The 230,686-nt window shown below is 60.0% G+C and carries 212 protein-coding genes, 5 tRNA genes and 1 pseudogene (2 of these 218 only partly in view); 115 read left to right on the forward strand and 103 right to left on the reverse strand.

Annotated features, from left to right (window positions below):
* The 10 genes from F475_RS12625 to F475_RS12670 all read left to right on the forward strand — a co-directional run.
* Positions 1-1,029 carry the 3' portion of an O-antigen ligase gene (locus F475_RS12625; protein ID WP_111454040.1) on the forward strand. The gene continues 339 nt to the left of window position 1, outside the view, so 1,029 of the gene's 1,368 nt are visible here — the last part of the coding sequence; the start codon falls outside the window, past its left edge; its stop codon occupies positions 1,027-1,029.
* On the forward strand, positions 1,026-1,994 hold the full coding sequence (locus F475_RS12630; protein ID WP_018925572.1) for a glycosyltransferase family 2 protein: 969 nt from the start codon (positions 1,026-1,028) through the stop codon (positions 1,992-1,994). The genes F475_RS12625 and F475_RS12630 overlap by 4 nt, the downstream gene beginning before the upstream one ends.
* A complete protein-coding gene (locus F475_RS12635) occupies positions 1,987-3,123 on the forward strand; it encodes a glycosyltransferase (RefSeq protein WP_111454041.1) in 1,137 nt (378 codons plus the stop codon). The genes F475_RS12630 and F475_RS12635 overlap by 8 nt, the downstream gene beginning before the upstream one ends.
* A 12-nt stretch (positions 3,124-3,135) precedes the next feature.
* On the forward strand, positions 3,136-4,137 hold the full coding sequence (locus F475_RS12640; protein ID WP_111454042.1) for a polysaccharide deacetylase family protein: 1,002 nt from the start codon (positions 3,136-3,138) through the stop codon (positions 4,135-4,137).
* On the forward strand, positions 4,134-5,438 hold the full coding sequence (locus F475_RS12645; RefSeq protein WP_111454043.1) for an oligosaccharide flippase family protein: 1,305 nt from the start codon (positions 4,134-4,136) through the stop codon (positions 5,436-5,438). Before F475_RS12640 ends, F475_RS12645 begins: the two co-directional genes overlap by 4 nt.
* On the forward strand, positions 5,435-7,354 hold the full coding sequence (locus tag F475_RS12650) for a hypothetical protein (protein ID WP_111454044.1): 1,920 nt from the start codon (positions 5,435-5,437) through the stop codon (positions 7,352-7,354). Before F475_RS12645 ends, F475_RS12650 begins: the two co-directional genes overlap by 4 nt.
* Positions 7,355-7,385: 31 nt before the next feature.
* The gene (locus F475_RS12655) at positions 7,386-8,609 is read left to right on the forward strand and encodes a GNAT family N-acetyltransferase (RefSeq protein ID WP_111454170.1); all 1,224 of its coding nucleotides are present in this window, start codon (positions 7,386-7,388) and stop codon (positions 8,607-8,609) included.
* Positions 8,581-9,393: a ChbG/HpnK family deacetylase gene (locus F475_RS12660; RefSeq protein WP_018925566.1), complete on the forward strand. Its 813-nt coding sequence runs from the start codon at positions 8,581-8,583 to the stop codon at positions 9,391-9,393. The genes F475_RS12655 and F475_RS12660 overlap by 29 nt, the downstream gene beginning before the upstream one ends.
* A 57-nt stretch (positions 9,394-9,450) precedes the next feature.
* Positions 9,451-10,140: a hypothetical protein gene (locus tag F475_RS12665; RefSeq protein WP_064618749.1), complete on the forward strand. Its 690-nt coding sequence runs from the start codon at positions 9,451-9,453 to the stop codon at positions 10,138-10,140.
* Positions 10,141-10,527: 387 nt separating this feature from the next.
* Entirely contained in the window at positions 10,528-10,836 is a 309-nt protein-coding gene (locus tag F475_RS12670) for an addiction module antidote protein (protein ID WP_007937045.1), read from the forward strand.
* 14 nt (positions 10,837-10,850) lie between these two features.
* Here F475_RS12670 and F475_RS12675 read toward each other — a convergent pair whose 3' ends face one another.
* Positions 10,851-11,663, reverse strand: a complete 813-nt coding sequence (locus F475_RS12675; RefSeq protein ID WP_111454045.1) for a bifunctional 2-polyprenyl-6-hydroxyphenol methylase/3-demethylubiquinol 3-O-methyltransferase UbiG — start codon at positions 11,661-11,663, stop codon at positions 10,851-10,853.
* Between the two features lie 114 nt (positions 11,664-11,777).
* Positions 11,778-12,659: a LysR family transcriptional regulator gene (locus F475_RS12680; protein WP_064618753.1), complete on the reverse strand. Its 882-nt coding sequence runs from the start codon at positions 12,657-12,659 to the stop codon at positions 11,778-11,780.
* 160 nt (positions 12,660-12,819) lie between these two features.
* On the opposite strand from F475_RS12680, the gene F475_RS12685 reads away from it, so the two are divergent.
* Both F475_RS12685 and F475_RS12690 read left to right on the forward strand, forming a co-directional pair.
* Complete coding sequence (locus tag F475_RS12685; RefSeq protein ID WP_111454046.1) at positions 12,820-13,836, forward strand: alpha/beta hydrolase; 1,017 nt, start codon at positions 12,820-12,822, stop codon at positions 13,834-13,836.
* A gap of 63 nt (positions 13,837-13,899) precedes the next feature.
* Positions 13,900-15,327, forward strand: a complete 1,428-nt coding sequence (locus tag F475_RS12690) for a mechanosensitive ion channel family protein (protein WP_111454047.1) — start codon at positions 13,900-13,902, stop codon at positions 15,325-15,327.
* Between the two features lie 64 nt (positions 15,328-15,391).
* On the opposite strand, the gene ycaC is transcribed toward F475_RS12690, so the two are convergent.
* From ycaC to F475_RS12735, 8 genes are all read right to left on the reverse strand, one after another.
* The gene (gene ycaC / locus F475_RS12695; RefSeq protein WP_028941293.1) at positions 15,392-16,018 is read right to left on the reverse strand and encodes an isochorismate family cysteine hydrolase YcaC; all 627 of its coding nucleotides are present in this window, start codon (positions 16,016-16,018) and stop codon (positions 15,392-15,394) included.
* Between the two features lie 67 nt (positions 16,019-16,085).
* Positions 16,086-17,924 (reverse strand): amidohydrolase, encoded by a 1,839-nt coding sequence (locus tag F475_RS12700; RefSeq protein WP_018925557.1) that lies wholly within the window; start codon positions 17,922-17,924, stop codon positions 16,086-16,088.
* A gap of 45 nt (positions 17,925-17,969) precedes the next feature.
* On the reverse strand, positions 17,970-18,596 hold the full coding sequence (locus F475_RS12705; RefSeq protein ID WP_111454048.1) for an antibiotic biosynthesis monooxygenase: 627 nt from the start codon (positions 18,594-18,596) through the stop codon (positions 17,970-17,972).
* Positions 18,589-19,005, reverse strand: coding sequence for a DoxX family protein (locus F475_RS12710; RefSeq protein WP_064618759.1), 417 nt, complete (start codon positions 19,003-19,005; stop codon positions 18,589-18,591). The genes F475_RS12705 and F475_RS12710 overlap by 8 nt, the downstream gene beginning before the upstream one ends.
* A gap of 246 nt (positions 19,006-19,251) precedes the next feature.
* Complete coding sequence (locus F475_RS12720; protein WP_111454049.1) at positions 19,252-19,620, reverse strand: DUF6124 family protein; 369 nt, start codon at positions 19,618-19,620, stop codon at positions 19,252-19,254.
* Positions 19,621-19,984: 364 nt separating this feature from the next.
* Positions 19,985-21,754 (reverse strand): hypothetical protein, encoded by a 1,770-nt coding sequence (locus F475_RS30465; protein ID WP_177431105.1) that lies wholly within the window; start codon positions 21,752-21,754, stop codon positions 19,985-19,987.
* Between the two features lie 138 nt (positions 21,755-21,892).
* Complete coding sequence (locus F475_RS12730) at positions 21,893-22,816, reverse strand: LysR family transcriptional regulator (RefSeq protein ID WP_111454050.1); 924 nt, start codon at positions 22,814-22,816, stop codon at positions 21,893-21,895.
* Positions 22,817-22,863: 47 nt separating this feature from the next.
* Positions 22,864-23,859 carry an MBL fold metallo-hydrolase gene (locus tag F475_RS12735; RefSeq protein ID WP_111454051.1) on the reverse strand — a complete coding sequence of 332 codons (996 nt, stop codon included), beginning with the start codon at positions 23,857-23,859 and terminating at the stop codon, positions 22,864-22,866.
* 279 nt (positions 23,860-24,138) lie between these two features.
* Here F475_RS12735 and F475_RS12740 point away from each other — a divergent pair, with 279 nt between their 5' ends.
* Positions 24,139-24,603 carry a helix-turn-helix domain-containing protein gene (locus F475_RS12740; RefSeq protein WP_018925550.1) on the forward strand — a complete coding sequence of 155 codons (465 nt, stop codon included), beginning with the start codon at positions 24,139-24,141 and terminating at the stop codon, positions 24,601-24,603.
* 22 nt (positions 24,604-24,625) lie between these two features.
* On the opposite strand, the gene F475_RS12745 is transcribed toward F475_RS12740, so the two are convergent.
* Entirely contained in the window at positions 24,626-25,450 is an 825-nt protein-coding gene (locus F475_RS12745; protein WP_064618763.1) for an alpha/beta fold hydrolase, read from the reverse strand.
* 32 nt (positions 25,451-25,482) lie between these two features.
* Positions 25,483-26,058 carry a flavodoxin family protein gene (locus tag F475_RS12750; RefSeq protein ID WP_018925548.1) on the reverse strand — a complete coding sequence of 192 codons (576 nt, stop codon included), beginning with the start codon at positions 26,056-26,058 and terminating at the stop codon, positions 25,483-25,485.
* A gap of 343 nt (positions 26,059-26,401) precedes the next feature.
* On the opposite strand from F475_RS12750, the gene F475_RS12755 reads away from it, so the two are divergent.
* Positions 26,402-29,206, forward strand: coding sequence for a winged helix-turn-helix domain-containing protein (locus F475_RS12755; RefSeq protein ID WP_111454052.1), 2,805 nt, complete (start codon positions 26,402-26,404; stop codon positions 29,204-29,206).
* Here the strand turns inward: F475_RS12755 and F475_RS12760 are convergent.
* Both F475_RS12760 and F475_RS12765 read right to left on the reverse strand, forming a co-directional pair.
* Positions 29,171-30,649, reverse strand: coding sequence for a winged helix-turn-helix domain-containing protein (locus F475_RS12760; protein WP_111454053.1), 1,479 nt, complete (start codon positions 30,647-30,649; stop codon positions 29,171-29,173). The two genes, F475_RS12755 and F475_RS12760, sit on opposite strands and share 36 nt — an antisense overlap.
* 184 nt (positions 30,650-30,833) lie before the next feature.
* Positions 30,834-31,784 carry a GlxA family transcriptional regulator gene (locus F475_RS12765; protein WP_018925545.1) on the reverse strand — a complete coding sequence of 317 codons (951 nt, stop codon included), beginning with the start codon at positions 31,782-31,784 and terminating at the stop codon, positions 30,834-30,836.
* A gap of 226 nt (positions 31,785-32,010) precedes the next feature.
* On the opposite strand from F475_RS12765, the gene F475_RS12770 reads away from it, so the two are divergent.
* Positions 32,011-32,733 (forward strand): pirin family protein, encoded by a 723-nt coding sequence (locus tag F475_RS12770; protein WP_111454054.1) that lies wholly within the window; start codon positions 32,011-32,013, stop codon positions 32,731-32,733.
* 118 nt (positions 32,734-32,851) lie between these two features.
* On the opposite strand, the gene F475_RS12775 is transcribed toward F475_RS12770, so the two are convergent.
* The 4 genes from F475_RS12775 to F475_RS12790 form a co-directional block, all read right to left on the reverse strand.
* Positions 32,852-33,670 (reverse strand): helix-turn-helix transcriptional regulator, encoded by an 819-nt coding sequence (locus tag F475_RS12775; protein ID WP_086944977.1) that lies wholly within the window; start codon positions 33,668-33,670, stop codon positions 32,852-32,854.
* Between the two features lie 5 nt (positions 33,671-33,675).
* A complete protein-coding gene (locus tag F475_RS12780; RefSeq protein ID WP_026331779.1) occupies positions 33,676-34,215 on the reverse strand; it encodes a kinase inhibitor in 540 nt (179 codons plus the stop codon).
* Between the two features lie 122 nt (positions 34,216-34,337).
* Positions 34,338-34,931 (reverse strand): NUDIX domain-containing protein, encoded by a 594-nt coding sequence (locus tag F475_RS12785; RefSeq protein WP_018925541.1) that lies wholly within the window; start codon positions 34,929-34,931, stop codon positions 34,338-34,340.
* 187 nt (positions 34,932-35,118) lie between these two features.
* Complete coding sequence (locus F475_RS12790; protein WP_018925540.1) at positions 35,119-35,556, reverse strand: hemerythrin domain-containing protein; 438 nt, start codon at positions 35,554-35,556, stop codon at positions 35,119-35,121.
* 121 nt (positions 35,557-35,677) lie between these two features.
* Here F475_RS12790 and F475_RS12795 point away from each other — a divergent pair, with 121 nt between their 5' ends.
* Positions 35,678-36,103 (forward strand): GNAT family N-acetyltransferase, encoded by a 426-nt coding sequence (locus F475_RS12795; protein WP_064618773.1) that lies wholly within the window; start codon positions 35,678-35,680, stop codon positions 36,101-36,103.
* Between the two features lie 61 nt (positions 36,104-36,164).
* On the opposite strand, the gene F475_RS12800 is transcribed toward F475_RS12795, so the two are convergent.
* Positions 36,165-36,515, reverse strand: coding sequence for a hypothetical protein (locus tag F475_RS12800; RefSeq protein ID WP_007941140.1), 351 nt, complete (start codon positions 36,513-36,515; stop codon positions 36,165-36,167).
* Between the two features lie 147 nt (positions 36,516-36,662).
* Here F475_RS12800 and F475_RS12810 point away from each other — a divergent pair, with 147 nt between their 5' ends.
* The 8 genes from F475_RS12810 to F475_RS12845 all read left to right on the forward strand — a co-directional run bounded on the left by F475_RS12810 (position 36,663) and on the right by F475_RS12845 (position 40,829).
* Positions 36,663-36,911, forward strand: a complete 249-nt coding sequence (locus tag F475_RS12810) for a hypothetical protein (RefSeq protein WP_007941139.1) — start codon at positions 36,663-36,665, stop codon at positions 36,909-36,911.
* An 18-nt stretch (positions 36,912-36,929) separates the two neighbouring features.
* On the forward strand, positions 36,930-37,259 hold the full coding sequence (locus F475_RS12815) for a DUF6388 family protein (RefSeq protein WP_019648485.1): 330 nt from the start codon (positions 36,930-36,932) through the stop codon (positions 37,257-37,259).
* 98 nt (positions 37,260-37,357) lie between these two features.
* Entirely contained in the window at positions 37,358-37,750 is a 393-nt protein-coding gene (gene tusD, locus F475_RS12820) for a sulfurtransferase complex subunit TusD (RefSeq protein ID WP_026345734.1), read from the forward strand.
* Position 37,751: 1 nt separating this feature from the next.
* Positions 37,752-38,114, forward strand: coding sequence for a sulfurtransferase complex subunit TusC (tusC, locus tag F475_RS12825; RefSeq protein ID WP_064618775.1), 363 nt, complete (start codon positions 37,752-37,754; stop codon positions 38,112-38,114).
* Positions 38,114-38,407, forward strand: a complete 294-nt coding sequence (gene tusB / locus F475_RS12830) for a sulfurtransferase complex subunit TusB (protein WP_019648483.1) — start codon at positions 38,114-38,116, stop codon at positions 38,405-38,407. Before tusC ends, tusB begins: the two co-directional genes overlap by 1 nt.
* Positions 38,404-38,739: a TusE/DsrC/DsvC family sulfur relay protein gene (locus tag F475_RS12835; RefSeq protein WP_018925534.1), complete on the forward strand. Its 336-nt coding sequence runs from the start codon at positions 38,404-38,406 to the stop codon at positions 38,737-38,739. The genes tusB and F475_RS12835 overlap by 4 nt, the downstream gene beginning before the upstream one ends.
* Positions 38,736-39,737 (forward strand): glycosyl transferase family protein, encoded by a 1,002-nt coding sequence (locus tag F475_RS12840; RefSeq protein ID WP_111454055.1) that lies wholly within the window; start codon positions 38,736-38,738, stop codon positions 39,735-39,737. The genes F475_RS12835 and F475_RS12840 overlap by 4 nt, the downstream gene beginning before the upstream one ends.
* 90 nt (positions 39,738-39,827) lie before the next feature.
* Positions 39,828-40,829, forward strand: coding sequence for a glutathione S-transferase family protein (locus F475_RS12845; RefSeq protein ID WP_111454056.1), 1,002 nt, complete (start codon positions 39,828-39,830; stop codon positions 40,827-40,829).
* Between the two features lie 64 nt (positions 40,830-40,893).
* Here F475_RS12845 and cysG read toward each other — a convergent pair whose 3' ends face one another.
* The 6 genes from cysG to F475_RS12875 all read right to left on the reverse strand — a co-directional run bounded on the left by cysG (position 40,894) and on the right by F475_RS12875 (position 48,473).
* Positions 40,894-42,288, reverse strand: a complete 1,395-nt coding sequence (gene cysG, locus F475_RS12850) for a siroheme synthase CysG (protein ID WP_019580092.1) — start codon at positions 42,286-42,288, stop codon at positions 40,894-40,896.
* Positions 42,289-43,569 carry a serine--tRNA ligase gene (serS, locus tag F475_RS12855; RefSeq protein WP_018925530.1) on the reverse strand — a complete coding sequence of 427 codons (1,281 nt, stop codon included), beginning with the start codon at positions 43,567-43,569 and terminating at the stop codon, positions 42,289-42,291.
* A 15-nt stretch (positions 43,570-43,584) separates the two neighbouring features.
* The gene (crcB, locus tag F475_RS12860; RefSeq protein WP_007941127.1) at positions 43,585-43,959 is read right to left on the reverse strand and encodes a fluoride efflux transporter CrcB; all 375 of its coding nucleotides are present in this window, start codon (positions 43,957-43,959) and stop codon (positions 43,585-43,587) included.
* Positions 43,959-45,281: a replication-associated recombination protein A gene (locus F475_RS12865; protein WP_007941126.1), complete on the reverse strand. Its 1,323-nt coding sequence runs from the start codon at positions 45,279-45,281 to the stop codon at positions 43,959-43,961. Before F475_RS12865 ends, crcB begins: the two co-directional genes overlap by 1 nt.
* A gap of 94 nt (positions 45,282-45,375) precedes the next feature.
* Positions 45,376-45,999, reverse strand: coding sequence for an outer membrane lipoprotein chaperone LolA (lolA, locus tag F475_RS12870; protein ID WP_018925528.1), 624 nt, complete (start codon positions 45,997-45,999; stop codon positions 45,376-45,378).
* Between the two features lie 68 nt (positions 46,000-46,067).
* Positions 46,068-48,473: a DNA translocase FtsK gene (locus F475_RS12875; RefSeq protein ID WP_019580089.1), complete on the reverse strand. Its 2,406-nt coding sequence runs from the start codon at positions 48,471-48,473 to the stop codon at positions 46,068-46,070.
* 306 nt (positions 48,474-48,779) lie between these two features.
* On the opposite strand from F475_RS12875, the gene trxB reads away from it, so the two are divergent.
* The 4 genes from trxB to infA all read left to right on the forward strand — a co-directional run bounded on the left by trxB (position 48,780) and on the right by infA (position 51,601).
* Positions 48,780-49,739, forward strand: coding sequence for a thioredoxin-disulfide reductase (trxB, locus tag F475_RS12880; RefSeq protein WP_111454057.1), 960 nt, complete (start codon positions 48,780-48,782; stop codon positions 49,737-49,739).
* A gap of 67 nt (positions 49,740-49,806) precedes the next feature.
* The gene (aat, locus tag F475_RS12885; protein WP_018925526.1) at positions 49,807-50,487 is read left to right on the forward strand and encodes a leucyl/phenylalanyl-tRNA--protein transferase; all 681 of its coding nucleotides are present in this window, start codon (positions 49,807-49,809) and stop codon (positions 50,485-50,487) included.
* An 87-nt stretch (positions 50,488-50,574) separates the two neighbouring features.
* A complete protein-coding gene (locus tag F475_RS12890) occupies positions 50,575-51,282 on the forward strand; it encodes an arginyltransferase (RefSeq protein WP_018925525.1) in 708 nt (235 codons plus the stop codon).
* Positions 51,283-51,382: 100 nt separating this feature from the next.
* Positions 51,383-51,601 (forward strand): translation initiation factor IF-1, encoded by a 219-nt coding sequence (gene infA, locus F475_RS12895; protein ID WP_002553999.1) that lies wholly within the window; start codon positions 51,383-51,385, stop codon positions 51,599-51,601.
* 134 nt (positions 51,602-51,735) lie between these two features.
* Here the strand turns inward: infA and clpA are convergent, their stop codons facing one another.
* Positions 51,736-54,006, reverse strand: coding sequence for an ATP-dependent Clp protease ATP-binding subunit ClpA (gene clpA / locus F475_RS12900; RefSeq protein ID WP_018925524.1), 2,271 nt, complete (start codon positions 54,004-54,006; stop codon positions 51,736-51,738).
* A gap of 30 nt (positions 54,007-54,036) precedes the next feature.
* Complete coding sequence (gene clpS / locus F475_RS12905; RefSeq protein WP_015094394.1) at positions 54,037-54,399, reverse strand: ATP-dependent Clp protease adapter ClpS; 363 nt, start codon at positions 54,397-54,399, stop codon at positions 54,037-54,039.
* 224 nt (positions 54,400-54,623) lie between these two features.
* On the opposite strand from clpS, the gene F475_RS12910 reads away from it, so the two are divergent.
* Positions 54,624-54,905 (forward strand): cold shock domain-containing protein, encoded by a 282-nt coding sequence (locus F475_RS12910; RefSeq protein WP_111454171.1) that lies wholly within the window; start codon positions 54,624-54,626, stop codon positions 54,903-54,905.
* Positions 54,906-54,978: 73 nt separating this feature from the next.
* On the opposite strand, the gene icd is transcribed toward F475_RS12910, so the two are convergent.
* A complete protein-coding gene (icd, locus tag F475_RS12915) occupies positions 54,979-56,235 on the reverse strand; it encodes an NADP-dependent isocitrate dehydrogenase (protein WP_018925522.1) in 1,257 nt (418 codons plus the stop codon).
* A gap of 506 nt (positions 56,236-56,741) precedes the next feature.
* Here icd and F475_RS12925 point away from each other — a divergent pair.
* The 23 genes from F475_RS12925 to F475_RS13040 all read left to right on the forward strand — a co-directional run bounded on the left by F475_RS12925 (position 56,742) and on the right by F475_RS13040 (position 83,307).
* Positions 56,742-58,967, forward strand: coding sequence for an NADP-dependent isocitrate dehydrogenase (locus tag F475_RS12925; protein WP_018925521.1), 2,226 nt, complete (start codon positions 56,742-56,744; stop codon positions 58,965-58,967).
* 128 nt (positions 58,968-59,095) lie between these two features.
* Complete coding sequence (locus F475_RS12930; protein ID WP_111454058.1) at positions 59,096-59,542, forward strand: NUDIX hydrolase; 447 nt, start codon at positions 59,096-59,098, stop codon at positions 59,540-59,542.
* Positions 59,543-59,601: 59 nt separating this feature from the next.
* Positions 59,602-60,735, forward strand: a complete 1,134-nt coding sequence (gene mnmA / locus F475_RS12935; protein WP_111454059.1) for a tRNA 2-thiouridine(34) synthase MnmA — start codon at positions 59,602-59,604, stop codon at positions 60,733-60,735.
* On the forward strand, positions 60,732-61,355 hold the full coding sequence (hflD, locus tag F475_RS12940) for a high frequency lysogenization protein HflD (RefSeq protein WP_007940860.1): 624 nt from the start codon (positions 60,732-60,734) through the stop codon (positions 61,353-61,355). Before mnmA ends, hflD begins: the two co-directional genes overlap by 4 nt.
* A 128-nt stretch (positions 61,356-61,483) precedes the next feature.
* Positions 61,484-62,854 carry an adenylosuccinate lyase gene (gene purB / locus F475_RS12945; protein WP_111454060.1) on the forward strand — a complete coding sequence of 457 codons (1,371 nt, stop codon included), beginning with the start codon at positions 61,484-61,486 and terminating at the stop codon, positions 62,852-62,854.
* Positions 62,855-62,940: 86 nt separating this feature from the next.
* Entirely contained in the window at positions 62,941-64,110 is a 1,170-nt protein-coding gene (locus F475_RS12950; RefSeq protein ID WP_018925517.1) for a cupin domain-containing protein, read from the forward strand.
* Positions 64,103-64,528 carry a GNAT family N-acetyltransferase gene (locus tag F475_RS12955; RefSeq protein WP_019580080.1) on the forward strand — a complete coding sequence of 142 codons (426 nt, stop codon included), beginning with the start codon at positions 64,103-64,105 and terminating at the stop codon, positions 64,526-64,528. The genes F475_RS12950 and F475_RS12955 overlap by 8 nt, the downstream gene beginning before the upstream one ends.
* A gap of 234 nt (positions 64,529-64,762) precedes the next feature.
* Complete coding sequence (locus tag F475_RS12965; RefSeq protein WP_111454061.1) at positions 64,763-65,524, forward strand: secretin N-terminal domain-containing protein; 762 nt, start codon at positions 64,763-64,765, stop codon at positions 65,522-65,524.
* A 514-nt stretch (positions 65,525-66,038) separates the two neighbouring features.
* Complete coding sequence (gene aceA / locus F475_RS12970) at positions 66,039-67,364, forward strand: isocitrate lyase (protein ID WP_018925513.1); 1,326 nt, start codon at positions 66,039-66,041, stop codon at positions 67,362-67,364.
* 545 nt (positions 67,365-67,909) lie between these two features.
* The gene (locus tag F475_RS12975) at positions 67,910-68,323 is read left to right on the forward strand and encodes an NADH-quinone oxidoreductase subunit A (protein ID WP_007940868.1); all 414 of its coding nucleotides are present in this window, start codon (positions 67,910-67,912) and stop codon (positions 68,321-68,323) included.
* A gap of 10 nt (positions 68,324-68,333) precedes the next feature.
* Positions 68,334-69,008 (forward strand): NADH-quinone oxidoreductase subunit B family protein, encoded by a 675-nt coding sequence (locus F475_RS12980; RefSeq protein WP_007940869.1) that lies wholly within the window; start codon positions 68,334-68,336, stop codon positions 69,006-69,008.
* A 72-nt stretch (positions 69,009-69,080) separates the two neighbouring features.
* Positions 69,081-70,865 carry an NADH-quinone oxidoreductase subunit C/D gene (nuoC, locus tag F475_RS12985; protein WP_111454062.1) on the forward strand — a complete coding sequence of 595 codons (1,785 nt, stop codon included), beginning with the start codon at positions 69,081-69,083 and terminating at the stop codon, positions 70,863-70,865.
* 2 nt (positions 70,866-70,867) lie between these two features.
* Entirely contained in the window at positions 70,868-71,365 is a 498-nt protein-coding gene (gene nuoE, locus F475_RS12990) for an NADH-quinone oxidoreductase subunit NuoE (RefSeq protein WP_007905058.1), read from the forward strand.
* A complete protein-coding gene (nuoF, locus tag F475_RS12995; RefSeq protein ID WP_018925511.1) occupies positions 71,362-72,717 on the forward strand; it encodes an NADH-quinone oxidoreductase subunit NuoF in 1,356 nt (451 codons plus the stop codon). Before nuoE ends, nuoF begins: the two co-directional genes overlap by 4 nt.
* 137 nt (positions 72,718-72,854) lie before the next feature.
* Complete coding sequence (nuoG, locus tag F475_RS13000) at positions 72,855-75,569, forward strand: NADH-quinone oxidoreductase subunit NuoG (RefSeq protein WP_018925510.1); 2,715 nt, start codon at positions 72,855-72,857, stop codon at positions 75,567-75,569.
* Complete coding sequence (gene nuoH, locus F475_RS13005) at positions 75,566-76,573, forward strand: NADH-quinone oxidoreductase subunit NuoH (protein ID WP_018925509.1); 1,008 nt, start codon at positions 75,566-75,568, stop codon at positions 76,571-76,573. Before nuoG ends, nuoH begins: the two co-directional genes overlap by 4 nt.
* Positions 76,574-76,585: 12 nt before the next feature.
* Positions 76,586-77,131: an NADH-quinone oxidoreductase subunit NuoI gene (nuoI, locus tag F475_RS13010; RefSeq protein WP_007940875.1), complete on the forward strand. Its 546-nt coding sequence runs from the start codon at positions 76,586-76,588 to the stop codon at positions 77,129-77,131.
* Positions 77,132-77,140: 9 nt separating this feature from the next.
* Complete coding sequence (gene nuoJ / locus F475_RS13015) at positions 77,141-77,644, forward strand: NADH-quinone oxidoreductase subunit J (protein WP_018925508.1); 504 nt, start codon at positions 77,141-77,143, stop codon at positions 77,642-77,644.
* 2 nt (positions 77,645-77,646) lie between these two features.
* Positions 77,647-77,955 (forward strand): NADH-quinone oxidoreductase subunit NuoK, encoded by a 309-nt coding sequence (gene nuoK, locus F475_RS13020; protein WP_007940879.1) that lies wholly within the window; start codon positions 77,647-77,649, stop codon positions 77,953-77,955.
* Positions 77,952-79,805: an NADH-quinone oxidoreductase subunit L gene (gene nuoL / locus F475_RS13025; protein ID WP_064618791.1), complete on the forward strand. Its 1,854-nt coding sequence runs from the start codon at positions 77,952-77,954 to the stop codon at positions 79,803-79,805. The genes nuoK and nuoL overlap by 4 nt, the downstream gene beginning before the upstream one ends.
* A gap of 40 nt (positions 79,806-79,845) precedes the next feature.
* Positions 79,846-81,378: an NADH-quinone oxidoreductase subunit M gene (nuoM, locus tag F475_RS13030; RefSeq protein ID WP_018925506.1), complete on the forward strand. Its 1,533-nt coding sequence runs from the start codon at positions 79,846-79,848 to the stop codon at positions 81,376-81,378.
* Positions 81,379-81,385: 7 nt separating this feature from the next.
* Positions 81,386-82,849, forward strand: coding sequence for an NADH-quinone oxidoreductase subunit NuoN (nuoN, locus tag F475_RS13035; protein WP_018925505.1), 1,464 nt, complete (start codon positions 81,386-81,388; stop codon positions 82,847-82,849).
* Positions 82,850-83,058: 209 nt separating this feature from the next.
* A complete protein-coding gene (locus tag F475_RS13040; RefSeq protein ID WP_111454063.1) occupies positions 83,059-83,307 on the forward strand; it encodes a type II toxin-antitoxin system Phd/YefM family antitoxin in 249 nt (82 codons plus the stop codon).
* 124 nt (positions 83,308-83,431) lie between these two features.
* Here F475_RS13040 and F475_RS13045 read toward each other — a convergent pair whose 3' ends face one another.
* Positions 83,432-83,896 carry a GNAT family N-acetyltransferase gene (locus F475_RS13045; RefSeq protein WP_111454064.1) on the reverse strand — a complete coding sequence of 155 codons (465 nt, stop codon included), beginning with the start codon at positions 83,894-83,896 and terminating at the stop codon, positions 83,432-83,434.
* A gap of 375 nt (positions 83,897-84,271) precedes the next feature.
* On the opposite strand from F475_RS13045, the gene F475_RS13050 reads away from it, so the two are divergent.
* From F475_RS13050 to F475_RS13060, 3 genes are all read left to right on the forward strand, one after another.
* Positions 84,272-84,622, forward strand: a complete 351-nt coding sequence (locus tag F475_RS13050; protein WP_111454172.1) for a toxin — start codon at positions 84,272-84,274, stop codon at positions 84,620-84,622.
* Positions 84,612-84,926 carry a DNA-binding transcriptional regulator gene (locus F475_RS13055; protein ID WP_007940887.1) on the forward strand — a complete coding sequence of 105 codons (315 nt, stop codon included), beginning with the start codon at positions 84,612-84,614 and terminating at the stop codon, positions 84,924-84,926. Before F475_RS13050 ends, F475_RS13055 begins: the two co-directional genes overlap by 11 nt.
* 176 nt (positions 84,927-85,102) lie before the next feature.
* A complete protein-coding gene (locus F475_RS13060) occupies positions 85,103-86,428 on the forward strand; it encodes an OprD family porin (RefSeq protein WP_111454065.1) in 1,326 nt (441 codons plus the stop codon).
* A gap of 545 nt (positions 86,429-86,973) precedes the next feature.
* On the opposite strand, the gene F475_RS13065 is transcribed toward F475_RS13060, so the two are convergent.
* The 5 genes from F475_RS13065 to F475_RS13085 form a co-directional block, all read right to left on the reverse strand.
* A complete protein-coding gene (locus F475_RS13065) occupies positions 86,974-87,306 on the reverse strand; it encodes a DUF2790 domain-containing protein (protein ID WP_086945151.1) in 333 nt (110 codons plus the stop codon).
* A 79-nt stretch (positions 87,307-87,385) separates the two neighbouring features.
* Positions 87,386-87,586: a co-regulatory protein PtrA N-terminal domain-containing protein gene (locus F475_RS13070; protein WP_018925500.1), complete on the reverse strand. Its 201-nt coding sequence runs from the start codon at positions 87,584-87,586 to the stop codon at positions 87,386-87,388.
* Between the two features lie 236 nt (positions 87,587-87,822).
* The gene (locus F475_RS13075) at positions 87,823-90,975 is read right to left on the reverse strand and encodes a CusA/CzcA family heavy metal efflux RND transporter (RefSeq protein WP_111454066.1); all 3,153 of its coding nucleotides are present in this window, start codon (positions 90,973-90,975) and stop codon (positions 87,823-87,825) included.
* Between the two features lie 40 nt (positions 90,976-91,015).
* On the reverse strand, positions 91,016-92,209 hold the full coding sequence (locus F475_RS13080; protein ID WP_111454067.1) for an efflux RND transporter periplasmic adaptor subunit: 1,194 nt from the start codon (positions 92,207-92,209) through the stop codon (positions 91,016-91,018).
* A 49-nt stretch (positions 92,210-92,258) separates the two neighbouring features.
* Positions 92,259-93,518 (reverse strand): TolC family protein, encoded by a 1,260-nt coding sequence (locus F475_RS13085; RefSeq protein WP_064618804.1) that lies wholly within the window; start codon positions 93,516-93,518, stop codon positions 92,259-92,261.
* A 466-nt stretch (positions 93,519-93,984) separates the two neighbouring features.
* Between F475_RS13085 and F475_RS13090 the strand changes: the two genes are divergently transcribed.
* The 6 genes from F475_RS13090 (at position 93,985) to F475_RS13110 (ending at position 99,671) form a co-directional block, all read left to right on the forward strand.
* A complete protein-coding gene (locus tag F475_RS13090) occupies positions 93,985-94,659 on the forward strand; it encodes a heavy metal response regulator transcription factor (protein ID WP_007940896.1) in 675 nt (224 codons plus the stop codon).
* Positions 94,656-96,056: a heavy metal sensor histidine kinase gene (locus F475_RS13095; protein ID WP_111454068.1), complete on the forward strand. Its 1,401-nt coding sequence runs from the start codon at positions 94,656-94,658 to the stop codon at positions 96,054-96,056. Before F475_RS13090 ends, F475_RS13095 begins: the two co-directional genes overlap by 4 nt.
* Before the next feature lie 376 nt (positions 96,057-96,432).
* Positions 96,433-96,561: a hypothetical protein gene (locus F475_RS30740; RefSeq protein ID WP_256597110.1), complete on the forward strand. Its 129-nt coding sequence runs from the start codon at positions 96,433-96,435 to the stop codon at positions 96,559-96,561.
* 43 nt (positions 96,562-96,604) lie between these two features.
* Positions 96,605-97,837: a YcaO-like family protein gene (locus tag F475_RS13100; RefSeq protein WP_111454069.1), complete on the forward strand. Its 1,233-nt coding sequence runs from the start codon at positions 96,605-96,607 to the stop codon at positions 97,835-97,837.
* Positions 97,834-98,793, forward strand: a complete 960-nt coding sequence (locus F475_RS13105; protein ID WP_111454070.1) for a trans-aconitate 2-methyltransferase — start codon at positions 97,834-97,836, stop codon at positions 98,791-98,793. Before F475_RS13100 ends, F475_RS13105 begins: the two co-directional genes overlap by 4 nt.
* Positions 98,793-99,671 (forward strand): alpha/beta fold hydrolase, encoded by an 879-nt coding sequence (locus F475_RS13110; RefSeq protein WP_111454071.1) that lies wholly within the window; start codon positions 98,793-98,795, stop codon positions 99,669-99,671. Before F475_RS13105 ends, F475_RS13110 begins: the two co-directional genes overlap by 1 nt.
* A gap of 43 nt (positions 99,672-99,714) precedes the next feature.
* Here F475_RS13110 and F475_RS13115 read toward each other — a convergent pair whose 3' ends face one another.
* Genes F475_RS13115 through F475_RS13140 form a run of 6 tightly spaced genes read right to left on the reverse strand, consistent with a single transcriptional unit; the run spans position 99,715 to position 105,650 of the window.
* Positions 99,715-101,457 carry an ABC transporter substrate-binding protein gene (locus F475_RS13115; protein WP_111454072.1) on the reverse strand — a complete coding sequence of 581 codons (1,743 nt, stop codon included), beginning with the start codon at positions 101,455-101,457 and terminating at the stop codon, positions 99,715-99,717.
* A gap of 46 nt (positions 101,458-101,503) precedes the next feature.
* Positions 101,504-101,776 carry a DUF2160 domain-containing protein gene (locus F475_RS13120; protein ID WP_026345728.1) on the reverse strand — a complete coding sequence of 91 codons (273 nt, stop codon included), beginning with the start codon at positions 101,774-101,776 and terminating at the stop codon, positions 101,504-101,506.
* A gap of 10 nt (positions 101,777-101,786) precedes the next feature.
* Positions 101,787-102,587 (reverse strand): carbohydrate ABC transporter permease, encoded by an 801-nt coding sequence (locus tag F475_RS13125; RefSeq protein WP_018925489.1) that lies wholly within the window; start codon positions 102,585-102,587, stop codon positions 101,787-101,789.
* A gap of 8 nt (positions 102,588-102,595) precedes the next feature.
* Positions 102,596-103,462, reverse strand: a complete 867-nt coding sequence (locus tag F475_RS13130; RefSeq protein ID WP_064618816.1) for a carbohydrate ABC transporter permease — start codon at positions 103,460-103,462, stop codon at positions 102,596-102,598.
* Positions 103,459-104,556, reverse strand: a complete 1,098-nt coding sequence (locus tag F475_RS13135; RefSeq protein WP_111454073.1) for an ABC transporter ATP-binding protein — start codon at positions 104,554-104,556, stop codon at positions 103,459-103,461. The genes F475_RS13130 and F475_RS13135 overlap by 4 nt, the downstream gene beginning before the upstream one ends.
* Positions 104,556-105,650: an ABC transporter ATP-binding protein gene (locus F475_RS13140; RefSeq protein ID WP_018925486.1), complete on the reverse strand. Its 1,095-nt coding sequence runs from the start codon at positions 105,648-105,650 to the stop codon at positions 104,556-104,558. Before F475_RS13140 ends, F475_RS13135 begins: the two co-directional genes overlap by 1 nt.
* Positions 105,651-105,930: 280 nt before the next feature.
* Between F475_RS13140 and F475_RS13145 the strand changes: the two genes are divergently transcribed.
* Positions 105,931-107,811 carry a sigma-54-dependent Fis family transcriptional regulator gene (locus F475_RS13145; protein WP_111454074.1) on the forward strand — a complete coding sequence of 627 codons (1,881 nt, stop codon included), beginning with the start codon at positions 105,931-105,933 and terminating at the stop codon, positions 107,809-107,811.
* 78 nt (positions 107,812-107,889) lie between these two features.
* On the opposite strand, the gene cysS is transcribed toward F475_RS13145, so the two are convergent.
* Both cysS and F475_RS13155 read right to left on the reverse strand, forming a co-directional pair.
* Entirely contained in the window at positions 107,890-109,272 is a 1,383-nt protein-coding gene (gene cysS / locus F475_RS13150; protein WP_111454075.1) for a cysteine--tRNA ligase, read from the reverse strand.
* A gap of 20 nt (positions 109,273-109,292) precedes the next feature.
* On the reverse strand, positions 109,293-110,993 hold the full coding sequence (locus F475_RS13155; RefSeq protein ID WP_111454076.1) for a glutamine--tRNA ligase/YqeY domain fusion protein: 1,701 nt from the start codon (positions 110,991-110,993) through the stop codon (positions 109,293-109,295).
* 262 nt (positions 110,994-111,255) lie between these two features.
* On the opposite strand from F475_RS13155, the gene F475_RS13160 reads away from it, so the two are divergent.
* Positions 111,256-111,759, forward strand: coding sequence for a peptidylprolyl isomerase (locus tag F475_RS13160; RefSeq protein ID WP_086944998.1), 504 nt, complete (start codon positions 111,256-111,258; stop codon positions 111,757-111,759).
* Positions 111,756-112,508, forward strand: a complete 753-nt coding sequence (lpxH, locus tag F475_RS13165; protein WP_111454077.1) for a UDP-2,3-diacylglucosamine diphosphatase — start codon at positions 111,756-111,758, stop codon at positions 112,506-112,508. The genes F475_RS13160 and lpxH overlap by 4 nt, the downstream gene beginning before the upstream one ends.
* A gap of 37 nt (positions 112,509-112,545) precedes the next feature.
* Here the strand turns inward: lpxH and F475_RS13170 are convergent, their stop codons facing one another.
* The 11 genes from F475_RS13170 to F475_RS13220 all read right to left on the reverse strand — a co-directional run bounded on the left by F475_RS13170 (position 112,546) and on the right by F475_RS13220 (position 124,624).
* Complete coding sequence (locus F475_RS13170; RefSeq protein ID WP_018925480.1) at positions 112,546-114,075, reverse strand: DHA2 family efflux MFS transporter permease subunit; 1,530 nt, start codon at positions 114,073-114,075, stop codon at positions 112,546-112,548.
* Positions 114,076-114,201: 126 nt separating this feature from the next.
* Entirely contained in the window at positions 114,202-115,410 is a 1,209-nt protein-coding gene (locus F475_RS13175) for an HlyD family efflux transporter periplasmic adaptor subunit (protein ID WP_018925479.1), read from the reverse strand.
* Between the two features lie 15 nt (positions 115,411-115,425).
* A complete protein-coding gene (locus F475_RS13180; protein WP_111454078.1) occupies positions 115,426-116,895 on the reverse strand; it encodes an efflux transporter outer membrane subunit in 1,470 nt (489 codons plus the stop codon).
* Positions 116,885-117,364, reverse strand: coding sequence for a MarR family winged helix-turn-helix transcriptional regulator (locus F475_RS13185; protein ID WP_111454079.1), 480 nt, complete (start codon positions 117,362-117,364; stop codon positions 116,885-116,887). Before F475_RS13185 ends, F475_RS13180 begins: the two co-directional genes overlap by 11 nt.
* 193 nt (positions 117,365-117,557) lie before the next feature.
* Positions 117,558-118,877 (reverse strand): OprD family porin, encoded by a 1,320-nt coding sequence (locus F475_RS13190; protein WP_026286361.1) that lies wholly within the window; start codon positions 118,875-118,877, stop codon positions 117,558-117,560.
* A 191-nt stretch (positions 118,878-119,068) separates the two neighbouring features.
* Positions 119,069-119,902, reverse strand: coding sequence for a phosphodiesterase (locus F475_RS13195; RefSeq protein ID WP_064618825.1), 834 nt, complete (start codon positions 119,900-119,902; stop codon positions 119,069-119,071).
* Positions 119,903-119,927: 25 nt separating this feature from the next.
* Positions 119,928-120,959 (reverse strand): ABC transporter ATP-binding protein, encoded by a 1,032-nt coding sequence (locus F475_RS13200; protein ID WP_018925474.1) that lies wholly within the window; start codon positions 120,957-120,959, stop codon positions 119,928-119,930.
* The gene (locus F475_RS13205; protein WP_018925473.1) at positions 120,956-121,750 is read right to left on the reverse strand and encodes an ABC transporter permease; all 795 of its coding nucleotides are present in this window, start codon (positions 121,748-121,750) and stop codon (positions 120,956-120,958) included. Before F475_RS13205 ends, F475_RS13200 begins: the two co-directional genes overlap by 4 nt.
* Complete coding sequence (locus F475_RS13210) at positions 121,747-122,616, reverse strand: iron ABC transporter permease (protein ID WP_018925472.1); 870 nt, start codon at positions 122,614-122,616, stop codon at positions 121,747-121,749. The genes F475_RS13205 and F475_RS13210 overlap by 4 nt, the downstream gene beginning before the upstream one ends.
* Complete coding sequence (locus tag F475_RS13215) at positions 122,617-123,621, reverse strand: ABC transporter substrate-binding protein (protein WP_018925471.1); 1,005 nt, start codon at positions 123,619-123,621, stop codon at positions 122,617-122,619.
* On the reverse strand, positions 123,605-124,624 hold the full coding sequence (locus tag F475_RS13220; protein ID WP_111454080.1) for a substrate-binding domain-containing protein: 1,020 nt from the start codon (positions 124,622-124,624) through the stop codon (positions 123,605-123,607). The genes F475_RS13215 and F475_RS13220 overlap by 17 nt, the downstream gene beginning before the upstream one ends.
* Before the next feature lie 340 nt (positions 124,625-124,964).
* Here F475_RS13220 and F475_RS31070 point away from each other — a divergent pair.
* A pseudogene (locus F475_RS31070) lies at positions 124,965-125,747 on the forward strand (MCP four helix bundle domain-containing protein); the annotation flags it as partial.
* Positions 125,742-126,605, forward strand: a complete 864-nt coding sequence (locus tag F475_RS31075; RefSeq protein ID WP_371924316.1) for a methyl-accepting chemotaxis protein — start codon at positions 125,742-125,744, stop codon at positions 126,603-126,605. The pseudogene F475_RS31070 and the gene F475_RS31075, both read left to right, overlap by 6 nt.
* Before the next feature lie 67 nt (positions 126,606-126,672).
* On the opposite strand, the gene F475_RS13230 is transcribed toward F475_RS31075, so the two are convergent.
* From F475_RS13230 to F475_RS13240, 3 genes are all read right to left on the reverse strand, one after another.
* On the reverse strand, positions 126,673-130,347 hold the full coding sequence (locus F475_RS13230; RefSeq protein ID WP_111454082.1) for a translocation/assembly module TamB domain-containing protein: 3,675 nt from the start codon (positions 130,345-130,347) through the stop codon (positions 126,673-126,675).
* Positions 130,344-132,071, reverse strand: coding sequence for an autotransporter assembly complex family protein (locus F475_RS13235; RefSeq protein ID WP_207238872.1), 1,728 nt, complete (start codon positions 132,069-132,071; stop codon positions 130,344-130,346). Before F475_RS13235 ends, F475_RS13230 begins: the two co-directional genes overlap by 4 nt.
* Before the next feature lie 65 nt (positions 132,072-132,136).
* Positions 132,137-132,787, reverse strand: coding sequence for an N-acetyltransferase (locus F475_RS13240; protein WP_018925466.1), 651 nt, complete (start codon positions 132,785-132,787; stop codon positions 132,137-132,139).
* A 244-nt stretch (positions 132,788-133,031) separates the two neighbouring features.
* Between F475_RS13240 and xthA the strand changes: the two genes are divergently transcribed.
* Complete coding sequence (gene xthA, locus F475_RS13245; RefSeq protein ID WP_018925465.1) at positions 133,032-133,844, forward strand: exodeoxyribonuclease III; 813 nt, start codon at positions 133,032-133,034, stop codon at positions 133,842-133,844.
* 112 nt (positions 133,845-133,956) lie between these two features.
* On the forward strand, positions 133,957-135,294 hold the full coding sequence (locus F475_RS13250) for a substrate-binding domain-containing protein (RefSeq protein ID WP_018925464.1): 1,338 nt from the start codon (positions 133,957-133,959) through the stop codon (positions 135,292-135,294).
* 170 nt (positions 135,295-135,464) lie between these two features.
* On the opposite strand, the gene F475_RS13255 is transcribed toward F475_RS13250, so the two are convergent.
* Positions 135,465-136,694, reverse strand: coding sequence for an acyl-CoA dehydrogenase (locus F475_RS13255; RefSeq protein ID WP_008014296.1), 1,230 nt, complete (start codon positions 136,692-136,694; stop codon positions 135,465-135,467).
* A 188-nt stretch (positions 136,695-136,882) separates the two neighbouring features.
* On the opposite strand from F475_RS13255, the gene F475_RS13260 reads away from it, so the two are divergent.
* From F475_RS13260 to F475_RS13270, 3 genes are all read left to right on the forward strand, one after another.
* On the forward strand, positions 136,883-137,812 hold the full coding sequence (locus tag F475_RS13260; protein WP_018925462.1) for a LysR family transcriptional regulator: 930 nt from the start codon (positions 136,883-136,885) through the stop codon (positions 137,810-137,812).
* A gap of 205 nt (positions 137,813-138,017) precedes the next feature.
* Positions 138,018-138,416, forward strand: coding sequence for a MerR family DNA-binding transcriptional regulator (locus F475_RS13265; RefSeq protein ID WP_007904077.1), 399 nt, complete (start codon positions 138,018-138,020; stop codon positions 138,414-138,416).
* Between the two features lie 127 nt (positions 138,417-138,543).
* Entirely contained in the window at positions 138,544-139,443 is a 900-nt protein-coding gene (locus F475_RS13270) for a hydroxymethylglutaryl-CoA lyase (protein WP_018925461.1), read from the forward strand.
* A 612-nt stretch (positions 139,444-140,055) separates the two neighbouring features.
* Here F475_RS13270 and F475_RS13275 read toward each other — a convergent pair.
* Positions 140,056-141,753 carry an AMP-binding protein gene (locus F475_RS13275; protein WP_111454083.1) on the reverse strand — a complete coding sequence of 566 codons (1,698 nt, stop codon included), beginning with the start codon at positions 141,751-141,753 and terminating at the stop codon, positions 140,056-140,058.
* A 211-nt stretch (positions 141,754-141,964) separates the two neighbouring features.
* On the opposite strand from F475_RS13275, the gene F475_RS13280 reads away from it, so the two are divergent.
* The 4 genes from F475_RS13280 to F475_RS13295 are packed head-to-tail and all read left to right on the forward strand — an operon-like array spanning position 141,965 to position 147,532.
* The gene (locus F475_RS13280; protein ID WP_007940933.1) at positions 141,965-143,128 is read left to right on the forward strand and encodes an isovaleryl-CoA dehydrogenase; all 1,164 of its coding nucleotides are present in this window, start codon (positions 141,965-141,967) and stop codon (positions 143,126-143,128) included.
* Positions 143,129-143,140: 12 nt separating this feature from the next.
* Positions 143,141-144,748, forward strand: a complete 1,608-nt coding sequence (locus F475_RS13285) for a carboxyl transferase domain-containing protein (RefSeq protein ID WP_111454084.1) — start codon at positions 143,141-143,143, stop codon at positions 144,746-144,748.
* Positions 144,749-144,761: 13 nt separating this feature from the next.
* Complete coding sequence (locus F475_RS13290) at positions 144,762-145,577, forward strand: gamma-carboxygeranoyl-CoA hydratase (protein ID WP_007940935.1); 816 nt, start codon at positions 144,762-144,764, stop codon at positions 145,575-145,577.
* A complete protein-coding gene (locus F475_RS13295; RefSeq protein WP_111454085.1) occupies positions 145,577-147,532 on the forward strand; it encodes an acetyl/propionyl/methylcrotonyl-CoA carboxylase subunit alpha in 1,956 nt (651 codons plus the stop codon). Before F475_RS13290 ends, F475_RS13295 begins: the two co-directional genes overlap by 1 nt.
* Positions 147,533-147,571: 39 nt before the next feature.
* On the opposite strand, the gene F475_RS13300 is transcribed toward F475_RS13295, so the two are convergent.
* Entirely contained in the window at positions 147,572-148,237 is a 666-nt protein-coding gene (locus tag F475_RS13300; RefSeq protein WP_018925457.1) for a LexA family transcriptional regulator, read from the reverse strand.
* A 129-nt stretch (positions 148,238-148,366) separates the two neighbouring features.
* Between F475_RS13300 and F475_RS13305 the strand changes: the two genes are divergently transcribed.
* Positions 148,367-148,708, forward strand: a complete 342-nt coding sequence (locus F475_RS13305) for a DUF6124 family protein (RefSeq protein WP_018925456.1) — start codon at positions 148,367-148,369, stop codon at positions 148,706-148,708.
* A 487-nt stretch (positions 148,709-149,195) separates the two neighbouring features.
* On the forward strand, positions 149,196-150,347 hold the full coding sequence (locus F475_RS13310; RefSeq protein WP_018925455.1) for a M14-type cytosolic carboxypeptidase: 1,152 nt from the start codon (positions 149,196-149,198) through the stop codon (positions 150,345-150,347).
* A gap of 62 nt (positions 150,348-150,409) precedes the next feature.
* Here the strand turns inward: F475_RS13310 and F475_RS13315 are convergent, their stop codons facing one another.
* Positions 150,410-150,856 (reverse strand): helix-turn-helix domain-containing protein, encoded by a 447-nt coding sequence (locus F475_RS13315; protein ID WP_111454173.1) that lies wholly within the window; start codon positions 150,854-150,856, stop codon positions 150,410-150,412.
* A 96-nt stretch (positions 150,857-150,952) separates the two neighbouring features.
* On the opposite strand from F475_RS13315, the gene F475_RS13320 reads away from it, so the two are divergent.
* The gene (locus F475_RS13320) at positions 150,953-152,179 is read left to right on the forward strand and encodes an MFS transporter (protein ID WP_111454086.1); all 1,227 of its coding nucleotides are present in this window, start codon (positions 150,953-150,955) and stop codon (positions 152,177-152,179) included.
* A gap of 101 nt (positions 152,180-152,280) precedes the next feature.
* Here the strand turns inward: F475_RS13320 and F475_RS13325 are convergent, their stop codons facing one another.
* The 5 genes from F475_RS13325 to F475_RS13345 form a co-directional block, all read right to left on the reverse strand.
* The gene (locus tag F475_RS13325; protein ID WP_018925452.1) at positions 152,281-152,826 is read right to left on the reverse strand and encodes a cytochrome b; all 546 of its coding nucleotides are present in this window, start codon (positions 152,824-152,826) and stop codon (positions 152,281-152,283) included.
* Positions 152,823-153,914, reverse strand: a complete 1,092-nt coding sequence (locus tag F475_RS13330) for a catalase family peroxidase (protein WP_096479890.1) — start codon at positions 153,912-153,914, stop codon at positions 152,823-152,825. The genes F475_RS13325 and F475_RS13330 overlap by 4 nt, the downstream gene beginning before the upstream one ends.
* 122 nt (positions 153,915-154,036) lie before the next feature.
* Positions 154,037-154,801 (reverse strand): enoyl-CoA hydratase-related protein, encoded by a 765-nt coding sequence (locus F475_RS13335; RefSeq protein WP_111454087.1) that lies wholly within the window; start codon positions 154,799-154,801, stop codon positions 154,037-154,039.
* A gap of 57 nt (positions 154,802-154,858) precedes the next feature.
* Positions 154,859-156,193, reverse strand: coding sequence for a membrane protein (locus F475_RS13340; protein ID WP_018925449.1), 1,335 nt, complete (start codon positions 156,191-156,193; stop codon positions 154,859-154,861).
* Positions 156,190-157,752 (reverse strand): amino acid adenylation domain-containing protein, encoded by a 1,563-nt coding sequence (locus tag F475_RS13345; protein WP_111454088.1) that lies wholly within the window; start codon positions 157,750-157,752, stop codon positions 156,190-156,192. The genes F475_RS13340 and F475_RS13345 overlap by 4 nt, the downstream gene beginning before the upstream one ends.
* Positions 157,753-158,046: 294 nt before the next feature.
* On the opposite strand from F475_RS13345, the gene F475_RS13350 reads away from it, so the two are divergent.
* Positions 158,047-158,553: an RNA polymerase sigma factor gene (locus tag F475_RS13350; protein ID WP_018925447.1), complete on the forward strand. Its 507-nt coding sequence runs from the start codon at positions 158,047-158,049 to the stop codon at positions 158,551-158,553.
* Positions 158,550-159,302, forward strand: coding sequence for an anti-sigma factor (locus F475_RS13355; RefSeq protein ID WP_111454089.1), 753 nt, complete (start codon positions 158,550-158,552; stop codon positions 159,300-159,302). Before F475_RS13350 ends, F475_RS13355 begins: the two co-directional genes overlap by 4 nt.
* Before the next feature lie 12 nt (positions 159,303-159,314).
* Here F475_RS13355 and F475_RS13360 read toward each other — a convergent pair whose 3' ends face one another.
* On the reverse strand, positions 159,315-160,151 hold the full coding sequence (locus F475_RS13360) for an IclR family transcriptional regulator (RefSeq protein WP_018925445.1): 837 nt from the start codon (positions 160,149-160,151) through the stop codon (positions 159,315-159,317).
* A gap of 243 nt (positions 160,152-160,394) precedes the next feature.
* Here F475_RS13360 and F475_RS13365 point away from each other — a divergent pair, with 243 nt between their 5' ends.
* The 9 genes from F475_RS13365 to F475_RS13410 all read left to right on the forward strand — a co-directional run bounded on the left by F475_RS13365 (position 160,395) and on the right by F475_RS13410 (position 169,684).
* Entirely contained in the window at positions 160,395-161,420 is a 1,026-nt protein-coding gene (locus F475_RS13365) for an ABC transporter ATP-binding protein (RefSeq protein WP_111454090.1), read from the forward strand.
* Positions 161,417-162,286 carry an ABC transporter permease gene (locus F475_RS13370; protein WP_019648426.1) on the forward strand — a complete coding sequence of 290 codons (870 nt, stop codon included), beginning with the start codon at positions 161,417-161,419 and terminating at the stop codon, positions 162,284-162,286. Before F475_RS13365 ends, F475_RS13370 begins: the two co-directional genes overlap by 4 nt.
* 6 nt (positions 162,287-162,292) lie before the next feature.
* Entirely contained in the window at positions 162,293-163,087 is a 795-nt protein-coding gene (locus tag F475_RS13375) for an ABC transporter permease (RefSeq protein WP_019580025.1), read from the forward strand.
* Between the two features lie 7 nt (positions 163,088-163,094).
* Positions 163,095-163,385 (forward strand): (2Fe-2S)-binding protein, encoded by a 291-nt coding sequence (locus F475_RS13380; protein WP_018925441.1) that lies wholly within the window; start codon positions 163,095-163,097, stop codon positions 163,383-163,385.
* A complete protein-coding gene (locus tag F475_RS13385) occupies positions 163,382-164,737 on the forward strand; it encodes an NAD(P)/FAD-dependent oxidoreductase (RefSeq protein ID WP_111454091.1) in 1,356 nt (451 codons plus the stop codon). Before F475_RS13380 ends, F475_RS13385 begins: the two co-directional genes overlap by 4 nt.
* A complete protein-coding gene (locus F475_RS13390) occupies positions 164,734-165,849 on the forward strand; it encodes an FAD-binding oxidoreductase (protein WP_111454092.1) in 1,116 nt (371 codons plus the stop codon). The genes F475_RS13385 and F475_RS13390 overlap by 4 nt, the downstream gene beginning before the upstream one ends.
* An 18-nt stretch (positions 165,850-165,867) precedes the next feature.
* Entirely contained in the window at positions 165,868-166,914 is a 1,047-nt protein-coding gene (locus F475_RS13395; protein ID WP_018925438.1) for an ABC transporter substrate-binding protein, read from the forward strand.
* Positions 166,915-167,170: 256 nt separating this feature from the next.
* The gene (zapE, locus tag F475_RS13405) at positions 167,171-168,298 is read left to right on the forward strand and encodes a cell division protein ZapE (RefSeq protein WP_111454094.1); all 1,128 of its coding nucleotides are present in this window, start codon (positions 167,171-167,173) and stop codon (positions 168,296-168,298) included.
* Positions 168,299-168,379: 81 nt separating this feature from the next.
* Positions 168,380-169,684 carry a leucine-rich repeat-containing protein kinase family protein gene (locus F475_RS13410; RefSeq protein ID WP_111454095.1) on the forward strand — a complete coding sequence of 435 codons (1,305 nt, stop codon included), beginning with the start codon at positions 168,380-168,382 and terminating at the stop codon, positions 169,682-169,684.
* Positions 169,685-169,752: 68 nt separating this feature from the next.
* Here F475_RS13410 and F475_RS13415 read toward each other — a convergent pair whose 3' ends face one another.
* Complete coding sequence (locus tag F475_RS13415) at positions 169,753-170,457, reverse strand: YebC/PmpR family DNA-binding transcriptional regulator (RefSeq protein ID WP_007940960.1); 705 nt, start codon at positions 170,455-170,457, stop codon at positions 169,753-169,755.
* Positions 170,458-170,689: 232 nt separating this feature from the next.
* On the opposite strand from F475_RS13415, the gene F475_RS13420 reads away from it, so the two are divergent.
* On the forward strand, positions 170,690-172,120 hold the full coding sequence (locus F475_RS13420) for a type VI secretion system Vgr family protein (RefSeq protein WP_111454096.1): 1,431 nt from the start codon (positions 170,690-170,692) through the stop codon (positions 172,118-172,120).
* A 102-nt stretch (positions 172,121-172,222) separates the two neighbouring features.
* Here the strand turns inward: F475_RS13420 and F475_RS13425 are convergent, their stop codons facing one another.
* Entirely contained in the window at positions 172,223-173,086 is an 864-nt protein-coding gene (locus tag F475_RS13425; RefSeq protein WP_111454097.1) for a LysR substrate-binding domain-containing protein, read from the reverse strand.
* A 113-nt stretch (positions 173,087-173,199) separates the two neighbouring features.
* On the opposite strand from F475_RS13425, the gene F475_RS13430 reads away from it, so the two are divergent.
* The 3 genes from F475_RS13430 to F475_RS13440 all read left to right on the forward strand — a co-directional run bounded on the left by F475_RS13430 (position 173,200) and on the right by F475_RS13440 (position 176,071).
* A complete protein-coding gene (locus F475_RS13430) occupies positions 173,200-174,309 on the forward strand; it encodes a 2-aminoethylphosphonate--pyruvate transaminase (protein WP_111454098.1) in 1,110 nt (369 codons plus the stop codon).
* Positions 174,310-174,502: 193 nt separating this feature from the next.
* Positions 174,503-175,330 (forward strand): phosphonoacetaldehyde hydrolase, encoded by an 828-nt coding sequence (phnX, locus tag F475_RS13435; protein ID WP_111454099.1) that lies wholly within the window; start codon positions 174,503-174,505, stop codon positions 175,328-175,330.
* Between the two features lie 192 nt (positions 175,331-175,522).
* Complete coding sequence (locus F475_RS13440) at positions 175,523-176,071, forward strand: cytochrome b (protein ID WP_018925431.1); 549 nt, start codon at positions 175,523-175,525, stop codon at positions 176,069-176,071.
* Here the strand turns inward: F475_RS13440 and F475_RS13445 are convergent.
* A complete protein-coding gene (locus F475_RS13445) occupies positions 176,068-177,000 on the reverse strand; it encodes a 1-aminocyclopropane-1-carboxylate deaminase/D-cysteine desulfhydrase (RefSeq protein ID WP_111454100.1) in 933 nt (310 codons plus the stop codon). The genes F475_RS13440 and F475_RS13445 overlap by 4 nt on opposite strands.
* 202 nt (positions 177,001-177,202) lie before the next feature.
* Positions 177,203-179,242: an FAD-dependent oxidoreductase gene (locus F475_RS13450; RefSeq protein WP_111454101.1), complete on the reverse strand. Its 2,040-nt coding sequence runs from the start codon at positions 179,240-179,242 to the stop codon at positions 177,203-177,205.
* 208 nt (positions 179,243-179,450) lie between these two features.
* On the opposite strand from F475_RS13450, the gene F475_RS13455 reads away from it, so the two are divergent.
* Both F475_RS13455 and F475_RS13460 read left to right on the forward strand, forming a co-directional pair.
* Entirely contained in the window at positions 179,451-180,581 is a 1,131-nt protein-coding gene (locus tag F475_RS13455; RefSeq protein WP_018925428.1) for a carbon-nitrogen hydrolase family protein, read from the forward strand.
* 3 nt (positions 180,582-180,584) lie between these two features.
* Entirely contained in the window at positions 180,585-181,670 is a 1,086-nt protein-coding gene (locus tag F475_RS13460) for an AraC family transcriptional regulator (RefSeq protein WP_018925427.1), read from the forward strand.
* A 291-nt stretch (positions 181,671-181,961) separates the two neighbouring features.
* Here the strand turns inward: F475_RS13460 and F475_RS13465 are convergent, their stop codons facing one another.
* From F475_RS13465 to F475_RS13520, 12 genes are all read right to left on the reverse strand, one after another.
* Positions 181,962-182,825, reverse strand: a complete 864-nt coding sequence (locus tag F475_RS13465; protein ID WP_111454102.1) for a DUF2242 domain-containing protein — start codon at positions 182,823-182,825, stop codon at positions 181,962-181,964.
* A 282-nt stretch (positions 182,826-183,107) separates the two neighbouring features.
* Positions 183,108-184,979, reverse strand: a complete 1,872-nt coding sequence (locus F475_RS13470) for a SurA N-terminal domain-containing protein (RefSeq protein ID WP_019648408.1) — start codon at positions 184,977-184,979, stop codon at positions 183,108-183,110.
* A gap of 102 nt (positions 184,980-185,081) precedes the next feature.
* Positions 185,082-185,158 (reverse strand) — tRNA-Asp (locus tag F475_RS13475).
* Positions 185,159-185,211: 53 nt separating this feature from the next.
* Positions 185,212-185,484, reverse strand: a complete 273-nt coding sequence (locus tag F475_RS13480) for an HU family DNA-binding protein (protein WP_002552737.1) — start codon at positions 185,482-185,484, stop codon at positions 185,212-185,214.
* 151 nt (positions 185,485-185,635) lie between these two features.
* Positions 185,636-188,032: an endopeptidase La gene (gene lon, locus F475_RS13485; RefSeq protein WP_007940400.1), complete on the reverse strand. Its 2,397-nt coding sequence runs from the start codon at positions 188,030-188,032 to the stop codon at positions 185,636-185,638.
* Positions 188,033-188,264: 232 nt separating this feature from the next.
* Positions 188,265-189,548 carry an ATP-dependent Clp protease ATP-binding subunit ClpX gene (gene clpX, locus F475_RS13490; RefSeq protein ID WP_018925424.1) on the reverse strand — a complete coding sequence of 428 codons (1,284 nt, stop codon included), beginning with the start codon at positions 189,546-189,548 and terminating at the stop codon, positions 188,265-188,267.
* Between the two features lie 106 nt (positions 189,549-189,654).
* Positions 189,655-190,293, reverse strand: coding sequence for an ATP-dependent Clp endopeptidase proteolytic subunit ClpP (clpP, locus tag F475_RS13495; RefSeq protein ID WP_018925423.1), 639 nt, complete (start codon positions 190,291-190,293; stop codon positions 189,655-189,657).
* 93 nt (positions 190,294-190,386) lie between these two features.
* Positions 190,387-191,697 carry a trigger factor gene (tig, locus tag F475_RS13500; RefSeq protein ID WP_026286355.1) on the reverse strand — a complete coding sequence of 437 codons (1,311 nt, stop codon included), beginning with the start codon at positions 191,695-191,697 and terminating at the stop codon, positions 190,387-190,389.
* A 400-nt stretch (positions 191,698-192,097) separates the two neighbouring features.
* Positions 192,098-192,173 (reverse strand) — tRNA-His (locus F475_RS13505).
* Between the two features lie 78 nt (positions 192,174-192,251).
* Positions 192,252-192,336 (reverse strand) — tRNA-Leu (locus F475_RS13510).
* A gap of 57 nt (positions 192,337-192,393) precedes the next feature.
* Positions 192,394-192,469, reverse strand: a tRNA-His gene (locus F475_RS13515).
* A gap of 32 nt (positions 192,470-192,501) precedes the next feature.
* Positions 192,502-192,578, reverse strand: a tRNA-Arg gene (locus F475_RS13520).
* Between the two features lie 275 nt (positions 192,579-192,853).
* On the opposite strand from F475_RS13520, the gene folD reads away from it, so the two are divergent.
* On the forward strand, positions 192,854-193,708 hold the full coding sequence (gene folD / locus F475_RS13525; protein WP_018925421.1) for a bifunctional methylenetetrahydrofolate dehydrogenase/methenyltetrahydrofolate cyclohydrolase FolD: 855 nt from the start codon (positions 192,854-192,856) through the stop codon (positions 193,706-193,708).
* Positions 193,709-193,969: 261 nt separating this feature from the next.
* Complete coding sequence (pbpG, locus tag F475_RS13530; protein ID WP_018925420.1) at positions 193,970-194,908, forward strand: D-alanyl-D-alanine endopeptidase; 939 nt, start codon at positions 193,970-193,972, stop codon at positions 194,906-194,908.
* A gap of 58 nt (positions 194,909-194,966) precedes the next feature.
* Here the strand turns inward: pbpG and F475_RS13535 are convergent, their stop codons facing one another.
* From F475_RS13535 to F475_RS13545, 3 genes are all read right to left on the reverse strand, one after another.
* A complete protein-coding gene (locus F475_RS13535) occupies positions 194,967-195,191 on the reverse strand; it encodes a hypothetical protein (protein ID WP_018925419.1) in 225 nt (74 codons plus the stop codon).
* A gap of 12 nt (positions 195,192-195,203) precedes the next feature.
* Entirely contained in the window at positions 195,204-195,419 is a 216-nt protein-coding gene (locus F475_RS13540; protein ID WP_086945071.1) for a DUF6021 family protein, read from the reverse strand.
* A 94-nt stretch (positions 195,420-195,513) separates the two neighbouring features.
* Positions 195,514-196,242 carry a hypothetical protein gene (locus tag F475_RS13545; protein WP_018925417.1) on the reverse strand — a complete coding sequence of 243 codons (729 nt, stop codon included), beginning with the start codon at positions 196,240-196,242 and terminating at the stop codon, positions 195,514-195,516.
* Between the two features lie 171 nt (positions 196,243-196,413).
* On the opposite strand from F475_RS13545, the gene F475_RS30470 reads away from it, so the two are divergent.
* The gene (locus F475_RS30470; protein WP_168206176.1) at positions 196,414-196,584 is read left to right on the forward strand and encodes a hypothetical protein; all 171 of its coding nucleotides are present in this window, start codon (positions 196,414-196,416) and stop codon (positions 196,582-196,584) included.
* A gap of 80 nt (positions 196,585-196,664) precedes the next feature.
* Here the strand turns inward: F475_RS30470 and F475_RS13550 are convergent, their stop codons facing one another.
* Both F475_RS13550 and F475_RS13555 read right to left on the reverse strand, forming a co-directional pair.
* The gene (locus F475_RS13550; RefSeq protein WP_018925415.1) at positions 196,665-197,414 is read right to left on the reverse strand and encodes a TerC family protein; all 750 of its coding nucleotides are present in this window, start codon (positions 197,412-197,414) and stop codon (positions 196,665-196,667) included.
* A gap of 28 nt (positions 197,415-197,442) precedes the next feature.
* Positions 197,443-197,685: a hypothetical protein gene (locus F475_RS13555; protein ID WP_007940414.1), complete on the reverse strand. Its 243-nt coding sequence runs from the start codon at positions 197,683-197,685 to the stop codon at positions 197,443-197,445.
* Between the two features lie 156 nt (positions 197,686-197,841).
* Here F475_RS13555 and nhaR point away from each other — a divergent pair, with 156 nt between their 5' ends.
* Positions 197,842-198,741 carry a transcriptional activator NhaR gene (gene nhaR / locus F475_RS13560; protein WP_018925414.1) on the forward strand — a complete coding sequence of 300 codons (900 nt, stop codon included), beginning with the start codon at positions 197,842-197,844 and terminating at the stop codon, positions 198,739-198,741.
* 4 nt (positions 198,742-198,745) lie between these two features.
* Here nhaR and F475_RS13565 read toward each other — a convergent pair whose 3' ends face one another.
* Positions 198,746-199,900, reverse strand: a complete 1,155-nt coding sequence (locus tag F475_RS13565) for an MFS transporter (RefSeq protein ID WP_111454103.1) — start codon at positions 199,898-199,900, stop codon at positions 198,746-198,748.
* A gap of 334 nt (positions 199,901-200,234) precedes the next feature.
* Here F475_RS13565 and sstT point away from each other — a divergent pair, with 334 nt between their 5' ends.
* Entirely contained in the window at positions 200,235-201,467 is a 1,233-nt protein-coding gene (sstT, locus tag F475_RS13570; RefSeq protein ID WP_111454104.1) for a serine/threonine transporter SstT, read from the forward strand.
* 69 nt (positions 201,468-201,536) lie between these two features.
* On the opposite strand, the gene F475_RS13575 is transcribed toward sstT, so the two are convergent.
* Positions 201,537-202,046: a DUF1993 family protein gene (locus F475_RS13575; RefSeq protein WP_019579999.1), complete on the reverse strand. Its 510-nt coding sequence runs from the start codon at positions 202,044-202,046 to the stop codon at positions 201,537-201,539.
* 127 nt (positions 202,047-202,173) lie between these two features.
* Between F475_RS13575 and F475_RS13580 the strand changes: the two genes are divergently transcribed.
* Positions 202,174-202,821, forward strand: coding sequence for a YceH family protein (locus F475_RS13580; protein WP_018925410.1), 648 nt, complete (start codon positions 202,174-202,176; stop codon positions 202,819-202,821).
* A 163-nt stretch (positions 202,822-202,984) separates the two neighbouring features.
* Here F475_RS13580 and F475_RS13585 read toward each other — a convergent pair whose 3' ends face one another.
* Positions 202,985-203,803: a shikimate 5-dehydrogenase gene (locus tag F475_RS13585; protein WP_018925409.1), complete on the reverse strand. Its 819-nt coding sequence runs from the start codon at positions 203,801-203,803 to the stop codon at positions 202,985-202,987.
* A 238-nt stretch (positions 203,804-204,041) separates the two neighbouring features.
* Here F475_RS13585 and F475_RS13590 point away from each other — a divergent pair, with 238 nt between their 5' ends.
* From F475_RS13590 to F475_RS13600, 3 genes are all read left to right on the forward strand, one after another.
* A complete protein-coding gene (locus F475_RS13590) occupies positions 204,042-204,410 on the forward strand; it encodes a hypothetical protein (protein ID WP_018925408.1) in 369 nt (122 codons plus the stop codon).
* 192 nt (positions 204,411-204,602) lie between these two features.
* Positions 204,603-204,797: a hypothetical protein gene (locus tag F475_RS13595; RefSeq protein WP_018925407.1), complete on the forward strand. Its 195-nt coding sequence runs from the start codon at positions 204,603-204,605 to the stop codon at positions 204,795-204,797.
* Positions 204,798-204,898: 101 nt separating this feature from the next.
* Entirely contained in the window at positions 204,899-205,081 is a 183-nt protein-coding gene (locus F475_RS13600) for a hypothetical protein (RefSeq protein ID WP_018925406.1), read from the forward strand.
* On the opposite strand, the gene F475_RS13605 is transcribed toward F475_RS13600, so the two are convergent.
* On the reverse strand, positions 205,078-206,139 hold the full coding sequence (locus tag F475_RS13605; RefSeq protein ID WP_018925405.1) for an AI-2E family transporter: 1,062 nt from the start codon (positions 206,137-206,139) through the stop codon (positions 205,078-205,080). The genes F475_RS13600 and F475_RS13605 overlap by 4 nt on opposite strands.
* Positions 206,140-206,314: 175 nt before the next feature.
* On the opposite strand from F475_RS13605, the gene yegQ reads away from it, so the two are divergent.
* Positions 206,315-207,640, forward strand: coding sequence for a tRNA 5-hydroxyuridine modification protein YegQ (yegQ, locus tag F475_RS13610; protein WP_111454105.1), 1,326 nt, complete (start codon positions 206,315-206,317; stop codon positions 207,638-207,640).
* Between the two features lie 34 nt (positions 207,641-207,674).
* Here the strand turns inward: yegQ and F475_RS13615 are convergent, their stop codons facing one another.
* Positions 207,675-208,391 carry a FadR/GntR family transcriptional regulator gene (locus F475_RS13615; protein ID WP_007940425.1) on the reverse strand — a complete coding sequence of 239 codons (717 nt, stop codon included), beginning with the start codon at positions 208,389-208,391 and terminating at the stop codon, positions 207,675-207,677.
* Positions 208,392-208,674: 283 nt separating this feature from the next.
* Between F475_RS13615 and F475_RS13620 the strand changes: the two genes are divergently transcribed.
* Together F475_RS13620 and gudD are read left to right on the forward strand one after the other, a co-directional pair.
* The gene (locus F475_RS13620; protein ID WP_111454106.1) at positions 208,675-210,021 is read left to right on the forward strand and encodes an MFS transporter; all 1,347 of its coding nucleotides are present in this window, start codon (positions 208,675-208,677) and stop codon (positions 210,019-210,021) included.
* Between the two features lie 23 nt (positions 210,022-210,044).
* Positions 210,045-211,388, forward strand: a complete 1,344-nt coding sequence (gene gudD, locus F475_RS13625) for a glucarate dehydratase (RefSeq protein ID WP_064618924.1) — start codon at positions 210,045-210,047, stop codon at positions 211,386-211,388.
* Positions 211,389-211,428: 40 nt separating this feature from the next.
* On the opposite strand, the gene F475_RS13630 is transcribed toward gudD, so the two are convergent.
* On the reverse strand, positions 211,429-212,307 hold the full coding sequence (locus F475_RS13630) for a LysR family transcriptional regulator (protein WP_018925401.1): 879 nt from the start codon (positions 212,305-212,307) through the stop codon (positions 211,429-211,431).
* A gap of 160 nt (positions 212,308-212,467) precedes the next feature.
* Here F475_RS13630 and ampC point away from each other — a divergent pair, with 160 nt between their 5' ends.
* Entirely contained in the window at positions 212,468-213,622 is a 1,155-nt protein-coding gene (gene ampC / locus F475_RS13635; RefSeq protein WP_371924317.1) for a class C beta-lactamase, read from the forward strand.
* Positions 213,623-213,760: 138 nt separating this feature from the next.
* Here ampC and F475_RS13640 read toward each other — a convergent pair whose 3' ends face one another.
* Entirely contained in the window at positions 213,761-214,306 is a 546-nt protein-coding gene (locus F475_RS13640; protein ID WP_111454108.1) for a DUF4174 domain-containing protein, read from the reverse strand.
* Positions 214,307-214,470: 164 nt separating this feature from the next.
* Here F475_RS13640 and F475_RS13645 point away from each other — a divergent pair, with 164 nt between their 5' ends.
* On the forward strand, positions 214,471-214,866 hold the full coding sequence (locus tag F475_RS13645) for a VOC family protein (protein ID WP_007939410.1): 396 nt from the start codon (positions 214,471-214,473) through the stop codon (positions 214,864-214,866).
* Here F475_RS13645 and F475_RS13650 read toward each other — a convergent pair.
* Both F475_RS13650 and F475_RS13655 read right to left on the reverse strand, forming a co-directional pair.
* Positions 214,848-215,633 carry a sulfite exporter TauE/SafE family protein gene (locus tag F475_RS13650; RefSeq protein ID WP_018925398.1) on the reverse strand — a complete coding sequence of 262 codons (786 nt, stop codon included), beginning with the start codon at positions 215,631-215,633 and terminating at the stop codon, positions 214,848-214,850. The two genes, F475_RS13645 and F475_RS13650, sit on opposite strands and share 19 nt — an antisense overlap.
* Positions 215,634-215,797: 164 nt before the next feature.
* Positions 215,798-216,547, reverse strand: coding sequence for a hypothetical protein (locus F475_RS13655; RefSeq protein ID WP_018925397.1), 750 nt, complete (start codon positions 216,545-216,547; stop codon positions 215,798-215,800).
* A 248-nt stretch (positions 216,548-216,795) separates the two neighbouring features.
* On the opposite strand from F475_RS13655, the gene F475_RS13660 reads away from it, so the two are divergent.
* From F475_RS13660 to F475_RS13670, 3 genes are all read left to right on the forward strand, one after another.
* Positions 216,796-217,944, forward strand: coding sequence for an aldose epimerase family protein (locus F475_RS13660; protein WP_111454109.1), 1,149 nt, complete (start codon positions 216,796-216,798; stop codon positions 217,942-217,944).
* Between the two features lie 176 nt (positions 217,945-218,120).
* Positions 218,121-218,942, forward strand: coding sequence for an aldo/keto reductase (locus F475_RS13665; RefSeq protein ID WP_111454110.1), 822 nt, complete (start codon positions 218,121-218,123; stop codon positions 218,940-218,942).
* 30 nt (positions 218,943-218,972) lie between these two features.
* Positions 218,973-219,443, forward strand: coding sequence for a DUF1810 domain-containing protein (locus tag F475_RS13670; RefSeq protein WP_111454111.1), 471 nt, complete (start codon positions 218,973-218,975; stop codon positions 219,441-219,443).
* Here the strand turns inward: F475_RS13670 and F475_RS13675 are convergent.
* A complete protein-coding gene (locus F475_RS13675; RefSeq protein ID WP_177431106.1) occupies positions 219,408-221,768 on the reverse strand; it encodes a DNA polymerase II in 2,361 nt (786 codons plus the stop codon). The two genes, F475_RS13670 and F475_RS13675, sit on opposite strands and share 36 nt — an antisense overlap.
* A gap of 350 nt (positions 221,769-222,118) precedes the next feature.
* On the opposite strand from F475_RS13675, the gene F475_RS13680 reads away from it, so the two are divergent.
* Positions 222,119-222,559, forward strand: a complete 441-nt coding sequence (locus F475_RS13680; RefSeq protein WP_007939416.1) for a CBS domain-containing protein — start codon at positions 222,119-222,121, stop codon at positions 222,557-222,559.
* A gap of 114 nt (positions 222,560-222,673) precedes the next feature.
* On the opposite strand, the gene F475_RS13685 is transcribed toward F475_RS13680, so the two are convergent.
* Together F475_RS13685 and F475_RS13690 are read right to left on the reverse strand one after the other, a co-directional pair.
* Positions 222,674-223,294 (reverse strand): glutathione S-transferase N-terminal domain-containing protein, encoded by a 621-nt coding sequence (locus F475_RS13685; protein WP_018925392.1) that lies wholly within the window; start codon positions 223,292-223,294, stop codon positions 222,674-222,676.
* 81 nt (positions 223,295-223,375) lie between these two features.
* Entirely contained in the window at positions 223,376-224,470 is a 1,095-nt protein-coding gene (locus F475_RS13690; RefSeq protein ID WP_111454112.1) for a DUF1615 domain-containing protein, read from the reverse strand.
* Positions 224,471-224,647: 177 nt separating this feature from the next.
* Between F475_RS13690 and F475_RS13695 the strand changes: the two genes are divergently transcribed.
* Positions 224,648-226,177 (forward strand): FAD-dependent monooxygenase, encoded by a 1,530-nt coding sequence (locus F475_RS13695; RefSeq protein ID WP_064618947.1) that lies wholly within the window; start codon positions 224,648-224,650, stop codon positions 226,175-226,177.
* A gap of 15 nt (positions 226,178-226,192) precedes the next feature.
* Here F475_RS13695 and hemB read toward each other — a convergent pair whose 3' ends face one another.
* The 3 genes from hemB to F475_RS13710 form a co-directional block, all read right to left on the reverse strand.
* Positions 226,193-227,167: a porphobilinogen synthase gene (gene hemB / locus F475_RS13700; RefSeq protein WP_111454113.1), complete on the reverse strand. Its 975-nt coding sequence runs from the start codon at positions 227,165-227,167 to the stop codon at positions 226,193-226,195.
* Between the two features lie 139 nt (positions 227,168-227,306).
* Positions 227,307-228,149 (reverse strand): PhzF family phenazine biosynthesis protein, encoded by an 843-nt coding sequence (locus F475_RS13705; protein WP_111454114.1) that lies wholly within the window; start codon positions 228,147-228,149, stop codon positions 227,307-227,309.
* A gap of 23 nt (positions 228,150-228,172) precedes the next feature.
* Positions 228,173-228,880 carry a glutathione binding-like protein gene (locus F475_RS13710; protein ID WP_018925387.1) on the reverse strand — a complete coding sequence of 236 codons (708 nt, stop codon included), beginning with the start codon at positions 228,878-228,880 and terminating at the stop codon, positions 228,173-228,175.
* A gap of 307 nt (positions 228,881-229,187) precedes the next feature.
* Here F475_RS13710 and F475_RS13715 point away from each other — a divergent pair, with 307 nt between their 5' ends.
* Positions 229,188-229,862, forward strand: coding sequence for a histidine phosphatase family protein (locus tag F475_RS13715; RefSeq protein ID WP_086945078.1), 675 nt, complete (start codon positions 229,188-229,190; stop codon positions 229,860-229,862).
* Between the two features lie 63 nt (positions 229,863-229,925).
* On the opposite strand, the gene mnmH is transcribed toward F475_RS13715, so the two are convergent.
* Positions 229,926-230,686 carry the 3' portion of a tRNA 2-selenouridine(34) synthase MnmH gene (gene mnmH, locus F475_RS13720; protein ID WP_111454115.1) on the reverse strand. Its footprint extends 343 nt past the window's final position, so only the last 761 of its 1,104 coding nucleotides appear in the window; its start codon lies off the right edge, out of view — the gene reads right to left on this strand; the stop codon is at positions 229,926-229,928.

Here is a 230,686-nt window from a genome sequence, read left to right on the forward strand (position 1 = left end):
ATCAATACCGACAGCATGGACATGTCCCAAAGTCATCTACGGGATTTGAGCGTCGGCCTGGTGCTGTTTGTGATCACCTTGCTGATTGGCCGTGATTTGAACCTCGATCTGTTCGCCCGGCTGGTGACCCTCAGCGTCGCCGCAACCTCTGTGCTGGCCATGTTCTCCACCAAGTATCAGGACCAGGGCCGTGCCGCCGGGCTGCTGGAAGACGCGAACTCGTTTGCCCTGCTGATCGCCTTCGCCGTGCCGTTGGCCCTGCTGCTGGTGATCCGCGGCCCGAACCTGTTGCACCGATTGTTCTGGGGCGGCTGCTGCATTTTGCTGTTGGGCGGCATGACCAAAACCGATTCCCGTTCCGGGCTGGTGGTCCTGTTCCTGAGCTTGATGATCGGCGCCTGGCACTACCGCGCGCAGTTGCCACGCATCCGGCCGCGCCACTTGGGTTTTGCCATGCTCGGCCTTGCGCTCGTGATCCCGGTGGGGATTTATTCGATGCCGGCCGGTTACCTCAAGCGCATCCAGTCCTTGAGCGTCTTGAAAGAAGGCGCCAAAAGCCAGGACGAATCCCTCGGCCGCCGCACGTCATACCTTGTGGTCGGCAGCCAGATCATTCGTGAACACCCGTTACTCGGCTCCGGCCCCGGCACCTTCCCGCTGCACTACGCCACCTCCGGTTACGCCAAGGTGTTTTCCGCCAACCGCAAACCCGGCGACTTGTACCGCCGTGCTCACAACACCTACATGGAAATCTTCAGTGAACTGGGGATTCCCGCCGGGCTGTTGTTCGTCGGCATGCTCGGCCTTGGGATGTACAACCTGGTACGCGCCCGTCGAGCCTGGATGCTGCGACGGGATTGGGAACAGGCCGACCTGATCACCCACCTGGGCATCAGTTATCTGTCGTTGACACTGTTTTTGATGTTCCTCAGCGCACCGAATCACAAGTACCTGTGGATCATGCTCGCCCTGACCTGGGTGTTGCGCCTCAAGGCGGAAGAACGTCCGCCGACGGAGGCCAGGGCATGAACCGCATCAGCATTGCCATCCCGATGTACAACGAGGCCAGACACATCGGCCGCACCTTGCTTGCCGCGAAAAAAGCCGCGCAGGCTGCCGGGATGGAATGCGAGCTGATCGTGGTCGATAACGGCTCCAACGATCAGGGCCCGCACATCGCTCGCCAGCTCGGGGCGCAGGTGCTGGTGCTGCCCGGGCTGCTGATCGGCGCCCTGCGCAATCGCGGGGCGGCGATGGCGACAGGCGAATGGCTGGGCTTCATCGATGCCGATATCGAGATGCCCGAGGACTGGCTCACGCTGTTGTTGAGCATCCAACACGCGGTTCAGGTCGACGTCCTGGGACTGGACCTGCACACCCCGGCCGAAGCCCCGTGGTATGCCAATGCCTGGCAACGCCGCACGTTGCGCCCGAACGATGAAACCATGAAAGCAGTGCGATGGCTGCCCAGTTCCAACCTGTTGATGCGTCGTCCATGGTTCGACAAGGTCGGCGGCTTCAACGAAAACCTGCGCACCGGCGAAGACAAAGATTTCACCATGCGCCTTTCCCACTCTGGCGCACGCCTGCTGGCCGTCAACCAGAGCGTTGCCCTGCATTGGGGTTACGAGAGCAGTTGGCGCGAATGGATGGGCAAGGAGTTCTGGCGTCAGGGCAGTCACCTGCAATTACTGCGCAGCCACGGCATGAATCTGCGTTTACTGCGTTTCCCGATGCTGTCGATCATCGCCTGGGTGTTGGATTTCATGGCGCTATCCGCCCTGCTCAACGGTTTCCCCCTACTGGCGCTATTCATGCTGTTCGTCACCAGCCTGCCAGCGCTCGCCCAAAGTCTGCGCCAGAGCCTGATACACCGCGACCTGCGCCTGATGCTGCAACTCTGGGGCCTGCATTGGGTGCGTCTGCACCTGGCGGGTGCCGCGCTCATCCTGAGCCTTTGTCGCTGGAATGCCAGGAGACCCGCCCGTGGCTGAATTCATTTTCTGGTGGTGCCTGTTATTGCCGATGTACGCCTGGTTCGGCTACCCGCTGCTGCTGACGCTGCTCGCACCGTTATTTCCCGCGCGGCGTCATGGGCCGGCACAGCCGATGAACGTGAGCATCGTCATCGCCGCGCACAACGAGGCCCAGTACATCGAAGAAAAATTGCGCATCCTGCTCGCCCAGGATTATCAGGCGCGCTCGCTACAGATCATTCTGGCCAGCGACGGCTCCACCGACGACACCGTGGCCTGCGCCCGCAAGGTCATCGACCCGCGCATCAGCGTGCTCGACCTGCCCCGTCAGGGCAAGGCAGCCACCTTGAATGCCGCCGTTGCCCTGAGCACGGGCGAGATTCTGGTGTTCACCGATGCCGACAACCAATGGTCGACCGACACCCTCGGCCAATTGCTCGCGCCCCTGGCCGATCCACAGGTCGGGGCCTGCGCCGGACACATGTTGATCCCGGTGGCGGGCCAGGGCCTGAGCCTGGGCGACAGCCTTTATCGGCACTACGAAGGCTGGCTGCGCATGGTGGAAAATCGTACCGGCTGCATGGTCTCCGCCGACGGCGCCCTGCTCGCCCTGCGTCGCGAGTTGTTCCAGAACGTGCCGTCGGAGGTCAACGATGATTTCTTTATCAGTACCTGCGCGCCGGTGGCGCACAAACGCATTGTCTATGTGCCCACAGCCCGGGTGATCGACCAGGGCGTCGATGAGATCGACAAACAATGGCGCCGTCGTCTGCGCGTCACCGTCGGTGGTTTGCAGAGCCTGGCCCAGCGCCGGGAACTGTTGAACCCATGGCGCCATGGCTTGTATGCGATTGCGCTGATCAGCCACAAACTGATTCGACGCCTGGCACCGATCCTGTTACTGCCGTTGTTGCTGAGCAACTTCTGGCTGTGGAACGTCCATGGCTTCTATCGCCTGAGCCTGATCGCGCAACTGCTCGGTTATGCGGTGGCCATCGCCGGCCTGCTGGATGTGCAACACCGTTTGCCCAAACCCTTTCGCCTCGCCGGCTTCTTTCTGGTGACCCTTGCCGGGATGAGTATCGGTCTGTGGCAGTTCCTGCGTGGACAGCGGTACGCGCAGTGGAACCCCGAGCAAAATCGTTGACAGGACCGCGCCATGGCGATCAGACAATTATTAAAACGCACCAGTGGCTGGCTCTATCTCAACTCGCCGGTAGGCCGCCACCAACTGCACGGTGCCGGGGTGATCCTGATGCTGCACCGGGTGCTGCCCAATGACCGCGCCGCCGACCTGCCTCATCGAAATGAACTGTGCGTGGGACCGAAGGCCTTTGCCCATCTGCTGCTCTGGTTGAAAAAACACTTCGACTGCGTGCCGCTGATGGAAATTCTGCAACCCGGCACCGCCATGTCGGAACGTCCCAAAGTCGCACTGACCTTCGACGATGGCTGGCGCGACAACGCGCTGAATGCCTTCCCGTTGCTGAAAAGGTATCAGATGCCGGCGAGCATTTTTCTCTCCACCGACTTCATCGGCAGCCGGCAACGCTTCTGGTGGGAAAGCCTGGGGGAAACCCTGTGGCACAGCCATGGTGAAAAAGCCCGGACGCACTTGATTGAATGCCTGCGACAGATCGGGCGACCGTTACCGGTGCTGCTCGATGATCTGGATGTGCAGCGCCGTAGCCTGGCGCTTTTGCATTTTCTGCAAAGCCTGAAAAACCTGCCGCCGGGCGAACTGAACCGGCTCACCAATCAATGCCCTGAAGAGTCGTTGCCCCAGGCCCTGGACTGGCATCAAGTGCGCGCGCTGGAAGCCAGCGGGTTGATCCGCTTTGGCCCTCACGGCGCCAGCCACACGATCCTCACCGAGCTTGACGATCAACACCTGGATGAAGAATTGAGCCGCAGCCGCAATGCACTGTTGAACGGCTGCATCCGGCCGCTGCCGGTCTATTGCTACCCCAATGGCGACCACGATGCGCGGGTGCGCGAGCACGTGGCCGACCACGACTTTGCGTTTGCCCTGGGCACCGCCAGCGGGATTTACCGTGGCGTCGAAGATCCATTGGCCTTACCACGGATCGGCATCAGCCAGCGCACGGCACGCAACCCGGAGTTGCTGTCGTGGCGCATCTACCGCGGAGCCCGGCCATGAGTCGCAGCCACTACCTCAAACACCTCGCCCTGAGCATGGGCACCAAACTGGCGATGATCGGCCTGCGCCTGCTGCGTAACGTATTGCTGGCGCGGATTCTGGGGCCCAGCGAGCGCGGCCTGTTTGCGCTGCTCAGTACCCTGCCCGACTTGATCAGCGCCGCCACCAGCGGCGGGCTGAATTCGGCGGTGGGTTACCAGGCGGCCAAGCAACGGCCCATGGGTTTGCTGCTGAGTCAGGTGCTGGTATTCGGTTGCCTGCTGGCGGGGTTGCTGACGTTGCTGGTGGTGGCGCTGACCCGCGAGTTCGGCAGCGAACTCGACATCACCACACAACTGGGATTGCTCGCCTGGCTGTTGCTGCTGGCGGTGCCGCTGACCGTGCTCAAGAGCGGCCTGCTGACCTTGCACAACGCGTCGGGCGGTGTGGTGGCGTTCAATGCCTTGCGGCTGGTGGAATCGCTGGCGCCACTGCTGCTGTTTATCGCCTTGTTCTGGATGTGGAAAGACGCCGCGCTGGAAGCGGCGCTGATCAGTTGGCTGGCCGGCATCAGCCTGGTGGTGCTGGCCGGCTGGGTCTGGCTCAACCGTGCGCAACCCTTGACGTTGCAATGGGACCGCGCCAGCCAGAAAGAACTGTTGCGCTACAGCGCCCGTAGCCACCCCGATTTGTTGTTCCAGCAAGTCATTCTGCGCTCCGACTACCTGTTCATCGGTGCCTTGCTCGGCAGTACGGCATTGGGTCATTACGCCATGGCCAGCGCTGCCGCCGAGTTGCTGCTGATCGTCCCGGAAGCGGTGACCACCCCCCTGATGAAACGCCTGCTGCAACAGGACGAAGGCATGGAACGCCTGACGCCGCTGGCCTTGCGCCTGACCGCCACGGTGATGCTCGGTGCCTGCCTGACCATGGCCGTGATCGGGCAATGGCTGATCGTCACCCTGTTCGGCATTGCCTATCAACCGGCCTACCCAGCCTTGCTGGCGCTGCTGCCGGGGCTGCTCGGTCTTTGCTATGCGAGCATCCTGCGCCTGGACTTGCTGGGCAAAAATCGACCCGGCACGGTTTCGCTGCTGGTGGGCCTCGGCGCGCTGCTGAACCTGGCCCTGAACCTGTTGCTGATCCCGATGTATGGCATCGTCGGTGCCGCGGCGGCATCGTCCATCGCCTACCTGGCGGTGACCGTCGCGCTGCTGGTGATGTACTGCCGGTTGAGCGGCGTACCCTTCTGGCAAACCCTGATCATCCTGCCTAGTGATGTGGCACCGATGCTTCAGATACTGCAACGGAAATCAGCATGAAACCCCTGGTGCTGCTGTTGAGCCTGGGCCTTGGTTTGAGTACTCAGGCGGCGCCCATGCGCTGGACCGACATTCGCGACGGCAGCCTGTACCTGCAAGCGGATCGCCCCGACACGTTGACCATCCAGTGGGTCCCGGCGTGGCAGGCCGATGCCAACGAAGAACACCTGTACCTGCTCGACGGCAACGGCAACCTGAAGGGTGATCGCCTGATCGCCGCCAGTGAAACCCGCGGCAAGCAGAGCTGGCCGCTGGCGCCGGGTGCCGCCAGTTATCGACTGGAAATTCCGGGCTACAGCTTCCGCCGCTACACCGTCGAACATGACGAACACACCGTGGCGTTATTCGCCCCGGCCAAGGTGCATTTCAGCGCCGAAGCCCGTGGCGGCGATGAGCTGTATTTCAAAATCGCACCGGGGGAACACGCGGTACTGGCCGGCAAGTTTCATGGTGGAGTCGGCGCCCTGCAGGCGCAGCGTGTGGGTGATAACAAACAAGTGTCGCTGATGCTCAAGCCCTATCGCGCCTATTGGCAATTCGATCAGCTCGAACTGCCCGTCACCCAGGACGAACAAGTCTGGCGCCTGCGCCTGCAAGGCAGCGGCAAGGTCGCGTTCTGGCTCGATGGCACGGCAAACCTGTTCGCCCAGAACCCGCAGCAACTCAAGCCGCTGCGCGAGGACGCTGGCCAGACCCGGCTGACCCTGCATAAAGAGACGCTCGGCCCGACCCCGAACCTGGGCATTTATTTGCCCTACGTGCTGCCGCCGCAATCCAGTTTCGCGGCGCTCGACGCCCTCAAGCCTCAGGCGGGTTCCTACTACAGTTTCGTCGACGTCACGGCGCAAAATCCGCACCACGAAGATGCGTTCCGCCAGCTCTATCAGAACCGCTTTGGCATCAAGCAGGACATCACGCTGTTGGCCGGCAGCCAGCGTCAGGCCGATCTGCGCGCCGACACCGTGAGCAACGCCGGCCTTGACGCCTGGCTCACCGCCACCCGCGCCCTCGGTGGTGGTGGCACTCACTACATCGCATTCGCCGACGAGCCGAATCTCAACTACTCGAGCTACGCCAACTACCAGGCGATCTTCAACAGCATGGCCCGGCAAGTGCGCAGCGATCCTGCCAACGCCAAGGCCGGCATTCGCATTGCCATGCCCGCCAGTTCGCGCTTCGTCAACGGCCCGTTCACCGACGATGCTGCCGACAAGCGCGGTATCGACTGGGCACGGCGCCTGCTGGCTGAGTCCGGCGAGCAGATCGACGCCCTCGCCTGGCACGAATGGATGGTTCGCGACCTGCTGGCGACCCGGGTCTACCGCGACAGCGTGCGCCGCGCCGCCGAGCTGGTGGGCCTCGATGCCAAGGGCCGGCCACGCAAGGCCTTGCTGCTGGACCAGACCAACCTGTCCAGCGGATCAAGCCTGAGCCCCTACGATCAGGAAACCCATTTCGCTTCGCTGTGGTGGGCCTCGGTGGTCATCAACTCGGCGCAGGACGGCTTGCTGGACATGCTCAACTGGTTCCAGGCCGCCGACGAACCGAACTACCCCAAAGGCATGGTGCGGGTGCTGGGCGGCGATCGTTTCGAGCTCAAACCGGTGGGCCTGGCCCAACAATTCATCCGGCAGCACTGGCTGAAAAACGTCATGCGCCTGGACAACGACGCCTTCGAAGTCGACGTGCTGGCGATGGCCACCGAACACCAACGCAGCCTGTTGGGCGTCAATAAGGGCGCGCGCTTGCAGCGTGTCGATCTGGCCGGGGCGACCTGCCCGCTGACCAAGGGAGCGCTGGTGTATTTTGGTGCCGACAGCCGCAGTCGCGAAGGCAAATTCAACTGTCAGGACGGTCGCGTCAGCTTCGACCTGCCAGGGCAAACCCTGTTCGCCCTGAGCTGGAGCGCCTCATGAACGTCCATGAGTTATTCGGCGGTCTGAACCTATGATGGCTCGATTCGAATGGCGCACGTCGTTGTGCGCTCCGGACTTTCCAACAGCCGCCTATGAGGGGTTGCGCTGGCGCGTGACGGACCATACACCGTTCAACACCCTCGCCTGGCTGCGCGCATCGGAACAGGCACTGGTTGCCGGGGAGCGCTTGCACGTTCTGCTCGGCTGGCACGGCGATGAATTGGCCTTGTGCCTGCCGTTGGTGGTGTCCGTGGAGCGCTTTGGCGGGCTACCGTTTCGCGTCCTGCATCACCTCGGCTACCCCCTCACCGATCGCCTGGCCCTGCTCAGTTGCCTCGATGCCGAGAGCATGCGCAAGGCGCTGGTGATCATCCGCCGTCGCGTGCCCCATGCGATGTTGCAACTCAATGAATTGTGCGAACCCATCGGCGAAGAAAGTGCGCTGACCACCTGGATGGCCCACAGCTCGACCGGCGAGCGCCGCCTCAGTTGTCGGGTGCCGGTGCACCTGATCAGCGAGGCCGACCATCAGGAAGTGTCCGGCGACCCCCGCTACAAACTTCGCCGTGCACGTAAACGCATCGCGGCTTGCGGTGCCGAGATCCGACGGATAACCCCCGACGCCGCCACCATCAGGCCACTGTTGCGGACCCTCGGCAAAGTCGAAGCGCTGAGCTGGAAAGGCCTTCAAGGCGTTGGGATTTTCACCAATGACCGCTACCGGCAATGGATCGAGCAAGCCTTCACCGCCCTCGCCGAAGAAGGACTGGTGCGGGTGGTGGTGCTGGAACTGGACGGGCGCTGCATCAGCTACCGCATCGGCTTGCTGGAACGGGGTCGGCTGTACGACTACAACCTGGCGTTCCTGCCGCAATATGCAGACCTGGGCAGCGGTCGGGTGCTGCTCGAAGAGTGGATCCGCTGGGGTCTGGATGACAACTGGCGCTGGATCGACGCCTCGCGGATCAGCCTGGAAAACTCCAGCCATCAACTCCTGGAACGCATGACCGGGCAACTGGAGCACTGGCGCTGGAGCTTCTACTCCTGGCGCCCCAGCGGCCTCGCCCTGGGACTGGCCCTGCGACTCTGGCACCGCATCAAACCCGGGTTAAAAAAGTGGCAGGCCAGGCGTGCAGCAACGCTGGTTGCTCCTACGCTTACACCTATACAGGCACCCATTATCGCCAAAGACGCTGCACCCACCGAACAAGAAAGAGAGGGCAGCCATGCCTCGCCAAGTCATAGTCAACGCTGACGATTTCGGCCTCAGTCCGAGCGAAAACGCGGTGATACTGGGTGCCTTCCACGCTGGAGTCATCAGCTCCGCAACCGCCATGGCCAACATGCCGGCCTTCGAAGCGGCCTGCGTCCTGGCCCGGCAGCCAATGCTCAAGGGGCGGATCGGGCTGCACTTCAACCTCACGTATGGCCGGCCGTTGAGCCCATCGATTCTGGCGCGTTCGACGTTCTGCGACAGCCAGGGTGAATTCGACCTCTGCCTGCCCCGTCACTGTCTCTGGCTCAACCGCCTGGATCGCGATGCGGTACTGGAGGAACTCGAAGCCCAATGGCAACGCTGCCTGGACAACGGCCTGCACCCCAGCCACCTCGATTCCCATCAGCACGTGCACAACATCTGGCCCATCGGTGAAATCGTCGCGCGGTTTGCCGCCCGCCAAGGGGTGCCCGTGCGACTGGCGCGCGATCTGGGAAGTAACCTGAGCGTGCCCAAGCGAGTGTTCAAGACGTTGCTCAACCATCGCCTGAACAGCCTGTCCGGAGCGACCGCCCAGAACGTATGCACCCCGGTCGACCTGCGCACTGTGGCGATGCCAATCGACGGCTTGCTGGAAATCGTCGTCCATCCGATCCATATCGGCGCCGATTTTGGCGATGCCTATCTGGACCCGGGCGAGTCGCTGAGCCATGTGCTGGAGCAGCGTCTTGCGGGTGTTCCGAGAGTGTCCTATGCCGTGGTGCCGAGGGCATCCAAAGAGGAGCCGCAATACCCGACCGAACTGCACCCGTTGAAATCCTGATTTTTCGCCATCGAAAACGTTACCCACCACACCCAGGCTTCAGCCTCGGAGGACTTCATGAGCGCCATCGACAAGATTCGCGAACGCATCAAACAAAAAGGCCTGCTCCACACGCTCCAGTCGCTCTGGAAGCGCTACGTGTATTTCCATAGGGAGCTGCTGTGGCTGGGGCGCGACCTGGTGACCCCGGTGGCGCCGCAAAATCTGCGGCCCTATTCGGGCCTGCGCCTGGTGATCATCACCCCGGAAAACGCCACCGCGTTCACCAAGTACTACGGCAACCGCGTCAAGGCCATGGCCGAAATCGCCGCCGAGGGTCACACCGGACACATGTACGTGAACGAGGAAGGTGATGCCATCGGATTCATCTGGGGCAGCGCCAGGGACTACTTCGACCGGCACTATTACGGCTGCTGGTTCCGGATCAACCCTGGTGAGTTTTTCGAGTTCGGCGGTGAAATGATCCCTCAATACTTCGGCACCAGCCTGTCGATGGACGCCCAGTTCAAACTCTGGGATGCGATGCGGGCCAAAGGGTGCAACAAGATCGTCGACGTCTGCGATACCCGCAACATCCAGGCGATGAAAATGCACATCCGCATGGACTACCAGGAGCAAGGGCGCATCACCCACGTCTACGACCTGTTCGGCCGCTGGCGCTTCTTCCGCGAAACCTACTACACCGGCTCACGGCTGACGGCACTGCGCAAACCGGAACAGCAGCCGGTGACGGCGGCGCAGGCGTGATTGGCCTCCGCTCCCACATTTGGCCGCATCTCCCTGTGGGAGCGGGCTTGCCCTAATGCCAGTCAGTTAAACAATTTCAGCCGCGACGCACTCCTTGTAGCAGCTGGCGAAGCCTGCGTTCGGCTGCGCAGCAGTCGTAAAACCAGAGATTGTGGTGCATCAGGCTGACCGCGTTAGTCCGACTCACGACTGCTGAGCAGCCGAACGCAGGCTTCGCCAGCTGCTACAGATTGCATTACGGCTTAACTGACTGACATTAGGGCTTTCCCGCGACGGGGTCAGTTGCCTACACAGTTCAGGGAAAAATACACCCATTACAAAAGAACCAACTGACTCCTCATGCCTGCGCTAACAGATACATTCGCACAGGAATGAGGAGCCAGAAGCATGAATCAAAAACTAACAAACTTCGACATGGCGGCACTGCTCGACAGTGACGAAGCCATCAGCGAATACCTCTCTCAGGTATTGGCAGACGGCGACAACGAAGAATTTCTTCGTGCTATCGGCTACGTGGTAAAGGCCCGCGGCATGACACAAATTGCCAAAGATTCCGGAATGGGGCGCGAAAGCCTGTACAAGGCCTTCGCACCCGGGGCGAAACCACGTTTTGATACGGTTCTAAAGGTCATTCATGCCTTGGGCATTGATCTCTGCGCGCAACCAGGGCACGCGGCAAATCACTCAACGCTCTGAAAATACCCCAGGCACTACGTCGCTCGCTTCACCGCCACCAACGTGTAACACAACGGCAACTGCGCCTTTTGCTGCTGATACTTGTCGTAGAGTTCTTCGCGATTGGAATGCGGGTACTCCTTGAAATGGCATATCTGCAACCCCGCTTCGACGGCACCGGTGAAGATCGCGCCCAGGGTGTGGACGAACCAGTAGGACGCCGAGGCCTGCTGTTCGACTTTGCCTTCGTAGACGATCGGTTGGTCCTGGACGAAAGGCTCACTGCGAAAATACGAGCTGTCCGGGCGATAGGGATCGGCTGACTCGGGGTCGAACATTTCCAGGAACGGGTGGGTTTCGTAAATCACCAGGCTGCCGCCGGGCTTGAGGGTTTGCGCGGCATGGCGCAAGAACTCGCCGATGTCCGGCATCCAGTTCAATACGCCGATGGTGATCAGCGCCACGTCGAAGCGTTGGTGCAGCTCTGTCGGCAGGTGATGGATATCAGCCTCGATGAATTCGGGCTGATGAGGCGAACGGGATGCCAGCTCCCGGGCCTGATCGAGAAAGGCTCCGGACTGGTCGACGCCCACTGCGCTGCGGGCCCCCAGCGCAAACAGTGAAAGGCTTTCCCGGCCATTGTTACAGCCCAGTTGCACCACATCCTTGCCGTCGACACCGACCTGTTGGAGCAACCTGGTGAGGGTGTCATCCAGGCAGGAAAAATCGCCATGGCTCACCGCACTCAAACGGGCCTGCCATTCGGGGGTGTCTTTGTGGTGTTGGGCGGAGTCATTCCATGCATCGCGATTGCTGGCGATGGTTTTTTCTTTTGTCGGCATTTCCATTGCACGCTCCAGATTCCGGGCCATTGATTGACCGGCACGAGTCTAGATCAGCGTCAGGAAAAACCACATCAGGGGTTTGTTGCGATCTTGTAATCAACGATGGCGTGCACCCTCCTATTGGTTCAACCGCTCACGCAAGAACTCGATCAACGCCTGCACCGGTCGCGAGGCCTGACGGTGCTGCGGGTAGACCGCCGATAAGGTCAGCGGCTCGGGGCGGAAATCATCCAGCACCGGCACCAGCCGACCGTCCTCCAGGGCCGAATCGACGATGAAGGTCGGCAAGTACGTGATGCCCATGCCGGCGATGGCCGCGTCCTTGAGCAGTTCACCGTTGTTGACCCGCATCCGCCCGGTGACATTGACGGTCAGCGGTTTGCCCCGCCCTTCGAACCGCCATTGCACCTGGCGGCCATGGCCGTACGGCAGGCAATCGTGGCTGTGCAACTCCTCGGGTTCAAGCGGCGTGCCACGTTCGGCCAGATACGCCGGGCTGGCGCAGTACACCCGCTCGATGACGGCGATGCGCCGGGCGATCAGTGTCGAGTCTTCCAGCACGCCGATGCGCAAAGCCAAATCGTATCCCTCACCGAGCAAGTCCACCGGCCGATCACTCAGGTCGACCTCGACGGTGACGTCGCGATAACGCTGCAAAAATACTGGCAGCAAGCAGCCCAAATGCGCCACGGCAAACGACAACGGTGCACTCAGGCGAATGGTCCCGCGAGGCTCGATGGTCTGGCCGGCGATGCCCTGCTCCACTTGCTCGACTTCACTGAGCAGGCGCAGGGCCGATTCGTAATAACTCTGCCCCAGCGGGGTGACGTCCAGCCGTCGGGTGGAGCGATTGAGCAGGCGCACACCGAGGCGCTCTTCGAGTTGCATCAGCCGACGGCTGACGAACTGCTTGGACAGGCCCAACTGATCGGCCGCCGCCGTGAAGCTGCCGGAGTCCATGACCTGGCAAAAAATACGCATGTCTTCGAACGGGTTCATTGTCACTCTCTGGTTGACAGTTAATCGCTTTATAGCCGCTTTTTCACTTTCCGGCATCTCATTAATCTGTGCTCACGGTGTTGCTGAGGCCTGAACCCCAGCGCCACAGCAGCCCGATCCCAAGGCATAAAAACTCAAACGATTTAAAAAGGATTTGCACATGAACATCAAGAAAACCCTCGCCACTTCCGTTCTCGCCCTGTCCATCGGCAACGCATTCGCCGCTGGCAGCCCCGGTGTCGAACACAACACCCAGGCCTTCCTCGAGGCCCTCGCCGCGGGCGGTGGCAAACCGCTGGAACAACTGAGCCCGAAAGACGCCCGCGCGGTGCTGACCGGTGCCCAGGCTTCGGTGAAGGTTGATCTGTCGGGCGTTGAAGTCAGCGACAAGGCGATCAAGGTCGACGGCCAGACCATCAACCTGAAAGTGGTGCGTCCGGCCAAGGTCAAGGGCGAGTTGCCGGTGTTCATGTTCTTCCACGGTGGCGGCTGGGTATTGGGCGACTTCCCGACTCACCAACGCCTGATCCGTGACCTGGTGGTGGGCTCCGGCGCAGTCGCGGTATACGTCGACTACACGCCGTCGCCCGAAGCGCACTACCCGACCGCCATCAACCAGGCCTACACCGCGACCAAATGGGTGGCCGAGCATGGCAAAGAGATCGGTGTCGATGGCAAGCGACTGGCGGTGGCCGGCAACAGCGTCGGCGGCAACATGGCGGCGGTCGTGGCGCTGATGGCCAAGGAACAGAAAACCCCTGCCCTGCGCTTCCAGCTGTTGATGTGGCCGGTGACCAACGCGCAGTTCGACGACGCCTCGTACCAGCAATTCGCCGAGGGGCACTTCCTCACCAAAGGCATGATGCAGTGGTTCTGGGACAACTACACCACCAACCCGGCCGAGCGCGCGCAGATCCATGCCTCGCCGCTGAATGCCAGCGCCGAACAACTCAAGGGCCTGCCTGCGGCACTGGTGCAGACCGCCGAATTCGACGTGCTGCGTGACGAAGGCGAAGGCTACGCCCGCCACCTCGATGCGGCCGGTGTGCCGGTGACCTCGGTGCGCTACAACGGGATGATTCATGACTTTGGCCTGCTCAATCCGCTGAATCAGATTCCGGAAGTCAAAGCGGCGGTACGTCAGGCCGCGGCTGAGCTCAAGACGCATCTGAACTAAGCCCAACCTCTCGCCACACCTCAGGGTGTGGCGAGTTTTTTTGTGCCCGCTGGAGTGCAATCCATGAGCCTTTTCTCTGCCCACCTGTTGCCTTGGAGCGCCTTGCTGCTGGTGCTCGACGCCCTGCTCTGGCACCTCGTCCCGTTCAAGCATCGCGCGCCAAAGGTCGGTGTGCGGCTGGTGCTGTTTCTGGCGTTCAGCGCGCTGATTATCAACGCTGGCGTCAGCCCGTTGCAGACACCGTTGGTTGCCGATGACCCGGTGGCGCAACTCGGTGCAACGGCGCTGGGGATTATCTGGTGGTTGTACGCCGCACGAGTGCTCACCGAGGTGTTCGGTCTGGTGCTGATGCGTCGCATAGGTCACAGCGGCCGTTTGCTGCAGGACGTGATCGGTGCGCTGGTGTTTCTGGCCTCTATCGTCGCGGCCGCCGGTTATGTGCTGGATCTGCCGGTCAAGGGTCTGCTGGCGACTTCCGGCGTGTTCGCCATCGTGGTCGGTCTGGCGCTGCAAAGTACGTTGGCTGACGTGTTCTCCGGCATTGTGCTCAACACCACCAAACCCTATCAGGTGGACGACTTTGTGGTGATCGATGGCGTCGAAGGCAAAGTGCTGGACATTAACTGGCGCGCCACGCACCTGTTGAGCAGCGCCGGCACGATGGCCGTGGTGCCGAACTCGGTGGCGGCCAAGGCCAAGATCGTCAACCTCAGCCGCCCGAACAACCTGCACGGGGTGTCGATCAGCATCAAGGTGGCGAACCACATCCGCCCACGCCGGGTGCTCGACGCCCTCGACCGCACGCTGCAAGGCAGCAGCAGTCTGTTGCTGTCGCCCGCGCCAAAAGCGGTGCTCAAAGAGGCTGGCGAAGAGATGTCCGAATACGTGGCCAGCGGGTTCATCGCCGAACTGGGCAAGAAAAGCGAGGTGCGCAATCAACTGTTCGACCTCGCCCATCGCCATCTGGAAGCGGCCGGCATCTCGCGACACCCCGACGGCGTGATCGAACCCTCGACCCGCGCCCGCGCACTGCTCGATGAAGTGAAAATTTTCCGCTCGCTGAGCCATGAGGAACGCGACCGCCTCGCCGAATCGATGGTCGCGCAACAATACGCCGCCGGTGAGGTGGTGCTGGATCTGGCTGAAGTGCCAGACAGCCTGTTCGTGATCGCCACTGGCGTCGTCAGCGCCAGCGTGCCGGACGGCAATGGTTTCACCGAGGCCGGTCGCATGGGGCCAAGCGAAGTCATGGGCGAACAGAGCATCCTGGCCGATACGCCGTCACAGGCGACGTTCACCGCGCTGACATCTTCGATCATCTACCGTCTCGACAAGAACCTGACCCGCCAGTGCATGGAACAGCGCAGCGAAGTGGGCCGGGCGTTGAACAAGTTGCAGGCGGTGCGCCAGCAGAACAGTCGGCAGGCGTTGATGGCCAAACCGGTGCCGATCAGGAAAGGTGGGTTTCTGGGATGGTTGCAGAAGCGCTGATGCAGCGAACATTCGATCAGTACAAAAAAATGCCCGCACATCGCGGGCATTTTTCTTCAGCGCCTTACTTGGCGGTGAACTTGGTGTAGCTGTTGATCAGGTTGCGGTAGTTCGGCAGACGCTGGGACAACAGGTTGGCCAGGCCTTCCATGTCGTTGCGCCAGTCGCCTTGCAGCTCGCAGGCCACGGCGAACCAGTTCAGCAGGTGTGCACCCGCCGCCGACATGCGTGCCCACGCCGCTTGTTGCACGGTGGTGTTGAAGGTGCCGGAAGAGTCGGTTACCACGAATACTTCAAAGCCTTCGGCAATGGCCGACAGGGTCGGGAACGCCACGCAGACGTCAGTCACCACACCCGCGATGATCAGTTGCTTGCGACCGGTGGCCTTGATGGCTTTGACGAAGTCTTCGTTGTCCCAGGCGTTGATCTGGCCTGGACGCTGAATGAACGGCGCGTCCGGGAATTGCTCGCGCAGTTCAGGTACGATCGGGCCGTTCGGGCCTGCGTCGAAACTGGTGGTGAGGATGGTCGGCAGGTTGAAGAATTTGGCGATGTCGCCCAGGGCCAGCACGTTGTTCTTGAATTCGTTGGGCGAGAAATCCTGCACCAGAGAGATCAGGCCGGTCTGGTGATCGACCAGCAGCACAACGGCGTCATCTTTGTTCAGACGTTTGTAAGGAACGTTGCTCATGTGAAACTCCTCGGAGGGTGATGAGTGAAGCGTCGACCACACATGGCCGACGCTTTTGTTGCAAGACTCAGAACGCGAAGCAGGAACAGCCGAAGGCGCCCCAGAAACCGGCGAAGTCACTCACCGGCACGTTCGACATACGGGCCTTCTCATGGCTGTGGGTATGCACGGCGCACGGGCCGCTGCACTGGTGCACCTGCGCCTGCATCGGCGCGTTCGGCCGCCAGTGTCCCGGAACCTTCGCCACCGGCGACCAGTCCGGCAGCACCGGCAGGCTGACAGGCCCGAGTTTTTCGAAGTCGCCGGCGGCGTACACCACCTTGCCGCCGACCACGGTCAATACCGACTCGATCCACTTGATCGCTTCTTCCTCGACGCTGAAGAAATCCGCGCTCAGTGCTACCAGGTCCGCCAGTTGCCCGACCTTGATCTGGCCTTTCTTGCCTTGTTCCGACGAGAACCAGGCGCTGCCGTGGGTGAACAGTTCCAGTGCAGTGGTGCGCGGCAAACCTTCCTCATACAGCGCCAGACCACCGACGGTACGGCCGCTGACCATCCAGTACAGCGAGGTCCACGGATTGTAGCTGGACACTCGTGTGGCATCGGTGCCGGCGCCGACCGGTACACCCTCGGCCAGCATGCGCTTGATCGGTGGCGTAGATTCGGCGGCCTGCTTGCCGTAGCGGTCGACAAAATATTCACCCTGGAACGCCATGCGGTCCTGGATCGCAATGCCACCGCCCAGCGCCCTTACCCGCTCGATGTTCTGTGGGGTGATGGTTTCAGCGTGGTCGAAGAACCATGGCAGGCCGTTGAACGGAATGTCGCGGTTGACCTTCTCGAACACGTCGAGCATGCGGCTGATCGATTCGTTGTAAGTGGCGTGCAAACGGAACGGCCAGCGCTGTTCCACCAGGTGGCGAACCACCGGCTCCAGCTCCTGCTCCATGGTCTGCGGCAGGTCCGGACGCGGTTCGAGGAAGTCCTCGAAGTCCGCCGCCGAGAACACCAGCATCTCGCCGGCGCCGTTGTGCCGCAGGTAGTCGTCGCCCTGGTGCAACTTGACGCTGCCAGTCCAGTTCTGGAAATCGGTCAGCTCTTCTTTCGGCTTCTGGGTAAACAGGTTGTAGGCGATACGCACGGTCAGTTGATCATCTTTCGCCAACTGCTCGATCACCTGGTAATCGTCCGGGTAATTCTGGAAACCACCGCCGGCATCGATCGCGCTGGTCAGGCCGAGGCGGTTGAGCTCACGCATGAACTGGCGGGTCGAGTTGACCTGATACTCAAGCGGCAGCTTCGGCCCCTTGGCCAGGGTCGAGTACAGGATCATCGCGTTCGGCCTTGCGACCAACATGCCGGTCGGATTGCCGTTGGCATCACGCACGATTTCGCCACCCGGCGGGTTCGGCGTGTCGCGGGTGTAACCGGCAACCCGCAATGCAGCGCGGTTGAGCAAGGCGCGGTCGTACAAATGCAGCACGAACACCGGGGTGTCCGGTGCCGCCTGGTTGAGCTCTTCCAGGGTCGGCATGCGCTTCTCGGCAAACTGGAATTCGTTCCAGCCACCGACTACCCGTACCCATTGCGGCGTCGGTGTGCGGTCGGCTTGCTCCTTGAGCATGCGCAACGCATCAGCCAGGGACGGCACGCCTTCCCAGCGCAGTTCGAGGTTGTAGTTCAAACCGCCACGGATCAGGTGCAGGTGCGAGTCGTTGAGGCCAGGGATGACACAGCGACCCTTGAGGTCGATCACCTGGGTGCCCGAGCCGCGCAGGGCCATGGCTTCGGCGTCGGTGCCGACCGCGACGAAGCGGCCGCCCTTGATCGCCACGGCGCTGGCGAGGGGCTTTTCGCGGTCTACGGTATGAAATTGACCATTGAACAGAATCAGATCGGCGTTCATCGCAGTTCCTTCGTCATCAGTGAAATGAAGCAAAAAAGCGCCGGTTCAGCGCGGCGAATTTGCGTTGGATTCGAGGTGCTCCCGTGGCTGACTGGCCGTCAGCCACGCCGCAAACAAGCGAGTCGCGGCCGGCATGCACACGTACACCACCGACACCACGATGGTCAGGGTGATCAGGAACGTGGCGACCAGGTAGTTGGAGAGAAAAGCGTTGAGTTTGAGCAGCGGCCCCCAGAGCAGCGGCACCAGCAAGGTGTGCGGCAGAATCACCAGCAACGACACCACGGCCTGCTTCCAGCGCGGTGGCGGCGAAGCAGCATCGGCCAGCGGCGCGAACCAGAATTCGTTGACCGGGTTGACCTCGGTCTGGTCGCCGTCGGCCAGCATCGGCGCGGCTTCATCGATCAACGACTGACGTTGCGGCGAATCGAGCCAGTGCTGCATGGCCTCGGTGGAGCAAAAGCGCAGCACGCAGGTGAACATGTCCAGGCCCGCGTTCTTGCCGCGGATCACGTCCACGCCCAGATGCCCTTCCGTGCGCCCCGCTACGCTGACGATGTTGCGCAGCCAGGCTTCATAGGCTGCTTCGAAACCGGCCTTGACCCGGTGCTTGACGATCAGCGTCACGATCTCATCGGACCCCGGCGCTTTTTGAGTTTGGGCTTCAGACATAACGGAGCACTCCGGGCAAACGAACATTGAGCGCCAGCCGTCCAGGCCCGGCGATAAACACAGAGGTGAAGATGATCAACAACAGCCAGCCGAACTGCCCTTCGGCCACACTCCATTGCGGGTGCACGACCAGCAGCGCCACCAGCAGCACAAACAGAATAGGCAAGCACGCCAGACGCGCCAGAACACCAGCGACAATCAGCAGCGGGCACAGCACTTCGGCGAAAATCGCCAGGCTGAGGGTGAGGTGGGCACCGAGGTGGAACGGGTCTTCGATCAGTTGCAGTTGCGCACTGAAGTCCAGCAGCTTGGGCAAGCCGTGAACCCACAGCAGAAACAGACCACCGCTGACCCGCAGAAACAGCAGCCCGACATCCCGCGCCTGTTCATCCCTTTGCGAAGCGTTCATGACTCACCCCTGTTCAATCATTGGATTGAATAGTGCCGCCAAGGGGTAGGGAAAAATTGAATGTACGTGCTCTCTTTGTACCGCGGGAATTGTGGCGAGGGAGCTTGCTCCCGCTGGGCTGCGAAGCAGCCCCAAAACCATTCGACCCAATTGCATCAGGTAGACCGCATGTACAGGGTTTACGACTGCTGCGCAGCCGAGCGGGAGCAAGCTCCCTCGCCACAGGGGTCAGCGTTTGACCTCAGGTCATAGGACCGGGTTGGCCTTCAGCTCCAGACTGTCCAGCGCCCGACTCACCGCCAACTCGCCGAACATGATGAGCTGCGCGACGCCCAGTATCGTATTGCGCTGCGGCCCCTCCAGAAATCCGGCGCAGTCACTGGCGATCACCTTGGCCGAGGTAAAGGACTCGCAGGCATTGGTCAGCAGCTCTTCGATGTTGATGTCCGGGGCGACGGTGTAAATCGTGCTCGGTTTGCGTGGGGGCTTGGTGTCAGACGGTTTGAGGTAGTGATCGAGGGCGCGTTCGGCGGCTTCGTTGAGTTTTTTGGGATCGAGGGGATCGTAGGGGGAAACGTCATCGGTTGCTGGCGGATTAGGTGTGGCTTTGAACATGGTGAATCTCCTTTGGAAATAGCACCACCAGAACCTGTCGCTAAACAAGTAAGAGTGGCGACTGTATGCAGGTTAGCGAACCGGTCAAAGGCACCCGGTAGACCCGAGAGTCTCCCGCATACAGCCACCATAACGTTATGCAGACGTCAAAAGTCGGCAATAAAGTCTGGAGCACTGATGCACTTTGATAGTCTGAGTCGCTAAACCCGATCGCTGATTGGCAGCGATACGGAAACGATAAAGACCAGGCCCAAAGCGCACAAGCCGGCGGATTCTGGCGCAGTCGTAGGCAACGGCGCAAGGATCTGTAGCTTTCATCAAGTAACGATAAACGCCGTTAAACACACCTCCCGCCAGCCCTTCTTCAAGGAATGGCCCGAATGGTGTACTGACGTGCGGCGAAGACCACCGCCGTCGCCGGATTCGGAACCTGATCCATATTGACCCTGAAGTGAATGGACAACGTGCTGCCTTCCGCCAGTTCCTTCAAATAACTGTACAAAACGGTAACGCTGTAGCGGCCGTTCAACACCCAACTTCGATGGACTGCGAAGTTGGGGCCCGTCCACATGGTGAGATTGTGGCTGCCCCCACTGGCGTTCTGGCCCTCAAAATCCAGCCAGATCGGCTGACCGGAGGCAATAAGCGGCCAACCGCCAAACAGGAGCGTTGCCCCGGCTTGCACATTGGCCAGATTCAGCACCGTCGTACCGTTCGCCTGGGTGATTACCGGAGGGACGAACCAGTTTGCCGGAATAGTCCCGATGTTCAGGACAAGCGGCCGTGAAACCACCGGGAGTGCTGTTCCGCGATCATATTCGAAGCTCACCGTCACCCGTTTGCCCAAGCTGAAAGCCAACAGCGAAACGGGCAGCTGGATTATCCTGGGTCGGATGGTAGTGCCGGCCTGAACGGTATTGGTGGTGTGTGAGCCCGCAGCGGGTGTTCCTGGCGCAGCAGTCCAGATGACCCTGATCCTGTCATCGGCCTGCATGTTGTAATCCAGGACAGCCGTCAGCCTCGTCAATGCCGCAATAGGATCCAGATTGCCGTTATCAGGCGCCTCTGCAATCGTCAGCTCCAGGTTTTGCAGCACAACGTTGATTGTCCATGGGCTGGACGCCCCTCCACTGCCATCCGCCAGCTTAACCGTGAAAACGTGCAAGCCGCCCGTCAATACAGCCACCTTATACGTCCAGGCGCTACCAACAGCTATGACCGTGCCTTGGGGGGTTGGCCCATCAAAAATTTCCACTTCACCGCCAGCCCCGGCACTGCCGCTTAACGTAACGCTAGTGTGAGGGGTGTCTGCGCCATCGGCGATGTCCTGGCCGTCGGGACCGGTGACCGACAAGATCGCGGGCGGGGTCGCTGCGTTTGTCAGGACGATATAGTTTCGATGGGCAAACGGCTGGGCAAGGGACTCATCCGGGCTCCCTTGCAGCCCCACCATCAACTTCAGGGTCAGTACGCTGCGGTCCTTGAGCCCTTGCAAGGCATTGGCGGAGTGGCTTCGCTCGTAAAAACCGAAACGGATGAATTCGTCAGTGATGACATTGCTCGGCGCACTCCAGTACCTCATACGGAAATCGCTGCCGTCGGCGTTCTTGCCCTCAAGCCACAACCAAAGGAATTGACCCCGAGCGCTCAAGGGCCACGCGTTGATACGCAGGGTAATGTCGGTCAGGCCATTGATGTCCAGTATCGGACCTTCCCCGGACTGTTCTGCCTGAGTGATGAAGGGACGAGGCAAATCGCGTTGCGCCAGAGGCAGCACGTACACGACCTGTGGCTCTGAAGTCACGGGTGCAGCGGTGCCGCGAATGATGGTGTAAGTCACCGTCACCGTCTGGCTCAGATTGAAGAGTACTAGCGAAACCGGGATTCGAATCACCAGCGGCCGAGTGTTACCGGCGTTGATGAAAGCCGTAGTGAGAGAGCCGTTTGCTCCGGAGCCCGGTGCACCTGTCCAGGCCACACTCACCTGGTCGGTGGGCTGCAACGTCGGATCGGTCACCTCGATCATGAGGGTATTCCTCACGTCCACCGGATTGAGGAGGGACTGATTGGCGCTTTCCTGGATGACAGGAGGCGGTGGGCTGCCGGCGTTCACTGTGGCGGTAGCGATGTTCATTGTTCTGTCCCTGTGCATGATCGATCCGGCCCCCGAAAGAGCATTGAATGAATCACACACCGACGCGCGGGCACGCGCTACTGTCAGAACTTATAGGTGTGCGGCTGTTTCGGACGAACGGCGCGGCGCGGTTTCGCCTTACACAGCCGGAATATCCAGCGAGGCCGACATGAACTGGCTGATCCGCGACCGCAGCCATTTCTCGGCAGGATCGTTGTCATGCACCCCGCTCCAGGCCATCGACAGTTGCGCCGCATCAATGGGAAACGGCGGATCTTCGGCGCGCAAGGCACAGCCCTCCACCAACGCGCACGCGGCATAGTCCGGGACAGTGGCAATCATTTCCGTGCCAGCGAGCAACGCGCGCAAACCACTGAATTGCGGTACGCCGAGCACCACGCGGCGGGTGCGGCCGACCTTGGCCAAATCGACGTCGATGTTGCCGCTCAAGTCGCCGGAGAACGACACCATGGCATGCGGGCGGGAGCAGTATTCGTCCAGCGTCAGCGGCCCCGGTCTGCTGTCTCCGCGCAGGACTTTGCAGGGAATGTCGCGCAGTTTTTTGCGTTTGGCATTGGCCGGCAGATCCGTGGTGTAACTCACCCCCACCGAGATTTCCCCCGACGCCAGCAACGTCGGCATCAACAGATAATTGGCACGGCGTACCACAACCACGATCCCCGGCGCCTCTTCCTGCAACTGGCGCAGCAACGGCGGAAACAGCCCGAACTCGGCGTCGTCCGACAGCCCGATGCGGAACACATCGCAGCTGCTGGCCGGGTCGAATTCCTTGGCCCGGCTGACCGCCCCCGAGATGGTGTCCATCGCTGGTTGCAGCTCCTTGAGAATCGCCAGCGCCCGCGCCGTCGGTTCCATGCCGCGACCGTTGCGCAGCAACAACGGATCGTCGAACAAATCACGCAACCGGCCCAGCGCGGCGCTCACCGCCGGTTGGCCCATGAACAGTTTTTCGGCGACTCGGGTCAGGTTCTTTTCGAACATCAGCGCTTCGAAAATCACCAGCAGGTTCATGTCGACACGGCGCAGATCGTTACGGTTCATGGGCACGGTTCCCTTTTGTGTTCAGCCAGGCGCAAGTGTGTCGGACTTTACTCGATCATCGGCACTTTCGCCGCTCGTTTGTAAGGCCCGTACTCGATCGGTACCCACTGGAAATGCTTGTCCACCGCGGTGATATGGCCGACACCCGGAAACGGCAAATGCGCCGCCGTGACCCAGATTTTGCTGGCCGCCGCATCGCTGAACACCTTGGCGCGGCTCTTGATCGCCTGCTGATTGTCGACGTCGAAACGAATTGACACCTCAGGATGCTCGAACTGCACCGCCAGGTTATGCACCAGATCGCCCATGAACAGAATGCTCTGACCCTGGGAGCTGAACCGATACGTGGTACTGCCCGGTGTGTGCCCGGCCTCCAGCTCGGCATCGACAACGCCCGGCACTGGCGACTGCCCGGCAGTAAAGGTTTTGAAACGGCCCGCCGCGATATACGGCGCGGTTGAGTCCTGGGCGATCTTGAAGAATTCCCTGGCACCGGCCGGTGCCTTGGCCATGGCCTGGGGATCAAGCCAGTAATCGGCTTCTGCCTTGGCCGCGTACACCGTTGCGTTGGCAAACACGGGCTTTTGCTGCCCATCCACCAACCCGCACACATGATCCAGATGCAGGTGAGTGAGCAGGATGGTATCGACCTGTTCCGGCTGGTAACCGGCGGCTTTCATGTTCGCCGACAGTTGGCCCGCCGTGGCACCGATGCACTGCCCTGCTCCGGTATCCACCAGAATCAATTGTTTGCCGGTATTCACCAGAAACGCATTGAACGCGGTTTGCACCCCCGGCGTTTCAATCGAACGACGAGCCAGCAACGCGCGGATCTGGTCTTGGGTCAGCCCCTCGAGCAGTTTGGGCGACAGGTCGTTGTAGCCATCGAACAACGCCGTCACCTCGTAGTCGCCCACCGCGAGCCGGTAATAACCGGGCACCTGAGTGTTCACCTGAGCCGGTGCCTGGGCCAGGCTGATGCCAGACATCAGCGCCAATGCCAGGCCAAGTCCGCCAAGTGTGCAAACGCGGGATTGCTTCATGAGATCACCCTTGATCGAGCCAGAAAAAGCGGCCCAGTCCAGGCCGCTACACGTCGCCCATCTTGCATGACCGTGCATCGGTGCGAATTGCAGTGATGTGCTCAGTTGGCGCATTTTCACCCTTAAGCCTGACTGCGGAATTAACAACGTTTAACTCGCAAGCCAAAGTCCTCGCGGCCAAGAATGAAGCCTTCTGCGCAGACTTGTTTTTCAGACAAGGGAACGTGCTGACCCACCGTGCAGTGCATCCGCGCGCGCCCATCGACACGGACATTGGCCATGGCTCTCATTCAGCAAAACGCGATCAAGGCGTGTGCCATTGAAACGCAAAAGAAAACCACGGGGGGCCTTAGCCCCTGGCGCGAAACTCTGGTCAAGCAACTGATCCTCGACCACCTCGACGACACCCTGGAAGTGACCGAACTGGCACGGGTCTGTGCCCTGTCGCGCAGTCATTTTTCCCGTGCGTTCAAATGCAGCACCGGTGTTTCGCCGCAGGACTGGATCCGACAGCAACGCATTGCCCGAGCCAAACAATTGATCCAGGACACCGACCTGACCCTGACGCAAATCAGCCTGGAATGTGGCTTCTGCGACCAGGCGCATTTCTCCCATATCTTCACCCGCAGCGAAGGCATCACACCGTTTGCCTGGCGCTGCCGTGCCATGCGTACTCTTCCCTCTCACAACAGCAAAAGATCGCAGCCTTCGCCAGCGCCTACAGGTGCTCACATGTCCCTGTAGGCGCCGGCGCCTTTGATTTTGATCAGCCCTTGATGAACGCCAGCAGATCTTCGTTGAGTTGATCCTTGTGGGTATCGGTCAGGCCGTGTGGAGCTCCCGGATAGACTTTCAATGTGGAGCCCTTGACCAGTTTTGCCGAGGCGATGCCCGAGGCTTCAATCGGCACCACCTGATCGTCGTCGCCATGCACCACGAGGGTCGGCACGTCGAACTTCTTCAGGTCTTCGGTGAAGTCGGTTTCAGAGAACGCCTTGATGCAGTCGTACGCATTCTTGTGGCCGGAAGCCATGCCCTGCAGCCAGAACCAGTCGATCATGCCTTGCGAAGGTTTGGCACCCGGCCGGTTGAAACCGAAGAACGGACCGCTGGCCAGATCCTTGTACAACTGCGAACGGTCGACCAAAGACGCCTGACGAATACCGTCGAACACTTCCATCGGCAGGCCGCCCGGGTTGGCCTCGGTCTTGAGCATCTGAGGCGGCACCGATGAAATCAGCCCGGCCTTGGCCACGCGTCCAGTACCGTAGCGACCGATGTAGCGCGCCACTTCGCCACCGCCAGTGGAGAAACCGAACAACACAGCGTTTTGCAGATCCAGATGCTCGATCAACTGCGCCAGGTCATCGGCGTAAGTATCCATTTCGTTGCCGAACCATGGCTGGCTCGAACGACCGTGACCACGGCGGTCATGGGCGATGACCCGGTAGCCTTTGGAGGCCAGGAAGATCATCTGCGACTCCCAACTGTCGGCGTTCAACGGCCAACCGTGGCTGAAGACGATCGGCTGACCGGTGCCCCAGTCCTTGTAGTAAATCTCGGTGCCGTCTCGGGTAGTAAAGGTGCTCATTACGACTCTCCTGATGCATGGGTTTACGACGATTAACAAGAGGTTTGAGCCAGGCGTTCGGCCAGGCGCGCCACCCGCTCGCCCAAATGTGCGGCGGTGCGGCGGTCTTCCAGGGGCGGAGCAAATTCGGGGGATTGCTCGACGTTCGATTGGGCCATCGCCCCCAGCGAACTGCCGAGCCGGTTCAACTGCCCGTCGAACAGGCCGAGGCTGCTGCGCGCCGGCAGCAGGTCGAGGCCGACCCAGATCATCGAGTGCTGGGCGGCGAACACCGCCATCTGCAGCAAGGTATTGAGCTTGTCGCCACACAGGCATCCGGAGTTGGTAAACCCGGCAGCGAGCTTGTCGCGCCAGGGCTGGGCCAGGTAGAACGAGGCGGTGGCCTCCATGAAACCCTTGAAGGCTGCCGAGGCGCTGCCCATGTAGGTGGGGGCGCCGAAGATGATTGCATCGGCACGGTGCAAGCGCTCCCAGTGGTCGTCCACTTCCTCCACCGGAATCAGCCGACAGGTGCTGCCCAAGTGTCGTTCCACCCCCAGGCCCACGGCTTCGGCCATGACCCGGGTGTGCCCGTAACCACTGTGATAGACCACCACCACGTTGCTCATTCCGGCTCCTCCAGAAGTGTTCGTCCTTTTTGCGGCACGCTTTTTGTTGCACTTTCTGTTGCAAAAAGGCCGATACCTTCGGCTACTTGAAGAAATGGATTTTTGAGCGTAGACCGGATCGGTACGAGTTAAACGTTGTTAATTTTCTGCCGTACACCCATGGCCCCGGCGTGCCGTTCACCAGCGCTGAGTCCAATAAATACGGGGCCGCCGGGCACCGACGGCAAGGCCGCAGCCGTTGCACCTGCTGCCGAGATGTATGACGCCACGTTGCGCTACCGAAAAAACCTTAGGAATATGCCTGGATACCGCGCGATAGACGGATGCAAGCAGGAGTGACCCGTTGACCCTTACCCCCGAACAGGCCATCCATTTCGGCCCCTACCGGATCTACCCTGGCCAACGCCTGGTGATGGAGGCCGACCAGCCCCTGCGCCTGGGCAGGCAAGCCATGGACATTCTGTTGATGTTGCTGGAGCACGCAGGCCAGGTGGTGAGCAAGCAGCAACTGATCGCGCGGGTCTGGCCCAAAAGCGTAGTGGAAGACACCAACCTGCGCGTGCACATGGCGGCACTGCGCAAAGCCCTCGGTGACGGTCAGGCCGGCCAGCGTTACATCGTCACCGTCGCCCAGCGCGGCTACAGTTTTGTCGCGCCGTTTTCCCTGGAGTCCATCGAACAACATCCCCAAAACGACGCCAATGAACCGGGCGGCCATAACCTGCCGGTGCGCCGGACTCGCATGATCGGCCGTCAGGCCCTGGTCGACAGACTGCTGGCGCAACTCTCACAGCAACGTTTCATCACCCTCGTGGGCCCCGGCGGGATCGGCAAGACGACCGTGGCGCTGCGCGTCGCCGAGCAACTGATCGGTCGCTATCGAGACGGCATTCGCCTGGTGGACCTGGCAACGATCAACTGCCCTTTGATGATCGGCGCGCACCTGGCGACAGCGCTGGGCTTGCCGTTGCATGACGCCGACCCCATGAACGGGCTCGCCACATGCTTGCGCGAACGGCAGATGCTGCTGGTCATCGACAACTGCGAACACCTGATCGATGCCATTGCGTTGCTCTGCGAAAGCATCCTGCGCGCGGCACCCCAAGTGCACATTCTGGCTACCAGTCGCGAAAGCCTGCGGGCCGAAGGCGAATACGTGCAGCGCCTGGAATCACTGGACTGCCCGCCGCCCATCGCCGTGCTCGACCGCGCTCAGGCCCTGACGTTTTCGGCGCTGCAATTGTTTGTCGAGCGGGCGATGGCCAGCCACGACAGCTTCGAACTGAGCGAAGCCGATCTGCCGCTGGCGATTGAAATCTGCCGACGTCTGGACGGCATTCCGTTGGCGATCGAACTGGCAGCGGCGCAGGTCGGCAACCTGGGCTTGAGCGGCTTGCTGTCGCAACTGCAAGACAGCTTTCGCCTGCTCGCCCAAGGCTGCCCGACCACCATGGGCCGCCATCAGACCCTGCGCGCCACGCTGGACTGGAGCTTCGAACTGCTCAATGCCTGCGAGCAGACGTGCCTGCGCCGACTGGGGATATTCCGGGGCGCTTTTACCCTGGAATCGGCGGCTGCCGTGATTGTCGGCCAGTACGTCGAGCCCGATGTGGTGTTTGCCTCGATTACCCAATTGGTGGCCAAGTCATTGCTGAACGTGGAAGTCGGCGATGAAGAAGTGTTCTACCGTCTGCTCGACACCACACGTGGCTATGCGCTGGAAAAACTCGACCAGGCCCAAGAGCTGGCGGACACCCGAGAGCGCCACGCCGAATGCTGCCTGGCCTTGATGCAGCAGGCGCAAAGTGAATGGGAACACACCCAGAGCGAGCGCTGGACCGAGCGTTACGCCCGCAGCCTGGACGACATTCGTGCAGTCCTGGATTGGGGCTTGAACGCTCAAGGGCCGCAGGCCTTGGCCATCCGTCTCGCCGCGACCTCGGCACCGCTCTGGCAAGAGCTGTCGCTGCTCAAGGAATACGGCGCGTACGTGCGCAAAGCCCTGGCGTTGCTCGAAACGACGCACCAGCCCTGTCCGCGTTTGACCATGAACCTCAAGCTTGCCCTCGGCAGTTCCTGCTACCACACCCAGGGCAATAGCACCGAAGCCGTCGAAGCCTTCGTCAGCGCCAAACACCTGGCCGAACACTGCAACGATATGGCCGGTCAGCTCAAAGCGATTTCCGGGCACCTGGCGGTTGATCTCAGTTGCGGCAACTACCAACTGGCCCTGGAGCAGAGCCGACAATTCGAGCGGTTGAGGCCGCACGACGACGCGATGACGGCCCTCAGCACCCAACGCTTGCGGGTCCTGGCCCTGCATTTTGCCGGGGATCAGGCACTGGCGCGGGAGAATGCCGAACAGGTCATTCAACGTCTGGCCCAGAGCGGCCAGCTCAACCGCTTCACCCATGGCTTTGGCGTGCAATACGACCAGAGCGTGGCGGCCCTGACGATTCTGGCGCGCATTCTCTGGCTGCAAGGGCTCCCGGAAAAAGCCTGGCATACCGCACGACAGGCGCTCGACATCGCGATGCAAATCAATCATGGCACGTCCATCTGCTACACCCTGGCGCTGTCCGGTTGCCTGATCGCCCACTACAACGGCAACACGCCGGTCGCCCGCGAGCTCCTGGCCTTTCTGCTTGAGCAGGCGAAGAAACACTCGGTGTTGCTGTTCTACACCTGGGCCAAACATTACGCGCAGGTGATCGACGGAACTGATGCGCCCTCATCCCCGCGAACGGACACCGGGTTGGTCAAGGAAATCATGGTCACTCTGGGCAGCCGTTTCATCGATGATGCGTTGCTGGAGCGGGCCGAAAACGGCGCGGCGGGCTGGAGCACGGCAGAAATTCTGCGGGCTCGGGCCGACGCGTTACTGGCGCAGGATTGCCCGAGCAGTGCTGACGCGGCCGAGGCGGTGCTGCTCAAGGCTTTAGCCGTGGCAAAAAACCAGGGAGCGCTGGCCTGGGAACTGCGCAGTGCGACATCGCTGGCCCAGTTGTGGCAGCGTCAGGGCCACTTCCGGCAAGCCCATGAGCTGCTGGCGCCGATTTACCAGCGCTTCACCGAAGGCTTCGCCACACCAGACCTGATCAAAGTCCGGCGGTTACTCGACGAGTTGCAGCGCGACCTGCCCGACTGATGTCCCGTGGGCCCGGCTGATGTAGCGCTCATAACGCAGTTCGAAGGCACGCAAGTAACCGCTGTTTTCGAGTTTCTCCAGGGCGTAGGTGCGCGTGGTATTGAGGAAACGGTAGCGCGTCACGCCGCTGCCCTGCTCCACCGACAGCAGCGATTTATTCGCCAGACTCTCCACCACGTTAACCAGGCTTGCGGGCAGCAACATCGCGCCACTGACCACGCCAATCGCTGCGTCCAGGGTGAACGCCATCTTGAACACCGCCAGCCGCTGCAACACGATCTGTTCCAACGGGCTCAGCCGTTCATAGCTCCAGTCCAGTGCGGCTTTGAGATTCTGATGCCGTGGCACGGCGGTGCGTCGACCTTGGCTCAACAGCTGAAAACAGTTGCCCAGTTGCGCTTGCAACCCCACCAGCGCCAATGCATCGATCTGCGCCGCCGCCAGCTCAATGGCCAGGGGCAAGCCATCCAGCCGACGACAGATTTCACGCACAGCCTTCAGATCCTGTTGGCGCAAGGCAAACCCTTGCTGACGGGCTCGGGCGCGGCTGACCAACAGCTGCACCGCTGAATACCCCATGGCCTCGTCCACGCTATAAATCGCCGAGACTGGCGGCACCGTCAGGGCGGGTAACCGCAGCAGCGTTTCCCCCGCTGCTCGCAGCGGTTCGCGACTGGTGGCGAGGATCGACAGTCGAGGTGCCGAGGCCAACAGATCGTCCACCACTGTCCTGCAACGTTCGAGCAGGTGTTCGCAGTTGTCGAGCACCACCAAGGCATGCCGTTGCGCCAACGCCTTTGCGCCAATGTCCAGTTCCAGGGTGCGCGACAGATGATCGACAAGCTGCGACGGGTCATCGATGGCCGCCAGGTCAACCATCCAGACACCATCCCGATAGTGCTGCAACAGCAACTCGGCCACGCGCAACGCCACGGTGGTCTTGCCGATGCCAGCAGGGCCGATCAGGGTCATGAAGCGTCGAACCGGCAACTGCCGAACCACGCTGCCGACGATCGAGTCGCGACCGGTCACCGGTGTGAGCCGCGCAGGCAAGTTGTGTTGAGGCTTGTGCACGGTTTCGACCAGCACCGGCGTGCCCGCCCGATCGTGCTGCACCGGGGCGATGAAGCTATAACCGCGCTGGGGAATATTAACGATATAAGGCTGCCCGTTCGGCCCATCGCCGAGCGCTCGACGCAGGGCGGCAATGTGGACGCGCAAGTTGATTTCCTCGACCACCGAGGTCGGCCATACGTGGGCAATCAGCGCCTCTTTGCTGACCACCGCACCAGCGTGCTCAACCAGCACCTGCAAAATGTCCAGGGCTCGCCCGCCCATGCGCAGCGGCCGATCACCGTCCAGGATCAACCGCTGATGCAAGTGGAATGCGTAGGGCCCGAACCGCAGCACCGTGTCACTGTTTATCTCTCTGAGGTTGTTCATGCACGTTCATATGCTGAAAACCTGGCTCGGCTCAAGGAACTGCAAGCTCCATCGATCCCGCCCATCCAGGCTCCGCACCTCCCAAAAAAGAGTTCACGGGTATCTTGGCAGGCATGGGTGACGGTACAACGGCCATGGGAGGAGCGTCACGGTCATCGCGGTGCGCACGACGGACAACAGCGCGTTAACTGAACTGCTCGCGGTACTGGGTGGGGGTCAGGCCGAGCTTTTCACTGAAAAGAAATCGCATGTGCCGCACGCTGCCGAAGCCACTTTTATAGGCTACGGTCTTGAGCGGCAGCTCGCTGGTTTCCAACAGATTCCTGGCGTGATCGATGCGCGCGCTTTGTAGAAACTCCATCGGCGTCATATTCACTTCCCGGGTGAAAACCCTGGCGAAGTGCCGCGCACTCATGTTCACCAGACTGGCCATACGCTCGATACCGAACGCTTCGTCGAGGTGTTCGAGCACATGGTTCTGCACCCGGGTGACCGGCGTTTCCTGGGGGCCCACCGCGGCCATCAATGGACTGAACTGCGCCTGCCCGCCCTGGCGTTTCATCACTACCAGCAGCACTTTGGCGACGTCCTGGGCGACTTTCTTGCCGTGGTCCTGGGCAACCACCGCCAGCGCCAGGTCGATACCGGCGGTGACACCACCGGAAGTGATGAGGTTGCGGTCCTGCACGAAAATCTGATCGGTCTCGACGACAGCCTTGGGGAAGCCTTTGATCAGTCGTTCGGTGTAATGCCAGTGAGTGGTCACGCGAAAGCCGTCCAGCAATCCGGCATGCCCGAGCACGAACGCGCCGGTGCAGATCGACCCGTATCGGTCAGCACGGCTGATGGCTCCCCGAAGCCAGTCGAGCAGCGGCGGATACTTTTCGTTGTAGGCCCCCGGCCCGCCTGGCACCAGCAACAGGTCATAGTGCTCGTTAGCCTGATCGATGTGCAGATCCGCCAGTACGCTCACGCCGTTGGAGGCCCGCAATGCGCCCTGCACGGTGCCGATGGTCAACAGCTCGTATCGGTCCGCCGGTTGCAGATAACGATTGGCGATGGAAAACACTTCCATGGGGCCGGCCATGTCGAGCAGGAGAAAGTCTGGGAACAACACCATTGCCACGGTTTTCATGGGTTCAAGGTCACTAATAGAGAACTGTTCAATACCATTGCGCCGCCCACGGGTCTGGCGCCCGACATTATGGCCACATGTAACAACAAGCATACATGAACCCGTTCACACAACTGTCAACCTGTGCGAGACAGTATTTCAATTTTCATCTACTTACTGCACTTTCAGGTAAACATTAACCTTCTCCTCACTCGGACGAATTCACGTCCTGACAGGAGATTTCATCATGCTGACCCTTCGCAAAGCTTCGGATCGCGGTGCGGCCAATCACGGTTGGTTGAAGTCGTTCCATACCTTTTCCTTTGCCAACTACCGCAACCCACGGGAACAGGGCTTTTCCGACCTGTTGGTGATCAACGACGACCGCGTAGCCGCAGGCAAAGGCTTTGGACAGCACCCTCATCGCGACATGGAGATTTTCTCCTACGTGCTCGAAGGCGCGCTGGAACACAAGGACACTTTAGGCACCGGTTCGGTGATCCGCCCTGGCGACGTGCAACTGATGAGTGCCGGCAGTGGCGTGGCGCACAGTGAATACAACCACTCATCGACACGCCCGGTGCACTTCCTGCAAATCTGGATCGTGCCTGACGTCAGCGGCGCCAAACCGCGTTATCAGCAAGAGCATTTCAGCACCCAGAAAAAACGCGGCCGCTTGCAGTTGATCATCTCCCCGGATGGGGCCAAGGGCTCGTTGAAAGTCCGGCAGGATGCGCGGGTGTATGCCGGCCTGATCGACGGCAAGGAAAGCGCCACGCTGGAACTGGCTGCCGATCGCTACGCCTATGTGCATGTGGCGCGGGGCAGTGTCGAGCTGAACGGCCTGCCGTTACAGGAAGGCGACGGCGTACGGGTTCGCAAAGAACAGGTACTGACCTTGAGCAATGGCGTGGATGCCGAGGTACTGGTGTTTGATTTGCGGCCGCAGGAATTGCCGGAAATGCCGTGACTTTGTGGCGAGGGAGCTTGCTCCCTCGCCACAGGGACCGGCGGTTAAGGTTTTCGCCGGGTACAAAAAAACGGCCGACAGGCCGTTTTCACTCGAATCAAATCAAGTACAGGAATACCTAAATCGCCGCGCGCAATTCCCGTGGCGACAGACCGTAATGTGAGCGAAAGCGCACGGCAAAACGTGAGGCCGAGGCGTAGCCGCTGGCACCGGCAATTTCACCGATGGGCCGGGAAGTGGTTTGCAACCATTGCAACGCGGTCGCCAGTCGAACGCTTTCCAGAATATTCCTGAAGCTGCTCCCCTCATTGGCCAGTTGGCGACGCAAAGTCGACTCACCGAGATTCAGGTGTTGAGCGACGCTCGCAACCGTCCAGTCGCTCTCAGGGCTGCCCATCAGCAACTGCTGCACACGCTCGCACAGTGGATCATTGCGATCCATCAGCAGCGGTCCGGCCTGGCCATTGAGGCCCAGGCTGAGCAGAACCGCTTCCCCATAGTGGGTGCGTAATGCATCCGGCGCGTTGGCATTGATGGCGGCCAGTAATTGATCCCATGCCTGCGTCGTGTGCCTGTCCAGAGGAACACACAGATCTGTCTTCGGGGCACGGTGACCATTCATGATCTGCCGGCCATATCGGCTGCTGAAGTTGCGCAGTGTCGAACCGGGAAAGGTCACGACATCGGCGATGTAGTGACCGTGAAGACCGGGGAAGTTCGAGATACCAAGCTCACGCCCGGCCGGCAACAGAATCAGATGTTGCGGCCCAGCGCGCATCTCCCGGTCATCCCATTGCAACAGTTTTTCCCCCTGTCGCACTCGACACAAGGCAGTCGCGAATATCGGCACCCGTTGCAAGGTATGAGGCTGCCGCGCCCGGATGACACACGCATCGATAATGTTTTCCCGGTGCTGGATGCCGTCACAAGGGCGCATCGTTCTTAACGTCCGTAAGTTGAAGTGATGGTCGCTTTGGCCAAGGCGTTGGCATTGAGCATATAGCCCACCAAGGCTCCGCTGGCCTGGCTGTCGAGTGGCAGCTTATCGACTTTCAACGCCCATACGGTGAATTGATAGCGATGGGGCTTATCCCCCACAGGAGGGCACGCTCCGCCAAATCCCGGTTGGCCATAATCGGTTCGTCCTTGTACGGCACCGGCAGGCAGGTTCGAACCGACCCCGCTTGGCAAACTTTTGGTTGAAGCCGGTAAGTTGACCACCGTCCAATGCCACCAGCCGCTGCCGGTCGGCGCATCAGGGTCATAGACCGTGATCGCGTAACTTTTAGTCTCCGCCGGGGCGTTGGACCAGGACAGTTGCGGAGACGTATTACCCCCTTCACAACCGAAACCCTGGAATACCTCACGACTGGTCAGCGGGCGATTTTCAGCAATATCCTGGCTTGTCAGCGAGAAGTCGGCTGCGTGCCCAGTGAGGACGACCCCCATGGACAAAGCGGATAGGATAATTCGGATGTTCATCGTGACCTCATCGGTGTCTTGGCGTGAAGCACGAGTCTAGAGAGAGCAAAGGCTGATTACTGTGCCGAAACGCTCGACCATTGTGCCTGAACGCTCTCTCGATCCAGGCACACCCCGCCGACTCAGACCGGTCCGAAAATGTCCTTCATCGCCGCATACTGCAGCAGCATGATGGTCTTGGCATCGCAGATCTCCCCGCGATAAAACGCCTCAAGGGCGTCGTCGAATTTCCACTCCAGCACTTCCAGTTCTTCGGTTTCGTCTTCCAGCCCACCGCCCTCGCTGACTTTCGAAGAGGCGTCGTACTCGGCAATAAAGAAATGCAGTTTCTCCGTGACCGAACCGGGGCTCATGTAGGACTCGAACACCTTCTGCACATGGTGGACGCGATAGCCGGTTTCTTCCTCAGCTTCAGCGCGAATGCGCTCTTCAGGCGCAGCGCCTTCCAGCAGCCCCGCCGCCACTTCAATCAACAAACCATCATGGCCGTTGACGAACACCGGCAACCGGAACTGGCGAGTCAGCACGACGGTTTTCTTCTCGCGGTTGAACAGCAGAATCGCCGCGCCGTTGCCACGGTCGTAGACCTCGCGGCTCTGGCGCTGCCAGTCGCCGTTGTTGCGCAGGTAATCGAACGTGATTTTCTTCAGCAGATACCAGTTGTGGGACAACACCTGAGACTCGATGATGTTGACCCGCTCGGCTGTGTTCGACATGACAATCCATCCCTATTTTCGTCAGAAGACGTCCATGTTAGGCGAAAACAGAAAAGCCCGGCATGGTTGCCGGGCTTCTTTTTTTCTAACGCTCTGTCCAATCCTTCAGAACGGATTCAGAGGGTCGGTGTTACTTGAAATCCAATTGGCCTACACGCCAAAGCAACAAATGATTGCGTGCTTCAGGTCAGGGCAACTGCGCCTTATATTCTTTCTGGTACTGCCCGGCGAGTGATTCCTTTTGCTTGTTGTCGAGCAGTTTGCCGGCCATTTGAAAGAACTTCTGCTCTTCCTCTTTCAGGTGGTGATGGACCTTTTCCGAGAGCTTTTTGGCAGTGATCAGCCAAGCGGCGCTGGACATCTCAGTCTCGTCCAGTTCCTCCATCATTTCGTCCATTTCATGGTGTTCGGAAATGGCGTGGCGACTCAGGTCCATGCCATTGTCGAATGCCATCAACGGGATGTAGAAATGGCGTTCTTCGGCCGTTGCGTGGGCGTGCAGTTCGGCTTTGAGCTGTTTGTAAGCCTCTAGCCGTTCCGGGGTGTCGCCGTGGGTCTTGATCAGGGCGACGGCATAGCTACGCTGGCGATCATGGCTTTCGCGCAAGGCTTCAAAGATATCCACGGGCGGTCCTCATGGGTGCATTGCGAATGACATTATTGAGGCTAGACCTCCCGGCGCACCCGGGAGTTCCAAACAAACTGCGATCGCGATAGGCTCCCTCTTTGCCATATGGATGTAGCCCATGACCCTGCGAATTGAACTGTCGACAAACGCCACTCAGGAAGAGCGCGAAGCAATCCTCACACCGCTGCGCGCCTACAACGCCTCAAAGGCCGGGCCCACGGTGTCAGAGCAGATTGCCTTGCTGGTGCGCGATGACAACGACGAGATTCTCGGCGGGCTTTATGGCCGGGTGTTTTACCAATGGTTTTTCATTGAGTTGTTGTCGGTGCCGGACCAGGCACGGGGCCAAGGGCTGGGCTCGAAGCTGATGCAGATGGCCGAAGACCTGGCGCGGGAGAAAGAGTGCATCGGGATCTGGCTGGACACCTTCGACTTCCAGGCGCCGGAGTTCTACAAAAAACACGGCTTCAGCGAACTGGGGCAGATTGCCGATTATCCGCCAGGCCATAAGCGTTTCTTTTTCCAGAAGCGTTTGATTGATTAAAACGCAAACGTTGTGGGAGCGAGCCTGCTCGCTCCCACAGGGGGACTGCCTCATAAACCTCTTACAGGCAGGTCGCCAACGCCGCCAAACGACGCTTGGCAACAAAATCATCATGCTGGGCGTAGTAGCTCAAGGCCGTGCCTGAAGCATCGCTGGTCACGTCCACGAAAGATTCGGCCGAACGGGTGTAGACCGTCGAGCCGCCCTTCTTGCCCGGCTGCAAATACGCACCGGCATCGACGCCGAACACCGCCTCGTCCTGCCAGGCAAACTGCACGCACTGGGCGACGACTTTTTCCGGTTTGTCCGAGGTCAGGGTTTTGTACGGGGTTTTGGTGCGGGCGTCGTTCATCGCCGATCCGGCGCAGCCCGCCAGCAAGGTTGCGGCCAGCGCCACCATCAGAATTCGCATTGCGTTCGCTCATCAGGAAAAAGCGGACTGTACCACCGCGGCGCGGCGTATCGTTCTGCTTTACTTCATTTATACCGCGACACCGCGCAACGATTCGCGCACCCTGTCGCGCCGATAGCCTCGCATCGCCCATTTTTCAGGAAAGCCATGACACCCAATGCCGAGTTCTACAAACCCTCCACCGACTACGCCGACAAACTGATCAGCCAGATCGGCCAGACGCCGGCCTGGATCGCCAAGCGAATTGGCGTCACCGACAAGCGGATTCGTTACATTCTCGACGGCGAAAGAACCGTCAAAGGCGAAACCACGCCAATCCAGATGACCTACACCGAGCAGTTTGCCCTTGAGTGTCTGGCTGCGGCTGCCAAGGCGAGCAAAAAGCAGTCTTCGTAATCCCCTCAAGGAGTGACCATGGCGGCAACCGAACAGCAACACGAACAGGCGCTGAGGAAATTTCTCGATGAACGCCCTGAGCTGCGTCTTGAGCTCGACAATCTCAATCCCCTGCTCGCCCAGGCCAAAGGCGAGACGATGGCGCAGTACCGCGACGAACGCTTGCATGAAGCGTTCGAAGCCGAGGCCGAGCGCCTGGGTTTGTTTGCCTGGGAGCTGACACTGCAACTGACCACCGCCACGCCCGAGGAATATCAGGCCCAACGCATGGAAGTGCACAAGGAAGTTGCAGAGATGGCCGGCATGAACTGGCTTGAGTATTGCGAGTTGTACGGGCTGACCAAATAATCCTCGCGATGGCAGCGACTCGGTCTGCGAGTAAACGCCCTTCGCCGCTCTGCCGATAAAGCTTTATCATGGCCGCAGTTTTGCTGATCGAGTCCGTCATGAAATTCGCCATTGCGCTGTTTTCCGCCGCCCATGCGCCCTCCTCGCGCCGTGCCTTGCTGTTCGCCCAGGCCGCGCTGGCCGGCGGGCATGAGATTGTCCGGCTGTTTTTCTATCAGGATGGCGTCTACAACGCGTCCGGCAGTGTGGTCACTCCTCAGGATGAGCAGGACTTGCCCAAGCAATGGCGCACCTTTGTCAGCGAGCATCAACTCGATGGCGTGGTCTGCATCGCCGCCGCCCTGCGTCGTGGCGTGCTGAACGAGGAAGAAGCCCAGCGCTATCAGCGTGAAGCGGTCGCCGTGGGCGCGCCGTGGGAATTGTCCGGCCTTGGCCAGTTGCATGACGCGGTGCAGGACGCTGACCGCCTGATCTGTTTCGGAGGCGCGTGAGATGGCTAAATCCTTGCTGATTATCAGCCGTCAGGCGCCGTGGTCCGGGCCGAATGCGCGCGAAGCGCTGGACATTGTATTGGCCGGCGGCGCCTTCGATCTGCCGATCGGGCTACTGTTTCTTGATGACGGCGTGTTCCAGCTCGCTGCGAAACAGGACGCCAAGGCGTTGCAGCAGAAAGACCTGAGCGCCAACCTGCAAGCCTTGCCGATGTTCGGCGTCGAAGACCTGTTCGTGTGCGCTGACAGCGTAGCGGCCCGAGGCCTGGCCCCCAAAGGTCTGTCGCTTGAAGAAGCCCAGGTACTGAGCGCCCAGGACATCACCGCCCTTATTGACCGTTACGACCAGGTGATCACCCTCTGATGTCGACTTTGCATGTGTTGTCTCATTCCCCATTCGGCGACGAGCGCCTCAGCAGTTGCCTGCGCGTGATCGGCCCCAACGATGCGCTGCTGCTGAGTGGCGATGCGGCCTATGCCTTGCAGCCAGGCACCGCGCCATTCAGCTCTTTGCATGCTCGCAACCTGAAACTGTTCGTACTGGCCGAAGACGCGCAGGCCCGGGCTCTGCAAGTTCCGGACTGGGCCAGTGCCATTGATTACCCGGCCTTCGTCGAACTGTCGATTCACTATGACAAGGTCAACAGTTGGCTATGAAATCCCTGACCGTTGGCGCCCGCGCTATTGAACTGGACAAGGACGGCTTCCTGGTGGAACTGAGCGACTGGTCTACCGAGGTGGCCACCGCCCTCGCCGCCGCTGAAGACATCGAGTTGAGCCCGGAACATTGGGAAATCCTCGAACTGCTGCGCAGTTTCTACGACGAATTCCAGTTGTCCCCGGCGACCCGCCCGCTGATCAAGTACACCGCATTGAAGCTCGGCCCCGACAAGGGCAACAGCCTGCACCTGAACCGACTGTTCAAAGGCACCCCTGCCAAACTCGCCGCGAAACTGGCGGGCCTGCCCAAACCGACGAATTGCTTATGACCGACTATCCAGCGCTGACCCTCGAAACGCCCGCCGAGCACCCGTTCGCCCAGTTCGTGCGGATTCTTGGCAAAGGCAAACGCGGCGCCCGCGATCTGACCCGCGAAGAAGCCCGCCAAGCCATGGGCATGGTGCTCGACGACAAGGTCGAGGACACCCAGCTCGGCGCGTTCCTGATGCTGTTGCGGCACAAGGAAGAGAGCGCCGAGGAAATGGCCGGGTTCACCGAAGCCTTGCGTGAACGCCTGAACCCACCGGCACTGGCGGTCGATCTGGACTGGCCGACGTACGCAGGCAAGAAGCGGCATTTGCCGTGGTATCTGCTGGCAGCCAAGTGCCTGGCGCAGAACGGCGTGCGCATCTTCATGCACGGCGGCGGCGCGCACACGGCGGGTCGGCTCTACAGTGAACAACTGCTCGAGACGCTGAACATACCGTTATGCCGCAACTGGCAGCAGGTCGGTGCGGCCCTCGATCAGGGCGGTCTGGCGTTCATGCCATTGGTGGACTGGGCTCCCCAGCTTCAGCGAATGATCGACCTGCGCAACACCCTGGGCCTGCGCTCGCCGATCCATTCCCTGGCGCGGATTCTCAACCCGCTTGGCGCCCGTTGTGGCCTGCAAAGCATTTTCCACCCCGGCTACCAGGCGGTGCATCGCGATGCCAGCGGTCTGCTCGGGGACACGGCAATCGTCGTCAAGGGCGATGGCGGCGAGATTGAGATCAACCCGGACGCCGACAGTCACCTGTATGGCACCACCGGCGGCGAAAGCTGGGATGAAGAATGGCCGCAGCTGTCGAGCCAGCGCCACGTCAAACCGGCGAGCCTGGACCCGGAGCACTTGAAAGCCGTATGGCGTGGCGACGTGGTCGACAGCTACCCGCAAATGGCGCTGATCTCGACCATGGCCCTGGCCTTGCGCGGCCTCGGCCAGCCCCGCGAACAAGCCTTCGAAACCGCCCAGCAATATTGGGACGCCCGGGACCGATCGATTTAATCGATCATAACAGCCCAACCTTTGCGCTTTTTGTTCGAACCTATGCGCATAAACTCCTCTCCAACGCTTATAGGTTGAGGAGTCAGGCACATGGGTTTGTTAGTCGAAGGTCGCTGGCAGGATCAGTGGTACCAAAGCAGCAAGGATGGCGCGTTCCAGCGTGAACAGGCGCAGCGTCGCAACTGGCTGACCGCCGATGGCAAGCCAGGCCCGAGCGGCGTCGGTGGTTTTGCCGCCGAGGCCGGTCGCTATCATCTCTATGTGTCCCTCGCCTGCCCGTGGGCCCACCGCACGCTGATCCTGCGCAAACTCAAAGGCCTTGAAAGCCTGATCGACGTGTCGGTGGTCAGCTGGTTGATGCTGGAAAACGGCTGGACCTTCGATAAAAACCTCGGATCGACTGGCGACAAGCTCGATCATTTCAATTTCATGCACCAGCGCTACACCGCCGATACCGCCGACTACACCGGCCGCGTCACCGTGCCGGTGTTGTGGGATAAACAGACCAACCGCATCGTCAGCAATGAATCGGCGGAGATCATCCGCATGTTCAACAGTGCGTTCGATGACTTGACCGGCAATGACCTGGATTTCTACCCGGCACCGCTGCGCAGCGAAATCGACGCCCTGAACGAGCGGATTTATCCAGCAGTGAACAACGGCGTCTATCGCGCCGGGTTTGCCACCTCGCAGCAGGCTTATGAAGAGGCGTTCGATGAGTTGTTTGCCGAGCTGGATCGGCTGGAGCAACTGCTGGGCGCGAATCGTTACCTGACGGGTGAATACCTGACCGAAGCGGATATCCGCCTGTTCACCACGCTGATTCGTTTTGATGCGGTGTATCACGGCCACTTCAAATGCAATCTGCGGCGGATTGCCGATTATCCGAACCTGTCGAACTGGCTACGGGAGATTTATCAGTGGCCCGGGATTGCCGAGACGGTGGATTTCACCCACATCAAGAACCACTACTACGGCAGCCACAAGACCATCAATCCGACCGGAATTGTGCCGAAAGGACCGGCGCAGGATTTCACCGGGGCGCATGATCGGGGGCGATTGAGTGGGAAAGAGGTTTGGCGCAAGGCCTGAGGTTGATCGTTCCCACGCTCTACGTGGGAACGATCACAACGGGGGCAAGCCCCCTCGCCACAGGTCAGACCTGCGCCTGAGCCCCTTCGAACCACGCCAGTTTCTCGCGCAGTTGCACCACTTCCCCAACGATCACCAGTGTCGGAGCATGCACTTCATGCTCCGCCACCAGCCGTGGCAGGTCGGCCAGGGTGCCGGTAAATACCCGCTGATTGACCGTGGTGCCCTGCTGGATCAACGCCGCCGGGGTATCAGCCGCGCGACCGTGCTTGATCAACTGCTCGCAGATGATCGGCAAGCCCACCAGCCCCATGTAAAACACCAGGGTTTGCGCCGGCGCGACCAGGTCGGCCCACGGCAAATCGGTGGAACCGTCCTTGAGGTGCCCGGTGACAAACCGCACTGACTGCGCGTAATCGCGGTGAGTCAGCGGAATCCCGGCATACGCCGCGCAACCGCTGGCAGCGGTAATGCCCGGCACGACCTGGAACGGGATGCCATGGGCCGCCAGTTCTTCGATCTCTTCGCCGCCACGCCCGAAAATGAACGGATCGCCACCCTTCAAGCGCACCACGCGCTTGCCGGCCTTGGCCAGATCCACCAAATGCTGGTTGATCTGTTCCTGAGGCACGGCGTGATCGGCGCGGCGCTTGCCGACGTAGACCCGCTCGGCATCGCGACGGCACAAATCCAGAATCGCCGGCGCCACCAGACGGTCATACAGCACCACGTCGGCTTGCTGCATCAGGCGCAAGGCGCGGAAGGTCAACAGGTCGGGATCACCCGGCCCGGCGCCCACCAGATAAACCTCGCCAGTGGCCACAGGGGCTTCGCCATTGATTTTGGCCAGCATCAAGCGCTCGGCCTCGGCGCCCTGCCCGGCCAGTTGTCGGTCGGCAATCGGTCCCTGGAACACATCCTCCCAGAACGCCCGACGCTGCTGCACATCCGGAAACAGGCCTTTGACCTGGTTGCGGAAACGCGCCGCCAGACCGGCCAGTTGACCGTAAGTGGAAGGAATCCAGGTTTCCAGCTTGGCGCGAATCAACCGCGCCAGCACCGGTGCATCACCGCCACTGGACACGGCAATGATCAGCGGCGAACGGTCGACGATCGCCGGGAAGATCACGCTGCACAGGGCCGGCGCGTCCACCACGTTGACCGGCACGCAACGCCGATGGGCATCGGCGGAGACTTGCGCGTTCAGCGGTTCATCGTCGGTGGCGGCGATGATCAGCCCGCAACCATCCAGATCCGCCTCGACGTAGCCACGCACCAGGCACTCGCCACCGCTGCCGGCTACCAGCTCACGCAACTGCGGTTCGATTTCAGGTGCGACCACCCGCAGCAGCGCACCGGCTTCGGCCAGCAGGCGGGATTTGCGCAAGGCAATCTCCCCCCCGCCGACGACCAACACACGACTGCCGCGAAGGTTATGGAACAGCGGCAGATAGTCCATTTAGCCGATGACCTCAAGGCCACCCATGTACGGCTTGAGCACTTCAGGGACACGGATCGAACCGTCGGCCTGCTGATAGTTCTCGAGTACCGCCACCAGGGTACGACCGACCGCCAGGCCGGAACCGTTCAGGGTGTGCACCAGCTCAGGCTTGCCTGTTTCCGGGTTGCGGAAACGCGCTTGCATACGGCGGGCCTGGAAGTCGCCACAGTTGGAGCACGACGAAATCTCGCGATACTTGTCCTGGCTCGGAATCCACACTTCCAGGTCGTAGGTCTTGACCGCGCTGAAGCCCATGTCGCCGGTGCACAGCGCCAGGGTGCGGTATGGCAGCTCCAGCAGTTGCAGGACTTTCTCGGCGTTGGCGGTCAGGTTTTCCAGCGCTTGCATCGAGGTCGACGGCTCAACGATCTGGACCATCTCGACCTTGTCGAACTGGTGCTGACGGATCATCCCGCGAGTGTCGCGACCCGACGCGCCAGCCTCGCTGCGGAAGCACGGCGTGTGTGCCACGAACTTGATCGGCAGCAGTTTCGAATCGACGATTTCGCCGGCCACAATGTTGGTCAGCGACACCTCAGCGGTCGGAATCAGGTACAGATCGGCTTCGCCGTCGCGGCTGATCTTGAACAGGTCTTCTTCGAATTTCGGCAACTGACCGGTGCCCTGCAGGGCCGGCGCTTGTACCAGATAAGGCGTGTAAGCCTCTTCGTAACCGTGTTCGTTGATGTGCAGGTTGATCATGAACTGCGCCAGTGCACGGTGCAGGCGAGCAATCGGGCCGCGCAGCAGGGCGAAACGGGCGCCGGACAGTTTGGCGGCGGTTTCGAAGTCCAGCCAGCCGAACTTCTCGCCCAGGGCCACGTGGTCCTGAACCGGGAAGTCGAACGCCTTCGGCGTGCCCCAACGGCGCACTTCAACGTTACCTTCTTCATCATCGCCGACCGGCACCGATTCGTGCGGCAGGTTCGGAATGCCCAGCAGGATCGAATCCAGCTCGGTCTGGATCGCGTCCAGCTCGACTTTACCGGCGCTCAACTCGCCCGCCATGCGCTCGACATCCGCCATCAGCGGCGCGATGTCTTCGCCGCGCTGCTTGGCCTGGCCGATGGATTTGGAGCGCGCGTTACGTTCAGCCTGCAGAGCTTCGGTGCGGGTCTGGACGGTCTTGCGCTGTTCTTCCAGCGCTTCGATGCGCGCAACATCCAGGGCAAAGCCACGGGATGCCAGGCGGTCCGCTACGTCCTGAAGGTTGCTACGTAACAGTTTGGAATCGAGCATGTCGGTTTCTCGTTATCAAAGTTTGGTCAAGGACAGGCCAGCCCAGGTGGCGAGCAGCCCGCCGAATACGCTGATGGCCGCATAGCCCAAGGCCAGCGGCACTTGCCCGGTTTCCAGCAGGCGCACCGTATCCAGTGAAAAGGATGAAAAAGTCGTCAGCCCCCCGAGGAAGCCAACGATCAACCCGGCGCGTACCGCAAACGATACCTCCGGGCGAATCAAAAACAGGCCGTATAGAACGCCGATCAGCAAACAGCCCACGATATTAACGGCCAGCGTCGCGGTATAGAAGTGCCGCGGCCAATTCGCGTTGATCCAGTTACCGGTGGCGAAGCGCAACAGCGTGCCGGCGACACCACCGACAGAAACCGCAACAATCAAGGGAATCACTATTTTCTCCGCTGTCGGGGGCTTAGACGGTCAAGCTGCGCGAGGTGGTTGAGCTTTTCGCCGATCTTCAGCTCCAGGCCGCGGGGCACGGGTTGATAGAACCGTTGTGGCTCCAACTCGTCCGGGAAGTAATCTTCGCCAGCGGCGTAGGCATCCGGTTCATCGTGGGCGTAACGATATTCATCGCCATAGCCCAATTGCTTCATCAACTTGGTCGGCGCATTGCGCAGGTGCAGCGGCACCTCCAGCGAACCGTGTTCGGTAGCGCTGCGCATCGCGGCCTTGAAGCCCATGTACACCGCGTTGCTTTTCGGCGCGCAAGCCAGATAGGTAATGGCCTGGGCCACCGCCAATTCGCCTTCGGGGCTGCCGAGGCGCTCCTGCACTTCCCACGCCGCCAGGCACAGGCTCAAGGCGCGAGGGTCGGCGTTGCCGATGTCTTCGCTGGCCATGCGCACCACGCGCCGGGCCAGGTACAGCGGGTCGCAGCCGCCGTCGATCATTCGCGCGAACCAGTACAGCGCGCCATCAGGGTTGGAACCGCGTACCGATTTATGCAGCGCGGATATCTGGTCGTAGAAGGCTTCGCCGCCCTTGTCGAAACGTCGACGGGTGTCGCCGAGCAGGCTTTGCAGCAGGTCGACGCCGATTTCGCTGTGGTCTTCGGCCAGGTCCGAGGCATTTTCCAACAGGTTGAGCAGACGCCGGCCATCGCCATCGGCGGCGGACAGCAGCATCTGGAAGCCCTCGTCGCTGAGGGTCAGTTGCCGCTTGCCCAGCCCACGCTCTTCGGTCAGCGCGCGATGCACCAGCTTGCGCAGGGCGGCTTCGTCGAGGCTTTTGAGTACATAGACGCGCGCCCGGGACAGCAGCGCGTTGTTGAGTTCAAACGAGGGGTTTTCCGTGGTCGCGCCGATGAAAATCAGCGTGCCATCTTCAACGTATGGCAGGAACGCATCCTGCTGGGACTTGTTGAAGCGATGCACTTCGTCGACGAACAGGATGGTGCGCTTACCGTACTGCCCGGCCTGCTGCTTGGCGACTTCCACCGCTTGGCGGATTTCCTTTACGCCGGCCAGTACCGCCGAAACCGTTTCGAAATGCGCATCGGAGACTTCCGCCAGCAGCCGCGCCAGGGTGGTTTTACCCACGCCCGGTGGCCCCCAGAAAATCATCGAGTGCAGGGCGCCCTGCTCCAAGGCTTCGCGCAAAGGTTTGCCGCGAGCGAGCACGTGTTCCTGACCGACGTACTCGTCCAGATTGGCCGCACGCAAACGGGCGGCCAAGGGCTGAGCAATCGGGGCACTGCGAAACAGGTCCATCACGTACTTTTAAAACCTCGAGTCAATTCTCAAGTTTGGCGAACACCCTGTGACAAGAGCAGCCCCCTCGCCACACAAGCCCGCTTCTACAGGTTTACTCCTGGATCACATCGGCACCCTTGGGGATGTCGAACTTGAACTTGGAGGCCGGGATCGGCTCGTTGGCCTTCACACCGGTGAACAGGATATTGGTGCGCTGGCCGACGCTGTCGATCATCTGCATATCATTGACCAGACCATTGCGGAACGACAGGCGCAGGCTGTCGAACAGGGTGTCCTTGGTTTTCGGCTTCAGGGTGAAGTCGATCACGCCGCCGGCTTCCTTGGCGCTGATGTCAAAGCTCTGGCTGATCTTGGACACGTCACCGGACAGCAACAACGCCGGGGTCTGGGTCAGACGCTGATCAAGAGTCTTGATGGTGGCCTGTTCCAGATCCGGGTCCCACAGGGTCACTTTCTTACCGTCCGAGACCATGGTTTGCTCGGCCGGCGCGTTGGTGTGCCAGTAGAACAGGCCCGGGCGCTGCAAGGACATTTCACCCGCAGTTTCTTGTAACTGGGTGCCGCTGCCGTCGAGGGTCAGCTGGGAGAAGCGCGCGGTCAGGGTCTGGGATTTTTCCAGCAGTTGAGTCAGACGCGCCACGTCCTTGTCGTCGGCGTGGGCCGAAAGCGTGGTCAGAGCCAGTACCGGCAGCAACAGCATGCGGATAAGACGCATGGGAGTCCTCATAAACATTCGTGGGAGTGCGGGCGGCGCCTCAAGACGCCGCCCCTTTCAATACCGGATCAGTCGCGCACCGGGCCAGGGGCCAGGACTTCACGCGAACCGTTGGTGTTCATGGACGTTACGACCCCGGCCATCTCCATGGCTTCGATCATGCGCGCCGCGCGGTTGTAGCCGATTTTCAGCTTGCGCTGAACCGCGGAGATGGATGCGCGACGGCTTTCCAGGACGAACTGCACCGCTTCGTCGTAGAGCGCGTCGGTTTCGGCATCATCTTCACCGCCACCGCCGCCGTTTTCAAAGCCGCTACCAGCCTCTTCGACACCGGCGAGGATGTCATCGTTGTATTCCGGCGCGCCGCGCAACTTCCAGGCTTCAACCACCCGGTGCACCTCGTCATCGGACACGAATGCGCCGTGAACACGAATCGGCAGGCTGGTGCCCGGCGGCATGTACAACATATCACCGTGGCCCAGCAGTTGTTCGGCGCCGCCCTGGTCGATGATGGTCCGCGAATCGATCTTGCTCGATACCTGGAACGCCATACGGGTCGGGATGTTCGCCTTGATCAGACCGGTGATCACATCCACCGACGGACGCTGGGTCGCGAGGATCAAGTGGATACCCGCCGCACGCGCCTTCTGCGCGATACGCGCGATCAGCTCTTCAACCTTCTTGCCGACGATCATCATCATGTCGGCGAATTCGTCGACCACCACGACGATGGTCGGCAGCTTCTGCAGCAGCGGTGCCTCATCGTGGATGCTTTCGCGCTTGTACAGCGGATCGCTCAACGGCTCGCCGGCGTCCTGGGCTTCCTTGACCTTGGCGTTGAAGCCCGACAGGTTACGCACGCCCATCTTCGCCATCAGTTTGTAGCGCCGTTCCATCTCGGCGACGCTCCAGCGCAAGGCGTTGGCGGCGTCCTTCATGTCGGTGACCACTGGGCACAGCAGGTGCGGGATGCCTTCGTAGATCGACAGCTCAAGCATTTTCGGGTCGATCATGATCAGCTTGGCGTCTTCAGGGCCCGACTTGAACAGAATCGACAGGATCATCGCGTTCACACCCACCGACTTACCGGAACCGGTCGTACCGGCCACCAGCAAGTGGGGCATTTTCGCCAGGTCAGTGATGACCGGTTTGCCGCCGATGTCGTGACCCAGGGCCAAGGTGACCGGGGACTTGAAGTTATCGTACTCGGGGGTCGACAAGACTTCGGAGAACCGCACGATCTGCCGGTCTTCGTTAGGGATCTCGATACCGACCGTGGTCTTGCCCGGAATCACTTCCACCACGCGCACACTGGTCACGGCCAGGGAACGGGCCAGGTCTTTCGCCAGGTTGGCAATGCGGCTGACTTTCACCCCGGCGGCAGGCTGGATTTCGTAACGGGTAATGACCGGGCCCGGGTGGATCGAATCCACCGAGACTTCGACGCCAAATTCCTTGAGCTTGATTTCCAGCAAGTGGCCGACGGCCGCCAGGGATTCAGGCGAATAATTGAGTTGTTTCTTTTCCGCCGGGTCGAGAATCGAAATCGGCGGCAAGGTGCCTTCCACGGCGCTGTCGACGAACAACGGCGCTTGTTTCTCTTTTTCCACGCGCTTGCTCGGAGCGGCCGGCTTCGGCGGTGCGGGAGCAATCACCGGCGGCACCTGCTTTTCACGCTCGGACATGTGCTTGCTTAGGGCCTGCTCGCGCTCGATCAGGCGTTCCTTGACCTTGGCCTGCTCACGTTTATCGGTGACCGTCGGCGCAACCACGTCATGCACGCGATCGTCGACCTCACGCAGCTGGGCGACCAGTTGCTTGCGTTCGGTACGGGCTGCCCACCAGCGATTGGCCGCGCCCTGAAACAATTCGAACAAATCGAGGGTGATCTTGCCGGTGACGTCCATCACCTTGAACCACGACAGGTCGGTGAATACCGTCAGGCCGAACAGGAACAGCGCAATGAACAACAGCGTGCTGCCCTGAATGTTCAGCGCATTCTTCGCCAGGTCGCCGAGGCTTTCACCCAAAGCGCCGCCGGCGCCGGCCGGCAGACCGGTCGCCGCATGGAAATGGATATGGGCCAGCGCCGCGCCCGACAGCACCAGAAACACCAGGCCGATCAGGCGCCAGGAAAACAGCCAGCCGCTCCACTGCCATGGCTCGTGGCGCTGACGGAAGATCTGATAGGCCTTGATCGCCAGCAATAGCGGGAAAATGTAGGCGAAGTAACCCAGGACCATGAACAGGATGTCGGCGCTGTAAGAGCCGGCAGGCCCGCCGAAGTTCTGTACGTCGTCGATCTTGCTGTTATGGCTCCAGCCCGGATCGTCCTTGCCATAGGTCAACAAGGCCATCATCAGGAACAGGCACAAGGCGCCGATGGCGATCAATGCACCTTCCTTGAGCCGGTAGTGCAATTGCTGGCGCCAGAGCGGAACGACTGTTTTAGGTGCTGCGGTGGATTTCTTCAAAACGCTTCTTTTCCTGCGCCCTTGGCGCGTCCATCTGTTGAATGACTATAAAAACTGCCCAATCCAGGCAGGTAAAAAAGTTAACAGTCCCAACCGGGACTACTTTTAACACTGTGCCCCGGCTTTTCGAAATACGGCACGCAGCGCTTTTTTGATACAAACACTGTTACAAGCGGGCATTGTACGGGTTTGTTCGCCCAATGCCATGCTTGAGACCCTTGGCTCCAGCATAGCCAACAGCACAATACGCGCAGTCCAATTTGAGCATGCATTCTCTTTTGTGACAAAGGCTTATGAGGTGTTTTTATGAGTGAAGCGAAGCATTCCCGCCTGATCATTCTGGGTTCCGGCCCTGCCGGTTACAGCGCAGCCGTTTATGCCGCTCGCGCCAACCTCAAACCCGTTGTCATTACCGGCATACAGGCCGGTGGCCAGCTGACCACTACCGTCGAAGTCGACAACTGGCCCGGCGACGTCGAAGGCCTGACTGGCCCGGTGCTGATGGAACGCATGCAGAAACACGCCGAACGCTTCGACACCGAGATCGTTTACGACCACATCCATACCGCCAAGTTGCAACAGCGCCCGTTCGAGCTCATCGGCGACAGCGGCACCTACACCTGCGATGCGCTGATTATCGCCACCGGCGCTTCGGCCCAATACCTGGGGCTGCCATCGGAAGAAGCCTTTGCCGGCAAAGGGGTTTCGGCCTGCGCCACCTGCGATGGTTTCTTCTATCGCAACCAGGTGGTCGCAGTGGTCGGCGGCGGCAACACCGCGGTGGAAGAAGCCCTGTACCTGTCGAACATCGCCAAGGAGGTTCATCTGATTCACCGTCGCGACAAACTGCGTTCGGAGAAGATCCTGCAGGACAAGCTCTTCGAAAAAGCCGCCAACGGCAATATCCGCCTGCACTGGAACCAGAACCTGGACGAAATACTCGGTGACGCCAGCGGCGTGACCGGCGCCCGCCTGCGTCACAGCCATACCGGCGAAACCGCTGAACTGTCGCTGGCCGGCGTGTTCATCGCCATCGGCCACAAACCCAACACCGACCTGTTCCAGGGCCAGCTGCAGATGCGCAACGGCTACCTGCTGGTCAAGGGCGGCAGCGAAGGCGACGCCACCGCCACCGCCACCCAGGGTGTATTCGCCGCCGGCGACGTGGCCGACCACGTTTACCGCCAGGCAGTGACCTCTGCCGGAGCCGGTTGCATGGCTGCGCTGGATGCCGAGAAGTATCTCGATGACATTCCCGGCGTTTGACGGTTAACCTTCTATCTGGCGGGTTTATCGCCCGCCACCGCCCTCCCCTTCTGCAAGCCCGGATCCCATGCTGACTTGGTTACAACGCAATACCCTGACTTTTCCGCCGCTGGAAAAAGCCATGCGCGACCCCAACGGACTGCTGGCCGCAGGCGGCGATCTGTCCGCCGACCGCCTGATTCAGGCGTATCGCCATGGCTGCTTTCCGTGGTTCTCGGAAGGCCAACCGATTCTCTGGTGGTCACCGGATCCGCGCACGGTGCTGTTTCCCGACGAACTGCATGTCTCTCGCAGCCTGAATAAACTGCTGCGCCAACAACGCTATCAAGTGACCTTCGATCGGGATTTTGCCGCGGTCATCAGCGCCTGCGCCGCGCCGCGCGAGTACGCCGATGGCACCTGGATCACCCAAGCGATGCAGGACGCCTACGTCGAACTGCACAGGCGCGGCTACGCCCATTCGGTGGAGGTCTGGGACGATGGCGTGCTGGTCGGCGGGCTCTACGGCCTGGCCATGGGACAGCTGTTTTTCGGTGAGTCGATGTTCAGCCGCGCCGACAACGCCTCCAAATATGGCTTTGCCACGCTGGTGCGACATCTGAAAGACTCAGGTTTTGTGCTGATCGATTGCCAGATGCCTACCGATCATCTGCATAGCCTGGGCGCCCGAGCGATTCCCCGCACCGAGTTTGCCGGCTACCTTGCCCGGCACCTGGATCAACCCGGTCGCGCCACCTGGGTTTGCTGAGCGACATTGGCCCGTGTGGCTTACACTTAATGCGGGGAGACGAAATGAAAAAGTCCCCTTATCAAAAGTTTATCCCGAGGGTTGATCATGACCGAGTTGGCGCGTTTGAAGTTCTATGCCACTCAGCCCCACTCTTGCAGTTATCTGCCCGAGGAGCAGGCCACTACGCTGTTCCTCGATCCCAGTCAGCCCATGGATGTGCATGTCTACGCAGATCTGTCGGAAATGGGCTTTCGTCGCAGTGGCGATCATCTCTACCGGCCCCATTGCCAGAATTGCAATGCATGCGTACCGGCGCGCATTCCTGTAGCGCAATTTACCCCCAACCGCCAGCAGAAACGCATTCTCAAACGCAATGCCGACCTGCAGGTACGCCCGGCCCGACCAACGTTCAGCGAGGAGTATTTCGACCTCTATCAGCGCTACATCGAACAGCGCCACGCCGACGGCGATATGTATCCGCCGAGTCGCGATCAGTTCTCGACCTTCCTGGTGCGTGACCTGCCGTTCTCCCGCTTCTACGAATTTCGTCTCGAAGGCCGACTGGTGGCGGTAGCCGTCACCGACTTGCTGCCCAATGGCCTGTCAGCGGTGTACACCTTCTACGAGCCTGGCGAGGAACGTCGCAGCCTTGGGCGTTACGCGATTCTCTGGCAGATTGCCGAAGCCGGGCGCCTGGGGCTGGAAGCGGTCTATCTCGGCTACTGGATCAAAAACTGCAAAAAAATGAGCTACAAGACCCAATATCGCCCTATCGAACTGCTGATTAATCAACGTTGGGTCATCCTGAACTAGAACCCCTTGGCTTAAACCCCACTTTTCGGGCACAATGCACGCCGCTTTTGCCTGGCGCAGTTGCACCGGGCCATTCATTGGACACCGAGGGCTTTACTGCATGTCGAAAGAAGACAGCTTCGAAATGGAAGGCACTGTCGTCGACACCCTGCCCAACACCATGTTTCGTGTGGAGTTGGAAAATGGGCACGTCGTAACCGCGCATATCTCCGGCAAGATGCGCAAGAACTACATTCGTATTCTTACCGGCGACAAAGTGCGCGTCGAGCTGACGCCCTATGACTTGAGCAAAGGGCGCATCACCTACCGCGCTCGCTAATCAAGTCAATACAAAACGCCCGGCTATGCCGGGCGTTTTTGTGTGCGGATCGTTTCCACGCTCTGCGCGGGAACGATCATGGCAGGCAGCAAAAAGGCGCCTTTCGGCGCCTTTTGGCTTTGTTGCGGTTAACGTCAGGCCATTTCAGCCGTGGTCTCGAACTCGAAGGTCAGCTCGCCGTCCTTGATGTCGATGTGCACCACACCGCCATGTTCGGCCAGTTCGCCAAAGAGAATCTCCTCCGCCAGCGGACGCTTGATCTTGTCCTGAATCAAGCGCGCCATTGGTCGAGCACCCATGGTCACGTCGTAACCACCGGCCGCCAGCCAGCTGCGAGCAGCGTCGGTGACTTCCAGCAGCACACGCTTGTCTTCCAGCTGCGCCTGAAGCTCGGTAAGGAACTTGTCCACCACGCTTTTGATAACCTCATGGCTGAGGCGACCAAACTGGATAATGGTGTCCAGACGGTTGCGGAATTCCGGCGTGAAGCTCTTCTTGATCACTTCCATCGCATCGGACGAGTGGTCCTGATAGGTGAAGCCGATCGAAGCACGCGCTGCAGTCTCGGCACCGGCGTTGGTCGTCATGATGACGATCACGTTACGGAAATCTGCCTTGCGCCCGTTGTTATCGGTCAGCGTACCGTGGTCCATGACCTGCAACAGCAGGTTGAAGACTTCCGGATGCGCCTTCTCGATTTCATCGAGCAACAATACACAGTGAGGCTGCTTGGTGATGGCTTCGGTCAGCAGACCGCCCTGGTCGAACCCGACATAGCCTGGAGGCGCACCGATCAGACGCGATACGGTGTGGCGCTCCATGTACTCGGACATGTCGAAGCGAACCAGCTCGACCCCCAACGCCTTGGCCAACTGACGCGCAGCTTCGGTTTTACCGACGCCGGTCGGGCCTGCGAACAGGAACGAACCGACAGGCTTGTCAGGCGACTTGAGGCCGGCACGGGACAGCTTGATCGCGGTCGACAGTGAGTCGATCGCCGCATCCTGGCCGAATACCGTGAGCTTCAGGTCACGCTCAAGGTTACGCAGCAGCTCTTTGTCGGAGCTGGTGACGTGCTTTGGCGGAATTCGCGCGATTTTCGCAACGATGTCCTCGACCTGAGGCACTTCGATGCGCTTCACGCGTTTCTCGACTGGCTGCAGACGCTGATAGGCGCCCGCCTCGTCGATGACGTCGATGGCCTTGTCCGGCATGTGCCGGTCATTGATGTAACGCGATGCCAGTTCGGCAGCGGCGCGCAGGGCTTCATCACTGTATTCAATGTTGTGATGGAGCTCGAAACGCCCTTTCAGGCCACGCAGGATACCGATGGTGTCTTCCACCGAAGGCTCCGACACATCGACCTTCTGGAAGCGCCGGGCCAAGGCACGGTCCTTCTCGAAGATCCCGCGGAATTCCTGGAACGTGGTCGAACCGATGCAGCGAATATCGCCCGAAGACAACAATGGCTTGAGCAGGTTCGAGGCATCCATGACGCCACCGGACGCAGCGCCCGCACCGATGATGGTGTGGATCTCGTCGATGAACAGGATCGCCTGCGGACGTTTTTTCAGCTCATTGAGCAACGCCTTGAAGCGCTTCTCGAAATCGCCGCGGTATTTGGTTCCGGCCAGCAAGGCCCCCAGATCGAGGGAATACACCACGCTGTTGGCCAGCAGGTCCGGCACCTGGTTGTCGACAATGCGTTTGGCCAGGCCTTCGGCAATCGCGGTTTTACCCACGCCCGCCTCGCCCACCAGCAGCGGATTGTTTTTGCGACGACGCGCCAGGATCTGCGCGACGCGCTCGACTTCGAGCTCACGGCCCACCAATGGATCGATACGACCCTGACGCGCGAGTTCGTTGAGGTTGCTGGCATAAGCATCCAGAGGATTGCCTGAAGAAGAAGACTCACCGCCCTCGTCGTCCTGCATATCTTGTTCACCTTCAGAGTGATCGCCATGCCCTGGCACTTTGGAAATGCCATGGGCGATGTAGTTGACGACATCGATGCGCGCAACGCTCTGCTGTTTCAGCAGAAACACTGCCTGACTCTCTTGCTCACTGAAGATCGCGACCAGCACGTTGGCGCCAGTCACTTCGCGTTTGCCCGAGCTCTGTACGTGAAAGACAGCACGTTGCAGTACACGCTGGAAGCCCAGGGTTGGCTGGGTTTCACGATCCTCGTCATGCAAGGGGATCAATGGCGTGGTGGAGTCGATGAACTCCTGCAGGTCATGCTTGAGTTTGTCGAGGTTTGCGCCGCAGGCACGCAAAACGGTAGCGGCAGCCTCATTATCCAATAGGGCCAGCAGCAGGTGTTCGACGGTCATGAATTCATGACGCTTCGAACGAGCCTCCTTGAAGGCTAGATTGAGGGTGACTTCGAGCTCGCGGTTTAACATAGCTTCACCTCATACCCAAGTGGTCGGCGATTAACCGTCCTTCTCGATTTCACAGAGTAGCGGATGCTGGCTTTCCCTGGCGTACTGGTTGACCTGCATGGCCTTGGTCTCGGCGATGTCGCGGGTAAACACTCCACATACTGCCCGTCCTTCTGTATGAACGGCCAGCATGACCTTGGTCGCCAGCTCGCGATTCAGGTTAAAAAACACCTCGAGCACTTCGACGACGAAATCCATCGGTGTGTAGTCATCGTTGAACAAAACCACCTTGTACATAGGCGGCGCCTGTAAAGCAGGCTTAGCCTCCTGAACAGCAATGCCTGCGGAATCGTCGTCGTGTAAATCAGGGCGATCCTGATTGAATGTTAGTCGAATCTGGCTGATTGCATGCATGGAAAGAAAGGTTCGTCAGTTGTGCAAATACAGTGGTGGGGGCGGCCATCAGCGATTTCAACTCCGACTGCCCGGTCACCTTGACTATCGGGAAAACGGTGTTACAACCAATAGAGCCCACAGTGGGTAAAAAAGGTCCGCGGAGTCAATCTATTTACAAGATTAGACTGCGGATTAACTGGATGATACTCCAGTGATGGAGTCTGTTGCAGAGGGATATGAGTATGGCTGTCGGTAAGGTGAAATGGTTCAACAATGCCAAGGGGTTCGGTTTCATTAACACCGACGCCAGAGAAGGTCGCGACGAGGATGGCAAGGATATCGATTTCTTTGCCCACTACTCAGCCATTGAGATGGAGGGATACAAGACCCTCAAGGCCGGGCAAATCGTTAGTTTCGAGATCGTTCAGGGCCCCAAAGGGTTGCATGCCGTAAAGATCACATCTGCGACCTCCCTGAACGGACAGACCGCACCTGCCATCAAGCCAGAAACAGTGTCGAGCTGACACAACTTGCCATCCAGTCATAAAAAACCGCCCGAAGGCGGTTTTTTTGTGCTGATTCGCTTACATGTGCCGCTTACATATGCGAGATGAGCGCATCGCCAAACCCGGAAGACGATACCAGCTTCGCGCCATCCATCAGGCGTTCGAAGTCATAGGTCACGGTTTTAGCGGAAATCGCGCCATTGGTGCCCTTGATGATCAAGTCGGCCGCTTCGGTCCAGCCCATGTGACGCAGCATCATCTCTGCGGACAGGATGAGCGAGCCCGGGTTGACCTGGTCCTTGCCGGCGTACTTCGGCGCGGTACCGTGGGTGGCTTCGAACATGGCCACGGTGTCGGACAGGTTCGCACCCGGCGCAATACCGATACCGCCCACTTCTGCCGCCAGGGCATCGGAGAGGTAGTCACCATTGAGGTTCAGGGTGGCGATCACATCGTACTCGGCCGGACGCAGCAGGATCTGCTGAAGCATGGCGTCGGCGATGGCGTCCTTGACGATGACGTTCTTGCCGGTTTTCGGGTTTTTGAACTGCATCCACGGACCGCCGTCGAGCAGGGTCGCGCCGAATTCTTCGGCAGCCACTTCGTAGGCCCATTCCTTGAAGGCACCTTCGGTGAACTTCATGATGTTGCCTTTGTGCACGATAGTCAGCGAGTCGCGGTCATTGTCGACCACATACTGAAGGGCCTTGCGCGCCAGACGCTTGGTGCCTTCCAGGGAAACCGGCTTGACGCCGATACCGCAATTCTGGTCGAAACGGATCTTGGTGACGCCCATTTCTTCTTTAAGGAACTTGATGACCTTGGTCGCCTCCGGCGAACCGGCCTTCCATTCGATACCGGCATAAATGTCTTCCGAGTTTTCGCGGAAGATGGTCATGTCGACGTCGCCTGGCTTCTTGACCGGGCTCGGCACGCCTTCAAACCAGCGCACCGGGCGCAGGCACACATACAGGTCGAGTTGCTGGCGCAGCGCCACGTTCAGGGAACGGATGCCACCGCCGACCGGCGTGGTCAGAGGGCCCTTGATGGAAACCACGTAGTCCTTGACCGCGTCCAGGGTTTCCTGAGGCAGCCAGGTGTCCTGATCGTAAACCTGAGTCGCTTTCTCCCCGGCGTAGACTTCCATCCAGGAAATTTTGCGCTCGCCGCCGTAGGCCTTCTTAACAGCAGCATCGACAACCTTGATCATGACCGGGCTGATATCAACGCCAATACCATCGCCTTCAATGAAGGGAATGATCGGGTTGTTAGGAACATTGAGAGAATGGTCCGCGTTGACGGTGATTTTTTCGCCGACGGCTGGAACCTGAATCTTCTTGTATCCCATGCTGAACTCCATTGTTTGGATTGAACATCTGGCTTCGTCCGAGCGTACCCCAGTTGAATCGGCGCGCAAACCCTATGTTCCGTCCATCTGCCGCGAAGCTGCACAGTTCGTGACGTACAAGCCTGAAAGTAAAGGGAAAAGCGCCAAACTCAAGCACACCATACAAGGCTACTCCCCACGCCTGCCTGCGACCTTTAGACCAATGGACGAGAATCGTTGCATATGAACCATCGGCAGATTGCCAGCTACCTATGTATAATGCCGCCGCTGACCACAGAGTCACGACGGCCGACCTCTCTGCCACTGGAAATGTAGCCGAGACTCTGGGCCCGGAAAAGCAGGATTGTTACCGCAGTCCACCCGCTTGACGCTCGACCGATGCACCCAACATCACCGCAAAGAAACCTCGACATTCGGCTCATGGATGACTTTGAACGAACGCGCTTACCCGGCGCCCCTCGAGTTTCTATGCACGCTTTAGCAAAGAAGAGAGAGTTAATCCGAATATGCCCACCCGCTCGAAGATCATCTATACCTTCACCGACGAAGCCCCAGCCCTCGCCACCTATTCACTGTTGCCTATCGTAGAGGCCTTCACCGCCTCCGCTGATATCGCCGTTGAAACCCGCGATATCTCTCTTGCAGGGCGCATCCTGGCCAGCTTCCCCGAGCAATTGGGTGACAAAGCGGTAGCCGACCACCTCGCCGAACTGGGCGACCTGGCCGTTACACCTGAAGCCAACATCATCAAGCTGCCGAACATCAGCGCTTCGGTTCCGCAACTGCAGGCCGCGATCAAAGAGTTGCAAGCCCAGGGCTATGCGCTGCCGGACTACCCGGAAACCGTGACCAGCGACGCCGACAAAGAAGCCAAGGCCCGCTACGACAAGATCAAGGGCAGCGCCGTAAACCCGGTTCTGCGCGAAGGCAACTCCGATCGTCGTGCACCGCTGTCTGTCAAGAACTATGCGCGCAAGCACCCGCACAAAATGGGCGCCTGGGCCAAGGACTCCAAGTCCCACGTAGCCCACATGAGCACCGGCGATTTCTACGGCAGCGAAAAAGCTGCCCTGATCGACGCCGCTGACGCCGTTAAAATCGAACTGATCGCTCAAGACGGCACCACCACCGTCCTGAAAGAAAAAACCACCGTACAAGCCGGTGAGATCCTCGATTGCGCGGTCATGAGCAAAAACGCGCTGCGCAGCTTCATCGCAGCCGAGATCGAAGACGCCAAGGCCAAAGGCGTGCTGCTGTCGGTTCACCTCAAAGCCACCATGATGAAGGTCTCCGACCCGATCATGTTCGGCCAGATCGTTGCCGAGTTCTATAAAGACGCACTGGCCAAGCACGCTGACGTGCTGGCGCAGATCGGCTTCAACCTGAACAACGGCATCGGCGACCTGTACGCCCGCATCAAGGCCTTGCCTGCGGAGCAGCAAGCGCAAATCGAAGCGGACATCCAGGCGGTTTATGCCGTTCGTCCATCGTTGGCCATGGTCAACTCCGACAAAGGCATCACCAACCTGCACGTGCCGAGCGACGTCATCGTCGACGCCTCGATGCCGGCGATGATCCGTGACTCTGGCAAGATGTGGGGCACCGACGGCCAGCTGCACGACACCAAGGCGGTGATCCCGGATCGCTGCTACGCCACCATCTACCAGGCGGTGATCGAAGACTGCAAGGCAAACGGCGCCTTCGATCCGACCACCATGGGCAGCGTGCCGAACGTTGGCCTGATGGCGAAAAAAGCCGAAGAGTACGGCTCGCACGACAAGACGTTCCAGATCAAGGCCAACGGCGTTGTTCGTGTCACCGACAGCAAAGGCACCCTGCTGCTGGAACAGTCGGTTGAAGCCGGCGACATCTTCCGCATGTGCCAGACCAAAGACGCGCCGATCCAGGACTGGGTCAAACTGGCCGTCAACCGTGCTCGCGCAAGCAGCACTCCAGCGATTTTCTGGCTGGACCCAATGCGCGCCCACGACGGCGTAGTGATCGAGAAAGTTCAGGCCTACCTGAAGGATCACGACACTTCCGGCCTGGACATCCGCATCATGTCGCCAGTCGACGCGATGAAGTTCACCCTGGAGCGCACTCGCTCCGGCCTCGACACCATTTCGGTGACCGGCAACGTATTGCGCGACTACCTGACTGACCTGTTCCCGATCATGGAACTGGGCACCAGCGCCAAGATGCTGTCGATCGTTCCGCTGATGAATGGCGGCGGTCTGTTCGAAACCGGCGCTGGCGGTTCGGCACCGAAGCACGTTCAACAGCTGCTGGAAGAAAACTTCCTGCGCTGGGATTCCCTGGGCGAGTTCCTGGCCCTGGCCGCCTCCCTTGAGCATCTGGGTGTGACGTACAACAACCCTAAAGCGCTGGTGCTGGCCAAGACCCTGGATCAGGCCACTGGCCAGTTCCTGGACAACAACAAGTCGCCATCGCGCAAAGTCGGCAACATCGACAACCGCGGCAGCCACTTCTACCTGGCACTGTACTGGGCTCAAGCCCTGGCCGCCCAGACCGAAGACGCTGCACTGCAAGCGCAATTTGGCGAACTGGCCAAAACCCTGACCGCGAACGAAGCAACCATCGTTGCCGAGCTCAACGCCGTTCAGGGCAAGCCAGTGGACATCGGCGGTTACTACCACGCCAATGCCGAGCTGATCAGCAAGGCCATGCGCCCGAGCGCAACCTTCAACGCTGCGATTGCTGCGTTGGTTTAAGGTTGTAAGGGAACATCACAAACCCCGGCCATGCGCCGGGGTTTGTGCTTTCAGCGTTGACAGCATTCAAATGTGAACACCGCCCCCCCACAGGGAAAGCGCTTCAAATTCAACATCGAGGACATTTCATGGATTGGCTACCCCACATCACCGTCGCCACCATCGTCGAAGACAACGGTCGCTTCCTGATGGTCGAAGAATCCAAACACGGACGAACGGTGCTCAATCAGCCCGCCGGTCATCTGGACCCGGACGAAACCCTGATCGAGGCCGCCGTACGCGAAACCCTCGAAGAAACCGGCTGGGACGTCGAGCCAACCGGCATAATAGGCATTTACCTCTACACCGCCCCGAGCAACGGAGTGACCTATCAACGCGTCTGCTTCACCGCCAAAGCGCTGAAACACCATCCCGACTATCAATTGGACGACGGTATTGTCGGCGCAAAATGGCTGACGCGTGACGAACTGCTGCAACAGCGCGCAAACTGGCGCAGTGAGCTGATCATCCGCTGCATCGATGATTATCTGGACGGTAAACACTTCAGCCTCGAGCTGATCCGCCCTTCTCTTTAGCCTTGCAGGCTTGAGCCTGCTAGAATCGCGTCCTTTTTCAAGACACTCATTAAATCCCTATGCGTGATCCAGCCCCTTCTGCCACACAAAAGAAGCGCGTCATTGTCGGTATGTCCGGCGGCGTGGACTCTTCCGTTTCCGCTCTCCTGCTGATCGAGCAGGGCTATGAGGTGGAAGGCCTGTTCATGAAGAACTGGGAAGAAGACGATGGAACGGAATACTGCACCGCCATGGATGACCTGGCGGACGCGCAGGCCGTTTGCGACAAGATTGGCATCAAGCTGCACACCGCCAACTTCGCCGCCGAGTACTGGGACAACGTGTTCGAGCACTTCCTGGCCGAATACAAGGCCGGCCGCACGCCGAACCCGGACATCCTGTGCAACCGCGAGATCAAGTTCAAGGCGTTCCTCGACTACGCCATGATGCTCGGCGCCGACCTGATCGCCACCGGCCACTACGTGCGTCGCCGCGACATCGATGGTCGCACCGAATTGCTCAAGGGCCTGGATCCGAACAAGGACCAGAGCTACTTCCTGCACGCCGTCGGCGGCGAACAGATCGCCAAGACCCTGTTCCCGGTCGGCGAGCTGGAAAAACCCGAAGTCCGCGCGATTGCCGAGAAACACGACCTGGCCACCGCGAAGAAAAAGGACTCCACCGGAATCTGCTTTATCGGCGAACGTCGCTTCAGCGATTTCCTCAAGCAATACCTGCCGGCCCAACCCGGCGAGATCAAGACCACCGACGGTGAAGTCATCGGCCGCCACCATGGCCTGATGTATCACACCATCGGCCAGCGCCAGGGCCTGGGCATCGGCGGCCTGAAAGACGCCGGTGAAGAACCGTGGTACGTATTGATCAAGGATCTGGAACACAACGAGCTGATCGTTGGCCAGGGCAATGCCCACCCGCAGCTGTTCTCCCGCGCCCTGCTCGCCTCGGACATCTATTGGGTCAACCCGATCGACTTGACCGAGCCGCGCAGGCTGACCGCCAAGGTGCGTTATCGCCAGAGCGACCAGCCTTGCACCCTGGAAAAGACCGCCACCGGCTACCGCGCCACCTTTGATGACCCGCAACGCGCGGTCACTCCGGGCCAATCCGTGGTGTTCTACGACGGTGAAATCTGCCTCGGCGGCGGCGTGATCGAAGTGGCCGAACCCTGGACCAGCAAGGGCCAGCGTTCATGAGCCCGACTCAGGAGCAACTGACGGCCCTGGGCGGCGTGTTTCTCGCCGCCGTGCTGGTCGACAAAATCGCCAAGACCGGCCAGACCAACGAAGCCGGCCTGACTTGCATGCTCGGCAGCCTGTTGATTCGCGACCCCAAGGACACTCTGGAAGTGTACGGCGGCGACGACATCAATTTGCGCGAAGGCTATCGCGCATTGATCGGCGCCCTGGAACGCGATCCCAGCACCCTTCAGCGCGAACCGCTGCGCTACGCCCTGGCGATGCTGGGACTGGAGCGCCAATTGGCCAAGCGCAATGACATGCTGGACGTGATCGGCAAACGCCTGCCGCAGATTCAGTCCCAGGTCGAACACTTTGGCCCGGCCCACGAAAACGTGATCGCCGCTTGCGGTGCGCTGTACCAGGACACCCTGAGCACCTTGCGCCAACGGATTCAGGTGCATGGCGACATGCGCAACCTGCAGCAACCGAGCAATGCCTCGAAAATCCGCGCACTGTTGCTGGCCGGGATTCGTTCGGCACGCCTGTGGCGGCAGTTGGGCGGTCATCGCTGGCAGTTGGTGATCAGCCGACGCAAGTTGCTTAAAGAGCTTTACCCGCTGATGCGCAGCAGCTGAACCGCGCCCGCAATACCGTTTTGTAGTCAGTAACGCGTAATACGCCGGTCAGTTGGCAACGGACCGGCGGATTTTTTTCATGTATGATACGCGCCCCATTTCGTTGCCCGACTGTCCGAGAACACCCCATGCAGCTCTCTTCGCTCACTGCGGTTTCCCCTGTTGACGGCCGCTACGCCGGCAAAACCCAGGCCCTGCGCCCTATTTTCAGCGAATACGGCCTGATCCGTGCTCGCGTTCTGGTTGAAGTGCGCTGGCTCCAGCGCCTGGCCGCTCACCCTGCCATCAGCGAAGTGCCGGCGTTCTCCGCCGAAGCCAACGCGGTGTTGAACACCCTGGCGGAAAACTTCTCTCTGGAGCACGCCGAGCGTGTCAAAGAGATCGAGCGCACCACCAACCACGACGTCAAAGCCATTGAATACCTGCTCAAAGAGCAGGCGGCCAAGCTGCCGGAGCTGGCCAAGGTCAGCGAGTTCATCCACTTTGCCTGCACCAGCGAGGACATCAACAACCTGTCCCACGCCCTGATGCTGCGTGAAGGCCGTGATGACGTGATACTGCCGCTGATGCGCCAGACCGCCAACGCCATCCGCGAACTGGCCCTCCGTTTCGCTGAAGTGCCGATGCTGTCGCGCACCCACGGTCAACCGGCATCGCCGACCACCCTGGGCAAAGAGCTGGCGAACGTGGTTTACCGCCTGGAGCGTCAAATCGCCCAAGTCGCCGCCGTTCCGCTGCTGGGCAAGATCAACGGCGCCGTCGGCAACTACAACGCTCACCTGTCGGCCTACCCTGAGATCGACTGGGAAGCCAACGCCCGCGCCTTCATCGAAGACGAGCTGGGCCTGGGCTTCAACCCGTACACCACGCAGATCGAACCGCACGACTACATCGCCGAGCTGTTCGACGCGATCGCGCGCTTCAACACCATCCTGATCGACTTCGACCGCGACATCTGGGGCTACATCTCCCTGGGTTATTTCAAACAGCGCACCATCGCTGGCGAAATCGGTTCGTCGACCATGCCGCACAAGGTCAACCCGATCGACTTCGAAAACTCCGAAGGCAACCTGGGCATCGCCAACGCACTGTTCCAGCACCTGGCGAGCAAACTGCCAATCTCCCGCTGGCAGCGCGACTTGACCGACTCCACCGTACTGCGCAACCTCGGTGTCGGCTTCGCCCACAGCGTGATCGCGTACGAAGCCAGCCTCAAAGGCATCAGCAAACTGGAGCTCAACGAGCAAAAGATTGCCGCCGACCTGGACGCTTGCTGGGAAGTATTGGCCGAGCCGATCCAGACCGTGATGCGTCGCTACAACATCGAAAACCCGTACGAGAAGCTCAAAGAGCTGACGCGGGGCAAGGGCATCAGCCCTGAAGCACTGCAAACTTTCATCGACGGCCTGGACATGCCAGCCGCCGCCAAGGCTGAGCTGAAACTGCTCACCCCGGCCAACTACATCGGCAACGCTGTAGCACAAGCCAAACGCATCTGATCGACCGCTCTACCCGTTTGAGACGCCCGGCGCCGCCGGGCGTTTTTATTCCCGTCTGAAAAGTGCATTTTTTCAATAGGTTACACATGAATCCTGACATTCCTCTTCAACTTCTGGGCGGCATCACGGCACGGGAATTCCTGCGCGACTACTGGCAGAAAAAACCCCTGCTGATCCGTCAGGCGATTCCTGATTTCGAAAGCCCGATCGACGCCGACGAACTCGCCGGCCTGGCGCTGGAAGAAGAAGTCGAATCGCGCCTGGTGATCGAGCACGGTGAGCGCCCTTGGGAATTGCGCCGCGGCCCGTTCGCCGAAGACGAATTCAGCAAACTGCCGGAACGCGAATGGACCCTGCTGGTGCAAGCCGTCGACCAATTCGTGCCGGAAGTCGCAGAACTGCTGGAAAACTTCCGCTTCCTGCCGAGCTGGCGCGTCGACGACGTGATGATCAGCTTCGCCGCCCCAGGCGGTAGCGTCGGTCCGCACTTCGATAACTACGACGTGTTCCTGCTGCAAGGCCACGGCAAGCGCAACTGGAAAATCGGCCAGATGTGCGATACCGAGAGCCCGCTGCTGCAGCACGCGGACCTGCGCATCCTCGCCGAATTCGAAGCCACCGATGAGTGGGTACTGGAACCGGGCGACATGCTCTACCTGCCGCCGCGCCTGGCTCACTGTGGCGTGGCTGTCGACGACTGCATGACCTACTCGGTCGGTTTCCGCGCCCCGAGCGCCGCTGAAGTGCTGACCCACTTCACCGACTTCCTCAGCCAGTTCCTGTCGGACGAAGAGCGCTACACCGACGCCGACGCCCTGCCGGCGGTCGATCCTCATCAGATCCAGCACGATGCCCTTGATCGCCTCAAAAGCCTGCTGGCCGAGCACATGAGCGACGAGCGCCTGCTGCTGACCTGGTTCGGCCAGTTCATGACCGAGCCGCGCTACCCGGAACTGGTGGTCGGCCCGGAAGAAGTCGAAGAGCAAGACTTCCTCAGCGCTCTCGAAGAAGGTGCCGTGCTGATCCGCAACCCGAGTGCGCGCTTGGCCTGGTCGGAAGTCGACGACGACCTGCTGCTGTTCGCCAGCGGCCAGAGTCGTTACCTGCCGGGCAAGCTGCGCGAGCTGCTGAAAATGATCTGCGCCGCCGACGCCCTACATGTCGATAACCTCGGCTCATGGCTGAGCGACGAAGACGGCCGTGGCCTGCTGTGTGAACTGGTCAAGCAGGGCAGCCTGGGGTTTGCCGATGAATAAGATTCACGTACGTGTCGCAGACTGGCAAAAGGACAACGCCGAGATCCGGCGCATTCGTGAAGCGGTATTCGTCGCCGAGCAATCCGTTCCTCCTGAACTGGAATGGGATGCCGATGACGCCACGGCGGTGCACTTCCTGGCCTTCGAAGGCGACTTTCCGATCGGCACCGCCCGCCTGTTGCCCGATGGCCACATCGGCCGGGTGTCGGTGCTCAAAGACTGGCGCGGCATGAAGGTTGGCGATGCGCTGATGCAAGCGGTGATCGGTGAAGCCGAGAAGCGCGGGCTGAAGCAGCAGATGCTGAGCGCGCAAGTGCAGGCCACGGCGTTCTATGAACGCCTGGGTTTCAGCATGGTCAGTGAGGAATTCCTGGAAGCCGGGATTCCGCATGTGGACATGGTGCGTCACTCGACTTGATTCCCTGTGGCGAGGGGGCTTACCCCCGTTGGGCTGCGCAGCAGCCCTGATAATTTTGGGGCCGCTTCGCGCCCCAGCGGGAGCAAGCTCCCTCGCCACAAAAGCCATCAAGAACACCACAAAACGCCCCGCCATTCTCGGATGCCGGGGCGTTTTGCTGTCTGTGATTCAACTCGCACCACGCCGGGCCGACAAACTGGCAATATCAAACCTTTGATTTGCGGAGAAACGGACATGTCCCTACGCACCCTGCTCACCACGCTGCTGCTGACCTGCAGTTTTTCGGTCATGGCCGCCACCGAGATCGTGCCCCTGAATTACCGCACCAGCGCCGACCTGCTGCCAGTAGCGCAGAACTTCATCGGCAAGGACGGCAAGGTCAGCGCCTACGGCAACCAGCTGATCGTCAACGCCGAGCCCGACAAGATCGATGAACTCAAGACCTTCCTCGCGCAACTCGACACCGCCCCCAAACGCTTACTGATCACCGTCGACACCAACGAAAACAACTTTCAGGGCGATCAGGGCTACTCGGTCAACGGTGCCGCACCGAATCAAACCCGCATCATCAATCGCAGCACCGACAGCCGTGAAGGCGGTATCCAGCAGATTCAGGCCAGCGAAGGCGCACCGGCGCTAATCCAGGTCGGCCAAAGCGTGCCGCTTACCAGCACTCAGACTGACGGCTATGGCGACCTGCGCAGCCAGACCGAATACCGCAATGTCACCCAGGGTTTCTACGTCACCGCCAGCGTCACCGGCAACATCGTTCACCTGGCTATCAGTACCAACCGTGACCGGATGAGCCAGGAACGTCCCGATGTAGTGAACGTGCAAAGTACCGACACAACTGTCAGCGGCCGACTGGGCGAGTGGATCACCCTGGCCGGCGTGAATCGTCAGACTCAGGCCGACAAACAGGGCCTGATCCGCAGCTACTCGACTCAAGGCCGGGATGACATGACTTTGCGGGTGAAAGTCGACACCTTGGACTAAAGCACCAAAAACTGACTGATTAGTCGTATTAGACCAAAGATGTAGTGCTTGAAAAAAAGCACTACAAAACGTTTGACGAGCCAAAAAAGCAAAGGCATGATGGCCTCGCTCCCGCTAATCAGAGGCCCTGGCAAGGGCTTTCGAGTCGCTGTTCGCACCCTACCCCGCGAGCCGATTCGTGTCTGTACCGCCCACAAGGTGTGTTTGACGAGGTTGCCGACTGGAACGAAGTTGTCCCGAGGGACGGAAGCGTAATTAGGTAACCCGGCTCCACACTGAAGTTCGCACCAAGGCCCACGACGCCCGAATGCGCTCGCCAGTTCGCCCTTACCTGCTCACTTCCCCTCGAGCCCATCGTTCATCCCGTCGCCATCCCCGCCGAACCCGACTTGACCGCCTAAGCTTCTGGTCAGCGAGCAGCCATGTACGCCCCCAACTGAATGAGCGTATTTGGCACGCAGGAATTGTTCACCCAGAACCATTTTCGATTAAAGACGCGACGAGGTTTATCTCCATGGCACTGACACGCGAACAGCAAATTGCAGCCCTCGAAAAAGACTGGGCTGAAAACCCACGCTGGAAAGGCGTGAAGCGCAATTACTCCGCTGCTGACGTCGTCCGTCTGCGTGGCTCGGTTCAACCTGAGCACACCTTTGCAAAAATGGGCGCCGAGAAGCTCTGGAACCTGGTGACCCAGGGCGCCAAGCCGTCCTTCCGCCCTGAGAAAGATTTCGTCAACTGCATGGGCGCCCTGACCGGTGGCCAGGCGGTACAGCAAGTCAAGGCCGGCATCCAGGCGATCTACCTGTCGGGCTGGCAAGTGGCTGCGGATAACAACTCCGCCGAATCGATGTACCCGGACCAGTCGCTGTACCCGGTGGATTCGGTTCCAACCGTGGTCAAGCGCATCAACAACTCGTTCCGTCGCGCTGACCAGATTCAGTGGAAAGCCGGCAAGAACCCGGGCGACGAAGGCTACATCGACTACTTCGCCCCGATCGTGGCTGACGCTGAAGCCGGTTTCGGCGGCGTGCTGAACGCTTACGAGCTGATGAAAAGCATGATCGAAGCAGGCGCCGCCGGCGTTCACTTCGAAGACCAACTGGCCTCCGTGAAAAAATGCGGCCACATGGGCGGCAAGGTACTGGTTCCGACCCAGGAAGCCGTGCAGAAGCTGACCGCTGCTCGCCTGGCAGCCGACGTCGCCGGTGTACCGACCATTATCCTGGCCCGTACCGACGCCAACGCTGCTGACCTGCTGACGTCCGACTGCGACCCGTACGACCAGCCATTCGTGACCGGCACCCGTACCCAGGAAGGCTTCTACAAGGTTCGCGCCGGTCTCGACCAGGCCATCGCTCGCGGCCTGGCCTACGCGCCGTACGCCGACCTGATCTGGTGCGAAACCGCCAAGCCGGATCTGGACGAAGCCCGTCGCTTCGCCGAAGCGATCAAAAAGGAATACCCGGACCAACTGCTGTCGTACAACTGCTCGCCTTCCTTCAACTGGAAGAAAAACCTGGACGACGCGACCATCGCCAAGTTCCAGCGCGAACTGTCCGCCATGGGTTACAAGCACCAGTTCATCACCCTGGCCGGCATTCACAACATGTGGCACAGCATGTTCAACCTGGCACACGACTACGCCCGCAACGACATGACTGCCTACGTGAAGCTGCAAGAGCAAGAGTTCGCTGACGCCGCCAAGGGCTACACCTTCGTGGCTCACCAGCAGGAAGTGGGCACCGGCTACTTCGACGACATGACCACCGTGATCCAGGGTGGCACGTCTTCGGTAACCGCACTGACCGGCTCGACCGAAGAAGAACAGTTCCACTGATCTGCTTCGCTTAAACAAACGGCCCTTGCGGACCGAATAAAAAGCTAACCGCAAAGCCGCTCATCTGACGCCCCGACTGGTTCGGGGCGTTTTTTTGCCTGGGATTCCCCTCCTCTCGCTCCTACAGGATCGAGCGCAGGGAAAAACCTTGATCCAGAGCAGTTTCACGATCAGGAAAACAAGGTAAAACCACCCCGCGCGCTACTTGCAGTAACGCGCATATAAGACAACTTCCCAAACCGCTGCTCGCTAAACAGTTTGAAAACCACACCAAATAACATTGATTATCATTTAGCGAAAACTATGTTCGTTACATTCCCTACAAAACATATTTGACAAAACCCCCGCTAATGCCCGAACCGTATGGGCTACAGGGCTTTGGAGATGCGCCATGTCCTTATTCCAATAAATAATTTCGCTATAGGAATTTTACTTGCAGGGTGTTTAGCCATAAAATCAGCGGGATTGATTGCTGCGACATATCGTCACTGCCTTATTTCTTTATCAAGCTCAGAGACCTTTGCTCTCTGTTAAGGATTACCAGCATGCCCGAAGCGACCGGACTCATGGCCCACAACTGGGGCTTTGCCATTTTCCTTCTGGGTGTCGGCGGCCTTTGCGCCTTCATGCTCGGCGTCTCCAGCCTCCTCGGGTCAAAAGCCTGGGGCCGCAGCAAAAACGAACCGTTCGAGTCCGGCATGCTACCTACAGGTGGCGCCCGCTTGCGGCTCTCAGCCAAATTCTATCTGGTCGCGATGCTCTTCGTGATCTTCGATATCGAAGCCCTCTTTCTCTTTGCCTGGTCTGTGTCCGTCCGCGAAAGCGGCTGGACCGGATTCGTCGAAGCTCTCGTTTTCATAGCAATTCTGTTGGCAGGTCTTGTCTACCTATTTCGAGTGGGCGCCCTTGACTGGGCTCCGGCAGCTCGTCTTAAGCGGCAAGCGAAGCTGAAACAATGAGGCTTTGGCAATGCAATACAATCTCACCAGGATCGACCCCGATGCTCCTAACGAGCAGTATCCGATTGGCCAACGGGAAACCGTTTCCGATCCGTTAGAAGATCAAGTTCACAAAAACATTTTCATGGGCAAGCTCGAAGACGTGCTCAACGGCACGATCAACTGGGGGCGCAAGAACTCCCTGTGGCCGTATAACTTCGGTCTTTCGTGCTGCTACGTGGAAATGACCACCGCCTTCACGGCGCCCCACGACATCGCGCGCTTTGGCGCCGAGGTAATCCGGGCATCGCCGCGTCAGGCGGATTTCATGGTTATCGCCGGTACCTGCTTCATCAAGATGGCGCCGATCATTCAGCGTCTCTACGAGCAGATGCTCGAACCTAAATGGGTCATTTCCATGGGTTCGTGCGCCAACTCCGGTGGCATGTACGACATCTACTCCGTCGTTCAAGGGGTGGACAAGTTCCTGCCCGTGGACGTCTACGTGCCTGGCTGCCCACCCCGCCCTGAAGCTTTTCTGCAAGGCTTGATGCTGTTGCAGGAGTCGATTGGCCAGGAGCGTCGCCCACTTTCCTGGGTCGTTGGCGATCAAGGCGTTTACCGCGCCGAGATGCCTTCGCAAAAGGAACAGCGCCGCGAACAGCGTATTCAGGTAACCAACCTGCGCAGCCCCGACGAAGTCTGATCCAGATCTGCTTCTTTTATAGAACGAGAAACTGGCTTCATTCTTTACGTTGACCGAAAGCGATAAATAACCATGACTGCAGGCAGTGCTCTGTACATCCCGCCTTATAAGGCAGACGACCAGGATGTGGTCGTCGAACTGAACAAACGTTTTGGCCCAGAGGCGTTCACCGCCCAGCCTACCCGCACCGGCATGCCGGTGCTTTGGGTTGCCCGTGCCAAACTCGTCGAAGTCCTGACTTTCCTGCGCAACCTGCCCAAGCCGTACGTCATGCTCTATGACCTGCACGGCGTGGACGAGCGTCTGCGTACCAAGCGTCAAGGGCTGCCAAACGGCGTCGACTTCACTGTGTTCTATCACTTGATGTCGATCGAACGTAATAGTGACGTAATGATCAAGGTTGCCTTGTCCGAGAGCGACCTCAACCTGCCGAGCGTCACCAGCATCTGGCCGAACGCCAACTGGTATGAGCGTGAAGTGTGGGACATGTACGGCATTCACTTTGCCGGCCACCCGCACCTGAGCCGCATCATGATGCCGCCGACCTGGGAAGGTCACCCGCTGCGCAAGGACTTCCCGGCCCGTGCCACCGAGTTCGATCCGTTCAGCCTGACCCTGGCCAAGCAACAGCTTGAGGAAGAAGCCGCGCGCTTCAAGCCTGAAGACTGGGGCATGAAGCGTTCCGGCCCGAACGAGGACTACATGTTCCTCAACCTGGGTCCGAACCACCCTTCGGCCCACGGTGCGTTCCGTATCATCCTGCAGCTGGACGGTGAAGAGATCGTCGACTGCGTGCCAGACGTCGGCTACCACCACCGTGGTGCCGAGAAGATGGCCGAGCGTCAGTCCTGGCACAGCTTCATTCCGTACACCGACCGTATCGACTACCTCGGCGGCGTAATGAACAACCTGCCGTACGTGCTCTCGGTCGAGAAGCTGGCCGGCATCAAGGTGCCCGAGAAGGTCGATGTCATCCGCATCATGATGGCCGAGTTCTTCCGGATCACCAGCCACCTGCTGTTCCTGGGGACTTACATCCAGGACGTCGGCGCGATGACTCCGGTGTTCTTCACCTTCACCGACCGCCAGAAGGCGTACACGGTGATCGAAGCCATTACCGGTTTCCGCCTGCACCCGGCCTGGTACCGCATCGGTGGCGTCGCCCACGACCTGCCACGCGGCTGGGAAAAACTGGTCAAGGATTTCGTCGAGTGGATGCCAAAGCGTCTGGACGAATACCAGAAAGCCGCACTGGACAACAGCATCCTGCGTGGCCGGACCATCGGCGTCGCCGCCTACAACACCAAGGAAGCCCTGGAATGGGGCGTCACCGGTGCCGGCCTGCGTTCGACCGGTTGCAATTTCGACCTGCGTAAAGCTCGCCCCTACTCCGGCTACGAAAACTTCGAATTCGAAGTCCCGCTGGCGGCCAATGGCGATGCCTACGACCGTTGCATCGTTCGCGTCGAAGAAATGCGCCAGAGCATCAAGATCATCGAGCAGTGCCTGCGCAACATGCCGGAAGGCCCGTACAAGGCGGATCACCCGCTGACCACGCCGCCACCTAAAGAGCGCACGCTGCAGCACATCGAGACCCTGATCACGCACTTCCTGCAAGTTTCGTGGGGCCCGGTCATGCCGGCCAACGAATCCTTCCAGATGATCGAAGCGACCAAGGGCATCAACAGTTATTACCTGACGAGCGATGGCGGCACCATGAGCTACCGCACCCGGATTCGTACCCCAAGCTTCCCGCACTTGCAGCAGATCCCTTCGGTGATCAAAGGCAGCATGGTCGCGGACTTGATCGCGTACCTGGGTAGTATCGATTTCGTTATGGCCGACGTGGACCGTTAAGCATGAACAGCACGCTTATCCTGACAGACCGTTTCGCCCTCAGCGAAACCGAGCGCTCGGCCATCGAGCACGAGCTGCATCACTACGAAGACCCGCGCGCGGCGTCGATCGAAGCCCTGAAGATCGTCCAGAAGGAACGTGGCTGGGTGCCTGACGGCGCGCTCTACGCCATCGGCGAAATCCTCGGCATCCCGGCCAGCGATGTTGAAGGGGTGGCTACTTTCTATAGCCAGATTTTCCGTCAGCCAGTCGGCCGTCACATCATCCGCGTCTGCGACAGCATGGTCTGCTACATCGGCGGCCATGAATCGGTGGTCAGCGAAATCCAGAGCAAGCTGGGCATCGGCCTGGGCCAGACCACCGCCGACGGTCGCTTCACCCTGCTGCCGGTCTGCTGCCTCGGCAACTGTGACAAGGCGCCGGCGTTGATGATCGACGACGACACATTCGGTGATGTGCAGCCTGCCGGCGTTGCCAAATTGCTCGAGGGCTACGTATGACCCTGACTTCCTTCGGTCCAGCCAACCGCATCAAGCGTTCGGCCGAGACTCACCCGCTCACCTGGCGCCTGCGTGACGACGGCGAAGCCGTATGGCTCGATGAGTACCAGGCCAAGAACGGTTACGCCGCTGCACGCAAGGCCTTCGCCGATATGGCCCAGGACGACATCGTCCAGACCGTGAAAGACTCCGGCCTCAAGGGTCGCGGCGGTGCAGGCTTCCCCACTGGCGTGAAGTGGGGCCTGATGCCCAAGGACGAATCCATCAACATCCGCTACCTGCTGTGCAACGCGGATGAAATGGAGCCGAACACCTGGAAAGACCGCATGCTGATGGAGCAACTGCCCCATCTGCTGATCGAAGGCATGCTGATCAGTGCTCGCGCGCTGAAAACCTACCGTGGCTACATCTTCCTGCGTGGCGAGTACACCACCGCTGCCAAGCACCTCAACCGTGCCGTGGAAGAAGCCAAGGCAGCGGGGCTGTTGGGTAAAAACATTTTGGGCAGCGGCTTCGATTTCGAGCTGTTCGTCCACACCGGCGCCGGGCGTTACATCTGCGGTGAAGAAACCGCACTGATCAACTCCCTCGAAGGCCGCCGCGCCAACCCGCGCTCCAAGCCGCCCTTCCCTGCCGCCGTGGGCGTGTGGGGCAAGCCGACTTGCGTGAACAACGTCGAAACCCTGTGCAACGTGCCGGCGATCATTGCCGACGGCGTGGACTGGTACAAATCGTTGGCCCGTGAAGGCAGCGAAGACATGGGCACCAAGCTCATGGGCTTCTCCGGCAAGGTCAAGAACCCGGGCCTGTGGGAATTGCCGTTCGGCGTTACCGGTCGCGAGCTGTTCGAAGACTACGCCGGCGGCATGCGCGACGGTTACAAGCTCAAGTGCTGGCAGCCAGGCGGCGCCGGTACCGGCTTCCTGTTGCCGGAACACCTGGACGCACAAATGTACGCCGGCGGCATCGCCAAAGTGGGCACCCGTATGGGTACCGGCCTGGCCATGGCGGTGGACGACAGCGTCAACATGGTGTCCCTGCTGCGCAACATGGAAGAGTTCTTCGCCCGTGAATCGTGTGGTTTCTGCACCCCATGCCGTGACGGTCTGCCGTGGAGCGTCAAGCTGCTGCGCGCGATCGAGAACGGTGAAGGGCAAGCCGGCGATATCGAGACCCTGCTGGGTCTGGTCGGTTTCCTCGGCCCAGGCAAGACCTTCTGTGCTCACGCACCGGGTGCCGTGGAGCCGTTGGGCAGTGCCATCAAATACTTCCGTCCAGAGTTCGAAGCCGGCATCGCGCCTACCCGCGCCGTCGTCCCGCCTCTGGCAAAGCCGATCGTAGTCGGCGCTTAACGCTTTAAAAAAGGCGAACGGTCCGTGCCGTTCGCCTTTCGTCCGATGACGCCTTTTGAGGCTGTTTGGATTTGGACGGATAACAAGATTCCATTAGCCACGCCCGCTGACACCGGGCCAACGAAGAACTTTGAACCATGGCCACTATCCACGTAGACGGCAAAGAGCTCGAAGTCGATGGGGCAGACAACCTGTTACAGGCATGTCTGTCGCTAGGCCTCGATATCCCTTATTTCTGCTGGCACCCAGCCCTTGGCAGCGTTGGCGCTTGCCGCCAGTGCGCGGTCAAGCAGTACACCGACGAGAACGACAAGCGTGGTCGGATTGTCATGTCCTGCATGACCCCCGCCACCGACGGCAGCTGGATCTCCATCGACGACGAAGAAGCGAAAGTGTTTCGCGCCAGCGTCGTTGAATGGCTGATGACCAACCACCCTCACGACTGCCCGGTCTGTGAGGAAGGCGGTCACTGCCACCTGCAAGACATGACGGTGATGACCGGCCACAACGAGCGCCGTTATCGCTTTACCAAGCGTACCCACCAGAACCAGCAACTGGGCCCGTTCATTTCCCACGAAATGAACCGCTGCATCGCTTGCTACCGTTGCGTGCGCTTCTATAAGGACTACGCCGGTGGCACCGATCTCGGTGTGTTTGGCGCCCACGACAACGTGTACTTCGGTCGCGTTGAAGACGGCACCCTGGAAAGCGAGTTCTCCGGCAACCTCACCGAGGTCTGCCCGACCGGTGTGTTCACCGACAAGACTCACTCCGAGCGCTACAACCGCAAATGGGACATGCAGTTCTCGCCGAGCATCTGCCATGGCTGCTCCAGCGGTTGCAACATCTCCCCGGGCGAGCGTTACGGCGAACTGCGCCGCATCGAAAACCGCTTCAACGGTTCGGTGAACCAGTACTTCCTGTGCGACCGTGGCCGTTTCGGCTATGGCTATGTCAACCGCAAGGATCGCCCACGTCAGCCACTGCTGGCCAACGGCGCGAAACTGAGCCTGGACGAAGCACTGGATAAAGCCGCCGACCTGCTGCGCGGTCGCAACATCGTCGGTATCGGTTCGCCACGCGCCAGCCTCGAAAGCAACTACGCGCTGCTCGAACTGGTCGGCGCCGAGCACTTCTACTCCGGTATCGAAGCCTCGGAGCTGGAACGCATTCGTCTGGTCATGCAGGTGCTCAAAGACAGCCCGCTGCCGATCCCGAACATGCGCGACGTCGAAGACCACGATGCGATTTTCGTCCTCGGCGAAGACCTGACCCAGACCGCTGCGCGCATGGCCCTGGCCCTGCGTCAATCGGTCAAGGGCAAGGCCGAAGACATGGCCGACGCCATGCGCGTTCAGCCATGGCTCGACGCCGCGGTGAAGAACATCGGCCAGCACGAGCTGAACCCGCTGTTCATCGCCAGCCTGGCTGAAACCAAGCTCGACGACATCGCTGAAGAATGCGTTCACGCCGCACCAGACGACCTGGCCCGCATCGGTTTCGCCGTGGCTCACGCCCTCGACGCCAGCGCACCGGCCGTTGAAGGTCTGGACGCTGAAGCTCTGGCGCTGGCCAAGCGCATTGCCGACGCCCTGCTCGCCGCCAAGCGTCCGCTGATCATTGCCGGTACCTCGCTGGGTTCCAAGGCGCTGATCGAAGCGGCGGCAAACATCGCCAAAGCCCTGAAGCTGCGCGAGAAGAACGGTTCCATCAGCCTGATCGTGCCGGAGGCCAACAGCCTCGGCCTGGCCATGCTCGGCGGCAACTCGGTCGACGAAGCGCTGCAAGCGGTAATCGACGGCCGTGCCGACGCCATCGTCGTGCTGGAAAACGACCTGTACACCCGCACCGACAAATCCAAGGTCGATGCTGCCCTGAACGCCGCGAAAGTGGTGATCGTGGCGGACCATCAGAAGACCGCCACCAGCGATCGCGCGCACCTGGTACTGCCAGCGGCCAGCTTCGCTGAAGGCGACGGTACGCTGGTCAGCCAGGAAGGCCGCGCCCAGCGCTTCTTCCAGGTCTTCGACCCGACTTACCTCGACGCGAGCATTCTGGTTCACGAAGGCTGGCGCTGGCTGCACGCCCTGCGTTCGACCCTGCTGAACCAGCCGATCGACTGGACCCAACTGGACCACGTCACCGCTGCCGTTGCTGCAAGCACGCCGCAACTGGCGCGTATCGTCGATGCCGCACCGTCCGCCGCATTCCGGATCAAAGGCCTGAAACTGGCGCGCGAACCGCTGCGTTACTCCGGTCGTACCGCCATGCGCGCCGACATCAGCGTGCACGAACCGCGTACTTCCCAGGATAACGACACCGCGTTCTCGTTCTCCATGGAAGGTTACTCGGGCTCCGCCGAACCGCGCCAGCAAGTACCTTTCGCCTGGTCTCCGGGCTGGAACTCGCCGCAAGCCTGGAACAAGTTCCAGGACGAAGTCGGTGGTCACCTGCGCGCTGGCGACCCGGGCACTCGCCTGATCGAAAGCACCGGTGATTCGCTGAATTGGTTCGCCAGTGTTCCGCGTGCGTTCAACCCGGCGCCAGGCACCTGGCAGGTCGTACCGTTCTTCCACCTGTTCGGCAGCGAAGAAAACTCTTCCAAAGCCGCACCGGTGCAGGAACGCATCCCGGCCGCCTACGTGTCGCTGGCCAAGTCCGAAGCCGATCGCCTGGGTGTCAATGACGGTGCCCTGCTGAGCTTGAACGTTGCCGGCCAGACTTTGCGTCTGCCGCTGCGCATCAACGAAGAGCTGGGTGCCGGTCTGGTCGCATTGCCTGCAGGTATCGCCGGCATTCCACCAGCCATCTTTGGCAAATCCGTTGACGGTCTGCAGGAGGCAGCGCTATGACCTGGTTCACTCCTGAAGTGATCGACGTAATCATCGCGGTCCTCAAGGCCATCGTGATTCTGCTCGCCGTAGTGGTTTGCGGCGCGCTGCTGAGCTGGGTCGAGCGTCGTTTGCTCGCCCTCTGGCAGGACCGTTACGGTCCGAACCGCGTCGGCCCGTTCGGCGCGTTCCAGATTGCGGCCGACATGATCAAGATGTTCTTCAAGGAAGACTGGACCCCGCCGTTCGCCGACAAAGTGATCTTCACCCTGGCACCGGTCGTGGCCATGAGCGCCTTGCTGATTGCCTTCGCGATCATCCCGATCACCCCGACCTGGGGCGTGGCGGATATCAACATCGGCATCCTGTTCTTCTTCGCCATGGCGGGTCTTTCGGTCTACGCGGTGCTGTTCGCCGGCTGGTCGAGCAACAACAAGTTCGCCCTGTTGGGCAGCTTGCGGGCCTCGGCACAAACCGTGTCGTACGAAGTGTTCATGGGCCTGTCGCTGATGGGCATCGTGATCCAGGTTGGCTCGTTCAACATGCGCGACATCGTTGAATACCAAGCGCAGAACATGTGGTTCATCATTCCGCAGATCTTCGGTTTCCTGACCTTCTTCATCGCTGGCGTCGCCGTGACTCACCGTCACCCGTTCGACCAGCCGGAAGCGGAACAGGAACTGGCCGACGGTTACCACATTGAATACGCCGGCATGAAATGGGGCATGTTCTTCGTAGGTGAGTACATCGGCATCGTGTTGATCTCGGCGCTGCTGGTCACGCTGTTCTTCGGTGGCTGGCACGGCCCGTTCGGCCTCCTGCCGCAGATCCCGTTCATCTGGTTCGCACTGAAAACCGCGTTCTTCATCATGTTCTTCATCCTGCTGCGCGCCTCGATTCCGCGCCCACGGTATGACCAAGTGATGGACTTCAGCTGGAAGTTCTGCCTGCCGCTGACCCTCGTCAACATGCTGGTGACCGCTGCGATCGTGTTGCTCAACACGCCCGCCGTCGCGGCTCAGTGAGGATAGAGAATCATGAAGTACATTTTTGACATCGTGCATGGCTTCTTCACCCAGCTTCGCAGCCTGGTGATGATCTTCGGCCACGCCTTCCGCAAGCGCGACACGCTGCAGTACCCGGAAGAACCCGTGTACCTGCCGCCGCGTTTCCGTGGCCGTATCGTCCTGACCCGCGACCCCGACGGCGAAGAGCGTTGTGTAGCCTGCAACCTGTGCGCCGTGGCGTGCCCGGTGGGTTGCATCTCGCTGCAGAAAGCTGAAACCGAAGACGGTCGCTGGTACCCGGACTTCTTCCGCATCAACTTCTCGCGCTGCATTTTCTGTGGCCTCTGCGAGGAAGCCTGCCCGACCACCGCGATCCAGCTGACACCGGATTTCGAAATGGCCGAGTTCAAGCGGCAGGACCTGGTTTACGAGAAAGAAGATCTGCTGATCTCCGGTCCCGGTAAAAACCCTGACTACAACTTCTATCGTGTTGCAGGTATGGCGATTGCCGGTAAGCCAAAAGGCGCCGCGCAGAATGAAGCCGAGCCGATCAACGTGAAGAGCTTGCTGCCTTAAGGAAGAACGATGGAATTCGCTTTCTATTTCGCATCGGGTATCGCTGTTGTGTCCACGCTTCGCGTGATCACCAACACCAATCCCGTGCACGCCCTGCTCTACCTGATCATTTCGCTGATCGCCGTGGCCATGACGTTCTTCGCCCTTGGCGCACCGTTTGCCGGTGTACTGGAAGTGATCGCCTACGCCGGCGCCATCATGGTGCTGTTCGTGTTCGTGGTGATGATGCTGAACCTGGGCCCGGCCTCGGTTCAGCAAGAGCGCGTCTGGCTCAAGCCCGGTATCTGGCTGGGCCCGGTCGTACTCGGCGGCCTGCTGCTGGCTGAACTGCTGTATGTGCTGTTCAGCCACTCCAGCGGCCAGGCCCTCGGCCACACCACCGTAGACGCCAAGGCCGTGGGCATCAGCCTGTTCGGTCCTTACCTGCTGGTGGTCGAACTCGCCTCGATGCTGCTGCTCGCCGCAGCCGTCACGGCGTTCCACTTGGGCCGCAACGAAGCCAAGGAGCAATGACGATGCCTGCTATCCCTTTGGAGCATGGTCTGGCGGTCGCCGGCATCCTGTTCTGCCTCGGTCTGGTCGGCCTGATGGTCCGGCGCAACATTCTCTTCGTGCTGATGAGCCTGGAGGTCATGATGAATGCCTCCGCACTGGCGTTCATCGTTGCCGGTAGCCGCTGGGCGCAGCCGGATGGACAGATCATGTTCATCCTGGTGATCAGCCTGGCAGCCGCCGAGGCCAGTATTGGCCTGGCGATTCTGTTGCAGCTGTATCGCCGCTTCCACACTCTCGATATCGACGCTGCCAGCGAGATGCGCGGATGAACCTTCTCTATCTGACTTTCCTGTTCCCCCTGATCGGTTTTGTGCTGCTGGCGTTCTCCCGGGGACGCCTCTCGGAAAACCTCTCGGCGCTGATCGGCGTCGGCTCCATCGGCTTGTCGGCAATCGTCGCGGCTTATGTGATCTGGCAATTCAACGTTGCACCGCCGGAGGGTGGCCACTACACCCTGGTGCTGTGGCAATGGATGGCGGTGGAAGGCTTCACGCCGAACTTCGCCCTGTACCTGGATGGTCTATCCGTGACCATGCTCGGTGTGGTGGTGGGCGTGGGCTTCCTGATCCACCTGTTCGCGTCCTGGTACATGCGCGGTGAAGCCGGTTACTCGCGCTTCTTCGCCTACACCAACCTGTTTATCGCCAGCATGCTGTTCCTGGTCCTGGCCGATAACCTGCTGTTCGTGTACTTCGGCTGGGAAGGCGTGGGCCTGTGCTCGTACCTGTTGATCGGTTTCTACTACAGCAACCGCAACAACGGTAACGCGGCACTCAAAGCCTTCATCGTGACCCGCGTCGGCGACGTGTTCATGGCCATCGGCCTGTTCATCCTGTTCCAGCAACTGGGCACGCTGAATATCCAGGAACTGCTGGTCAAGGCGCCTGAGCACTTCAAGGCCGGTGACTTCTGGATCGTTCTGGCGACCCTGATGCTGCTGGGCGGCGCTGTCGGTAAATCCGCGCAACTGCCGCTGCAAACCTGGCTGGCGGATGCGATGGCCGGCCCTACTCCGGTTTCGGCACTGATCCACGCCGCGACCATGGTAACCGCCGGTGTCTACCTGATCGCCCGTACCCACGGCCTGTTCGCACTGGCGCCGGATATCCTGCACCTGGTAGGTGTCGTGGGTGGCGTGACGCTGGTGCTGGCAGGTTTTGCCGCGCTGGTTCAGACCGACATCAAACGTATCCTCGCCTACTCGACCATGAGCCAGATCGGCTACATGTTCCTGGCCCTGGGCGTCGGTGCATGGGATGGCGCGATCTTCCACCTGATGACCCACGCCTTCTTCAAGGCGCTGCTGTTCCTTGCATCCGGTGCGGTGATCGTTGCCTGCCACCACGAGCAGAACATCTTCAAGATGGGCGGCCTGTGGAAGAAACTGCCACTGGCCTACGCCAGCTTCATCGTCGGCGGCGCGGCCCTGGCGGCCCTGCCTCTGGTGACCGCGGGCTTCTACTCCAAGGATGAAATCCTCTGGGAAGCGTTCGCCAGCGGTAACGAAGGCCTGCTGTATGCCGGTCTGGTCGGTGCCTTCATGACCTCGCTGTACACCTTCCGCCTGATCTTCATCACGTTCCACGGTGAAGCGAAGACCGAAGCCCATGCCGGTCACGGCGTTGCTCACTGGCTGCCGCTGTCGGTGCTGATCGTACTGTCGACGTTCGTCGGCGCGATGATCGTTCCGCCGCTGCACGGTGTGTTGCCGGAAAGCGTCGGCCATGCCGGCGGCGAAGCCAAGCACAGCCTGGAAATCGCTTCGGGCGCCATCGCCCTGTCCGGTATCCTGCTGGCCGCGCTGCTGTTCCTCGGCAAGCGTCGCTTCGTCACGGCCATCGCCAACAGCGGCATCGGCCGCTTCCTTTCGGCCTGGTGGTTCGCTGCCTGGGGCTTCGACTGGATCTACGACAAACTGTTCGTCAAGCCATACCTTGCGATCAGCCACATTCTGCGCAAAGACCCGCTCGACCAGACCATCGGTCTGATCCCGCGTATGGCCAAAGGCGGTCACACCGCCCTGAGCCGCACCGAGACCGGTCAATTGCGTTGGTATGCCGCCTCGATGGCTGCTGGTGCCGTGCTGGTAATCGGCGCCGTCGTGCTGGTAGCGGTCTGACTATGAACCTTGCGAACTTGCGAAAGGAAACGAGCCCGTCATGATTCTGCCATGGCTAATCCTGATCCCCTTCATCGGCGGCCTGCTGTGCTGGATGGGTGAGCGCTTCGGCGCCACCCTCCCCCGCTGGATTGCGCTGATCACCATGTCCCTGCTGCTCTCCCTCGGCCTCTGGCTGTGGGCCAACGGTGACTATTCATTTGCACCAAAACCTGGCGCCGATCCGACCTGGGCGCTTGAGTTCAAACACGTCTGGATCCAGCGCTTCGGCATCAACGTGCACCTGGCCCTCGACGGCCTGTCGCTGTTGATGATCCTGCTGACCGGCCTGCTGGGTGTCCTCTCGGTACTCTGCTCCTGGAAAGAGATTCAGCGTCATGTGGGCTTCTTCCACCTGAACCTGATGTGGATCCTGGGCGGTGTCGTTGGCGTGTTCCTCGCCCTCGACCTGTTCATGTTCTTCTTCTTCTGGGAAATGATGCTGGTGCCGATGTACTTCCTCATCGCGCTCTGGGGTCACAGTTCTTCGGACGGCAAGAAAACCCGGATCTACGCGGCGACCAAGTTCTTCATCTTCACTCAGGCTTCCGGCCTGATCATGTTGGTGGCGATCCTGGGCCTGGTACTGGTCAACTTCAACGACACCGGCGTGATTACCTTCAACTACGCCGATCTGTTGAAAACCAAGATGTCGCAGACCACCGAGTACATCCTGATGCTCGGCTTCTTCATCGCCTTCGCGGTCAAGCTGCCCGTCGTACCGTTCCACTCCTGGTTGCCTGACGCTCACGCCCAGGCACCGACCGCGGGCTCCGTGGACCTGGCCGGTATCTTGCTGAAGACTGCTGCGTACGGCCTGCTGCGTTTCGCCCTGCCACTGTTCCCGAATGCCTCGGCCGAGTTCGCGCCGTTCGCCATGACCCTGGGTCTGATCGGGATCTTCTACGGTGCGTTCCTGGCCTTTGCGCAAACCGACATCAAGCGTCTGATTGCCTTCTCGTCCGTTTCCCACATGGGCTTCGTGTTGATCGGCATCTACTCCGGCAGCCAACTGGCACTGCAGGGCGCGGTCATGCAGATGCTGGCTCACGGTCTGTCGGCCGCGGCACTCTTTATCCTCTCCGGTCAGCTGTACGAGCGCACCCACACCCGCGATATGCGCGAGATGGGTGGCCTGTGGTCGAAGATTGCCTACCTGCCAGCCCTAAGCCTGTTCTTCGCAGCGGCGTCGCTGGGCCTACCGGCGACCGGTAACTTCGTCGGTGAGTTCCTGATCCTGATCGGCACCTTCGCCAGCGCGCCATGGGTCACCGTGATCGCCACGTCCGGCCTGGTATTCGGTTCGGTCTACTCGCTGATCATGATCCACCGCGCCTACTTCGGCCCGTCGAAATCCGACGCGGTGCTGCATGGCATGGACGGTCGCGAACTGATCATGGTGGTTGGGCTTGCGGCACTGCTGCTTTACATCGGCGTGTACCCGCAACCGTTCCTCGATACCTCTGCCGCGACGATGCATGGCGTGCAGCAGTGGCTCGGCTCCGCCTTCACTCAACTCGCTTCGGCCCGGTAAGAGCGCTATGGAATTCACGACTCAACACTTTATCGCGCTTGCGCCGTTGTTGATCACCAGCGCCACGATCATCGTGGTGATGCTGGCTATCGCGTGGCGCCGCAACCACTCGCAAACCTTCCTGCTGTCGGTGGCAGGTCTTAACCTGGCCTTGCTGTCGATCCTGCCAGCCCTGAAAGTCGCGCCATTGGCCGTGACCCCGTTGCTGCAGATCGACACCTTCGCCTGCCTGTACATGGCGCTGATCCTGGTCGCCACCCTCGCCTGTGTGACCCTCGCCCACGCCTACCTGGGCGATGGTGGTACGGGCTACCCGGGCAACCGTGAAGAACTTTACCTGCTGATCCTGATGTCCGCCGCCGGTGGCCTGGTGTTGGTCAGCGCGCAGCACCTGGCCGGCTTGTTCGTCGGTCTGGAACTGCTCTCGGTACCGGTCTACGGTCTGGTGGCTTACGCCTTCTTCAACAAGCGTTCGCTGGAAGCCGGCATCAAGTACATGGTGCTGTCGGCCGCCGGTTCCGCGTTCCTGTTGTTCGGCATGGCCCTGCTCTACGCCGAAGCCGGCAGCCTGAGCTTCAACGGCATCGGTCAGGCCCTGGCGGCCACCGGCCTGCCTAGCCCGATCGCGCAACTGGGCCTGGGCATGATGCTGATCGGCCTGGCGTTCAAACTGTCGCTGGTACCGTTCCACCTCTGGACCCCGGACGTTTACGAAGGGGCTCCGGCACCGGTGGCAGCGTTCCTGGCCACGGCCTCCAAAGTGGCTGTGTTCGCGGTGATGGTGCGTCTGTTCCAGATCTCGCCAGCGGCGAGCAGTGGCGTGCTGAGCAACGTGCTGACCGTCATCGCCATCGCGTCGATCCTGTTCGGTAACCTGCTGGCACTGACCCAGAGCAACCTCAAGCGTCTGCTGGGTTACTCGTCCATCGCACACTTCGGTTACCTGCTGATCGCCCTGGTGGCGAGCAAGGGCCTGGCCGTGGAAGCCATCGGCGTGTACCTGGTCACCTACGTGATCACCAGCCTCGGCGCGTTCGGTGTGATCACCCTGATGTCCTCGCCGTACAGCGGCCGTGACGCGGATGCCCTGTACGAATACCGTGGCCTGTTCTGGCGCCGTCCGTACCTGACCGCCGTCCTGACCGTGATGATGCTGTCCCTGGCTGGTATCCCGCTGACCGCGGGCTTCATCGGCAAGTTCTACATCATCGCCACCGGCGTCGAGTCGCACCAATGGTGGCTGGTCGGCTCCCTGGTACTGGGCAGCGCCATCGGCGTCTTCTACTACCTGCGTGTGATGGTCACCCTGTACCTGATGGAACCGAACCTGCGTCGCCACGATGCGCAACTGCACTGGGAACAACGTGCAGGCGGCGTGATGCTGCTGGCGATCGCCGTACTGGCGTTCTTCCTCGGCCTGTACCCACAACCGCTGCTGAACCTGGTTCAACAGTCGGGGTTGGCGGGTTGATCGCTTAAGCTGATACTCGGTAGAAAACAGAAACGGCACCTTCGGGTGCCGTTTTTGCGTTTGTGGGATTTGTTACCGCTGCCCTCCCCTCCTTCTGCAATCCCCGAAACCTCGCGCGGGAATGTCCGTTTCGTCCTACATCCAACACTGCGCAATTGGCTCTATCTTGAATGACTGGCTGGATCGATAAATCAACGCGAGAAATAACAATGAACCGTAACATTGTCGTTCCGTTGGCCGAAGCAAAAAACAATCTGCCCAAACTCGTCGATGATGCAACAGCCGGACAGATCATCACAATTGCCAAACATGGTCGGGCTCTTGCGCGTCTGGTTCCTGTAGGCAAACCCAGAGGTCAGCGGATCGGAGCGATGAAAGGCAAACTGGTGCTTCCGGAAGACTTTGACACCTCACTGCCTGACGACATGCTCGATGCTTTTGAAGGCGCTCAAGAATGAGGCGTCTCGAAAACCTAGACATTGGTGGCCCTTGCCCCACGTTTCGAGTGCCGTTTTTGCGTTTTGAGATTGGAGCTTTCAGGCGCCAAATTATGCAGTGCTACTCAGGTCGGCCCCGAAGCCATCACAGTTTCTTCACCATAGGAACGCAGGCCAGTTGAAGACCGGAGGGGGAATGGTAAACCGCGGGGTCCTCCCCAATGTAACCACAGCGTCGATAAAAGTCGGCGGCATTCAAAGTCGCATCCAGACGGACTTCCACCAGGCCAAGATCCCGCGCCAGATCTTCGAGAAAGCCCACGATACGCTTACCCAGGCCTCGTTCCATAAAGTCAGGATGTATAAAGATTGCGCCGATTTCGCGGTTCTCCGGATCCAGCATGCCTGTCGCCACAGGCTCACCCTGAACGCACCCCAGATAGAAATATTTTTCCATGAGCACACAGTAACCGTCCTCTGCTGCCCCCGATGTCCAGGTCAGCATTTGCTTCTCGGTATAGGCACCGATGCATTGATGTCGGATGGCTAGCCGCCGTATGTCGAATGCAGTCTGGGCATCGCTTTGGGTAGCTTTTCTAATTTCGAACATTTCACTCTCCATCAGCCATGTGCAGACGGAGAATCAAAAAGCCCCGTCCATCTCTGGCGGGGCTTTGGGTAAGACGTCAAATACCAAGCACGTATGACCTTATGGCCCGCCGGAAGCGGTCATAAAGGAACACATCATGTTCATTCGGCGTCGATCATTCATCGGCAGATAGTGCTGTGGATGATCCGATGAGTCAATCGCGAACGCCCCTTCCCCCCGGCATTACCCGAACAGTCTCACCGGACTGGTCGCTTCGTCCTACAGGCGTTTTTACGGCCGGGGTCTACCTTGAAAACGGGGGACGAAAAGGATGGCATCGAAGCCTTGACCTATTCGATTATCAAGACAACACTATACGCAGGTGACGTACAGAACATGGATGCTCTATTTATCGAATTACCTGCGTTTCAGAAACACCGAGACGATTACCTGGATGACGATCTGTTTCACAGTTTCCAGTTGGAGCTGCTGAAAAACCCCGAAGCGGGCGATCTCATTGAAGGCACGGGCGGGCTGCGAAAAATCCGCTTTTCCGATCAACGTCGCGGTAAAGGCAAGCGTAGCGGGCTTAGGGTGATTTATTACTGGTGGTCAGGTTTCGATCAATTCTGGCTGTTCACCTTGTATAGCAAAAACGAGCAAGACGACCTGTCGCCTTCCCAGAAAAAACTTTTCAGACAAACGCTGGATAGAGAAATCAACACGAGAACCCACTATGAAACGTGACATTTTTTCCGAACTGATGGAAGGCCTCGAAGCCTTGGCCGACGAGCGCCAAGGCAAGGTCACGCTGCGGACCCACAAGGTCAAGCTGCCGAAACTGGTACCCATCACTGCCGAGGAAGTGGTAGCCATCCGTCAACAGCTCAATCTTTCCCGGTCGGTGTTCGCCATGTATCTGCGCACCAACACCCGAACCCTCGAAAACTGGGAACAAGGACGGGCAACACCAAATGCCCAAGCCACGACACTGATCCGCTTGGTTGAACGCTTTCCGCAAACAATCGAACAACTCGCAGCGCTGACCTGAACGTGCAAGGTTGTCATTCCACGCACATGACGAAATTGTAATTCCCCCATCACCTTGGCGTTATCCGCAGCTTGCAACGATGTCACCCGGCGACCATGCCGGCGGGCCCTTGCCCGTCGAACAATAAAACCCACGCCGAAGCACGTTCCCGTTCTGCCGAACCCAAGGAGTGATTGATGGTTAACAATACAAAAATGTCGATAGCCGCTTTAGCGGTGGTTGTCGGCTCCGGGCCGTCCATGGTGTTGGCGGAAGAAAAACCCGAGGGGTTTATCGAGGGCAGCAGCCTGACGGTGCTCAACCGCAACTTATACTTCAATCGTGATCACCGTGACGGCCAGTCGAGTCCCACCGGCAATGGCTATTCCGAGGCCTGGGCTCACGCGGTCATCAGCAAGTTCGAATCCGGCTTTACCCAAGGCACCGTTGGATTCGGGGTCGATGCGTTTGCGATGATCGGCTTGAAACTCGATACCGGTGACGGGCTCAACGGTGGCCGTAGTTCTTTCGACGTGTTGCCGGTCGACAGCGATGGTCAGGCGCGGGATGAATACACCAAGGTCGGTGGCGCCGCCAAAGTTCGCGCCTTCGATACGGTGGTGAAGGTCGGCGATGTGTTCCCCGCCAACCCGGTGGTTGCGGCGGGTGACTCCCGACTGTTGCCGGAAAGCTTCCGGGGTGTCACGGCCACCAACAACAGTATCGAAGGTCTGTCGGTACAGGGCGGTCGCCTGCATGCGATGAGCCAGCCGGTGTCCAGCGACATGCGCGAAAACTTCGCGACTTTCTACGCCGGTCCAGTCAACTCGCCGTGGATCGGCTATCTCGGTGGCGACTATGCACTGAACAAAAACCTCAGTTTCAGCCTGTATTCCAGTCGCCTCAAGGATGCCTGGAATCAGTATTACGCCGGCACCGCATGGACTTATCCGCTGTCGGATGACCTGTCGCTGTTCGGTGGCTTGAACTATTACAAGGCGGTCGACGAAGGCAAACAACTGCTCGGCGAGTTCGACAACAACATCTGGAGCGGCCGTGTCGGGGTGAAACTCGGCGCCCACTCCGTTGCCTTGTCGCACCAGCGCAACAATGGCAACGACGACTTCGATTACCTGCGCCAGTCCGACTCGATCTTCCTCGACAACTCCATCCAGTACAGCGACTTCAACTCGCCCAAGGAACGTTCCTGGATGGTGCGTTACGACCTCGATATGAGCAGCTATGGCGTGTCGGGTTTGTCGTTCATGACTCGTTACGCCCGCGGCACCGACGCCGATTACTCCAACGCCAACGCCGTTTACATGCGCCGCGATGCCGACGGCAACCCACTGACTGACCAGAAGCGCTGGGAGCGCGACATCGAAGTCAAATACGTGGTGCAGAGCGGCTCGCTGAAAGACATGTCTCTTCGTTTGCGCCAGGCCACCACCCGCGCCACGGCGTTTGAGTCGGATCTGGATGAAGTGCGGGTGATTGTCGAGTATCCGCTGGCGATTCTCTGACTTCACGGCTAATGCAAATTCACCTTTAGAAGCTCCTTGCTCCTTTGGTAAGAGGTGAATCTTTTGGCGTCCTTCGGGGCGCCTTTTTTATGCCCGTGAATTGAGCACTGCAGAAGCAGCCTTCGGCGACGCCTACAGGGTCGGCTTCTGTTTCGGGAGGGTTTGGTGTTGGCTTTTTCATGATTTCGGCATTCAGCGTGATGGTTAGAACTGACCCATTCGGTTCCACGCGAAAAGGAGGCAGCTGTACGCAGGTTGGAACCCGGGCCACTGAGCAAAACCCGACAGACTCGAAGTCTCCCGCGCACAGCCGCCATAACGGAGTGCACACATCAAGGTGCGCACGTCATGAAAGGCGCTTTTGCTTTCAGTGGAGCCGCGGGGTTCCAATTCCGATCACTGAATTGGCAGCGACAAACACAGGCTAGAGAGCGGACGTCCGACGGACAACCTGAAAACATTGTGGGAAGCCTCCCTACCCTCGCCATATCTGTTAAACATCCCGAATTGAAATACTCAACGTAGGTTGGAGGCCCTCTGTGCCCTCACCCGCCCTGTCGGCGGCAATCGCCTGCCACGGTGTATTTGATGGTATTGAGTTGGCCCTTTGAATCTTCATAGGTCATGGCAGTCGGCACCACGGAGCAGGCAACTTGCGGTCGCACAACGCTCACCACTTTGACCACATCCAACTTCATCCCGTATTCGTAATCTTTCACCACCGGCGCAGGTTTGCCCTGGTTGGCCGCGTATTGCTGCATGGCTTGGGCGTTGGCACTGAACGCCCTCTCAAACGTCCTGTCACCGCCGCCTTCTGCCAGCGCATTCAACGACATCGCCATCACACCGACGAACGCCATCAACTTAAAAACTTTCATATCCAGTACCTTCAAATCCAGGCTCAAAAAAAAGCCCACCATCGGCCTTCGATGACGGGCTAGTTCAGGTGCGACACGCTTACAAGTCTTTGGTCTTGTCGTCCTTTTTTTCATTCAACACGACGGGGTTACGCGCCTGTTCCTTGGCGACAAACGCCTCCACCGAACGGTCATTGGCCGCCATCATTTTCTCAAAGACTCTGTCGCCGCCACCTTCAGCCAAAACAACAGAAGACATCACCAACGCCGCTGCGAACGCACTCAGTTGTACAAATTTCATGCTTGATTCCTCGTTTAATTAACTAACGGGATCAAGGTAACAATCCGAACCTTTCGTGACGGTGGCGCGCAAATTACATATCCGTTATGTAACCTGAAAGGCACCTGTGGCGAGGGAGCTTGCTCCCGCTGGGTCGCGAAGCGGCCCCTCCTTCACAAAAAAAGAAGGGGCCTGCTACGCAGTCCAGCGGGAGCAAGCTCCCTCGCCACAGATAGTGGTATGCCTGAAACATTGGCTTATGAGGTGGGACTTCTCTCCTCTTCACCTCGGTGCGCGAGCTGATACAGCGCCGGCAAAATCAGCAGCGTCAGGATGGTCGAAGACAGAATCCCGCCGATCACCACCGTCGCCAACGGTCGCTGCACCTCGGCACCCGTGCCGGTCGCCAAAGCCATGGGAATGAAGCCCAGGGACGCGACCAGCGCCGTCATCAACACCGGGCGCAGACGTGTGAGCGCACCTTCATTGATTGCATCAGCGAGCGAACGCCCCTCCTCCCGCAAATTGCGGATAAACGCGATCATCACCAGACCGTTGAGCACCGCCACCCCCGATAGCGCAATGAAACCAACGCCCGCCGAGATCGACAGCGGAATATCCCGCAGCCACAAGGCCATGACGCCCCCGGTCAACGCAAACGGAATCCCGGTGAACACCAGCAAGCCATCCTTGAGGTTGTTGAACATCATGAACAGCAAGCCGAACACCAACAGCAAGGCCACCGGCACCACGATCTGCAAGCGTTTGGCCGCCGACTGCAACTGCTCGAACTGCCCGCCCCAGCCGGTCCAGTAACCCGCCGGCACCTGCACATCGCGCTCAATCACCTCACCGGCCTCTTTAACGAAGGAGCCAATATCGCGCCCACGCACGTTGGCGCTGACGATCACCAGCCGCTTGCCGTTTTCGCGGCTGACCTGATTCGGCCCGAGCACCAGATCAAGGCTGGCGACGTCCTTGAGGGCGATGAAGCCAATCTGATCAGCCGCGCCATTCAAAGGCGCCGGCACCGGAATCAACAGTGCCGACAAACCTTCGATGTCCTTGCGCATGGCATCGGACAGGCGCACCACCATGTCGAAACGCCGATCGCCTTCATACAGTGTCCCGGCCTGACGCCCGCCGACCGCCACCGCAATGGTGTCTTGCACGTCACCGACGTTGAGCCCGTACCGCGCCGCCTTGTCGCGGTCGATGTTGATGGTCAGCACCGGCAGGCCAGTGGTTTGCTCGACCTTGACCTCGGACGCGCCGTTGACCTTCTGCATGGCGGCAGCGATCTTCACCGCCGTGGCGTTGAGCACGTCCATGTCATCCCCGAACACCTTGACCGCCACATCGCTGCGCACGCCGGAGATCAGTTCGTTGAAGCGCAACTGGATCGGCTGCGACAGTTCATAGTTGCTGCCCGGCAGCGTCGCGGCGGCTTGTTGCAGTTCGGCCATCAGCGTTTCGCGGGACTTGCCCGGATCCGGCCACTGCGCCTTCGGCTTGAGCATCACGTAGCTGTCGGAGATGTTCGGCGGCATCGGGTCGGAGGCGATTTCGGCGGTGCCGGTACGGGCGAACACACGCTCGACTTCCGGCACCTTGTTGAGAATCAAGGTCTCCAGACGCTGCTGCATATCCACCGATTGCGTGAGGCTGGTGCCCGGCACGCGCAAGGCTTGCAGGGCAAAATCGCCCTCACTGAGGCTCGGCACAAACTCGCTGCCCATGCGGCTGGTAAGCACGCCGCTGAGCACAATCACAGCCAGCGCCGCACCCACCGCCATGGCGCGATGGGACATCACCCACGCCAGCGCCGGCGCATAAACGCGACGCGCGCCGCGCATGACCACGCCCTCTTCTTCCTTGACCTTGCCGGTGACAAACAACGCGATGGCCGCCGGCACAAACGTCACCGACAACAGCATGGCGCCCAACAGCGCGATGACCACCGTAAAGGCCATCGGGTGGAACATTTTCCCTTCGACACCGCTCAGGGCGAAGATCGGCAGGTACACGACCATGATGATCAACTGGCCAAAAATCAGCGGCCGCCGCGCTTCTTTGGCCGCCGCGAATACTTCGTGGAAACGCTCGGAACGGCTCAGCAAACGCCCGTGATGCTGCTGCGCATGGGCCAGCCGTCGCAGGGTGTTTTCGACGATCACCACCGCGCCGTCGACGATGATGCCGAAGTCGAGGGCGCCGAGGCTCATCAAGTTGGCACTGACTTTGTTGGTGAACATGCCGGTGAAGGTGAACAGCATCGACAGCGGAATGACCATCGCGGTGATCAACGCCGCGCGGATGTTGCCCAGGAACTGGAACAGAATCGCGATGACCAGAATCGCCCCTTCCACCAGGTTCTTCTTCACCGTGGCGATGGCCTTGTCCACCAGGTGCGTGCGGTCATACACCGGCACCGCAATCACGCCCTTGGGCAGGGAACGATTGATCTGCTCAAGCCTGGTCGCCACCGCCTGGGAGACTGTTCGGCTGTTTTCGCCGATCAGCATGAACACCGTGCCCAGTACCACTTCGCGACCGTTTTCGGTGGCGGCACCGGTACGCAGTTCGCGGCCGATGTCTACCGTCGCGACGTTCTTGATCCGGATCGGCGTACCGTCGACATTGGCCATCACGATATTGGCGATGTCGTCAGTGCTCGCCACTTGCCCGGGCGCGCGAATCAGCAGCTGCTCGCCGCTGCGCTCGATGTAACCGGCGCCGACGTTGGCGTTGTTGCGCTCCAGCGCCGTGACCAGATCGGTGAGGGTCAGTTTGTAAGCCGCCAGCCGCTTCGGGTCGGGGGCGATCTGGTATTCCTTGGCGAATCCGCCGATGGTGTTGATCTCGGCCACACCGGGCACGTTGCGCAATTGCGGCTTGATGATCCAGTCCTGAATCACCCGCAAATCGGTTGGCGTGTAGGCGGTGCCGTCGTCCTTCAGCGCACCGTCCTGCGCCTCCACCGTCCACAGGAAAATCTCCCCGAGCCCGGTGGAAATCGGCCCCATCAGCGCTTCCGCGCCCTCGGGCAATTGCTCCCTGGCGATCTGCAAGCGCTCGTTGACCAATTGCCGGGCAAAGAACAGATCGGTGCCGTCCTTGAAGATCACCGTGACCTGCGACAGCCCCGAACGCGACAGCGAACGGGTCTGCTCCAGCGCCGGCAAACCGGCCATGGCGGTTTCAATCGGGAAGGTGATGCGCTGCTCGGTTTCCAGCGGCGAGAACCCGGCCGCGCCGGTGTTGATTTGCACCTGGACGTTGGTGATGTCCGGCACGGCGTCGATCGGCAGTTTTTGGTAACTGGCGACGCCGAGGCCGGCCATGAGGAGAACGGCGAGCAGCACGATGATGCGCTGCTCGATGGCAAACTGGATCAGGCGTTCGAACATGAGAACCTTCCGGTCGAGGTTGACGGATCAGTGGGAGCCTTCAATGAGAATGCTCGGCTGAGGCTTTGCCCAATTCCGATTTGAGGATGAAGCTGCCGGCACTGGCGACTTGCACGCCCGGTTCCAGCCCTTGGGTGACTTCCACCAGACCGGCCGCGCGACTGCCCAGCTCCACCGCTTGCGCCTTGAAGCCGTCATCGGTGCGCACGAACACCGTGGGTTTGTCCTCGACGGTCTGGATCGAGGTTTCAGGTACGGCGACCCTGGCTTGGCGACTGTCGGTCGCCACCAGCGCGGTGACGAACAGGCCGGGGCGCCACGAGCCTTGCGGATTTTCCAGGGCAACGCGGACCGTTGCAGTGCGGGTCTGTTCACCGAGCAAACTGCCGACGTAGGCCACGGTGCCGGCGATTTCAGCATTGAGTTCCGGGGCGCTGACGGTGACCGGTTTGCCCACTTGTACCTTGGTCAGATCCTTGGGCGAAACGCCGAACGTCACCCACACCCGCGACAGGTCGGAGAGGGTAAAAGCCGCCGAGGTTTCATCGACCACCTCCCCCGGCGTCAGGTGTTTTTCCACCACCACACCGTCGAACGGCGCGCGCAGTTCATAGCGATTGCCGCCGGTGGCGACCACGCTGCCACTGAGCACGCTGATTTTTTGCCGGGCATTGGTCAGGGCAATTTCGGCTTCTTCCAATGCCTGGCGTGCCTGAAGGAAATCCTGCTCGGCGGAGATCTTGTCCTGCCACAGTTTTTTCTCGCGTTCGTAGGTGGTGCGCGCCAAGGTCAGGCGCCGCTGCGCGGCAGCCTGTTCGCTGCGCTGATCAGAGATCTGCTGACTGGCGATCACCGCCAGCAACTGGCCCTTCTTCACCGACTGCCCGAGATTGACCGACACCGACTCGACCACGCCAGGGACGCGCGGCACCACGTGCGCGGTACGGTCCTCGTCAAAGCGCACTTCGCCGGGGAACGGCAAGCCGAGGCTGATGTTCTGCGCCCGCGCTTCGGCCAGTTGAATGCCCGCCGCTGCGATCTGTTCGGTGCTCAGCTCCAGGTGCCCTTCTTCTGTATGTTCACCGTTGGCTGCTGTGCCTTCTTCAGCGTGACCGGCGTGTTCCGCCGCTTCATCGGCGTGAGCGTCGATGGACGCATTTCCCGGCCACATCGAGCCAATACCAATGCCCAGCGCCAACGTCGCCGCAGCCACCACGATCAGTTTTTTTTCCATGGAAACTCCTCTGCGCCATGCCATCGCGCAGTGATTTGAAAGATGAAATTCAAGGGCTGACGGTGAGGTCGCCGAAGATGCGTTCGATGCGTACTCGCGCGTCCGTCGCCTCGCTGACGGCCTGGATGTATTGGCTGCGTGCGCTGATCAGGGTGCGCTGGGCGTCGAGCACATCGAGGAAGCCGAACTTGCCCATTTCGAAACCGCGTGTGGCGCTGTCGACCGCACTTTGCGCGGCGGGCAGGATGGTCTGGTTGAACGCTTCGACTTCGCCGTTGGCGGTCTGCCATTGCTCAAGGGCGGTCTGGATTTCCGTGCGTAAACGCAGTTCGGTGGCGTTGCGCAGATCCCGTGCCTGATCACTGCGCCGGGCAGCCGCCAGCACGTTGCCCTGATTACGGTTGAACAACGGAATCGGCATCGATAACCCGACCACGTTGACCCGTTCGCGCTCGGTTTCGCTGTATTGGCTGCCAATGCTCACGGTCAGGTCGGGAATGCGTTGCGACTTTTCCAGACCCAATGAGGCTTCGCGCTGATCGATCTGCAATTTGGCCAGACGCAGCTCGGCGGTCTCGTTCAGGCGCTCCAGCAATCGACTTGCCGATGGCACGGTGGGCATGCTTTGCGCGGCCGCTTGCACGGTGGTCGAGGTTGGCAACGGTGCGCCCATGACCTGCGCCAATTGCTGGTAGGCGTTGGCCCGATCGCGTTCGGCGCGGCTCAGTTCCAGGCGCACTTCGGAGAGTTGCACGTGCGCCCGGGTGCCTTCGACTGGCGATGATTTGCCGGCCTCGATGCGTCCTTGGGCGACGCGCAAACCGTGTTCGGCCAGTTGCAGCGACTGGCGGGACAACTGCAAGCGTTGTTGCGCGGTCCGGGCGCTGTTGAACGCCTGAATCACATCGGCGCGCAAGGCATTGCGCTTGCGCTCCCACTCGATCCCGGCGGCGTCCTGCGCGCGGCTGGCGACGTCGATCCGTGCACCACGTTTGCCGCCCAGTTCGATCGGTTGGCTGAGCATCACCGTGGTGGTTCGCGAATCGCGCCGGGTGTCTTCGGCCTCCCACGACACTTCGGGGTTGGGGATCAGACCGGCCTGTTTGCGCTCACCCTCGGCGATGCCGATTTCCCACTGCGCAGCCGCCAGATCCGGGTTACCGGCAAATGCGGTTTGCAGGGCTTGATCGAGGGTCAGGGTCGATGCATGCACAAGCCCCGTGCCGGCCAGCCACACAACGCTGGCCGTCACTGTCCTCGCTGTTTTTTTCAGGCGTGCTCGCGCCGTCCGCTCTTTTAAACCGGGCAATGGAAGACTTCCTTTATTCAAGAATCTTTGATGCCGCCACGGTAGGGGTTTGAACTTATCGGCAAGGTGACTGGAACATTACAAATCCGTCATCCACGGCTTATGGAAGTTGTTTTGATCTAGGATGCGAAGTGCAAAAGGCGACATAGCAATACATGGAAACAAATACACGGTAGTTATCTGCCAAACAGCACTTGCCTGAATGTAGCGCATGGGCATTCGGGCTTGCCCGCTGCGACAGGCTGTCGCAGATGACCATACTCAGGGCTCAAGACTCAGCACTTCAGTTGACCCTGTAGCCACTACAGCCTTTACCTTGCACGCCATCACACAGGGAAACCGCTGTAGGAAACCAGCACTCACAACCTCTAGTCGTTATTCAAATCCGTCCGGAAGCCCCTACAAAAACAACAACTTTCCCGGCCACCTTAATTAAATATCCATTAAATAAAAGTGGTGATAAATCATGCGAATCCTTGTCGTCGAGGACGAGCTTAAAGCTGCCGAATACTTGCATCAGGGACTGACGGAAAGTGGTTATATCGTTGACCACGCGGCCACTGGCGCCGATGGACTGCATCTGGCGCAACAGCAGGCGTATGACCTGGTGATTCTGGATGTGAACCTGCCGGAACTCGATGGCTGGGGCGTGCTGGAACAATTGCGTCGCACCCATTCCACCCGAGTGATGATGCTCACCGCGCGCGGGCGTCTGGCCGACAAGATTCGTGGTCTGGATCTGGGCGCCGACGATTATCTGGTCAAGCCTTTCGAGTTTCCGGAATTGCTGGCGCGAGTGCGCACGCTGATGCGCCGCAGCGAAAACATCCCGGTGCCGCAGGTGCTCAAAGTCGCCGACCTGGAACTTGATCCAGGGCGCCACCGTGCCTTTCGCGGCGAGCAGCGCATCGACCTGACCACCAAGGAATTCGCCCTGCTGCACCTGCTGATGCGCCAGTCCGGCGAGGTGCTCACCCGTACCCAGATCATTTCGCTGGTGTGGGACATGAATTTCGACTGCGACACCAACGTGGTCGAAGTGTCGATCCGACGTTTGCGGGCGAAGATCGACGACCCGTTCGACAGCAAGTTGATCCACACCCTGCGCGGTGTCGGCTATGTGCTGGAGGCGCGGGAATGAAGCCGGCCAGCCTGTCGATGCGCCTGGGCCTGACGGTGAGTATTCTCGGCGCACTACTGGTAGTGTTCCTGGCGATCCTTGCCTACTTTGCCCTGACCCATGAGTTGAACGCGTTATCCAGAAACAGCCTGGCCCAGAAGGTGGAACAGGTGGAACACAGCCTGTCGCTGTACGCCGATGCCGCAGAAATTCGTTCGGCGCCGCACATTCTGCTCGATCAGGTCATGGGCCATGACAACCTCACCCTGACGATTTATGACCGCAGTAACTTGCGCACGCCTCTGTTGAAATCCGGCTCCGGCATGGCCGACCCGCGCCTTGAACGCAAGGCAGTACTGGCTGCCGACGAACCACTGGCGTTCTCCGACGGTACCGACGATCAAGGCAAGCACTACCTGACGGCCTCTCGGTTGGTCCGCATCAAGGACGGCACCCGCGTCCCGGTGCTGCTGTCGATGGACGATGCCCACAATCAGGCGTTGCTCAGCGCCTATCTGCGCTCGACGCTGATTGCTTTGCCATTGCTGCTGATCTTCATCGGCCTCAGTGCCTGGGCCGCCGTACAGCGGGGGCTGATGCCGTTGCGCGAGTTTCGCAAAGTGGCGGCGATGGTCTCGACGCAAGACCTCGGCCATCGACTGTCGGTGCTCGACATGCCCCAGGAACTCAGTGAACTGGCCTTGGGGATCAACGTCATGCTGGATCGCCTCGATAATGGTGTGCAGCAGTTGTCGCAGTTCTCCGATGACCTGGCCCATGAACTGCGCACGCCGATCAACAATTTGATGGGCAAGGCACAAGTGACGCTGTCCCGGGAACGCACGGCCGAGGCGTACAAAAACGTCTTGGTGTCCTGCACCGAAGAGCTGGAGCGTGTTGCGCGGATTGTCTCGGACATGCTGTTTCTGGCGCAGGCCAGTAACCCCGCAGCGCTCACATCTTTCGAGTCGGTCGCCCTGGAAGAAGAAGTCGAAAAAGTGGCCGACCTGTTTTCCTTGTCGGCGCAAGACAAGCGCATCAGCCTGAGCGTGACCGGCAGCGCGCGCGTGCTGGGCGACCGGCTGATGATTCAACGGGCGATCTCGAACCTGCTGTCCAACGCCCTGCGCCACTGTCCGGCCGGGCAAACGGTTTCGCTGCACATTGAGCAAGAGGCGACACAGGTTGCACTGGAAGTCAGCAACCCCGGCGCGGGCATCGAAGCGCAGCATCTGCCGCACCTGTTCGACCGCTTTTACCGGGTCGACAGCAGCCGCTCCCGCTCACAAGGCAGCACCGGACTGGGCCTGGCCATCGTGCGCTCGATCATGAGCCTGCATCAGGGGGTGGCACAGGTTAAAAGCTCGCCTGGGACGTTGACGGTGTTTCGATTGGGATTTCCCACCCCCGATGAATAGATGCCCAGTCATTCAACCTGCATTTTTTCTGAAACGCCTTCATACGCAATAGGAAAAATCGTCGCGCGAAGAACCCTGAAGAGCCACAAAAGTCAGTCATCACGATTTCGCACCTCCATGCAGCTGAAATTTCCGACAAGTGCATGCGTCGAAATCGTTGGGGCGGGTATGTCCCGCAATACCGTCCCATTCAACACCCGCCGATGCGTCACGAAAAAAATCGTCAAGCCGACAATTGATGTGTACGTATTTCAACACCCCTTGAATATGGTTTTTGAAACTTCCTGTCATTTTTGACCGAGCCAATACCTGCCTTATACATTTGCTCCGTGCTCGATACAGCACATCCAATGTCTAACAAAAAGAGAGTTTAATCATGGGTTATATGGGTAACTGGAACGCCAACAAAGTGATCGACCTTGAACAACAGGAAGCGCCTACGCCAGAGCAGGTTGAAGAACTGCAACTGACTGAGGCTGAACAGTCCGAACTGGAAGCTGTATAAAAAACGGGGGGCCGGCGCCCCCCGTTTCTCGAGGGAGCGAACAATGGGTTTCACACTTGCCGAACGAGAACTCACCCTGGAGCAAGCTGAACAGCGGATTCACGCTGAACTTGATAGCTTGGGCCTGCGTGTCGACACCCGCACACTGGGCCAGCAGATTGTCGCGGTCCATGCCTCTGCCAGCTCCAGCGATCACCACCACACCGCCAGGGGATCAGGTAAAGGCTACCCGCGCCACGCCCGTGTCGGTGCACTTTACGAAATGCTGGAACACTATTTAAGTGACCACTTGGATACATCCGACATTCACTATGTAGCCCCGCGCTATTTTTCCGACACATCACTATTTACCGACGACACAGCCCTGGCACTTATCGCCGAACAACCCAATGCCATAACAGCCTGCCGACAGTATACGGATGTTCTAAAGCGCACTTCATTTACATACCCGGTCGCTTTATGCACACCCGGTTATTCACGACGAACACTGATACAAGACACAACCAACTATGGCGCACTGCAACGTTATGCCAGTAATAGCGGAACCGCTATTGGCGCAACTTACAACGAGGCGATTTTGCATGCTGCCAATGAATGTATTGAGCGCGATGCGGTTTCGTTGTTCTTGCTGGAGCATTTCTACTACGAAAACCACGCGCCCCTGCGCCGCGTCGCACGCATGTCCGATCACGACGAGCTGGGTCGGCTGTGGCTGGACGCCGAAGCGGAAATCGGCGCCGAGATCGTCCTTGTCGACATCAGCACCGAATTCCTGCCGCGAACCTTTCTGGCCTTTTCAGCCGCGCCATGCACTCACCCGCGAGTCTTCGGCACCGGTTGCTCGATCGATGCCAGGCATGGCGCATGGCGAGCACTTACCGAACTGGTTCAGTTACATCTTTGGTCCTCGGAGCCTGAACTGAGAGACTATCTGAACAACGCTCAGCGGCATCTGACGGCCTTTCCTCGCCTGTTGCGCTGCCTGCGATTCGATCTGCATCCGCTGTTGAACCTGTGCGAGCAACAAACAGTAGTCTTGCCCGATGCTCGTGATGAACGACCATTGGCCGAGCAAATCAGCTTGCTGGCCGAAGACCTGCATCGGCATGGGCGCACGCTGGGCATTGCACCGCTTCACCAGACCGCCCTCGGGACCACGCTGGTCAATGTCGTCATTCCGGGGCTGGAGCGATTTTTCGTAGTCTCCAGCGGCAACGTGGTTATCCCGCAGGCGCGGGGACGGCGCTTGGAAAGGCGACATGGAGTGCCGGCATGAACGCTCGATCGGCAACGACTGCCCTCCATCGAGAACAGCGCTTGGCTCAATCCTTCGTCCGTCATGTGGCCTCCCCTGGCAAACTCGATCGTTACATCGAGCCCTTGGGGCCGGGGCTCCATCAGCTCTTTGTTCTGCGCGTGAATGGCTGCGACTGGGTGGGCCGAAAAGTCCTGCAACACACTGACACTGACGGCTGGCATATCAACAGCCTGCTCAGGCCCTGGATGTTGCTCGGACCGCTCGCTGAGTGGCATTGGGGCAATGAAGGTGCAGAGATCTATTTTCGAGGAGTTACCCGACAAGAAAAGGAAACGGCTTTCCACGTTGCGCAGACTAAACCGGACAGCGAGGTGTGTTTCCCGCTTCCTGTCACTGATGACACGGGCCTGGAGTTTGTTTGCCCGCCCGAATACTGGCAGTGCAATGAATCGCTCGCCAAGCAACTGGATGCCGACGAAAGCCACTTTCGCCAGCATTGCGCAACGTTACTCAAGACGATATCGAGTCCCGGCGCGGTGATCCATGATCCGGCGTGCTCGACTGGGGAATTCATTGCGCACCTGGCCCGCGAACTCCCCGACCGACATTGCCTGGGCTCCGATCGTTCGGCGTCGATGATCGAACATGCAAAAAATCGTCATGGCACCTCATCTGCCGAATTTTATCTGGCCGATGCCCGAAACATTGCCTCTGCCGGCATCAAATGTGATGTGCTGATACTGCGTTTCCTCAATGCCGAAGTCATGACTCGCGCCGATGCGCAGCAGACATTGCACGATATGGCACCGTGCGTGAATCCGGGAGGCACGATTATCGTTTTCGGCCATACGCCGGTACTGATTTCCGTTCCCTACATGGCCCAGATCCTGAAACTGCAGGTGATTTCCAGTGTAGCGGCCCGCCCCGGGCACACGGAGCTGTTCCAGTTCTACAGGCTGAAGGTTCCCATCTGATGGTGGTCTCCCCGATCAATGGCTACTACCCGACTCGTGACGGCCACCATCTCTATTGGGAGCGGCACGGCACCCCCGGCAGCGAACCGATATTTTTCCTGCATGGCGGGCCGGGTGGTCGTAGCACCCTCCATCATCTTGAGTTCTTCGATCTACGATGTTTCGATATCATTTTGTTCGACCAGCGAGGCTGCGGGCGCTCCCTTCCCCTCGGCGAGCTCCAGCACAACAACACTGGGCTATCCGTTGAAGACATCGATGCCCTGCGGCGGCATTTTGGTTTCGAAAAAATCAGTTTGCTGGGCATTTCATGGGGAAGCTGGTTGGCCATCCAATACCAGCAGCTCTATCCCGACGCCATTCTGAAAACCACGTTGGTCTCGGTGTTCATACCGTTTGTTGCGAACGTAAGCGCCTACGATAAAACCTTGAGCGAGGGTTTATCTCAATTCGCCATTGGCTCCCACGACGCCAGTGCGCGGGGTATCTACCAGCTACTGAGCAATGGTTGCGAGGTGCAACAGCGTCAGGCTGCCATCCACTGGCTGCAGGCTATTTTGCAATTGAACGGGCAATCGATGTGCCCGCACGCACTCGAAGACTTCGTTGATGAAGAAGCGGTGCGCGCCATCTGCCTGGAGTTGCATTACCACGTTAATCACTATTTCTTCACACGGGCGGACGAGCGTCTCCGCGTCGATGCCGATACCCTGGTGATACAAGGCATCAAAGACACCTTCGGCATGTCCAGCGTACGTTGGCTTCGCCAGCGCCAGAACATCCGTTGTCGTCTGCTCCACGCCGGGCACAACGCCTTCGACCTCGCGGTAATGAGAACCGTGCGCCAGTCGCTGAAACGAGAAAGTGGGCATAAATAGAAACGGCACCCGAAGGTGCCGTTCGACGTCGCAGGCCGATCTGTTACTTACGCGCCACCTCCCACGATTTCAGCAGTTCGGCATAGCTCACGGTTTCACCCTTGGGCTTCTCGTTGGCCAGTTTCGGCTTCGGTGCGCCCGGTTGGTCGAACCAGTATTGCGCGTCGCGTTCCGGGTTCATTTTCGGCGCGCAAGTGGCCTGGGCCTTGGAGCGTTCCAGACGGGTCATGATCGCGTCCTGATCCTTGGCCAGACCATCGAGCGCCTGTTGCGGGGTTTTCTCGCCGCTGGCGGCTTCGGCGATGTGGCTCCACCACAACTGCGCCAGACGCGGATAGTCCGGCACGTTGGTGCCGGTCGGGGTCCATTGCACCCGCGCCGGGCTGCGATAGAACTCGACCAGGCCACCGAGCTTCGGCGCCAGGTCGGTCATGGCTTGAGAGTTGATGTCCGACTCGCGGATCGGTGTCAGGCCGACGATGGTTTTCCTTAGCGACACGGTTTTCGAGGTCACGAACTGCGCGTACAGCCAGGCCGCGAGTTTCTGTTTCTCAGGCGTGGACTTCATGAATGTCCAGGAACCCACGTCCTGATACCCAAGCTTCATGCCCTCTTCCCAGTACGGCCCTCTCGGCGACGGCGCCATGCGCCACTTCGGCGTACCGTCGGCGTTCACCACCGGCAGGCCCGGTTTGGTCATGTCGGCGGTAAAGGCGGAGTACCAGAAGATCTGTTGGGCAATGTTGCCCTGAGACGGTACCGGGCCAGACTCGGAAAAGGTCATGCCCGCTGCTTCCGGCGGCGCATAGGCCTTCATCCAGTCGACGTATTTCTGTGTCGCGAACACCGCCGCCGGGCCGTTGGTGTCGCCGCCGCGGGTCACGCTGGAACCGACCGGATGGCAGTCCTCGACACGGATGCCCCACTCGTCCACCGGCAAGCCGTTGGGCAGCCCCTTGTCGCCGCCGCCGGCCATGGAGAACCAGGCATCGGTGAAGCGCCAGCCCAGGGATGGATCCTTCTTGCCGTAGTCCATGTGCCCGTAGATGCGTTTGCCGTCGATTTCCTTGACGTCTTCGCTGAAGAATTTGGCGATGTCTTCATAGGCCGACCAGTTCACCGGCACGCCCAATTCGTAGCCGTACTTTTCCTTGAATTTTGCTTTCAGGTCCGCCCGATCGAACCAGTCGGCGCGGAACCAGTAAAGGTTGGCGAACTGCTGGTCGGGCAGCTGATAGATCTTGCCGTCCGGCGCGGTGGTGAAGGAAATGCCGATGAAGTCCTTGATGTCGAGGGTCGGCGAGGTGAAGTTCTTGCCTTCGTTGGCCATCAGGTCGGTGATCGACTCGGTCTTGCCATAGCGAAAGTGCGTACCGATCAGGTCGGAGTCGTTGACCCAGCCGTCATAGATGCTCTTGTCCGACTGCATCACGGTCTGCAGCTTTTCCACCACATCGCCTTCTTGCAGCAGGTCGTGGGTGACTTTGATCCCGGTGATCTCGGTGAAGGCCTTGGCCAGCACCTTGGACTCGTATTCATGGGTGGTCAGGGTTTCCGAGACAACCTTGATGTCCATCCCGCGAAACGGCTCGGCCGCCTTGATGAACCACTTCAATTCCGCGAGTTGCTGATCGGCCGTCAAGGTGGACGGTTTGAATTCGCCGCCGATCCACTTTTTCGCAGCGTCTTCGTAGGCATCAGCCCAGGCCGATGCGCTCAATCCGCTGAGTGCCAGCATGGCTGCCAGTGAAATGCTATGTCGCAGCTTATTGTTTTTATCGAACATAAGACCTCCTTTATGGGTTTCGGAGCAACATTGCCGAGCGATTCGACTAGCCCCAACGCATCACAGCCAACAGCCACACCAGGGACAACGCGAACGCTATCCAGATGCTCCAGTCGGTGACGCCGATTACCAGCAAATGCAGGTAGGCGCTGCCGAGAAGACCGATAAACAGCCGATCGCCACGGGTGGTGGTAATCGGCAGAAAACCTTTTCGAAGAATGCTTGGCGAACGCAACTCCCAGGTCGTCATGCCCACCAGGATCAAGGCTATGACGCCGAAGAACGCCGCCGTCGGGCTGGTCCAACTCATCCATTCCATCATCAGTTCCTCATACCCGGCCCAGGGCAAAGCCCTTGGCCACGTGGTTGCGAACAAACCAGATCACCAGCATGCCCGGCAGGATGGTCAACACCCCCGCCGCTGCCAGCACGCCCCAGTCGATGCCGGACGCCGAGACCGTGCGAGTCATCACCGCGGCGATGGGTTTGGCGTTCACCGACGTCAGGGTTCGCGCCAGCAACAATTCGACCCAGGAAAACATGAAGCAGAAAAACGCCGTGACACCGATCCCGGAGCCGATCAGCGGAACGAAAATCTTCACGAAGAACTTGGGAAAGCTGTAGCCATCGATGTAGGCGGTTTCGTCGATTTCCTTGGGAACGCCAGACATGAAGCCCTCAAGAATCCACACCGCCAGCGGCACGTTAAACAGACAGTGAGCCAACGCCACCGCGATGTGCGTGTCGAACAAGCCGATCGAGGAATACAGCTGGAAGAACGGCAGCAGGAACACCGCCGGCGGTGCCATGCGGTTGGTCAGCAGCCAGAAAAACAGGTGCTTGTCACCGAGAAAGCGATAACGCGAAAACGCATAGGCCGCCGGCAACGCCACGGTCAGGGAAATGATTGTGTTCATGCTGACGTAGTACGCCGAGTTGAGGTAGCCGGTGTACCAGCTCGGGTCGGTGAAGATCACCTTGTAGTTGGCGAAAGTGAAATCCTGGGGAAACAGCGTCAGGCCGCCGAGGATTTCGGTGTTGCTCTTGAAGGACATGTTCAGCAGCCAGTAGATCGGCACCAGCAGGAACAGGATGTAGACCAGCAGCGGAATCAGCTTTCTCTTGCTCATGGCAGGCCTCACCGATTGGCGTCAGAGTGAGTCATGGCGGTGTAGAACAGCCACGACACCAACAGGATGATCAGGAAGTACACCAGCGAGAAAGCCGCCGCCGGGCCGAGGTCGAATTGCCCTACGGCCATCTGGGTCAAGGTCTGACTCAGGAAGGTCGTGGCATTGCCCGGACCACCACCGGTCAGCACGAACGGTTCGGTGTAGATCATGAAACTGTCCATGAAGCGCAGCATCACCGCGATCAGCAGCACGCTCTTGAGCTTGGGCAACTGGATGTGCCGGAACACCGCCCAGGCCGACGCCCGATCGATCCGCGCCGCCTGGTAATACACATCCGGAATCGCCCGCAGACCGGAGAAACACAACAACGCCACCAGCGACGTCCAGTGCCAGACGTCCATCACCAACACCGTGACCCAGGCGTCCATGGTGTTGGCCGCATAGTTGTAGCTGATGCCCATGCCGTTGAGGCTGGACCCAAGCAAGCCGATGTCGGCCCGACCGAAAATCTGCCAGATGGTGCCGACCACGTTCCACGGGATCAGCAGCGGAATCGCCAGGATAATCAGCACCAGCGACGACCAGCGGCCCTTGATCGGCATGGTCAGGGCGATGGCGATACCCAACGGAATTTCGATCAATAACACGCAGGCGGAATAGATGAACTGGCGCAGCAGCGAGTCATGCAGCCGTGGGTCGAGCAACACCTGCTTGTACCAATCGGCGCCGACGAAATAGCGGCTGGACTGGTCGAAGATGTCCTGCACCGAATAGTTGACCACGGTCATCATCGGGATCACCGCACTGAACGCCACCAGCAGGAACACCGGCAGCACCAGCCACCAGGCCTTGTTGTTCTGCACCTTGTTCATGGCAGCACCTCCAGCAAATAATCATCGGCGTAGACCATCAGCCATTGCCCCGGGAAACTGATGTACGCCGTGCCCTCGGGCACCGGTTTGTCTTCGGCCAGGCGTACTTTCAGCAGCACGCCGTCGAGGTTCAGGGTCATGATTTTGTAGGTGCCCAGGTCCTCGACGTGTACGACCTTAGCCCGCAACGCGTCATCAAAGGCTTCCTCCCACACATGAACGAACTCCGGACGGATGCCGACCTTCAGGGTTTTCCATTCGCTGTCGGCGATCCGTTGCTGCATCGCGTGGGACAACGGCAAGTGAGTCCCGGCAAAACCGACACCGCCGGCCTGCGGCTGGACGTCGATCAGGTTCATCCCCGGGCTACCGATGAAATAGCCGACAAAGGTGTGGCTCGGCCGCTCGAACAATTCCCGTGGCGTACCGAACTGCACGATCTGCCCGCCGTACATCACCGCGATCTTGTCGGCGAAGGTCGAGGCTTCGAGCTGATCGTGGGTGACATAGACCATGGTGATGTTGAACTGCTCGTGGATCTGCTTGAGCTTGCGCCGCAGCTTCCACTTCAGGTGCGGGTCGATCACCGTCAGCGGTTCATCGAAGAGGATCGCCGACACGTCATCGCGCACCAGCCCACGGCCCATGGAGACTTTCTGTTTTTCATCGGCGGTGAGGTTGCGCGCCTTCTTGTGCAGCAATGCCTGAAGGTCGAGGACTTCGGCGATTTCATGCACCTTGCTGAAAATCTTCGCTTCGACCATGCCCTGATTGCGCAGCGGGAAAGCCAGGTTGTCGAACACCGTCATGGTGTCGTAGACCACCGGAAACTGGAAAACCTGGGCGATGTTGCGCTTTTCCGGGGTCAGTTCGTTGACCACTTTGCTGTCGAACATCACCTGGCCCTGGGACGGGCTGAGCAAGCCGGAAATGATGTTGAGCAAGGTCGACTTGCCGCACCCCGATGGCCCGAGCAGCGCATAGGCGCCGCCCTGCTCCCAGACGTGGTCCATCTCACGGATCGCGTAATCCTCAGGGCCGGCGGGTGTGCGGGTGTAGCTGTGGGCAAGGCTCTGCAAACGGATTTCGGCCATCAGGCAACCCTCGCAATGCGGCGACCGGGCGCCTGGACCAGCCGCCCCTGCATATCGAACACAAACAGTTTATGAGTCGGGATATAGATGCGAATCGGCGCATCGACGTCGTATTCGTGCACCCCCGGCAAGTGCAGCACCAACAGGAAATACTCGTTGCGCACGTGCAGGAAGGTTTCCGAACCGCTGATCTCGGCCACCTCGACGGTCACCGCCAGTTCCAGATCGTCATCGTTGCTCGGCACCAGCGAGATATGGCTGGGACGCACGCCGAAACGGAACTCGCCCTCGCCCACGGGACGCAGATCGACGTTCAACGGGAAGTGCACGAAATTGGCGAAACTCACTTCGTTGCCGGCAATGCGCCCCGGCATCAGGTTGATCGGTGGCTCGGAGAACAACTCCGCCGCCAGCACGGTTTGCGGCTGGTGATAGACCTCGGAGGACTTGCCGCTCTGAATCACCCGGCCTTCGTGAAGAATCGTCGTGGTGCCGCCCAGCGCCAGGGCTTCGTTGGGTTCGGTGGTGGCGTAAATCGCGATGGTATTGCGCGCCTTGAACAGCTCGCGCATTTCCTGGCGCAGCTCTTCGCGCAGCTTGTAGTCGAGGTTGACCAGCGGCTCGTCGAACAGAATCAGCTCGGCGTCCTTGACCAGCGCCCGGGCCATGGCCGTGCGCTGTTGCTGGCCGCCGGAGAGCTCCAGTGGATGGCGCTGGAGGAATTTCTCGATGCGCAGCATCTTCGCGGTTTCCAGCACTTTGCTCTGGATCAGCTCATTGGCAACGCCACCCTGACGCAGCGGCGAGGCGATGTTCTCGAACACCGTCATGGTCGGGTAATTGATGAACTGCTGATAGACCATCGACACATTGCGCAAACGCACCGGGCGCTGGGTGACGTCGACGCCGTTCATCAGGATGCGGCCGCTGTCGGGTTTGTCCAGACCGGCCATCAGGCGCATGAGGCTGGTTTTGCCGGACAGCGTGCGACCGAGCAAAACGTTGAACGATCCGGGTTCGAAATTAAGGCACGCATCGTCGATCCAGGTCTGGCCTTCGATGGTGCGGCTGACATGTTCCAGGATTAGTGACATGGCTCGGCCTTTTTTTATTTTTTGAGTCAAGCGACCGGAGCTACATAGCGACATCCGTGCCAAAAATCTCAAGCGTTTGATTTGGCTGGAAATCCCATCAAACAAGATAAAAATCGGATTCGTTGATGAACAGAAATGAACAACCACGAATGAACAACTGAACAATTCAACGATTGACAATGAACAAATGTGAACAACACTCTACGGATGTTTTTTGCGTGGCCCTCACGTGATGCAAAACCCATAAAAACAATAAAAGCTTGCCCAGAGATCGACCGCCATGGCCGTACCTGTCTCAAAGCGCTCCCACGACGCCATCATCCAGGACTCCTGGTCCCGCTGCCGCGCGTTCGGGCTCGATCATCAGAGCGCTCCGGCGTTCGATCAGCTGCCGGCAGACGGCATCGCCCACTTGCTGGAGAGCCAGCATTCCCTGGTGCAAACCACCCATCAGGAAGTCCTGCCGTATTACGAAAACATCCTCAGCAACTCCAATTGCCTGATCATGCTCGCCGACAATCACGGCCAGGTGCTGACGTCGTGGGGTACCCAGCGTTTCATCGAACCGAGCCTGACCCGCGGTTTCAGCGTCGGCGCCAGCTGGATGGAGCATTGCAGCGGGACCAATGCGATCGGCACCGCGCTGGCCTGCGAGCAGGCCGTGCACATCGAGCACGATGAACATTTCCTCAAGGCCAACCGCTTCATGACCGGTTCCGCCGCGCCGATTTTCGATGCCGAGCGCAAGGTGATCGCGGTGCTGGATGTGTCCAGCGACAGCTACCTGCCGCCCTCCCACACCCTGGGCATGGTCAAGATGATGAGCCAGACCGTGGAGAACCGGCTGATCCTCAACCTGTTCCACGGCCAGCATTTCCAACTGACCTTCAACACCGGGTTGAACAACCTCGACAGCCAATGGGCCGGGATGCTGATCTTCGATGAAACCGGTCAGGTACTGTCGGCCAACCGCCGGGCCGACAATCTGCTGGGCATCAGCCTGTCGCGGGTCAGCGTCGAAAGCCTGTTCAAAGTCTCGTTGATGGAACTGCTGAATCAGCCGGACGGCCTGCCGTTTTCCCTGCAAGCCTCAGGAAACAACCGTTTCCAGTGCGTGCTGAAACGACCGAAACAGGCGTCGATTCAGGCGCGGCTGTTTGCAGAAAAAAAGAGCGCTGAAACGAAAAGCCCTGAAATAAAGTGCACTGAGCCCACCCTGGCAGCGCCCGCCGCGATCAGCCTCAACACCCTGCACTTTGGCGACAGCCGCGTGGAAAAAGCCGTGCGCCAGGCCGAACGTTTGCTGGAGAAGGACATTCCATTGTTGATCCACGGGGAAACCGGGGTCGGCAAGGAAGTCTTCGTCAAAGCCCTGCACCACGCCAGCTCACGCAGCAAACAACCGTTCATTGCCGTCAACTGTGCAGCGATCCCCGCCGAACTGGTGGAGTCCGAGCTGTTTGGCTACGAGAAAGGCGCGTTCACCGGCGCCAACCAGAAAGGCAGCATCGGGCTGATCCGCAAGGCCGACAAAGGCACCCTGTTCCTCGATGAAATCGGCGACATGCCGCTACCGACCCAGGCCCGGCTGCTGCGGGTATTGCAGGAACGTTGCGTACAACCGGTGGGCAGCAGCGAGTTGTTCCCGGTGGACATCCGGATCATCTCGGCGACCAACCGCTCATTGCGCGAGCAGGTGCAGTTGGGGCGGTTTCGTGAGGATTTGTATTACCGCATCGGTGGTTTGACCCTGGAACTGCCACCGCTCAGGGAACGCAGCGACAAGCAGGCACTGTTCAAGCGCTTGTGGGAGCAACACCGTGAACCGTCGCAGTGGGCCGGGTTGAGCCCCGAGGTGCTGGAACTGTTCAGCCGCCATCCGTGGCCGGGGAATTTGCGTCAGGTCAGCAGCGTGATGCAGGTGGCGTTGGCCATGGCCGAAGAGCAACCCGTACGGCCGGAACATTTGCCGGATGATTTTTTTGTCGATCTGGAGATGGAGCCGGTGGATACGCCGGAGCCGATAGCCGTTGATTTGAATGATGCCGAGGCATTGAATCGGCAATTGCAGGCGGCTGGGGGAAATATTTCGCACTTGGCGCGGCGGTTAGGGGTTAGTCGCAATACCCTTTACAAGCGGTTGCGCCAATTGGGGGATTGAAGGCTGCGATCTTTTGATCTTCAACCAAACAAACAAAAACCCGCACAAGGCGGGTTTTGTTTGTAGCAAACGCAGCGATCAGTCAGCCAGACGCCAGGTCGTGCCGCCCTTGCCGTCTTCCAGCACCACGCCCATGGCGGTGAGCTGGTCGCGGATGCGGTCGGATTCGGCCCAGTCTTTGTTGGCACGGGCAGTCAGGCGCGCCTGGATCAGTGCATCGACTTCAGCCGCGTCGACCCGCCCTTCGGCACCGGCCTGCAGGAAGTCATCGGCTTCAAGCTGCAATACACCCAGCACGCTGGCCAGTTCCTTCAAGCGTGCCGCCAGACCGGCCGCCGCATCCAGATCGCTCTCGCGCAGACGGTTGATCTCGCGGACCATCTCGAACAGCACCGCACAGGCTTCCGGCGTGCCGAAGTCGTCGTTCATCACCTGGGTGAAACGCTCGACGAAGGCTTCGCCGCCAGCAGGTGCCACTTTCGGCAGGCCTTTCAACGCATGGTAGAAACGCTCGAGGGCGCCCTTGGCGTCCTTGAGGTTGTCTTCCGAATAGTTGATCGCGCTGCGGTAGTGGCTCGACACCAGCAGGTAACGCACGACTTCCGGGTGGTACTTTTCGAGCACGTCGCGAATGGTGAAGAAGTTGTTCAAGGACTTGGACATCTTCTCGCCATTGATGCGAATCATGCCGCAATGCATCCACGCGTTGGCGTAGGTTTTGCCGGTGGCCGCTTCGCTCTGGGCGATTTCGTTTTCGTGGTGCGGGAACTCGAGGTCGCTGCCGCCGCCATGAATGTCGAAAGTCTCGCCCAGGCAGCAGGTGGACATCACCGAGCACTCGATGTGCCAGCCCGGACGACCGTCGCCCCACGGCGATGGCCAGCTCGGCTCGCCTGGCTTGGCGCCTTTCCACAGCACGAAGTCCAGCGGGTCCTGTTTCGACTCGTCGACTTCGATTCGTGCGCCGATGCGCAGGTCTTCGATCTTCTTGCGCGACAGCTTGCCGTAGCCCATGAACTTGGCGACGCGGTAGTACACATCGCCATTGCCCGGTGCGTAGGCGTAACCCTTGTCGATCAGGGTCTGGATCATCGCGTGCATGCCCGGGATGTGATCCGTGGCACGCGGCTCCATGTCCGGTTTTTTGATGTTCAGGCGCGCTTCATCTTCGTGCATCGCCGCGATCATGCGCTCGGTCAAGGCCTCGAACGACTCGCCGTTCTCGTTGGCCCGATTGATGATCTTGTCGTCGATATCGGTGATGTTGCGCACGTAAGTCAGGTCGTAACCGCTGAACCGCAACCAGCGGGTCACCAGGTCGAACGCGACCATGCTGCGGCCATGGCCCAGGTGGCAGTAGTCGTACACGGTCATCCCGCAGACGTACATGCGCACCTTGTTGCCATCCAGCGGCTTGAAGACTTCTTTGCTCTTGGTGAGCGTGTTGTAGATCGTAAGCACGACGGTTCCTTAAGACTTGATCACTGGCCCCACGAATCACGCAGGGTCACGGTACGGTTGAATACCGGAGCGCCCGGTTTCGAGTCCTTGATATCCGCGACGAAGTAACCTTCGCGCTCGAACTGGAAACGGTCTTCCGGCTGTGCGTTGCCCAACGAGGGTTCAGCACGACAACCGGTGAGGACTTGCAGTGAGTCAGGGTTGATGTTGTCCAGGAAACTGGCGCTGTCTTCGGCCTTCTCCGGGTTCGGAGAACGGAACAGACGATCGTACAGACGCACTTCGCACTCGACGCTGGCCGCAGCCGGCACCCAGTGCACCACGCCTTTGACCTTGCGGCCTTCAGGGTTCTTGCCCAGGGTGTCCGGATCGTACGAGCAACGCAGTTCGACGATGTTGCCGTCGGCATCCTTGATCGCTTCGTCGGCACGGATCACGTAGCTGCCGCGCAGACGCACTTCGCCGTTCGGCTCCAGGCGCTTGTAGCCTTTTGGCGGCTCTTCCATGAAGTCATCGCGGTCGATGTAGATTTCACGGGCGAACGGCAGCTTGCGCACGCCGAGTTCTTCTTTCTGCGGATGACGTGGCAGTTCGAGATTCTCGACTTGGTCTTCCGGGTAGTTGGTGATCACGACTTTCAACGGACGCAGCACGCACATGGCGCGCGGGGCATTCGCGTCCAGGTCCTGACGGATGCTGAACTCGAGCATGCCGAAGTCGACCACGCCATCGGAACGGTTGGTGCCGATCATGTCGCAGAAGTTGCGGATCGACGCCGGGGTGTAGCCGCGGCGGCGGAAGCCCGACAGCGTGGACATGCGCGGATCGTCCCAGCCGTTGACGTGTTTCTCGTCCACAAGCTGCTTGAGCTTGCGCTTGCTGGTGATGGTGTAGTTGAGGTTCAGACGGCTGAATTCGTACTGACGCGGGTGCGCCGGCACCGGCAGGTTGTCGAGAAACCAGTCGTACAACGGACGATGGCTTTCAAACTCCAGGGTGCAGATCGAGTGGGTGATGCCTTCGATGGCGTCCGACTGACCGTGGGTGAAGTCGTAGTTCGGGTAGATGCACCACTTGTCGCCGGTCTGGTGGTGATGCGCGTGACGGATGCGATACATGATCGGGTCGCGCAGGTTCATGTTCGGCGAGGCCATGTCGATCTTGGCCCGCAGCACACGTGCGCCGTCCTTGAATTCGCCGGCCTTCATGCGAGCGAACAGGTCGAGGTTTTCCTCAACCGAGCGGTCGCGGAACGGGCTGTTCTTGCCCGGCTCGGTCAGGGTGCCACGGTATTCCTTGGCCTGTTCGGGGGTCAGGTCGTCGACATAGGCCTTGCCGGCCTTGATCAGCTCTACCGCCCAGTCGTGCAACTGGTCGAAATACTGCGAGGCATAGCGCACTTCACCGGACCATTCGAAGCCCAGCCATTTGACGTCGCTTTCGATCGCGTCGATGTATTCCTGGTCTTCCTTGGCCGGGTTGGTGTCGTCGAAACGCAGGTGCGTGACGCCGCCGAATTCCTGGGCCAGGCCGAAGTTCACACAGATCGACTTGGCGTGACCGATGTGCAGGTAACCGTTGGGCTCAGGCGGAAAACGGGTAACGATCTGCGTGTGCTTACCCGAGTCCAGGTCCGCCTGGATGATCGGGCGCAGGAAATTGACCGGCACGGCAGGGCCGGTCTTGGAATTCGAGGTAGGGTCGACAGTGGGCTTGCTCATAGGATCCTTGAACGTACAAGTGCGCGGCCAGTTGGCCAAATCAAAGCGGCTGTTATAAATCAAAGGGGCTTATCATAGCCGATGCTGTCAAGTGGCTGACAGAGCAGGCCGGCAATCGGTTGCATTTAATCGGCCGGCGATGAAAAACAGCCTCGAAATTCGCGTGCGGCACGCTAAACTGCGCACCTTGGCCGACACTGGCCGGACCGGTTGAGGGCTGTAGAGCCCCGAAACCCACGAATTCTTAGAATGAGTACCCATCATGACCAAAGTCAAACTGTCTACCAACTTCGGCGACATCGTCCTGCAACTGAACGCTGAAAAGGCACCGCTGACCGTTGCCAACTTCATCGAATACGTCAAGGCCGGTCACTACGAAAACACTGTTTTCCACCGCGTCATCGGTAACTTCATGATCCAGGGCGGCGGTTTCGAGCCTGGCATGAAAGAAAAGAAAGACAAGCGCCCAAGCATTCAGAACGAAGCCGACAACGGCCTGCCGAACAAGAAGTACAGCGTTGCCATGGCCCGCACCATGGAGCCGCATTCGGCTTCCGCGCAATTCTTCATCAACGTGGCTGACAACAGCTTCCTGAACCACAGCGCCAAGACCGTTCAGGGCTGGGGCTACGCGGTATTCGGCGAAGTGGTTGAAGGCACCGACGTCGTCGACAAGATCAAAGGCGTGGCCACCACCTCCAAGGCCGGTCACCAGGACGTACCTGCAGACGACGTGATCATCGAGAAAGCCGAGATCATTGAGTGATACTGCTGATTTCAGACTTGCATCTGGAAGAGGAGCGCCCGGACATTACCCGGGCGTTTCTGGATTTGCTCGCTGGACGCGCCCGCTCGGCGAGTGCGTTGTACATTCTGGGCGACTTTTTCGAGGCGTGGATTGGCGACGATGCCATGACAGCCTTCCAGCGCTCCATCTGCCAGGCCCTGCGCGACCTCAGCGACAGCGGCACGGCCATTTTCCTGATGCACGGCAATCGCGACTTCATGCTCGGCAAGGCCTTCTGCAAAGCGGCCGGCTGTACCTTGCTCAAAGATCCGAGTGTCGTGCAGTTTTACGGCGAGCCGGTGCTGTTGATGCACGGCGACAGCCTCTGCACCCGCGACGTAGGTTATATGAAGCTGCGGCGCTACCTGCGTAACCCGATCACCCTGTTCATCCTGCGCCATCTGCCTTTGGGCACACGGCATAAACTGGCGCGCAAGCTGCGCAGTGAAAGCCGTGCGCAAACGCGGATGAAGGCCAATGACATTGTCGATGTCACGCCGGAAGAAGTGCCGCGGGTCATGCAGGCCTATGGTGTGAAAACCTTGATCCACGGCCACACCCATCGCCCCGCCATCCACAAGTTGCAGATTGGCGAGCAGGCGGCCAAGCGCATTGTGCTGGGGGATTGGGACCGTCAAGGCTGGGCGTTGCAGGTGGATGAGCAAGGGTTTGCGTTGGCGCCGTTTGATTTCACCCCGCCGCCGCAATTGGCAGCACCTTCAGCCTGATCGTTCCCACGCTCTGCGTGGGACCGATCTTCCTGCCTCAGTGGCCGGAAGCAGCCGGCCCCGCCTTCGCCGCAAACGGCGGTTTCGCCAGCCATACCAGCAGAATCAAGCCCATGAACGCCCACCCCAGCAACGTGAAGTAATCCACGGTGGAGAGCATGTACGCCTGGCTGGTCAGTACATGATCCAGTTGCGCGTAGGCCGGGTTGCCCGCCCCGCCCAGCGTGTTCAACGCCTCCCGGGTTGCCGGCTCATAGGTGGTGATGCTTTCACTCAAATACGCATGGTGCTGATCGGCCCGGCGAATCCAGATCCAGGTGGTCAACGACGCCGCAAAACTGCCGCCCAGGGTCCGCAGGAAGGTCGCCAGCCCCGCGCCGTCGGCAATCTGGCTCGGCGGCAGGTCCGACATCAAAATGCTCAAGGTCGGCATGAAGAACAGCGCCACGCCAATGCCCATGAACAGCTGCACCAGGGCGATGTGCTGGAAGTCCACTTCGTTGGTAAACCCGGCGCGCATGAAACAACTCAAACCGATGCACAGGAACGCGCCACCGGCCAGCAATCGCAGGTCGAATTTGTGCGCGTACCTACCGACAAACGGCGACAACACCACCGGCAGAATGCCGATCGGTGCCACCGCCAGGCCAGCCCAGGTAGCGGTGTAGCCCATCTGGGTTTGCAGCCATTGCGGCAGGATCAGGTTGATGCCGAAGAACCCGGCGTAACCGCCCACCAGCACGATGGTGCCGATGCGGAAGTTGCGGTAGGCGAACAGCCGCAGGTTGACCACCGGGTGTTTGTCGGTCATTTCCCAGATCACGAACACTGCCAGCGCAATCACCGAAATAGCCGCGCCGATGATGATGAAGTTCGATTCGAACCAGTCCAGGTCATTGCCCTTGTCGAGAATCACCTGCAATGCGCCAACGCCAATGATCAAGGTGATCAGACCCACGTAATCCATCGGCTGGTAACTGGTCTCCACCGGACGCGCCTTGAGTTGCTGGCGCACCACCATCACGGCGAAAACCCCGATCGGCACGTTGATGAAGAAGATCCACGGCCAGCTGTAGCTGTCGGTGATCCAGCCGCCGAGGATGGGACCTGCAATCGGCGCCACTACCGTGACCATCGCCAGCAACGCCAGGGCCATGCCGCGCCTGGCGGGCGGATAGACCGCGATCAACAGCGTCTGGGTCATGGGGTACAACGGCCCGGCCACCAGGCCTTGCAGTACCCGAAAGCCGATCAGCTCCGGCATCGAAGTCGAGATACCGCACAGAAACGACGCCAGCACGAACAGCATCGTCGCCCAGAGAAACAGTTTCACCTCACCAAAGCGCCGGCTGAGCCAACCCGTCAGCGGCAGCGCGATGGCGTTGCTCACGGCAAACGAGGTGATCACCCAGGTGCCCTGCTCCGAACTCACGCCCAGGTTGCCGGAAATCGTCGGCAAAGCCACGTTGGCGATGGTGGTGTCGAGCACTTGCATGAACGTCGCCAGCGACAGGCCGATGGTGCTGAGCACCAGGCTGGGCGGCGAGAAAGAGGCGTTATGGCTCATCGCGAATCCTTTGGAGCTGAATTTTTTGGAGCGGGATTGGCACAGCGCCTGTTACTGACGCAGCTGACCTTGTGGGAGTGAGTGTGGAGAGGGAGCTCACCCCCACAGGGTCGGTGTGATGGCGAATCAGCGGTGCGCGGTTTTGCTGACCGCGGCGCTGTTATCGTGGATCAATTGGGTGATCATCGCGTCGGCCTCGACCAACTGACGGTCATACACATTGGTACTGAACGAAGCCTTTTGCGGTGGCTGTTGCGCCAACACCGGACCGCTCTGGTCACGCAGGTTCACCTCGACCTGAGTCGACAGGCCGACCCGCAACGGGTGCTTGGCCAGTTCTTCGGCATTGATGTGAATCCGCACCGGCACCCGCTGCACGATCTTGATCCAGTTACCGGTGGCGTTCTGCGCCGGCAGCAAGGCAAACGCACTGCCGGTCCCGGCACCGAGGCTGTCGATGGTGCCGCTGTATTTGACGTTGCTACCGTAGAGATCGGCTTCAATGTCCACCGGCTGACCGATGCGCATGTCACGCAGTTGGGTTTCCTTGAAATTCGCGTCGATCCACAGCTGATCCAGCGGAATCACCGCCATCAGCGCGGTGCCCGGCTGGACACGCTGACCGAGTTGCACGGTACGTTTGGCGACATAACCGGTGACCGGCGCGATCAAGGTGCTGCGGGCATTGTTCAGGTACGCCTGACGCACTTGCGCAGCGGCGGCCATCACGTCCGGGTGCGACGACACCACTGTGTCATCGACCAGCGCGCTGGTGGTCTTGAGCTGTTGTTGGGCGTTGGCCAGGGCGTTCTGCGCCGAGGTCAGGTCATCACGGGCGTGGGACAGCTCTTCCTGGGAAATCGCCCCGCCGGCAGCGAGGTTTTTCCGCCGATTGAAGTTCTCCTGAGCCTTTTGCACTTCGGCCTGCTGCGCATTGACCTGGGCTTTCATGCCGTCGACGTTACTGTACAAACCGCGCACCTGGCGCACAGTGCGGGCCAGGTTGGCCTGGGCGCTTTGCAGACCGACTTCGGCGTCGTTCGGATCGAAGTTGATCAGCACCTGGCCTTCATGGACCAAATCGCCATCGTCGGCGCCGATGCTGACCACGGTGCCGGTGACCAGCGGCGTGATTTCCACCACGTTGCCGTTCACATAGGCGTCGTCGGTGCTTTCGCTCCAGCGGCCGAAGAATTGGTGATAACCCCAGACGCCGGCTCCGGAGAGGATCACCATGATGGTCAGGACAAACAGCATCACCTTGCGCTTGCGCGGGTTGCTCGTGTCTTGACCGTTGTCAGGCGTTGGGGTTGGAGTTGTATCGGCAGTGGCCATGACAAGTACCTTGAATTAGTTGTGCTGCGTGGCTGGGGTTGCGTTGGCGGCGGTCAGGGTTTCGCCCTGAAATCCGCCACCCAGCGCTTGCATCAGTTGGATCGACAGGTCGATCTGCTCGGCATTCAGGTTGGCCAGCTGACGCTGGGCCTGGAGCAACTGCTGCTCGATGCTGAGCACGTCGAGGTAGTTGCCGATGCCGGAACCGTAGCGCTGGACCACGGTGTTGTAAGAATCCCGGGCGATGTCGGTGGCGTGTTGCTGGGCACCGATTTGCCGGCCGATATCGTGCAACTGGTTGATGGTGTCGCTGACATCGCCTAAAGCTTTCACCAGGCTTTTGTTGTACTGCGCCACCGCGAGGTCGTAATCGGCGTCGCGGGAATCGAGGTCGGCACGCAGGCGGCCGCCGTCGAAAATCGGCACCGAGATCGTTGGAGCGATGTTGAAGAAACGGCTCGCCGATCCAAACATCGCATCGCCCAGTAAAGATTCGGCACCCGCCGCCGCGCTCAAGTTCAAGTTGGGATAGAACTGTGTTTTGCCAGCGGCGATGTTCTTGCTCGCGGCCTCGACCCGCCAGCGCGCGGCCACGAGGTCGGGACGACGACCGAGCAGTTCGGCCGGCAATACCGACGGCAATGCAACGGCGCTGGCCTGAAGGACTTTCGGCCGGGCGATTTCGTTGCCGCGATCCGGGCCTTTGCCCAGCAGCACCGCCAAGGCGATTTTCGCGCTTTGCAGGCGTTTCTCGGCGTCGATCAGGCTGGCTTCGGCGCTGGCTTCAAGGCTTTCGGTTTGCTGGAACTGGTACTGACTATCGATCCCCGAGCTCAGGCGACGCTGGCTGAGGTCGAGCATTTGTTTGGTGCGCTTGAGGTCTTCGCTGGCCAGGTCATGGATGATGTGCGCCTGCCCCAGATCGCTGTAGGCGCGGGCGACGTCGGCGGACAAGGTCAGTTGCGCGGCCTGCTGATCGACTTCGGCGGCGCGGGCCTGGCCCAACGCGGCTTCCCAGGCATCGCGCTGGCCGCCCCAGAGGTCGAAGGTGTAATTGAAGCTGGCGCCGAGATTGCGCACGGTGGAGTAAGTGCCACCCCGCCCGCTCGGGTCTTTGTCGCGGGCCAGACGCGAACGGCTGACACCGGCGTTGGCATCGAGGGTGGGCATCCGTGCAGCATCGGCGGCATAGGCGGCAGCACTGGCCTGGTGAGCACGGGCGTCGGCGATTTGCATGTCGGGGCTGTCGTGCAGGGCTTCGCGGATCAAGCCGTCGAGCTGCGGGTCGCCGAGGCTTTTCCACCAGTCGCTTTTCGGCCATGCGGCGGGTGTCAGGGTCACGCCATTGAGCGACTGCCCGGCCTTGAGGTTCTTCGCATCGAGGCTGACGCCTTCGGTGCTCAGGCCACTGTAACTGGCGCAACCGGCGACGCTCATGGCCAACAGCACCAGGCTCAGTCCGGTACGCAGGCGTTTACTGTTCATCGCCACCTACCCGCAGCAAGGTGATCGAGTCACCCGCCGCTACCAGGATTTTCTTCAGGATGTGTTCCAGGGCTTTCAGTTCTTCCGGGGTGATGGCCCCGGCCAGTTCATTCATGGCATCGGCGCCGATTTCCGGCAGACGGTCAGTCAACTGTTGACCTTGTTCGGTCAGCACCAGTTGCACCTGACGGCGGTCTGCTTCGGAGCGTTGGCGGGCGAGGAAACCTTTCTGTTCCAGACGATCGAGCATGCGGGTCATCGAACCACTGTCCAGCGACAGGTGGCGGCACAGCTCGGCCGGGGTATCGACGCCGAACTGGGCCATGATGATCAACACTTTGAACTGCGCGGCGGTGATGCCGTGGGGTTCCATGTGCGTGTCGATGATCCGGTCCTTGAGCAGCGCGGCGCGTCCGAGCAAGAGGCCGAGATGGCAATTATGGAAATCGTATGAGGAGAAATGTTTCATCGGACCACCAATTAGCTGCCTAGGCAGTGAATGTATGTCGAGATATTACTGCTTAGGCAGCCAATGTCAACGCAATAGTTAGGATGCTTTGTATTTAGCTGATCGGCGGCGGGGGGATAGAGTGGTCAATCGTCGGCAGGAACAGGTTCACCCACATGATCGTGAACCTGTTCGCCGATGGGCTTGAAGGGGCTTACATCAGGGGAATGGAATAGCTCACGATCAGGCGATTCTGATCCTGATTGCGGGCGATATCGCTGCGTGACATTGCGTTGCGCCAGCCGAAACCGACGTTCTTCAACGCGCCACTTTGAATCACATAATCCAGGGAGATATCTCGCTCCCATTCGCTCGCGTCCTGGCCGCTTGTCGTCTGGATGTTGTTGCCCTTGAGATACATGACCGACGCCTTCAGACCCGGAACTCCCACGGCCGCGAAGTCGTAGGCATATTGCGCGAATGCGGTCCGTTCGCCGGCCTGGATGAAGGTTTGAATGGTGCGGTCGGTGTACAGATAAAGACTGGCGCCGCCCTCGCCTTTGTCGACCAGCCCGCCTTGATTGAGTTGAGCAAAGTTGCTGTCATCGGAAACGCTTTGATAACCCGCTGTAATGGCATGGCCGCCTAACGAGTAAATGAATGCCGCACTCCAGGTATCGTTGTCGATTTCACCCGTCCCGCCTTTGGTATAACCACCTAACTTGTAACCACTGGCACGCCCGGCGGCACTGCTGTTCTTGCCATCGGAAGTGGTCTTGAAATATCGCAAGTCGGTTTTCAGCGAGCCGTACTCACCCAACGGCAGTACATGCAATACACCGGCGAAGTGCTGTTGGTAATAGTCTTCAAGGTTGGCGTAGTAATACTGGGCAGTCAGGTCTTTAGTCAGTTTGTAATCAGCGCCGGCGAAGGTGAACTTGTTGCTTTCCTGGTTGGCACCCGCTACCGCCAGGCCGGCACTGTCGCTGGAACCGCGGCCAGTGGCATGCTCAAGTTGGCCGGCGGTAAAGGTCAGATTATCGAGTTCGTTGCTGGTGACCTGACCGCCTTCAAAGGTTTGCGGCAGCAGTCGACCATCGTTCGCCACCAGAATCGGCAACTTTGGCTGCAAGGTGCCGTAGCGCAACTCGGTCTTGGAGAACCGCATCTTTGCTGTCGCGCCGGCACGCGCCCATTGATCCGCGGCCTTATCGCCATCACTGGGAATCATTGAACTGCCGACATGCCGTCCTTCACCGCTGTCTAGCTTGATCCCAAGCAAACCGATCGCATCCAGACCGAAACCCACCGTACCGTCGGTGAACCCCGACTGATAGTTGAGCATGAAGCCTTGGCCCCATTCTTCAGTTTTCGACGGCGCGGCGGCACCGTCGCGGTTATCGTTATTGAAATAGAAGTTACGCAAGTTCAAGTTGGCTTTGCTGTCATTAATAAAATCAGCAGACGCCAAGGGACTCAGGGCCATGCCCAAACCGCCGGTCAAAAAACTTAATACTTGAAACGAGGCTTTCATCAGGGCGAACTCCAGCGCAGAAACCATGTTCTGTGCGCAGTAAAAAGACAGCAGGAAGCAACGGGCCCACCAATGGATAAGCCCGCGCATTAAGTCATCATTGAGATAAACGTCATGTAACCGTACTAAGTGGCCGTCGTTAAAACCTCCCCAAGCTAAATAAGCACAGCATCGTCATCGTCCTGGCGTTATCAGTCGATCAATCCATGATCGTCATAAAACGGATAAGGCCCGGCGTATTCACCGAACACGGCGTTGTGGGTCACCAGACCTTGTTGCGGATGCCAGCGATGTACCAGGTACCCCGCCGGCTCCAGATTGAAATGTGCGGGCGCGGATGCCTCCAGATCCAGCACGATCTGGTGGGAAGTGCCGGGGCACACACAACTCAACGAGCCGCCGAAGCGACGCTGCATGGGCCGATGCAGATGCCCACAAAGCAAGCGCTCTACCTGCGGATGGCGAGCGACGAGCGCTTCCAAAGCAGCGGTATTGATAAACGGCTCGTGGTCCATGTGGCCGATGCCCGTGATAAAGGGCGGATGATGGAGAATCAACAGCGTCGGTACATGGGGGCGACGGGACAATTGCTCATCGAGCCAGCGCAACTGGCTGTCCAGCAATTGACCGCCATGGGCGCCCGGCCGGGTCGAGTCCAAGCCGATCAGGCGTACCGGATGCTCCTCGACCACCCAGTCGAGCGGCGCGTTGGCGTTAGTCGGCAAATAAGTGTGATGGGTAAATCCCGCCAGTAGCTGCTCGCGATGATCGTGATTGCCGGGAACCAGATAGACAGGCATGTGCAATCGCGCCAGTTCGCGCTTGAGCACCGCGTATTCATCGGCACGGCCGAAATCCACCAGGTCGCCGCTGATGACCACGATGTCAGGGCGCGGTTGGCTGGCATTCAAATGATCCACCGCGCGCCGCAACGCGCCCAGACAATCGACCACGCCATAGGTCAGCTTTTGATCGGCTTTAAGGTGCAAATCGCTGATCTGCGCAATAAGAAACGGACTGTTCAAAATAAGTGCTCTTAAACAAAAAACATCACGAATGCAGGGTGAACAACACGTGTGGCTCGATGGCCAGGGCAATCAGAGCGCCAGTGGCATGAATGACGCCGTCAGCGCTGTCGACCAGCAATGGCTGCCCGGCCCCGACGTCCACCAACAGGCGACTTTGCGCCCCCTGGAAAAACTGCCCGACCAGACGACCGCGCACATGCCCGGCACCATCCATCACCCGCAAATGCTCAGGACGGCAGTACACCGTCGTCGGCACAGGGATCCCCTTCCAGGGCAACTCGCCACCGCTGACCTTCAAGCCATGGGCGGTCGGTTCGATCACCGGGAACGCATTGAGGTTGCCGACGAAACTGGCGACAAACGCGTTGGCGGGTTGCTGATAGATGTCTCGTGGCGTGGCCAGTTGTGCGATGCGTCCGCGCTCCATGACCAGGATCCGGTCCCCCAGCGCCATGGCCTCGCCCTGGTCGTGCGTCACAAACACCGAGGTAATGCGCAAGCTGCGCAGCAGTTGATCCAGCTCGCTGCGCAGCCGTTCGCGCAACTGCGCATCCAGCGCTGCCAACGGCTCATCAAGCAGCAACACCCGAGGCCGGGGGGCCAACGCACGGGCGAGTGCCACCCGCTGACGCTGGCCGCCGGACAACTCGTGAATGCGGCGTTTGCCGTGATCCTGCAGGCCGACCAGTTCCAGTAACTCGGCGCAACGCTTGTTGCGTTCGGCGGGCGACAGGCCTCTTATCTTCAGGCCGTAAACAATATTGCCGGCCACGTCCAGGTTCGGAAACAACGCGTAATTCTGAAACACCATGCCCACGTCGCGGCGCTCGATCGGCAGGCGTGTGACGTCACTGTCGGCAAAGAAAATCTGCCCGACATCCGGGCGTTCAAGGCCGGCGATCATGCGCAACGTGGTGGTTTTACCGCAACCGGACGGGCCAAGGATCGCCAAGGTTTCCCCGGCCTCGATAGTCAGGTTCAAATCATCTACAGCAACGGTGCCGTCAGAGAACGCCTTGCGGCAACCCTGCAGGCGAATAGTGGTTCCAGTCATCGACGCTCTCCACGAGAAAGACGGGCGCTGATGGCTTGCAACGCAATCAGCAGCGGCACGATCATCAACAGAAATATGAGGGTGTAGGCGCTGGCCACTTCCAGCCGCGCCGAGGCATAGCTGTCGGCCAGGCCCACCGGCAAGGTCTTGGTCATCGGTGTGTGGAGCATCCAGGTCAGGTTGAACTCACCCAGCGACAGGGTGACGACCATCAACACTCCGGCCAGTATCCCGGCCCGACAATTGGGCACCACCACACTGAAGAAACGCTTGATCGGCCCGGCACCGAGGCTCGCCGCCGCCTCTTCGAGCGTCGGCAATTGCTGGCGCTGCATCACCGCCATTACTGGGCGCACCAGAAATGGCAAGGTAAACAGCACATGACCCACCAGGATAAACAGCCAACTGCTGCGAAACTCGCCGAATTGCCCGTAGGTCAGCAGCAACGCCAAGGCACTGGCCAAGCCCGGCATGGCCACGGGCAACACCATCAGCTCTTCAAATGCACGGCTGAAGCGGTTGTTCATCCGCACCAGGGCATAAGCCGCCGGCACGCCGATCACGCAAACACACACGGCACAGGCAACCGCCAACCGCAGTGATAACCAGACCGTCGGCGAGTAGCTTTGCCAGACCTGAATCAACCAGTCGAACGTCAGGCCACTGGACACCCCGACGAAGTAATTGCGCGTCAGCCCCGCCAGCAATGACATCAGCACCGGCACCAACATGAAGGCACAGACCAGCAGGGTAAAAACCAGCTGTGCGATAAACAGCGTTGTTCGTTTCACAAAACCGTCCCCGACTGTTTGGCCACGCGCCGTGCCAGCAACAGCACCGCCCAGGTGACTGCTCCGAGGATGACCGACAGCGCAGCGGCCACGGTGAAATTGGCGTAGTTGGTGAACACGTTATAGATGGCCACGGGGGTCACGTTCAGCCGCGTGCCCAAGGTGAACGCAGTGCCGAAAGCGCCCATCGACGTCGCGAAACAAATGGCGCCGCAGGATACCAGCGCGGGGGCCAACCCCGGCACGATCACGTCGCACACCACCCGCCAATGTCCGGCGCCGAGTGAGTGCGCGGCTTCTTCCAGGCTGCGATCCAGGCTTTCACACGCGGCCATCACCGTGAGAATCACCCGCGGAATCGAGAAGTACAGATAACCGATGAACAGCCCCGTCAGCGAGTAAGCGAAAATCCAGCGCTCACCCGCCAGCCCCAGACCGAGCGAGGCGAACAGGCCTTGTCGACCGGCCAGCAGAATCACCAGAAAGCCGACCACCACCCCGGGAAACGCCAGCGGAAACGTCAGCAGCGCAACTAACGCCGAGCGACCGAAGAACTGCTGGCGAGCGAGAAACACCCCGCTGATGCCACCGACCAACAACGCCGCCAGTGTCACCAACGCCGCAAGGAGACAGGTCTGCACCAGGCTGCCAAGGTATTGCGCACTACTGAGCACTTGCCAATAGCCACTGTCGCTGCCCTCGCGCCCCTGCCCACCCAGCACAATCAAATGCGCCAGCGGCAACAGCCAGAACGCGAGCAGAACCGCTGCCGCCGGGGCCAGCGCCCAGGCAGCCGTTGGTCGCAAGCGCTGCAAAACATCGTGGCGGGACGAGACGTCCTGCACGTTGAGCGGCACAGTCGTCACTTACTTGACCTCACTCAGATAGCGCGCAGCAAAGGCTTCCTGCACCGCCGCCATTTTTTCGTAATCGACCACGCCGGCGCGGGCATAGTCACTGTCCGGAAGGAACTGCGCGGCGACGTCGGCCGGCATCTTCATCTCACGAACCGGACGCAGATATGCCTTGGCCCACAACGCCTGCCCCTGGTCGGACAGCACAAAATCCAGGACCTTTTCGGCGTTGGCGCGATGCGGTGCATTGTCGACCACGCTCATCACGTAAGGCACGCTGATGCTGCCTTCCCTGGGGATCACGAAAGCGACGTTCGCCTTGTCTTTGTAGCGCGCACGGTAAGCGTTGAAGTCGTAGTCGACCAGAATCGGCAGCTCACCGGAAAGCACCCGCGCATACGCGGTTTGTTTCGGCACGATGGGCGCGTTTTTCGCCAGTTTCTGGAAGTAATCAATGGCCGGCGCGAAGTTATCCAGGGTCCCGCCCATCGCCTGATTAATGGCGACCGCGGACACGTAACCGACGAATGCACTGGATGGATCGAGGTAGCCGACCATGCCTTTGTACTCAGGCTTGAGCAGATCAGCCCAGCTCTGCGGCACCGGCAAGCCACCCAGCGCATCGACGTTGACCATGATTCCCAACGTGCCGGAATGAATTGCAAACCAGTGCCCCTGCGGGTCTTTCAACCCCGTCGGAATCTGCTCCCAGCCTTTGGGTTTATAAGTCCCGACGACTCCGGCTTTTTGTGCCTGTAAACCGAATGTCACGCCGTAATACACCACGTCCGCCACCGGCGCGGCGTGCTCGGCAACCAACTGCGCCAGAGCCTGGCCAGAGTTTTTATTGTCCAGCGGTACCTGCACACCTGTGGTGTCGGCAATGGCCTTGAGTTGAGTGCCCCAATCTGCCCATTCCGGTGGACAGTTGTAGCAAATCGCCGTTTCAGCGGCCTGGGCCAGGCTGGCCACACCGCACAGCCATAACGCAGCCAGGGTTTTAGTGAAGCGGGTCATCGAGTTTCTCCTCGTAGGGTTGAGTACTTTCGCCTGGCCGGACATGGCAAGGCAGGCAATGGGAAACCGGGGCAGCGCCAGCAATTTGTGCCAGCAATTGGTCAATGACCGTGCTGGCCAGCGTTGCAATTGGCTGCACCACGCTGCACAGCGTGGGGTGCATTTGCGTGCCCAGGGCGATACCGTCGAAACCGATCACTGACATCTGCCCAGGCACATTCCAGCCGTGTCGGCGCAGTTCGGCGATCAGGCTGATCGCCAGCAAATCGTTGGAACAAACCAACGCGCTGGGCGCCTGTGGTCCGGACAAAAAAGGTTCAAGGGCGGCGAAATCGGCTTGGGTATGGGCGGGCATTTCGATCACCGGCAAGCTGTCGAGGCCGTGCTCACGCATCGCGTCGCCATAACCGGCGTAACGCAGACGGGCACGGTCAGACTGCAAGGCCGGGCCGGCGACCATGCCAATGCGCCGATGCCCAGCGTCCAGCAAATAGCGCGTGGCCAGTGCCATCCCGGCGCGGTTGTCGACCGACACCGCGCTGTAATCGGGATTGCCCGGTTGGTGATAAGCCAGCACAAACGGCGTGTCCTCGCTGGCGAGGCTTTGCAGCACGCGGTTGCTTTCGGCATCGGTAACGGTCAGCACCAGCCCGTCAACCCGCTGGCGCAACAACTCCTCGACCACCGCGCTTTCACGCTCGCTGTTGTAATCGGTGGTCGCCAGCAACAAATTGTAGCCACGCAAACGCGCGGCCCGCTCCATTGCCTGGAATTGCTCGGCGAACACCGGATTGAGGAGATTGGGGACCACCACCCCGATCAGGTTGGTGGTTTGCAAACGCAGTTGACGGCCGAGGCGATTGGGCCGAAAACCCAGTTCGCGGGCAGCGGCGAACACTTGCTCGCGGGTCGCCGGACGCACCACTTCAGGGGAGGCGAAGGTCCGCGCGGCAGTCGCCCGCGATACACCTGCCAGTCGTGCAACTTCTTTCAAATCAGTCATTGTCGCTCGCTTGAGATCGATCTCATTCGCGAGAACATTACTCAGCGAACATGGCGTTCATGCGATTAAAAGATGACATTTTGATGTCAATCGCGGCATCCGATTACGCCCCACCCGCTCAACGGATTTGAGCACAGGCGCACCTGTCAGACCTTCAGCGATCCCGCAGAAATAGACTGGGTGTGTTTCCTCCCCCCACGTCCAGAGTCCGTGATGTCTTGCTCTGGGCTACGAGCGAAAAAATGATAAATGTTCTAGTTAGTGAATTATTGTGAAGCCATTATGGTGGCGATTAATCCCCACCGATCAAACCCATACAAACTCCAACCGAGCTCACTGAATGAACATCCTGAGCCGCTCTAAATTCTCGACCAAACTGCTGACAGCGTTTGTTTTCTGCGCCTTGATTACTCTACTCGTAGGCGCCGGTAGCATCCTGAGCATTAATCGGTTGTCCACGGCGCTGGCGTTGACCTTTTCTGACGACCTCGTGTCAGTGGGCAAAATCGGGGAAACCCTGAGCAGCCTCACCGCGCACAACCGTGGGATGTATCGTCTGCTTGATGGGCAAAGAGGCGTGTTACCGGACAGCGAAAATCACCGCCTGCACGAAGCGCTGGTGACTGATTTGAACACTGCAAAAAATGTCTACGCCAGCTACCGTGCGACGCCACTGCAGGACGATCAGCGCGCGGCGGGTGACAAACTGGACCTGGTCTGGCCGACCTACATCAGCACATCACAAAAGATTGTCGAACTGATAGACGCCAAAAATCTGGACCAGGCCGCCGTCATCCTCAACGGCACCAATAACATCGCGTTCAGTGAAGCGCGAAGCCTGATACGGGTGATGGTTGATTCCAACAACCGACAGATAGGCGAAGGCGCTGCTGAGGCGGAAGCGTTGCACCGCACCGCCATACTGTCGTTGACGACCGGGATCATCATTGCGTTCGTCCTGGCAATCGCCCTTGGCGTCTTCATCACCCGCATGATCACACGTCCATTGGCGCTGGCCGTGTCTTACGCACAGGAGATTGCAGGTGGGGACCTCACCCGAGCCATCAGCGGCAACAGCCACGACGAAGCAGGCCAGTTGCTCAATGCCATTTCTGCGATGCAAGGGGGCCTGAAGCGTACCCTCACACAAATCGCCAACGCATCGGATCAACTGGCCTCAGCCGCCGAAGAACTGTCAGCTGTGACCGAAGAAAGCACACGCGGGTTAACCCGTCAGAATGATGAAATCCAGCAGGCTGCCACGGCGGTCAACGAGATGACCGCTGCGGTTGAAGAAGTAGCACGTAACGCCGTCACTACTTCACAAGCCTCAAGCAGCGCCAGTAGCGACGCCATTAACGGTCAGTCACAAGTCAAACAGACCGTGACAGGCATCACCCACATGGTGGCCGAAATCACCGATTCCAACCAGGCAGTGACCGAACTGGCCGGCAATGTCCGGGAGATCAGCAAGGTGCTGGACGTGATTCGCAGCATTGCCGAACAGACCAATCTGCTGGCCTTGAATGCCGCTATCGAAGCGGCCCGTGCGGGAGAGCAAGGTCGTGGTTTTGCCGTGGTGGCCGACGAAGTTCGTGCCTTGGCCCATCGCACCCAGGCCTCCACCGTGGAAATCGAAGGCATGATCAGCACTGTGCAACGCGGGGCCGACGGGGCCGTGAACGCCATGGGCAAGAGCCTGGCACTGGCCACTCAAACCCAGGACCTGGCGCAGGACGCCGGTTCGGCGTTGCAGAAGATTACGGACGGCGTTTCGATCATCAACGAACGCAATCTGGTGATTGCCTCCGCCTCCGAAGAGCAGGCCCAGGTCGCACGGGAAGTGGACCGTAACCTGACGAACATCCAAGACCTGTCGACCCAGAGTACCGCGGGGGCCAATCAGACGGCGGCCGCTAGCCAGGAGCTGTCTCGCCTGGCCGGTTCGTTCAGCACCTTGGTCGCCCAGTTCAAACTCTGAGCGCCGCCGTGTGGGGCGGACCTGCTTACGACGGGAGCGACCCGGTCTATCTGAAAGGATCGAGGTGTTAGAAATCCCGCTTGTAGAAGATGTCCAGCGAACTGGCCACGCCGCTGGCGGCTTCGAGGTAGACTTTTTTGCTCAGCTTGTAACGCAAGGCGATGGTGTTGGCCGGTTCAAACACGCCTACGCCATAACGCAGGCTGAGCTTCTCGGAGATGTTGCCGCTGGCCACCACACTGGTGGTATTGCCGCTGCCTTGGGTATCGAGCTGGAAGTCCTGAATGCCCAGATCCTTGGCCAACCCGCTAGTGACCCCGGAGCTGCCCATCAAACCCAAGCCGAGGGCGGCCTGGGCGAGCATGTTGTTGTCTTCACCGGTGGTACTCAGCGGACGCCCCAGCACCAGGTAGGACAACGCCTGCTCCTGACTCATCGCCGGCTCGGAAAAAATCTGCGTGGTCGGCTGTTCGGCACTGCCGCTCAAGCGAATGCCGGCAATCACGTCGTCGGTCTGGCGAATCGCTTCGATGTCCAGGTACGGCTGATCGATGGGACCGGCAAACAGCAAGCGGGCCCGACGCACCGTCAGCCGCTGGCCGTAGGCGCGATAACGCCCGTCGTTGAGCCAGAGCTCGCCGCGTGTGTCCATGTTGTCGCCGATGTGCACATGACCTTGCAGGTTGGCGGTCAGGCCGAAGCCGGCAAAGCTGAGTTTGTCTTCCCCGACCACCACATCGATGTCCATCGCCATGGCCATCGGCGGCTTGCCCTCTTCGGTCTGCTGACCGACGATCACCGTGTCATTGGAGACCTTGACCGTCGACGGCGGCAGCTCACGCACGGTGATTTCGCCCTTGGGCACCAGCACTTTGCCGACGATTGCGAGTTTGTCGTCCTTCATCGAAATTTTCAGGTCCGGCGCGACTTCCAGCGCGGCGTAGGGTTCGACGGTGACCGGCAACTGCGAGCCCTTGAGCGCCAGATCCACCACCAGTGCCTGGCCCCAGGCGATGTTGCCATTGAGGCTGCCCTGCCCGGCCTTGCCGCTTTTCCAGCCGCCGTTCAGCTGTACGGTTTCGCCGGCAATCACCGCTTGCAGTTGCAGGGCCTGGAGCGCCATCGGCAGTTCCGGCCCGGAGACTTCACCGTCGCGCAGCTCAAGGTTGCCGTTGACCTGCGGCGCCAGCAACCCGCCAGACAGCGTGCCGCTGCCGTTCAAATGCCCGGTGAGTTTCTCGACCATCGGCACAAACGGCCGCGCCACCGACAAATCCAGGCCATTGAGGCGGAATGAGCCGGTCAGCGGTTTGTTCTTCGGCAACGGGTTGATCTGCGCCTGCAGCATCAGCTCACCAAGCTTGCCACCGACGAAGCTGAGGTCGGTGTCGATGCGTTTTGGCGTGAGTTTGCTGGTGAGTTTCAGGGTCTGGTACGGGAAGTCCAGCCACTGGTCCTTTTCCTTCATGCGCAATGTGCCACCGCTGGCATCGACGCTGATCTGGCCGTTCGGGCCGCTGGCCGGCAAGTCCAGTTGCAGGTCGGCGTTGAGCCGGCCCTGCCAGGCAAAATCCTTCGGCAGCCATTGCGCCAGGCTGTCGATCGGGAACTGCTTGAGGTGGTAACGCAGCTTTGGCTCGGGCATCAAGCGCTGGTCTTCGCCACACAGGCTGGCCGGGCCGGACATCCAGCAATGGGCACCGAAGTTGATTTTGCCGTCCGCCAGCCGTTCGAGTCTGGCCGGGTTTTGCAGCTTCCAGTCCTGACCACCGGCCTGGATATCGCCACTGGCCAGACGCCCGCGCCAGTTACCTTTATCCAACGCGCCGTCGAGACCGAGCGCCAGTTTCAGTTTCGGTCCTTGCAGGTCGAGGGTCAGCTTCTGGTTTTTGATGTCGCCCTGGCCGCTGGCGGTCAAGGTGCCCAGTGACGTGTCGCCGGTCTGAATGCCGCTGCCCTTGAGGTCGATCTTCGCCCGTTGGGCACTGTCGAGGGTGGCATCCAGATTGAGGCTTTGCAGGCGGTTGTCTTCGAAAACCAGTTGCGTGCCTTGCAGGGCGAGCTTGCCTTGCGGTGCCTTGAGCGTGCCGGCGACATTGACCCGACCATTGAGCTGGCCGCGCAGTTGCGGCCAGAGTTGGGCCAGGCGCGGCATTTTGATGTCGATCTGGCCGGCGAGTTTCTGTTGCAGGCTGCCTTGGCCATTGATGCTGTTGTCACCCAGGCGAATCTGCAACGCGCTGAGGTTCCATTGCTCGCCGCCGCCATCAGCCTTGGCTTGCAACACCGCCGGCTGCCCGCGCAGTTTGCCTTTCAGGTCCAGGTCGGCGGTCAGGCTGAGCCTTTCATTCTTCATCTCGCCTTTGCTGCGTAACGGACCCGCCAAGGTACCCGGCAACTCCGCGAGCCAGTACGCCGGGTTGATCGCCGAGAGGTCCAGCGCGGTATCCCAGGCGATGCCGTCGGCAAATTGCAGGTTCAGGTGCCCTTCGGCCTTGCCCTGCCCGGCTTCGAGCTTGAATTGCGGCAGATGGATTTGGCTCAGGTCGCCGCTGAATGGGCTGTTCAGGCTGAACGCCCCGGCTGGGCCATCCAGTGCGGCCTTGAAGTTACCGATGTAGTTGCCGTCGGTGTAGGAGACTTCACCGTTGAAGCTGCGCAGTGCCACTTGCGGCTCATCGATCAGCGGATAGAGGCGGTGCCAGGGGAAATCCAGCCAGTCGATTTTCGCTTCGGCACTGAAGCCTTTGCTCCAGTCCAGTTGCCCGGTGAGCTTGAGGCTTTGTTTGTCATTGGCGCTCAAGTCGAGACCCGCGATTTGCGCGCCCTTGGCGTCAACCTTGCCTTGCAGCAACAACGCGACCGGGCCAAGTTCGGCGGGCAACGTGGCTTTGCCGAGCAACTGGTAGCCGTTTTTCAGGTCGCCGTCGCCGGTGAGCTCCAGTTGATTGAGTTGCAGGGTGTCCGGCAGCTCGGCGCTGGCCTTGAAGCCGTCAGCGGTGATACGCACTTTTGCCGGCAGGTTTTCCACCAGCGGCTGCAATTCGCCGGTCAACTGCCCGTTCAGGTAACCGCTGCTGTCGGCTTTCAGGTTCAGGGTTTTCAGCAGATCGCCGTCGACCTTCAACACCAGCGCCCAGGGTTCGGTGCCCGGCGCCGGCAAGGTCAGTTTGCCTTCGGCGGTCAGCGGCCAGTTGCCGCTCGGTTGCAACAGGCCAGACAGGTTCAGGCTCAGTTCATCCCGCTGCAAGTGCACCGAATCGATCTGCAAACCCTGTTCGGTCCAGTGCGCCGCCAGTTGCAGGCCTTTGAGCTCTTCGCTGCCGTTGAACAGCAGACGGCCGACCTTGACGTCACCCAACTCGATGGCCAGCGGCAATTTCAAGTCCGGAAGGCTGATCGGCCCGCTGCTTTGCTCTTCTGCGCCTGGCGGAAATTGCAGGCTGACCTGCTCGGCCTGCAATTGCTCGATGCACAGCGTCATGCGCGTCAGGCACAGTGGCGACCAGGCGAAAATCGCCTGGTTCAGCTCAACCCGGCTGTTGTCCTGCTGCCACAGCAGATGGTCGGCGCTCCACTGTCCACCCAAACGGCCCTGGAAATTCTCCACGGTCAAACCCGGCACAAACCCGAGCGCCCAGCGACTGCCCGTCGCCGTACCCAGCACGATGATCAAGGCCAGCACGACCAGCATCAGCAGCGCCGGGATCGCCAGCAGCGCTATTTTCAAACCACGCTTCACAGCTCAGGCCCCATGGAAAAGTGCAGTCGAATGCCGCCGTCGTCGTCCATCGCGTGGGCCAGGTCGAGGCGAATCGGCCCTACCGGCGAAACCCAGCGCACGCCAATACCGACGCCGGTCTTCAGGTTCGGCAGTTCGAGGGTGTTGAAGGAGTTGCCCTGATCGATGAAGGTTGCGACCCGCCACTTTTCGGCGATGGAGTATTGATACTCGACGCTGCCGGCCACCATGTAACGGCCACCGATACGGTCGCCATCGGAGTTCTCCGGGGACAGGCTCTGGTAATCGTAACCGCGCACGCTCTGATCGCCACCGGCGAAGAAGCGCAGAGACGGCGGCACCGATTTGTAACCGTTGGTGGCGCTGCCGCCGACCTGCACCCGACCGAGGAAGCGGTGTTTATCGAAGACCGTGGTCAGGCCTTTGACCAGTGCCGTGCCATACACCAGGTTGGTGTCCGAACCCAATCCTTCCTTGGCGACCTTGGTTTCGAATTGCAGGCGATAGCCATTATGCGGATCGATGCGGTTGTCGCTTTTCAGGTACGAATAGCTCACGCCGGGCATTAGCAAGGTACTGAGCCCCGAGTCGTCACCGAGTGTGTATTCCTCACGTTGCCATTTAAGCGACACCACCCGCTGCCAGCCGCTGGGCAATTTGCTGTGCCATTCGGGGCCGAGGGTCAGCAATTTGCTGCGGGAGTCGGTGCCAGCGATATCTTCATATTGATAGCCAGCGGCCCAGCGCAGTTTGTCGGTCAACGGTGGGTCCAGGGGAATGTCGTAAAACACCCCGACGTTCTGCCGCGGTGCCGACAGTTCGGCTTCCCAGCCATAACTGTCGCCTTGCGGGTTGACCCAGTGCCGGGTCCAGTTGGCCTTGATTCGCGGGCCGACGTCGGTGGAAAACCCCAGACCCAAGCCCATGGTCCGCGGCTTGCGGGTGTCGAGTTTGACCGCCACCGGGATCACGTCGTCCTTGGAGGCCGTTGGCGCCGCGTCGACGCGCACGCCTTCGAAATAACCGCTCGATTGCAGCGCCTGATTGAGTTCGGCGATCAGTTCCGAGTCATAGGGCGTACCGGCCTTGAACGGCACCATGCGTTGCAGCAGGTCTTCGTCGAACGGCGTGTCGCCTTCAAAACTGACTTTGCCCAGCGCATAACGCGGGCCGCTGTCGTAGATCAATTCGATATCGGCGACGCCCGCGCGCGGGTCCACCAGCAGCTTCTGGCGAGTGAAGCGCCCACTGAAGAAGCCGAAACGCGAGGCCTGGTTCTGGATCAGCCGCTTGGCGTCTTCGTAACGGCCATGGTTAAGCACCGCGCCTGGCATTAGCAGGTCGCTTTTGGGCACACGAAAGGATTTGAGCGAGGCGGCAGGACCGTCGACACGTATCGTGACGTTACGCAAATGGATCGGCTCGCCGGGATCGATGTTCAGCACCAGGCGCGGCGTCTTGCCGCCCTTCACGTCGCTGTCGATTTGCGGCTGGTAATACCCCAAGGCCTGGGCGGCCTTGCGCGCCTGTTCTTCGGCGCCGCGACTGAAGCGCAGCAAGGCTTCTTCATCGCGATCGCCGAGGCTACCGATATAGCCCTCTATATTGGCCTTCAGTTCATCGTTGGACGGTTTGATCCGCACATCCAATTCACTTTGCGCCAGCGCCGCGCAGCTGGATAACAGCATCAACAGGCCGCTGGTGATTCTTCCTGGAACATTCATAGGCGCGGATGCTATCACGAGCTTGGGAGCCTGATAGAGCCGGACTCGTCCCATAAGTTCGGCGATTACGCTGTTGCTGTTTGTAACACCTGCGGGTTGGCGTGGAAAAACACGTGCTCACGAATCGGTCCTACGGCCACTTCGCCGATTTCCTCATAGCCCTGACGCTTATAGAACTCCAGATAGCGAGGATTCCCGGTGTCGAGGATCACGCCTTGGGAGTGCTCATCGACCGCGCACCAGTTGTGCACCGCCTGCAGCAACTGTTCGCCAAAGTGCTTACCCTGGAACTGCGGGTGAACCCCCAGCAATGGCAGGACGTGCACCGAGTCGGACGGCACGCACGCCATCACGGCGGCGTGGTAATCGAGGTAGCGTCGGGTACAGCGAAACCCGGTGCTGAGCACCATCCGCAGGCGCCAGGCCCAGCTTTCGGTGATGCCCAGGCGGCGTTGCGGCGGCGCGATCAGGGCGATGCCGATCAAGCGGTCATTCACCAGCAGGCCGATGGCCGGCAAATCCTGCAGAAAGTGCTGTTTGATCAGTTCGCGCACCGTCGCCCGGACTCGCTGTTCATAACCGGGGCGTTCGGCTTCGAACAGGTAGCCGAACGTCGGCTCGTGCCGGTACGCCTGGTACAACAGGGAACGCGCTTCGCGGGAATAGCCGCTGTCGAGCATGTGAATATCGGCGATGGCGGTCGAGGTTTCGGGCATAACGGCAGATCTCCCTGGGGCACAGCTCAGATGGCTGCGCTCTTCTTGGTACGAGCCTTGGGGTGGCTTCACAGTTCCCCAGACAGGTATAGACCAAGCGAGGAGCTTCATCGACTGGGCTTGCCCGCGAAGAGGCCGGATCTGCCAACACATCTCTGACAGGACACAATGAATCCCCTCACCCCAAAGCTGGCCCCATTCCTACATGTCAGCTAGCATCGCACTTTTGCCAGGACTGCCGACCATGAAGATCGTCTCCTTCAACATCAACGGGCTGCGCGCTCGCCCGCATCAGCTGGCGGCGCTGATCGAAAAGCATCAGCCGGACGTGATCGGGTTGCAGGAAACCAAGGTCCACGACGACCAGTTTCCCCTGGCCGAGGTGCAGGCGCTGGGGTATCACGTGTATTTCCACGGCCAGAAGAGTCACTACGGCGTGGCCCTGCTCTCGCGCCAGGAGCCGATTGCGCTGCACAAAGGTTTCGCCACTGATGAAGAAGACGCTCAACGGCGCTTTATCTGGGGCACGTTCGCCGACGCCAATGGCGTGCCGGTGACCATCATGAACGGCTATTTCCCACAGGGCGAAAGCCGCGATCACCCCACCAAGTTCCCGGCCAAGGAACGTTTCTACAGCGATTTGCAGCAATTGCTGGAAAGCCAGTTCAGCAACGACCAGCCGATCGTGGTGATGGGCGATGTGAACATTTCCCCGGAAGACTGCGACATCGGCATTGGCCCGGATAACATGAAACGCTGGCTGAAAACCGGCAAATGCAGCTTCCTGCCCGAAGAACGCGAATGGATGGCACGCCTGAAGAACTGGGGTCTGGTGGACAGTTTCCGTCACCTGAACCCGGAGGTTGCCGACCGTTTCAGCTGGTTCGACTACCGCAGCCGCGGTTTTGAAGATGAGCCCAAGCGTGGGCTGCGGATTGACCTGATCATGGCGTCCAACGGGTTGTTGCCTCGGGTCAAGGACGCAGGCGTGGATTACGAACTGCGCGCAATGGAAAAGCCGTCCGATCACGCGCCGATCTGGCTTGAGTTGAGCTGATAACGTTTTGCTGATCGTTCCCACGCTCCGCGTGGGAATAATCACTGTCATCGTTCAGAAACCTTACTGACTTATTCTCCCGGCACTTTCTTTGGCTTATTAAGGTGCCGGCATGTCCCTGCGCGTGTTGTTCCTGCTGCTCGGCGCCGTGCTGCCGTTGACAGTATCGGCCGGCGATCTGCCGACGCCCGAACGCGGCCCGGTGCTGCGCATCCAGGGTTCCAACACCATTGGCGCGGCGTTGGGGCCGGCGCTGGTCGAGGGGTTGATGCATGAACAGGGCCTGCTCAAGGTGCACCGCGAAGCCCCGGACAAAGCCAACGAACAACGCATCGTCGGCGAAACCGCTCAGGGCCGCCGAGTCGAGGTGGAAGTCGCGGCCCACGGTTCCAGCACCGGATTCAAAGCCCTGAAAATCGCCTCCGCCGATCTCGCGGCCTCGTCACGGCCGATCAAGGACAGCGAACGACTGGATCTCGAACCGCTGGGCGACCTGAAAAGCCCGGTTGCCGAACAAGTCATCGCCATCGACGGGCTGGCCATCATCCTTCATCCGCACAATCCGCTGAAGCAGCTCAACACCGAGCAATTGGCACGAATCTTCAGCGGCGAGACGAAAACCTGGGAAGAACTCGGCGGCACCGGTGGGACAATTCATCTCTACGCGCGGGATGACCAATCGGGCACCTACGACACGTTTAAGGAACTGGTCCTCAGCCCGCGTGGGAAAATGCTGAGCGGCAACGCGAAACGCTTCGAATCCAGTGAGCAATTGTCCGACGCGGTGAGTCTGGACCCGCAAGCCATCGGCTTCATTGGTTTGCCTTATGTGCGTCAGGCCAAAGCCGTGGCCATTGTCGATGGTGACTCCCAGGCCATGCTGCCGCTCAATAGCCTGATCGCGACGGAAGATTACCCGCTGTCCCGTCGGCTGTTCTTTTACCTGCCGCCGAACGGGAAAAATCCCTGGGCCAAGGCGCTGGTGAAGTTCGCCCAGAGCAGCAATGGCCAGGCGATTGTTGCGGCCAATGGTTTTATCGCGCAAACCGTTCAGGCCATGGCGGTCACACCGAATGCGCTGATGCCCGAGGGTTATCAGGCACTCAGTCGGCATGCCCAGCGGCTGACGGTGAATTTTCGTTTCGAAGAAGGCAGCGCGACGCTGGACAACAAGGCCCGCCAGGACCTGTCGCGGGTGCTCGACTATATAAGGCAGCACGACAAAGCCAATCGGCAGGTGACGCTGGTAGGGTTTGGCGATGCCAAGAGCGACCCCGCGCGGGCCGACCTGCTGTCGAAACTGCGGGCCATGGCGGTGCGGCGAGAACTGGTGAAAAGCGGCGTGGTGTTTCGCGAAATTCGCGGTTTTGGCGCCGAGATGCCGGTGGCGGCCAACAGCGGGGATGAAGGGCGGATCAAGAATCGGCGGGTCGAGGTTTGGGTGTATTGAAGTAAGCACCAAACATTGTGGCTTGGGGGCCTACTGTGGCGAGGGGGCTTGCCCCCGTTGGACCGTGAAGCGGGCCTCAAACCGGCCACCGCATTTTTCCTGGAAAGACGCGGTGTACAATTTACGACTGCTGCGCAGCCGAACGGGGGCAAGCCCCCTCGCCACAGGTCTCAGTGCCCGCTGCGCATCATTTCCTTAGGCACGTACTTGCCGATCTCGAACTTGCCAATCGCCGCGCGGTGAACTTCGTCCGGGCCGTCGGCCAGGCGCAGGGTGCGTTGCATGGCATACATGTAGGCCAGCGGGAAATCGTTGGACACCCCTGCCCCGCCATGGATCTGGATCGCCCGGTCGATCACCCGTAACGCCACGTTCGGTGCAACCACTTTGATCTGCGCGATCTCGCTCTTCGCCACTTTGTTGCCGACGGTGTCCATCATGTACGCCGCTTTCAACGTCAGCAGTCGCGCCATGTCGATCTCCATCCGCGAGTCGGCGATTTTGTCAATGTTGCCGCCCAGACGCGCCAGAGGTTTACCGAATGCAGTGCGGTTGACCGCCCGTTTGCACATCAGCTCCAGCGCACGTTCAGCCATGCCGATCGAACGCATGCAGTGGTGAATCCGGCCCGGGCCGAGGCGACCCTGGGCGATTTCGAAGCCGCGTCCTTCGCCCAACAGGACGTTTTCGTACGGCACCCGGACGTTCTCGAATAGCACTTCGGCGTGGCCATGAGGCGCGTCGTCGTAACCGAACACCGGCAGCGGACGCACAATCTTCACGCCCGGCGTATCCACCGGCACCAGAATCATCGAGTGCTGAGCGTGGCGTGGTGCATCCGGATTGCTCAGGCCCATGAAGATCAGGATCTTGCAGCGCGGATCGCAGGCCCCTGAAGTCCACCATTTCTTGCCGTTGATCACCCACTCATCGCCATCACGCACGGCACGGGCAGCCATGTTGGTGGCGTCGGACGAGGCCACGTCCGGCTCGGTCATGGCGAACGCCGAGCGGATCTCGCCGCGCAACAGCGGTTCGAGCCAGCGTTGCTTCTGCTCTTCGTTGGCGTAACGCACCAGCACTTCCATGTTGCCGGTGTCGGGCGCCGAACAGTTGAACGGCTCTGGGCCCAGCAATGAGCGACCCATGATTTCCGCCAATGGCGCGTATTCGAGGTTGGTCAGGCCAGCACCCAGTTCAGACTCAGGCAGAAACAAATTCCACAGGCCTTCGGCCTTGGCCTTGAGTTTGAGTTCTTCCATGATCGCCGTCGGCTGCCAGCGATCGCCCTCGGCGACCTGGCGTTCGAACACCGCTTCGGCGGGATAAACGTAGGTGTCCATGAACGCAGTCACGCGCTCACGCAGTTCCTGGACCTTGGGCGAATAAGCGAAATCCATGGCAGCTCTACCTTTTTAACAGGGGTTCAGAGGAGTTGTTCAGGTCATGCAATCGATGCTAGAACAGCTACGAAAATTTACCTAACCTATTCTCGGCGTGTATTAACATTCATCACCGATATATGATCGGCTGATTGCCAAGGCCCTCGGGTCCGATCAAGACGCCCCTGATAACAAGAGTGCAGCGCATGAATCTGAGCAAGGTCGACCTCAACCTTTTCATCGTCTTCGACGCGATCTACACCGAAGCCAACCTGACCCGCGCCGGGCAGATCGTCGGCATTACTCAACCGGCGGTGTCGAACGCTCTGGCCCGCCTGCGCGAAACCTTCAACGACCCGCTTTTCGTGCGCACCGCCCAGGGCATGGTGCCCACACCGATGGCGCAGAACATCATCGGCCCCGTGCGTAACGCCCTCTCCCTGCTGCGGGTGTCGGTGCAGGAAAGCCGAATCTTCAACCCGTTGCAGGCGGTCAAGACCTACCGCATCAGCATGACCGACCTCACCGAAGCGGTGATCCTCCCGCCATTGTTCCAGCGCCTGCGCCGCCTGGCGCCGACGGTGATCATCGAAAGTTTCCTGTCCAAACGCCGCGAAACCACCAAGGAACTGGCGGCCGGGCGCCTGGATTTCGCGGTGGATGCGCCGCTCAACACCGACCCGCAGGTGCGCCACGTCAAGTTGATGGAAGACCGTTATGTGTGCGCCATGCGCAAGGGCCATCCGCTGGCGGGCAAAGAGAAATTCACCCTCGACGATTACCTGTCCCTGACCCACATCCATATTTCCAGCCGCCGCAGCGGCCTGGGCTATGTCGACCTGGCCCTGGGCAAAATGGGCATCCAGCGCAAGATCGCCCTGCGCTCCCAGCATTACCTGATGGCGTCCCAGGTGTTACAGCAGACCGACATGGTCATGACCGTGCCGGAACGCTTCGCCCGTCGCCATGATTTGTACTCGGTGAACCTGCCGGTCAAAGAAGTTCCGCCGGTGGAAACCCACCTCTACTGGCACGAAAGCACCGACCAGGACCCGGCCAACCGCTGGATGCGCGAGCAGATGATCGAGTTGTGCCAGCAGGTCACGGCGCACGAGAAGAAGCTGGATACGGTGTAGGACGTTAATCCGTGTCATTGTTCTTCGCGGGCAAGCCTCGCTCCTACAAGGTTAGCGTCGAACCACGATTAAATGATCGACACCAAACCTGTAGGAGCGAGGCTTGCCCGCGAAGAGGCCCGTCACTACACAGACAATTCATGCCCCTTGACGTAAACGTCAACCTGACATTAGCTTAGCGCCATGACCTTTTTCGAGCGCTTCCATGAGCAGCCAGACCTATAGCATTTCCGACCTCGCCCGCGAGCTCGACATCACCACCCGGGCCATTCGCTTCTATGAAGAGCAAGGCCTGCTCAGCCCCGAGCGTCGCGGTCAGGAACGCATTTATTCGCCCCGTGACAAGGTCAGCCTGAAGCTGATCCTGCGGGGCAAGCGCATTGGTTTTTCCCTGGCCGAATGCCGCGAGCTGATCGAGCTCTATGACCCCTCCAGCGGTAACACCAAGCAATTGCACAGCATGCTGGCGAAAATTGCCGAACGTCGGGAACAACTCGAGCAGCAACTGCTGGACATCGAACAGATGAAGCTGGAACTCGACACAGCCGAGGAGCGCTGCACCCAGGCGCTGGAGCAAACGATCAAGAGCCAGCAGCTCGTGTAGGAGCTGAGCTTGCTCGCGAAAGCGGTATGTCCTTCAACATGGATGTCGACTGACCTGACGCTTTCGCGAGCCAGCAGCTCCTACAGGGCTCTGTGAACATTCATACAATCTCAACAGGTCGATTCCCATGTCCCTCCCCACCCACGTACGCCTGGTCGAAGTCGGCCCCCGCGACGGTCTGCAAAACGAAGCCCAACCCATCAGCGTCGCGGACAAGGTGCAACTGGTCGATGCGCTCACCGCCGCTGGCCTCGGCTATATAGAAGTCGGCAGTTTCGTCTCGCCCAAATGGGTGCCGCAAATGGCCGGTTCCGCCGAGGTCTTCGCGCAGATCCAGCGCAAACCAGGGGTGACCTATGGCGCCCTCGCCCCCAACCTGCGGGGCTTTGAAGACGCTATCGCCGCCGGGGTCAAGGAAGTCGCGGTGTTCGCCGCAGCGTCCGAAGCGTTCTCCCAGCGCAATATCAATTGCTCGATCAGCGAGAGCCTGGAGCGCTTCGTGCCGATCATGGACGCCGCCAAACAACACGGCGTCAGCGTGCGCGGTTACGTGTCCTGTGTGCTGGGCTGCCCTTATGAGGGTGATGTCAAGCCTGCACAAGTCGCCCGGGTCGCTCGCGAGCTCTATGCGATGGGCTGCTACGAGGTTTCGCTGGGAGACACCATAGGCACCGGCACCGCTGGCGCGACCCGCAAGATGTTTGAAGTGGTTTCGGCCGACGTGCCACGGGAAAAACTGGCCGGGCACTTCCACGACACCTATGGCCAGGCCATGGCCAATATCTACGCCAGCCTGCTGGAAGGCATTTCGGTATTCGACAGTTCCATCGCCGGCCTTGGCGGCTGCCCGTACGCCAAGGGCGCCAGCGGTAACGTCGCCACCGAAGACGTGGTTTACCTGCTCAACGGCCTGGGCATCGAGACCGGGATCGACCTGGACGCCTTGATTCGCGCCGGCCAGCAGATTTGCGCGGTGCTGGGGCGCCCTACCGGTTCTCGCGTGGCCAAGGCTCGCAGCGCACAGTGACAACGTGGATGTGTCCGGGTGTTACCGCGTGTTCTGGCACGTGGGGCGGAAACGAGTAACACGGAAACAAATTGTCAGGTTTGGTATGGCTGAAAAAATCTCACAAAAAATCAAATCATTGATTTTAAAGGATTTTTCAAAGTTGGCACGGCTTCTGCTATCTCTATGGCATAACAAGAATAAAAAGCTGCAAACCAATAAAAATAAGACGTAACGACTCTGACATAACAAGAACAACACGGCAGAGACGCAGCTAACAGATTTTTTTGGAGAAGGTGTGCTTTTCAGGGTGCTTTTCGGAGTAACCCGCAACCGGGCAGAGAACAATAAAACTACCTTCAGGTAGCTCCCGAACTGGTTGGATCGCTTGGCGAAAAAGTAGATCAGCGCTCAAAAAAATACGTTTGCTCTTGATCCCGGATGGGGATCGACAAAAACAGCGGTAAAGGGCCACGGTTGCCAAAAACAACAACAGACCGCCCCTCAATAATAAAAAAAGAGCACGTAACGACAAAATTAAAGGGGAGCTTCGGCTCCCCTTTGTGCTTTCTTGTCTTTCTATTTTTCTCGACCCACATGTGGAAGCAGGCTCGCCCCCACACTGGTTATGTGTCAGGCGTTTTTGCTGCGCAGCTCCTCGATGCTGATCTCGCGCATCCGAAACTTCTGGATCTTGCCGGTCACGGTCATCGGAAACTCCTCGACGAACTTGAAGTAACGCGGCGTCTTGAAGTGCGCGATACGCTCCTTGCACCAGGCCTGCAACTCCTGTTCGGTGGCGCTGTGGCCGGGATGAAATTTGATCCAGGCGACAATCTCTTCGCCATACCGGGAGCAAGGAATGCCGATCACCTGCACATCGGCAACCGCCGGGTGGGTGAAGAAGAACTCTTCAAGTTCGCGCGGGTAAATATTCTCACCGCCGCGAATGATCATGTCCTTGTTACGCCCGGCGATGCACACGTAACCCTCTTCGTTCATGCTCGCCAGATCGCCGGTGTGCATCCAGCCAGCGTCATCGATAGCCTCGGCGGTGGCTTGCGGGTTCTTCCAGTAGCCGAGCATCACGCTGTAACCCCGAGTGCACAGCTCGCCAATGGTGCCGCGTGGCACCAGATTGCCCGCCTCGTCGATGATCTTGCTTTCCAGTTGCGGCTGGGTGCGGCCGACCGTGGTGACACGCAATTCCAGGTCGTCCGACGGACCGGTCTGCAAAGACACGGGGCTGGTTTCCGTCATGCCGTAGGCAATCTGCACTTCGCTCATGTGCATTTCGCCGATAACCCGACGCATCACCTCGATCGGACACGTCGCCCCGGCCATGATCCCGGTGCGCAGGCTCGACAAATCAAATTCGGCGCGCTTGGGCTGATCGAGCATGGCGATGAACATGGTCGGCACGCCATAAAGCGCGGTGGCTTTTTCTTCGGCGACGGTGGTCAGGGTCAACAGCGGATCGAAGGTATCGTTGGGGTAAATCATGGTGCTGCCGTGGGTGACGCAGCCGAGGTTGCCCATGACCATGCCGAAGCAGTGATACAGCGGCACCGGAATCACCAGCCGATCATCGGCGGTCAGGCCGAGGCTTTCGCCGACCATGTAACCGTTGTTGAGGATGTTGTAGTGGCTGAGGGTCGCGCCCTTGGGGAAACCGGTGGTGCCGGAGGTGTACTGGATGTTCACTGCCTGGTCGAAATGCAGGCTGTCCTGGCGTTCGTGCAATTGCTCGATCGACACACTGGCCGCCAGATCGGCCAATTGCGACCACGGCAGGAAACCCGAGGGTGGCTGCGCATCCAGGCTGATGACCCCACGCAGTTCCGACAGGCGTTCGCTCTGCAAGCGGCCGATGGATTGCTCCGCCAATTCCGGCACCAACCCTTGCAGCATGCCGTGATAGTCGGAGGTCTTGAAGGCCCCGGCGCAAACCAGCCATTGGCAGCCGGATTGCTTCAATACGTATTCGAGTTCCGAACTGCGATAAGCCGGGTTGATGTTGACCAGGATCACGCCGATTTTCGCACTGGCGAACTGGCTGATGCACCACTGGGCGCAGTTCGGGGCCCAGATGCCGAGCCGGTCACCGGTTTGCAAACCCAGCGCCAGGAATGCTCTGGCGTGCAGATCAACAGCATCCGACAGCTGCTGCCAGGTGTAACGCAGCTGTTGGTGGCGCACGACCAGCGCCTCCCCGTTCGGGTATTGCGCGACGGTGTTATCAAACGCCTGGCCGATGGTCATCGCCAGCAAGGCTTTGTCCTGGGAACCACGGGTATAGCTGCGCTGCGGGTTTGCACTGGGTTGATCCATGACGACCCCTATTGTCTTTATTGTAGGAGCGAGGCTTGTGTGGCAAGCCACATAAGGCGACGCAGGTCTTTCAGAACTGGCTCTACTCTCGCTCAAGTTGACGTTAACGTAAAGGGTGATTGACAGCCATTCGCCACAGGCTTACGTTAACGTAAAGGTGAGAGCTGAATCACTGCCCTCCCCACCCTACAAAAAAGCCAAAAGGTGCCCCATGAGCTACCCATCCCTGAACTTTGCCCTCGGTGAAACCATCGACATGCTGCGCGATCAGGTTCAGTCCTTCGTCGCCAAAGAGATCGCCCCGCGCGCCGCTCAGATCGACATCGACAACCTGTTCCCGGCCGACCTGTGGCGTAAATTCGGCGACATGGGCCTGCTGGGCATCACCGTGCCGGAAGAGTACGGCGGCGCGGGCCTGGGTTATCTGGCGCACGTGGTCGCCATGGAAGAAATCAGCCGCGGTTCGGCGTCGGTCGCCCTGTCCTACGGCGCGCACTCCAACCTCTGCGTCAACCAGATCAACCGCAACGGCACTCACGAACAGAAAAGCAAATACCTGCCGAAACTGATCAGCGGCGAACACATCGGTGCCCTGGCCATGAGCGAGCCGAACGCCGGTTCCGACGTGGTCTCGATGAAGCTGCGCGCCGACAAACGCGGCGATCACTACGTACTCAACGGCAGCAAGACCTGGATCACCAACGGCCCTGACGCCAACACCTACGTGATCTACGCCAAGACCGACCTGGAAAAAGGCCCGCATGGCATCACCGCGTTCATCGTCGAGCGTGACTGGAAAGGTTTCAGCCGCAGCAACAAATTCGACAAGCTCGGCATGCGTGGCTCGAACACCTGCGAGCTGTTCTTCGATGACGTCGAAGTGCCGGAAGAAAACATCCTCGGCGTACTCAATGGCGGCGTGAAAGTGCTGATGAGCGGCCTCGACTACGAGCGCGTGGTGCTTTCCGGTGGCCCGACAGGGATCATGCAGGCCTGCATGGACCTGATCGTGCCGTACATCCACGACCGCAAACAGTTCGGCCAGAGCATCGGCGAATTCCAGCTGATCCAGGGCAAAGTCGCCGACATGTACACCCAACTCAATGCCAGCCGCGCTTACCTGTATGCCGTGGCCCAGGCCTGCGAACGTGGCGAAACCACTCGCAAGGACGCCGCCGGGGTGATCCTCTACAGTGCCGAGCGCGCCACGCAAATGGCCCTCGACGCGATCCAGATTCTCGGCGGTAACGGCTACATCAACGAATTCCCGGCCGGTCGTCTGCTGCGTGACGCCAAGCTGTATGAAATCGGCGCCGGCACCAGTGAGATCCGTCGCATGCTGATCGGTCGCGAACTGTTCAACGAAACCCGCTAAACGGAGCTGTCCATGGCTATCCTGCATACCCAGCTCAACCCCCGTTCGGCGGAGTTCGCGGCTAACAGCGCGGCGATGCTCAAACAGGTCGACGCCCTGCACAGCCTGCTCGCGCAAGTGCAGCAAGGTGGTGGCCCGAAGGCGCAAGAACGTCACACCTCGCGGGGCAAACTGCTGCCCCGTGAGCGGATCAATCGCCTGCTCGATCCGGGTTCGCCGTTTCTCGAGATCAGCCAACTGGCGGCCTACGCGGTGTACGGCGAAGACGTTCCCGCCGCTGGCGTGATTGCCGGGATCGGCCGGGTGGAAGGCGTCGAATGCATGATCGTCGCCAACGATGCCACCGTGAAAGGTGGCTCGTACTACCCGCTGACCGTTAAAAAACACCTACGCGCACAGACCATCGCCCAGCAGAATCGCCTGCCGTGCATTTATCTGGTGGACTCCGGTGGCGCCAACCTGCCGCGTCAGGATGAAGTGTTCCCGGACCGCGAACACTTCGGGCGGATCTTCTTCAACCAGGCCAACATGAGCGCCATGGGCATTCCGCAAATTGCGGTGGTCATGGGCTCTTGCACCGCCGGGGGCGCCTACGTTCCGGCGATGGCCGACGAGGCGATCATGGTTCGTCAGCAGGCCACCATCTTCCTCGCTGGCCCACCGCTGGTGAAAGCCGCGACCGGTGAAGTGGTCAGCGCCGAAGACCTCGGCGGGGCCGATGTGCACTGCAAGATTTCCGGGGTCGCCGACCACTACGCCGAAAGCGATGAACATGCCCTGGCATTGGCCCGGCGCAGCGTGGCCAACCTCAACTGGCGCAAGCTCGGCGAACTGCAACAACGTACGCCGATCGCGCCGCTGTATAGCAGCGACGAGTTGTACGGCGTGGTCTCGGCCGACGCCAAGCAACCGTTCGATGTGCGCGAAGTGATCTCACGACTGGTGGACGGCTCGGTGTTCGATGAGTTCAAGGCGCTGTTCGGGACGACGTTGGTGTGCGGCTTCGCCCACCTGCACGGCTACCCGATCGCGATCCTCGCCAACAACGGCATCCTCTTCGCCGAGGCCGCACAGAAAGGCGCGCACTTCATCGAACTGGCCTGCCAGCGCGGCATTCCGTTGCTGTTCCTGCAGAACATCACCGGGTTCATGGTCGGCCAGAAATACGAGGCCGGCGGCATCGCCAAGCACGGCGCGAAATTGGTGACCGCCGTGGCTTGTGCCAAGGTGCCGAAATTCACCGTGATCATCGGCGGCAGCTTCGGCGCCGGTAACTACGGCATGTGTGGCCGGGCCTACGATCCACGCTTCCTGTGGATGTGGCCGAACGCGCGAATCGGCGTGATGGGCGCCGAACAGGCGGCGGGTGTGCTGGTGCAGGTCAAGCGCGAGCAAACCGAGCGCAGCGGGCATCGTTTCAGCGCCGAGCAGGAAGCCGAGATCAAGCAACCGATCCTCGATCAGTACGAAGAACAGGGGCACCCCTACTACTCCAGCGCCCGGCTGTGGGACGACGGCGTCATTGACCCGGCGCAGACCCGCGACGTGTTGGCCCTGGCCTTGTCGGCGTCGCTGAACGCACCCATCGAACCGAGCCGCTTCGGCGTGTTCCGGATGTGATCTGGAGAAAACCATGAGCGACTTCAATACCCTTGAGCTGCAGACCGATCCCCGTGGTTTTGCCACCCTGTGGCTCAGCCGAGAAGAAAAGAACAACGCGTTCAACGCCGAAATGATCCGCGAACTGATCCTCGCGCTGGATAAAGTGTCGAGCGATGCCAGCCTGCGTTTTCTGCTGATCCGTGGGCGCGGCAAGCATTTCAGCGCCGGTGCCGATCTGGCCTGGATGCAGCAATCGGCCGAACTCGATTACCACACCAACCTTGATGACGCCCGGGAACTGGCGGAGTTGATGTACAACCTCGCCAAACTGAAAGTCCCGACGCTGGCCGTGGTGCAGGGCGCGGCATTTGGCGGTGCACTGGGCCTGATCAGTTGCTGCGACATGGCGATTGGCGCCGACGACGCGCAGTTCTGCCTGTCGGAAGTGCGCATCGGCCTGGCGCCAGCGGTCATCAGCCCGTTCGTGGTGCAAGCCATTGGCGAGCGTGCGGCGCGGCGTTATGCCTTGACTGCCGAACGTTTCGGCGGGCAACGGGCTCGGGAAATCGGCCTGTTGTCAGAGAGCTATCCGATGGCTGAGCTGGAGCAGAAAGTCGATCAGTGGATCGACAATCTACTGCTCAACAGCCCGGCAGCCATGCGCGCCAGCAAGGATCTGCTGCGTGAAGTCGGCAACGGCGCGCTGACTCCGGCGCTGCGCCGCTACACCGAGAATGCCATCGCCCGAATTCGCGTCAGCCCGGAAGGCCAGGAAGGCCTGCGCGCCTTCCTGCAAAAACGTTCGCCCACCTGGCAAGCCGAAATCACCCTCAAGGAGCCGCGTTGATGAGCGCACCTGTTCTCACCACCCTGCTGGTGGCCAACCGTGGCGAAATCGCCTGCCGGGTGATGCGCACCGCCAAGGCTCTGGGCCTGACCACTGTGGCCGTGCACAGCGCCACCGACCGTGACGCCCGGCACAGCCGCGAAGCGGATATCCGCGTCGACCTGGGCGGCAGCAAAGCCGCCGACAGTTACCTGCAAATCGACAAACTGATCGCCGCCGCGAAAGCCAGCGGTGCTCAGGCGATTCATCCCGGTTATGGTTTTCTCTCGGAAAACGCCGGATTCGCCCGGGCGATCGAGGCGGCGGGCCTGATTTTCCTCGGCCCGCCCGCCTCGGCCATCGACGCCATGGGCAGCAAGTCCGCGGCCAAAGCCTTGATGGAAACCGCCGGTGTGCCGCTGGTGCCCGGCTATCACGGCGAAGCCCAAGACCTCGACACCTTCCGCGATGCCTGCGAACGCATCGGTTATCCGGTGTTACTCAAGGCCACGGCGGGCGGCGGCGGCAAAGGCATGAAAGTGGTCGAGGACGTCAGCCAACTGGCCGAAGCCCTGGCCTCGGCGCAGCGTGAAGCACAATCGTCGTTCGGCGATTCGCGGATGTTGGTCGAGAAATACCTGCTCAAGCCACGTCACGTGGAAATCCAGGTGTTCGCCGACCAGCATGGCAATTGTCTGTACCTCAACGAGCGTGACTGCTCGATTCAGCGTCGGCATCAGAAAGTCGTCGAAGAAGCACCCGCTCCAGGCCTGACCCCGCAATTGCGTCGGGCCATGGGCGAAGCCGCCGTACGCTCGGCTCAAGCGATCGGCTATGTGGGCGCCGGCACCGTGGAGTTTTTGCTGGATGCGCGCGGTGAGTTCTTCTTCATGGAAATGAACACGCGCCTGCAAGTCGAACACCCGGTGACCGAGGCCATTACCGGCCTCGACCTGGTGGCCTGGCAAATTCGTGTAGCCCGCGGCGAAGCGCTGCCGATGACACAGGATCAGGTGCCGCTGATCGGCCATGCGATCGAAGTGCGGTTGTACGCCGAAGACCCGGGCAACGATTTTCTGCCGGCCACCGGGCGCCTGGCGTTGTACCGCGAATCCGCCGAAGGGCCGGGGCGTCGTGTGGACAGTGGCGTCGAAGAAGGCGACGAGATTTCGCCGTTCTACGACCCGATGCTTGGCAAGCTGATTGCCTGGGGCGAAGACCGTGAACAGGCGCGGCTGCGATTGCTGAGCATGCTCGAGGAGTTTGCCATTGGCGGGCTGAAGACCAACATCAACTTCCTGCACCGGATCATCGGCCACCCGGCGTTTGCCGCCGCCGAACTGGATACCGGGTTCATTCCGCGTTATCAGGAGCAACTGCTGCCAGCACCTTCGCCGCTCAGTGATGAGTTCTGGCAAGCGGCGGCCCAGGCGTTTGCGCAAAGTCAGCCGGCTGTTTTACGCGCCGATGATCCGAGTTCGCCGTGGGCCTTCAACAATGGTTTCCGTGCCGGATTGCCGACAGAAATCACCCTGCATTTGAGTTGCGAAGGGCAAGACCGGGCGCTGACCCTGGGCGATGCCGACGCGCATACCGCACGGCTCAAGGGTGAATACCTGCTGACCGAGCACAGCGGTTTGCGCCGCCAACACCGGGCCATCCGCCGTGGCGATGCGCTGTATCTGCAATGGGACGGCGAGCTGCGCCGCATCGAGTCGTATGACCCGATCGGCGCCGTCGAAGCCAGTCACAGCCATCAAGGCGGGCTTACCGCGCCCATGAACGGCAGCATCGTGCGGGTGTTGGTGGAGGCCGGGCAAACGGTCGAAGCCGGGGCGCAACTGGTGGTGCTGGAAGCGATGAAAATGGAGCACAGCATTCGCGCGCCCCACACCGGGGTAATCAAGGCGTTGTATTGCCAGGAAGGCGAAATGGTCAGCGAAGGCAGTGCGTTGGTGGAGTTGGAGCAAGCGTGAAATGAAGATCGGTCCTACGCGTTGCGAGGACCGATCCGATTAGAATTTGGCAGTTGCCTGAACCACCACGCCGATGATTCGGCATTCCTCGGTGTAAAGGGCTTTCGGATACGTCGGATTGAGCGGGACCAGGTAACGCTGCCCGCCCTCTTCGATCAGTTTGCGAAAGACCGCCTCGGCGCTGCCGGGCCATTGGGCGATCACCAGTTTGCCAGGCTCCGGCACGATCGCCGGGTCGACCAGAATCAGCATGCCCTCGGCAATGCTCGCTCCCGTAGGGGCGGTCATCGCATCGCCGACCACCACCAGCCAGAACGCCGCGCCCTGTGCGTGGTAATCGGACAGCTCGAAACGTGGCTTGCTGACAGCCAGCGAAGTACCGTAGGTCGATAGCTCGCCGTCGCGCACCTCCCCGGTTTCCCGCCAGTCACTGACCGGGTAGCGAAAGTACGGGTTGTACTTTTGCGCCAGGGAGATCTCCTCATCCTCTGAGGGAAGCGGCTCCCTGATCACCATCGCCACTTCCAGATAGTCCATGCCGAGCGCCCGCAAGACGCGATTCATCTCTGCGATGCCGGGCTGACGACGTTTATTGAGCCAGTGGCCGACGCCACCCTGGGACATCCCGATGCGCTCGGCGAGTATTTCTTGAGTGACTTTGAGTTCACTCATTTTGGCCTTGACCAATTCAATCCATTTATCCATGTGCGGCACGATACGTGGGGTACTCCGACCATCAAAACACAAATTGTAGTATTTAAATTAAAGAAACAAATACAGTAAGTACTAAGCTGGGCTCACGGATTTGAATTTCTCACGGAGCTCGCCATCGTCATGACCATCCCCAGCAATACCCTGCCCGACATGCAAATCGACACCAGCCTCACCTCGCCAAAAGGCTCTGCCGCGGCGCAGCGCGCACTGGACTATTACTTGAAACCAGCTGTGTCAGAAGTAGCCAGCGAAGAACGTTTCTTTGATGTGAACCGTAACATCAGCAGCGAAGAGGCGCTGGTCCATGCTTCGGATCTGCTGCGGTGCGCCGTTGCCACCGCGCATGAGTCAGCCAACCAACTGCAGGGCGCAAGCCGGGATCTGGCGTTTTCGACGGTGCACATGATCGACATGGCCAAGGCGATGGTCGAACGGGCCCTGGAGGGCAATCAGAACAATTGAGGCGGGAGCGCATTGGAGGAGGACAGGAAAATTTTTCCAATCGCGCAGGTAGAAACATTTGACTTGCAAATGATAATGATTATTATTGCATCAACTGGTCGCGAGATCAGTCGATAGGCCAAGAGACCTTAGGTCGGACTCCTGGACTATCTCCTCATCAGGCTAATCACGGTTTTTGACCCGGCTTTTTGCCGGGTCTTTTTTTTGCCAGTCAGGCTGGCTTTGGCTTCAGGCTAATGAAGTCTGTAGGTGCTGCAAAATTCGATTGGCGCGGATGATATCAAAAGAATATCTACTGCCAAGAGAAGCCCGGCAGCACTGGGCCAAACTAACGAAAAATAGCACTTGAGAATCAATTGCGCAGTCTCTAAGCTGCATCGGCGTCAAGGAGGACGCCCCCCCTTTTACCCCCCCGTAATTTCCCCCCGGTTTCTCCCCCTCTTGCGTGTAAAGTAGCAGCCATAAAAATCGTATTCAGGAATTGATTATGGCCGGGGCTAAATCTTCTTTCGACATCAGCGCTAACTTCGACAGCGGCAACATTGATGTGCTGGACATCAGCAATCCTCTGCAAGCATTGCTGGCCATCAGGCCAGACACTCGCAGCCAGCATTTCCAGTGGTTCCATTTCAAGGCCAGCGGCCTGCATGTGGGTCAGGAGCATTGGTTTCGTCTGAACAACGCCAGCAAATCCTCATACAACAAGGCCTGGGATGGTTATCAGGCGGTGGCGTCCTACGACCACGTCAACTGGTTCCGGGTGCCGACCATCTTCGAAGGCGACTGCCTGCGTTTCAGCCTTGAAGCCACTGCCACCCATGCCTGGTTCGCCTACTTCGAACCCTACAGCCGTGGCCGTCACGACTGGCTGATCGAACAGGCACTGACCAAGGCCGGCACCGAACTGTTGGCCACCGGCAAGAGCGTTGAAGGTCGTGACATCCAGTTGTTGCGCAAAGGAACTGGCGGCGAAGGCCAGCGCAAGGTCTGGATCATTGCCCAGCAACACCCCGGCGAACACATGGCCGAATGGTTCATGGAAGGCGTGATCGAACGCCTGGAAAAACATGACGACCCGGTGCTGAATAAGCTCCTGGCCAGCGCCGACCTGTACCTGGTGCCGAACATGAACCCGGACGGCGCCTTCCACGGTCATTTGCGCACCAATGCCATGGGCCAGGACCTGAATCGCGCCTGGCAGAACGCCAGCCAGGAAATCAGCCCGGAAGTGCTGTTCGTTCAGCAGCAAATGGAAAAGTATGGCGTCGACCTGTTCCTCGACATCCATGGCGATGAAGAAATTCCCTACGTGTTCACCGCCGGTTGCGAAGGCAACCCCGGCTATACACCGCGGATCGAAAAACTCGAAGAGCGCTTCCGCAGCCATCTGAAGCACCTGACCAAGGACTTTCAGACCAAACACGGCTACACCCGCGACGAACCGGGCAAAGCCAACATGACCCTGGCCTGCAACAGCGTCGGTCAGAAGTTCGACTGCCTGTCCTTTACCATTGAAATGCCCTTCAAGGACAACAACGACGCGCCGAATGCGCTGACTGGCTGGTCTGGCAAGCGTTCGAAACAGTTGGGCAAGGATGTGCTGACGACCATTGCCGACATGGTCGATACCTTGCGCTGATCACCCTTGGACAAAAGATCGCAGCCTTCGCAGCTCCTGCAAGGCTGCGATTTTTTGATGTTTTACTCAGCCGGGATCCGCACACAATCCTGGTGCCCCAACAGCCGCCCATCCTCGGCGCGCAATTCCAGCGGCCGCACCGGTCGACCGTTCTCACGATCGACAACCTGCGAATGCGCCTCCCCCGCCTCATAGAAAAACGCCTCGCCCCACTGCCGCAACCCGATGATTAACGGGAACAAGCCTTGGCCCTTCTCCGTCAGCACATATTCCTGATACGCGCTGCCATCCGACGCCGGCACCAGATCGAAAATCCCGTGGGCCACTAATGTGCGCAGGCGTGCCGAAAGAATGTTCTTGGCCATGCCCAGATTGCGCTGGAACTCACCGAAGCGTCGCAGGCCATCGAACGCATCGCGCACAATCAATAGCGACCACCAATCCCCAATCGCATCCAGTGAACGGGCGACCGGGCATTCGGCGCCTTCCATGCTTGTACGTTTAACCATGACCGCGTCCGCCGGCAACCAATGTGGTTGCAATATAAAACCAGACTCCTTACCGTACAACTGGTTTTATATTGAAACCACACAAGGAAGCCTGTGATGAAACCTGACCACCCGTTAAGCGGCGCCGTGGTGCTGCTGTTTGCCGTCGCCTGCGGCCTGGCCGTCGGCAATGTGTATTACGCACAACCATTGCTCGATGCCATGGCCGAAGCCTTCGCCATGGACCCGGCAACCATCGGTATCGTCATCACCCTCACTCAGATCGGTTATGGCGTGGGCCTGTTGTTGCTGGTCCCTCTGGGGGATCTGCTCAACCGCCGCCGATTGATCGTCTTGCAAACCCTGCTGTCGGCACTGGCCTTGTTGATGATTGCGTTAGCCCCGAGCAGCACCTGGCTGTTGCTCGGCATGGCGCTGACCGGGTTACTGGCGGTCGTGACGCAAGTCCTGGTGGCCTACGCCGCGATGCTGGCCATCCCGGCGCAACGTGGACGTGTGGTAGGCGTGATCACCAGCGGCATTGTCGTCGGCATTCTGTTGGCACGAACGGTGGCCGGCGGCATGGCCGACCTGGCTGGTTGGCGTTCGATTTATCTGCTGTCCGCCGGGTTGACCCTGGTGATGGCGCTGCTGTTGTTTCGTGTGCTGCCCAGGCGCGAAGACGCGCGACCGGATAGCGCTTACGGCGCGTTGATCGGCTCAGTCTTCACGTTGTTCAAGGAAGAACCGGTGTTGCGTCAACGGGCCATCCTTGCCCTGCTGACGTTCGCCAGCGCCATGGTGCTGTGGACCCCTTTGGTATTGCCGTTGAGCGCCCCGCCGCTTTCACTGTCCCACACCGAAATCGGACTGTTCGGGCTGGCCGGGGCTGCCGGCGCACTGGCCGCTGCTCGCGCCGGGCATCTGGCCGATCGTGGCCTGGGTCAATGGACCAGCGGACTGTCGTTGTTGCTGATGCTCGCCTCATGGCTGCCCATCGCCCTCACTCAATCCTCGCTGTGGGCGCTGCTGCTCGGGGTGATTACGCTGGATCTGGGTTTGCAGGCCGTCCATGTCACCAGCCAGAGCATGATCTACAGCGTGCGCCCCGAAGCGCAAAGCCGACTCACCGCCGGCTACATGCTGTTCTATTCGATCGGCAGCGCCTTAGGCTCTATCGGTTCGACGGCGATGTATGCCTGGGGCGGCTGGATCGCGGTGTGCTGGCTGGGTGCGGGCATCAACGCCGTAGCGTTGATCTATTGGTGGCTGACGCTGGCCACCAAAACACCCAACACCTGTGGCGAGGGAGCTTGCTCCCGCTCGGCTGCGCAGCAGTCGTAAATCGGTCAGACGCAGGAGCGTCTGACCAACCGCATTTGGGGCTGCGTTGCAGCCCCACGGGGGCAAGCCCCCCTCGCCACAGTTATCGGCAGTCCCCCGACTCACCCACGGTCCCTGCCCCGCAACATGCTGTCCAGCACCTCATCGCGGCGCACCCAACCGTGAAACAACGCCGCCGCCAGGTGCAGCAGCACGGTCAGGAACAATAGATACGCCAGATACCTATGTGCCTTGCGCAGGAAGGCAAACACCTGCGCATTCGCCGGCAGGATCGACGGCAGTTGCAACGAGCTGCTGAGCATCACCGGATCGCCAGCCGCCGATATCATCGCCCAGCCCAGCAGCGGCAAAATCAGCATCAAGGCGTACAGCAAGACATGCGAAGCCTTCGCCGCGAGCACTTGCCAACCCGGCAAGTCCGCCGGCAGCGGTGGTTGCCGGGTCGAAAAACGCACGGCCAGACGCACGACCACCAACAGCAGAATGGCGATGCCCAACGGTTTGTGCAGGTGGATCAGCCACTCGTGACGCTCGGACACCGAGGCCACCATGCCGGCGCCGATGAATAGCATCGCGATGATCATCAGCGCCATCAGCCAATGCAGTAGCCGCGCCAAGGGAGCGAAATGGTTCGGTTGAGCGCTCATTGATGAGCCTCCTGCTTGGCGTTAGGCAACTGATTCACTTCGCTGGTGCGACGCAGATAGGAATTGGCATAGCCCGCTGAACGAGCGGCGAGCAGCGGGTCGTCGGAGCCTTCGATACCGCTGGGCAATACCAGTGGGTCGTAGTTGATGTCACGGCACTCGCCATTGAGTTGTGGCTGGGTGCTTTCGAGCACCAGAGTGCCGGCGTTCACAACTTTTCGGTCGCCGGGCCAGGCCTTGCTCGCGTCGTTGACCGGGTCCCCAGAGTTCGCCAGGGTGATGTTCAACTGCCAACGCAGCGGTCCGGCGGACAAACGCTGAACCAGATCCTTCTCCAGAAAGTCAGCGCCCTCCGGTGCCGTCGCGCCCGCCGCATCCTGAGCAACCGGGGTCATGCTCCAACGCACCGCTTGCCGCTGCCCCGCTGCGTTCACCAGGTAAAACGCATTGACGCTGTTATACGTCTCGGTCGCATAACTGGCAGAAGGTTTGGCAGTCTTGATCCAGGCAAGAAACGGCGCGGCTTCCGGGTGAGAACCGAAGAACGCCGGCACCGCCGCAGGATTCGGTTTGCCGGTGGCCGGGTCCGGTGACTGCGCCTGTTGCAGCTGATAGAACGCCTCGGGCGTGCCCACCGGGAACACCGGCATGCTGTTCATCCCGGTGCGCCACTGCTGACCGTTGGCCTGGGTAAAGCGCAACGCCAGGCTGCGGATCGGCACGCTGTTGTCCGGTGCGTAAGGGTTGCCGGCAGGCAGCGCGAAACGCCCGACCACCGGGGTCCGCGCTTCATTGAACACTTGGGCGCTGGAATACTCGCGCACCTGGCCGCTGCTCTCGAAATGCCCGATAACGCACACCCCTTTGGCGTGGTTACGACGGAACCCCGGGTGCACGCCGTTGTTTTTCTCCAGCACATTGATCAACGCTTTCGGCGTCAGGCGCTGTGGGTCGAGTGTGCCGTTGACGTAGGCAAAAGCCCCGGCCAGCGCGGCGACCACCACGGCAATGCCGGTCAGGCGCAACGTCAGGCTCGCGGTGCTCAGGGGCGGCCGAGACGGCCCTGTTGTAGATGAGCGATCAACCATGAAAGTCTCCGGGGCCATAGGCCACAGGGGGAAAGAGCTATGAGACGAACGTCACGTAGGATTATTCCCCCTGAACTGTAGTTTCTTTCAAAGCACCGCTAGCGACGAATCCTCAAGGTTGGTCAAACCGGGTTAAAACTCGGCTCACGCTTCTGCAAAAAAGCCTGCATACCTTCCTGTTGCCCCTGCGTGGCAAACAAACCATGAAACACTCTTCGCTCGAAAAGAAGGCCATCGCGCAATCCTGACTCCAGTGCCCGGTCCACTGCTTCTCGCGCAGCGAGTGTGGCGGTTTTGGCGAAACCGGCAATGATCTGCGCTGCGGCCAAGGATTGCTCCAGCAGATCGCTGGCAACGATGACCCGCGACACCAATCCTGCCCGCTCGGCCTCTTCGGCCGACATCGAGCGTCCGGTCAAAATCATGTCCATTGCCTTCGACTTGCCGATCAGGCGCGTGAGACGTTGGGTCCCGCCCATTCCAGGCATCACCCCCAACCTGATTTCCGGTTGTCCAAAACGAGCGTTATCGGCAGCAAAGATCAGATCGCACATCATGGCCAACTCACAGCCGCCACCGTATGCATAACCGGCAACAGCGGCCAGCTTGGGCGTACGCAACGCGGCAAAGGCTTCCCAATCGGCGAAATAATCCTCATGGACCATGTCCAGGTAAGATTTTCCGTACATCTCCTTGATGTCGGCACCCGCCGCAAAAAAATCCGCTGTCCCGGTGATCACGAAACAGCCGACTCCGGGGTCGCGGTCCAGCGGTTGCAAGGTGTCCAGCAGTTCGCGCATCAGGGCCGAACTCAAAGCATTCCTGGTCTGCGGCCGATTAAGACGAATCAATACGACTCGATCATGACGTTCGATCAATGTGTGCATGGTGATCTCATTAAATAGATGTGAAATGTTTGAATGAAAAAACGCTCTTGGCACACTTCAGGAATCCCAGATTGCGCCATACGCCGGAATGCCCCGCCCCTCCATTTCCTCAACCACTCGCTGGGTGAGCGTCTGGTTCGAAATGCAGATCACCGCCTCGGCACCGAACGAGCAAACCGCGTCATAAGCCAGTTGCACAAGGTCTGGCTTGCCGAGCACATCGGTGTCCCAGATCAAGGCATCAGGATTGGCCCGCAGGATCTCTTCCACCAGTTCGTCACCGTAGGTTTTTCGCGGGCTGCGGGTCGACCAGACCAGCCGTATCGGTACTTGCCTGGCCAACAAATGGGGCAACACCGGGCCGATGCCGCTGCCCGTGGCGATGTACACCACCGATTTGAACAGGGTTTCGATGTGCGCCACGCCAGCGGTGGTAATGCCTTTGACCCAGACATGCGTCGGCATTTGCTCGATGAACTCGCCGGTCCAATCACCTGCCCGGGAAATGATCAGGCGAAAACCCGCTTCACCCGGTGCGGGAATATTGGCAAAGGAATGCCACTCCATCAGCGGGTTGAGACTGATGGCGTTGGAGGAGCCGGCAAACGGCGTGACATGGTCAAAACGGGCTATTACCGCATGAGAAGAAGGCCTGATCAGTTGCACCGGCACTTTGCGCAGACGAAACCATGGCAAGGCGATGCTGAACGTCAGCACAATCAGCATCCAGAATGCCACCGACGTCGACAGCGCCTCGCTCACGGAGGCCTGCGGGTTCTGGTCCCGGGTAAACAGAACGCTCCATACCCAGAACAGGGCAAGTGCGGTCCACCCACCAAAGCGGTGCATTCGCTCGAAGCCGTTGTGAAAACGCCCGCGAATCCGCGGGTGAGCCATGACGGCCACCAACAGCAAGATCCCCAGCAACCCGGTGCTCACCCCGAGCAGCGCCAGGGAAACGCCGCCCAAGCTTTCAGTCCAATGCCAGGCCAGGGAGCCGATCAACACCGCGAACCAGCCAATCGCCGCCAGCGCCCCGCCACTGTGCAAGCCGCCAAAGTGGTAAACCTTGGCCAGTGAGCGGCGTATCGCAAGCGGCCAGGAAGTGGGCGCCCGGGTTGCCAGCCAGAACAGCAGATTGATGATGTATTGCTGGCGAATCAAAATCGCCAGCGACAGATTCGCCACCACCAATCCCGACAGCGCCTCAAGGACTATCCCCGTGGATGTCCACCACTGCCCGGCGGTCAACCCATGCGCCAGTGCCGCGATATTGAGTGCAAGCACCAGCGCTACGAGGCGGTTGTAATGCGAGAATATCGGCAACGTCCCCAATCGCCGCCACAGCACGCGCTTGACCGGCAGCGCGGTATCCGGATTCCCCCCCTTCATGCGCCCACCCCTTGCCGGGTCGTCGCGTCGGCCTGGTGCGTCATCGCCCACTCCAGCAGCAAGCGTTTGTCGACCTTGCCGCGTGAGGTCAGCGGAATGTGCTCCACAGCGAGGATCAGCGAAGGGACGCAATAGTAGGCAAGCCGCTCTTCACAGCGCCGTCTTGCATCATCGATGTCCGTGGTAACGGGATAGACGAAGGCCACCAGATGGCGACTGTCGAGTTTCAACGTGACCGCCCGCTCGCAGCGATCAGATGACTCCAGAGCCGCAGAAACAGAGTCGAGCTCCACCCGAAACCCTCTGACCTTGACCTGATCATCGACACGTCCCAGGTGTTCAAGTTCGCCGTTCACTGTCCAGCGCCCCAGATCACGTGTGCGAAACATCATCCGGCCCTGCCCCAGAAACGGATCGGGCCGATAGCGTTCGGCGGTCAGCGTCGGGTTACTCAAATAACCGGCGGTCACACAGTCGCCGCCAGCCCACATCTCACCTTGCTCACCCGCCTGACAGAGCTGGCCCGCCTCATCCAGCACGTACACCGTGTTGTTGGGCGTGGGTTTGCCGATCGTCAATGCACCTGCGCCCCTGTAATGCTGCATGGTGTTGACGATCGTGGTTTCGGTCGGGCCGCAGGCATTGTAAAAAGTGCAGAACGAGGACCAGCGATCAGCCAGGGGCTGAGGGCAAGGCTCCCCGGCAAGGGCCACGACCTTGACTTGCTGACAACGCAATGGATCGAGTGTGCCGAGTATCGAAGGTGTAGCGATCAGCACGTCGCATTGTTCGGCCGTCTGGGCGATGTCCTTGCCACGGATCATCAAGGTCGCACCATGAGCCAGACACCCGAGTATTTCCCAGGCCGCCATGTCAAAGGCGATGTTAAGTATCTGTCCGACCTTGAGCCCAGGCCGCATGCCGAGATTGCCAGGGGCTGTCAGCAAAATATTGCACACATTGCGGTGGGTCACCCGAACCCCATTGGGCAGGCCGGTGGTGCCGGAGGTAAACAGCACGAAACACAACCGGTCCGGGGTCGATGACAGCGAACAGGCCACATTCAGGTCATCAGCGGGTGTTGACGCAACCTCCATGAACTCATCGAGGCAAATGCAGTGTTGCTGCGACGTCAGGGGAATTCGCGACTCGAGGCTCGACAGTGTCAGCACCACCCGCGTCGAGGCCACGTCCATGATGTGGCGCAATTGCGCGGTGGGAGTAATCCCTACGTGCTGAGGGATGTAGGCAGCACCCACTTTCAATGCGGCCAACATTCCCGCCAGCATCGGGATCGAACGCTCCACAAACAAGGCCACGTGATCGCCCGGGGCGACGCCCTGCTGACGCAACAGCGTGGCCAGTCGGTTGGCCTGCCGGTTCAGTTCACCGTAGGTGATGGCTTCGCCCTCACAATGGGCGGCAATGTCCTGAGGTCTGGCGGCGGCTTGCGCCTCGATGGCGTGATGGATCAGAAGATACTCAGGCTCAACCGTCGGCCCACGACCGAACTGCGGCCACACGTCATGGGTGTTGTTGTCCGGAAGCAGCGAACACATCGATGCCGACTCAAGGGAAATTTTGCACTCTTGCATGTTAAAAATTCTCTTCAGGCTCAATATTTACGTTCAAGCACGGGTGGTTCTGCGCAGCCTGGTGAGAGGCTGGGCTGACTGCCTGAGCTTGCTGCATGGGTTGAGCCGCGAAGTTCGATGCCATTACATGGATTACAAACCCCTCAGAAATCTCCTACACAAATAAGTAATGGTTTTCCCCGACGAAGGAATAAACCACAGTGGCCGGCGTCCTTCTTGTCAGTGCCATTCATCACAGCCAGAGAACACGCCATTTCCATGAACAACATCGACGGACAATTGCGTGAAATCATTCCCAGGCTGCGGCGCTTCGCCGTATCGTTGACGCGCAACCCCAGCAGCGCCGACGATCTGGTGCAGGCAAGCCTGGAACGAGCGCTGTCGAATTGGAGCGCTAAACGTCCGGAGGGCGACCTGCGGGCCTGGCTGTTTTCGATTCTTTATCGGCAGTTTCTCGACGCCCACCGCCGATCCCGGCGGTATGCGCGGATGCTTGAATTCTTTACCGGGCGAGACGATGCGCAGCCTTCGGTAGAGCGCACGGTAATCGCCCAGTCGACCCTGCAAGCCTTCGATCAGCTCAACACCGAACAGCGCGCGCTGCTGCTCTGGGTGTCGGTCGAAGGCATGAGTTACAAGGAGGTCGCCGAGATTCTCGACGTCCCCATCGGCACCGTGATGTCACGCCTGTCCCGCGCGCGTCAGGCCTTGCGCCAGCTCAGCGACGGCGAAATCACCCGCCCTTCCCTGCGGAGACTCAAATGATCAGCCTGCCTCCCAACGAGCGTGACCTGCACGCCTACGTCGATCACCAACTCAGCGATGCCGACCGACATCAAGTGGAAATTTATCTGGCCGGCAACGCCGAAGTGGCCGCACAAGTACGCGCCTGGCAGCAAGACGCCCAACAATTGCGCGCAGCCCTGAGCGGCGCCTTGCAGCAACCGGCCAACCCGCAACTTGACCCGGCGCTGATTCGCCAGCGCCTCAAACGCCAGTCGCGCCGTCAACTGGCCAGTGCCGCGGTGTTGTTGATTGCGGTCAGCGTCGGCGGATTGGGCGGTTGGCACGCGCGGGAGATGACTCTGGTCAGCCCCCCACTGCCGATGGCCGATGCGATGCAGGCCTACCGACTGATTGCCCAGCAAGGCATCCTGCCGGCGGATTACCAAGTCAGCGACGAGGGCGATATGCAAGGCTGGCTCGACCGCTATTTCAGCCAGGCCCATCGCCTGCCGAACTTGGCGGGGGCTGGTTACAAACCGGTCAGCGGCCGTTTACTCAGTACCGAACAAGGGCCGGCAGCGATGGTGGTCTACGAAGATCAGGGCGGCCACAAAGTCAGCTTTTACGTCCGTCCGCCGGGACCGAAAAACTTCCTCCTGCCCCGCGGCAGCCGCAGCGACGGCGAACTGCAGGCCGAGTATTGGTCGGATGCCGGGTACAACTACGCGCTGGTCAGCCCGAGTGACACACCGGCGGCGCAGATGCTCAAGCAGACACTGAAGTTCTGATCCGGGTTGTGGTCACCCCTGCCCAAACACCTGCGAAGGCCTGCGCAACAGCGGGTCGAACGGGTTGATCCGCGGCCCGATCAACGCCGCTTCGCGCTTGAGCATTTCCACCACGGTCGGCAAACGATCCGGCCCCAGGCGATCACTGATCGTGGCTACGCTCAACGCCGCCACCGCCCGGCCGTCGCGATCGAGGATCGGCACGGCCACGCCGGCCATGCCCTGCAACACGCCGGTGTTGCGCCCGGCGTACCCGAGCGCGCGCACATTCTCGACTTCCGAGCGCAGGAACACTTCGTCATACAGGTGAAAGTCCTTGAGCCGCGGCAAGTTGTAGTGAATCACCGTGTCGCGTTCCTCTTGCGGCAGGAATGCCAGAATCGCCAGGCTGCCCTGACCCACGCCGAGCGCCACCCGCCCGCCGATGTCACCGGTAAATGTGCGGATCGGAAACGGCCCTTCACTGCGGTCCAGACAGATCGCATCAAAGCCACTGCGCGCCAGCAAAAACAGCGAATCGCCCAGCGATGCCGATAACCGCAGCAATGCCGGCCGCGCCAGTTCGCGCAGGTTGTTGGTATTGCCGGCGCGGGCCGCCAAGGCAAAAAACTCCAGGCTCAGGCGATAGCGTTTGCTGCGGGCGTCCTGCTCGACCATGCCCTCGTCCATCAGGCTGCGCAGCAAGCGGTGGGTAGTCGGTTGCGACAAACCGATGCGCTGCGCCAGTTGCGTCACGCGTTCGCCGCCCTCGACGGTGTCACCCAGGCTGCGCAGCACCGCAAACAGCCTTGAGACCGCACCGACACCGACTTCATTTTTGTTTTCATTCCGATCAGTGGAATCTGACATTTGATTTCTCATCAATAAATTTACTCACTGAATAAAACTGAAAATAGTCATCGCTTCAGTGAAATAGGTTATTGAGCCCATCCTATTCTTCGTCCTACTCTGCGTCCATACAGGGGCGATTCGAACAACAACGGCAGCCGACACACGTCGAGCGCCAACACCCCCCGCAATATCTTTTCGTATCTGCCCATACAAAAAAGCGCGCCGTTGGCGACGCATAACAATCTCAGGTGGAGCGCAGTCATGGCCTTTGTGCAGCTTGAAAACCTCGGCAAACGATATGGCGAGATCGACGCAGTCGTCGCCACCAACCTGTCGGTGGAAAAAGGCGAGTTCGTCTCACTGCTCGGCCCCTCCGGCTGCGGCAAAACCACCACCCTGCAAATGATCGCCGGCTTCGTCGAAGTCAGCAGCGGACGCATTGTGCTGGACGGTCGCGACATCACCCACGCCAAACCCGCCAGCCGTGGCCTGGGCGTGGTATTCCAGAGTTACGCGCTGTTCCCGCACATGACCGTGCAAGGCAACGTCGCCTTCGGCCTGCGCATGCGCAAAGTTCCCAACGGTGAGTTGCAGCAACGGGTGGACCGAGTGCTGAAACTGGTTCGCCTGCACCAGCACGCCGAGCGTTACCCGCGAGAGCTTTCCGGCGGCCAGCGCCAGCGTGTTGCACTGGCCCGGGCGTTGGTGATCGAGCCGCCGGTGTTGCTGCTCGACGAACCGCTGTCCAACCTCGACGCCAATTTGCGCGAAGAGATGCAGTTCGAAATCCGCCGCATCCAGCGCGAAGTCGGGATCACCACGCTGATGGTCACCCACGACCAGTCCGAAGCGCTGTCGATCAGCGATCGGGTGGTGGTGATGCAGGCCGGGCGCATCACCCAGATCGACGCCCCTTACACCCTCTACGAACACCCGCGCACCGAGTTCATTTCCGGGTTCGTCGGCAAAGCCAATCTGCTGCCCGGTGAGCGGGACGGCGCCGGTGTGGTTCAGGTGTGCAACACCGGCAACGGCGAACTGACGTTAAGCCTGCGCCCGGAGAAAATCGATCTGCGGGAAAAAGGCCATGGCCGTCTGCAAGGCAAGATCGCCAGCCGCTTCTTCCTCGGTAGCCAATGGTTGTACGGCGTAACGACAACCCTGGGCGAACTCTGCGTGGTGCGTCGTAACGACGGCTCGGCGCCACTGGCCGAAGGCACGGCGGTCGGCCTCGACTGGGACGCGGCACTGCTGCGGGTGCTGAGTGTCGACGAGGTGTCGGCATGAATACGCTCGCCGCCATCCGTCAAGGACGCCAAGGGTATGTGTTGTCGGCGCCGGCCCTGGCGTTGTACGTCGGCCTGCTGGCGATCCCGCTGCTGCTGACGCTGGTGTTGTCGTTGAACGTCTTCGACTACAGCGCGGGGATCAACAGCGACGCCTACACCTTCGCCCATTACAGCAGCCTGCTGGGCGATCCGTACTTCTACGAGATCTTTCTGCGCACGATGTGGATCAGCGCCCTGACCACCCTGCTCTGCGTGCTGATCGGCGTGCCCGAGGCCTACATCCTCAGTCGCATGGGCGCACCGTGGCGTTCGATTTTCCTGATTCTGATCCTCACGCCGCTGCTGATTTCGGTGGTGGTGCGGGCGTTCGGCTGGAGCCTGTTGCTGGGCGCCGACGGGCTGGTCAACCAGACCTTGCAAGCCTTCGGTGGCTCGCCGATGAAGCTGCTCTACACGCCGTTCGCAGTGGTGATCGCGCTGGTCCACGTGATGCTGCCGTTCATGATCATTCCGGTCTGGACCTCGCTGCAAAAACTCGACCCGGCCGCCGAGCAGGCTGCGCTGTCACTGGGCGCCAGCCATTTCACGGTGATACGCAAAGTGGTGTTGCCGCAGGTCATGCCCGGCGTGCTCTCCGGCACCTTGATCGTGTTCGGCCTCGCGGCCAGTTCCTTCGCCATTCCCGGCCTGCTCGGCGGACGCCGGCTGAAGATGGTCGCCACGCTGATCTACGACCAGTACCTGTCGGAGCTGAACTGGCCAATGGGCGCCGCGATTGCCGTGGCCCTGCTGTTGCTCAACCTGCTGATCATGCTGTCGTGGAACCGGATGATCGAAGGCCGCTACAAGAAGTCATTGGGATAATTCGTCATGTCCAGAAACGGTCCTTTCGCCCTGCTGTTCCATGCCCTGGTGGTGCTGTTCATGCTCGCGCCGCTGGTGGTGGTGTGCCTCGTCGCCTTCACCCCGGAAAACACCCTGAGCCTGCCGACCACGGATTTCTCCCTGCGCTGGTTCCGCGCCGTGTTCGAACGTGCGGACTTTGTCGATGCGTTCTACAACAGCCTGATCCTGGCCTTCAGCGCGGCCAGTCTGGCGACGCTGATTGCGGTGCCGGCGGCGCTGGCGATCACCCGCTTCGAGTTCCCCGGACGGGACTTCTTCAACGCCCTGTTCCTGTCGCCGATCATCATTCCACACCTGGTGCTGGGGGTGGCGTTGCTACGCCTGTTCGCGCTGATGGGCGTCAACGGCAGCTTCGCCTGGCTGATCTTCGCCCATGTGCTGGTGATCACACCGTATGTGTTGCGGCTGGTATTGGCGTCGGCCATCGGCCTGGACCGCAGCGCCGAACACGCCGCGCAATCCTTGGGTGCCGGACGCTTCACGCTGTTCCGGCAAATCACCTTGCCGATGATTCTGCCGGGCGTCGCCGGTGGCTGGCTGCTGGCATTCATCAACAGTTTTGACGAGGTCACGTTGTCGATCTTCGTCACCTCGCCGGCCACGCAAACCTTGCCGGTGCGCATGTACGTGTACGCCACCGAATCCATCGATCCGATGATGGCGGCGGTGTCGGCCCTGGTGATCGCGCTGACCGCGCTGACGATGATTCTGCTCGATCGGGTCTACGGCCTGGATCGGGTTCTGGTGGGTAAACAATGAGGGCGCCATGGCTCTGCTGAAACGACTGGCCGAAGGCGACCGCCCGGCCCTGGACTTTACCCTCGACGGCGTGCCTGCCAGTGGCTTGCTCGGCGACACCCTGCTGACCGCCGTGCTGACCTGCAGCGAACACCTGCGCGGCAGCGACTTCAGCGCCGAACCCCGCGCCGGCTTCTGCCTGATGGGCGCCTGCCAGGACTGCTGGGTACGCCTGGGCGATGGCCGCCGGGTGCGGGCCTGCTCGACGCAGCTTGAAGCCGGCCAGCAGGTCAGCCGCGAACCGGGGCGCTCGGTATGAACGCGGTGGTGATCATCGGCGCCGGCCCCGCCGGGATTCGTGCGGCGCAGACGCTGGTGGCGCATGGCGTGCGCCCGGTTCTGCTGGACGAAGCCGCACGCGGTGGCGGGCAGATTTATCGGCGGCAACCGGCGAACTTCAAGCGCTCGCCCGTCAAGTTGTATGGCTTCGAAGCCCCCAAGGCCAACGCGCTGCATCAAACCATCGACGCACTGCGTGAACAACTCGATTACCGCCCCGACACGCTGGTATGGAACGCCGAGGCCAACGCACTCGACACCTTGCACGAGGGCCGCGCCATACGCGTGGCGTTCTCCCGGGTGATTGTCGCCACGGGTGCCACCGACCGGATTCTGCCGGTGCCGGGCTGGACGTTGCCGGGGGTGTACAGCCTCGGCGCGGCGCAGATCGCCTTGAAGTTTCAGGGCTGCGCCATTGGTGAACGCGTGGTATTCGCCGGCAGCGGACCATTGCTGTACCTGGTGGCGTATCAATACGCCAAGGCCGGTGCCAACGTGGTCGCGGTGCTCGACAGTTCGCCGTTCAGCGCTCAGGCCCGCGCCCTGCCCGGTCTGTTGTCACAACCGGCTACCCTCGCCAAAGGCCTCTATTACCGCACCTGGCTGACCGCCCACGGCATCCCGGTGCATCAGGGCGCCAGCCTGTCAGGCATCGATGGCCAACAGCGTGTGCAATCGCTGATCTGGCGCAACGCAAAAGGCCAACATCGAATCGACTGCGACGCCGTCGCCTTCGCCCATGGCCTGCGCAGCGAAACCCAACTCGCCGATCTGCTGGGCTGCGAATTCACCTGGAACCCGCTCAACCGCGCCTGGCTGCCACAGCGCGACAGCGCCGGGCGCAGCAGTGTCGCCGAGGTGTACCTGGCGGGTGACGGCGCCGGCATCATGGGCGCCGACGCGGCGGAAATGGCTGGCGAACGGGCAGCCCTGGCGCTGCTCGAAGACAGCGGTTACCTGCTCCCGCCGCAACGTGCCACCCAGCTGGAACAGTCGCTGAAAGCAATCGGCAGATTCCGCCAGGGCCTTGAGCGTGCCTTTGCCTTCCCCGAAAGCTGGGCCACCGACGCTGCGGATGACCTGATGATCTGTCGCTGCGAAGAAGTACGCGCCGGCGACATCCGCCAGGTGGTGCGCGAAGGTCATTGGGAGATCAACCGGGTCAAGGCCCACTGCCGGATCGGCATGGGTCGCTGTCAGGGCCGGATGTGCGGGGCCGCCGCCGCGGAAATCATTGCCTGCGAAAGTCAGCGTTCAGTAGCCGACATCGGTCGGTTGCGGGCTCAGGCACCGATCAAACCCTTGCCGTTCGGTCTGGAGGTCGAGCCATGATCGAGGTCGAGGCAGTCATCATTGGCGGCGGCATTGTCGGGGCCTCCGCCGCCCTGTTTCTGAGCAAGGCTGGCCGACGCGTGGCGCTGCTGGAACGGGATTTTTGTGGTTCGCATTCCAGCGGCGTGAACTATGGCGGCGTGCGTCGTCAGGGCCGGCCGCTGTCGCAATTGCCGTTGTCGCAACGGGCCCACGAAATCTGGGGACAGCTGCCGCAATTGATCGGCATCGACGGCGAGTACCAGCGCAGCGGTCACTTGAAACTCGCCCGCAGTCTCAACGATTTACGAGCGTTGCAGGATTACGCCGCCAGCAGCCAGGGGTTCGGCCTCGATTTGCAACTGTTCGACCGCAGTGAGTTGCGCGCACGTTTTCCGTGGGTCGGAGACGTCGCGGTTGGTGCTTCGCTGTGCCCGGACGATGGCCACGCCAACCCGCGCCTGGTGTCTCCGGCGTTTGCCCAAGCGGCACGTCGGCATGGCGCGCAGGTGCATGAGCAATGCGCAGTCACGGCGGTGGAACACAATGGTCAGCGCTTTCGCGTCAGCACTCAATCCGGCCTCGAACTGCGCGCCCCCTGGCTGCTGAACTGCGCCGGCGCCTGGGCCGGCAACCTTGCCGCGCAATTCGGTGAAGCGGTGCCGATGCACGCCGGGCACCCGGCGATGCTGGTCACCGAGCCGTTGCCGCTGGTGATGAATGCCAGCACCGGCGTCGAAGGCGGCGGCATCTATGCCCGTCAGGTCGCGCGGGGCAATTGTGTGTTGGGCGGCGGTCAGGGCTTTGCCCTTGATGGTGCCCGCGCCCGACCTGGTCAGAGCGCGGTGATCGAGATCCTGCGTCAGGCCGTCGAGCTTTACCCGTTTCTTGAAGGCGCCCAGGCGATTCGTACCTGGAGCGGCACCGAAGGTTATTTACCCGACCGCCAACCGGTGATCGGTCACAGCAGCACCCAACCCGGTCTGTTGCACGCATTCGGCTTTGCCGGCGCGGGCTTCCAGATCGGGCCTGCGGTGGGCCAGGCGCTCACCGAGATCATCTGTAGCGGCGCGTCAAAGACGCCGCTGGATGCGTTTTCCATCACCCGGTTTCACTCCATCTCCGTAGCTTGATAGAGGAAGGTCGCGCCAATGAATAACCTCAAACGCACTGCACTGCTCGGTTTGTCCTGCATGAGCGCCCTGCTCACGGTCACTCAGGCCCACGCCGAACCGACGCTTTACCTGGGCATGAACGGCGGGACCATGGAGCGGCTCTACGCCGACAAGGTGCTGCCGGCTTTCGAGAAAGCCAATAACGTCAAAGTGGTGATTGTGCCGGGGACCTCGGCCGATATTCTGGCCAAGGTCCAGGCCAGCAAAGGCAACCCGCAATTGCACGTGATGTTCCTCGACGACGGCATCATGTACCGCGCCATTGCCATGGGCCTGTGCGACAAACTCGAAGACAGCCCGACCCTGGCGCAGATTCCGCCCAAGGGCCGCATCAAGGATCAAGCGGTGGCGGTCAGCCTCGGCGTTACCGGGTTGGCGTACAACACGCGGCTGTTCAAGGAAAAGGGCTGGAACGCGCCGACCTCCTGGATGGACATGGCCGATCCGCGCTTCAAGGACAAACTGGTGTTCCAGTCGATGGCCTCCTCGACCTTCGGCCTGCACGGTTTCCTGATGTTCAACCGGATTCAGGGCGGCAGCGAGACTAACGTCGAACCGGGGTTCAAGGCCTGGCCGAACACCGTCGGGCGCAACGTGCTGGAGTACATTCCGAGCTCGGCGAAAATCTCCGAAATGCTCCAGACCGATGAAGCGGCGCTGTTCCCGCTGACCCCGACCCAGGTCACCGCACTGAAACTCAAGGGCATGCCGGTGGAATATGCGCAGCCGAAGGAAGGCTCGGTGGTGCTCAACGTGGCCGAATGCGCCATCGCCAACAACACCCAGCCGGAACTGGCGCAGAAACTCGCGGCCTTCTTGCTGACGCCTGCCGCACAGGCTGCGGCGCTTGAAGACGGCGATCAGATTCCGTCGAACCCGAATACGCCAACCACCGACAAGACCCGCGGTCAGGTCGAGGCAATGAAACACTATCTGGAAACGGCGATTGCCATCGATTGGGATCAGGTCAACGAACAGCGTCCGACGTGGAATGACCGGTGGAATCGCAGTATCGAGCGCTAACCTCGAAGATCAGGTGAGAGGGCTTTTGTGGCACGGGAGCTTGCCTGTGGCGAGGGAGCTTGCTCCCGTTGAACTGCGCAGCAGTTCCTTTTTTGGGGCCGCTTCGCAGCCCAACGGGAGCAAGCTCCCTCGCCACAAAAGCCTTCTCGACACAAAAGCTTGGTCGGCAGCAGTGGAAGGGAAATTACCCACTTGGTTAAACTACGCCGCTGCGGCTCAGGGGGAGCCGGCCTGAAGATTACGGGGTGACATCACATTGGCCGTACGACCGCCCAACCGTCCGCAACTCACACCACGCTGGTCCGCGCTACGCCGTTTTTTCGGCAAGGCATTCGCGGCGCCATCCAGTGGCAGCGCGCAAGGCCGGGTGATCCACGACTACTTCCGCCACAAGGCCCATGTTCAGGGCTACACCCTCAGTCACAGCCAGTTGCGCGTGATCGACTGCATGGCGCAGCACGCGTCGGCGCTGCCGGGGTCATCGACGCCACTCCCCGGACTTTACCTCCATGGTGCGGTCGGGCGCGGCAAGAGCTGGCTGCTCGACGGTTTTTTCCAGGCCATCCCCGTCACGGCAAAACAGCGCCTGCACTTCCATGAGTTTTTTGCGCAGTTGCACCAGGGCATGTTCAGCCATCGCGATCAGCCCGATGCGCTGGCAACCACCCTCGACGAACTGCTGCAAGACTGCCGAGTGCTGTGTTTCGATGAATTCCACGTGCATGACATCGGCGATGCGATGCTCATCACGCGGTTGTTCAAGGCGCTGTTTCGCCGGGGGATTCTGCTGCTGGTGACCTCAAACTACCCGCCGGAAGGTTTACTGCCCAACCCGCTTTACCATGCCCGTTTCAAACCGGTGATCGACCTGATCAACACGCGCATGCAGGTGATGGAAGTCGGCGGCCCCCATGATTACCGCAGTCAGGCGCGACCCCGTGCGCAGCAGCTGTTTACCCAGGGCCAGTACGTCTGGCCGGCCACGGTGAGCCAGCGTCAGGCGCTGCACCTGCTCGAACACGACGCACCGCCCATTCGGCTGCCCGTCGGGACACGACACCTTCAAGCCCGATACTGCGAAGGGCGAACCATTGGCTTCACCTTCGCCGACTTGTGCGAACACCCCACCGCCGTCATGGACTACCTGGAACTGTGCCGGCGCTTCGACCGCTGGATCATCGACAAACTGCCCAGCCTCGCCGGCTGTTCAATCGCCGCCCAGCAACGCTTCATCAACCTGATCGACGTCTTGTACGACCAGGACAAACACCTGATTCTGCTCGGCCACCAGTCATTGCGCGAATGCCTGGATGGCGATGCCATCGACCTGGCGCGCACGCGCAGCCGGCTGGGGCAGTTACTGGAAGTCAGGGAACTCGCCTGACAGCCACCACCACTTTCCCGCTATCATGTCGCCCATTTCCAGGCCCCAGCGCCTTCCTTCAGATCAATAGCGAACCTGCCTATGCACACCCTCGCACAACTGCGCGCCGGCCAACTGTCGGGTATCACCCGCCTGGACCTGGTCTGTGACCTGACCGAATTCCCCCGGGAAATCTTCGACCTGGCGGACTCGCTGGAAGTGCTCAACCTCAGCGGCAACGCCTTGCGCAGCCTGCCGGACGATCTGCACCGCCTGACCCGTTTGCGCGTGCTGTTCTGCTCGGACAATCAGTTCACCGAACTGCCCGCCTGCCTCGGCCAGTGTACGGCGCTGACAATGATCGGTTTCAAGGCCAACGCCATCGAACACGTGCCGGCCGCCGCCCTGCCGCCGCTGTTGCGCTGGCTGATCCTGACCGACAACCGCATCACGGATCTGCCAACCGAACTGGGCGAGCGCCCGTACCTGCAAAAACTCATGCTCGCCGGTAACCGCTTACAGCGTTTGCCCGAGAGCCTGAGCCACTGTCATCGACTTGAACTGATCCGCATTGCCGCCAATCAGCTCACCGAGCTTCCCGAATGGCTGCTGACCCTGCCGGGCCTGACCTGGCTGGCGTACGCCGGTAACCCATTGGAAACCGAAGCCGATGCGGCCGCACTTGAAGCCACGACGAGCATTCCCTGGTCCGAGCTGAGCCTGGAGCAGAAACTCGGCGAAGGCGCGTCGGGGGTCATTCATCAGGCGCTGTGGGAGCAGACAAAACAGGTCGCGGTAAAACTCTACAAAGGCGAGATGACCAGCGACGGCTCGCCGTTGCACGAAATGAACGCCTGCATCACCGCCGGCATCCACCCCAACCTGATCCGGGTCGAAGGGCGGATCGTCGGGCACCCACAGGCGCAAGCCGGGCTGGTGATGCAACTGATCGATCCGAGCTACCGCAACCTGGCCAGCCTGCCGAGCCTGGCGTCCTGCTCCCGCGACATCTATGCCGACGACACCCGGTTCAGCGCCGGCGTGGCAATGCGCATCGCCAGTGGCATCGCCTCGGTGGCCGAACACCTGCACCGTCAAGGCATCACCCACGGCGACCTCTATGGCCACAACATTCTGTGGAACGAGCATGGCGATTGTCTGTTGGGGGATTTTGGTGCGGCATCTTTCCATGCCACCTCGGACAGCCTTGAAAGCCGCGCGCTGCAACGGATCGAGGTACGGGCGTTCGGGATTTTGCTGGGAGAATTGCTGGAGCGGATCGACTCAGGGTTGAGCGCTGAACAGCGGGTCGCGTTAGAGGATTTACAGCAGCGCTGCTGTCAGCCGGATGTGTTGGCGCGGCCGGGGTTCAGTGAGGTGGTGCGGGAGATGGCCGCGTTCAACTAGCAGCAAATATAGAACCTGTGGCGAGGGAGCTCCCTCACCACAGGTTAAATCACAACGGTCAGAACCGCTTAACCCGCCAACCCGACAAACATGTCCTGCACGTCATCGTGGTTATCGAGGCCTTCGAGGAACGCTTCGACTTCTGCCATCTGCTCGTCGCTCAAGCCGCTCACCGGGTTCTTCGGTTGATAACCCAACTTGGCCGACAACACGGTGAAGCCTTGCTCCGGCAGCGCTTTCTGTACCGCATCCAGGTCCGCAGGGTCGGTCAGGAACAGCGTCGCGCCGTCTTCGCCCGGCTCGAAATCCTGGGCGCCGGCTTCGATCGCGGCCATTTCCGGATCGGCGTCAGGGCTGTCCGGGGACGCCTCGATCATGCCGACGTGGTTGAAGTCCCAGGCCACCGAACCGGAAGCGCCCAACTGGCCCTTGCGGAACGCCACGCGGATTTCAGCGACGGTGCGGTTGATGTTGTCAGTCACGCATTCAACGATCAGTGGCACCTGATGCGGTGCGAACCCTTCATACGTCACGCGATGGTATTGCACGGTTTCGCCGAGCTGGCCGGAGCCTTTCTTGATCGCGCGTTCCAGGGTTTCGCGAGGCATCGAGGCTTTTTTCGCCTGTTCGACCACCAGACGCAGGTGTGCGTTGGTGGCGGTATCGGCACCGTTGCGCGCAGCAATGGTGATTTCCTTCACCAGTTTGCCGAAGATCTTGCCCTTGGCGTTGGCTGCCGCTTCTTTGTGTTTAACCTTCCACTGTGCGCCCATTACTCACTCTCTTGATCTGTGGCGCCGAGACATCTATTGGCCGACGCGTAGCGCAAGTTTATACGGCCTAAAGATGCCAATCGACCAAAAAATTCCAACATCTTCAGCCCACGACGGGTCGACATCTTCACCAGCGTTTGTAGGGCGATTCTGAAAAGTCGATTTGCGGTGACGCTTCAGGGCTATGGTTTCGTACCCTCTGCGCCCGTTCTCCAAGGCAGAAGCGCGCTCGATGCACAACGACAAGGAAAGCCCCTACACCCTGACACTCCTCGACGGCGGTCTGAGTTTGCAGGTGTTGCAGTTCAATGGCCGCGAGGGCCTCAACCAGCCCTATCGATTCGACATCGAGGTGATCGGCCTCGCGCCGGCGATGAACCTGGATCGGTTGCTGCAACAGCCGGCGTTCCTGAGGCTGTCGGCTGATCAGGGCATTCACGGCGTGATCCACAGCGTCAGCCGCGAACATCGCGGCCCGTATCGGGTCGGCTACTCACTGGTGCTGGCGCCCCATCTGCAACGACTTCAGTTGCACAGCTCGCGTCGGGTTTTTCATCGTCTCAGCGTGCCGGCAATCATGCGTCAGTTGCTGGAAAAGCATCAGCTGCCCGAGCACAGCTATCGCTTCGACCTGACCTGCGGCCACTACCCGCTGCGGCCCTTTTGCATTCAGTACGATGAGAGCGATCTGGCCTTCATGCAGCGGCTGTGTGAAGAAGAAGGCATCCACTTCCACTTCGAACATCAGCACGACGGGCACGTGCTGGTCCTGGCCGATGACAGCCTGAGTTTCCCGCAGGAACCGCTGCTGATGCCGTTCCATGCCGACGTGTTCAACGACCCGCTCTTGCCGGCGATCAGCGAACTGTTCCAGCGCCATGACCCGGACCCCGCCCCGGCACAATGGGATGCCAGAAACCGCGGCGCGCACGTGATCGGCGACGGCGCGGCCAACCACCCGCTCACCGGAACGGGCCCGGTTACGGCAAGACCTGCGCCCGAACAGCTTCATCGCGAACAGCTGGGCCGCCGCTCGCTGGAACGCCTGCGTTGCCAGCACCGGCAGATCCACGGCCAAAGCACCCTGAACGAGCTGCGCAGCGGACGAATCGTACAAGTGGCGCAGCACCCGCTCTCGAGCTTCAACGATCAGTGGCTGCTCACCAACATCCAGCACCAGGGGCAGCAGCCGTCGATTCTCGCCGAGGACAAGCCCGGCCATGACATGGCCGGGCGCTACAGCAATCGCTTCACCGCCATTCCCTGGTCAACGGTATTCAGGCCGGCGCTCAAACAGGTCAGGCCGAGCATCCCGGGCTATCAGACCGCCCGGGTGCTGGGCCCCGTCGGGCAGCTGGCAGCGCTCGACGAGCAAGGCCGAATACAGGTCTGCTTGTGGCCGAAACCGGGGTTCGAGGCGGATGAGTCCGTTGGGCTCTGGCTACCGGTCGCCCTCGCAGCACCGGACGGTCGGATCGATCCGTCCAGGCTGCCCTTGGCCGGCACCGAAGTGTTGGTCAGTTTTCTCGACAGCGACCCGGACCGACCGGTGTTGTGTGCCGGCATGAGCCACCTCCAGCCTTCCCGGCCCGCTCCCGAACCACGCCGCGATGCGCATCTGCTGCTCGACTGGCTGATCAACCGCTCGGATCCCATGCCGTGATTTTACCGGGCCGCTCCCACAGGAATTTATGCTGGCCGCCAACCTTGTGTACGACGCAAAACCTGTGGGAGCGTGGCTTGCCCGCGATAGCCGCGCCGCGGTCTACCCGACGGGCGCCAACCCAAAAAACGCCTGTATCAAGCGCAAATCCCGCCGCCGTTCCATACAACCGATCATGTGCCGATTGACCAGCCCCTCGCCAATGATCGGCACCGCCGCCACCCGTGGGTCGTGGCTGACTTCCACCGACGACACCACGCCCACGCCCAACTCGGCGGCCACTGCCTCGGTCACGGCCTCGCGACTGTCCAGTTCCAGCAACACCCGCGGATTGACCCCGGCCTGAACGCACGCCTCGTCGAACGTGCGCCGGGTAATCGAACTCGGCTCGCGCAGCACCATGATCACCTGATCCAGCGCCTTGAGCGGCAGCCCTTGCGACTGCTGCGCCCACGGATGGCCCGCGCGCACCAACGCGCAAATCCTCGACTCGCTCAACCCTTGCAGATGCAACCCTTTGCGCGGCTCCACTTCGGTCAGCACCGCCACGTCGGCATGCTCCGACAGCAACGCCGCGAGGGTTTCCTGGGCATTGCCCAACCGCAGGTTCACGGTGATCCCCGGATAACGCGCACGCAGGCTGGCGAGCATCGGCATGACCATGTGCGGGCCATCCGCCGCCACTTCCAGGCGCCCGGTGAGTAGCTGCCGGTTGGCCTCCAGCATCGCCTGCGCTTCTTCGGCCAGGCCGAACATTGCCCGGGTGATCGCCGCGAGCCTGGTGCCCTCTTCCGTCAACTCGACCCGCCGCGCGGTGCGGCGCAGCAAGGTGATCTGGTAGTGCTCCTCCAGCGCCTTGATGTGCCCGGTGACCGCCGGTTGGCTGATGAACAGGCGCGCTGCGGCACGGGTGAAACTGCCCTCGCGGGCCACGGCATCGAAGGCACGCAGCTGGAACAGATTCATTAATAACTCTCACTGATGGCTGGCATAACAACAAACAATTTGATTGATAGCACGCCGAATTGCAATTTATGCCCCGTAGTTTCATCCCACTGAGCTTTTGCAAGGACACAAGAATGCGTATTGCCGAGCCCATCCTGCTCACCCCCGGCCCATTGACCACATCGCAACGTACCCGTCAGGCGATGATGGTCGACTGGGGTTCATGGGATGACCGCTTCAACCAATTGACCGCCAGCCTGTGCGAGCAATTGCTGGTGATCATCAACGGCGGCGACAGCCACCACTGCGTGCCCCTGCAAGGCAGCGGCACGTTCGCGGTCGAAGCGGCGATCGGCACGCTGGTGCCCCGGGACGGCAAAGTCCTGGTGCTGATCAACGGCGCCTACGGCAAACGCCTGGCGAAGATCTGCGAAGTGCTTGGCCGTTCGTTCAGCACCTTCGAAACCGCCGAAGACGAACCGATCACCACCGCCGACGTCGACCGCCTGCTGCAGGCCGACGCCAGCATCACCCACGTCGCCTTGATTCACTGCGAAACCAGCACCGGCATCCTCAACCCGCTGGCGGAAATCGCCCACGTCATCGAGCAGCACGGCAAACGCCTGATCATCGACGCCATGAGCTCGTTTGGCGCCCTGCCGATCGATGCGCAACAGGTGCCGTTCGACGCCCTGATCGCCGCCTCGGGCAAATGCCTGGAGGGCGTGCCGGGGATGGGTTTCGTCTTCGCTCGCAAAGAAGCGCTGGCGAACGCCGCCGGCAACTCGCACTCGCTGGCGATGGACTTGTTCGATCAGCACAGCTACATGGCCAAGACCGGTCAATGGCGTTTCACCCCGCCGACCCACGTGGTCGCGGCGCTGCACGAAGCCTTGCTGCAATACAACGAAGAAGGTGGTTTGCCGGCGCGGCATCAACGCTACGCCAACAACTGCCAGGTGCTGCTCGATGACATGGCCAAACTGGGCCTGCGCAGCTTCCTGCCCGCCGCAATCCAGGCGCCGATCATCGTCACCTTCCACGCGCCGAAAGACCCGCGCTACCAGTTCAAGAAATTCTACGAACGGGTCAAGGCCAAGGGTTTCATCCTCTACCCCGGCAAACTGACCCAGGTCGAAACCTTCCGGGTCGGCTGCATCGGCCACGTCAACCAGGCCGAAATGCACGCAGCGGTGGCGGCCGTGGCCGAGGTGCTGCGCGAGATGGAAGTCATCGAAATCTAAACCACCACGCTCCGTAGCAGCTGCCGAGCCCGCGAGGCTGCGTTCGGCTGCGCAGCAGTCGTGAAACCAGGCATCGCGGTCTTTCAGTTAAACCAGGTGCACAAGATTTACGACTGCTGCGCAGCCGAACGCAGCCTCGCAGGCTCGGCAGCTGCTACGGGGATCACCAATTCCCCAAGACAGGATATGAGACATGAACTACAGCAACCCAACCAAACTGCAAGCCGCCATCCTCGACTGGGCCGGCACCGTGGTCGACTTCGGCTCCATCGCCCCGACGCAGATTTTCGTCGAAGCCTTCGCCGAGTTCGACGTCCAGGTTTCCATCGAAGAAGCCCGTGGGCCGATGGGCATGGGCAAGTGGGACCACATCCGCACCCTGTGCGATCAGCCATCAGTTGCCGAGCGTTATCGCCAGGTGTTCGGCCGCACGCCGACCGACGATGACGTCACCGCCATCTACCAACGCTTCATGCCGCTGCAGATCAAAAAAATCGCCGAACACTCGGCACTGATTCCGGGCGCCCTGGACACCATCGCCAACCTGCGTCAGCAAGGAATCAAGATCGGCTCGTGCTCCGGCTACCCGAAACAAGTCATGGACAAAGTGGTGGAACTGGCCGCCACCAACGGCTATGTCGCCGATCACGTGGTCGCCACCGACGAAGTGCCCAACGGCCGCCCATGGCCCGCTCAGGCCCTGGCTAATGTGATTGCGCTGGGCATCGACGACGTCGCGGCCTGCCTGAAGATCGACGACACGGTGCCGGGCATTCTCGAAGGTCGCCGTGCCGGCATGTGGACCGTGGCGTTGATCTGCTCCGGTAACGCGCTGGGTCTGGACTACGAAGGTTATCGCGCGCTAAGCAGCGACCAACTGGCCAGCGAACGCAAGCGCATTCATGCCCTGTTCGAAGGCTCGCGACCGCACTACATGATCGACACCATCACCGATTTGCCCGAGGTGATCGCCGACATCAACAAGCGCCTGGCCAACGGCGAGATGCCGCAAGCCAACTGATCGCACCCCTCGCCTCATAATACAAGCGCCAGTTCCTTGGATGGAACTGACGCTTTTTTGTGGTCGATCACTTGATTTAGAGCATTGAGCGGCCCATTTGCCTCGGGCAAATCCTGCGAAACAGGATTACAGTTAGTGCACGCCGTCGAACAAGAACGGTGACTTCAGACCAGAATTGTGAGGAAACACCGTATGCCCTGGAAGAATTCCGAATCACGCTACAGCACCGTATCGATCGCGCTGCACTGGTTGATGCTGGTTCTGTTAATACTGGTCTACGCCTGTATCGAATTTCGCGGGATCTTTCCCAAAGGCAGTGGCGGCCGAACGCTGATCAAGGAAGCGCACTTCATGCTCGGCCTGACCGTGTTCGTGCTGGTCTGGTTGCGGCTGTTCGCCCGCAGCCTGGGGCCGGCACCGCAGATATTCCCCGCCTCCCCTCGCTGGCAAACCGTGGTTGCCAGGCTGATGCATTGGGCACTGTATATTTTCATGATCACCGTGCCGGTTCTGGGTTGGCTGACTACCAGCGCCGAGGGGCATCGGGTGATGTTCTATGGCGTCGACTTGCCATTGCTGATCGAAGAAAACAAACCGCTGGCCAAGCAGTTCCAAGGCTGGCATGAGCTCGGCGCCACCATCGGTTATTGGCTGATCGGGTTGCACGCGGTGGCCGGGATTTACCACCACTATGTGGTGCGCGATAACACCTTGCTGCGGATGATGCCCAAACGCGGTTAATCGCGACCGCTTTGCTCGAAACCCCGGCGGCCCTGCAGGCCGCCGGTGTGGATGAAGATCAGGCGCGTGCCTTGGGGAAATTTACCAGCTTCGACTTGTTGCTTGAGAGCCATGAGCGCTTTGCCGGTGTACAGCGGCTCGAAAAGAATACCGCTGGCCTGTTCGGTCTGCTCGATGAATGCAAGCAGCTGCGGATCGACTTTGGCAAAACCGCCACGGCTGGCGTCCAGTAGTTCATACAAGGGATCGACCCAACCGGCTTCCCGCCCGATCATCTCGACCTGCTGCGCCACGCCATGATCATCGGGCACCGCCAGCGCGCCATACACCGGGTGTTCACCCGCCTCGGCCAGCACCAGACCGGCCAGGGTCGTGCCCGTTCCGCAGGCCAGCCACCAGCCGTCGTAATGGCTCCAGCCCAGACCACTCAGTTGCTCGCGGGCCTGCGCCACCAGCTGCATGCAGCCCTTCGCCCCACGCAAGCCACCACCACCTTCCGGCACCGGTTGCAGCTCGGGATACTGCGCCCGCCACGGCTGCCAGAAACCCGGCTCATGCCGCGCTCGATAACCGCCATAACCCAGCCAGTGCAACTGCATGCCGAACGCCTGCAAGTCCTTTACTGTCGGGGTGTCTTGCGGATGCCCGCGCAGCAAACCGACCGTGGTGAACCCGAAGCGCTTGCCTGCGGCGGCCAATGCGTGGAGATGGTTGGAGTGAGCACCGCCCAGGCTGATGATGCCTTGGGCGCCGTTCTGGTCGGCGGCTTTCAGGTGTTCGATGAGTTTGAACCACTTGTTGCCGCTGATCAGCGGGTCGATCTGGTCCAGACGCAGGATGGCGACGTCGATGCCGGCGGTGGTGAGCCATTCGAGGTGAAGGGGTTCGAGGGGGGCTTGGGGGAGCCAGTCGGCAGGAGGAAAAAGCATTGATGCGTTACGTTCTGACGAAAAACAGGAGTCTATCAGCCAGCACGAACCCTGTAGCAGCTGCCGAAGGCTGCGTTCGGCTGCGAAGCAGTCGTCAATCCTGACACTTCGGTTTATCTGGAATACCGCGATGGCTGATTTTGCGACTGCTGCGCAGCCGAACGCAGGCTGCGCCAGCTGCTACAAGGGATAGCTGCGAACGTTAGAGTTCAGCCGCCAACCGCGACCCCTGGTTGATCGCACGCTTGGCATCCAGCTCCGCCGCCACGTCCGCGCCGCCGATCAAGTGCACGTTCTGCCCGGCCGCAACCAGACCGTCGTGCAACTCGCGCAATGGATCCTGCCCGGCGCAGATCACGATGTTGTCCACCGGCAGCACCTGCGGTTCGCCGCTTTCGCCGATGCGGATGTGCAGGCCTTCGTCGTCGATCTTCAGGTACTCGACGCTGTTGAGCATTTGCACCTTTTTGTTCTTCAGACCGGTGCGGTGAATCCAGCCGGTGGTCTTGCCCAGGCCATCGCCGACCTTGGAGGTCTTGCGTTGCAGCAGGAATACTTCGCGGGCCGGCGCATGCGGCGCAGCCTTGATGCCCGCGACACCGCCACGCGCTTCAAGGTGCGTATCGATACCCCACTCCTTCCAGAACGCGTCGCGGTCCTGACTGGTGGCCACGCCTTCGTGCACGAGGAATTCCGACACGTCGAAACCGATACCGCCAGCGCCGATTACCGCGACGCGTTTGCCCACCGGTTTACGCTCGAGGATCACGTCCAGGTAGCTCAGCACCTTGGCGTGCTCGACACCCGGAATCGCCGGCACCCGCGGCGCGATGCCGGTAGCGAGGATGATTTCGTCGTAACCGCCCTCGACCAGCTGCGCCACGTCCACACGGGTGTTCAGGCACAGCTCGACGTTGCTGGTCTGCAACTTGCGGTTGAAGTAGCGCAGGGTTTCGAAGAACTCTTCCTTGCCCGGCACGCGCTTGGCGATGTTGAACTGGCCGCCGATTTCGCTGGCCGAATCGAACAGCGTCACCTGATGACCGCGCTCGGCCGCCACGGTGGCGGCGGACAGCCCCGCGGGACCGGCGCCAACCACGGCGATTTTCTTGATCTGCTGCACCGGCAGGTAATTGAGTTCGGTTTCATGGCAGGCCCGCGGGTTCACCAGGCAACTGGTCAACTTGCCGCCAAACGTGTGATCCAGGCAAGCCTGGTTGCAACCGATGCAGGTATTGATTTCATCGGCACGGCCGGCCGCCGCCTTGTTGACGAAGTCCGGGTCGGCGAGGAACGGCCGCGCCATCGACACCATGTCGGCATCGCCTTCGGCCAGGATCTGCTCGGCGACTTCCGGGGTGTTGATGCGGTTAGTGGTGATCAGCGGAATACTCACCGAACCACGCAGTTTCGCCGTGACCTTGCTGAACGCTGCACGCGGCACCTTGGTGGCAATGGTCGGAATCCGCGCTTCGTGCCAGCCGATGCCGGTGTTGATGATGGTCGCGCCCGCCTGCTCGATGGCCTTGGCTAACTGCACGATTTCTTCCCAGGTGCTGCCGCCTTCCACCAGGTCGAGCATCGACAGGCGGAAGATAATGATGAAGTTCGGGCCGACCGCTTCGCGCACCCGACGGACGATTTCCACCGGCAGGCGCATGCGGTTTTCGTAGACACCTCCCCAGCGGTCAGTGCGATGGTTGGTGTGGGCCGCGAGGAACTGGTTAATGAAATAACCTTCGGAACCCATGATCTCGACGCCGTCGTACTCGGCTTTTTGCGCCAGGGTCGAGCAGGTAACGAAATCGCTGATCTGCTTCTCGATGCCTTCCTCGTCCAGCTCTTTAGGCTTGAACGGGTTGATCGGCGCCTGGATCGCGCTCGGCGCCACCTGTTTCGGGCTGTAGGCATAACGCCCGGCATGCAGGATCTGCATGCAGATCTTGCCGCCCGCCTCGTGCACCGCGTGGGTGACGATCCGGTGTTTGAGCGCTTCTTCATCGGAGGTCAGCTTGGCCGCGCCCGAGTAAACCCCACCCTCATCGTTCGGGCCGATACCGCCAGTGACCATCAGGCCTACGCCGCCACGGGCACGTTCGGCAAAGTACGCGGCCATGCGCTCGAAACCGCCGGGTTTTTCCTCGAGGCCCGTGTGCATCGAACCCATCAGGGTACGGTTGCGCAACGTGGTAAAACCCAGGTCCAGCGGGGCCAACAGGTGCGGGTAATGAGCGGCGGCCATCGGTAACTCCACAACGAGCGATCACGGAAAATTTGCAGGAGCTCTTCGGCCCCCGTCAGTCATGTTCGACAGACTAAGAGTCGCACCGCTGTCACTCAATGACCGTAACTGACAACTTATTGATCCAAATGCGCAGCGCCCCTTGGCAAGCGCTGGCATGGGCCCTACTCTAGTCGCGAACCCTGCACACGGCCGCTGACTGTTTTCCATGCGCAAACTTCTGTACCTGACCCTCTCCATGGCGTTGATCGCCGTTCTGACGACCTACGCGATGTGGGCCGCGGACCGTCCGGTGGGTCATTACCTGTCGGACCTGCGCATCAATCTCGCGGTCGATCAGGGCACACCCGCCGATCGTGGCAATCTGCTGGGCATCCAGCCCGAGCTGTTCCCCACCGACTATCAAAGCCCTGAACGCCTGCACCGCAAGCTCGCGGCCTATTTGCAGAAGGCCCAGGACCAGGGCCTGCTGAATGAAAAAACCATCGTCGTACTGCCTGAACATGTCGGCACCTGGCTGATGGTCAGCGGCGAGAAAGACGAGCTGTACCAGGCCACCACCCTCAAGGAAGCCATGAACTGGCTGGCGGTGAGCAACCCGCTGCAGTTCATCCGCGCCCTGATCAGCGCCGAAGGCAGCAACCGTCTCGACGACGCGCACTTGCGGATGAAAGCCAAACGCATGGCCAAGGATTACCAGGCGCTGTTCGGTGGCCTGGCGAAAGAATTCCACGTGACCCTGGTGGCCGGTTCCATCGTGCTGCCCGAGCCGAGCGTCAGCGACGGCACCCTGCACATCGGTCGCGGCGCGCTGTACAACAGCAGCGTGGTGTTCGGTCGCGACGGCCTGCCAATCGGCCAGCCCCAGCGACAAGTGCACCCGACGTTCGCTGGACGTGGCACGCTCCAAGGCAATTCCGATCATCCGGTCAACGTCGTCGACACCCCGGCCGGACGCCTCGGCGTGCTGATCGGCAGCGACAGCTGGTACCCCGACAACTACCGCAAACTTGACGCCCAAGGCGCGCAACTGGTGGCGGTCCCGGCGTTCGTCGTCGGGCGTGGGTCCTGGGATCAACCATGGCGCGGCTATAGAGGCCTGCCCGCGCCGGGCTCTGTCAGCCTCAAGGCCGGCGAACTCAGCGAAGGTCAGGCCTGGCAGCGGCTGACGCTGACCGCCCAACCACCGGCCAGCCAGAGCATCGCCGGCATGAGTGTGTTCCTGCGCGGTCAGTTCTGGGACAAGAGCAGCGCCGGTCAAAGCTTCCTCAGCAGCAACGGGCAGCATTTCGCCGACAGCGATGCCCGCGGCGCGCAATTGCTGAACCTCTGGTTGTAAGCGATGAAACCGCAGCCGATGCGCCTCGGGGATCTGTCGGTGGGCTTCGTCCATAGCCTGGCCGACGCCGTGCGCAGCCATGGCCTGGACCCACAACCGTTGCTGGAACAGTACGGCCTCGACGCCGCGCGACTGGCCGAAGCCGGCGCCCGCCTGTCGATCCCGCGCTACATGCGCCTGGGCCACGGCGCTATTCAACTGACCGACGACCCGGCGCTGGGTTTGCGCATGGGCCAGCTCAGTCGCCTGAGCCAGGCCGGCTTGGCCGGCGTCACCGCCGCCCAGGCTCCCACCGTGCGCGAAGCGGCGCGCTGCCTGATTCGTTTCGAAGCGCTGTACGGCTCCAACTATCGAGGCCAGTCGAGCTTTCACGAAGACGCCCAAGGCGCCTGGCTGCGGTTCTATTCGATCAGCCCCTACAACGCCTACAACCGCTTCGTGGTGGATTCGATCATCGCTGGCTGGTTGCAGCAATTGTCCAGCGTGAGCCCTGCCCCACTGCGCGCCGAACGAATCGAGATCGAATTTGACGCACCGGATTACCTTGAGGCCTATGCCGTACTCGGCGACTGTCCGATTCAGTTTGGCGCCGAACAGAATCAACTGCGCCTGGGCCTGGACAGCCTCGCCCAGCGCAACCCGGAGCACTGCCCGAGCACCTGGCGGCACCTGCTGCAACTGTGTGAACGGGAACTTGAGCAACTGACACGCACCCGCAGCCTGCGTGAACGCATCACTCAGTTGCTGGGCCCGTTGCTCAATGGTGGCCGGGAACCCGACCTGGAAGAAGTGGCGGCACGCCTGAAGCTGCCAACCTGGACCTTGCGCCGCAAACTCACCGAGGAAGGCACGCAATTTCGTGCAATTCTCAACGATACACGTCGTGACCTGGCCATGACCTACATCCGCGACACTGAACTGGCGTTCGGCGAAATCGCCTATCTTCTGGGGTTTGCCTCAGCCGAAGCCTTTCAGCGCGCTTTCAAACGCTGGAACGGCCAGACGCCCGGCGAGTTTCGCCGCAGTCAGCGTAATTACAGCTCGGTAGCGTCTTCGGCCGGTTCCAGCGGGTCCAGTTCAAAGGCCTGATACTCGAGCAGTTCTTCTTGATAATCGTCCATTATTAAACCCCCATCGCTTGTTGAAAAAATCGCTTGAATAAATGACCAACGCCTTGAGCATAAAGTGCCCGCATGAAAGAAAAATGACGCGGGTACGACACTACGTCGCTACTGAATAAAACGTAGCAGGTGGTCAGGAATTTATCACTGGATTTTTCGACACGGACTGTGGGAATACAGCCCGACTTGATGTGGATCAGTCTTGAAGGACGTTACGGGAGCGGTATCGTCTGACCCGCCCCCATAACAAGCAAGCCCATTACTGGCCGGAGACAGGTATCGCCGAAATCGGCTCGGTCGGCGGCGGCAGCGTGCTCGAGTCCGCTACTGGAGTGACCGTTTCCGTGGACGACGTCGGCTCGGTGCTCTTGGCCGGGGTAATCGGCGCTGTTTCAGCAGGCGGCACAACAGGCTCCGAAGTGGCAGGCGCGGCGGCAGGTGCGGGCTCGGCTGCCGGCGCTGGTGCAGGTGCAGGTGCAGGTGCAGGTTCTGCCGCCGGTGCCGGGGTTGGCGCCAACTGAGCGGGGGCAGCCTTGGCTTCAGGCATTCCCAGTTCGGTTTTCGGCTTCTCGATAATGTGCGCGGCCTTCTTCGCTTCCGGCGGCAGGAACAGTTCGACCAGGGTAAAGAAACGCTCGTAGAACTTGGCCGAGGACACGGTTTCACTGGCGACCTTGACCATCGAATCATCGGACGAGCCGATCGGCATCGATACCGAGCCCAATACGCCGACGCCGAGGCTGGCGGAGTTGTTGGTCTTTTTCAGCGCATATCGGTCCTGCAGGGCGTTGGCGAACATGGTCGCATGGTGCCCCTCGCTGCCGTCATCGGCACAAACCACACTGAAGCTGATCTCCATATGGGTTTCGCCGGTCTGCTGGAAGCTCTTGTGCCCACTGACCAGTTTCGGATCGCTGCTGGTGATGATGTAACCCTGGCTAAGCAAGGCCCGACGGGCGGCTTCGCAGGTTTGCGCATCGGTCACCGGGTAGCTGCGCGAAAACGTTCCCGAGTCGTCGAAGTTCTCATGCTCATAGATGGCGGCCTTCTTCGACGAACAACCGGCAGCGGCGGCCAGCACCAAGGCCAGCCCTACAACACGCATGGGAATTGATTTAAACATTGAACATCCTGAGGAAAACGGTTCGAGGCGTATTGTGCAACAGATCGATGCTTAGCGGAGCAACGATTGTCTAAAACGGCTACAGATTCATTGACCATCATCTCGGGAGAAAGTCCCGCCGGAGCAAAAATCAAAAAATCACCGCCCGTGGCAGCGCCTAAAGATGACCGCGCGCCCCCCCCTGAAAGCGCTAGCGCAGGCTGCGATCTTTTCGTTTCCCCCATAAAAAAACCCCAACCTTTCGGCTGGGGTCCTTTGTGTCGCGCAAAACTCAGTCAGGCATCAGAAACGCTTGATCTCAGCCTCACGCTCCAGCAGCTTGCGGTAGGCCGCGAAGTCTTGCTGGCCAATGCGCGAGGCGAGGAAGCGACGGTATTGAGCCTTCTCTTCTTCGGTCGGCGCAGCGCCTTCATTCACGCCGTTCAGACGCACGACCACCAGGCTACCATCGGCCAGGGTCACGCTGCTGAAGGTCGGCTTGTCCTTGGAGACTGGCTTGGGCATGCGGAACAACGCTTGCAGCACGGTTGGGTCGACCCCTTCCTGAGCGCGAGTCGCGGTTGCGGTAACTTTCCAGTTCTGACCATCGATCGCCTTGTCCAGTGCAGTCTTGCCATCACGCAAGCTGGCGATCAGTTGATCGGCCTTGGTCTTGGCGGCGGCACTGGCGTGCTCCTTGGTCAATTGCACGCGGATGCTGGCAGCCACGCTTTCCAGCGGCAGTTGCTCAGGCTTGCGGTGCTCCTTGGCGCGCAGCACGATCACGGTTTCCGGATCCAGCTCGATGGCGGTGCTGTTGGCACCCTCATCCAGCACTTCAGGACTGAATGCAGCGGTCACCACGGCACGATTGGCCGCAACGCCTTCGCCACCTTCACGGCCGAATGGCGCGGACGTGTGAACGGTCAGCTTCAGGTCTTGTGCCGGCTGGGCCAGATCAGAGGACTCGAACGAGGAGTCTTCCAATTGCTTGGTCGCTTCGACGAAACGCTGCTCGACTTGCTGGGTTTTCAACTCGCGGGTCAGCTTGTCTTTCAGGCTGGCGAACGTTGGCACTTCAGGCGCTTCGACACCCAACAGCTTGATCAGGTGGAAACCGAAGTCAGTGCGAACCGGCTCCGAGACCTGATCCTTTGCCAACGAATACAGGGCTTTTTCAAACGCTGGATCGTAGACGCCCGGACCTGCAAAACCGAGGTCACCGCCGTTGTTCGCCGAACCTGGATCCTGGGAGAACTCCTTGGCCAGGGCCTCGAAACTCTCGCCCTTGGCAAGGCGCGCCTGAACTTCTTCGATCTTGGCCTTGGCTTGCGCCTCGGTCACCTTGTCGTTCACTTCGATCAGAATGTGCGCAGCCCGGCGTTGCTCGGACAGGTTCGCGGTTTCTTTCTGATACGCCGCTTGCAAGTCTTCGTCCTTGACGCTGACCTGATCGAAGAAGGATGCCTTCTTCAATTCAAGGTAATCGATGACCACCTGATCCGGCGTCATGAACTCCTTGGCGTGTTCGTCGTAGTAGGCCTTGACCTCATCGTCGGTCAGTTTCACTGCCGCCGGGTCTGCCTTGATGTTCACGGTGGCGAAATCACGGGTCTGCTTTTCCAGACGGGCGAAGGCCAACACCTGTGCATCGGTGACGAAACCGCTACCGGCCAGGCCAGCGCGCAGCTGACCGATCAGCATTTCCTGAGCCAGCATCTGACGGAATTGCAGACGGCTGTAGCCCAGTTGACGGATGACCTGATCGAAACGCTCAGGGCTGAACTTGCCGTTCACCTGGAACTCAGGCGTTTGCAGGATCACCTGATCCAAAGCGGCTTCGGAGAAAGCGAATTTCGATTTTTCTGCGCCTTGCAGCAGCAGTTTGCGATCGATCAAGCCTTTGAGGGCCGATTCGCGCAGCATTTTTTCGTCGAGCAAGGAAGCATCGAAATCCTTGCCCAGCTGTTGCATGAGCTGACGGCGTTGCATATCGACCGCCTGGCTCAGCTCGTTCTGGCTGATTTCTTCGCCGTTGACCTTGGCCGCGTCATTTTTGTGCGTCGTGGCCTTGAAAATAGCGTCGAAACCGGTCAAAGCCATCAGTGCAACGATGACCCCGATAATGGTCTTGGCAATCCAGCCTTGTGAATTGTCCCTGATATTCTGCAGCATGCGTCCCCCAGAAACGGTTGAACTTCAAAATTAGGCAACCGTGGAGCGTGGGTAGAATCCGGATAGAAGAAAGGCGCATCCGAGGATGCGCCTTCTCGTAACTGGCGGAGCGGACGGGACTCGAACCCGCGACCCCCGGCGTGACAGGCCGGTATTCTAACCGACTGAACTACCGCTCCGCTGCCAAGTCAGGAATGACCCCGACCCGGATAGGCAAAAACCTGAATCGAACTTAGTTGACAGCTTCTTTCAGTGCTTTACCGGCTTTGAAACCTGGTTTTTTGGCTGCTGCGATTTCCAGCGTCTTACCGGTCTGTGGGTTACGACCGATGCGAGCTGGACGATCAGTCACGGAGAAAGTACCGAAACCAACCAGAACAACAGAATCACCAGCCTTGAGAGCGCCAGTGACGGATTCGATTACAGCGTCCAGCGCACGGCCAGCAGCAGCTTTCGGGATATCAGCGGATGCAGCGATAGCATCAATCAGTTCCGACTTGTTCACTCTAAGTCCCCTTATATCTATTTGAGTTTGATTCTAAGTTTTTTGGTGAAAGCAAAAAAAACGAGTGCTGAATGGCCTACAGACACTTAAGAGCCGCTTTATAACAAGGGCTCTAAAAAACTGTCAAGGAAGCCCCCCAGGCAAATGCGTACTAATGCGTGCTAATTCTTTCCTTAGAGTCAGACTCGCGTTTGTCATCCTTTGCAACGATCTCCGGAACCACATCCGGCAAGGGTTCCGGCGCGTATTGCAGCGCAATTTGCAGGACCTCGTCAATCCATTTAACGGGTTTAATCTGTAGATCTTGCTTGATGTTGTCAGGAATTTCCTTCAGATCGCGTACGTTCTCTTCAGGAATGATCACTGTCTTGATTCCGCCACGGTGAGCAGCCAGCAGTTTTTCCTTCAAGCCACCGATCGCCAGCACCTGCCCACGCAAGGTGATTTCGCCGGTCATGGCGACGTCCGCTCTTACAGGAATGCCAGTCAATGCCGATACCAGGGCCGTGCACATGCCTACACCGGCGCTAGGGCCGTCTTTCGGGGTTGCCCCTTCAGGCATGTGGATATGCGTGTCGCGCTTCTCGTGGAAGTCCAGGGGAATCCCCAGGCTCTTAGCACGGCTGCGAACAACGGTCAGGGCTGCGGTGATCGATTCGACCATCACGTCACCCAGAGAACCGGTCTTGATCAGCTGGCCTTTACCCGGCACGACTGCGGCTTCGATGGTCAGCAATTCGCCGCCCACCTGGGTCCACGCCAGGCCGGTGACCTGACCGATCTGATCCTGCTGTTCAGCCAGGCCGTAACGGAACTTACGCACGCCCAGGAAGTGTTCCAGCATCTCGGCTGTCACCTTCACCGAGAAGCGTTTTTCCAGAGCATGCTCTTTGACCGCCTTGCGGCAAACCTTGGCAATCTGGCGCTCCAGCCCACGTACACCGGCTTCGCGGGTGTAGTAGCGAATGATGTCGCGAATCGCTTCGGCATCGAATTCCAGCTCGCCTTTCTTCAGGCCGTTGGCAGCAATCTGCTTGGGCGAAAGGTATTTGACGGCGATGTTGATCTTCTCGTCTTCGGTGTAACCCGGCAGACGAATCACTTCCATCCGGTCCAGCAGCGCCGGTGGAATATTCATCGAGTTGGAGGTGCACAGGAACATCACATCGGACAGGTCGTAGTCGACTTCCAGATAGTGATCGTTGAAGTTGTGGTTTTGCTCGGGGTCGAGCACTTCCAGCAACGCCGACGCTGGATCGCCACGCATGTCGCTGCCCATTTTGTCGATTTCATCGAGCAGGAACAGCGGGTTACGGACGCCCACCTTTGTCATCTTTTGAATCAATCTTCCTGGCATCGAACCGATATAAGTCCGGCGATGACCACGAATTTCCGCCTCATCGCGCACGCCACCGAGGGCCATGCGGACGAATTTGCGGTTGGTTGCATGCGCAATCGACTCCGCCAGAGAGGTTTTACCCACCCCTGGAGGACCGACCAGGCACAATACCGGGCCGCGAATCTTCTTCACGCGCTTCTGCACGGCGAGGTATTCGAGAATCCGCTCTTTGACTTCTTCCAAACCGTAGTGGTCGGCGTCGAGAATGTCTTCGGCACGGGCCAGGTCCAGGCGCACTTTGCTCTGGGCTTTCCATGGCACTTGAACCAGCCAGTCGATGTACGAACGCACCACGGTCGCTTCCGCGGACATTGGCGACATTTGCTTCAGCTTGTTCAGTTCGGCCTGAGCCTTGGCCAACGCATCTTTCGGCAGACCGGCGGCATCGATGCGCTTTTTCAGCTCTTCGATTTCGTTGTGGCCTTCGTCGCTGTCACCCAGCTCTTTCTGAATGGCCTTCATCTGCTCATTCAGGTAGTACTCGCGCTGGCTGCGCTCCATTTGCTTCTTAACGCGGCCGCGAATGCGTTTTTCGACTTGCAGCAGATCGATCTCGGCATCCAGCAACGCCAGAACGTGCTCGACCCGGGCCGACAAATCGATGATTTCGAGGATTTCCTGCTTCTGCTCGATCTTCAGAGCCATGTGCGCGGCCATGGTGTCGACCAGGCGGCCCGGCTCGTCGATGCTGTTGAGCGACGACAGGACTTCAGCGGGGACTTTCTTACCCAGCTGCACATATTGTTCGAATTGAGCCAGCAGGCTGCGGACAAACACTTCCGATTCGCGCTCTGGCGCTTCGGTTTCGTCGATCAACGAGACTTCGGCACGGCAGTGGCCGTCGACTTCGCTGAAGCGCTCCACGGCGCCCCGCTGCTCGCCTTCGACAAGAACCTTGACGGTGCCGTCAGGCAGTTTGAGCAGCTGCAGAACGGTAGCAATGGTGCCTACGCGATAAAGTGCTTCTTCACCGGGATCGTCGTCAGCAGGATTCCGCTGAGCCAGCAGAAGGATCTGCTTGTCGCCCGTCATCGCTGCCTCGAGAGCTTCGATGGATTTCTCGCGCCCCACGAACAGCGGGATAACCATGTGCGGATAAACCACGACATCACGCAATGGCAGGAGAGGCAATTCGATGGTCGTCTTCATGATTTCGCCTCTACGGCGGCCATAAGGCCGTAAACAGATGGAAGTAAGCTTGAAACCAAGATGGGGGCTGTTTTCAAAAAAAACAAGCGGATAAAAGAATCACTTAAAAAATCAGAGCTTACGGTAGCGCCTGCATTTATCCCGGCGCATCCAGAAATTCAGGTTAGCTGCCCCGTCTCCCACAATAGCAAAGGGGCCCGAAGGCCCCTTCTTTATTCCAGCAGTGTGACGCTTAAGCGTCTGGCGCTGCCTTGGCAGTTGGCTCACTGTTCTCATAGAGATACAGAGGCTTGGACTTGCCTTCTATAACGCTTTCGTCGATCACTACTTTACTCACCTCGGACTGCGAGGGGATTTCATACATAGTGTCGAGCAATACACCTTCGAGAATCGAGCGCAGGCCACGGGCACCGGTTTTGCGTTCCAGGGCACGTTTGGCGACCGATTTCAGCGCGTCGGCCCGGAATTCCAGGTCCACACCTTCCATCTCGAACAGCTTGGCATACTGCTTGGTCAGGGCATTCTTCGGCTCGGTGAGAATCTGCATCAGCGCAGCCTCATCAAGCTCGTCCAGCGTGGCAAGTACCGGCAGACGACCGACGAATTCCGGGATCAGACCGAACTTGACCAGATCGTCAGGCTCGACTTCACGCAGGGATTCACCGACTTTCTTGCCTTCTTCCTTGCTGCGCACTTCTGCGTTGAAGCCGATGCCGCCACGGGTGGAACGGTTTTGAATAACCTTTTCCAGACCGGAGAACGCACCACCGCAGATGAACAGGATGTTACGGGTGTCGACCTGAAGGAATTCCTGCTGCGGATGCTTGCGACCACCTTGAGGTGGAACGGAAGCGACCGTGCCTTCGATCAACTTGAGCAGGGCCTGCTGCACGCCTTCACCGGAAACGTCCCGGGTGATCGACGGGTTGTCAGACTTGCGCGAGATCTTGTCGATCTCATCGATGTAGACAATGCCCATCTGGGCCTTTTCTACGTCGTAATCGCACTTCTGCAGCAGCTTCTGAATGATGTTCTCGACATCTTCGCCCACATAACCCGCCTCGGTGAGGGTGGTTGCGTCGGCGATGGTGAACGGAACGTTCAGCAAGCGGGCCAGAGTTTCGGCAAGCAGGGTTTTACCCGAGCCTGTCGGGCCGATCAGCAAGATGTTGCTTTTGCCGAGTTCGACGTCGTCATTCTTTTTGTCGCGCTGGTTCAGACGCTTGTAGTGGTTATACACCGCTACGGCCAGAACCTTTTTCGCACGTTCCTGACCAATCACGTACTGATCAAGGATGCCGCTGATTTCTTTAGGCGAAGGCAATTTATGCGCGCTGCTTTCGGCCTGGGCTTCCTGCACCTCCTCACGGATGATGTCATTGCACAGGTCGACGCACTCGTCGCAGATAAAGACCGAGGGGCCGGCAATCAATTTGCGTACTTCATGCTGGCTTTTGCCACAGAAGGAGCAATAGAGCAGTTTGCCGTTGTCCTCGCCGTTGCGGGTGTCAGTCATTCGATCGATCCAAATCCGATAGGCTTGCAACACAAGATGAAGGCAATTGCAGGCTTTTTCAAGCCCGCAGGCGGTCAGTTACCCCGACCACCTACATTTGGGCTGCTTAGGCGGGCATTTTACGCTTGTCGATCACGGAGTCGATCAGGCCATATTCAGCCGCACGCTCAGCGCTCATGAAGTTGTCGCGCTCGGTATCGCGCTCGATGGTTTCGAGGCTCTGACCGGTGTGATGAGCCAACAGCTGGTTCAAACGCGAACGAATGTGGAGGATTTCCTTGGCATGGATGTCGATGTCCGACGCCTGACCCTGGAAGCCACCCAATGGCTGGTGAATCATCATGCGCGAGTTCGGCAGGCAGAAACGCTTGCCGGCAGCACCACCGGCAAGCAGGAAGGCACCCATGCTGCAGGCCTGACCGATACAGGTGGTGGAAACGTCTGGCTTGATGAACTGCATGGTGTCGTAGATCGACATGCCCGCAGTCACCGAACCGCCTGGTGAGTTGATGTAAAGATGGATGTCCTTGTCCGGGTTTTCCGCTTCAAGGAACAGCAGTTGCGCCGCAACCAGGTTGGCCATGTAGTCTTCTACCGGACCTACCAGGAAGATCACTCGCTCCTTCAACAGGCGCGAGTAGATGTCATAGGCACGTTCGCCACGGGCAGACTGCTCGATAACCATCGGGACCAGACCGCCTGCGGCCTGGATGTCAGAGCTCTGATAATAAGAATTGCGGGACATGTCTCGCAGTCACTCCCAAATAGTTATGTCTTGAATACGCATAAGCCAGCACGAAGGCTGGCTTATGGTGTGTACTTCTTACCGCAAAACCAATCAGTCGGCTTGTGGAGCTTCTACCGGCTTGACCGCTTCTTCGTAAGAGACCGATTTGTCGGTCACGCTAGCTTTCTGCAGAACAGTATCCACAACTTGCTCTTCCAGCACAACCGAACGGACTTCGTTCAGTTGCTGGTCGTTCTTGTAGTACCAGGACACAACCTGCTCAGGCTCTTGGTAGGCCGAAGCCATTTCCTGAATCATCTCGCGAACGCGGGCTTCGTCAGGCTTGAGGTCGAATTGTTTGACCACTTCAGCCACGATCAGACCCAGCACGACGCGGCGCTTGGCTTGCTCTTCGAACAGCTCGGCCGGCAGTTGGTCAGGCTTGATGTTGCCACCGAACTGCTGAACAGCCTGCACGCGCAGACGGTCGACTTCGTTGGACAGCAGAGCCTTAGGCACTTCGATCGGGTTGGTGGCCAGCAGACCGTCCATCACCTGATTCTTGACCTTGGATTTGATCGCCTGACGCAGTTCGCGCTCCATGTTCTTGCGAACTTCGGTGCGGAAGCCTTCCAGACCGGTTTCCTTGATGCCGAATTGAGCGAAGAACTCTTCGGTCAGCTCTGGCAGTTTAGGCTCGGAAACGGTGTTCACGGTCACGGTGAACTCAGCAGTTTTGCCTGCCAGGTCGAGGTTCTGGTAGTCCTCTGGGAAGGTCAGGTTCAGAACGCGCTCTTCGCCGGCTTTAGCGCCAACCAGACCGTCTTCGAAACCAGGGATCATGCGGCCGGAACCCAGCACCAGCTGAGTACCTTTGGCAGAACCGCCTGCGAACACTTCACCGTCGACCTTGCCGACGAAATCGATGTTCAGCTGGTCTTCGTTCTGGGCAGCGCGTTCGGCCACTTCAAAACGGGTGTTCTGCTTGCGCAGGACTTCCAGCATCTTGTCCAGATCGGCGTCAGCCACTTCGGCGCTCAGGCGCTCGACGGTGATGCCTTCGAAACCGGCAACGGTGAACTCAGGGAACACTTCGAATACGGCTACGTATTCCAGGTCCTTGCCCGCTTCCAGGGTTTTAGGTTCGATCGAAGGCGAACCAGCTGGGTTCAGCTTCTGCTCGACGACAGCTTCGTAGAAGGAAGACTGGATCACGTCGCCCACGGCTTCTTGACGCGCATCAGCCCCGAAACGCTGACGGATCACGCTCATTGGCACTTTGCCTGGACGGAAGCCAGCGATCTTGGCCTTTTGGGCAGTCTGCTGCAGACGCTTGTTGACCTGAGTCTCGATGCGCTCAGCCGGCACGGTGATGCTCATGCGGCGCTCAAGAGCAGAAGTATTTTCAACAGAAACTTGCATGGATATTCCTCGTTGCACAGACGTTAGCCGGCCGTTTCCGACCCCAGAATCAAGGGCATGCATTCTAGTGGGTCAAACTCAAGAAGTCACCCTACTGAAAACGGGTAAAAAAACAGCAGGCAATTTATAGGCGGGGACAAACGGTTGTGCCTCGCCCTGTTAGCAAATACAGCCAATCAAGCCAGGGCTCTGTACCCACCTTCCTATATATAGAAGGAATCGGCAATCCGTCCCTGACAGCCAACCCCGCGAGGGGATCGGCGGGCAAATCAGGCATCATCGAGAAACATAAATACGACGAAGCGACCTGCCCCTGCGGCCCACAACCTGCAGCCACCGATACTCAAACCACTGAAACAAAAAAGGCGCCAGACTGTTAAATCTGGCGCCTTTCGGAATATGGGGTGGACGATGGGGATCGAACCCACGACAACGGGAGTCACAATCCCGTGCTCTACCAACTGAGCTACGCCCACCATATTGCGTGACAAAGAAGCCAAACAACTTCTTTGTTGAACCTCAATCATGCCAATCGGCATGAGTGAAGCTTTATTTGGTGCGGATGAAGAGACTCGAACTCTTACGCCTCGCGGCGCTGGAACCTAAATCCAGTGTGTCTACCAATTCCACCACATCCGCGGGTTGAAGCTGTTAAAGCAAAGGCGCCAGACTATTAATCTGGCGCCTTTCGAAATATGGGGTGGACGATGGGGATCGAACCCACGACAACGGGAGTCACAATCCCGTGCTCTACCAACTGAGCTACGCCCACCATATCGCGCTACTTGTGCCAATGCTGCCTAATGGCGCACCCGGCAGGACTCGAACCTGCGACCATCCGCTTAGAAGGCGGATGCTCTATCCAGCTGAGCTACGGGCGCCTTGTTAATCTGTACCCTTGAAGGACTACAAACTAAGTGCTTTTCAGTCTTGCGGAACCGTAACTCCGCTCGACCTTCTTAACCAGTGCTAGGCTGTGCCCGACAAGTGCGACGAATAGTATAGAGCCCCCTGAAGGTCGTCAAATCCTTTTTGAAAAAAATTCATTTAATTAAAGGAGTTAGGGGAATTTGCAGACCAAGCGCCTTTGCCCTCACCTCGTGACATGCGAGAATGCGCTCTCTTTTTTTCCCCTCTCGATGGTTAATCACGCGCAATGACTGCACAACTAATCGACGGCAAATCGATCGCCGCCAGCCTGCGCCAGCAGATCGCCAAACGAGTTGCCGAGCGTCGCCAGCAAGGCCTGCGCACACCCGGCCTCGCGGTGATCCTGGTCGGCAGCGATCCTGCCTCTCAGGTTTATGTCTCGCACAAGCGTAAAGACTGTGAAGAGGTCGGCTTCCTATCCCAAGCCTATGACCTGCCTGCCGACACCACTCAAGCAGCGCTGACCGATCTGATCGATCGCCTGAACGACGACCCGGCAATCGACGGCGTTCTGCTTCAGCTGCCTCTACCTGAACACCTGGACGCCTCCAAATTGCTGGAGCGCATTCGTCCCGACAAGGACGTCGACGGTTTCCACCCTTATAACGTCGGTCGCCTGGCCCAGCGCATTCCGCTGCTGCGCCCGTGCACGCCCAAAGGCATCATGACGCTGCTGGAAAGCACCGGCGTCAATCTTTACGGGATGGACGCGGTCATTGTCGGGGCTTCCAACATTGTTGGTCGTCCGATGGCGATGGAACTGCTGCTGGCCGGTTGCACCGTGACGGTCACCCACCGCTTCACCAAGGATCTGGCCGGCCACGTCGGTCGCGCCGACCTGGTAGTGGTTGCCGCCGGCAAGCCGGGCCTGGTCAAAGGTGAGTGGATCAAGGAAGGCGCGATCGTGATCGACGTCGGCATCAACCGTCAGGCAGACGGCAAACTGGTCGGCGACGTGACTTACGAATCCGCCCTGGCCCGTGCCGGCTGGATCACTCCGGTACCGGGTGGCGTCGGCCCGATGACCCGCGCCTGCCTGCTGGAAAACACGTTGTACGCCGCCGAAACACTGCACAGCTGAGTTAACTCTCACCCTGCTGCACCCAAAAGAACCCCGCCCATCGCGGGGTTCTTTTTGCCTGTAGCAAACAGCTCGATCACAGAGGTCGGACAACTGCAATGCCAAATAGTAAAGAAAGAGTTACAGCATTAAATATTCTTCACTTTTACCCCCCGTCTTACAGGCGCCTATGGCTTTCCTAGCACATACTCCTAAAATGCGTCGTTTTTAAGAAACAGCCCGTTACAGAACGGCATATCCACCCTTTATGAGTCTGCCAGCGTGAAAATCCGTCTTTCCATCCTGAGCCTAGTTTTTGCAGTTACAGGGACTTTCATCACGCCAACGGTCAACGCCGGTGAAACCACCGCGGCACCACGAGACACTGCACAACTGAAGATCGCTTCCGGCAGCGCTTTGCTGATGGATCTGCAAACCAACAAAGTCATCTATGCCAGCAATCCTGACGTCGTCGTACCCATCGCCTCCGTCAGCAAACTGATGACCGGCCTGGTGGTCGTAGAAGCGCGGCAGAACATGGACGAATATATTCCCGTCAACATCAGCGACACCCCGGAAATGAAAGGCGTGTTCTCCCGAGTCAAACTCCAAAGCGAATTGACGCGCCGCGAGATGCTGCTGATCGCCCTGATGTCATCGGAAAACCGTGCCGCCGCAACCTTGGCGCATCACTATCCGGGCGGTTACGTCGCGTTCATTGCCGCCATGAACGCCAAAGCCAAGGCGCTGGGCATGACCAGTACCCACTTCGTCGAACCGACGGGTCTCTCCCCGCGCAACGTGTCCACCGCCCGCGACCTGAGCAAACTGCTGATCGCCGCGCACAAGTACCCACTCTTGACCGAGCTGAGCACGACCAAGGAAAAAACCGTTACATTCCGTAAACCCAACTACAGCCTGGGTTTCCACAATACCGACCACTTGATCAACAAGCCGAACTGGGACATCAAGCTGACGAAAACCGGGTTTACCAACCAGGCCGGCCACTGCCTGGTGTTGGTGACCAGCATGGGCAACCGTCCGGTTGCGCTGGTGATTCTCGATGCCTTCGGCAAGTACACGCACTTTGCCGATGCAACCCGTATTCGCAGCTGGGTTGAAACCGGCAAGAGCACCAACGTGCCGTCCGTCGCCCTTCAATACAAGTCAGACAAGAACCTCAAGCATCGCCAGAGCGGTGTGATTGAAGCCTCAAAATAAGGTCGAAACATCCATAAATGAAAAGCCCCGAATATTCGGGGCTTTTTTTGTCCGGCGGTCAATCATTGGGCAACGGCATCTGATCGTCATCCGGAATGCCGTCCCCGGCACTCGGGTCTCGCCAGCCCTGCGGATGCTTCGTCGGCACCACGGTCGGCCTGGCCAAGGGATCCCTTAGCGGGCTGTCCGGATCCATCACCGGGTCCAGGTCCGCCTCGGGGGTTGTTGGAACGTTTTCGGGAGGGTCCGAATGTTTGTCGTCGAAGCTCGAATCGGTAGACATATACACCTCTGACTAAGACTTGGGTTTCAGATTACCGAGCGGGTCGTAAGGCTTTGCCGGTGTCTTCTTGCCCTCTTCACCCGGTTTTATATCTTTGGGTGCCCTGGCAGGTCCGATGGGGTCGACCTGAGGATCAGCAACGTCCGGAGAGTCGGGGTCGAACCCCAACTCATTATCGGACGAATGCTCGGACGAGTGTGGGCCGACGGGGGTATTGGATTGAGCCATGGACGCCTCCTGGTCACGGCCCGGCGAGAAACCCGGGCCCTTTACATCAGAGGCGAACAACGCCGAGTAGTGCCCGGCGGATGACAAACGGAAACTACTGCGCGGTCAGCGCCTTCTTCGCCCTGGCTGCCGCCTGCTCCTGACCTGACTGGGCAAGATCGTTCGCCGCCTTCAGCCAGCGCTGCTGATCGACGTTGGCCGGAATCTGGTCCGGCTTCTGGATCAAAACGGCCCAACCGCCTGCATTCTCGAGCGCCGACTCAAAGGCGCTGAACCCCATCAGCAACCGACGATCCATCCCGGTGCGCAGCAACACGGTCTGCTTCTGACGGTTGTAACCGGCAAGAATGGCGTATCGCGGCCCGGCCCAGAATGCCGAGCCTTCAGTAATACGTACCATCACCGGATAACCGGCTGCGACCTGGGTCAGCAGCGCCGGCAATTGGCTGTCGAGGGGATAGACCACCATCCCGTATTCGCGGGCGAGGTTTTGCATGTTCTGCTGCAACCGGTCTTCGGCACCCGGTAAATTCAGGGGCTTTTCGAGCAACCCCGGAGTTATCACGATGTCCTGTTGGGACAACAGGCTGGCCAGCACTTGAGGCCCGCTCTGATAACTTTGCCCGCGGTAGAACGTACCGCTTAGTTCGACACGCTCCGGCAGACGCTTGATCTCAGGCGCTACGCTCCCCGCGCAGCCAGCCAGGCCGGCAACGCAGCCAACGATCAGTGCCAAAGATCGAATTCGAGAAAATACCCGCACCATCATCACTCTCTTGTTCAGACGCCAGGCGATCACGCAGCCGGCTTGGCCGTCGATCATAGGATGCCGCGCGACAGCGGTATAGCCTTAACCGGCAGTTGTTTGCATTTGATAGAGCGAACGGGTTGATGACAGGCGACCTTTGGTCAATAGCCTGAAACACAGCAACGGCTAGACTGTCCTTTACCAAGGAAGAGTGTGCGCCCGCGGCAGGGCAAAGAGGAGGCACTGATGAGCCTGACAATGACCATTGTGATGTTGATTTCCGGCTGGCTGGCAGTGGCCGCCGCCATGTTGTGGGGCGTTTTGCGCATTACCCGTCGGCACCATCACCACCCGGTTCAATCGGCGCCCGCGGCCAAAACCGATAAACCGGCTACACACCCCATCACCGCGCACTGACTGGCGCTTTTCAGTCGTACAAACAAAAAACGGCCGCCTGGACTCTCGCGAGTTCAGGCGGCCGTTTCGTTTATCGGCGATTAAGCTTCTGCGGCAACGCGCCTCTGTTTGGCCCGCCGCGACAGCATGTTCAAGCCTTCGATCGTCGCCGAGAACGCCATGGCCGCGTAGACATAGCCTTTCGGTACGTGGGCGCCGAAACCTTCGGCGATCAGCGTCATGCCGATCATGATCAGGAAGCCCAGCGCCAGCATCACCACCGTCGGGTTGTCGTTGATGAACTTGGCCAACGGGTCAGCAGCCAGCAACATCACCAGGACCGACACCACCACCGCAATGATCATGATCGGCAAATGCTCGGTCATGCCGACAGCGGTAATGATGCTGTCGATGGAGAACACCATGTCGAGCATCAGGATCTGACCGATGGCGGCGGCAAAGCCCAGGGTCACGGTCGAGGTGGCCGACGTCGGATCTTCCGGCGACGGGTCCATGCTGTGATGAATCTCGGTGGTCGCCTTCCACAACAGGAACAGGCCGCCGGCGATCAGGATCATGTCCTTCCAGGAGAACGCGTGGCCGAGAATGTCGATCACCGGTTCAGTCAACTGGACGATGAACGCGATGGTGCTCAACAGCGCCAGGCGCAAGATCAACGCCATGCCGATACCAATACGCCGCGCCTTCTGGCGATGCTGCTCGGGCAGCTTATTGGTGAGGATCGAGATGAAGATCAGGTTATCGATGCCGAGCACGATTTCCATCACCACCAACGTGGCCAGGGCGACCCAGGCGGTGGGGCTTGCAGCGAGTTCTAAAAGGTATTCCATGGGTCAGTCCTGACTCGTTGTAGACGGTTTAGATTTCCTGGGACGAAGAATCGGTTTTGCCCGTCTCTTTGGCCGGTTGTTCTTTCTTGCTGATCAGGCCACTCGTGGCCTCGCTCAACGCTTGTTCGGCGGCTTTGTGGGTATCGTCGATCGCCTGTTTGGCGCTTTCGGCGGCCTTGCCCATCAATTGCTGAGCACTTTTCTCGGCCTGGTCGCAACCGGCCAACACCAGTAAAGAGGTGATCAGCAGCGCGGTGGTTTTAAGCTTCATGATGCTTTCCTCGATAGAACAGACAGAACCCGAAAGGCGATCCGTCGATAGCGAGGCAGTCTAAAGAGGCAAACACTTCAGGAAAATTCGTATTTTCAGCAGTTATACTTCGGTTTTTACGAATCCATAGCAAAACACACGCTACGGGGAACATGAATGCTGAATTATCGACAGCTGCATTATTTCTGGGTGGTGGCCAAGACCGGAAGCATCGTGCGCGCCTGCGAGCAGTTGAACCTGACGCCACAGACCATCAGCGGGCAGATTTCCCTGCTCGAACAAACCTATGGCATTGAATTGTTTCGCCGGGTCGGGCGGCAGCTGGAACTCACCGAAGCCGGGCGTCAGACCCTGCCCTACGCCGAGCAGATGTTTCAACTCGGGGGCGAGCTGGAACTGATGCTCCGGGCGCAGCCCAATGAGCAACAGATTCTGTTTCGGGTGGGCGTCGCCGACGTGGTACCCAAATCCATCGTCTATCGCCTGATCGCGCCGACCATGGAGTTGAGCGAGCCGCTACGCATCACCTGCCGCGAAGACAAACTGGAACGATTGCTCGCCGACCTGGCGATTCAACGCCTCGACCTGGTGATTTCCGACAGCCCGATGCCCTCGCATCTGGACATCAAGGGCTACAGCCAGAAGCTCGGCGAATGCGGTATCAGCTTCTTTGCCACCGCTGAATTGACGGCGCGATACGGCCAGGATTTCCCCCGCAGCCTGCACGGCGCCCCGTTGTTGATTCCCGGGCCGGAAACCGTGGTGCGCAGTCGCTTGCAACGCTGGTTTGCCGAACAGCAGATTCAGCCGCGAATCGTCGGCGAGTTCGACGACAGCGCTTTGATGCAGGCCTTCGGCCAATCCGGCAGCGGGATTTTCATCGGCCCGAGCGTGATTGCCGACGAGGTGAAACGCCAATGCGGCGTGGAGTTGATCGGCCAGACCGACGCGGTGCGCGAGTCGTTCTACGCCATTTCGGTGGAACGCAAGGTCAAGCACCCCGGCATTGTCGCCATTACCGAAGGTGCCCGACGCGAGCTGTTCACCGAGATGTGAAGCCTCAGGCGCAGATTTCGCGAGGCTTGAAGGTCATCAGCGCCATGGCCAGGAGAATCGAAACCAGGATAAAACCGGCTGCGGCGAAACCCAGTCCGCCCAGGCCCACACTGTCGATCACCCGGCCGCCGACCATGGCGCCCATGCCGATCCCGAGATTGGCCCCGGCAATGTTCAACGACGCCGCGAAGGCCGGCGCTTCAGGCGCCGCCTTCATCAACCGCACATGACTGACCAGGAACAACGCCGCCTGGGTCACCCCCCAAATCCCCATCGCCGCCGCCAGCCCCAGCGGCGAGTGAATGTTCGGCACCAGCGTCACCATGCCGGCAATCATGAATGCGCAAAACGTCATAGAAGCGATCAGCGGGTGACGATCCACCGCGCGACCGCCCAGCGAGTTGCCGATCAGCCCGACCGCGCCGAAGCCCATCAGACACCAGCCGACCACGGTGCCGTTGAAACCGGCGAGGCGTTCAAGAATGTCGGCCAGGTAGGTGTAGGCGGTGAACATGCCGCTGAACACCAGGATCGACAGCAGAACATGACCCAGCATCAGCGGGCTGCGCAAGATCTTGAATTGCGAACGAAAACTCACCTGATGCTGGTGCAGGCTGGTTTTCGGCAAATAGATAAACAGCAGCAGCGCCTTGGCAAACGCAATCACCGCCAGAATGCCGAAAGCACTGCGCCAACCGAACGCATCGGAAATCAACGTGCCGACCGGAATGCCGAATACGGTGGCGCAGACGATGCCGAAACCAATCTTGGCAATCGCCCGCCCGGCGTAGTCCGGCCCGACGATGTCCACCGCGGTTTCACTGGCCAACGCCCAGAACACCGGCAACCCCAGCGCCGGAATCAACCGGGCAATGGCCATCACCCAAATGTTCGGCGCAAACGCCGCCAGCGTGTTGGCCAGGCCGAACATGATCAACACGCTGATGAACAGTTTGCGTCGTTCAAACCTTGCGAAATACGCTGTCAGGAACGGCCCGAACGCGGCCACGGTGAACGCGAACAGGGTCACCAGCAAACCCGCTTGAGGGATGCTGACGTCCAGGTCACGGGCGATTGCCGGCAACAGGCCGACGATGATGAATTCCGTGGTCAGCACCGTGAAACCGGCGGCGGACAACAGAAGAATGGGCAACAGCATGCAGAACTCCAGGAAAGCGACGACACCAGCGACAGCCCGAAGGCCCACTGGCAGAACTAGAAAATGAGGATGGCGAAGCTTAACAGAGTGTTTTCAAACGAAGTTGCACGAACCTGCAAATCGCGTTGAACAATTGGGTGGCAGATCGTCACAGGTCTGAAGGATCGCGGCTACGCTGTGATAAAGTCCGCGACCCGCGAGATTGACACCTTGCTCATCGGCCATTGATTGGCATTGATGTGGCGACCCCTTCGGTTCCCTCCATGTAGCCTGCCCGGCTTTTTGCTGCATGAGCCAAGGAACCCTGCACCCTAATAAAATCAGAGATACCGTTATGACCGCTTCATCCCCTTCTCTTTTGCAACGCCTGAAACGCAGCAGCCTGGTCACGCAAATCATCATCGGCCTGATCGCCGGGATTGCCCTGGTCCTGTTCGCGCCTGAGGTGGCGAAGTCCACCGCCTTCATTGGCAAAGTATTCGTGTCGGCGCTCAAGGCTGTCGCGCCGATTCTGGTGTTCGTGCTGGTCATGGCCTCGATTGCCAATCATAAGCACGGCCAGGAAACCCATATCCGGCCGATCCTGTTTCTGTATCTGCTGGGCACCTTCGCCGCAGCCGTGGTTGCAGTGATCGCCAGTACGCTGTTTCCGTCGAGCCTGGTGCTGTCGACCCAGGACGTTGCGGTCACCGCGCCGGGCGGCATCAGCGAAGTGCTGCAAAGTCTGTTGCTGAGCGTGGTCGATAACCCGGTCAGCGCACTGATGAACGCCAACTTCATCGGCATTCTGGCGTGGGCGATCGGCATGGGCATTGCGATCCGCCATGCTGGCGAGACGACGCGCGAAGTGCTGGGCGACCTGTCCAATGGCGTGACCGTGATCGTGCGCCTGGTGATTCGCTTTGCGCCGCTGGGGATCTTCGGTCTGGTGGCTTCGACCCTCGCCACTTCCGGTTTCGGCGCATTGATCGGCTATATGCACCTGCTGACGGTGCTGCTGGGCTGCATGCTGTTCGTCGCGTTGGTGATGAACCCGGTCATCGTGTTCTGGAAACTGCGCCGCAACCCGTATCCGCTGGTACTCACCTGCCTGCGCGAGAGCGGCATCACCGCCTTCTTCACCCGCAGCTCGGCGGCGAACATTCCGGTCAACCTGGAATTGAGCAAACGCCTGGGCCTGCATGAAGACACCTATTCGGTATCGATCCCGCTCGGCGCGACCATCAACATGGCCGGCGCGGCGATCACCATCACTGTGCTGACCCTGGCCGCCGTGCACACCCTGGGCATCGCCGTGGATATTCCGACGGCCATTCTGCTCAGCGTCGTCGCGGCAATTTGTGCCTGTGGCGCCTCGGGCGTGGCGGGCGGTTCGTTGTTGCTGATTCCGCTGGCGTGCAGCCTGTTCGGCATCCCGAGCGAAATCGCCATGCAAGTGGTGGCGGTCGGCTTCATCATCGGTGTATTGCAGGACTCGGCGGAAACCGCGCTGAACTCCTCCACCGACGTGCTGTTCACCGCGGCGGCTTGCCAGGGTGAAGAGTTGAAGGCGCAGCGTTTGGCGTAAACGCACCGACGAAAACGAAAAAGCCCGCCAAGGCTTACACCTTGGCGGGCTTTTTTGTACCTGGGTGGTTTAGAACGCGCCCATGTAATCGCGCTTGCCCACTTCCACACCGTTGTGACGCAGCAGCGCGTAGGCGGTGGTGACGTGGAAGAAGAACTGCGGCAGACCGTAGCTCAGCAGGTAAGCCTGGCCAGTGAAGCGCTTCTCTTTAGGGGTGCCAGGACGGGTCACGATTTCGATGCCTTCCTTGCCGTTGATCTGCTCGGGTTTGATCTCGCCGATGAAGGCCAGAACCTTGGCGATCAACGCTTGCAGTTCGGCGAAGGTGGTTTCGGTGTCGTCGTATTTCGGCAGTTCGATTTCAGCCAGGCGCGCCGAAACGCCCTTGGCGAAATCAACGGCGATCTGCACCTGACGCACCAGCGGGAACATGTCCGGGTACAGACGGGCCTGCAGGAATGCGTTCGGGTCGATGTTTTTCGCGGTAGCGTGAGCTTCGGCCTTGCTCAGGTTGTTGCTCAGGGCGTTGAGCATTTGCTGGAAAACCGGAACGGATGCGGCGTACAGGGAAATAGTCATGGCAGTCTCGTGTGGTGACGGGAGTAAAAAACGTGGAGCGATTATAGCCATGCCGGCGCGCCCTGCGACTTGTCTTTTATCCAGCAAGGATTAGGCTAGGCGGCTCGACTGCCTAGGGAAAAGCGCGATGAGCACTGAACAAGAGACGACCTTCGACGAACCGCGGCTCAACAGCACGGAAATCCGCATTTTGGGCTCGTTGATCGAAAAACAGGCCACCAGCCCGGAAACCTATCCGCTGACCCTCAATGCCCTGGTGATTGCCTGCAACCAGAAAACCAGCCGCGAACCGGTGATGAACCTCAGCCAGGGCCAGGTTGGCCAGAGCCTGCGCGCCCTTGAAGGTCGCGGCTTCACCCGGCTGGTGATGGGCAGCCGTGCCGACCGCTGGGAACATCGGGTCGACAAGGCGCTGGAACTGGTGCCGGCCCAGGTGATTCTGACGGGGCTGTTGTTCCTGCGCGGTCCGCAGACGGTCAACGAACTGCTGACCCGCAGCGGCCGCATGCATGACTTCGAAGATGCCGAACAAGTGGTGCATCAACTGGAGCGCTTGATCGCCCGAGGCCTGGCGCTGTTGATCCCGCGCCAGGCCGGTCAGCGCGAAGATCGTTACATGCATGCGCTGGGTGATCCGGCGGATATCGAAGCGATCCTCGCGGCCCGACAGAATCCGGTGGAACGTGGCACCGGTGGCGGTGTGTCGGTTGAGCGAATCGAAGAGCTTGAAGCGCGAATCGCGGCACTGGAAGAACGCCTGGCGCGCCTCGAATAACCCTTCCCGATGTACCGAGTTCCCTGTGGCGAGGGAGCTTGCTCCCGTTCGGCTGCGAAGCAGCCGCAAGGCCGGCAAACTCGGTGTGCTGACTGCTTTGGGGCCGCTTCGCGACCCAACGGGAGCAAGCTCCCTCGCCACAGGTCCAACCGATAATCGGAATTCAGCTCCGGGCAAACGCCACGGCTTTCTGAAACTGCTCATCGGTCGGACGCACGCCGGTGTACAACACGAACTGCTCCAGCGCCTGGATGGCAATCACTTCCAGCCCGGTGATCACCCGTTTGCCTTCGGCACGAGCACGCACGATCAGCGGTGTTTCCGAGGGAATCGCCACCACATCGAAGACCGTTTCAGCGGCAGCGATGGCTTCAGGGGGAAACGCCAGTTGATCGGCTTCCGGGCCACCGGTCATGCCGATCGGCGTGACGTTGATCAGCATCTGCGGGCGTTGAGCACCCAGTTCCGCCTGCCATTGGTAACCCAGCGATTCGGCCAGGGCACGCCCGGCGCGTTCGTTACGGGCCACGATCAAGCCGTTTTTGTAGCCGCCATCGCGCAAGGCACTGGCCACAGCCTTGGCCATGCCGCCGCTGCCGCGCAGGGCAAAGGTCGAATCCTTGGGCACCTGGTGGGTTTCGAGCAACTGGGCGACGGCGATGTAATCAGTGTTGTAGGCCTTGAGGTGGCCGTTGGTGTTGACGATAGTGTTGATCGATTGAATAGCCTCGGCCGATGCATCCAGCTCATCGACCAGCGCGATGCAGGCCTCCTTGAACGGCATCGACACGCCGCACCCCCGAATGCCCAACGCACGAATGCCGCTGACAGCCCCCGTCAGGTCCTGGCTGCTGAAGGCTTTGTAGTAAAAATTCAGCCCCAGTTGTTCGTACAGATGATTGTGAAACCGCAGGCCGAAATTGCCGGGACGGCCCGAGAGTGACATGCACAACTGGGTGTCTTTGTTGGGGTTCATCTGCATCCGAATCTCCTTCAGTAGCACTTTCAGATGGACGGAATTAACAATTCCACCGGATTGTGGTCGATCATAAGGGTATGTCTGTACCAGACAGCACCGTAAAGAAACCGGTACAGACCTTACACAAAATTTACCCAACGGCTGTGCTGATTTTCAAAAAATTGCTGTCTTAGAAGTATCCCCGCGACAACTTGTGTCTATTGCAGACCCAAGCGCCGGGTCGAAGAACCGAGGACTTATCATGATCCGTAAAATCCCCACAGTAGCCTTGCTGATCGGTGCTCTCGCTATCGCAGGGCAGGCAGAAGCAGGTGGTCGTGGCTGGGAAGGTCCGGCTGTGTTTGGTGCGATCGTCGGCTCGGCAATCATCGGCTCGGCAATTATCGGCCGCGACCGGCCGGTGTATGTAGAGCAACCGGTTTACGCTCAGCCTCAACCGGTTTACGTACAGCCACCGCCCGTTTACTACCAACCGGCGCCGGTCTATGTCCAACAACCGATGTACTACCGCCCGGCACCGATTTATTACGGTCCACCACGCGGCTACTATGGCCCACCGCGCGGCTACTATGGCCATCCCCATGGTTATTACCGTGACGACCGCTGGTAACAGACTCATCAGGCCCCGCCTCAACAGCGGGGCCTTTTTTGTGGCCGCAAGGCGAACGGAGTCTGAATAAATCTCGTCAAGGTCGCTGTCGGGACAGTACCGGCAGGTAAAGTCGGTCATATTTATGTCATGACAGGCCCGCAAGCTTGATCTGTCCATAAACAACAGGTTGATAAAAACAAGGACGACCTCATGCCCACACAAAACCCGCACCGCATTGTCGGCTTGTGCACATCCAGCAAGGTGTACAACGCACTGACCGAGCTCAAGCACCTGGAAGGCCATCGCAGCGCCAAGTTTCTCTCGCTGCTGGCGGAAAACCTGGTGCGCAAAGGCCTGCTCAATGAACAGGAAGTCGTGCATATGCTCGATCAAGTCGTGGACTGATCGCCAACACTCACTGGCATCAATGACGACTATCGAAAGCGTTGATTTTCCACTCAAGCGTCCGATCCGTAAGGTAACCCCACAGATTGATGGAGGTACTTATGGCTCAGGTTCAGATTATGTCCGTTATCGGCAGCGCCGTTCCCGCACCGCTCAGAGCACTGGGATTGCTTGCCTGCTGGTATCTCGTACAGGACGGCGAACCGATCAGCGGCCCGCTCACTTCGCTTCCCGACGCCCAAGCCCTGTCGCAACGTATCGGCTCAGGCCAGCTCAACGCTTAAGGCAGCTGAACCCGCTGTTTGGTATCGACGAAAATCGCCCAGCTCGACATAAACAACGCGGCAATCAACGGGCCGATGACAAAACCGTTCAGGCCGAAAATCGCCAGGCCGCCCAGGGTCGAGATGAGAATCAGGTAGTCAGGCATTTTGGTGTCCTTGCCCACCAGAATCGGTCGCAGGATATTGTCCACCAACCCGATCACGAACACCCCGAACAACGCGAGCACCGTGCCCTGCCAGATCGCACCGCTGAGCAGGAAATACGCCGCCACCGGCACCCAGACGATACCCGCCCCCACCGCCGGCAACAGCGACAGGAATGCCATCAACACCGCCCAGAGCAGCACGCTCGGGATATCCAGAAACCAGAAAATCAACCCGCCCAACGCCCCTTGCGTGATCGACACCAGCAAACTGCCCTTCACCGTGGCCCGCACCACCCGATTGAATTTGAGTTGCAAGCGACGCTTCTGGTTATCTTCCAGCGGTATCGCCGCGCGCACTTTGCGCGCCAGTTCAGACCCGTCCCGCAGAAAGAAAAACAGCAGATACAGCATGATGAAAAAACCCACCACGAAATCGAACGTCCCCTGGCCAAAACTGAACGCCTGGGACGCCAGAAACTGACTGCCTTGCATCATGCTCTTGATGATTTTCTCGCGAAGCCCACTCAGTTCACCCATGCCGAAACGATCGAGCAAGTGCTGAAAGTACGGCGGTAAGCTGTGTTTGAACTGCGACACATGCCCGGCAATGTCCAGTTCGCCGCTTTCGATTCGGCCATAAAGCGCCGCGCCCTCCTGAACCAGCAAGGTACTGATGATGATTACCGGCAGGATCGCAATCAGCACACATAGACTCAAGGTGCACAGGGCCGTCAGGTTGCGTGACCAACCGAATCTCAGCTGCAACTGATGCTGCAAGGGCGCAAACAGAATGCCGAGGATGGCCGCCCAGAACACCGCACCGTAGAACGGCAGCAGAATCCAGACGAAGGCAACGGTCACCACAGCCAGCAAGACCATCAGCGAAGTGTTCTGGAGCTTCGTTTCGTTCATGTCCGGTCCATGCCAATGCGCAGAAGCGAAAATTCGCGTCCTTATATTTAGTCCGCCACGGTTGGCGCGAGTGCCATCTGTTTGTTGGTCAAGCATAGATCCAGATCAATAAACCCCGCGTGCAGGCCGCTTACCCTTGCCGGCTTTTGCGATCGACACTGCCATGACTTGCGCCATGCCACTCATCCCCCCGGAACTGCTCGCCCCTGCCGGCACCCTGAAAAACATGCGTTATGCCTTCGCCTACGGTGCCGATGCGGTATACGCCGGCCAACCGCGCTACAGCCTGCGAGTGCGCAATAACGAATTCGATCACGCCAACCTCGCGCTCGGCATCGCCGAGGCCCAGGCTCAGGGCAAGCGTTTTTATGTGGTGGTCAATATCGCCCCGCACAACGCCAAGCTGAAAACGTTCCTTAAGGATCTGGAACCGGTGATCGGCATGGCGCCGGACGCGCTGATCATGTCCGATCCCGGCCTGATCATGCTGGTGCGCCGGCACTTCCCGCAGATGCCGATCCACCTGTCGGTGCAAGCCAACACGGTGAACTGGGCCAGCGTCGAGTTCTGGCAGCAACAGGGCTTGAGCCGGATCATCCTGTCCCGCGAACTGTCGCTGGAAGAAATCGCCGAAATCCGCCAGCACGTCCCGGCAATGGAGCTGGAAGTGTTTGTGCACGGCGCATTGTGCATGGCCTATTCGGGGCGCTGCCTGTTGTCGGGCTACATGAACAAGCGTGACGCCAATCAGGGCAGCTGCACCAATGCCTGTCGCTGGAAATACTCGGCGACACCGGCCAGCGAAAATCAACTGGGTGAAATCGTCCAGCACCACTCTCCCGAACCGACCCTGGGCCTCGGCACGCCGACCGATCAGGTGTTCCTGTTGCAAGAGGCCAATCGCCCCGGCGAACTGATGCCGGCGTTCGAGGATGAACACGGCACCTACATCATGAACGCCAAGGACCTGCGCGCCGTCCAGCACGTCGAGCGCCTGACACAGATGGGCGTGCATTCACTGAAGATCGAAGGCCGGACCAAATCGCATTTCTATTGCGCGCGCACCACCCAGGTTTACCGCCGCGCGATCGACGATGCGGTGGCTGGCCGAGTGTTCGATCGCAGCTTGATGACTGATCTGGAGTCCCTCGCTCAGCGCGGCTACACCGAAGGTTTTCTGCGCCGGCACGTGCATGACGAATACCAGAACTACCAGAACGGCAGCTCGATTTCAGAGCGCCAACAGTTCGTTGGGGAGTTGACCGGCGAACGCCGCGACCGGCTGGCCGAGGTACGGGTGAAGAATCGTTTTGGCCTGGGCGATCACATGGAACTGATGACGCCCAAGGGCAACTTCCACTTCGACCTGCATCAACTGCAGAACCTCAGGGGCGAGGCGATTGAAGTGGCGCCAGGGGATGGGCACACGGTGTATTTGCCGATTCCGGATGCGGTGGATTTGCGTTATGGATTGCTGATGCGCGATGTTGGTGTGAGCTGAAAATCATCGAGCCCGCTCACAGATCACTGACGAATCAGCTGCCGCCCGCCGAAAAGCGGTCGCGGCTGTTGGTCAGGTGCAACCACATGGCTGCCCGCGCCGCATCCGGATCCTGGCGCTTGATGGCGTTGAGAATCGCCTCGTGTTCAAGGTTGGCGAGTTGCCCCAGCTTGCTCAAATCCGCTGACCCGCGCTCGGCGGCATTGACGCGGGTGCGGGGAATCATCGCATTGCCCAAGTGCTGCATGATCTCTGTGAAGCATACATTGCCGGTGGCTTCGGCGATCAGCAGGTGGAAACGTTTGTCGGCCTCGACGCAGCTGTCGTTGTTGGCCAGCAAACTTTGATAGTCATCCAGCGCTTCACGCATCTGCGCCAATTGCTGATCGGTACGACGCACCGCTGCCAGCGCGGCGGCCTGGGTTTCCAGGCCCATGCGCAATTCCAGAATGCTGCGCACCCCCAGCGCGGTATCGACATTCAGCCGCAACCCCTGCTCCGGCGCACGCTCGATGACAAAGGTGCCGATGCCGTGACGGGTTTCCACCAGCCCTGAAGCCTGCAATTTCGAAATCGCCTCGCGCACCACCGTACGGCTGACCCCATGCTCCTGAACAATCGAGTTCTCCGACGGCAGCTTGTCCCCCGGCAGCATCTGGCCGAGCAAAATGCTCTGGGTCAGCTTGGCCACCAGATCATGGGCCAGGTTGTGAGCGCGCTTGCGGGCGGGTGCGTCGATGTCTTCTTGCATGGTGATTATCCGTAAGGCAGGGCTATCCGGATCGTAGCACCGGAATCGATTGGAATCCCTAGAAAACAGCCTCAAACTTGTATGACAACACTCAACGAATTGACCACACGAACACCATCACAACCCCACACCCGACCCAAAAAAGCATAGAAATCACCCGACAAATAGCCTTTTTATTGGACCACAGTGCTTGTCGAATCAAAAAAACAAGTTGTATGATGTCTATCAACAACGCCACACCCAGCTACACCCCGCATAAAAATAACGAGTGGGAGAAAAACAAGTGAATACATCCATATCCGGGATGAACGATGGCGCCGATTCGGTCCTGAAGTCCGCCATCTCAAAAGTGAAACGCCACGTCCTGCCGCTGTTCGTGATCATGTTCATCGTCAACTACATCGACCGGGTGAACATCGGCTTCGTCCGCGCCCACATGGAACATGACTTGGGGATTGGCGCTGCCGCCTACGGCCTCGGGGCCGGTCTGTTCTTCATCGGGTACGCGCTGTTCGAAGTGCCCTCCAACATCCTCCTGCAAAAAGTCGGCGCGCGAATCTGGCTGACCCGCATCATGCTGACTTGGGGCCTGGTGGCCGCCTGCATGGCGTTCATCCAGAACGAAACCCACTTCTACATCCTGCGTTTTCTGCTCGGCGTGGCTGAAGCCGGGTTCTTTCCCGGGGTGATCTATTACTTCACCCGCTGGTTGCCCGGTGTGGAACGCGGCAAGGCGATTGCGATCTTCCTCAGCGGCTCGGCGATTGCTTCGCTGATCTCCGGCCCGCTGTCGGGGCTGCTGCTGCAAATCAACGGTTTGGGCATGCACGGCTGGCAGTGGATGTACTTCATCGAGGGCATGTTCTCGGTCGGGTTGTGCGTATTCGTCTGGTGCTGGCTGGACTCCAAACCCCACGACGCCAAATGGCTGACCCTGGCCGAACAGGACGCGCTGGTCAAAGCCATCGATGACGAACAACTGGCCCGCGAAGCCGCGACGCCGATCAAACCGTCGCTGGGCACACTGCTCAAGGACCGCCAGATCATCCTGTTCTGCCTGATCTACTTCTTCATTCAATTGACCATCTATGCCGCGACCTTCTGGCTACCGAGCATCATCAAGAAAATGGGCGACCTGAGCGACATCCAGGTCGGCTTGTTCAACTCGATTCCGTGGTTGCTGTCGATCGTCGGCATGTACGCCTTTGCCTCGCTGTCGGGCAAATGGAAGCACCAGCAAGCCTGGGTCGCCACTGCCCTGCTGATCGCTGCGGCGGGAATGTTCATGTCCACCACCGGCGGGCCGATCTTCGCCTTCGTTGCGATCTGCTTCGCCGCATTGGGTTTCAAATCGGCTTCGTCGCTGTTCTGGCCGATTCCCCAGGCGTACCTGGATGCGCGGATCGCTGCCGGCGTGATCGCGCTGATCAACTCGGTGGGCAACCTCGGCGGCTTCGTGGCGCCGACCACCTTCGGTTTGCTGGAAGAGCACACCGGTTCAATCCAGGGCGGGCTCTACGGCCTGGCCGCTACCTCGATCATCGCCGCGATCATCGTTTTCGCCGCGCGCAATAAACCGAAACCCGCACCGGCCGTTGCACTGGGCAAACCAGCGCCGAATCACGCTTGAATATTGGTTGAAAGGACAAAAAAATGAACCCACAAGAAGCCGCAAAAGCCCCGATCATCACCAGCATGCAGGTTGTGCCGGTGGCCGGCCACGATGGCATGCTGCTCAACCTGAGCGGCGCCCATGGCCCGTTCTTCACCCGCAATATCGTGATCCTCAAGGACAACGCCGGTCACACCGGCGTCGGCGAAGTACCCGGTGGCGAGCGCATTCGCCAGACCCTGGAAGACGCGCGCGCACTGGTGGTCGGCAGCCCGATCGGCACCTACCAGAAGATCCTCAATCAAGTGCGCCAGACCTTCGCCGATCGCGATGCCGGCGGTCGCGGTTTGCAGACGTTCGACCTGCGCATCACCATTCACGCGGTCACCGGCCTGGAAGCGGCCCTGCTCGACTTGCTTGGCCAGCACCTGGACGTGCCGGTGGCCGCACTGCTCGGCGAAGGCCAGCAACGCGATGAAGTGAAGATGCTCGGCTACCTGTTTTACGTCGGTGATCGCAACGAAACCGATCTGGCTTATCGCGATGAACCGGATGCCGACAATGACTGGTTCCGCGTACGTCACGAAAAAGCCATGAGCGCCGACGCCGTGGTGCGCCTGGCGGTCGCCGCTCACGCCCGCTATGGCTTCAAGGACTTCAAACTCAAGGGCGGCGTGTTGAGCGGCGACGAGGAAATCGAAGCGGTCACGGCCCTCGCCGAGCGCTTTCCCGATGCGCGCATTACCCTCGATCCGAATGGCGCCTGGTCGCTCAAGGAAGCGATCCGCCTGTGCCGGGATCAGCATCATGTTCTGGCTTATGCCGAAGACCCGTGCGGGGCGGAAAACGGTTACTCGGGCCGCGAAGTCATGGCTGAATTTCGTCGTGCCACGGGCCTGAAAACCGCGACCAACATGATCGCCACCGACTGGCGGGAAATGGGCCACGCGATCCAGCTACAGTCGGTGGACATTCCTTTGGCGGACCCGCACTTCTGGACCATGCAGGGCTCGGTGCGGGTAGCGCAGATGTGTCACGAGTGGGGCCTGACCTGGGGCTCGCATTCCAACAACCACTTCGATATTTCCCTGGCCATGTTCACCCACGTCGCGGCCGCCGCGCCGGGCGAGATCACAGCCATCGACACCCACTGGATCTGGCAGGACGGCCAGCGCCTGACCCAGTTACCGCTGCAAATCGTCGACGGCTGCGTGCAAGTACCGAAAAAACCTGGCCTGGGGGTTGAGCTGGACATGGATCAACTGGCCAAGGCCCATGAGCTGTACCAAGGCATGGGGCTCGGCGCGCGGGATGACAGCGTGGCGATGCAGTTTCTGATTCCGGGATGGAAGTTCGATAACAAGCGGCCGTGCCTGGTGCGCTAGACCTCTGGAAACACCGCTCCCACAAGGAGTGGTGTTTCCACTATTTCATCTGGGCCGTTTGCAGCAGCCAACCCCGGAACGCCGCCATCGCCGACGTTTCGGGGCGCGACTGCAAGCGGGTCAGCCAGTAGCTGCCGGTGGTGATCCCGATGGCGAACGGTTGCTCGATTGCGCCCGCCGCCAGTTGCCGGGCAAACATCAGCGGCGGCGCCAATGCCACTCCTGCACCTTGCAACGCAGCCTCCATCATCGCCAGCGAGGAATCGAAGACGATGCTTCGGGGCAGCACGGCATGGGCCGAAAGACCGGTCGCCTGAAACCACTCCGGCCACTCATCCGTGCGATAGGAGCGCAACAGCGTTTGCTGCAACAGATCCTCTGGCGCCTGCAATTGCCGGGCGATCTCCGGCACACAGAGCACCGACAGTGGTGCCTCGATCAACCGCACCGCTTCAATCCCATGCCACGCCCCCGCGCCAAAGCGGATGGCGTAATCCAGGCCTTCAGCGGCCACATCCACCCGGTTGTTATTGGTCGACAGGCGCAAATCTATGTACGGATGTTTCTTCTGAAAATCCGCCAATCGCGGCAACAGCCAACCGACCGCGAACGTCCCCACAGCGCCCACCGTCAACACTTCACGAAAATGTCCACCCTCGAAACGCTCCAGGGTTTCGGCAATCCGGTCGAAGGATTCGCGCAACACCGGCAGCAGGGTTTCACCTTCGCTGGTCAGCATCAGGCCGCGGGGCAGGCGTTTGAACAAAGTCACGTTAAGCTGAGCCTCAAGGCTTTTGACCTGATGACTCACCGCCGCCTGCGTGACGCACAACTCCACGGCCGCCCGGGTGAAACTCAAATGGCGCGCCGAAGCCTCGAAAGCGCGCAGCGCATTCAGCGGCAAATGAGGTCGAATCATGCCAGCCCCCAAAATTTTCTAATGGCTCATCCGAAATATCGTCGTTTGCCGGTCTTCGCCAAACTGCCTAGATTTGGCTCGCCCAACAGCGGACCGCCTTGAAAAACCGCTCGGAGTGTAGCGGTTAACACCACGAACAATCATGGACAGCGTCTCAATCATGCGTAAAAAAAATCAGAAGAAACTCATATCCTACAGCGCTTTCGCACTTCTCCTCGGTGCCAGCCACAGCTTTGCTGACGAGCGCATCGAAACCATCGTTAAAGCCGCCATCGAACCGGTGATGCAGCAACAGAAGATCCCCGGCCTCGCGATCGCAATCACCGTCCATGGTCAGCCGCATTACTTTAACTACGGCGTGGCCTCGAAAGAAAACGGTAAAGCCGTCACCGAAAACACCCTGTTCGAGATCGGTTCGGTGAGCAAAACCTTCACCGCCACCCTCGCCGCCTATGCCCAGGCGAGCGGCAAACTGTCCTTGTCGGACAACGCCAGCCAGGTACTCCCGGCCTTGCACGGCAGCGCGTTCGATAACATCAGCGTGCTGCAACTCGGCACCTACACCGCCGGCGGTCTGCCCCTGCAATTCCCCAGCGAGGCAGACCATCAGGACAAGATGCTCGGCTATTTCAAGCAGTGGAAACCCACCTACGCCGCCGGCACTCATCGCCAGTATTCAAACCCCAGCCTTGGGTTGTTCGGCTATCTGGCGGCCCAAAGCATGGGGGCGCCGTTCGATGAGCTGATGGAGAAAACCTTGCTGCCGAAACTCGGCCTCAAGCACAGCTACCTCAAGGTGCCGCAGGATCAGATGGCGCTTTACGCCCAGGGTTACAGCAAGGATGACAAGCCTGTGCGGGTCGAGCCGGGTGCGCTGGATTCCGAAGCGTACGGCGTGAAAACCAGCGCCGCGGACCTGCTTCGCTATGTTGAGGCGAACATGAATCCCGCGTCGCTGGAAAAGCCTTTGCAGCAAGCCATCGCCAGCACTCACACCGGGTATTACCGGGTTGGCGAGATGACTCAAGGGTTGGGATGGGAGCTCTACAACTACCCGGTGACGCTCGACACCCTACTGGCCGGCAACTCGTCGCAGATGGCATTTGAGGCCCATGAAGTCCGGTGGCTGACCCCGCCACAACCTCAACGCGACACCGTGCTGATCAACAAAACCGGCTCAACCGGCGGCTTTGGCGCCTACGTCGCTTTTATCCCGGCGAAGGACATCGGCATCGTGATCCTGGCCAACAAAAACTACCCGAACCCGGACCGAGTCAAAATTGCTCACAAAATATTGAGTGCGCTGGCCGATTGATCCCAGTAACCCGACAGCCACTCACTTGTGCCTCACCACAATGGGTCACCAAATTTCGGATTTCCATTGGCAAACAAAATGGGCGACCTGTTGGGGTCGCCCATTGGGGTAAGCCTTCTCACCACGACTCAACTCAATTCAATCATCCGGTTGCTCAGCTGGTTTGGCAGGCTTCGCCGGTTTGCCTTTGGTGCCTTTAGCACCTTTGACCGGTGCGACTTCAGCCACCGGCGCTGGCACCGGTACCGTTGCTTCCTTCTCGGCCGTCGGCAGCTGGTCGACGGTGTTGAATATCTCTTTCAACTCGACCGCATCCGACTGCTCAAGCTTCTTTTCGCCATCCTTGCCGATCAGGATGACTTTGCTCTTCGCCCCGGCGCCCAGCTTGAGCGAGCGGATCAACGCCATCGTCGATTGCGGGTCGAGGTCTTTGCCGTCCCGTTGGCCCATCGTATTGATCACGGTGTACAGCACCATGTTTCGATCGGTGAAGCCTTTGCGGTTGGCAGAGTCGTCCAGTGATTTTTTCAGGTTGAGCCAAACCGGGTCCACCGAACTGGGCGCGATGACAATCAGGGGACGAGCCCGGCCCACGTCTTTAACCAGAGGGGAATCGTCATCGGCGGCGAATGAAGGACCGACGAAAGCCAACAGGGTAGCCAGGGTCAAAGACCTGATGAGCATGCGCATCTCCTTTTGATATCCACGCTCTAATGATTGCGCATCGCGGTGATCGTTCCGGGCGATGCACCGCGATTGTGTTCCGCCTTGCCCAAGCTTAGGTCAGGGCGGTCATTGCGCAACAGCCTGAGCTAATCTCATAGCTGATTCATCGTGAGGGTTTATCCATGAGCGCTCAGCTGAACCACACCATCGTCTGGTGCCGTGACAAACAGGTGTCGGCACGCTACCTGACCGACCTCCTCGGCCTGCCCGATCCCGAGCCGTTCGGGCCGATGCTGGTGGTCAAGTTTGATAACGGGGTGTCGCTGGATTTCTACAACAACGACCCGCCCATCGCGTCCCAGCACTATGCGTTCTTGATTGGAGACGACGACTTCGATGCGGCCTTCGCTCGCCTGCAGGCGATCAAGCAGCCGTGGTGGGCCGACCCCGGTAAGCAGCGGCCCAACGAGATCAACGATTACGCCGGTGGCCGGCGGGTGTATTTCGATGACCCGGACGGGCATCTGCTGGAGATTTTTACTCGGGAAGCGGTATCGGATCAGAACGCCAGTTTATAGCCGATCAGCACCAGCATCGTGGCCAGGCACGGACGCAGCAGTTCGTCGGAGATGCGCCCGGTCAAATGGCTGCCCAGGTAAATCCCTGGCAGCGAACCGACCAGCAAGAAGCCCAGGACGTGCCAATCCATATTGCCCATGCTCGCGTGGCCCAGGCCGGCGACCAGGGTCAGGGGCACCGCGTGGGCGATTTCGGTGCCGACCAGGCGACGAGTGGGCAGCAGCGGATACAGGATGAACAGCGCAACGGTGCCCAGGGCGCCAGCGCCGATGGAGGTCAGGGCCACCATGGTGCCTAGCACCAGACCGGTGATCACGGTCAGTGCATTCAACCGGGAACCGCTGGGGTTGTAGTGACCGCCCGCCCGTTTGTGAGCGAAATCGAGCAAGCGTTTCTTGAAGAAAATCGCCAGCGCCGTGGCGAACAATACGAAGCCCAGCGCCTGTTTGATGACGGCGTTCATCGCCTCGGGCGAGGTCTGCAAAGTGCTCAGGAACCACAGCGTCAGGGCTACCGCCGGCACGCTGCCGAGGGTCAACCAACCGGTGATCGCCCAGTCGATGTTCTTGTTCTTGCGATGAACCAGCACACCACTGGATTTGGTAATGGCCGCGTACAGCAAATCCGTGCCCACCGCCGTGGCCGGGTTAACGCCGAACCACAGCAGGATTGGCGTCATCAACGAACCGCCCCCAACACCGGTCATGCCGACAATAAAGCCGACCACCAGACCCGCTACGACCAACCCGAAATTACCGAAATCCATTAATACGCCCAGAAATTCGCAGGAAACAAACCGGTCAGCAGCATAGCGATTTTTCTTATAACCACATATATCGATGCGGTCTATCGTTATGCCAATTCACCGATTTGAAACAGCGACTCCCCACTCAATACCAACCCCACAAGAATTGCGCTTTATCCGACATCTCACTGCACCGGCAAAAAATTCAGGAACAGCAGACTCTGGGCGTAGTTCAGGCCGATCCGCCGGTACCGCTCATCGAGCATCTGGGTCAGCAGGTCCAGTCGCGCGACGATTTTGCCGAACTCCACGGCAAAACTCAGGTTGCTGCCCTCCTCCGAAATTTCATTGGAGAACAGCAAAGGCTCGCCTTGCCTGTTTTGCCGTTGGCTCAAGATCCAGGTGGCTTTTTCGATGTTGCGCGCGGCATTGCTGACGAAGGTCGGGTTGAGCGCATCCGTCATGTAGAACTCCAGCCGATTGCCATGGGCCGTCACCAGCATGCTGCCAATCGCATAGATGAATGCGCCGACCCGGTCACCGAGGAATTCCGGGCTCATGGCGAAGCTCAGCGCCGCGAGGTCTTTTTTGCCGCCGAGGGTGGGCAGCGGCTCTTGCTGTTCGATAGCCATGCGCACCTGTTTTTCTGCGGTGCCGACATCGAGGAAGCCAGATTTTTTAAGCTCCTGCGGGTTGCGCAGGTAGAGCTTGTTCATCAGCAGGTAGAGGCTTTCGAGGTTGTCGCGCATCGTCAGGGTCGCCATGCGGTCGACGCTGGTCTGGAGGAGTTCCTGGGGTTTGCCATCGCGAAACTGGCTGATGACATCGTTGCCCGGCTGATGGCTGCAACCACTGGCGAGGAGCATCGACAGGCTAATCAGCAGCAAGCAATGACGGCGAATGTGCAGGGTAAAACGGGGTAAAACTCGAGCCATGGGTTCTTGAACTTGGGCATGGGCCGGCAGTGGGGATCGCCGCGGGCTGGCCAAGGATAGAACCGTGAAAGCTGAAAAAGTGCAGTGCCGGTGGTCCGTAAGCTCTGGTCACCATGAAAGCGATCCCTTATTAGTCATACTTTTAATTGCAATGCTCGAGACATAAGCTATAAATCCTTCCTTGATCGCACTTAAACACGATCATTAGTATGACTACTTCTTAAAAACAACAAAAAGGAAGGTCAACCATGCTTCAATCCCGACACCTGCTCTCCGGCCTCGGACTGTCCCTGATGATCGCCACCCTCTCCGCTCACGCCACTGGTTTGTCCAGCGAACAAAAAGCCTTCGGCAAAACCAATGACGGCACGCCCGTCGAGCAATACATTTTGCGCAACAGCCATGGCCTGCAGGCCACGGTCATTACTTACGGCGGGATTCTCCAGTCGCTGAAAGTGCCGGATAAAAACGGCAAGCTCGACGATGTGGTGCTCGGTTTCGACGACGTGCAGGGTTATCAAAGTGGCACGGCGTTTTTCGGCGCGACCATCGGCCGCTTCGGCAATCGCCTGGCCAACGGCGCCTTCGAGCTGGATGGCAAGCGCTTTCAAGTGCCGCTCAACGACGGCAGCAATTCGCTGCACGGGGGGGCTCAAGGTTTCGACAAGCGGGTGTGGAAAGCCGAACCGAGCAAGGGCAAGGATTCGGTGGGCGTGACGTTGACGTACCTGTCGTCGGATGGCGAAATGGGTTTCCCCGGCAACCTGAAAACCGAGGTCACCTACAGCCTCACCGAGAACAATGAGCTGCGCATCGACTACAAGGCCAGCACCGATAAGCCCACGGTGCTGAACCTGACCAACCACAGCTATTTCAACCTGGCCGGCGCGGGTAACGGCGATGTGTTGAAGCAGTTGGCGACCTTGCACGCCGCCCGTTACACGCCAGTCACCGGCAAACTGATCCCCACCGGTGAACTGGCCCCGGTCGCCGGCACGCCCATGGACTTCACTCAACCGACCGCCATCGGTCAACACATCAAGGCCGATCACCCACAGTTGAAATTCGCCGAACCGAAACAAGGCGGTTTTGACTTCAACTGGGTGCTGGACGCCAAGGGTGACCTGGGCAAACTCGCCGCCGATGTCAGCGATCCGCAATCCGGCCGTCGCTTGCAGCTCTACACCACCGAACCTGGCGTACAGTTCTACACCAGCAACTTCCTCGACGGCTCGGTCAAGGGCAAGGCCGGCAAGATTTACCCACATTGGGGTGCCTTTACTCTGGAAACCCAGCATTATCCGGACTCGCCGAACCAGCCGAGCTTCCCGTCCACGCGGCTGGATCCAGGCAAGACCTATGCCCAGACCACCGTGTTCAGGTTCTCCGCCCGGTAGATCAAAAGATCGCAGCTTTCGGCAGCTCCAGGGGGCTGGGTACACCCGTGATATCGCGGGTGTGCCCCGCCCTCGCAGGAGCTGTCGCAGGCTGCGATCTTTCATGATGACGACGGAACCACCCTGCTATTTTGCTGCCAACTGTAGTATCGATCGGACTTCGACAAGGAGGATTCATGCGGACTCTTGAGCTGGCCGGCCGCCCTGTGCCGGTCATCGGCCAAGGCACCTGGCACATGGGAGAGGAACGCTCCCGACACACCAGGGAAGTTGCAGCGCTGCGCCTGGGTATCGAGTTGGGCATGACCCTGATCGACACCGCTGAGATGTACGCTGAAGGGGGCGCCGAAGAGGTGGTGGGTGAAGCCATCACAGGCCTGCGCGACCAGGTTTTCCTGGTGAGTAAGGTCTACCCTCACAACGCCAGCCGCAGAGGCATCCCCCAGGCTTGTGAACGCAGCCTGCGGCGGTTGAATACCGATTACATCGATCTTTATCTGTTGCACTGGCGCGGCGAGTATCCCCTTGAGGAAACCGTCGAGGCCTTCGAACGCCTGCGCGAAGACGGCAAGATTGGCCGTTGGGGCGTGTCCAATTTCGACCTGGATGATCTGGAAGAGCTGGCCTCACCGGCCTGCGCCACCAATCAGGTGCTGTATAACCTGGAAGAGCGCGGCATCGAATTCGATCTGCTGCCCTGGAGCCAACGGCAAAAGATGCCGGTGATGGCCTACTGTCCGATCGGCCAGGGCGGACACATGCTGGCCAATCCAATACTCAAACAAGTTGCCGCCCGTCACGAGGCGACACCTGCGCAGGTAGCGCTGGCATGGATTCTGCGTCAGAACGGGGTGATCGCCATCCCCAAAGCGGTCCACCCCGAGCATGTGCGGCTCAACGCACAAGCGGCGCAATTGTGTCTGGAGGCTGGGGATCTGGAGGCGCTGGACCAAGCGTTTCGCGCGCCACAACGCAAGCAGCGGTTGGCCATGGTCTGAGCCATCGCGGATCTATCAGAGGGCATCGGCATGAGAAGTACCGATCAGCTCGACTCTTTCAATTTGCCACGCTTCGTCCAGGCGCAGGATCCTGTGTTCGAGTGGGTTCAGGATGAACTGCGCGCCGGCCAGAAGCGCCGACACTGGATGTGGTTCATCTTTCCGCAGTTTGCCGGGTTGGGTGACAGCGAAATGTCCCGCTACTTTGCCATTCACTCCAGCGAGGAAGCTGCGGCGTACCTGAAGCATCCGCTACTGGGTCCGCGCTTGCGCACCTGCACGCAATTGGTGCTGGACATTCCTCAACGCTCGATCACCAAGATTTTCGGGCACCCCGACAACCTCAAGTTTCATTCATCGATGACGCTGTTCGCCCAGGTTTCGCCAAAAGGCAGTCTGTTCCATCAGGCGCTGGATCAGTACTTTCACGGCATACCGGATGACTGGACGCTGTCGCTGCTGGACTCAAAACAGGCCCAGCTGCCCCCCAATCAGCGTTGAGAAATCGTCATCCACGAACGGCAGGATGGCATCCGCCACCGGTTGCAGCTGCCGGGTGACGTAATGGTCGTAGTCGATGGGCGCGCTGCGGATTTCCAGCGGCTCGGGGCCAGCAACCGTGATCACGTAGCTGATCCAGCCGCCGTTGTGATACTGCCGCGGCCGCCCCTGTTGGTCGTTGTAGTCATCGGCGATCCGCGCGGCCCGCACATGGGGCGGCACATTGCGCTGATAGTCATCGAGGGGCCGACGCAGGCGTTTGCGGTAGATCAGGCGCTCGTCGAACTCACCGGCCAGGGTCTTGCACACATAGTCACGCACGTAATCCTGATAGGGCTTGCGGTTGAAAATGCGCAGGTACAGTTCCTGCTGGAACTGCCGGGCCAACGGCGACCAGTCGGTGCGCACGGTTTCCAGGCCTTTGTAGACCATCTCGTCGGTGCCGTCGGCGCGGGTGACCAACCCGGCATAGCGTTTCTTGCTGCCCTCCTCGGCACCGCGAATGGTCGGCATCAGAAAGCGTTTGTAGTGGGTTTCGAACTGCAACTCCAGGGCACTTTCCAGCCCATATTCCTGTTTCACATGCTCGCGCCACCACTGGTTGACGTGGTCCACCAGCGCGTGACCGATCTGCGCGGCTTCGGCCTGACCATGGGGGCGGCGCAGCCAGACGAAGGTCGAGTCGGTGTCGCCATAGATCACCGCATGGCCCTGAGCTTCGATCAGTTGGCGGGTACGCAGCATGATCTCGTGCCCGCGCAAGGTGATGGACGAAGCCAACCGGGTATCGAAGAAGCGACAACCGCTGGAACCCAGTACACCGTAAAACGCATTCATGATGATTTTCAGCGCCTGGGACAGCGGCGCGTTGTGTTCGCGCTTGGCGGTTTCGCGGCCTTCGGCGACTCGGGCGACAATGGCCGGTAGGCAATGCCGGGTCCTTGAGAAACGTGCGCCGCGAAAGCCTGGCACCGACTCGCTGTCGTCAGGATGCTTGAGCCCCTCGATCAAGCCCACCGGGTCGATCAGGAAGGTGCGGATGATCGACGGATAGAGGCTTTTGTAGTCGAGCACCAGCACCGACTCGTATAACCCCGGCTGCGAGTCCATGACAAAACCGCCGGGGCTGGCCTGCGGTGGTTTATTGCCAAGGTTCGGCGCGACGAAACCCTGGCGGTGCATCAACGGCATGTACAAATGGGTGAACGCCGCTACCGAGCCGCCGCTGCGGTCCGCCGGCAATCCGGTGACGCTGGCGCGCTCCAGCAGGAAGGTCAACAACTCGGTCTTGGCGAAGATCCGCGTCACCAGTTCGCAGTCCTTGAGGTTGTACTTGGCCAGGGCCGGTTTGTCCCCAGCGAACATGCGATTGATTTCGTCCATGCGCTGGTACGGGTTGTCGATCGACTTGCCTTCACCCAACAGGGTTTGCGCGACGTTTTCCAGGCTGAACGAGGGGAAGCTCCAGGTCGCCGAACGCAGTGACTCGATGCCGTCGATGATCAACCGGCCGGCAGCCGAGGCGAAATAATGATTGCCGCTGCCGTGCTCGCGCCACTGCATTTCTTCGCCGCCACGCCCCAGCTTCAACGGCACCGCCAGGCGCCGGGCATGTTCGTGCAGGACGCGCAGGTCGAACTGCACGACGTTCCAGCCGATGATGGCGTCGGGGTCATGCCGGGCGAACCACTCATTGAGTTTTTTCAGCAGCAGGGTTCGCGAATCGCAGTATTCGAGCTGGAAATCCACCCCACTGTCATCACCATTGGGCGACCCGAGCATGTACACCTGACGCTCACCGCAGCCTTCCAGGGCGATGGAGTACAACTCGCCCTGGGCGGTGGTTTCGATGTCCAGCGAGACCAGCCGCAGGTTCGGCCGATAGCCGGGGGCGGGTTTCATTTGCGCGTCGAGCAGCAGGCCGTCGGCGCCAGCCGTGCCACCGAACAAAACCGGCGCGGTGATGAACCGCTCCATCATGTAGCGTTCCGGCGGGCGGATGTCGGCTTCAAACACCTCGACGCCTGATTTGCGCAGTGCGGTTTCCAGGCGCATCAGCTGGCCGTGCTGCTGGCAATACAGGCCCAGCACCGGGCGGTGCTCGAAGTCCAGCAGCGCCAACGGCCGCAGTTCAACGTTCTTTTCGCCGCGCAACACCGCTTCGGCTTGCTCGCGCATGGCCTGTGGAATGAACGCGACCGACGGTTGATGCGGCAGGCGGATGCGCCGGGGACCGGCATCGGTCGCCAGCCAGAACTCGACTTCGGTGCCGGCCGGGGTATCGCGCCAATGCCGGGTCAGGACGAAGCCCTGCTGTAAATCCACCACTGCGACCTCAACGATTTGATTCAAGGGGTGATTCTACGCGTGATCGCCGGTGTGGCGAGGGGGCTTGTCGGAACGCCGCACCGCTCCGTTGGCCTGCGAAGCGGGCCTCAAACCTGCCAACACGGTCTCTCAGGCACACCGCGTTTATCGGATTGCGACTGCTACGCAGCCGAACGGGAGCAAGCTCCCTCGCCACAATTGCGCAGGGTGCCCGGGAGGGCTGCGGGAGTTTACAAAGAAAAATCACTGAATGACGCTATTTGCGTGTTATCTGCCGCTTTGCACCTTGCTCTGTGAGCCTGTCTCTACGATTCTTCAAGGACAACGACAACACCCGAGAAGCCGTCATGAAAACCGTCGCCCAGTTGCTCAAGTTAAAGGCCCAACAGAATCAGGCAGTCCACACCATTGCGCCTCATCAAATGGTGCTGGAAGCGCTGATGGTGATGGCCGCCAAAAACGTCGGCGCGTTACCGGTCCTCAAAGACGGAAAGGTCGTCGGCATCATCAGTGAGCGGGACTATGCGCGCAAACTGGTGCTCAAGGGGCGCTCCTCCGTCGGCACACCGGTCAGCGACATCATGGTGTCGCCGGTGATCACCGTGGACACCCATCAAACCGTCGAAACCTGCATGGGCATCATGTCCGACAAACGCCTGCGGCACTTGCCGGTGGTGGAGGACGGTGAGCTGATGGGCTTGCTGTCGATCGGCGACCTGGTCAAGGAAGCCATTGCCGAACAGGCTGAACTGATTCGGCAGCTGGAGCAGTACATTCGCGGCGAGTGATTGCACGACACACCGCAAATCCCCCTGTAGGAGCCGGGCTTATCTGTGGCGAGGGAGCTTGCTCCCTCGCCACAGATAAGCCCGCCCCCCCACAATATGTGTTTGGCGGTGTTCCTATGGCCAATGCCGAGAGAAGACCGGCGCCAATGCAGGGTGGCGGTCGAAGCGTTCGAGCCAGGCGAAGAACCCCGGCCGCGCAATGCGCAAGTGTTCCCGGGTACCCGCCCACCGCGTTACCACCGCTGCCAGAATATCCAGCGCACCCGGTTTTCCATCGTCCAGGTACAACTTGCCGGCGAACTGATCGGCAAACACCTCCCAATGCCAATGCAGGCGTTGGCGGGCACCGGCCATGAGGTTTTGCCGGGACGACTCGTCCGCCTCGGCCAGCCAGCGTTCGGGGTAATCGATGATGCCGATGGCGGTGTAACAATTGCTGACGATATACACCAGGCCATGAATCACCTGATCGCGCTTGATCGGATTTTCCGGCAACAGATTCGACTCCGGAAACGTAAGGCCCAGGTGAATCAGGATGGCCGCACTCTCGGTAAGAACGCCGCCATCAGGCAGTTGCAGAGTGGGAACCTGCTTCAGCGGGTTGAGCTTCTCCAGCGCATGCAGCGCCTGCGGGGACGATGAAACGTCGATGAAGCGATAAGGAACCTCGCACAGTTCCAGCGCGGCTTCGATGGCGGCCGCCCCCGAATTCTGATGCCCATAGAGCTGGTACATGACTAAATCTCCTCTGCGACTCTCTCTTTGTAGCAGATGCCAAAGACTGCGCACGAACCATGTGGGAGCGAACTTGCCCGGTTACCCTCCCGCGCGCTTCATACAGCGCTGATAACGCTCGTCGACCCGCTTGGCAAACCACGCCGTGGTGAGTTTTCGGGTGATTTTCGGGCTTTGCAGCACGATCCCCGGCAACACCGCCCGGGGTAATGGCCGGCCTTCGGCCTGTTCGGCCAAAGCGAAGACGCGTTGATAGAGCGTGGTGTCCTCGAACTGAAGATTTTTGCCCTCCTCCAGTTGATCCCGAATGGTCGGGTTGCGCATGTCCAATTGCTTGCCAAGGGTGCGCACCGCCAGTTCCGTGGTGCCGGGCATGATCGAGTCGTAGCGCACCAGGTCGCCATCCAGCGCCAGCGGGATACCCGTCGCACGACTGACCGCGTTCTGAAACGCCGCATTGCGGCTGGCGTACCAACCGGCGTTGAAATCGGCGAAGCGATACAGCGGCTGCTGATAGCTCACCGGATAGCCGAGCAAGTGGGCGATACCGAAATACAGGCCACCGCGACGGGTGAACACTTCGTGACGAATCGAGCCGTTCACCGGGTAGGGATAATCCCGCGCCTGCTGCTCGGCAAAGTCGATGCTGACCTGCATCGGCCCGCCGGTGTGTACCGGGTTGAAGCCGCCGAACAAGGTCCGGCCCATGGGCACCATGCCGATGAAGTCATCGAAAATCGCGCTGAGCTCTTTTTCGCTGCGCGCGGCATTCAGTCGGTCGCTGTAGCTTTTGCCGTTGGGTGAACGCACCTGCAAGGCACCGCTGACCAGCAAGCTGGGAATGTGGGCCTTATCGGCGCGGCGGTCGATTTCATCCCGGGCGATCTTGCCCAGGCCCGGCACCGGCGGATCAGCCTGAAACGTCGACTCTTGCTCAGCGACCGCGAGTACCGAACACAGGTTTTGCGTGGTCGGCGAAATCTTTTGCGCGGCAAACGCCGCATAGATGTCCGTGGCCCAGCCCTGGCGGTCGACCGTCTTGGCCGGCAGCAGGCTGACGATCTCGGCCTTGACCTCGGCAGGCTTGCGGGCCGGCGGTTCCTGAGGGCGCTGAGTGCCGCAACCGGCCAGTACCAACAGCGCGGCCACGCTCATGATCAATCGATTGGCTTGCATGGTGCTCCATCAAATCCGTTGAGCCGGGTTAACCATACGATCAATGGCATGGCGCAGGCTATGACTATCCCGCCCTCTCCCTGTTCCGTAGCAACTCGTTCGCCGTAGCAGCTGTCGAGCCTGCGAGTGCCCCCCGGTTGAACCATACTTGATCCACACACCGAGGAGGACAGGCTCATGAACCGTAGCGACGTGCTGATCATCGGCGCCGGCCCGACCGGGCTGGTCCTGGCACTGTGGCTGAGCAAGCTGGGGATTGGGGTGCGGATTATCGACAAGACCTCGGCCCCCGGTACTACCTCACGCGCGTTGGCAGTACAGGCCCGAACGCTGGAGCTGTATCGCCAGCTCGACCTCAGCGACGCCGTGGTGCAGAACGGCCATAAAGTGTGCGCCGCGAATTTCTGGGTCAAGGGCGAACCGGTCGCACACCTGCCGCTGAGCGCCATCGGCGAGGGGTTGACGCCCTATGCGTTCCTGGAAATCTATCCGCAAGACGAGCATGAACAACTGCTGATCGAACGCCTGGAGACCTTTGGCATTACGGTGGAGCGCAACACCGAATTGCACAGTTTCGAGGAAACTGGCGATGGCATCACCGCAACGCTGCGCTTGCCCGATGGCCAGCAGCAAACCTGCCAGGCCTGCTACCTCGCTGGCTGCGACGGCGCCCGCTCGATCGTGCGCAAATCCCTGGACACCGATTTTCCGGGGGGCACCTACCAGCAGATTTTTTACGTGGCGGATGTGCAGGCCCGCGGCCCGACGTTCAACGGTGAATTGCATGTGGACCTCGACGAAGCCGACTTTCTCGCCATTTTTCCTTTGTCCAGCGAAGGTCGCGCCCGACTGATCGGCACGGTTCGCGACGAACGCGCCGAGCGAGCCGAAACCCTCCAGTTTGCAGACGTTAGCAGGCGGGCCATCGAGAATTTGAAGGTGCAGATCGATCAGGTGAACTGGTTCTCGACCTACCGCGTGCATCACCGGGTAGCGGATCACTTTCGTACCGGACGCGCGTTTCTGTTGGGTGACGCCGCCCATGTCCACAGCCCGGCGGGTGGCCAGGGCATGAACACCGGGATTGGCGACGCGATCAATCTGGCCTGGAAGCTCGCGGCGGTGTTAAGCGGCAGCGCCACGGCCAAACTGCTCGACAGTTATGAAACCGAACGCATCGCCTTTGCCCAGCGCCTGGTGGCCACCACTGATCGGGTGTTCAATTTCGTCACGGCCGATGGGCCAATTGCCGACGTAATGCGCATGCGCGTGGCGCCCTTTTTGATCCCGAAAATGATCTCGTTCGAGGCCGTCCGGGAGTTCCTGTTTCGCACGGTGTCACAGACCACCCTCAACTATCGCGGCATGCCGTTGAGTGAGGGCGTTACCGGCCATATTCACGGCGGTGATCGCCTGCCCTGGGCCCACGACGATGAAGGGGACAACTTCGAATCGCTGAAATACCTGACCTGGCAGGTGCATGTGTATGGCGAAACCAGCGACGAGATGATCGCCTGGTGCAGCGCGCATCACCTGCCGTTGCAGGTGTTCGACTGGCGACCGGTGTTTGAAACCGTGGGCCTGGCGCGCAACGGGTTTTACCTGCTGCGCCCCGATACCTATGTGGCGATCGCCGATTACAGCGCCGATCCGAAGGTGATCGAACGGTATTTCCGCGATCATGGGATACGGCCTTATATCACCTGAAGATCTTTTGATTTGTTAGATCCCGGCCAGGGCCAGGTCCATTGCGAAGTAGGTGAAGATCAAATCCGCCCCTGCCCTTTTGATCGCCCCCAGACTCTCACGCACGACGCGATCTTCATCGATCGCCCCAGCCTGGGCGGCGAATTTGATCATCGCGTATTCACCGCTCACCTGATACGCCGACAACGGCAGACGCGAGGCTTCGCGGATGTCGCGGATGATGTCCAGGTACGCGCCGGCCGGCTTGACCATCAGCGCGTCGGCGCCTTCCTGTTCGTCCAGCAACGACTCACGCACCGCTTCACGACGGTTCATCGGGTTCATCTGATAGCTTTTGCGGTCACCCTTGAGCGCACTGCCGCCGGCTTCGCGGAACGGGCCATAAAGCGCCGAGGCGAATTTGGTCGAATAGGCCATGATCGCGGTCTGGCTGAAACCCGCTGCATCGAGCGCCCGGCGAATCGCCTGGACCTGCCCGTCCATCGCCGCCGACGGCGCGATCACATCGGCGCCGGCCCGGGCGGCGGCCACGGCTTGTTTGCCGAGGTTGATCAGGGTCTGGTCGTTATCGACTTCGTGCTGGTGCAACACGCCGCAATGGCCGTGGTCGGTGTACTCACAAAAACAGGTGTCGGACATCACGATCATTTCCGGCACGGCGTTTTTGGCGATGCGCGACATGCGCGACACCAGGCCGTTATCGTTCCAGGTGTCGCTGCCGTTGCTGTCCAGATGATGAGACACGCCGAACGTCATCACCGACTTGATCCCGGCCCGGGCGTAACGCTCGATCTCGCCGGCCAGTTTCGACTCGGGAATGCGCATCACCCCGGGCATGCTCTTGATCGGCACGAAATCGTCGATCTCTTCCTCGACGAAAATCGGCAGCACCAGATCGTTCACGCTGAACTCGGTTTCCTGGAACAGGCTGCGCAGGCTCGCATTGCGGCGCAGACGGCGTGGACGTGCTTCGGGGAACTGACTGGACATGGACCTTCCTGAAGAGACGAAATTCGTAGGGCGCAAAGCTTATGCCCTGCAAGGTGCGGGACACAAACCTCGATCGCTCAAGACAACGTTACCGCGACGGCAACAATCGCCCGCATCGAATACCGCCTGCTCTCACAGGTTAGATCGTCAGCGTTCCGGCAATGCACGTCACGACAGCACCACCAATCCAAATCTCATCTCCCACCTGCTCCACCCGAATCCGCCCGGCGCGCCCCATGGTCAGGCCCTGACTGACGACATAAGATGCCGGGGCCAGCCCTTCGCTGAGCAACCATTGAGCGATTCCGGCGTTCAGGCTGCCGGTGGCCGGGTCTTCCGGCATGCCGTCGCCGGAGATGAATGCACGCACTTCGAACTGCGCCTCAGCACCATCGCGCTCGGGGCGCCATGGCGCGATGACACCGACGGCGAGGCCGAGCATCTGTGCATGATCCGGCTGCAAGTCCAGAATCTGCTGGCGGTCCTCGACCATCACCGCAAGCCAACCGGCCCCGTTGTCGACCCATTGCGTGCGCACAATCGCTCCCGGCGCCAATCCGAGGCCCAGCCGTACACGCTCGACCAGTTCGGCGTCCACCGGGCCGGACTTGAGCAGCGGTGGCGCGAGAAACGCCAGCTCCGCCCCCTGCCGACGCACTCGCACCAACCCGGCACCGCATTCCTGAATGATCTCCTCGCCTTTGGGCACCCCACCGGCCTCGAGCCAGGCATGGCAGGTGCCCAGCGTCGGATGACCGGCGAACGGCAACTCTTGCAGGGTGGTGAAGATGCGTACCCGATAGTCGGCCCGGGGGTCTCGAGGTTCGAGCACGAAAGTGGTTTCGCTGAGGTTGGTCCAGTTCGCGAACGCCGCCATGCGTTCATCGCTGAGCTTGTCTGCGCCGAACACCACCGCCAGCGCGTTGCCCTTGAGCACGACGTGGCTGAAGACATCTACTTGCTTGAAATCGAATGCGCTCATTGCCTGCCTTGGTGATGAAGGATTCAAAGGGATTGCTTGGGGATTTCCAGACCGCGAATTACCGCCGGTCTTGCCAGGAAACGCTCCAGCACACGGGTGACGTTGGGGAAATCCTGGATACCGACCAGGTCGCCGGCCTCGTAGAAGCCGATCAGGTTGCGCACCCACGGAAAAGTCGCGATGTCGGCAATGGTGTAGCGCTCGCCCATGATCCAGTCGCGCCCTTGCAGACGGCCATCGAGGACCTTGAGCAAGCGCTTGCTTTCGTCGACGTAGCGATCACGGGGACGCTTGTCTTCGTAGTCCTTGCCGGCGAATTTGTTGAAAAAGCCGAGCTGGCCGAACATCGGCCCGATACCGCCCATCTGAAACATCAGCCACTGAAGGGTCTCGTAACGCGCTGCCGACTCCTGGGCCAGCAGTTGCCCGCTCTTGTCGGCGAGGTAAATCAGAATCGCCCCGGACTCGAACAGCGCCAGCGGTTGGTCGCCCGGGCCATGGGGGTCGAGGATCGCCGGAATCTTGTTGTTGGGGTTCAGCGACAGAAACTCAGGGGACAGCTGATCCTGAGTGTCGAAGCCCACACGATGCGGCTCGTAGGGCAGCCCGATCTCTTCGAGCATGATCGAAACCTTGACGCCATTGGGCGTTGGCAAGGAATAGAGCTGGATCCACTCCGGGTACTGGGCCGGCCATTTTCGAGTGATGGGGAATGCAGACAAATCGGTCATCGGGAGCTTCCACGGGAAAATCGGAGTGAAGATCATAAGGGGGACGGGGCTAAGATGTGTACTGTGTCCATAAATCCGAAACATCCTGTCGATAACCTTCCCCCCAATCCGTTCAAGGTTGCCGCTAAAGTGCCAGGCACCTGGCCCGGATCGAAGCTCGAATCGAACCAAAAGGGCTTCAGCGGACTCTGAGCATTGCCCTGTTAGAAATGGACCGGGTCAACGACATGGCAAACACCCTATGCTAGGCACTTGAGGTATCAAGGTTTGTCGGCCTTAACCAAATGCGCTGAAGATTACCTATTCGATGATGAATCCTTTGAAACTCACCAACCGCTTCAAACATCGCGCTTATATCTTCCTGCCCGCTCTGTTGGCGGCCAGCGCGTTGTTTTTGTCACTGGAGTCCAGTGTAAGCCGCGCCCAACCGGTGGACGGTACACAGACGCTGGTGTTTTTGCGTCACGCGGAAAAACCGGCCGGCGGCCTGGGTCAGCTCAATTGTCAGGGACTGAACCGCGCCATCGACCTGGCCACCTTGCTGCCGGAAAAATTCGGCAAGGCCAACTACGTGTTTGCCGCCAACCCGACGCGCAATGTAGAGGAAGGCGAACTGGATAATTCCTACAGTTACATTCGCCCCCTGATGACCATCAGCCCCAGCGCGATCAAGCTCGGCTTGCCGGTGAACATCGAATTTTCGGCCAACGACACCAGCGACCTGGCCGATGAACTGCTTCGCGACAAGTATCACAACTCGATCATCTATACCGCCTGGTCTCATGGCTACCTGCCCGAGCTGATCAACAAGGTCGCCGGGGAAGCCGTCGGCTCAGAACAGCGCATCACCGATGACTGGGCATCCAGCGACTATGACTCGCTGTACGTGCTCACGCTGACCTGGCACAACGGCAAGGCCAGCCTGCAGAGCCACCTCTATAAGCAAGGGCTCAATAACGGCCCGGAGACTTGTCCGACGTAAGCGGTCGGGCACCTGCCAGGCCCCATCGCGAGCAGGCTCGCGAAGGGGCCAGTAAAAACAACATCACCCCCGCTGCTTGCCCCGCTCCCGCAAATATTCGAGAACCGCCCCCCGATCCCCGACAAACTCGATCCGCGCCCCCTTCTTCTCCCGCTGAAACACATACATCGGGTCGTAATACTCACGCAGCAACCCTTCGATCCAGCCCCGGTGCAAATCCACCGCGCCGCTATTGGCCTGTTCCGCCAGCGCATCCTCCATCAAGGTCAGCATCCGCCGATGACGTTCGCCGCCCAGGCGTTTCTGGACATTGTTCAGGCTCGCCAACATCCGCTCGGAAAACAGCGTGAAGCCTTCATCGCCATACACCTCGGTGAACTCGGCGCATAAATCCACCACGTAATCGCGCAGGATCCGCTCGACGCGCCCTTCCAGGCTGTCTTCCAGCCAGACCATCGGAAACTGCTGCATGCCCTGATACAGCGGCAACGGCAGCGCACAACTGCCGATCGCGCGGCTCTCGTCTTCGAGCACAAACTGCTCGATACCGCTGGCACGCTTTTTCAGCACGTCCACGGCCAGGCGGTTTTCAAAGTCGATGTTGGAGGGTTGGCCGGTGGCGCGTTTGCCGAAGCTGGAGCCGCGATGATGGGCATGACCTTCAAGGTCCAGCGCGTTGCTCAATTGCGTGAGCACCTCGGTCTTGCCGGTGCCGGTCATGCCGCCCAGCAAAACGAAATCGCACTGGGCAACGGCTTGGTCGAGCGTGTCGAGCAAGAAGGTGCGCATGGCCTTGTAGCCGCCACCGACCCGCGGATAGTCGA

It is taken from the genome of Pseudomonas sp. URMO17WK12:I6 (assembly GCF_003253625.1).
GTDB lineage: Bacteria > Pseudomonadota > Gammaproteobacteria > Pseudomonadales > Pseudomonadaceae > Aquipseudomonas.

Bases quoted from the DNA above. Each gene is read 5' to 3' on its own strand.
- F475_RS12630 (WP_018925572.1), top strand. From the start codon at position 1,026: ATGAACCGCATCAGCATTGCCATCCCGATGTACAACGAGGCCAGACAC.
- F475_RS12640 (WP_111454042.1), top strand. From the start codon at position 3,136: ATGGCGATCAGACAATTATTAAAACGCACCAGTGGCTGGCTCTATCTC.
- F475_RS12645 (WP_111454043.1), top strand. From the start codon at position 4,134: ATGAGTCGCAGCCACTACCTCAAACACCTCGCCCTGAGCATGGGCACC.
- F475_RS12650 (WP_111454044.1), top strand. From the start codon at position 5,435: ATGAAACCCCTGGTGCTGCTGTTGAGCCTGGGCCTTGGTTTGAGTACT.
- F475_RS12655 (WP_111454170.1), top strand. From the start codon at position 7,386: ATGATGGCTCGATTCGAATGGCGCACGTCGTTGTGCGCTCCGGACTTT.
- F475_RS12660 (WP_018925566.1), top strand. From the start codon at position 8,581: ATGCCTCGCCAAGTCATAGTCAACGCTGACGATTTCGGCCTCAGTCCG.
- F475_RS12665 (WP_064618749.1), top strand. From the start codon at position 9,451: ATGAGCGCCATCGACAAGATTCGCGAACGCATCAAACAAAAAGGCCTG.
- F475_RS12670 (WP_007937045.1), top strand. From the start codon at position 10,528: ATGAATCAAAAACTAACAAACTTCGACATGGCGGCACTGCTCGACAGT.
- F475_RS12675 (WP_111454045.1), bottom strand. From the start codon at position 11,663: ATGGAAATGCCGACAAAAGAAAAAACCATCGCCAGCAATCGCGATGCA.
- F475_RS12680 (WP_064618753.1), bottom strand. From the start codon at position 12,659: ATGAACCCGTTCGAAGACATGCGTATTTTTTGCCAGGTCATGGACTCC.
- F475_RS12685 (WP_111454046.1), top strand. From the start codon at position 12,820: ATGAACATCAAGAAAACCCTCGCCACTTCCGTTCTCGCCCTGTCCATC.
- F475_RS12690 (WP_111454047.1), top strand. From the start codon at position 13,900: ATGAGCCTTTTCTCTGCCCACCTGTTGCCTTGGAGCGCCTTGCTGCTG.
- ycaC (WP_028941293.1), bottom strand. From the start codon at position 16,018: ATGAGCAACGTTCCTTACAAACGTCTGAACAAAGATGACGCCGTTGTG.
- F475_RS12700 (WP_018925557.1), bottom strand. From the start codon at position 17,924: ATGAACGCCGATCTGATTCTGTTCAATGGTCAATTTCATACCGTAGAC.
- F475_RS12705 (WP_111454048.1), bottom strand. From the start codon at position 18,596: ATGTCTGAAGCCCAAACTCAAAAAGCGCCGGGGTCCGATGAGATCGTG.
- F475_RS12710 (WP_064618759.1), bottom strand. From the start codon at position 19,005: ATGAACGCTTCGCAAAGGGATGAACAGGCGCGGGATGTCGGGCTGCTG.
- F475_RS12720 (WP_111454049.1), bottom strand. From the start codon at position 19,620: ATGTTCAAAGCCACACCTAATCCGCCAGCAACCGATGACGTTTCCCCC.
- F475_RS30465 (WP_177431105.1), bottom strand. From the start codon at position 21,754: ATGAACATCGCTACCGCCACAGTGAACGCCGGCAGCCCACCGCCTCCT.
- F475_RS12730 (WP_111454050.1), bottom strand. From the start codon at position 22,816: ATGAACCGTAACGATCTGCGCCGTGTCGACATGAACCTGCTGGTGATT.
- F475_RS12735 (WP_111454051.1), bottom strand. From the start codon at position 23,859: ATGAAGCAATCCCGCGTTTGCACACTTGGCGGACTTGGCCTGGCATTG.
- F475_RS12740 (WP_018925550.1), top strand. From the start codon at position 24,139: ATGGCTCTCATTCAGCAAAACGCGATCAAGGCGTGTGCCATTGAAACG.
- F475_RS12745 (WP_064618763.1), bottom strand. From the start codon at position 25,450: ATGAGCACCTTTACTACCCGAGACGGCACCGAGATTTACTACAAGGAC.
- F475_RS12750 (WP_018925548.1), bottom strand. From the start codon at position 26,058: ATGAGCAACGTGGTGGTGGTCTATCACAGTGGTTACGGGCACACCCGG.
- F475_RS12760 (WP_111454053.1), bottom strand. From the start codon at position 30,649: ATGAACAACCTCAGAGAGATAAACAGTGACACGGTGCTGCGGTTCGGG.
- F475_RS12765 (WP_018925545.1), bottom strand. From the start codon at position 31,784: ATGAAAACCGTGGCAATGGTGTTGTTCCCAGACTTTCTCCTGCTCGAC.
- F475_RS12770 (WP_111454054.1), top strand. From the start codon at position 32,011: ATGCTGACCCTTCGCAAAGCTTCGGATCGCGGTGCGGCCAATCACGGT.
- F475_RS12775 (WP_086944977.1), bottom strand. From the start codon at position 33,670: ATGCGCCCTTGTGACGGCATCCAGCACCGGGAAAACATTATCGATGCG.
- F475_RS12780 (WP_026331779.1), bottom strand. From the start codon at position 34,215: ATGAACATCCGAATTATCCTATCCGCTTTGTCCATGGGGGTCGTCCTC.
- F475_RS12785 (WP_018925541.1), bottom strand. From the start codon at position 34,931: ATGTCGAACACAGCCGAGCGGGTCAACATCATCGAGTCTCAGGTGTTG.
- F475_RS12795 (WP_064618773.1), top strand. From the start codon at position 35,678: ATGACCCTGCGAATTGAACTGTCGACAAACGCCACTCAGGAAGAGCGC.
- F475_RS12800 (WP_007941140.1), bottom strand. From the start codon at position 36,515: ATGCGAATTCTGATGGTGGCGCTGGCCGCAACCTTGCTGGCGGGCTGC.
- F475_RS12810 (WP_007941139.1), top strand. From the start codon at position 36,663: ATGACACCCAATGCCGAGTTCTACAAACCCTCCACCGACTACGCCGAC.
- F475_RS12815 (WP_019648485.1), top strand. From the start codon at position 36,930: ATGGCGGCAACCGAACAGCAACACGAACAGGCGCTGAGGAAATTTCTC.
- tusD (WP_026345734.1), top strand. From the start codon at position 37,358: ATGAAATTCGCCATTGCGCTGTTTTCCGCCGCCCATGCGCCCTCCTCG.
- tusC (WP_064618775.1), top strand. From the start codon at position 37,752: ATGGCTAAATCCTTGCTGATTATCAGCCGTCAGGCGCCGTGGTCCGGG.
- tusB (WP_019648483.1), top strand. From the start codon at position 38,114: ATGTCGACTTTGCATGTGTTGTCTCATTCCCCATTCGGCGACGAGCGC.
- F475_RS12835 (WP_018925534.1), top strand. From the start codon at position 38,404: ATGAAATCCCTGACCGTTGGCGCCCGCGCTATTGAACTGGACAAGGAC.
- F475_RS12840 (WP_111454055.1), top strand. From the start codon at position 38,736: ATGACCGACTATCCAGCGCTGACCCTCGAAACGCCCGCCGAGCACCCG.
- F475_RS12845 (WP_111454056.1), top strand. From the start codon at position 39,828: ATGGGTTTGTTAGTCGAAGGTCGCTGGCAGGATCAGTGGTACCAAAGC.
- cysG (WP_019580092.1), bottom strand. From the start codon at position 42,288: ATGGACTATCTGCCGCTGTTCCATAACCTTCGCGGCAGTCGTGTGTTG.
- serS (WP_018925530.1), bottom strand. From the start codon at position 43,569: ATGCTCGATTCCAAACTGTTACGTAGCAACCTTCAGGACGTAGCGGAC.
- F475_RS12865 (WP_007941126.1), bottom strand. From the start codon at position 45,281: ATGGACCTGTTTCGCAGTGCCCCGATTGCTCAGCCCTTGGCCGCCCGT.
- lolA (WP_018925528.1), bottom strand. From the start codon at position 45,999: ATGCGTCTTATCCGCATGCTGTTGCTGCCGGTACTGGCTCTGACCACG.
- trxB (WP_111454057.1), top strand. From the start codon at position 48,780: ATGAGTGAAGCGAAGCATTCCCGCCTGATCATTCTGGGTTCCGGCCCT.
- aat (WP_018925526.1), top strand. From the start codon at position 49,807: ATGCTGACTTGGTTACAACGCAATACCCTGACTTTTCCGCCGCTGGAA.
- F475_RS12890 (WP_018925525.1), top strand. From the start codon at position 50,575: ATGACCGAGTTGGCGCGTTTGAAGTTCTATGCCACTCAGCCCCACTCT.
- infA (WP_002553999.1), top strand. From the start codon at position 51,383: ATGTCGAAAGAAGACAGCTTCGAAATGGAAGGCACTGTCGTCGACACC.
- clpA (WP_018925524.1), bottom strand. From the start codon at position 54,006: ATGTTAAACCGCGAGCTCGAAGTCACCCTCAATCTAGCCTTCAAGGAG.
- clpS (WP_015094394.1), bottom strand. From the start codon at position 54,399: ATGCATGCAATCAGCCAGATTCGACTAACATTCAATCAGGATCGCCCT.
- F475_RS12910 (WP_111454171.1), top strand. From the start codon at position 54,624: ATGGCTGTCGGTAAGGTGAAATGGTTCAACAATGCCAAGGGGTTCGGT.
- icd (WP_018925522.1), bottom strand. From the start codon at position 56,235: ATGGGATACAAGAAGATTCAGGTTCCAGCCGTCGGCGAAAAAATCACC.
- F475_RS12925 (WP_018925521.1), top strand. From the start codon at position 56,742: ATGCCCACCCGCTCGAAGATCATCTATACCTTCACCGACGAAGCCCCA.
- F475_RS12930 (WP_111454058.1), top strand. From the start codon at position 59,096: ATGGATTGGCTACCCCACATCACCGTCGCCACCATCGTCGAAGACAAC.
- mnmA (WP_111454059.1), top strand. From the start codon at position 59,602: ATGCGTGATCCAGCCCCTTCTGCCACACAAAAGAAGCGCGTCATTGTC.
- hflD (WP_007940860.1), top strand. From the start codon at position 60,732: ATGAGCCCGACTCAGGAGCAACTGACGGCCCTGGGCGGCGTGTTTCTC.
- purB (WP_111454060.1), top strand. From the start codon at position 61,484: ATGCAGCTCTCTTCGCTCACTGCGGTTTCCCCTGTTGACGGCCGCTAC.
- F475_RS12950 (WP_018925517.1), top strand. From the start codon at position 62,941: ATGAATCCTGACATTCCTCTTCAACTTCTGGGCGGCATCACGGCACGG.
- F475_RS12955 (WP_019580080.1), top strand. From the start codon at position 64,103: ATGAATAAGATTCACGTACGTGTCGCAGACTGGCAAAAGGACAACGCC.
- F475_RS12965 (WP_111454061.1), top strand. From the start codon at position 64,763: ATGTCCCTACGCACCCTGCTCACCACGCTGCTGCTGACCTGCAGTTTT.
- aceA (WP_018925513.1), top strand. From the start codon at position 66,039: ATGGCACTGACACGCGAACAGCAAATTGCAGCCCTCGAAAAAGACTGG.
- F475_RS12975 (WP_007940868.1), top strand. From the start codon at position 67,910: ATGCCCGAAGCGACCGGACTCATGGCCCACAACTGGGGCTTTGCCATT.
- F475_RS12980 (WP_007940869.1), top strand. From the start codon at position 68,334: ATGCAATACAATCTCACCAGGATCGACCCCGATGCTCCTAACGAGCAG.
- nuoC (WP_111454062.1), top strand. From the start codon at position 69,081: ATGACTGCAGGCAGTGCTCTGTACATCCCGCCTTATAAGGCAGACGAC.
- nuoE (WP_007905058.1), top strand. From the start codon at position 70,868: ATGAACAGCACGCTTATCCTGACAGACCGTTTCGCCCTCAGCGAAACC.
- nuoF (WP_018925511.1), top strand. From the start codon at position 71,362: ATGACCCTGACTTCCTTCGGTCCAGCCAACCGCATCAAGCGTTCGGCC.
- nuoG (WP_018925510.1), top strand. From the start codon at position 72,855: ATGGCCACTATCCACGTAGACGGCAAAGAGCTCGAAGTCGATGGGGCA.
- nuoH (WP_018925509.1), top strand. From the start codon at position 75,566: ATGACCTGGTTCACTCCTGAAGTGATCGACGTAATCATCGCGGTCCTC.
- nuoI (WP_007940875.1), top strand. From the start codon at position 76,586: ATGAAGTACATTTTTGACATCGTGCATGGCTTCTTCACCCAGCTTCGC.
- nuoJ (WP_018925508.1), top strand. From the start codon at position 77,141: ATGGAATTCGCTTTCTATTTCGCATCGGGTATCGCTGTTGTGTCCACG.
- nuoK (WP_007940879.1), top strand. From the start codon at position 77,647: ATGCCTGCTATCCCTTTGGAGCATGGTCTGGCGGTCGCCGGCATCCTG.
- nuoL (WP_064618791.1), top strand. From the start codon at position 77,952: ATGAACCTTCTCTATCTGACTTTCCTGTTCCCCCTGATCGGTTTTGTG.
- nuoM (WP_018925506.1), top strand. From the start codon at position 79,846: ATGATTCTGCCATGGCTAATCCTGATCCCCTTCATCGGCGGCCTGCTG.
- nuoN (WP_018925505.1), top strand. From the start codon at position 81,386: ATGGAATTCACGACTCAACACTTTATCGCGCTTGCGCCGTTGTTGATC.
- F475_RS13040 (WP_111454063.1), top strand. From the start codon at position 83,059: ATGAACCGTAACATTGTCGTTCCGTTGGCCGAAGCAAAAAACAATCTG.
- F475_RS13045 (WP_111454064.1), bottom strand. From the start codon at position 83,896: ATGTTCGAAATTAGAAAAGCTACCCAAAGCGATGCCCAGACTGCATTC.
- F475_RS13050 (WP_111454172.1), top strand. From the start codon at position 84,272: ATGGATGCTCTATTTATCGAATTACCTGCGTTTCAGAAACACCGAGAC.
- F475_RS13055 (WP_007940887.1), top strand. From the start codon at position 84,612: ATGAAACGTGACATTTTTTCCGAACTGATGGAAGGCCTCGAAGCCTTG.
- F475_RS13060 (WP_111454065.1), top strand. From the start codon at position 85,103: ATGGTTAACAATACAAAAATGTCGATAGCCGCTTTAGCGGTGGTTGTC.
- F475_RS13065 (WP_086945151.1), bottom strand. From the start codon at position 87,306: ATGAAAGTTTTTAAGTTGATGGCGTTCGTCGGTGTGATGGCGATGTCG.
- F475_RS13070 (WP_018925500.1), bottom strand. From the start codon at position 87,586: ATGAAATTTGTACAACTGAGTGCGTTCGCAGCGGCGTTGGTGATGTCT.
- F475_RS13075 (WP_111454066.1), bottom strand. From the start codon at position 90,975: ATGTTCGAACGCCTGATCCAGTTTGCCATCGAGCAGCGCATCATCGTG.
- F475_RS13080 (WP_111454067.1), bottom strand. From the start codon at position 92,209: ATGGAAAAAAAACTGATCGTGGTGGCTGCGGCGACGTTGGCGCTGGGC.
- F475_RS13090 (WP_007940896.1), top strand. From the start codon at position 93,985: ATGCGAATCCTTGTCGTCGAGGACGAGCTTAAAGCTGCCGAATACTTG.
- F475_RS13095 (WP_111454068.1), top strand. From the start codon at position 94,656: ATGAAGCCGGCCAGCCTGTCGATGCGCCTGGGCCTGACGGTGAGTATT.
- F475_RS30740 (WP_256597110.1), top strand. From the start codon at position 96,433: ATGGGTTATATGGGTAACTGGAACGCCAACAAAGTGATCGACCTTGAA.
- F475_RS13100 (WP_111454069.1), top strand. From the start codon at position 96,605: ATGGGTTTCACACTTGCCGAACGAGAACTCACCCTGGAGCAAGCTGAA.
- F475_RS13105 (WP_111454070.1), top strand. From the start codon at position 97,834: ATGAACGCTCGATCGGCAACGACTGCCCTCCATCGAGAACAGCGCTTG.
- F475_RS13110 (WP_111454071.1), top strand. From the start codon at position 98,793: ATGGTGGTCTCCCCGATCAATGGCTACTACCCGACTCGTGACGGCCAC.
- F475_RS13115 (WP_111454072.1), bottom strand. From the start codon at position 101,457: ATGTTCGATAAAAACAATAAGCTGCGACATAGCATTTCACTGGCAGCC.
- F475_RS13120 (WP_026345728.1), bottom strand. From the start codon at position 101,776: ATGGAATGGATGAGTTGGACCAGCCCGACGGCGGCGTTCTTCGGCGTC.
- F475_RS13125 (WP_018925489.1), bottom strand. From the start codon at position 102,587: ATGAGCAAGAGAAAGCTGATTCCGCTGCTGGTCTACATCCTGTTCCTG.
- F475_RS13130 (WP_064618816.1), bottom strand. From the start codon at position 103,462: ATGAACAAGGTGCAGAACAACAAGGCCTGGTGGCTGGTGCTGCCGGTG.
- F475_RS13135 (WP_111454073.1), bottom strand. From the start codon at position 104,556: ATGGCCGAAATCCGTTTGCAGAGCCTTGCCCACAGCTACACCCGCACA.
- F475_RS13140 (WP_018925486.1), bottom strand. From the start codon at position 105,650: ATGTCACTAATCCTGGAACATGTCAGCCGCACCATCGAAGGCCAGACC.
- F475_RS13145 (WP_111454074.1), top strand. From the start codon at position 105,931: ATGGCCGTACCTGTCTCAAAGCGCTCCCACGACGCCATCATCCAGGAC.
- F475_RS13155 (WP_111454076.1), bottom strand. From the start codon at position 110,993: ATGAGCAAGCCCACTGTCGACCCTACCTCGAATTCCAAGACCGGCCCT.
- F475_RS13160 (WP_086944998.1), top strand. From the start codon at position 111,256: ATGACCAAAGTCAAACTGTCTACCAACTTCGGCGACATCGTCCTGCAA.
- F475_RS13170 (WP_018925480.1), bottom strand. From the start codon at position 114,075: ATGAGCCATAACGCCTCTTTCTCGCCGCCCAGCCTGGTGCTCAGCACC.
- F475_RS13175 (WP_018925479.1), bottom strand. From the start codon at position 115,410: ATGGCCACTGCCGATACAACTCCAACCCCAACGCCTGACAACGGTCAA.
- F475_RS13180 (WP_111454078.1), bottom strand. From the start codon at position 116,895: ATGAACAGTAAACGCCTGCGTACCGGACTGAGCCTGGTGCTGTTGGCC.
- F475_RS13185 (WP_111454079.1), bottom strand. From the start codon at position 117,364: ATGAAACATTTCTCCTCATACGATTTCCATAATTGCCATCTCGGCCTC.
- F475_RS13190 (WP_026286361.1), bottom strand. From the start codon at position 118,877: ATGAAAGCCTCGTTTCAAGTATTAAGTTTTTTGACCGGCGGTTTGGGC.
- F475_RS13200 (WP_018925474.1), bottom strand. From the start codon at position 120,959: ATGACTGGAACCACTATTCGCCTGCAGGGTTGCCGCAAGGCGTTCTCT.
- F475_RS13215 (WP_018925471.1), bottom strand. From the start codon at position 123,621: ATGACCCGCTTCACTAAAACCCTGGCTGCGTTATGGCTGTGCGGTGTG.
- F475_RS13220 (WP_111454080.1), bottom strand. From the start codon at position 124,624: ATGACTGATTTGAAAGAAGTTGCACGACTGGCAGGTGTATCGCGGGCG.
- F475_RS31075 (WP_371924316.1), top strand. From the start codon at position 125,742: ATGCAAGGGGGCCTGAAGCGTACCCTCACACAAATCGCCAACGCATCG.
- F475_RS13235 (WP_207238872.1), bottom strand. From the start codon at position 132,071: ATGAATGTTCCAGGAAGAATCACCAGCGGCCTGTTGATGCTGTTATCC.
- F475_RS13240 (WP_018925466.1), bottom strand. From the start codon at position 132,787: ATGCCCGAAACCTCGACCGCCATCGCCGATATTCACATGCTCGACAGC.
- xthA (WP_018925465.1), top strand. From the start codon at position 133,032: ATGAAGATCGTCTCCTTCAACATCAACGGGCTGCGCGCTCGCCCGCAT.
- F475_RS13250 (WP_018925464.1), top strand. From the start codon at position 133,957: ATGTCCCTGCGCGTGTTGTTCCTGCTGCTCGGCGCCGTGCTGCCGTTG.
- F475_RS13255 (WP_008014296.1), bottom strand. From the start codon at position 136,694: ATGGATTTCGCTTATTCGCCCAAGGTCCAGGAACTGCGTGAGCGCGTG.
- F475_RS13260 (WP_018925462.1), top strand. From the start codon at position 136,883: ATGAATCTGAGCAAGGTCGACCTCAACCTTTTCATCGTCTTCGACGCG.
- F475_RS13265 (WP_007904077.1), top strand. From the start codon at position 138,018: ATGAGCAGCCAGACCTATAGCATTTCCGACCTCGCCCGCGAGCTCGAC.
- F475_RS13270 (WP_018925461.1), top strand. From the start codon at position 138,544: ATGTCCCTCCCCACCCACGTACGCCTGGTCGAAGTCGGCCCCCGCGAC.
- F475_RS13275 (WP_111454083.1), bottom strand. From the start codon at position 141,753: ATGGATCAACCCAGTGCAAACCCGCAGCGCAGCTATACCCGTGGTTCC.
- F475_RS13280 (WP_007940933.1), top strand. From the start codon at position 141,965: ATGAGCTACCCATCCCTGAACTTTGCCCTCGGTGAAACCATCGACATG.
- F475_RS13285 (WP_111454084.1), top strand. From the start codon at position 143,141: ATGGCTATCCTGCATACCCAGCTCAACCCCCGTTCGGCGGAGTTCGCG.
- F475_RS13290 (WP_007940935.1), top strand. From the start codon at position 144,762: ATGAGCGACTTCAATACCCTTGAGCTGCAGACCGATCCCCGTGGTTTT.
- F475_RS13295 (WP_111454085.1), top strand. From the start codon at position 145,577: ATGAGCGCACCTGTTCTCACCACCCTGCTGGTGGCCAACCGTGGCGAA.
- F475_RS13300 (WP_018925457.1), bottom strand. From the start codon at position 148,237: ATGGATAAATGGATTGAATTGGTCAAGGCCAAAATGAGTGAACTCAAA.
- F475_RS13305 (WP_018925456.1), top strand. From the start codon at position 148,367: ATGACCATCCCCAGCAATACCCTGCCCGACATGCAAATCGACACCAGC.
- F475_RS13310 (WP_018925455.1), top strand. From the start codon at position 149,196: ATGGCCGGGGCTAAATCTTCTTTCGACATCAGCGCTAACTTCGACAGC.
- F475_RS13315 (WP_111454173.1), bottom strand. From the start codon at position 150,856: ATGGTTAAACGTACAAGCATGGAAGGCGCCGAATGCCCGGTCGCCCGT.
- F475_RS13320 (WP_111454086.1), top strand. From the start codon at position 150,953: ATGAAACCTGACCACCCGTTAAGCGGCGCCGTGGTGCTGCTGTTTGCC.
- F475_RS13325 (WP_018925452.1), bottom strand. From the start codon at position 152,826: ATGAGCGCTCAACCGAACCATTTCGCTCCCTTGGCGCGGCTACTGCAT.
- F475_RS13330 (WP_096479890.1), bottom strand. From the start codon at position 153,914: ATGGTTGATCGCTCATCTACAACAGGGCCGTCTCGGCCGCCCCTGAGC.
- F475_RS13335 (WP_111454087.1), bottom strand. From the start codon at position 154,801: ATGCACACATTGATCGAACGTCATGATCGAGTCGTATTGATTCGTCTT.
- F475_RS13340 (WP_018925449.1), bottom strand. From the start codon at position 156,193: ATGAAGGGGGGGAATCCGGATACCGCGCTGCCGGTCAAGCGCGTGCTG.
- F475_RS13345 (WP_111454088.1), bottom strand. From the start codon at position 157,752: ATGTGTTCGCTGCTTCCGGACAACAACACCCATGACGTGTGGCCGCAG.
- F475_RS13350 (WP_018925447.1), top strand. From the start codon at position 158,047: ATGAACAACATCGACGGACAATTGCGTGAAATCATTCCCAGGCTGCGG.
- F475_RS13355 (WP_111454089.1), top strand. From the start codon at position 158,550: ATGATCAGCCTGCCTCCCAACGAGCGTGACCTGCACGCCTACGTCGAT.
- F475_RS13360 (WP_018925445.1), bottom strand. From the start codon at position 160,151: ATGTCAGATTCCACTGATCGGAATGAAAACAAAAATGAAGTCGGTGTC.
- F475_RS13365 (WP_111454090.1), top strand. From the start codon at position 160,395: ATGGCCTTTGTGCAGCTTGAAAACCTCGGCAAACGATATGGCGAGATC.
- F475_RS13370 (WP_019648426.1), top strand. From the start codon at position 161,417: ATGAATACGCTCGCCGCCATCCGTCAAGGACGCCAAGGGTATGTGTTG.
- F475_RS13375 (WP_019580025.1), top strand. From the start codon at position 162,293: ATGTCCAGAAACGGTCCTTTCGCCCTGCTGTTCCATGCCCTGGTGGTG.
- F475_RS13380 (WP_018925441.1), top strand. From the start codon at position 163,095: ATGGCTCTGCTGAAACGACTGGCCGAAGGCGACCGCCCGGCCCTGGAC.
- F475_RS13385 (WP_111454091.1), top strand. From the start codon at position 163,382: ATGAACGCGGTGGTGATCATCGGCGCCGGCCCCGCCGGGATTCGTGCG.
- F475_RS13390 (WP_111454092.1), top strand. From the start codon at position 164,734: ATGATCGAGGTCGAGGCAGTCATCATTGGCGGCGGCATTGTCGGGGCC.
- F475_RS13395 (WP_018925438.1), top strand. From the start codon at position 165,868: ATGAATAACCTCAAACGCACTGCACTGCTCGGTTTGTCCTGCATGAGC.
- F475_RS13410 (WP_111454095.1), top strand. From the start codon at position 168,380: ATGCACACCCTCGCACAACTGCGCGCCGGCCAACTGTCGGGTATCACC.
- F475_RS13415 (WP_007940960.1), bottom strand. From the start codon at position 170,457: ATGGGCGCACAGTGGAAGGTTAAACACAAAGAAGCGGCAGCCAACGCC.
- F475_RS13420 (WP_111454096.1), top strand. From the start codon at position 170,690: ATGCACAACGACAAGGAAAGCCCCTACACCCTGACACTCCTCGACGGC.
- F475_RS13425 (WP_111454097.1), bottom strand. From the start codon at position 173,086: ATGAATCTGTTCCAGCTGCGTGCCTTCGATGCCGTGGCCCGCGAGGGC.
- F475_RS13430 (WP_111454098.1), top strand. From the start codon at position 173,200: ATGCGTATTGCCGAGCCCATCCTGCTCACCCCCGGCCCATTGACCACA.
- phnX (WP_111454099.1), top strand. From the start codon at position 174,503: ATGAACTACAGCAACCCAACCAAACTGCAAGCCGCCATCCTCGACTGG.
- F475_RS13440 (WP_018925431.1), top strand. From the start codon at position 175,523: ATGCCCTGGAAGAATTCCGAATCACGCTACAGCACCGTATCGATCGCG.
- F475_RS13445 (WP_111454100.1), bottom strand. From the start codon at position 177,000: ATGCTTTTTCCTCCTGCCGACTGGCTCCCCCAAGCCCCCCTCGAACCC.
- F475_RS13450 (WP_111454101.1), bottom strand. From the start codon at position 179,242: ATGGCCGCCGCTCATTACCCGCACCTGTTGGCCCCGCTGGACCTGGGT.
- F475_RS13455 (WP_018925428.1), top strand. From the start codon at position 179,451: ATGCGCAAACTTCTGTACCTGACCCTCTCCATGGCGTTGATCGCCGTT.
- F475_RS13460 (WP_018925427.1), top strand. From the start codon at position 180,585: ATGAAACCGCAGCCGATGCGCCTCGGGGATCTGTCGGTGGGCTTCGTC.
- F475_RS13465 (WP_111454102.1), bottom strand. From the start codon at position 182,825: ATGTTTAAATCAATTCCCATGCGTGTTGTAGGGCTGGCCTTGGTGCTG.
- F475_RS13470 (WP_019648408.1), bottom strand. From the start codon at position 184,979: ATGCTGCAGAATATCAGGGACAATTCACAAGGCTGGATTGCCAAGACC.
- lon (WP_007940400.1), bottom strand. From the start codon at position 188,032: ATGAAGACGACCATCGAATTGCCTCTCCTGCCATTGCGTGATGTCGTG.
- clpX (WP_018925424.1), bottom strand. From the start codon at position 189,548: ATGACTGACACCCGCAACGGCGAGGACAACGGCAAACTGCTCTATTGC.
- clpP (WP_018925423.1), bottom strand. From the start codon at position 190,293: ATGTCCCGCAATTCTTATTATCAGAGCTCTGACATCCAGGCCGCAGGC.
- tig (WP_026286355.1), bottom strand. From the start codon at position 191,697: ATGCAAGTTTCTGTTGAAAATACTTCTGCTCTTGAGCGCCGCATGAGC.
- folD (WP_018925421.1), top strand. From the start codon at position 192,854: ATGACTGCACAACTAATCGACGGCAAATCGATCGCCGCCAGCCTGCGC.
- F475_RS13535 (WP_018925419.1), bottom strand. From the start codon at position 195,191: ATGTCTACCGATTCGAGCTTCGACGACAAACATTCGGACCCTCCCGAA.
- F475_RS13540 (WP_086945071.1), bottom strand. From the start codon at position 195,419: ATGGCTCAATCCAATACCCCCGTCGGCCCACACTCGTCCGAGCATTCG.
- F475_RS13545 (WP_018925417.1), bottom strand. From the start codon at position 196,242: ATGATCGACGGCCAAGCCGGCTGCGTGATCGCCTGGCGTCTGAACAAG.
- F475_RS30470 (WP_168206176.1), top strand. From the start codon at position 196,414: ATGAGCCTGACAATGACCATTGTGATGTTGATTTCCGGCTGGCTGGCA.
- F475_RS13550 (WP_018925415.1), bottom strand. From the start codon at position 197,414: ATGGAATACCTTTTAGAACTCGCTGCAAGCCCCACCGCCTGGGTCGCC.
- F475_RS13555 (WP_007940414.1), bottom strand. From the start codon at position 197,685: ATGAAGCTTAAAACCACCGCGCTGCTGATCACCTCTTTACTGGTGTTG.
- nhaR (WP_018925414.1), top strand. From the start codon at position 197,842: ATGCTGAATTATCGACAGCTGCATTATTTCTGGGTGGTGGCCAAGACC.
- F475_RS13565 (WP_111454103.1), bottom strand. From the start codon at position 199,900: ATGCTGTTGCCCATTCTTCTGTTGTCCGCCGCCGGTTTCACGGTGCTG.
- sstT (WP_111454104.1), top strand. From the start codon at position 200,235: ATGACCGCTTCATCCCCTTCTCTTTTGCAACGCCTGAAACGCAGCAGC.
- F475_RS13575 (WP_019579999.1), bottom strand. From the start codon at position 202,046: ATGACTATTTCCCTGTACGCCGCATCCGTTCCGGTTTTCCAGCAAATG.
- F475_RS13580 (WP_018925410.1), top strand. From the start codon at position 202,174: ATGAGCACTGAACAAGAGACGACCTTCGACGAACCGCGGCTCAACAGC.
- F475_RS13585 (WP_018925409.1), bottom strand. From the start codon at position 203,803: ATGCAGATGAACCCCAACAAAGACACCCAGTTGTGCATGTCACTCTCG.
- F475_RS13590 (WP_018925408.1), top strand. From the start codon at position 204,042: ATGATCCGTAAAATCCCCACAGTAGCCTTGCTGATCGGTGCTCTCGCT.
- F475_RS13595 (WP_018925407.1), top strand. From the start codon at position 204,603: ATGCCCACACAAAACCCGCACCGCATTGTCGGCTTGTGCACATCCAGC.
- F475_RS13600 (WP_018925406.1), top strand. From the start codon at position 204,899: ATGGCTCAGGTTCAGATTATGTCCGTTATCGGCAGCGCCGTTCCCGCA.
- F475_RS13605 (WP_018925405.1), bottom strand. From the start codon at position 206,139: ATGAACGAAACGAAGCTCCAGAACACTTCGCTGATGGTCTTGCTGGCT.
- yegQ (WP_111454105.1), top strand. From the start codon at position 206,315: ATGCCACTCATCCCCCCGGAACTGCTCGCCCCTGCCGGCACCCTGAAA.
- F475_RS13615 (WP_007940425.1), bottom strand. From the start codon at position 208,391: ATGCAAGAAGACATCGACGCACCCGCCCGCAAGCGCGCTCACAACCTG.
- gudD (WP_064618924.1), top strand. From the start codon at position 210,045: ATGAACCCACAAGAAGCCGCAAAAGCCCCGATCATCACCAGCATGCAG.
- F475_RS13630 (WP_018925401.1), bottom strand. From the start codon at position 212,307: ATGATTCGACCTCATTTGCCGCTGAATGCGCTGCGCGCTTTCGAGGCT.
- ampC (WP_371924317.1), top strand. From the start codon at position 212,468: ATGCGTAAAAAAAATCAGAAGAAACTCATATCCTACAGCGCTTTCGCA.
- F475_RS13640 (WP_111454108.1), bottom strand. From the start codon at position 214,306: ATGCTCATCAGGTCTTTGACCCTGGCTACCCTGTTGGCTTTCGTCGGT.
- F475_RS13645 (WP_007939410.1), top strand. From the start codon at position 214,471: ATGAGCGCTCAGCTGAACCACACCATCGTCTGGTGCCGTGACAAACAG.
- F475_RS13650 (WP_018925398.1), bottom strand. From the start codon at position 215,633: ATGGATTTCGGTAATTTCGGGTTGGTCGTAGCGGGTCTGGTGGTCGGC.
- F475_RS13655 (WP_018925397.1), bottom strand. From the start codon at position 216,547: ATGGCTCGAGTTTTACCCCGTTTTACCCTGCACATTCGCCGTCATTGC.
- F475_RS13660 (WP_111454109.1), top strand. From the start codon at position 216,796: ATGCTTCAATCCCGACACCTGCTCTCCGGCCTCGGACTGTCCCTGATG.
- F475_RS13665 (WP_111454110.1), top strand. From the start codon at position 218,121: ATGCGGACTCTTGAGCTGGCCGGCCGCCCTGTGCCGGTCATCGGCCAA.
- F475_RS13670 (WP_111454111.1), top strand. From the start codon at position 218,973: ATGAGAAGTACCGATCAGCTCGACTCTTTCAATTTGCCACGCTTCGTC.
- F475_RS13680 (WP_007939416.1), top strand. From the start codon at position 222,119: ATGAAAACCGTCGCCCAGTTGCTCAAGTTAAAGGCCCAACAGAATCAG.
- F475_RS13685 (WP_018925392.1), bottom strand. From the start codon at position 223,294: ATGTACCAGCTCTATGGGCATCAGAATTCGGGGGCGGCCGCCATCGAA.
- F475_RS13690 (WP_111454112.1), bottom strand. From the start codon at position 224,470: ATGCAAGCCAATCGATTGATCATGAGCGTGGCCGCGCTGTTGGTACTG.
- F475_RS13695 (WP_064618947.1), top strand. From the start codon at position 224,648: ATGAACCGTAGCGACGTGCTGATCATCGGCGCCGGCCCGACCGGGCTG.
- hemB (WP_111454113.1), bottom strand. From the start codon at position 227,167: ATGTCCAGTCAGTTCCCCGAAGCACGTCCACGCCGTCTGCGCCGCAAT.
- F475_RS13705 (WP_111454114.1), bottom strand. From the start codon at position 228,149: ATGAGCGCATTCGATTTCAAGCAAGTAGATGTCTTCAGCCACGTCGTG.
- F475_RS13710 (WP_018925387.1), bottom strand. From the start codon at position 228,880: ATGACCGATTTGTCTGCATTCCCCATCACTCGAAAATGGCCGGCCCAG.
- F475_RS13715 (WP_086945078.1), top strand. From the start codon at position 229,188: ATGATGAATCCTTTGAAACTCACCAACCGCTTCAAACATCGCGCTTAT.